This window comes from Paenibacillus sp. TSM33, assembly GCF_056099025.1.
In genome coordinates, this window is record NZ_JBLZXB010000010.1 from 1211103 (window position 1) to 1441788 (window position 230686).

A 230686-nucleotide genomic window follows, 5' to 3' on the forward strand; every position below is an offset into this window, starting at 1 on the left:
TGGGGGATGCTGCTTTATTGATTGACACATCGTTTCTGGAAGGGCAGAATCAGATTGAGGGTCAATTTTTCCTGATTCCTGATCCAGAATCGTTCGGGAAAATCTTTAGGTCGTTAGGAGTCCCGATGAACGATGATTGAGGATAAAAACATCATTAAAGTCGGCATGGCAGATTTAAATGTTACCAGCAACCCGAACTCGATTCGCACGACAGGACTTGGCTCCTGCGTCGGATTGACCCTATATGATCCTCATTTGAAACTGGCAGGCATGGCACATGTGATGTTACCGTCCTCGGATATTGCGCGTGAAGGGCAGTTGAATATTGCCAAATATGCGGATACAGCACTGCCAGAGTTATTTGAGCGAATGTTGAAACTGGGTGCTGAACGGCGCAGACTGATTGCCAAAATGGCAGGAGGAGCGCAGATGTTTGCCTTTGCGGGTAGTGGAGACACCATGCGGATTGGCCCGCGCAATGTAGAATCGTGCAAGGAAATGCTCGTAGATCTGGGCATTCCTTTAATTGCGGAAGATACGGGTGGCAATTATGGACGAACGATTGAGTTGGACTCTGAAACTGGCGTTTTGAATATTCGAAGCGTACAAAAAGGTGTAAAGGAATTATAAACATGTTATTTGGTAGCTTACGCATTAATCTTTGGTCTGGAGTAGTCGGATTTATTCTGACTTTTGTGTTGTCCGTTGGCAGCAATCTGCTGACCACGAGCTTAATTCGTGGCTTAATCGCCTTCGTTTTTTGGTTCCTACTTGCATTTGTGCTGCGCTGGACACTGGGTGTGGTAGCGCGGCCAGATCTGGGTAATGCCCAAGACCGGGCAAGCTCTCAGGTAGATGGCGTAGGGGGAAATCTGGATCTGACGACACCAGACGAAAATGAAAACCTGAATGAATTGCTGAAACCGAAGCCAGATCAGACGGACGAGGGGAATAATGGTTTCGCACCTTTAAACCCGCCCAAGCTGGTTTCCAACAAGGACCCTGAAGAATTGGCCAAGGCCGTTCGTCACCTGACAGACAAATAAGGAGGGTGAAGCCGATGAACGAGCGAAAAGCCGCTCATTTGAACCATTCCGAGCTGTGGGAACAATGGAAAGAACACGGTGACAAGGAAGCAAAGAAGCAGTTAATTGAAAAGTATCTCCATATTGTGGAGTATGTGTCGGGCCGTCTTGCAGTAGGCTTGCCTAAAAATGTATCCAAGGATGATCTGGCGAGCAACGGCGTTATGGGATTGATTGATGCTTTAGAGAAATTTGATTATGAGCGTGGTTTGCAGTTTGAGACTTATGCTTCTTGGCGTGTTCGCGGAGCAATTTTGGATGGTCTTCGTCAAGGAGATTGGGTTCCTCGTTCAGTTAGGGAAAAAGCGAAAAAAATCGAAGACGCCTACCAGCATTTAGAACAAAGATATTTACGCACAGTAAGCGACGAAGAGATGAGTCATTATTTGGACGTCTCCGAGAAAGAGTTTCAAAGTATGATCCAGGAGGTCGCCGTGATGTCGATTGTTTCACTGGAGGACCCAATCCGCGAAGAAGAGTCGGAAACACGGCTTTCCCTGTTGGTGGACGAAAAGGCGAAAAATCCGGATCATAAGGTCAATGAATTCACACTTCGTGATGCCTTGGCACAAGGCATTGATAAATTAACTGAAAAAGAGCGTATCGTTGTTTCTTTATTGTATTACGAGGATTTGTCACTCAGCGAAATTGCTGAGGTCATGTCACTTTCTCCTTCGCGAATTTCTCAGTTGCATTCCAAAGCAATATTACGTCTGAGAGCGACACTGGACAAACAACGGGATTTGCTAATGCGTAAAGATTAACGTACGGGAGGTTACAGTAACAGTTAGACGGAAGGAGCACCCATGTGGAGAAGCAGTATGCTTTGGATCAGTTTTTAAAAGTGGTTGTCTCACCTGACAAACAATCCGCCTACTTGGAGTTTGCCAAACGTGAAGAGGGCTTTGCCTGTTCTGTGGAAGAATTAGAACGTTTTCTAAGCAACCAAAAAATATCCTACGGTGTAATAACCGATGCAATTCGCACATTTGCGGCAAATCCGGAAGATCATTTCTTCGGGAAATTACTGATTGCTCAGGGAAAGCAGCCGATCCACGGTACAGACGGAAAAATAAATCTGGCCGATATTGTGACCGGTGAAGATGCACATAAGCCACTTGAAACAGTGGATGGACGGGTAGATTACAAAGAATTAACTCGTTTAAGAAATGTAAAACGTGGACAACTGATTGCCGAACGGGTGGATCCTCTGCCAGGTGTACCGGGGATTGCTGTAACCGGAGAGGAAATTCCTTTTCTTCCAGGTAAAGAGGCGCGTTTTAAAGTTGGAAAAAATGTAGTAATCCATCCGGAAGGCGTTGCGATGTATGCGGCTATTGATGGTTTAGTGACTACAACTGAAAAGGGCAAGCTTAATGTGTTCCCTGTGTATGAAGTGAACGGGGATGTCGATTATAGTGTCGGTAACATTGATTTTGTTGGAACCGTCGTCATTCGCGGGAATGTCTTGACAGGTTTTCGCGTTCGGGCAGCTGGCGACATTCGTGTCATTGGCGGTGTGGAAGGCGCTGAAATTGAGGCGGATGGTTCAGTGGAAATCAGCGGAGGTATTATCGGATACCATAAAGGATTCGTGAAAGCTGCACAAAATGTGAAATGCTCGTTTATACAAGATGGTAACGTGATCGCGGGAGCCGATGTACTTGTATCCCAGAGCATCATGCATTCCCAGATCAAAGCGAGCAATAATGTAATCTGCGAAGGCACAAAAGGGCTTATCGTAGGTGGCAGTGTACAAGCTGGTAAAAAGGTAGTGGCTCGTACTGTCGGTAATACGATGTCCACAGCTACCAATATTGAAGTGGGTGTACTTCCCGAACTGCGTGATGAACTGACGGAACTCCGCGCACGGTTGAAGCAACAGACAGACAGCCAGGATAAAACGAACAAGGCTCTCACAATATTGGATCAGCTAGCGGCAGCCGGACAGCTCGCACCTGACAGAATGGCTATGCGAATCAAGCTGACATCTACTAAAAAATCTAATGAACAGGAGCTTTTTGAAACCAAATCCAGAATGCTTGAAATAGAACGTACATTAGAAGATACGAGCCGCGCCCGGGTAGAAGTGAAAAATGTGATTTACGGTGGCTCTAAGATAGTTATCGGCAGATATACAAAATTTATTAAAGATTCTATGGAAAGAATGGCGTTTTATTATCATGAGGGAGATATCAGTATGTCCTCCTACATGTAATTCATTATCTTGATAATAATTCAATTTATTATATTTCTCGGTAGTCTGATACGGATGCCCAATCGGAAAGGGTGTGGTCCAATGAGCTTGAAGGCTGTTGAATTGCAAATTGCTGTACCTCGCACCAGTGAAGCAGGGAAATACCATAGTGAGTCCCAGCAGCGGCCAATGAATGACCAGGCATTACTTGGACAAAAGGCTGCGCTGGAGACGGAGAACATGCGTCAGCGAAGCAGTGCCATAGATCAGTCTGCGGAAACATTTGTCGGTGAGAGGCAAACAGGTGAGCAGAGCAGAGATTCTTCCCAGCAGAGCCGCTCCCGCTCAGAAGAAACTGAGCTGCCTAAGGAGCATCCGGCAGAGCATCCGTATAAGGGACATCATATTGATTTTTCGCTCTGATCCGATGGGTGGAGAAGCGTTATAAAAGGAGACGATGGGCAGTGGATCAACCATGGATTTATATTGTTCTGCTGGGAGCCGCAGCTGTTGTCTACGCCTGGCTTCTGCCAAAGCGCCAGCCAAGCCGGGGAACAGAAGAGGCCGTCGTTCAAAAGGTTGAGGCTACATTGGAGCAATATCTGGCCGATATTGAAAACGACAATGACGAGTTGATTGAACTCGTATCTGGTATGAAGCAGGAGCATGCGGTTAAGCAGGCAGCATTACAGGAACAAGTGGCTGAGCTTCGGAACCGTATAGTAGAGCTTGAGCGTCAGGCAATGCTTGCCACTGTCTCTATGCCAATCTCAGATTCAGAAGATTCTTTCGTAACTTTGGAGGAGCAGACGGCATTGGAAGAGCCTCAAACCGAGCAGGAACCAGAGTCCATCCGAGATCGTTATCAAGAGTTGTTCGCGATGCATGAGCAAGGCAAGTCGGTGGATTATATAGCCAAGCAGTCAGGCATCCAGCGGGGCGAAGTACAGCTCATATTACAACTCGCGGAACGGGAGGATGTGACGTGATCAAAAATCGCTCATTTATGCTAGGCGTGGGTACTGGTCTTATCATCGGGGCATTGCTGTTGCAACTGGCGATAATTGGTCAGGGGCAGTCGCAGCAATCTTCGGCAGACCCGAAAAACATGACACGAGAACAACTAGAAAAGGCAGCAGCCGAGTTAAATCTTCAGATCAGTGACAGTTCTGATCCGAAAATGACAGAAGAGGAATGGCGTAATAAGCTGATCAAGGAAGGCAACAAGACTCCCGTTGCACCTCAAAAGGCTAAAACGCCTTCAACACCAAAGGTACCTGCAAACAGCACATCCTCGGCTGCTTCCAAGCCTTCGACCAGCACGTCAGTACCACAAAATCCGAACAAGCCGGAAACTCAAAGAGCTGGCACTACAGTCTCTCCCAATATTCCCAAGCAGCCTGCCACTCCACAAGTGCAATATAGCATTGCAGCAGGGAGCAATTTAAGAAGTGTGGCATCTGGATTGGAACGGGCAGGAGTCGTAACGGATGCTAGTGCATTTGAGGCAGCAGCTAAGGCTCAAAAAATCAATACCAAAATTCGCACAGGCACCTATCAGTTTGCTAAAGGTGAGGATTTCAGTTCTATTATTACTAAAATAACGAAAAAGCCGTCCAACTGACCTAATCGGGAAGAGGACGGCTTTTTTATTTTTTCAGTGCGCATAAAGTATTTTGTCAGTGTTTAGTTCAGAAGAGGGTGTGAATCGCCCCCCATAGCTTATAGCATAGCCTATTGCAATTCAGAGCTAGTGGACATAAAAAAGACCCCTGAAGGATTCAAAGGTCATCTCCTGGCGGATTACACCACGGTGTATTGTTGAAACTATCTTCAATTTGGATCAATATTCAGATCTACCGGAGAGGGAAATAAAATAAATTGAACACAAATTAACGCTATGAAATAATCGATAGCGGCATTGATGAATAAAACAATTCTATTCCTAATTTTCTCTATTCATCTTGTCCCGTATATCGGTGGATTCTCCGCTCTGGGTTATTATCCTATGTATCTGCACCATAGGTCTCGGAATGGGCTTCTCCACGATGCCGCTCAACACGCATGTTCTGAACTCTGCGCCTCGCCACCTGGTGAGCCGAGTCACACCATTGACAACAGCAGCTCAGCAAGTCGTCCTCTCGTTCGCGGTCGCGGGCCTGACGGGTTATCTGACGTCGCAAATCACTTCCCACACCGCAAATGCGAGAGCGGAAGCGAATTCGTTGAATGCTGTCGTCGCGGGTTACGGTGATACGTTCTTCCTGTCCGCGTGCCTTATAATGGCAGGTGTAGCTCTGGCGCTCCTTCTGCGTAAACCGCAGCAGCAGGAAGAAGGTACCGCCGACGGGGACAACCGGGACCCGGCGATAATGGGTCACTAATCGGGAATTGGTGCCGATTTCGTTCGTGTGCAAAAAGCCCTGGCCGTTAGTCGGTCAAGGCTTTTTACTGTACGCCCAGTATGGTGCCATCTATATAAGAAAGACTTGAACAGATGCGGATAACAGGAACATATTGGAACTATCTGTCCGTTCAATGCAGTGCGAGAGTCTAATGCTTTATTGTCACAAACAATTTGCTAAGAAGCCAGGTAGATGGAATTGTACAGGCTGCTTTTTACACGGTTTCAATTATTGTCGAAAAGCTGGTTGCAACGCTGCAAGTGTTATGGTATATTAATTGACGGTGTTAAAAACGCACGTCGGTTAATTTTATAAAGGGTGCTTCCAATAGGAAGTCTTTATAAAAAATGATGTCGGCGGAGGACACACAAAAAACCAAACTTAGGAGGTGCGTGAAGATGGCAGTAATCTCCATGAAACAGCTTTTGGAAGCTGGGGTTCACTTTGGTCACCAAACACGTCGCTGGAACCCGAAAATGGATCGTTATATCTTCACTGAAAGAAACGGTATTTACATCATTGACTTGCAAAAGACAGTGAAAAAGGTTGAGGAAGCTTACAACTTCGTAAAAAGCATTGCAGCTGAGAATGGTACAATTCTGTTCGTAGGCACGAAGAAACAAGCGCAAGATTCTGTTAAAGAAGAAGCAGCACGCGCTGGTCAATTCTACATCAACCAACGTTGGTTGGGTGGTACACTGACTAACTTCCAAACCATTCAAAAACGTATTGATCGTTTGAAACAATTGGAAGCTTGGGAAGAAGATGGTACATTTGCTGTTCTTCCTAAAAAAGAAGTTATCATTCTTCGCAAAGAAAAAGATCGTCTTGAAAAATTCTTGGGCGGTATCAAGAACATGAAGGGCCTTCCAAGTGCTCTGTTCATCATTGATCCGCGCAAAGAACGTATCGCGGTTGCTGAAGCTCGCAAATTGGGTATCCCAATCGTGGGTATCGTTGATACAAACTGCGATCCAGACGAAATCGACTATGTTATCCCAGGTAATGACGACGCGATTCGCGCTGTTAAATTGCTGACAGGTAAAATGGCTGATGCAGTTATGGAAGCTAACCAAGGCGAAGAAACTACAGCATAATATTTCCGATTGGAAATACCTATACGAATTAAATGAAAAGGGTGGTTGGTAGGTGGAAAACCTCTCACTACCCTTTTTTTAAGGAATAAAGCTCGCATATACCACTGAAAATCAAATTTGGAGGGAAATAATATGGCAGTTAATGCTAGCGCAGTAAAAGAGCTTCGTGAAAAAACAGGCGCAGGAATGCTGGATTGTAAAAAAGCGCTTGAAGAAGCAAATGGTGATTTGACAAAAGCGGTTGAAGTTCTGCGTGAAAAAGGACTTGCAGCTGCAGCCAACAAAGCAGGCCGTATTGCTACTGAAGGCGTTGTTGAATCCTACATCCATGCTGGCGGCCGTATCGGCGTACTGGTAGAAGTAAACTGCGAAACAGACTTCGTGGCGAAAACTGACCAGTTCAAAGATTTTGTTCGTGACATTGCAATGCATATCGCTGCATCGAACCCTCGTTATGTTCGCCGCGAAGAAGTGCCACAGGAAGAGATTGAAAAAGAAAAAGAAATCCTGAAAGCACAAGCTTTGAACGAAGGAAAACCAGAAAAAATCGTTGAAAAAATGGTTGAAGGCCGCATCGGTAAATTCTACGAAGAATTCTGCTTGCTGGAGCAATCTTTCATTAAAGATCCAGACAAAACAATCTCCACACTGATCAACGAGAAAATCAGCACGATTGGTGAAAACATCTCCGTACGTCGCTTTGTTCGTTTCGAACTGGGTGAAGGTCTGGAGAAAAAAGAAGACAACTTCTACGAAGAAGTTATGTCTCAAGTGAAACAATAATTACCAACGATCGGTAATTGCATATGAATAAACAGAAATGGAACACATCAGTGTTCCTTTTCTTGCAACAGGACACCTATCCTGTTACATAAAGAATATATGAAATTGGAGGGTGATCATTTGGAAAAACCTGTGTTTAAACGTGTTGTTCTGAAAGTTAGTGGGGAGTCGCTGTCAGGTCCTAACGGTTACGGTATTGATGCGGATACTATTGCGTCGATTGCTGAACAAGTCAAGGACGTGGTGGAACTAGGAGTAGAAGTTGCTATTGTGTGCGGAGGCGGTAATATCTGGCGTGGTATTGCTGGAAGTGCCAATGGGATTGACCGGGCAACGGCAGATTACATGGGTATGCTCGCAACGGTGATGAACTCACTGGCTTTACAGGATGCTTTGGAACAAATTGAAGTGCCTACGCGTGTACAAACATCCATCGCGATGCAACAGATTGCAGAACCTTACATCCGCCGTAGAGCTATCCGTCATCTGGAAAAAGGTCGGGTCGTAATTTTTGCTGCAGGTACGGGTAATCCGTTCTTCTCGACTGATACTACAGCTGCTCTACGTGCCGCTGAGATCGAAGCAGAAGTGATTCTGATGGCTAAAAATAAAGTAGATGGTGTGTACTCCGCCGATCCGTTTAAAGATAGCACAGCTGAAAAATATGAGCAGCTTACGTATTTGGATGTGCTTAACAAAAATCTCGGTGTTATGGATTCTACAGCTTCCTCGCTGTGCATGGATAACAATATTCCGTTGATTGTCTTTGCTATTACAGAGCAAGGTAACATTAAACGTGTCGTACTGGGTGAAAAAATTGGTACGATCGTCAAAGGGAGTGTAAATTAATGCCACAATCTGTAAAAAAGAGCGCTGAAGAGCGCATGCAAAAAGCAATTCAGGCATTGCAACGTGATCTTGCATCTTTGCGTGCAGGACGGGCAACACCAGCATTGCTGGACCGTGTGCAGGTTGAATATTACGGCGCAATGACTCCAGTCAATCAGCTGGCGAATATCAATACACCTGACAGTCGGACCTTGATGATTCAGCCTTGGGACAAATCTTCTTTGGCTGATATCGAGCGTGCTATCCAAAAATCCGATTTAGGTTTGACGCCTTCGAATGATGGTAACACCATTCGTCTGAGTATTCCTGCTTTAACGGAGGAGCGCAGAACTGATTTGGTGAAGCTGACGAAAAAGAGTGGTGAAGAAGCAAAAATCGCTATTCGTAACATTCGTCGTGATGCAAATGATGATATCAAAAAAATGGAGAAAAGTGATATTTCCGAGGACGAATCTCGTAAGCATCAGGAAGATATCCAGAAGACGACTGACAAGTTTATCGCTGAAGTAGATAAAGTTTTAGCTGCAAAAGAAAAAGAAATTATGGAAGTTTAAAAAGATTGGCAGCCCCTCCCTTACGGTGGGGTTTGTCTCTTTTCAAGCCTGAGGCACATTTTCAGAGAATGCTGGAGGAACTGGAATGATCAAACGGGTTCGGTCTTGGTGGAACGGGGAACAAAAACAGCAAACACCGGCCATTTCAAAAGACAATATTCCGCAGCATGTTGCTGTCATCATGGATGGGAACGGCAGATGGGCCAAACGGATTGGAATGCCGCGGATTGTAGGGCATCAAAATGGAATGAAGGCAGTGAAACGCACAGCAATTGCAGCGGATGAACTGGGTATTAAGTATTTAACTTTATTTGCTTTTTCAACTGAGAATTGGACACGTCCAAAGGACGAAGTTGATTTTCTAATGAAACTGCCTCAAGAATTTTTGGCAATTGAGCTGGATGAGCTAGTTGAAAAAAATGTGCAAGTGCGTATGATGGGAAACAAGGAGCATTTACCTTCTCATACCGTTGAAGCGCTGACTGAAGCGACTCGACGTACCGAAAATAATACCGGACTTGTACTTAATTTTGCATTAAATTATGGCAGTCGGTTGGAGATCACAGAATGCATGCAAGCATTGGGCCGTCAAATTGAGGATGGAAAGCTGAAGCCGGAAGATATAACATCTGAGCTAATTGGCAACACGTTGCTTTCTACAGGTATGCCAGATCCTGATTTATTGATTCGAACAAGCGGGGAGCTTAGACTCAGTAATTTTATGCTTTGGCAGCTTGCTTATAGTGAACTGTGGTTTACTGATATTTATTGGCCCGAGTTTAAGAAAGAGCACTTATACGAAGCAGTGATCGAATATCAGAAAAGATCACGACGGTATGGCGGACTGAAGTAAATGGAGGATGAAAGCCGTTGAGACAGAGATTAATTACCGGTATTCTGGCAGGCATATTCTTTTTGGCAATGGTCCTGTGGGGCGGCTTGGCCTACCATTTGCTTATATTGGTGATGGCCCTAATCGGATTTTATGAGTTCGCTCGAATGACGCAGGTATCTCCTTTTGGAGGTACAGCAATAGTTGGCTACGTAAGCATATTAGCATTTGTATTCCCATATCAACCTTTGAGTTTGCATTCACCGCTACCCTTTGCCAGTTTGCTCTGGTTGGTAATGATAGTGTTTATGATGATCACGGTAGGAACGAAAAATAAAATCCCGATTCAAACGGTAGCTATACTATTTCTTGGTACTGTATATATAGGATTTGGATTTTCGTATATTGCGGAATCACGTCATATGGAACATGGACTGTTATGGACTTTTTTGTTGTTGTCTTGTATTTGGGCAAGTGATGCAGGAGCATATTTTGTAGGCAAAATGGCAGGGAAGACGAAGCTATGGCCTGCGATTAGTCCAAATAAAACGGTCGAAGGGTCCATTGGCGGAGTTGTTTTAGCGCTTGTTATAGCTCTGGTATTCGCTGGTTTGTCAGGTGGACTGTTACCCTGGGGTAAAGCCTTCGGCATCGGTTTGTCATGTGCTGTTGTGGGACAACTGGGCGATTTGGTACAATCTGCATACAAACGAGTGTACGGCATCAAAGATTCTGGTAATCTGCTACCAGGACACGGTGGTATACTAGACCGCTGCGACAGCTGGATTGTCGTTTTTCCATTTGTACATATGCTGATGCTGCTTCCATGAGCCTGGTGATTACAACTTATGCTGAGGATTAACCTTTATACTGGTAGCCTTGCGCTATTAGAAGGATGGAATCAGCTGCATAGTAGCCTGAATAACAAACAATGAGCTCCTGATAAAAGTGATTTTCAGGATAGGAAGGTGCATCATGAAAAGAATTACGGTACTTGGTTCAACCGGATCTATTGGAACTCAAACGCTGGATGTGGTGTCCATGCATCCAGATCAGTTCACTGTTGAGGCTTTAGCAGGCGGCTCCAATATAAAGTTGCTTGCTGAGCAAGCGCGTCTCTATCATCCCAAAAAAGTGTCTGTCGGTACTCAGCAGTTAGCGGATGAAATTCGTCCTTTACTGCCTTCTGGAATCGAACTACATTGGGGAAATGAAGGACTCGTTGAGCTGGCCGCAAACACAGAGGCGGATATGGTTGTGACGGCTGTAATGGGCAGTGTCGGATTGCACTCCACGCTGGCCGCGATTGAGGCTGGAAAACAGATCGGTTTAGCCAACAAGGAAACACTAGTTACGGCTGGTCATCTGGTCACAGCGCGGGCTCGGGCGAAAGGAGTGCCGTTGCTGCCGATTGACAGTGAGCATTCGGCTATTTTCCAATGCTTGAATGGTGAGCGTATGAAAGATGTGGCACATATTACCCTCACAGCATCAGGCGGTTCTTTTCGAGATTTGACAAGAGAACAGCTGCGTGAAGTTACCGTGGAAGATGCACTTAAGCATCCTAATTGGTCAATGGGGGCCAAAATTACAATTGATTCAGCAACGATGGTAAACAAAGGGCTGGAAGTCATTGAGGCACATTGGCTGTTCGGACTTAGCTATGAGCAGATCCATGTGCTGCTTCATCCAGAAAGTATTATTCACTCCTACATCGAGTTTCAGGATACAAGCATTGTTGCTCAACTTGGGAACCCGGACATGAGAGTCCCTATCCAATATGCATTGACTTATCCTGAGCGGATGAAGTCTCCGGCAAAGCCTCTGTCATTGGCTGAAGTGGGCAAACTCCACTTTAAGGAAATGGATTTTAATCGTTTTCCTTGTTTAAGGCTTGCCTTTGAATGTGGTAAAATGGGTGGTACAGCACCGACCGCTTTTAATGCTGCTAATGAGATTGCTGTTGCCCGTTTCTTGCGTGGAGAAATTTCTTTTCTGCATATTGAAGCTATTATTGAACAGGTGCTCGAACAGCATGTCAATATGGCTGATCCTGATTTGTCTGCGATTGAAACCTGTGACCGCGAGACTCGTAGTATAGCTGCGAAGTTGTAGGTCAATGTTGGGTCAAGAAACGAATTGTGATTCTCTTGTGCGGGTTCGGAGAATAATGATAATCTAGGAAGACAAACTCGATCTCATTGAAAGGGGAACGGAAACGATTGGAAACGATTCAAATAGTGTTGATGACGGTGCTCATGTTTTTCGTCATAGTGACGGTGCATGAATGGGGGCATTATTATTTTGCCAAACGCGCCGGGATTCTGGTACGGGAGTTTGCGATCGGTTTCGGTCCGAAACTGTTCTCTTATAAAAGAAACGAGACACGATTTACGCTACGGTTGCTACCGTTCGGTGGTTTCGCCCGTATGGCGGGAGAGGATCCGGAGGTCAATGAAATTGAAACCGGACAAACGATTGCTGTACGCGTAACAGATGGCGTCGTTAAGACCATCTATTTGGACCAACTGGATAACCGTAAGAATGTAGTGCGCGGTGAAGTGTTGGATATTGATCTGGAACAAGCGCTAACTGTAAAATTGGATGTGGATGGCGAAGATCAGCAATATACTGTGCATCCACAAGCGATGATGGTAACCAAAGGACAATCCATTCAAATTGCGCCAAAGGATCGACAGTATGGGAGTAAAACAGTAGGGCAGCGTGCGATGGCTATATTTGCTGGGCCACTGATGAATTTTATTCTTGCCTTTATTCTGTTTGGTCTGCACATCCAGATGGTCGGCATACAAGTGGACAACCCGACTTATGTCCAAATTAGTGAAATTACAGCAGGCATGCCTGCTGCTGAAGCTGATTTGCATAAGGGAGATATCATTGAATCGGTGAACGGAGTTGCAATTGGTGCGAATGTTGAAAACATGATCAAACTGATCGCGGATTCTCAAGACAAGCCGATGAAGTGGACAGTTCGCCGTGATAATAAAACCTTTGATCTTACGATTACACCTCGTGCAATGGAAGGACAAAAGGGTGGCAAGGTGGGCATTGTGCCCGAACTTCCAAAACGCCAAGCAGGTGTTGGGGAAACGTTCAAATTTGCCGGACAATCCATGGTCAGAACGACAGATATTATTTTTCAAGGATTTAGCCAGCTTATCCAACGTTTTTCTATCAATGACCTGGGAGGCCCCGTACGTACTTTTGAAGTGACGGGACAAATCGCTAAGCAAGGCATTGAGCAGTTAACATATTGGACTGCGATCATGAGTCTTTATCTGGGGATATTCAATTTATTGCCTATTCCGGCGTTGGATGGAAGTAGACTTGTTTTCCTTGGTGTTGAGGCGGTAAGAGGACGTCCTGTTGATCCGAGCAGAGAAGGAATGGTCCATTTCGTTGGTTTTGCTATGCTATTCCTACTTATGATTGCGGTCACGTATAACGATATTTTACGCTTAATTAATGGTTAATTAGAGACGGACATTATAAAAATGGTCTGTATGGGAGGACATGCATTTCTATGTCGAACGATAAACAGTTTGTCGAGGAAATCACGCCGCAGAGCGAAGATTTTTCCCGATGGTATATTGATGTTATTAAAAAAGCAGAACTGATGGATTACTCACCGGTTCGCGGGTGTATTGTATTCCGTCCCGATGGTTTTGAAATTTGGGAGCACATTAAGGAAGCGATGGATGTACGTTTCAGAGAAACGGGACATCGCAATGCTTATTTCCCAATGTTTATCCCAGAAAGCTTTTTCCAAAAAGAAAAAGAGCATGTGGAGGGATTTAATCCTGAACTGCCATGGGTGACTGAGGCTGGCGGGGAAAAGCTGGAAGAGCGTCTTGCAATCCGTCCAACTTCAGAAACCATGATCGGTCATATGTACTCGAAATGGATTCAATCCTATCGTGATCTGCCTGTGCTCATTAACCAATGGGCTAATGTGGTGCGTTGGGAAAAACGTACGTTGCCTTTCTTGCGCACAAGTGAATTTTTGTGGCAAGAAGGTCACACAGCTCATGAAACAGAAGAAGAAGCACGTGAAGAAACGATGAAAATGCTAGAAGTTTATCGTGAGGTCATCGAGGAAGTTCTAGCTATTCCGGTTATTACTGGACAGAAAACACCTTCTGAAAAGTTTGCAGGTGCGAAGGATACATTTTCACTGGAAGCGATGATGAAAGATGGACGAGCGGTACAAGCTGGAACATCCCACTATATGGGGACTAATTTTGCCGTTGCGTTTGACATCAAATATTTGAGCCGTGAAAACAACCTGGAATTCGCGCATACGACTTCATGGGGAACAAGTACACGTTTGATCGGTGCATTGATTATGGTCCATGGAGATGACCGTGGTCTTGCACTGCCTCCTAAGGTGGCACCTACGCAGGTTATTATGGTTCCTATTGGACCACCTAAGAAACGTGATGCAGTTATCGCTCGTGCAGATGAATTGTTTGCCGAGTTGAAACAAGCGGGTGTCCGTGTTAAAATGGACGACCGCAGCGATGTAAGTCCAGGCTGGAAGTTTAATGAATATGAAATGCGTGGTGTACCGGTTCGTCTGGAAATCGGCCCTCGTGATATGGAAAATGGTGTCTGTGTGCTCGTATCCCGTATCAGCGGCGAGAAAAAGATTGTCCAACAGGACAATCTGCTTGAAGAAGTACACGCGATGCTCGCACAGGTACAACAAGAGATGTTTGACCGTGCAAAGAACTTCATGGAAGAAAACTTCTATTCCGTCGATACATTGGATGAGATGAAGACTCTCATGGAAGAGAAACGTGGCTTTACTTTGGCTGGTTGGTGCGGATCTGAAGAATGTGAAGACAAAGTTAAAGAAGTGACAGGCGCTACAAGCCGTAACATACCGTTTAAAACAACCGAGCAAAAGACAACATGTTTGTGCTGTGGCAAACCAGCCAAGCATACAGTAGTGTTCGCACGGGCGTACTAATAAAGAAGAGCATTACCCTATACTACTTCATTCTCTTCGCCAACAGGAATAGCTGTTACGGATTAATATTCCGGACTATCTATATTATTGTGATGAGGGTTGAAGAAGGCTACGAAAAGCTTTTGCGGTCGGAGATGTTTTAGACGCAGAAGCTTTTCATGTTTTCAGAATGGTAGATTGGAAATCGGGGGGAGAGCCATGGGCGGAGCTGAAGAAAAGAGAAAGCGGCTGGAGCTGCTGATGAAGCAGGTTGTAATGCCGGCGGGAGTGGTTGATCCTTATTTTTTGGACGGTTGGATCGATCAGGTTGAGATTAGCCGTACCAATAAGGATTGGAATATCACTATTGCCAAGGAGACACTGGTCCCCGCTCAGGTGTATCGTACGTTCTGTATTCAAGTACAGGAAAAAATGAGTCATATCGCTAAAATCACATTCCGCTTTCAGTACAGTGAGCAGGTTCAACCTGGTGATATTATCGGTGAATACTGGAAGCTCTTTTTAGAGTGGGTGCACCGTGAAATTCCATCTGTTAACGGTTGGATGAACCGGGCTGTGTATGAGTGGGAAGACGGTCTACTATTACTAACAATGAGCGATAGTATGTCATTGGAACTAGCGCGTAAAAAGCAGATCGATCAAGCTATTATTAAATTTTACGATAAATATTTTGGGCTCTCTATGCGTATTAAAGTCCAGGTGGGTGAAAGTAACCAGGAGGCATTACAGGAATTCCAGGAAAAGAAAATGCAGGAAGAACGCGAAGTTATTCAGCAGATGATGGAAAGTATGGAAGCTGAAATACCACCTTTGGAAGAAGAAGAAGGGGACGTGCGGCTTCAATTTGGTTATGACATCAAAGAACCGGCTATTCCGATGCAAGAGATTCAGGACGAAGAGAAGAAAGTCACCCTACAAGGAACAATCTTCGGGTTGGACAGTAAAGAATTGCGCAATGGTAGTACGTTGTTTACGTATTATTTGACAGACTTTAGTGATTCCTTGCAAATGAAAATGTTTGCCAAAACTAAAGAAGATCTAAAAATTCTCAGTCTGTTGGCTAACGGTAAATGGGTCAAAGTGCGGGGGCGAGTTGAATATGACCGTTTTATGCAAATTCCTGAGCTGGTTATGATTCCTTCCGATCTAGTTGAAGTACAGGCTCCACCCGGACGTAAGGACAATGCAGCGGAAAAACGGGTTGAGTTTCATCTGCACACAAAGATGAGCACTATGGATGCTGTCGCCTCGATTGATCAATATGTCAAAACAGCAGCCAAATGGGGGCACAAAGCGATTGCGGTCACAGATCATGGCGGTGTGCAATGCTACCCTGATGCTGCTAAGGCTGCAAAGAAGAACGGCATTAAAATGATCTACGGCATTGAGGCCAATGTGGTTAATGATGCTGTTGAGGTTGTAATGCAGGCACAGCCTTTAAATTTGAAAACAGCGACTTATGTCGTTTTTGATATTGAAACCACCGGTTTGTCAGTTACACAAAATAAAATTATTGAGATTGCTGCTGTTAAAATGCATGAGGGCAAGGAAATTGATCGTTATGCAACCTTTGTCAATCCACATGAGCGTATACCCTACAACATTCAGCAACTGACCAACATTAACGATGAAATGGTCAAGGATGCGCCGGATGTCGAACCTGTTATGAAGGAGTTCGTAGCTTTTGCTGGTGATGCTGTATTGGTTGCCCATAATGCGCGGTTTGATGTCGGCTTTATCCAGGCCACTCTTCGAAAGATGGGTTTGCCTGAAATGACCAATCCGGTGCTGGATACGCTGGAACTGGCTCGTTTGCTGTTTCCTACGTTGAAGAATCACCGTCTGAACACACTGACTGCTAAATATAAAGTCGCGTTGGAAAGCCATCACCGTGCTATTGATGATACAGTTGCATTGGCAGAAGTGTTGAACGGACTACTAAACGATGCAGAGCAAATTAAGGGGTTTAAAATGCTCGACCGCTTGAATGATTATGTGGGAAAGGACCTATCGACTGTTCGACCTTTCCACTGCTGCATTTATGCTCTCAATCCAGTTGGTAAAAAAAATCTGTACAAGCTGGTTTCCATGTCTCATACCGAATATTTCAAGCGTGTGCCTTGTATTCCTAAATCGAAATTGTCTGAGATGAGAGACGGATTGCTTATTATTTCTGGCTGCGAAAAAGGAGAATTTTTCGAGGCTGTGTTGAACAAGTCCGAGGAAGAAGCCGAGGAAATTGCACAGTTTTATGATGTGTTGGAGATTCAACCTTTGACGATGTATATGCATCTGGTGGAAAAGCAACTGGTAAGCGGGCCTGATGCACTAAAAACGGCCATACGCAAAGTATGCGAAATAGGAAAACGTCTTGATAAACCTGTGATCGCTACAGGCAATGTCCACTATTTGGAAACTCGGGATAAGCTGTACCGTGATATTACCATTCATGGTATTACTGGATTTAGCCCGCTAAAAGATATCCGAAAGCCAGATGCTCATTTGCGGACAACGGATGAAATGCTGGCAGAGTTCGAGTTTTTGGGTGAGGAAAAAGCGTATGAAGTCGTTGTGACAAACACTAGCGAACTGGCGGACCGTTTTGAAGAACTGGAACTATTCCCTGACAAGCTTTTTACGCCATTGCTGGACGGAGCAGACGAGGAAATTCGTAATACATGCTATGAGACGGCTCAATCCATTTATGGTGAACCCTTACCTGAGGTTGTTGTAGCTCGCCTTGAAAAAGAGTTGGAACCTATTATTAAATATGGTTTCTCCGCTAACTATCTCATTTCTGAACGTTTGGTTAAAAAGTCTAACCAGGATGGATACTTGGTAGGTTCACGGGGTTCTGTTGGTTCTTCTGTAGTTGCTACTTTTCTCGGTATTTCCGAGGTAAATCCACTACCCGCCCATTATATTTGCGGTAATTCTGAATGTAGACACAGCGAATGGTTTTTGGATGGAAGTGTTCCGAGCGGTTTTGACTTGCCGGATAAAAACTGTCCGAATTGCGGTGGCAAGCTCAAGGGTGAGGGACAGGATATACCTTTTGAAACGTTCCTCGGTTTTAAAGGAGATAAAGTTCCCGATATTGACTTGAACTTCTCTGGTGAATATCAACCTATTGCCCATAACTATACGAAAGTATTGTTTGGTGAAAAAAGTGTTTTCCGTGCAGGAACTATTGGTACAGTAGCTGAGAAAACGGCTTTTGGATTTGCTAAAAAATATGAAGAGGCACATCATAAAAAATGGCGCGGAGCCGAGTTGAACAGGCTGGCTTCTGGTTGTACGGGTGTAAAACGTAGTACCGGGCAGCATCCTGGCGGGATCGTTGTTGTTCCTGATTATATTGAGGTCGAGGATATTACACCAGTGCAGTATCCTGCTGATGATACAAGCGCGGAATGGAAAACGACGCATTTTGATTATCACGCTTTTGATGCGAACTTACTCAAGCTCGATATTCTGGGCCATGATGATCCGACCATGATGAGAATGCTTCAGGATTTGACCGGGGTTGACCCTACGACCATTCCAATGAATGATCCCAAGGTGATGAGCATGTTCAACTCCACGGAGGCACTCGGTGTAACACCGCAGCAAATCCGCACGCCTGTTGCCACCTATGGTGTACCAGAGATGGGAACAAAATTTGTACGCCAGATGCTGGTAGAGTCGCAGCCGAGTTCTTTTGCCGATTTACTGCAAATATCCGGTTTGTCTCACGGTACGGGTGTATGGCTGGGGAACGCACAAGAGTTGATTAAAAATAATACATGCAACATCAAGACCGTAATTGGTTGTCGGGATGATATTATGTTGTTTTTGATTTACAAGGCGGGGATGGATGCAGGTCTGGCCTTTAAAATTACGGAGAGCGTACGTAAAGGTAAAGGGCTTAGTGCCGAATGGATTGAAGAAATGAAAAAATGCAAGGTGCCGCAGTGGTACATTGATTCCTGTCTAAAAATCCAGTACATGTTCCCGAAGGCGCATGCTGCAGCCTATGTTATTTCAGCGGTGCGCACAGCATATTTCAAGCTGTATTATCCGATCGAGTATTATGCAACTTATTTCTCAGTACGTGCAGCCGATTTTGATATTGACCTGTGCTGTCAGGGGTATGATGCGATCGCACGGAAGATTGTCGAAATTGAGCAGCTTGGTTTTCAGGCTCCACCTAAAGAAAAAGGGATGCTTCCAATCCTGGAGATGGCTTTGGAAATGACGGCTCGCGGGTTTAGTTTTAAATCCATTGATTTGTACCGTTCCGAAGCTACTCGATTCAAAGTGGACGGGGACTCGCTCATTCCTCCGTTTGGAGCTCTTCAGGGTATTGGAGATAATGCAGCACGTAACATCGCAGCAGCCCGTGAACAGGGTGAATTTTTGTCCGTTGAGGATTTTCAACAGAAATCGAAGGCTAGTAAAACCATTGTCGAAATGCTGTCCCAAATGGGTTGCTTTCGAGGTCTGCCAGAGAGTAATCAGCTATCACTGTTTTAATCTGAACCACAGTAGTCAAGCTCTGGCACTTGTCACATAACTACGGTTATGTTATAATTTTTTTGGTAATCATGGAGATAAAACCGTTGCTAAAAGAGTGGGGAAACCCACTCTTTACTGTTTGATATACAGGTACAACGTGAAAAAAGGTTATTTTTGGGCAGGCAACCGGTACGCCGGTTTATTTGCAGTGAGCCCAAAATGAACATTACATCAAATGAAAATGAAAATGCCGGTGATGGAGAAGCATTGCCCATGGCAAGAGGGTATCTCTTTTTCACCACAGGAAAGTTCACTTTTGGAGGTTATAATCTTTGAGCACACCAAAGATCAAATCAGTAGTAGAAGAAATGGCCCAACCCTACCTCGATGAGCATGGTTTTGAACTGGTCGATGTCGAGTATGTCAAAGAGGGTAGCAATTGGTTTCTTCGCGTTTTTGTAGATAAAGACGGAGGAATTGATCTGGACGATTGTAGTATGATCAGTGAATATTTGGGTCAAAAGCTGGATGAAAATGACCCTGTTTCTACAGCATATTTTCTGGAGGTGTCTTCACCAGGCGCCGAGAGACCGCTGAAAAAAGCGGAGGATGTCACTAAAGCGGTAGGCAAAAACGTATTCGTCACTACATACGAGCCGATTAACGGTCTGAAGGAATTCGAAGGCCGTTTGCTTTCTTTTGAAGATGGGGAACTTACCGTCCAAAGCGGACAAAAGAAGCATACCATACCTTATGACAAGGTAGCTGGTGCAAGGCTCGCGATCATATTTTAATTCAGATTTGATTGTTGCTGTTTGACATGTACTACATGTTTTTTGCCTCGTGTGCCGACCAGTACGCAGGTGCCATCATTTGAAAGGGGGAGCAGTAATCCATGAGTATGGATTTTATTGAAGCAATGAACGAGTTGGAAAGAGAAAAGGGGATCAGTAAGGACGTGCTGTTTGAGGCCATTGAAGCAGCCCTGATTTCCAGCTACAAACGGAATTTCAATACCGCACAAAACGTGCGTGTTGATATGAACCGCAACTCGGGAGTCATTAAGGTATATGCCCGTAAGCTGATTGTTGAGGAGGTATTGGACCCTCGCACCGAGATTTCGTTGCCAGCAGCCCGTGAGATCAACCCACATTTTCAGTTGGAGGATATCGCTGAAATTGAAGTCACACCACGTGACTTTGGACGGATTGCTGCACAAACAGCGAAGCAGGTCGTGACTCAGCGCATTCGCGAAGCGGAACGGGGACTGATCTACAACAAGTTTGTGGACAAGGAAGAGGATATTGTAACAGGAACTGTACAGCGCCAAGACCCACGTAATATTTATATTGATCTTGGCAAGGTGGAAGCAGTTCTTCCGTTGAGCGAGCTGATGCCTAATGAGAAATTTAACCATCTGGATCGGATTAAGGCTTATATTACCAAGGTAGAGAACACAACCAAAGGACCGCAAATTATGCTGTCCCGATCACATCCGGGTCTGCTTAAGCGTTTGTTCGAACTCGAAGTACCTGAAATTTTTGACGGTGTTGTAGAGATTCGTTCCGTAGCGCGTGAAGCAGGCTTCCGTTCTAAAATCGCGGTTCATTCTCGTAACGCCGAGGTTGATCCGGTAGGTTCTTGTGTAGGACCAAGAGGAACGCGGGTGCAGACCATTGTAAACGAGCTACGTGGCGAAAAAATCGACATTGTACGCTATTCTGATAATGTTGATGAATACGTGGCTAATGCTTTGAGTCCGTCCAAGGTGCTTGAAGTACAGGTATTTGAAGAAGAGAAAATGGCTCGCGTTATAGTACCTGATTATCAACTTTCTCTAGCTATTGGTATCAAAGGGCAAAATGCTCGCCTTGCTGCTAAGCTTACTGGCTGGAAAATTGATATTAAGAGTGAAACACAGGCGGAGGAAGAGCTCGGCAGACCGAGAACATCCACCGATGAAATGCATCAGGATTCCGTTTCTGTAGATTAAGCGGAGTGTAGGGGGGTTAATGCATGAAACAGAGAAAGATACCTTTGCGCAAATGTGTCGCCTGTCATGAAATGATGCCAAAGAAACAGTTAATCCGTGTCGTCAAAACCCCTGAAGACGAAGTGTTGATTGACTTGACTGGCAAAAAGTCGGGACGCGGCGCTTACTTGTGCGGCAAAGCCGCCTGCTTCAAGCTGGCTCAAAAGAGCAAGGCACTGGATCGAGCATTGAAGCACTCGGTTCATCCTGATATTTATGAGCAGCTAAGTCGTGATTTTGCTGCCGTCGAGGAAGAATTCCTGGCGGCACAAGGCAGCGTGCAGGATGAATAAGGCGCTGTCTGGATTGGGGCTTGCTATGAGAGCTGGCAAGCTGCTAACAGGTGATGAGATCGTTTATAAAGCGATCAGGTCTTCAGAAGCCAAGCTGGTCATTCTTGCGAAAGATGCTTCAATGAATACTCAAAAGAAATTCCGCGACAAATGCGGGACGTACAAAATCCCCTTATTGATAGGATTTGACCGGGAAAGCTTGGGAAGCAGCATCGGCAAACCTGAACGGGTCGTGCTGGCTGTGACGGATCAAGGATTCGCGAAATTGATCATGAAACATGCGGGGATAATGTCGGAGGTGGAGTATATTGAGTAAACAAGAAAGCAAAGACAAAGTGCGGGTATACGAATACGCCAAATCGTTGAACATGAGCAGCAAAGAAATTATCACCATTCTTAAACGGCTGGATATTCCCGTAAACAACCATATGAGCGTCATGGAACATGATGCCGTAGGTAAAGTGGAAAATTTTTTTAAGAATATTAAATCCAATGCTGCGGTCAAGCAAGGCGAAGCAGGCACGGCGCAAGTAAGCTCGAATCAGACCGGTTCAAGCCAGAATAGTAATCATTCAACGGAGCAAACCAAAAATCAACAGGAAAAGCAGGTAAGTATGAATAGGACAAACAACAACCAAAACAGTAACCGAAGTAGCGCTCCAAAAGCGCAAAGCAGTCAGCAGGGCGGTCAAAACCGCAGTCAACAAGGTTCTAGTAGACCAAGCGGCCAGCAAGGCACTCAGAACCGCAGTAATGGTCAACAGCAGGGAGGACAACAGCGTACCGGTAGCAATAACACAGGTTCGCGTCCTCAGGGAAGCAGCCAGGGTGGTGCGGCAGTAAAAACTTCTTCTTCCGCAGGAAGCAATAATTCCAACCGCAGTGGTGGCAACCGTACAGGTGGCAACTCCAACAATAACGGTAACCGTTTCGGTCAAGGACGTTTTGACGATAATCGTCAAGGCGGAGGACGCGGTGGTAACGGTGGTCGTGGAGGCAACAACCGCGGTGGCAACAATCGTGGTGGTAAATTTAACAACCGTGGTAAAGGTCAACAACAGGAGCGTCGCGAGAAAATCGACAACACGCCTAAGAAAATTATTGTGCGTGGTGAGATGACTGTAGGTGAAACAGCCAAGCTTCTTCATAAGGATGCGTCAGAAGTTATCAAGAAGCTGATTATGCTCGGAACAATGGCGACCATCAACCAAGAACTGGATATGGATACCATTCTCTTGCTTGCGGGTGACTTTGGCGTCGAGGTAGAAGTGAAAATCCCAGTGGAAGAAGATCGTTTTGAAACTGTGGAAGAAAATGATGATCCAGCGGATTTGAGAACACGTCCGCCGGTTGTAACCATTATGGGTCACGTCGATCATGGTAAAACAACTTTGCTGGATGCCATTCGCTCCACGAACGTAACAGGTGGCGAAGCTGGTGGTATTACACAGCACATTGGTGCATACCAAGTTGAAATTAACAGCAAAAAAATCACTTTCTTGGATACACCGGGTCACGAAGCCTTTACCGCTATGCGTGCACGTGGTGCTCAAGTAACAGATATGACGATTATTGTAGTTGCAGCTGATGACGGTGTAATGCCACAAACAGTTGAAGCGATTAGCCATGCAAAAGCAGCAGGTCTACCAATAATCGTAGCTGTAAACAAGATTGACAAACCGGATGCCAACCCGGACAAAGTAAAACAAGAACTCACAGAATATGAATTGGTACCCGAAGAGTGGGGCGGCGATACAATTTTCGTCAACGTTTCCGCTAAACAAAGAATGGGTCTGGAAGATTTGCTTGAGATGATTCTGCTCGTGGCTGAAGTGAATGAGTACAAAGCCAACCCAGATAAACGGGCACGTGGTACTATTATTGAGGCTGAGCTGGATAAAGGTCGCGGTTCTGTAGCCCGTATTCTCGTTCAAAATGGGACGCTTAAAGTCGGTGATGCATTCGTAGCAGGTAACTGCTTCGGACGTGTACGTGCCATGGTCAACGATAAAGGTCGTCGTCTTAAGGAAGCAGGTCCTTCCACTCCAGTTGAAATTACTGGTTTGACAGAAGTTCCACTTGCAGGCGATCCGTTCATGGTGTTCGAGGATGAGCGTAAAGCTCGTGCTATCGCTGACAAACGTGCGATTACGCAACGTCAGTCTGATCTGGGCAGTAATACCCGTGTAACGCTGGATGACCTGTTCCAACACATCAAGGATGGCGAAATGAAGGATCTGAACGTCATTATTAAAGGTGACGTACAAGGTTCTGTCGAAGCGCTGAAAGGCTCCTTGAACAAGATTGAAGTTGAAGGTGTACGCGTCAAAATTCTTCACAGTGGTGCAGGTGCAATCACCGAATCCGATATTATTTTGGCTGCGGCATCCAATGCCATTGTTATTGGCTTTAACGTTCGTCCTGATAACCAGGCGAAATCTACAGCGGAAGCTGAAAAAGTGGACATTCGTCTGCATCGCGTCATTTACAATGTCATTGAAGAAATCGAGCAGGCTATGAAAGGCATGCTGGACCCTGAATATAAAGAAAATGTGATCGGTCACGCTGAAGTTCGTAACGTGTTTAAAGTTACTAAAGTCGGTACGATTGCTGGTTGCATGGTAACGTCTGGTAAAATTACCCGTTCAGCAGAAGCACGTCTGATCCGTGACGGTATCGTTATTTTTGAAGGTAAAATCGACTCACTGAAACGCTTTAAGGACGATGCGAAAGAAGTTGCCCAAGGTTACGAATGTGGTATCACCCTTGATGGTTATAATGATGTTAAGGAATCCGACATTATTGAAGCGTTCGTCATGGAAACAGTGGAACGCTAACGGCAGAGAGGTGAGCACCCATGGCTAAAATACGTACAGGTCGAGTTGGCGAGCAGATTAAGAAGGAACTAAGCCTACTCATACAGACCGAATTAAAAGACCCACGCATCGGTTTTATTACGGTGACTGGAGTCGATGTCACAAACGATTTGTCTCAAGCGAAAGTATATTTGAGTGTACTTGGAGATGAAGAACAAAAAACTTCTTCTCTGAAGGCGCTGGACAAAGCGAACGGTTATCTTCGTTCTGAACTTGGCAAACGGATACGGCTTCGCCATATTCCTGAGCTGATTTTCAAAATTGACGAATCAATTGCTTATGGCAGCCGAATTGAAAAGCTGCTGAGTGATATCGACAAGGATGAGAAATAGGAATTTTTGTTAGTCTGAAGAACCATGAACTGAATGTAAAGGAGACGGCAATGCATACCTATGAACAGGCGCTTCAACAAGCGAAGGAATTTATTCTGGAGCATGATGATTACCTGATCGTATCGCATGTACAGCCGGACGGAGACGCAGTCAGCTCCACCGTAACGGTGGGCTGGCTTCTCTCATGTCTGGGGAAGAAATATACCATGCTGAATGAGGGACCTATTCCTAAACGTATGGATTTTTTATGGCATGCCGATGAGATTATGGATATGAGTCAACAACCGCCAGAACGGAAATACAACCGGATCATTTGTGTAGATTGTGCGGATTACCGTCGTGTTGGTTTGACAGAGCAGTTTTTTACGGAAGATGCCATTATTCTGAATATTGATCATCATCCAACGAACGATGCTTATGGTAAGGTTAATGTGATTAAGTCGGATGCTGCAGCAACAGCGGAAATTCTTTTTGATTTATTGGAAAAGTTCGCAGTAACCTGGGACGTCGAAGTAGCAACAGCTGTATATACAGGGTTGTTAACGGATACGGGAGGCTTCCGCTACTCCAACACTTCACCAAAAGTGATGTCTACGGTATCACAGCTACTTGCTCATGGTGTAGATGGCCCATTTTTATCCGAGAAATTGCTTGAGGAAATGACATTTCCCCAAATGAAAGTTCTGACCAAAGCATTGCAAACGCTCACGATGTCGGAGGATGGTAAAGTTGCTTGGGTCGTTGTCACACCTGACGATATGACGGAATGTGGTGCTGTAAATGAGGACTTAGAAGGCATCGTGAATTATCCAAGAAATATACGTGGGGTTGAAGTAGGCATTTTCTTTAAAGTTATTAATGATCAAGCGACCAAGGCAAGTTTGAGATCGGCAGGGAATGTTGATGTAGCCGCGCTGGCGCAATCATTTGGGGGCGGTGGTCATGTACGTGCGGCTGGCTGTCGGCTAGAGGGTAAGCTGGAAGATATCATTGAGACCGTTGTAGGGCGGGTGAAGTCTGAGCTATGAACCCAATAAAGAAGGGACAGGCAACTTGGGAAGGTGTTCTCCCTGTCTATAAACCTGCTGGATTTACCTCTCATGATGTGGTGGCCAAGGCTCGCCGTTTATTGGGGATGAAGCGAATCGGACACACTGGGACGCTAGATCCGCAGGTAACCGGTGTTCTGCCCTTGTGTCTGGGACGCGCCACCCGAGTGGTGGAATACATGCAAGAGCGGCCCAAGGAATACCAGGCTACATTGCGATTAGGCATTGCTACTGATACCGAAGACCTGACTGGGACAATTACAGAAGAGAGCGAGCGTCCGGTTGAGGTGACCGAAATGGAAGCCAAAGCGGTTCTGGAACGATTCGTTGGTATGATCTCACAAGTCCCACCCATGTACTCTGCCCTCAAAGTAGATGGAAAGCGTCTATACGAGCTGGCTCGAGAGGGTAAAACCGTGGAGCGTAAAAGTCGTGAAGTGAGCATTTACGAGCTGGAAATGACGGGATTTGCGAAGATGGGGCCGCATGTGGACATCTCTTTTCGTGCTTTGTGCTCCAAAGGTACTTATATTCGTACACTATGTGTTGATATTGGCCGTGAATTGGGATATCCTTCAACGATGGTTAAGCTGGAGCGAACGATGTCTGCGGGAATTTCTGCGGAACATTGTTTAACATTCGAAGAAATTGAACGCTATGTAGCTGATGGCAGCTTGAGTGAGCGGCTTATTGCTACTGATAAAGCAATTGACTATATGCCCGAGCATACAGTGGCTGAAGCCAAGGCAGCTGCGGCTCTGCAAGGTCAACGCTTGTCGCTGAGTATGATTTCACCACCAGTGACGGACAGTCAGCCTTTCCGGCTGTATAAAGAGGATAAAACATTTTTAGGCATATATGGACGAGATGAATCAGGCGCGATTGCCCCAATTAAGGTTTTTTTAAGCGTATAGAATTTATAAATTCTCAGCGGAGCTGAACCATTCTATAATCGCCAGAAATTTTCCCCTAGGCACGGCCTGGCTTCCGTGAAATTATGCTGATAGACGTTTTTCACCTTGAATTGTGCTATAATTTTTGACGAAGTTAGTCAAATGATGTGAAATGCAGGTGAGTGAATATGATTACCGTATCGTTATCTTATCCATTGAGTGATGAGCTATTGCAGCAATGGGGACGTCCACAAGTCACGGCGATCGGCCAGTTCGATGGCCTTCATTTGGGACATGCAAGCGTAATACGCAAAGCCATCACGCTCGCTCGTGAACAGAAAGTGCCAGTATCTGTCATGACATTTCACCCCCATCCGAAGGAAGTCATGAAAAAAGGCGATTATGAAGGTTATTTAACACCGCTTGCGGACAAACAGGCTATTTTAGCTGATATGGGTGTGGATGTACTTTATATTTTAAGTTTTAACGATGAATTTTCCAAAGTCAGCCCTGAGGATTTTATAACTGACGTGCTGCTTCCATTACAAATTCGAACGGCTGTAGTAGGTTTTGATTTTAGGTTTGGCCACCGGGGAGCCGGACACGAGGATACGCTTCGGAAACTGGGAGGAGGGCTGATGTCTGTCTACACTGTACCACCGTTCGAACTGGACGGGGATAAGGTAAGCAGCTCCGGCATTCGCCGTGCTTTACAGACGGGGGATTTAGCACACGCCTCGCGCTGGTTGGGACGCCCTTATCGTATCCAGGGTACTGTGATGGATGGAGAAAAGCGCGGACGTACGATCGGTTTTCCGACAGCTAATCTCAAGCTGGATGATTCTTATGTTATTCCGGTTAAGGGAGTATATGCTGTACGGGCGCTCGTAGGTGATCATTGGATAAATGGTGTGATGAATGTAGGGGTTAAGCCTACTTTTCATGAAGGTGTGCTGAATCCGTCGTTTGAGGTACATCTATTTGATTTTAATCAACAAATTTATGGGGAGCCCGTGCTTGTTGAGCTTCACCATTATATCCGCCCTGAACGCAAATTCTCTTCGGTGGATGAGTTGATTAGCCAAATTGGCAATGACGCACAAACGGCTAAAAAGCTGCTGGGCTAATTTATTTACATAAGACAGGCGCTGTGGTATACTGACTTATGTTGTGTAAACAACGATGAACCTTAGCTTGGTTGTCCGCTTTCACCGGCGGTTACGAGGCTAATGGCGATTATAATGAAGGAGGTGAACAGGATGGCATTGACTCAAGAGCGCAAACAGCAATTGATCGAGGAGTACAAAACTCATGAATCCGATACAGGATCACCTGAGGTACAAATCGCTATCCTTACTGAAAACATCGTCAACTTGCAAAGTCACTTTCGTTCGCACAAGAAAGACCATCACTCCCGCCGCGGGTTGTTGAAAATGGTCGGTCAGCGTCGTAAACTTTTGGCTTACCTGAAGAAGACTGATGTTAAACGTTACAGTGCGTTGATCGAGCGTCTCGGACTGCGTCGTTAATTTTCAGACATGTAATGAGAAAAGAAGCCTGGTTGTTCACCGCTTGTCCCTGCTAAGGCGACGGCGGACAGCAGCCGGGTTCTTTTTTGAAATGAGGAATCTTTTTTTGAATTACATATCCTATTTTGTCTGTGAGCTTCTTATGAATAAGACCTGCGCAGGAAATACTGGATGTGTATAGAACTTTTACATGAAATGAAATGGAGGGATACCATGGAGCAACGCGTAGAAATGCAACTCGGCGGAAGAAAGCTGGTGCTTGAAACAGGACGTCTTGCAAAACAAGCCAATGCGGCAGTTAAGGTGAGTTACGGAGAAACAGTTGTGCTGTGTACTGTGACCGCTTCCCGTGAACCGAAAGATTTGGACTTTTTTCCGCTGACCGTGAACTATGAGGAAAGATTGTATGCTGTGGGGAAAATTCCTGGCGGATTTATTAAGCGTGAAGGACGCCCGAGTCAAAAGGCGATTTTATCAAGTCGTTTGACAGACCGTCCAATTCGCCCATTGTTCCCTGAAGGTTTCCGTAATGATGTGCAGGTGTTAAACCTCGTCATGAGTGTTGATCAGGATTGCGAACCTGAAATTGCAGCCATGATTGGAACCTCGGCAGCACTCAGTATTTCGGATGTTCCTTTTAATGGGCCAATTGGCGGAGTTGCTGTAGGTCGTGTAAACGGACAATTTGTGATTAATCCAGACATTGCACAGCAGAACGCAAGCGATCTGTATCTCGTTGTAGCCGGAACAAAAGATGCCATTATGATGGTAGAAGCAGAAGGCGATGAGATTCCAGAGGAAGTTATGCTCGAAGCTATCATGTTCGGACATGATGAAATTAAGAACATTGTGGCAATTATTGAACAATTGGTGCAAGTAGCAGGTAAAGAGAAAATGCAGGTTAAGCTGCATGCTGTTGATGAAAAAGTGAACAGTGAAGTACGTGCTTATGCAGCTGATCGTTTAGTAGAAGCTGTTAAAATTGCCGAAAAACATGCTCGTCAAGAGGCGATTGATGCCGTAAATGAAGAGACCGTTGCCCATTTTGAAGCACAATACATAGAGACACCTGAGCTTTTGAGTGATGTGAGCGAAGTTCTCTATGATATCGTTAAGGAAGAAGTCCGTCGTCTAATTACGCATGATAAAGTGCGTCCTGATGGTCGTAAGCTTGACGAAATTCGTCCGATTGAAAGTGACACTAGCATTTTGCCGCGTACGCACGGTTCAGGCTTATTTACACGCGGGCAAACGCAGGCGCTTAGCGTTTGTACTCTTGGTGCGCTAGGGGATGTACAAATTCTGGACGGTATTGATCTGGAAGAAACCAAACGCTTCATGCATCATTACAATTTCCCTCCATTCAGCGTAGGTGAGGCTCGTCCTTTGCGCGCGCCGGGTCGTCGTGAAATCGGACATGGTGCTCTTGGTGAGCGTGCGCTTTCCAAAGTAATTCCTTCCGAAACTGAATTTCCGTACACGATCCGTCTGGTTTCTGAAGTGCTGGAATCGAATGGATCGACATCACAAGCTAGTATTTGTGCAAGCACACTGGCCATGATGGATGCAGGTGTACCGATTAAAGCTCCAGTTGCAGGCGTAGCTATGGGATTGATCAAGGATGGAGATCATGTTTCCGTACTGACGGATATCCAAGGTATGGAAGATCATCTGGGCGATATGGACTTTAAAGTTGCTGGTACAGCGGAAGGCGTAACTGCCATTCAAATGGATATTAAAATTGACGGTATTGACCGCAATATTTTACAGGATGCGCTCAAGCAAGCCAGAGAAGGACGTTTGTTCATTCTTAGCAAAATGATGGAAGCGATCCAGAAGCCACGTGAGCAGTTGTCTCCATATGCTCCGAAAATTATGACAATGCACATTAACCCGGACAAAATCCGTGATGTTATTGGAGCTGGTGGTAAAATCATCAACAAGATCATCGAGGAAACCGGCGTGAAAATCGATATTGAGCAAGATGGTCGTGTGTTCATCGCTTCTACAAATCAAGAGATGAATGAGAAGGCGCGTTCCATTATCGAAGGTATCGTAAAAGAAGTCGTGGTCGGCGAGATTTACATCGGTACAGTCAAACGAATTGAAAAATTCGGCGCATTTGTTGAAATTTTACCGGGTAAAGATGGTCTGGTTCATATTTCTCAACTGTCTACTGAGCGTGTAGCCAAAGTTGAAGATGTCATTGCTATTGGTGATACGATTACGGTAAAAGTAACTGAAATCGATCAGCAAGGTCGCGTCAATTTGTCCCGTAAGGCAGTACTGACGGCTGAAACTCCTGCTAAGTCCTAGGTTGTGAGACCACGAACCACAGTAACAGGGAGTCTTACGTTTGTACAAGAATATGGGATTTGAATAGCATTAATTAAGCTTTTGGAAAGAGGCAGAGCTACGTTTCTGGCTCTTTTTTCATACATATGCACAAGCTGTACTCAAGTGGGCTTCTATAGCTTACTACGTCATAGATCTTGTCCTCCCAGCATACAATGTGGACAAACGAGCGGGAGGATGAAGGAATGATGAGTAGGGTGAAACGAGCAGTGTGGGTGGTAGTCACTTTAGCCATCACACTGGTAATCGGGCAGTTTAGCGGGGTTCGTGACTACGCTAGTCAATTACGTAATGGAGACGCTACAGGAGCCGAAGAGCTTGAAGCTACACCCACGATGGCGGTAGCAGCTTTGCCTGATAATGCGCTTATGCAGCGACTAAGGGCAGAAGCGGCGCGTCAGCGGAGAGAACCGGTTGATGCCAAGATTGACAGGGTGTGGAAGGCTATTCCAGGTTATAACGGACTGGAGGTCGATCTGGATGCTACCTATCGCAAAGCCATTGCAGCTCCGGATCGGCCTATTCAATATGTATATCGCCAATTGGCACCCAAAATACATTTAAATCAATTGGGTAATGTTCCAATTTACAGGGGCAATCCTGAAAAGCCGATGGTATCCTTCATGATCAATGTAGCCTGGGGGAATGAGTTTATCGTGCCTATATTGAATACATTGGATCAGGAGAAGGTGAAGGCTACATTTTTTCTTGATGGAAGTTGGCTGAAGAAAAATCCTGAACTTGCCAAGGAAATTCAAAGAAGAGGGCATGAGCTTTCGAATCATGCCTATTCTCATCCGAATATGAGCCGTTTGAGTCGAGCCAGGGCTGTACAAGAAATCGAAAAGACGGAAGAGCTTCTTCAACAAACTCTAGATATCAAAAATAATTGGTTTGCCCCTCCGTCGGGTGATTTTAATCAACAAACGGTGGATATTGCGGCAGAGCAGGGGCTCAAAACAGTGTTGTGGACATTGGACACCGTAGATTGGAAACATCCGTCACCGGAATCGGTGGTTCATAAAATTAACAGCAAGGTTGAGTCCGGCTCCCTGATATTGATGCACCCAACAGATTCCTCTGCTGCTGCTCTCAAAGGCATGATTCACGCCATTCGTAGTAAAGGACTTGTGCTTGGAACTGTCAGTCAGACGCTTTCCCCTGATCGGCAGCTACCAGCTCCGGTTGAGTGAACGTCTTTTTTCTGTTAGGATTGAACATTATGGCTAAGTATGCAATTCAGTTTAGGAGGGCCAAGCGTGGAAAGAATTCAACTCAAAAACGGCCTAAGGGTGGTCATCGAAAAAATTCCAACCGTGCGTTCTGTTTCTTTCGGTATCTGGGTTAAAACCGGTTCCCGCAATGAAACACCGGACAATAGCGGTATTTCTCATTTTATTGAACACATGCTTTTCAAAGGAACAGAGCGTTTGAGTGCTAAGGAAATCGCTGAGCAATTCGATGCTATCGGAGGAAATGTTAATGCTTTCACTTCGAAGGAATATACGTGTTATTATGCGAAAGTGCTAGATGAGCATCTACCGATCGCAGTCGATGTACTGTCTGATATGTTCTTTAATTCCAAATTGGATCAGGAAGAGCTGGCTAGAGAGAAAAATGTGATTTTGGAGGAAATCTCCATGTACGAGGACACACCGGATGATATGGTGCATGATCTTGTATCTCAGGCGGCCTATGGTGAACACCCACTGGCTTATCCGATTCTGGGAACCGAAGATCACCTGCTAGCAATGGATAGTTCACATCTCAGCCATTATATGAAGGAGCACTATACAATCGACAATACAGTTATCAGTGTGGCTGGTAATGTTGACGATCGTCTTGTAGAATTGCTGGAGCAACATTTTGGGCATTTCGATAATCACGGAACCGTTTCGCCACTGACAGTGCCTGTGTTTAACGGTCAGCTATTGTACCATGAGAAAGCAACGGAGCAGAATCATATTTGTCTATCTCTGCCTGGATTTGCAATGGGCGACGATCTCCAGTATGCTATGGTTTTGCTGAATAACGCGATCGGCGGGGGCATGAGCTCACGTTTATTTCAGGAAATTCGTGAAAAACGCGGACTGGCTTATTCCGTCTATTCTTATCATAGCTCCCATGCAGATAGTGGAATGTTCACGATCTATGCAGGTACCGCTCCTAAGCAAACAAAGGACGTGCTCGATTTGACGCTGGAGCTGTTACGTGATGTGGCTGTCAACGGTTTGGACGCTACTGAGCTTCGTAAAGGCAAGGAGCAGCTAAAGGGAAGTCTGATCTTAAGCCTTGAGAGTACAGGAAGTCGAATGAACCGGCTTGGAAAAAATGAGTTAATGTTGGGTCAGCATTATACTCTGGATCAAATGATCGAACACATCGAGCAAGTGACGACTGATGATGTGAACAAAGTGCTGGATCGGATGTTTTCGGAGCCGTTTGCTCTGTCAATGGTCGGAGCGAGTGATTCAGCGGTTAAGGATATGAGGAGGGACTATTTTGTTAACTTACGTTGAAATTAACAGACTCGGGGGCAATGAAGATATTGAGCTACCTCGCAAAATGTCAGAGCTTGCATCCGGATTTGACTTGTATGCAGCAGTACAGGAGGATTTGGTTCTGGAACCTGGCAAACGTTGTCTCGTTCCAACCGGATTTGCAATAGCTATGCCAGCAGGATTAGAGGCACAAATCCGTCCGCGTAGTGGATTGGCTCTCAAGCATGGTATTACTTGTCTTAACACACCTGGTACGATTGACGCAGATTATCGTGGAGAGATTAAGGTGCTTCTTATCAATTTAGGCGAGGAACCGTTCACCATTATGCGCAATGAGCGAATTGCACAAATGGTATTTCAGATTGTGCCTGAGGTTAAGTTGAAACAAGTAGATCATTTGTCTGAAACAGTGCGTGGTGCTGGAGGCTTTGGTCATACAGGACGCTGAGTCTACGGTTCACTTGCATACATTGGAATATAATTGTCCATTTTGTAGAAGCTTCAATATTACTCGCTTAAGAGTAAGCATACACATAAAAGTCGTTCCTAGGGGGGCGGCTTTTTTTGTGTTTTTTCACCCCTTCCCGGGCATCTGCATAGACTAAAAGCATATCGTGTCTCGGAAAGGAGTGATCCGGATGCTAACAGGAATGCGCATCGTTGTTTTGGGTGGTGATGCGAGGCAGCTTGAGGTAATCCGCAAATGTGTGGACATGGATGCTACTGTCACTGTGGTGGGCTTTGACAAGCTCGAAGTACCACTCAAAGGAGTCACACTAGAGCCAATGTCTGTCAAGCTGCTAGAATCGTCAGACGCACTGATTTTGCCAGTGGTGGGATGCGATGAGGAAGGCAACGTGAATGCACTTTTCGGAGCACAAAAGCTCCAGTTTCTGAATGAGCATGCTGCTGCTCTTCCACCGCATTGCGTTGTATATACAGGGATGGCGCGAGCGTACTTAAAAGAAATTTGTACCAGGCATGAATTAAAGCTGGTTGAGCTGCTGGAGAGAGATGATGTGGCCATATACAATTCTATACCTACGGCTGAAGGCGCACTGATGATGGCAATTCAGCATACTGATTTTACGATTCATGGTGCAGATTGTATGGTTCTAGGCATGGGACGGACTGGATTTACCATGGCAAGGGCACTACAGGGGTTGGGAGCCAAAGTGAAAGTTGGAGTACGGCGGGCAGAGGATGCAGCGAGAGCCGTGGAGATGGGTTGGAAGCCTTTTATGACAAGGGAATTAGCGAATGAGACAAAGGGGGTTGACTTGATTTTTAATACGATACCCTCTATGATTATCACAGCGCAAATCCTGTCTAAATTGCCACTGAGCACCGTGATTATAGATCTTGCTTCCGCCCCAGGTGGTTGTGATTTCCGGTATGCGGAAAAGCGTGGAATTACGGCTATGCTTGCCCCTGGTCTTCCCGGTATTGTTGCTCCAAAAACTGCTGGTACCATTATAGCGAATACGCTGGTGCAGTTGTTAATGGAAGATAATCCTGAGCGGGGGGATGCACAATGAGTTGGCAAGGGAAAACGGTAGGTTATGCAATTACAGGCTCACATTGCACATTTGAAGAGGTAATGCCTGTTATTCAGCGCTTTGTTGATGAGGGTGCGAAGGTCGTTCCCATTATATCCAATACCGTACTAACAACGGATACTCGCTTTGGTACTTCGCAAAGTTGGCAAAAACAGTTGAAAGATATAACAGGGAATGATATCATTTCTACAATTGTGGAGGCTGAACCACTGGGGCCCTCCCAAATGCTCGATGTGCTGGTGATTGCACCTTTGACGGGGAATTCGATGAGTAAGTTAGCGAATGCAATGACAGACAGTCCGGTTTTGATGGCTGCGAAGGCGCAATTACGTAACGGTCGTCCACTTCTTTTAGCCATATCTACTAATGATGGACTTGGTCTAAATGCTGCCAATATCGCCAAGTTACTAGTAGCCAAGAACATCTTTTTTGTGCCGTTCGGACAGGATAATCCAGTTAAAAAGCCGAACTCGCTTGTAGCTAATATGGAGTTGATTCCAGAGGCTGCCTATGAAGCATTGCAGGGTAGACAGATTCAACCGATGATTGTGGAACGCAAGACCCCATGAAGTATTATAGTTAACTGCTGAGCATCCTTCGCCTAGAAGATGATTCGATAATCCATCGGATCTAATTTCTTGTTGGCGGTGGATGCTTTCAGAATAAAAAATGGTTTTTTAGTCGAGAAGGGGAGATACACCAGATGAGCAATAGAAAGTTTAATGTAGCTGTCGTTGGAGCGACAGGCGCTGTAGGGGAACAGATCGTAAATCTGCTGGAAAAACGAGATTTTCCTGTGGACAAAATCAAATTTCTTTCTTCGCCTCGTTCTGCGGGCACGTTAATTAGCTTTAAAGGTCAGCAGATTCCAGTAGAGATTGCTACCCCCGACAGCTTTGAAGGAATCGACATTGCTTTGTTTAGTGCAGGCGGAGACGTGAGTAAGGAACTGGCGCCGCATGCTGTTCGTCATGGGGCAGTTTGCATTGACAACACTAACGCATTCCGAATGGAACCGACGGCTCCTCTTGTAGTACCTGAGGTGAACAGCGACAAAATTGCCGAGCATCAAGGAATTATCGCGAACCCGAACTGCTCCACCATTCAGATGGTAGCTGCTTTGAAACCATTATATGATCAGTATGGCATTTCTCGTATCATAGTATCCACGTACCAGGCCGTTTCCGGTGCTGGAAGCCGTGCTATTGATGAATTGAATCGTCAAAGCACAGCTATTCTTAACGGTGATGAGGTTCAGCCAGATCTGCTGCCAGTAGGTTCGTTGCCAGTTAAGCATCAGATTGCTTTCAATGCTATTCCGCAAATCGATAAATTCCAGGATAATGGTTATACACTGGAAGAAATGAAAATGGTACGTGAAACGAAAAAAATACTAGGTGACGATTCTGTAAATGTAACAGCAACGTGTGTGCGTATTCCTGTTGTATACGGCCACTCGGAATCTGTCTATGTAGAGCTTAAAAAAGATTATGATCTAGAAGAAGTCCGTAATCTGCTGGCTTCCGCACCTGGAGTAACGCTAGTAGACGATCCTGCTGCCCAGCTTTATCCGTTGGCATCCGAAGCTGCAGGAAAACCTGACGTATTCGTAGGGCGTGTACGTCGTGATTTGGGCAATAGCCGTGGTTTGAATTTGTGGGTCGTATCCGACAATCTGCTCAAAGGAGCGGCATGGAACGCGGTGCAAATCGCGGAAATTATTGCTGCAAAGGCGGAGTAACGTTCCTAAAGCAGGGAGTAATATGGGGGAAAAATAATGGGTATTTTGGTGCAAAAATTTGGAGGAACCTCGCTTTCCACACCTGAAGCGCGTCAACTTGTGCTGGCACATGTGAAGCGGGAGCTGGAGCAAAATTTTCAATTGGTTGTTGTTGTGTCGGCCATGGGAAGAAAAGGGGAGCCTTATGCCACGGATACGCTGCTGGATTGGGCGGCGTCTAACGGTGACAGTCTTCCGAAGCGCGAACGGGATTTACTGCTGTGCTGTGGTGAAATCATTTCTGCCGCTACATTATGCAGTCTGATGGAGAAGGAAGGTATTCCTGCTACAGTGCTGACTGGAGCACAGGCAGGCTTTATTACGGATGATCAATATGGCAATGCTCGTATTTTGGATATCAAGCCAGACCGTATTGTGGAAGAGCTGAACCAAGGCAGAGTAGTCATTGTGACAGGTTTTCAGGGACAAACTACGGACGGTGATATGACTACCCTTGGTCGGGGAGGCAGCGATACATCAGCTACCGCTCTGGGTGCTGCCCTACATGCGGATATGGTAGATATTTATACGGATGTGAACGGTATATTAACTGCCGATCCGCGTATTGTGGAAAATGCGAAGCCGCTTGCACATGTTAGCTATACGGAAATTTGTAATATGGCTCATCAGGGAGCAAAGGTGATCCATCCTCGTGCTGTTGAAATAGCCATGCAGGCTAACATTCCGGTCCGGGTTCGCTCTACCTTCTCGGAAGGAGAGGGTACGTTGGTTACCCACCCGGAAGGCTTTAAAGACGTGCAGGCAGATATCGTAGACCGTTTCGTGACCGGTATTGCGTATGTCGGCAATGTTACTCAAATTACTGTTGAATTAAAGCAAGGTTTGGAGCACTTGCAATTACAAGTATTCAAATCTATGGCTGAACATGGAATCAGCGTTGATTTTATTAACGTAACTCCATCAGGGGCGGTTTATACCGTATTTGATAATGATGGAAGCAAAGCGGTTGAAGTACTTAACGGCTTGGGACTAGAGCCTAAGATACTGGCCGGATGTGCTAAAGTTTCGGTTATTGGTGGCGGTATCAACGGGGTACCTGGCATTATGGCGACAATTGTGGAGGCATTGACAGAATCAGACGTACAGATCCTTCAATCGGCAGATTCCAACACCACGATCTGGGTACTTGTTAAAAAGGAAGATATGGTGCAGGCTGTACGCGCATTGCATAATAAATTTGAACTCCATCAATAGGCGCATTGTCCGTGCTCGGACTTGCAAAAAAAGGAGGCAGCATGGTGAACTTCGGCAGATTGATTACCGCAATGGTGACACCTTTTGATCAGCAAGGAGAGATTAACTGGACTGCATTGTCCTCGTTGATTGATTACTTAATAGAAGAGCAGCATTCAGAGTCACTTGTTGTATCTGGAACAACAGGGGAGTCTCCTACCCTGAGCGATGATGAAAAAATTAAGTTGTTTGCATTTGTTGTAGAAAAAGCAGCTGGGCGATGTAAAATTATTGCCGGAACGGGAAGCAATAATACACGTCATTCCATCCATCTCACCCGTGCTGCGGAGCAGGCGGGAGCAGACGGTGTGCTGCTGGTAGTGCCATATTATAATAAACCGAATCAGGAAGGGATGTATCAGCATTTCAAAAGTATTGCAAACTCCACATCCCTTCCAGCTATACTGTATAATGTTCCAAGCCGTACCGGAGCGAGCCTAACAGCTGAAACGACGCTGCGACTTGCACAAATTCCGAACATTGTAGGAACCAAAGAATGTGCTTCACTAGCACAGGTCACACAGATTGCAGCGGCAGCACCAGAAGGTTTTCTGGTTTATTCCGGGGATGATGCATCTGGACTGCCTGCTATGGCTGTAGGTGCTTATGGCATTATCAGCGTAGCGAGTCACGTGGTAGGTGCAGAAATGAAGCGGATGATGGATTCATTTGTAGGGGGCCACGCACAGGAGGCAGCCAAACTGCATCAGCAGTTGTTCCCGATTTTTAAGGGCATGTTCGGCTGTCCTCATCCTCTACCTAATCCGGTGGCTGTAAAGTATGCATTAGAATTACGGGGGATTAAGGTAGGTTCAGTTCGGTTGCCGCTTATTCCTCCTACTGAGGATGAAGCGGAGTTTATTAAGAATTTATTTACTCGCTAAAAAGAAATAGTTGTAAGATGTTGATGAATATAAGGAGTACCCTTGTTAGGGGCAGTCGGTAGGTACAACACCGACTCGGTTATTGTCTAACAAGGTCCTCTGGCATGAAGGGCGTTCTTGTAGAGCGTCCTTTTTGCTATGCTGTTAACCAGGTAAGTAGATAAAATGACACATACTTATGGTTTGGGAAGGCAATGGGAAACCTAGCGTAACGAACAGGATGACTTGTTTTTTCGTATTTTAATCATGTATAATGGGGTCAAGTGACTGGGTGCGGTATTTTTTTGAAAATTAAATAACAAATCAAGGTACGACGTCCAACTACCATAGGAGGTTTAGATTCATTTGTCTAAAAAAACAAACAACGATAAATTGATGATTTTCGCTTTGGGCGGCGTCGGTGAAATCGGGAAAAATATGTATGTCGTTCAATACGGCAATGACATTGTCGTGGTGGATTCCGGTCTGAAATTTCCGGAAGAGGACATGCTTGGCATCGATATCGTTATTCCTGATATTTCCTACCTTACAGAGAACCGCGACAAAGTAAGAGGCATTGTGCTGACTCATGGTCACGAGGACCATATCGGCGGTTTGCCTTACGTGCTGAAACATTTGAATGTACCTGTATATGGTACCAAATTGACGCTGGGACTGGTGGAAAACAAGCTGAAGGAAGCGAATCTGCTTGGTGAAACCAAACGTATTTTGATCAATGCGGATTCCGAAATCAAGCTGGGCTCCACATTGAAAGTAACATTCTTCAAAACCAACCATAGTATTCCTGACTCTGTAGGTGTTTGCATTGATACTCCTGAAGGTGCTGTTGTTCATACAGGAGACTTCAAATTTGATCATACTCCGGTAAACGGACAATATGCAGATTTGCAGCGTATGGCTGAGATTGGCACACGTGGCGTACTGGCTCTATTGTCAGACAGTACCAATGCTGAAAAACCGGGCTTTACACCTTCGGAAAAGAGCGTTGGCATTGTGCTGGAAGATATTTTCCGCAAGTCGAGACAGCGTGTGGTCGTAGCCACTTTTGCTTCGAACGTACATCGCATTCAGCAGGTCATTAATGCTGCTGAGGCAACCGGACGTAAAGTAACGGTGATTGGTCGCAGCATGGTTAATGTTGTAGGTATTGCTTCTGATTTGGGCTACTTGGAAATTCCAGATGGAATGCTGATTGAGCCTGAAGAAGTTGGCAAAATGTCAGCGGATCGCGTAGTTATCCTCTGCACAGGTAGTCAGGGTGAACCGATGTCCGCTTTGACAAGAATGGCCCGTTCTACGCATCGTAAGGTAGATATCCTTCCAGGGGACTCAGTGATCATCGCAGCTACTCCGGTACCAGGTAATGAAAAATATGTTGGTCGCACTATTGATGAGCTGTTCCGTCTGGGTGCCAATGTATATTACAGCGCAGCTAATCCTGGTATCCACGTTTCTGGACACGGCAGCCAGGAAGAACTCAAGCTGATGCTGAATCTAATGAAGCCAAAATTCTTCTTGCCAATTCACGGTGAGTTCAGAATGCAGCGCCGTCACGCTCTTCTTGCCGAAGGAGTAGGTATCGAGCCTGAAAATATCTTTATTACGGATATCGGTGAAGTCATTGAAATTCAGAATGGCGGAGCACGTAGAGCTGGTAAAGTTACAGCGGGTAACGTACTGATCGATGGACTAGGCGTAGGAGATGTAGGAAATATCGTGTTGCGCGACCGCAAATTGTTGTCACAGGACGGTATTTTGGTAGTGGTTGTCACACTGAGCAAGCAAGATGGCACGATTAAGTCAGGCCCGGATATCATTTCCCGTGGTTTCGTGTATGTTCGTGAATCAGAAGGTTTGCTGGATGAAGCAAATCGTATTGTTTCAAGTACACTGCATAAGCTCATGAGTGAAAATGTAAATGAATGGGCTTCCCTCAAGACAAATGTCAAAGATGCACTGGGTCGCTTCTTGTATGAGCAAACTCGTCGCAGACCGATGATTCTGCCAATTATAATGGAAGTGTGATTCGATTGAAATATGTTCAAAAACTTGAATTAAAAACTTAAGTCACAGGCACACAGTCGCCTCTCTTCCCGCAGGAAATATTGGACGGTTTCCGCGAGAAGAGAGGCTTTTTTTGATTTCGAGGCTGAGGAAATTCATGGAGGTGGGTATAAAATATTCCATTTCTATCCCATACTATAGGGTGAATGCGGGGCACATAGATGCGTAAAGCGAAAGGAAGATCACCCAAATGGAACATTACAGCAATTTATCTTCTGGCAACGAGGAAACGGAAGCGCCAGAACAACCAGAAGTTGGACAAAGACCCGTTTTACCTGCTATGGAGGCTTTACAGCAGCTGGGTCAAACCTCCATGCCCGGAAGCGAGTCCAATATTTTTTGTATGACGATTATCGGTCAGATTGAAGGACACCTCATCTTACCGCCTCAAAACAAAACAACAAAATATGAGCACATTATTCCGCAGTTGGTAGCGGCAGAGCAAAACCCACGTATCGAAGGATTAATGATTTTGCTGAATACAGTTGGCGGTGATGTAGAGGCAGGACTGGCTATTGCTGAGATGATCGCATCCATGAGTAAACCAACAGTGACCATTGTCATAGGTGGAGGGCATAGTATCGGTGTGCCGATTGCCGTATCTTCTACTTATTCTTACATTGCCGAGAGTGCGACAATGACCATTCATCCTATTCGTATGAGCGGTCTGGTCATTGGAGTCCCACAGACTTTTGAATATATGGAAAAAATGCAGGAGCGTGTCGTCCGCTTCGTCGTTTCTCATTCCCGCATCACAGAAGAGCGGTTCAAGGAACTGATGTTCAAAACTGGAGAATTAAACCGTGACATTGGTACAGCGGTTGGAGGAATCGATGCAGTAAAATACGGTTTGATGGATGCGGTTGGTGGTATAGGAGAGGCGCTAAAACAGTTGAATACTATCATTGAGGCGCGCCGTCAGCAAAACGGGTTGACAGGGGCCCCACAGCAGACTCCATATGCCCCTTTTTCACCCAATGCTACAGGCACCCCTACAGGAGGAACCCTTTCAAGTGAGCACAGCAAGGAGCTGCCCCAATGACATTATATACTGTAATGCCAATGGAATTGGTGTGGGAGGGTATGTGGAAGGAGGCAGAGGAGCTTGTAGAGGTACGGGTAGACGGTCTGCTTATGCAAGTACAGCCGCTTGAAAGTCGTCGGGGGATCATAGTAAGGCTCTTGGACTGTCCATTGGAAGCCTACCTCAATCCTCGTTATGGACCAGGTCAGGTCATCGAGTGGTCATAGAAGCTGTCGAATAGTACAGAAATAGGTCATTTGCTGCTGAAAAAGAACATATGTGCGGATAGCGAGTGACGTGGTATAATATTCTTCTGGGGGGTGACCTTGTATGTCCAGAAGAAGAAAAAGAAAAAAGAAGGCCATTTTTGGCGGAGTTTTAAAATATGAAATTTACGGCATTGTGCTGATTACATTGGCGGTCATTGCGTTGTCGGGTGAAGCGGCAGTTGGTCGGTCGCTATCCAAGATGTTTGGGCTTGTACTGGGGAAATTCTATTTTGTAATCCCCCTGATTGGCATTTATTATGGTCTGATGGTGATGATTCACCGCAAGTGGCCGAACCAGTGGAACTCACGGAAGACGGGTTTGCTGTTATTGGTATTTGCCTTTACACTTATGAGTTCTATTTCATCCATGGAGCAGCGTTTGGGACCGATTAACGCGCTTCAGCCGGGCGGAGTGATGAGCCAGATACATATAGATATGCGTGAGCAGTTGCTGTCGCCTGATCAGCAAGGACATACCTCCATGCTGAACAAAGATATTAGCGGAGGCTACGTTGGCGCATTGCAGCTTACCGTTCTGTTATGGCTGTTTGGTCTGACAGGAGCTAAGCTGATCATGATTGTCATGTTCGTCATTTGTTTTATGCTGATGACTCAACTGTCTTATGTGGATTTAGTGCGGATTGTAAAGACCAAACTGCTGACAGCCGGGGGAAGCTTGCGGAAAAAATGGACTGGAAAAGCCACTCCGCTTTCTGCATCTAGCAAAGGCAGTGGAAATAGAAAACCCAAATCTGAGCCTATTCCGGCCTATGAAGAGGATATGGATGATGACTTTGATGAAATGCAGCCTCCAGCACGCAAGCAACCAATTTTCTTTCAGTTGTTTGGCCTTAAAAATACAGATAAGGCGGACAAGGAAGAACAACCTGTCCATGCGGATGAAGATGAACATGATCTTCTATATGAGGCTGGTGACGTGCAGCCTCAGTGGAGAAATGGCAATCAGAGAGAAGAGCTGTCTGACGTGATCGAACACGCTGAACAGGAAGCCTCAATTCCGGTAAAAAGATCGCCAATCATTAGGGACTTCTTCGAACAAGTGAAAAATGAGGAAAAAAGAACAGAGGCTGAACTTGAAGAGTCCCTGACAGGTGGAGCACAGAACGATTCCATTATTGATGAATCACTGGATAGTAATTTTATGGATGCCGATACGAATACGGATATAAATGATTCGGCAATGATCCATGGGACATCAGAAGAAGCTCAGGAACTGGCTGAGACAATTGCTAACAGGGTGACAGGCGATGAAGTTGAAGGGACCAATGTAGCTATTCCAGCTCCACCACCACCTAAGCCGTACAAGCTCCCATCGTTCCGTTTGCTTGCCAAACCGCAAAATTCAGGCAAAGGTATGGGGCAAAAGGATTACATGCAAACAGCACGCAAGCTGGAGGCCACGCTGGAAAGTTTCGGTGTTCGGGCGAAAGTGCTGGAAGTTGTCCGCGGTCCAGCCGTCACACGCTATGAAATCCAGCCAGACATTGGCGTAAAGGTTAGCCGGATTGTGAGTCTAACGGATGACATTGCACTTGCGCTTGCTGCAAAGGATATCCGTATGGAGGCACCTATTCCCGGCAAGTCCGCCATAGGGATAGAAGTTCCGAATAATGAAGTTTCTATCGTAACCATGCGTGAGGTAATGGAGACGACAGTTTTCCAGGAATCGGTTTCCAATTTGTCGATTGCATTCGGACGTGATATTGCGGGACAAACAATTGTCGGTAATTTAGCCAAGATGCCCCATCTGCTTGTAGCTGGAGCTACGGGTTCAGGTAAATCGGTATGTATCAATGGGATCATCACGAGTATTTTGTACAAAGCGAAGCCGGATGAGGTGAAATTTCTGATGGTCGATCCCAAGATGGTAGAGCTGAATGTGTACAACGGAATCCCTCATTTATTGGCTCCGGTCGTGACTGATCCCAAGCGTGCCTCACTGGCATTGAAAAAAATTGTAGTAGAAATGGAAAAAAGGTACGATTTGTTTTCCAAATCAGGCACCCGTAATATTGAGGGCTACAACAATTTGATGAAGGATAACCCGGATGCATTTCTGCCTTACATTGTCGTTATTGTGGACGAGCTGGCAGATTTGATGATGGTTGCTGCAGGAGATGTGGAGGATGCGATTGCGCGACTTGCCCAAATGGCGCGTGCAGCAGGCATCCATCTGATTATTGCAACACAAAGACCTTCGGTTGATGTAATTACAGGTGTCATTAAAGCTAATATTCCTTCACGTATTGCCTTCGGTGTTTCTTCGCAGGTGGATTCCCGTACCATACTGGATATGGGCGGAGCTGAGAAACTGCTAGGACGTGGTGACATGCTGTTCATGCCGATGGGTGCTTCCAAACCAGTTCGCGTTCAGGGAGCGTTTATGAGCGATCAGGAAGTGGAAAACATTGTTAACTATGTACGTGAACAGGGTGAAGCACAGTATGATGAAACGCTTGTGCCGGAGGTGGAAGAGGTATCCACTGATGCGGATGAAATGCTGGACGAGCTGTATGATCAGGCTGTCAACATCATTTTAGAGGCTAAACAAGCTTCCGTTTCGCTCCTTCAGCGCCGTATGCGGATCGGTTATACACGTGCTGCCCGGCTGATTGACTCCATGGAAGCGCGCGGAGTCATCGGTCCTTACGAGGGAAGTAAGCCGCGTGAGGTACTTATCTCAATGGAACAATATCAGCAGAATAAAGTTAGCTCCTAAGCATGATGGTTTATCAGCATTTCATTAAAACGCTGTTTATGCGCATGATGGGTTGTTAAATATGACAACTCCATGCACGCAAATAGCGTTTTTTTGTGATGTTTTTTTGAGGTGTGGAACTGCCTGCTCAAAGAAGATTAAAAGGGTGAATAGCTTCTAGCGGAGCTTGTCATAATAAACGTAGCCATCCTGTTAATCCCACAAAAGAAAGGTAGAGCGCAGCATATGAAAAAGACAATGGTCTGGATTTGCACGGGTATCCTCGCAGCCTCGGCTATTACGTACACAGGACTTTTTAAAACCGACTCTGCACAGCACCGAGCAGAGTCGCTGAGCACGCAGCAGAAAGTACAAGCAGCGCAGCCTGTTCAGCCGACATTCAGTTCAGAAGCGGTTGATTTTGGCTCTTATGGTCAGGATGTATATGAACTGCAATCACGATTGAAGTTGCTGGGTTTTTTTGGCGGGAAAGTGGACAGCCATTTTGGCAGCAGTACACTAAAGGCTGTCAAGGGTTTTCAAAAGGAATTTGGTATCAGACCCGATGGAGTGGTTGGTGCGAAAACCAAATTAAAGCTGGTGAATGCTACTCCACACTGGAAGCCAACAGAAACGCCTATGCATCGTAACCATCAAGGTTCTGATCAGGGACAGGCAGCGAACAATAACGATAAATCAGACCAAAATGAGGAAACGATGGGATCGGCCAACACCATGGGACTGTCTGAAAACGATCTAAAAATTATGGCCAATGCGGTCTACGGTGAATCCCGCGGTGAGCCGTTTGAAGGACAAGTCGCCGTGGCGGCTGTTATTTTGAACAGGGTCAAGTCGCCTAGTTTTCCAAACACACCGTCTGGGGTAATTTTCCAGCCTGGAGCTTTCACTGCTGTAGCAGATGGCCAAATTTGGCTCACGCCGAATGAGACTGCACAAAAGGCGGTACGTCAAGCCCTGAACGGCTGGGACCCAAGTGGAGGATGTCTATATTATTTTAACCCTAAAACAGCCACCTCTAAATGGATTTGGAGCCGTCCGCAGGTGAAAACCATCGGGGAACATATTTTCTGCATGTAAAACGCCGAAGCAGCCGGGAGCTTGTCTCCGGTTGCTTCTTGGCTTTTGCATGGTTAGAATAAAGATTGGTACACTTTACCTCTTTACAGGAGAAGATGTACAGTAGCTATTGCTTATCAAAGGCTAGACGCAAATTGACGTCACAAAGGAGTTTTGGACTTGAACAAAACAGGTTTCGAGCGTGGCACACGCAGACAACTAAGGATTCATGTACTGCCCACCAAGCGCTTTAAGACGTTCGCCATATCATTGTATGTAGGTACTCCGCTACGTGAGGAAACCGTAACTCGTGTGGGACTGGTACCTTTCGTTCTGCGACGAGGCACAGAGTCGTACCCGCAGACTACACAATTTAGAGAGCAGTTAGAGCAATTGTATGGTGCGGGTTTTGGATTTGATGTATACAAACGTGGAGATTATCAGATCGTGCAATTTCGCATGGATACGATTAATGACAGCTTTGTAAGCAGTCCAGATAGTTTGCTGGATCGTTCGTTTGCATTCCTCGGAGAGGTTCTGACGAAGCCTGCATTGGAAAATGGTGCGTTTCAAACGGGATATGTACAGCAAGAACGAGAAAATGTTCGTAAAAAGCTGGAATCTATAGTTAACGATAAAATACGTTATGCTGGGGAGCGCTGTATGGAGGAGATGTGCAAGGATGAGCCTTATCGTCTGCATCCTCTTGGTCAACGATCAGATCTGGACAGCATAAATGCACAAAATTTGTATGAGGCTTATGGAGACTGGCTGAATAATGCCAGCATGGATTTATACGTCGTGGGAGATACCACGCTGGAAGAAGTTGAAAAGTTTGTTGATCGCTATTTTCAATTAAATCGCTCGACGGAAACGGGATATGTACCTGAACAGCCCAAATCGGTAGAACGTGATGTTCAAACTATAGTAGAGCGTCTTGATGTGAATCAGGGCAAGCTCAACATGGGACTGCGCACCCCTATTACGTATGGCGATGAACGTTATGCTTCCGCTCTGATGTACAATGGCATTCTGGGCGGGTATCCGCATTCAAAGCTGTTTGTCAATGTGAGGGAGAAGGAGAGTTTGGCGTATTACGCTTCGTCGCGGTATGACGGGCATAAAGGCATTGGCACAATACAATCCGGTATCGAAATTCCTAATTATGAAAAAGCGGTTACTATTATCCGCAAGCAACTGGAAGATACGCAAAATGGAGCGATTACCGAACTGGAAATGACCCAGACACAGGCGATGATACGCAACTTGCTAAAAGAAATGCAGGACTCCGCTTTTGAAATGATTGCCTATGACTTTAACAGACAGCTTTCCGGTAAAGAGCGGACGGTAGATGAGCTGCTAAACCAGGTGGAGGCAGTCAAGGTGCAGGATGTTCAGGATGCCGCCCAGACGTTCCGACTGGACACTATTTATTTCTTGAGAGACCAGAAGGGGGAATAGCGTTGGAGCATATATCGTATGAGCACTTGCAGGAGACGCTGTACTATGAGGTAATGGATAATGGCTTGCACGTTTATGTGTTGCCCAAACCGGGCTTTCAGAAGACGTATGCCACATTTGCGACTAAATACGGCTCAGTTGATAATCATTTCCGGGTAGAAGGTCAAGAGCCCGTCAAGGTGCCAGATGGCATAGCCCATTTTTTGGAGCATAAAATGTTTGAAGAGCCCGAAGGCGATATTTTTGCTACCTTTTCCTCTAATGGAGCATCGGCGAACGCATTTACGAGCTTTGATCAGACCGTATATCTGTTTTCGGCAACAGAACGCATACAAGAAAATTTGACCACGCTAGTCAATTTTGTTCAGCATCCTTACTTTACAGATGAAAATGTGGAGAAGGAAAAAGGCATTATCGGTCAGGAAATCAATATGTATGAAGATAACCCCGACTGGCGGAGTTACTTTGGTCTGATTGAGGCATTGTACAAGGTCCATCCGGTGCATATTGATATAGCAGGTACTGTTCAATCCATCAGCACGATTACGAAGGAAACACTGTACAGTTGCTATGAAGCTTTTTACCATCCGAGTAATATGATTCTTTTTGTAGTGGGGGGTGTGGACCCAGCCGAAGTAATCGAATTGGTACGCAATAATCAGGCGAAAAAGGACTATAAGCCACAGGGGGAGATCGAACGCATTTTCGATGATGAACCCACGACAGTAGCTGAAACACGGCGTGAGGTAAAGCTGGCCGTTTCTTTGCCAAAGTTACTTTTTGGATTCAAGGAGACTGAAGTAGGTCTAACGGGGGAAGCATTGCTTCGTCATGATCTGGAAACCAAGCTGATGCTTGATCTCTTGTTTGGTTCCAGTACGCAGCTATATCAGAAGCTCTACGATGAGGATCTGATTTCTGACAGTTTTGGCCATGAGTACAACAGTACACAACAGTATGCATTTTCTGCGATCGGCGGAGATACCAAAGACCCTGATCGGCTGTTGGCTAGGATACGAGAAGAGGTAGAGTCTATTCAGAAGCAGGGTTTTACAGCAGAACATTTTGAACGAGCGCGCAAAAAGAAAATCGGCGGTTATCTACGCACACTCAATTCTCCCGAAAATATTGCGCATGAGTTTACAAGACATCGCTTCCGCGGCAGTGATTTTTTTCAACTGCTTCCGGTTTATGAAAGTATCACGCTTGAGGATGTAAATCGCCGTCTGAAAGATCATATACATTGGGATCAAATGGCAATATCGCTGGTGGTGAGTCCGTAATGTCTAGGGAGAGGGAACCGATGACCGCCGAGGGTGGAGAGTTAAAGGCTATTGGCGATACGACTGTGCTGATTACAGGAGCAAGTGGTGGAATTGGTGCGGCTATTGCCGAGCGTTTTGCAGCAGTAGGGATGAATGTGGTCATTCACTACATGAAGTCCCATGAAAAAGCAAATGAAGTTGCCCGTCGTTGCATGACTTATTCAGGCAAGGTGATGACTGTGTCTGCTGATCTGCGGAGTAAGGAGCAGATTGAACGCATGCGGGAAAAGCTGGATAACCATGGAATGAAGCCAGATATTCTAGTGAATAATGCTGGATTATCTCATTATGGGCTGCTTTCAGATGTTTCGGAAGAGGAATGGGACGAAGTGATGGCCGTGAATGTTAAGGGAACTTTTTTGTGTACGCAGGTTTTTATGCCGCATATGATTTCCCAACGCTATGGCCGTATTGTGAATGTTTCGTCTGTGTGGGGCATATGTGGAGCTTCATGCGAGGTATTGTACTCCACTACCAAGGGAGGCATTAACGCTTTCACTAAAGCGCTGGCTCAAGAGGTTGCGCCTTCAGGCGTAACAGTGAATGCTGTGGCTCCAGGGGCGGTAGACACGTCGATGTTGGATCATTTGGATGCAGGCGAAATTAACAGTTTGGAAGAAGAAATCCCTGCTGGACGATTGGCACGGCCTGATGAAATATCGTCGCTGGTTTATTTTCTTGCGCTTCCTGAGTCAGGGTATATTAATGGTCAGGTCATAAGTCCTAACGGAGGATGGGTGACTTAAGAAAACACCGCATGGAGGAATCCACCAGTATAGTAAGCGTCTGTGAAGAGCATATTACAACTGTTGATTTTAAATCTGAATCATCTAAGGAGGATTTAAGTATGTCAACAGTTGTTCAGAATTTTGATGTTTGGAAAAAGTTCCTTGGTCAGCGTGTAGAGCAAGCAGAGAAGCTGGGAATCAGTCAAGATACCATTGCGGAGCTTGCTTACGAGATCGGTGATTTTCTGGATGAGAAGGTCGATCCAGCTAACCACTCCAACCGCGCACTGAAAGAACTGTGGGGAGTTGCCGATGAGGACGAGCGTCACACCATCGCCCGGTTAATGGTTAAATTAGCCAAGAGCAACGCATAAGTAGGAACCAACATGAAAAGCTCCCTTTTTGGGGGGCTTTTCTGTAATGGTTACAGAGCTGTTCTTGTAATTCCATTGTAATTTATATATCATAAACGTGATTGAGGCTTACAACACAATGTAGCCTATCGAATTTCAATATTTGGTTTTGTCGAATGATGCTATCTTATGATACAATAAGGCTTTGATTTGGCATTGTTGACGGTTTGAATGTGAATGAGGTGCTAACGTGACGGAAGAGACGAAACAGTGGTACATGGAATACAAGATACATAAAAATCGACCCGGACTGCTGGGGGACATTGCTTCCATGCTTGGTATTCTGGGGGTTAATATACTGACGATTAACGGTGTTGAAGGCGAGAGACGGGGGATGCTTCTCGAAACAGACGATGACGAAAAAATACGCATTCTCGGAGATACGTTGAAAAAAGCCAGCAACATTACAGTCACGGCCTTACGTGCTCCGAGACTGGTCGATATATTGGCAGTAAGACACGGCCGTTACATCGATCGGGATTCGGATGATCGTAAAACTTTCCGCTTTACACGTGATGAGCTTGGGTTGCTGGTCGATTTTTTGGGTGAAGTATTAAAGAGGGACGGCAATCAGGTAATTGGTCTTCGCGGGATGCCGCGTGTTGGTAAAACGGAATCTATTATTGCCAGTAGCGTATGTGCAATGAAGCGTTGGACTTTTGTGTCGTCGACGTTATTACGACAAACGGTTCGCAGTCAGCTTTCTGAGGAAGAAATGAATCCCAACAATGTGTTTATTATTGACGGCATTGTGAGTACAATTCGGTCAAATGAAAGACATTATCACCTGCTTCAGGAAATTATGAGCATGCCAAGTACCAAAGTGATTGAGCATCCTGATGTATTTGTGCGTGAATCGGGATACAGCTTTGACGATTTCAATATCATTATTGAACTTCGCAATAATCCGGCTGAGGAAATTATTTATGATACCTTTACAGCCAGTTATACAGAAGATCTTTAAATAAGTGTAATTACACAAGGAGATGATGACATGTCAGAACTGGGTCAGCAATTAAAGGAGGCCCGGCTGCAAAAAGGATTGAGCCTTGACGATGTTCAGGAAATGACGAAGATACGCAAACGTTATCTGGAAGCCATTGAGACGGGCGATTACAAAGTGCTGCCGGGAAGCTTTTATGTCAGAGCTTTTATTAAAACATACGCCGAAACGGTCGGGTTGAATCCCGATGAGCTTCTGGAAGGGCATCAAAGCAATGTGCCTGAACCTGAACCGGAAGCAGTTATGGAGCCTGTTACACAAAAACGCTCCAGCCGTCCCGCGACGATTGGTAATCTTAAATGGTTGCCTACAGCGTTAATGTGGCTTTTTCTAGTTCTCATTGTTGGGGTTATTTATGCTTATTGGGTGAGCAACAACCATTCCACTCCAAAAACAGCAGAAAACACAACGCCGATTACAACACCAAGCACAACGCCAAGCACAACACCCAACACGTCTACTCCAAATACAGCTACGACACAGCCGGGTAATGGTCAAACGACGGCTCCGAATGGTGCTGGCGGGCAGACCCCTGATACGGGGCAAACCGGGGAAACTCAGCCAGGTGGTACGGGAACTACGGATGCCACTACTCCAAATCCTGGTCAGCAGCCGGATACGACTACGCCAGCGCAGGGAGTAACTGTGGCCCAGGATGGTAAGCAAGGCAAGACGACGATCTTCAAAGTCTCCAGTTCAACGGGGACCACGGTCAAGGTTGATATTAAAGCAACGGGCGAAAGCTGGCTTGAGGTGTACAAGGGACAAAATTCCCGTGGAGAAAAGCTGAGCTATGGTATGACTAAAAGTGGAGATGCCATGTCTTTCGATATCGGTCCGGAAGGCTTATATATCAAATCAGGACGGTCTTCTGCCACGGATATTTCTGTCGCCGGCCAACCGATAACCGATAATAAATCGACGACCCGAGTGTTGATACAGCAGGGGGAAGCTTCTTCGACTGGAGCGAGTGCTGGGGTGACGGGGTCAACGGATACGAAGTCAAATGGTAGTACGGATACTACACAAAGTGGGACAGATTCTAGTACAACTACTGATGGTGAATAAACGCCTTGTTGCGGGGAAATACTAATGACTGTAATTCTTGGAAAGTCAGTCATTTCATTTTCCGCAAAGTGAGGTGTATACGTTATGACCGTCAGCTGGATTGTGACTGGGCTCGGGATTATTGTCAGTTTACTGGGCTATTATTTAACACCGAATGCATGGGGCTATGGCATATTGGGCTTTGGTCTTGCTCACATTGTGCTTGGACTTTTGGATATGTTTAGAAATCCAACACGAAGTCACTATTAGAAATGTTAAACTGCAATTGTAATAAAGGCGTTTTTGTCGGGGAACTGGCAAGAACGCCTTTTTAGTGAACAGATTATTGGATTTTTGTAAATGACTAGCCTATAATTAGATATTGAACTTTGTTGTGGAAAGGAAAGTGAAACGATGGCTTCAGAAAATTCATTCGATATCGTCTCCAAAATGGATATGCAGGAGTTAACAAATGCGGTTCATCAGACGGAGCGTGAAATTGAAACGAGATTTGATTTTAAGGGGAGCAAAAGTAGCCTCAAGCTTGAGAAAGATGCCCTTACGATTGCATCGGAAGATGAATACAAGCTGAATGCGGTGATTGATATTTTGCAATCTAAAATGGTCAAACGAGGTCTATCCCTTAAAAATGTGGAATTTGGAAAATTGGAACCAGCTTCTTTAGGTACAGTGCGTCAGCGTCTTTCTCTTAAGCAGGGAATAGATCAGGATAACGCCAAAAAAATTAATATCCTTATTCGGGATTCCAAGCTAAAAGTGAAAAGTCAGATTCAAGGTGATCAAATTCGAGTAACTGGAAAAAATAGGGATGACCTACAAGCCATTATTCAATTGCTGCGGAAAGCCGATCTGCCGTTGGAGCTTCAATTTACAAACATGAAGTAAGCCGTTTCCTCTCATAGATTTTGTAGGACTAAACGTTGCTTGATGTGCAGCAGGTTATTTTGACATGCGTTTTGCGCCATATTATACTTGTAACGAAAATGCAGACATTGAGGTGTATAACGCTCGTCGAAAGCGATTTACATAGGATTGAATTCAATCCGAAAGCTGCCATTTGTAATCAAGTACGATAATCAGGGGAGAGTGTGTTGTGAATTTACCCAACAGAATTACAATAACGCGGATTTGCCTTATCCCGGTGATGATGCTGGCTTTGCTGGTGGATTTTGATTTTTATCCGCCACCGATTGAGATTGGTGCTTTCAAGCTGCCGTATAATCAGCTGATTGCGGCTATTATTTTCCTTGTAGCAGCCAGCACAGATGGCCTTGACGGATATTTGGCTCGTAAAAATAATATGGTCACCAATTTGGGCAAGCTGTTGGATCCCCTTGCTGATAAGCTGTTGGTGACTGCTATTTTGGTTTCTTTGTTAGAAATGGGAAAAATTGATTCGTGGGTTGTCGTTGTGATTGTCAGTCGTGAGTTTGCGGTTACGGGTCTAAGACAGATCGCCTTATTGGATGGCTCTGTGGTTGCTGCAAGCAATTGGGGGAAATTAAAGACGATCATCCAGATCGTTGCTATTGTAGCACTGCTCATAAATAATTTCCCGTTTGTTTTTCTGGGTATTCCGTTTGATTTAATAGCGATATGGGCAGCTGTGTTAATCACCATTTATTCGGGTATTGATTACTTTGTGAAGAATATTCATTTGCTGAGCTCCTCTAAAGTTTAACAGGATAAATCTTATGGAAACAGCAATAGGGACTTAACTTATTGCTGTTTCTTTACATAATTCCCACAATATACGCATCATAGGAGGACGAATTAATGAAGGCTGAAATCATTGCAGTAGGAACAGAGTTATTACTTGGACAAATAGTGAATACAAACGCCCAATATTTATCACAAGAGCTAGCTACAATCGGAATTGATGTATATTTTCAGACTGTAGTTGGCGATAACATGGATCGACTTCAGGAAGCGATACGACTTGCTCAGAAGCGTGCGGATATTATTTTGTTTTCTGGTGGGCTGGGACCAACTCAGGACGATTTAACAAAAGATGCGATAGCGGCTGTGTTAGGGCGGAAATTGCAGATAGATCGTCTCGCCATGGACAAGCTCGATCAGTTTTTCCGGAACCGCGGGGTAGAAATGACCGAGAATAACCGCCGACAGGCGCTTTCTATTGAAGGAGCCACTCCGCTTGAAAATGAGACAGGTTTAGCTATAGGGGATGCGATTGCACAGGACGGTAAATTTTATGTGGTTTTGCCTGGACCGCCTAAGGAACTTAAGCCTATGTTTGCAAATCATGCTAAGCCATGGTTGCTTCAGCAGGCATTGAGCGGTAAGGAGATGCCGATTTATTCGAAAATGCTAAAATTTGCAGGGATCGGTGAGTCAGCTCTTGAAACTCGCTTGTTAGATCTGATCCAATCCCAGACGGACCCCACGATTGCTCCTTATGCCAAGGAAGGGGAAGTCACGATCCGTATATCCACCAAGGCGGCCAGTGAGAGTGAAGCGTTAATTAAGCTGACAGCTACAGAAGTACAAATTCAGCAACGTCTTTCCGAATATATGTATGCAAGTGAGGATGTTACGCTGGAGAAGGTGATTGTAGATTTAATGGCCAAACGCGGACTCACTGTGAGTGCGGCGGAAAGTTGTACAGGCGGTATGCTAATGGAACACATCACTTCTATACCTGGCAGTGCTGTTATGTTTCAAGGTGGCATCGTATGTTATTCCAATGAAATGAAGATGAAATTGCTCAATGTGCCTTATGATTATTTGGAAGGGGATCATGCGCCAGGCGCAGTGAGTAAGGAAGTAGCCCTTGTGCTTGCAGAGCAGGCAAGAATGATTATGGACAGTGATTTCGGACTTTCCGTTACGGGTGTAGCTGGACCTGGATATTCCGAGCGGAAGCCAGTCGGTCTGGTGTATATTGGTATTGCTGAGCGCGACAAGGAAACGGAGGTATATGAGCTAAATTTAAGCGGTAACCGTGAGACCATCCGTTTGCGATCCGTCAAAGCTATCCTGTACAGATTGTGGCGTCGATTGGTAGAGAACGAGAAGCTCTCTTAATTATCGCTGAGTTGTTTTAGATAGATATTCATGATATAATCTTCTTATCGGAAGAACCGTTGCAAAGCTTTTTGCCAGCGGTTCTTTTTTCGTTTTAAGAGAAAGGTATAATTATAGAAGAGAGCCGCGGGAAATAAAAAAAACGAATGTATGTTCGAAAAAATGCTTGGCAAGCGTGTCAAAACAAGGTATTATTAAAGTACAAACAATGAAGGATGTGAGTTTATTGTCAGATCGTCGTGCTGCGCTGGATATGGCGCTCCGTCAAATAGAAAAGCAATTTGGTAAAGGTTCCATTATGAAGTTGGGTGAGTCTACCCACATGCAAGTGGAAACAATCCCCAGTGGTTCGATTGCTTTGGATATTGCGTTAGGAACGGGCGGCTTTCCAAGAGGCCGGATTATTGAAGTATATGGACCGGAATCATCCGGTAAAACGACAGTAGCTCTTCATGCTATCGCAGAGGTGCAAAAAACAGGCGGACAAGCCGCCTTTATCGATGCCGAGCATGCGCTTGATCCGTCGTATGCGAGCAAGCTGGGTGTCAATATTGATGAGTTGTTACTATCGCAACCAGATACAGGTGAGCAGGCATTGGAGATTGCCGAAGCTCTTGTACGTAGTGGGGCAGTGGACATTATCGTCATTGACTCTGTAGCGGCACTTGTACCGAAGGCAGAGATTGAAGGCGAAATGGGAGATTCCCATGTCGGTCTTCAAGCGCGCTTGATGTCACAGGCATTGCGTAAGCTGTCTGGAGCGATTAATAAATCGAAAACCATTGCTATCTTTATCAACCAGCTCCGTGAAAAAGTAGGTGTTATGTTCGGTAACCCTGAAACCACACCAGGTGGTCGTGCCTTGAAGTTTTACTCCACGGTACGTTTGGATGTTCGTCGTATCGAAAGCTTGAAAATGGGTAACGACATTGTAGGTAACCGTACACGTATTAAAGTCGTGAAGAACAAAGTTGCACCTCCTTTCCGTCAGGCCGAAGTGGATATTATGTACGGTGAGGGCATTTCCAAAGAAGGAAGCTTGATTGATATCGGTACGGAGCATGACATTGTTGACAAGAGTGGAGCTTGGTATTCCTACGAAGGCGAGCGCCTTGGTCAGGGACGTGAGAATGCAAAGCAATTTTTGAAGGAAAATCCGAACATTGCTAGTACGATCGAGCAAAAAATCCGGGTGGCCAGTAATTTAATTACAACAATTGCTCCACCGACAGAAGAAGAGTTGGCGCAGGAGGCCAAGGAAGAACAGGAACTGCTGGAGCTTGAATAAGCTTGCCTGAGACTTCGCTTCTGATCTGTCATGTGAACTGTAGCCTAGGGATTATGGTACAGTTCGCTTGAATAGCATGATTCTGATGCCCTGCACAGTTGTGCAGGGCATTTTTGTATCAAATAAAGTCTGTTTTGTCAGCAGAATCTAACTTTTGCGTAGCAGGTGATCGTAGGCTGCTTTCGTGAATTTCAAAGTGAGGGAAACATATTGCAGTTGGACGATAAAGATGAATACACTTCGGAAGAAAATAAACAGCAAGGGATTTCTCTTTTTCCAGATCATGAGGAATTGATGATTACTAGAGTAGAGCAGGGACAGAGACGCAACCGTGGAAGATACATCATTCATTTTGGTCCATATTCACTGTCTGTATTGGAAGATGTAATGATCAAGTACAACATGTTCAAAGGAACGTCATTCGTCAAAAAAGAACTAGAAGATATCGTTCTGGCAGATGAAAAACAACAGGCTTATGTACATGCGCTGCGCTATTTGGGGCAAAAGCCTCGTACACGTCAGGAAATTGCCCAGCGTTTAGCGCAAAAGGAAGTGGATCAGACTGTTATTGATGAGTTATTGGTGCGATTGCAACGGGAGAAGCTAGTAGATGATGATTTATACGCCCGTCAGTGGGCAAGACAGCGTATAACAAGCCAACGCAAGGGTAAGATGTGGATCAGACAAGAACTTCGTCAGAAGGGCATCTCTAAAGCCTCTATCGGGGAAGCGTTAGGTGAGATCACCGACAATGAGGAGTGGGAGAGTGCATTGTCGATTGGACGTAAAAAATGGAATCAGGTACGTGGTGATATAATGGATAAAAAGAGGAAAACATTCCCGTTTCTTATGAGACGCGGATATTCGGGGGATATGACACGTCGCGTGGTCAATCATCTCAGCGCGGCTGAGCAAGACGGAGCTTGCGATGACGAGGAATTACTGCATTGGGAGGAATAAGTTGCAAAACGGTAGCTGAACCTCTGGCTAGATGAGATGATTATGATATGGACAGTTGCACGGTAGTCTACTAATGTTTGCATTCCCTTGACAATGCCATTTGTCAAATAATAAAATATATATGAAACGATATTTGTGGAGTGCCCTTTTTCCTTCCAAAAAAGCGGAACCCACGATAAAGTTCTCATCGCCAAATAACAAGTGATGCCGCTATGCCAGGCGGAATTGTACGTGTGAAAGCATGTGCATATGAAATGAAGCGACCTTGAGTCGTTATCTTAGTTTGACGATCAAAGTAAATGTGACAATTTCAAAAAGTCCCAAGGAATGCCTTGGAGGAACCAACGGGGAGGTGAACAGTATGATGACTGCGATCTGGTTCGTTCTCGTTGCTGTAGCCGCGTTATTCTTTGGGTTCGGGATTGGTTATTTTATTCGCAAATCTATTGCAGAAGCTAAGATCTCCAGTGCGGAAGAAGCTGCCGCGCAAATCGTGGAGAACGCGAAAAAAGAGGCAGAAGCGCTGAAGAAGGAAACGGTATTGGAAGCAAAAGATGAAATTCATCGCATCCGTGCCGAAGCTGAAAAAGAAACTCGTGAACGTCGCAATGAAATTCAACGACAGGAACGAAGATTGCTGCAAAAAGAAGAATCGCTGGATAAAAAATTGGAATCGCTGGAACGCAAAGAAGAACAAGTGGCCAACAAAGAGAAACGAATCGATGAAACCCAGCAGCAAATTGATTTGATTTACAAGAGCCAGGTAACTGAGTTGGAGCGTATTTCTAATCTTACGATGGAGGATGCAAGAAGTATTATTCTGACCAACGTAGAGCAGGAAGTTCGTCATGAAACAGCTCAGATGATTAAGGAAATTGAACAGCAGGCCAAAGAAGAAGCGGACAAAAAGTCCCGTGAAATCATCACACTGGCCATCCAACGCTGTGCGGCAGATCATGTAGCAGAAACGACGGTTTCTGTTGTGACATTGCCGAACGAAGAAATGAAGGGCCGGATTATCGGACGCGAAGGCCGTAACATCCGTGCACTTGAAACCCTTACAGGAATCGACCTCATTATTGATGATACGCCGGAAGCTGTTATATTGTCCGGATTTGATCCGATTCGTAGAGAGATTGCGCGTACTGCTCTTGAGAAGCTCGTAGCGGACGGACGGATACATCCGGCTCGTATTGAAGAGATGGTGGAAAAATCCCGTAAAGAGGTGGACGAACGAATCCGAGAGTATGGTGAACAGGCCACCTTTGAAGTGGGTGTGCATAGCTTGCATCCGGATTTGATCAAGATCTTGGGACGTCTCAAGTTCCGTACGAGTTACGGACAGAACGTATTGAAGCACTCGATGGAAGTTGCATACTTGACAGGTCTGATGGCCGGGGAGCTGGGCGAGGACGTTGTACTGGCAAGACGGGCAGGCTTGCTGCATGACATCGGGAAGGCGCTGGATCACGAAGTGGAAGGATCACACGTTGAAATTGGCGTGGAACTGGCGAAGAAGTACAAGGAACACCCGGTCGTTATCAACAGCATTGCTTCACATCACGGCGACTGCGAAGCGACTTCAGTGATCGCCATGCTAGTTGGGGCGGCAGATGCTCTGTCAGCAGCAAGACCGGGAGCGCGGCGTGAAACGCTTGAGACGTATATCCGTCGTCTTGAGAAGCTGGAACGCATCTCCGAGTCTTTTGAAGGCGTTGAAAAATCATACGCAATTCAAGCCGGACGCGAAGTTCGCGTTATGGTACAGCCAGAGAAAATTGATGATGCGGAAGCATTCCGACTGGCCCGCGATATTACGAAAACGATTGAGAATGAACTGGATTACCCAGGGCATATTAAGGTTACCGTTATTCGCGAGACCCGTGCGGTAGAATACGCAAAATAAAAGCATTTCAATGAAAAGTGGCCGCTGCTTGTAGGGCCACTTTTCATTATGTAAGGCAGATTAGGGAGGGTTTTCTATCAACGTATTATTTATTGGAGACATCGTCGGCAGTGTAGGCAGAAAGGCACTGAGGGAGAATCTCCCTTCGCTAAAATCCAAATATAACCCGCATGTTATTATCGTGAACGGAGAAAATGCAGCTTCGGGAAGAGGAATTACTCAAGCCATCGCCAGAGAGTTTTTTGATTGGGGCGTTCATGGGATTACGATGGGGAATCATACATGGGACAATAAGGAAATATTTGATTTTATAGATGATGAGCCGCGGATCATCCGTCCGGCTAACTTTCCACCAGGGACACCAGGTCGGGGTTATACTGTTGTAAAAGGTGGGGGTAAGGAACTGGCCATCGTTAATCTGCAAGGTAGAACCTTTTTGCCAGCTATTGACTGTCCATTTCGGGCTGCGGATGAAATTGTAGACGAGCTGCGCAAAAAACATAAACATATTCTAGTAGATTTTCACGCTGAAGCCACCTCTGAAAAAATTGCTATGGGCTGGCATCTGGATGGACGTGCATCCATCGTGGTAGGGACACATACACACGTACAAAGTAATGACGATACGATTTTACCGCAAGGAACTGCGTATCAGACAGATGCCGGCATGGTAGGTCCTTATGAGGGCGTGCTTGGTATGCAGAAAGAGGCTGTATTACAGAAATTTCAGACCCAGCTTCCGGTACGCTTTCAAGTGGACATGGGCAAATGGCACTTTCATGCCATCAGCGTAGAACTCAATGATGACGATGGAAAAGCCCGCAAAATTGAGAAAATCAGGCTTAAAGAAGACGAATGGCGGATGGATTAAGTCTTTTGTGAGCTACTTAAGGAAAGAATAAGGAAAACTGTCACCAAAAAGCAGGAATTTTTTGCTGACCCTCGAATAACATCTAATAGTGGAATCAAACCATCATCATTCCCAGGGGAGGTACTTACTATGGATGTATTAAAAGTATCAGCAAAATCCAATCCCAATTCAGTTGCAGGCGCACTCGCAGGAGTACTGCGTGAACGCGGAAATGCAGAATTACAGGCGATTGGAGCGGGTGCACTAAACCAAGCCATTAAAGCGGTAGCCATTGCCCGGGGATTTGTCGCACCAAGCGGAGTGGATTTGATTTGTATTCCTGCTTTTACAGACATTGTTATTGATGGAGAAGATCGGACTGCGATCAAATTGATTGTAGAGCCAAGATAATAAATGGAAGTTGCCTGAGCCTGTTTACGTTTGTAAACGGGCTTTTTTGCTTTGTGGTTTAGTTGCTTTTTTCAAAATAAATAAGTGGGCTTTAATCCAATGGAGGTATGGTGCATGAATGATAAGGTTGAAGCGAATTGGCCAGTTGTTGACTTTCACTGTGACGTGTTATGTAAAATGCAGCTCAATTCGCAGGTAGATTTCAGTCATTCATCGCTTGATGTCACAAAAAAGCGTTTGCTAGAAGGCAACGTAAGATTGCAAACGTTCGCTATTTATATATCACAGGTATTGGGCACGCCAAAATTTGAGCATGTGGTTCGTCAAATTGAACTGTTCAGGCAGCATGTTACTTCTATCTCAGGTGGGTTAAAACCTTTGCTATGGAGAGAAGACTTGACAGCACTTAAAAATACGCCCGCTGTACGTCAAGTGGAGCAAGTACAACAGACAGGAGTAGAGAAGCAAGCAGGAAAGATGACGAATGGGTATGGGAGTGGGACGAATCATACAGAGTCACCTTGGGCGTTGCTTTCACTCGAAGGGGTAGATGCGCTGGAAGGAAATCCGTTTTATGCAGATGTGTGCTATGCCATGGGAATACGGTTAATCGGGCTGACGTGGAATTATGCAAATTGGGCAGCTGATGGCATTATGGAGCTTAGAGGTGGTGGTCTAACCCGCAAGGGACGTGATTTGGTCAATCGCTGTAATAGTCTGGGACTACTGCTGGATGTATCGCATTTGTCCGTACAAGGCTTTTGGGAAGTGATGGAGGAGGCGGCCTTACCGCCCATCGCCTCGCATTCGAACGCATTTGCGAGATGTACTCATCCCCGTAACTTGCGAGATGAACAGATTCGGGCACTGATTGCCCGTAACGGACGAATTGGGTTGACCTTTGTCACGATGTTTCTGAAAGAGCATGGTACAGTACACGCTGAGGATCTGTTACCGCACATTGAGCACATATGTTCATTGGGTGGCGAAAGACATTTGATGTTTGGCTCTGATTTTGACGGTATCGAGGACCATGTGCGAGGACTGGAGCACTCGGGGAAATATCCGGTTTTTGCAGAACTACTGTTGAAGCATTATCCTGAGGAGCTGGTCAAGGGATGGCTGGGAGAACATGCACTGGACTATTTAAGAACAAATCTGCCATCTAAAATGTCTTCTTAAAATAGCTTAATATAGCAGTTGTTTTCGGCTGAGCATTTTCTTGACAAAGCGAGAATGATTACGAAATAATTGGAGCATCCGAGGATTGCATGGTGCTAAAATAACGCTTTCCGAAATTGGACATACGCAGGAGCGAGCCTGACAGCACCATGCTATACCGCCATACTAGAGGGGAGCTCCGTTACATCATGTTGATAAAAAAGGTTACCTGGCTTGAACTCTTTTATGATTTATTATTTGTAGCAGCTGTCTCCAAGGCGACTCATGTTTTACTACATGTTGAGCATGGCAGTGTTGGTTGGCATAATTTGGAAAAGTTTATTTTAATTTTTATTCCGATCTGGTGGGCATGGGTGGGGCAAACTGTATATAACAATCGTTTTGGTCAAGACAGTATAACGCATCGAATCTTTATGATCCTGCAATTATTTTTTGTGTTAATCATGACTGCCAGCCTGAATGTAGATTTTGATGCGTATTATGTATCTTTTTTTGTTGGCTATATTGGCTTAAGAGGTTTGACTGTCATTCAATATTTACTTTCGGCCCCCAAGGAAATAGCTCATAAACGGGAAACAGCTCGGTTTTTTGGAACCTATCTTTGGGTTGGGATAGTCATCTCTAGCTTCTCCCTTTTCTTCGACTCGTGGGTACGATATTTGATTTTATATACTGGTATTGCTGTTGATATCCTGGTTCCTTTGATCGGTCGTAAAAAGTTGGTGATCACACCTATCCATACAGAGCATCTGTTGGAGCGGTTTGCGCAGTTTACTTTAATCCTGCTTGGAGAATCAGTGATAAGTATACTGTCTGTTCTACAAACCGATCATTTCACGGTCTCTTCCATTGGTTTTGCTGCTTTGACATTTGTATTGGTCATCGCAATCTGGTGGCAATATTTTGAAAATATAGAGAAGCGCGTAGACAAATCAAAACAAACAGCAGGACAGACAATTATCTATGGTCATTTGTTTATTTATCTTTCTCTTAGCATGCTTGCGGCTTCCATACAGCTCTTGTTTTTAGGACAAGTAGCCTATACTTTTGTGCTTTGCTTTACTTTTGCTTCTGTTTTTATTTACTTTTTGTCAGTTTTGCTGGTTTTCCATCAGTACAGATTGAGTCATCTTAAACCTCGTCTCAGAGTCATTCTTTACTTAACTGGAATACTCTGTGCCATGTTTATTCTGAATATATTTATTGTAGCTCCTCATCTCATCGTAGCTGAGATTATGCTTTTCTTTCTTCTGTTTGCAAAAATGACGGTTTGATCCAAGTTTTATATGGACGATATGTATGGCTGGTTAGGGCGAAAAAGGGAACTTTATGCGCTATCCTTTTCTTTCTTGTCGAAATAGGAGTATAATAGCATAGATGTGTAAAGTATTGTATAGAGAAAAAGGAGTGACCACACGATGACTAAAATCGTACCTGTCGGCGTTTCCGCCCGTCATATTCACCTGACTCAAGAGCATATTGAAATCTTGTTCGGAGCAGGCTATCAATTGACTGAATTTAAACCTTTGTCCCAACCAGGACAATTTGCTGCAAATGAAACGGTAGCTGTAATTGGTCCTAAGGGTCAATTTGATAAGGTTCGCATTTTGGGACCTGCTCGTCCAGCTTCCCAACTGGAAATCTCTCGCACAGATTCCTTTGCTATCGGTGTGAAGGCACCTGTACGCGAATCCGGTAGCATTGAGGGTACACCAGGAATTACCGTAAAAGGACCAGCTGGAGAAGTGGAACTGCAAGAAGGCGTTATTGTAGCGGCTCGCCATATTCATTTTCATACCTCTGATGCAGCTAAATGGAACATTAAAGACAAGCAGTTGCTGAAAGTACGTGTGGGCGGCGAACGTGGCCTTGTTTTTGAAAATGTTCTTGCACGTGTGTCCGATTCTTTTGCTCTGGATATGCATATTGACACGGATGAAGCGAACGGAGCCGGTGTGAAAAACGGTGACAACGCTGAAATCGTAGACTAATACACGTATTTGATACAGAGGTTGTAAAAGTCCGATTCTTGCAAAAGAGTCGGGCTTTTTTAATATGCTATAAATACACAAATGTTACCTATATACATAAAAAAATCAGCATCACATGTCATCCAACTCGTAACCGGGGATGATCTATGGCTATGACCTATAAATCATGCTATAATTTAGTGTAATGCCTTTTTCAAAGGTTTTTTGGAGCTTAAAATAAAATAACCCATGCCTAAAGATACAGTAAAATCACAAATTAGCTCGTGAAATAGATAGTGTAAGGAGTGACCAGGGAATGGCTAAGGAAACAAAAGATTACTCCAAGTATTTTGATTTCTCGGATGCGAAGATTATTTCTGAAGATGAGCATAGCAAAAAGATTCGTATTCGCGGACGTGAAATCAACATTATGGCGGAGCCGAACCATAGAAAAGAAAAGCAGCGTGGTAAAGAGGACGTACAGGTATTGTATGATAACGCAGTCCCGGATGAGCTAAAGCATATCGGTGAGGGCAAGCATTATATCGTATATACATTCGGTTGCCAGATGAATGAGCATGATTCTGAAACAATCAAAGGCTTACTGGAGCAAATGGGCTACCAGGCAACCGAAGATCGGAAGGAAGCAGACATCATTTTACTGAACACTTGCGCTATCCGTGAAAATGCGGAGGATAAAGTGTTCGGTGAGTTGGGTCACCTCAAGCATCTTAAAACAGAAAAGCCAGGACTGCTGCTCGGTGTGTGTGGCTGTATGTCGCAGGAAGAGAATGTCGTGAACCGGATTATGCAAAAACACGGTTTTGTCGATATGATCTTTGGTACCCATAATATTCACCGTTTGCCTCAGCTCGTCAAGGAAGCACTCTTCAGCAAAGAAATGGTGGTCGAAGTGTGGTCCAAAGAGGGCGACATTATCGAAAACCTGCCGAAGAAGCGGGAGGGTATGCGGGCTTGGGTAAACATCATGTATGGCTGTGATAAGTTTTGTACCTATTGCATCGTTCCGTTCACACGTGGTAAGGAAAGAAGTCGTCGGCCAGAGGATGTTATTGCTGAGGTACGGGATTTGGCCCGTCAAGGATTTAAAGAGATTACCCTGCTGGGTCAGAATGTCAATGCCTATGGCAAGGATTTGAAGGATATGAATTACAGATTCGGGGATCTAATGGATGATATGCGCAAAATCAATATTCCGCGTGTGCGTTTTACGACCTCACATCCGCGTGATTTTGACGACCATTTGGTTGAAGTGCTTGGTAAGGGTGGCAATCTAGTGGAGCATATTCATCTGCCTGTACAATCCGGTAATACGGATATATTGAAGAAAATGAACCGAAAATATACTCGTGAGCGTGTTCTGGAACTGGCCGCGAAGATAAAAGCAGCTGTTCCGCATGCTTCTCTGACAACAGATATTATCGTAGGTTTCCCGGGGGAGACAGACGAACAGTTTGAAGATACTCTATCTCTGGTGCGTGAAGTGGGCTATGACTTTGCCTATACATTTATTTATTCACCACGTGAAGGCACGCCAGCGGCTTCGATGGAAGATAATGTGCCTATGTCGGTTAAAAAAGAGCGTCTCCGGCGTCTGAACATTGCTGTGAATCAAAACAGCCTTCGCTTTAATAGTCGATTGCGTGGCGAAGTGGTGGAAGTGCTGGTAGAAGGCGAGAGCAAAAATGACAGCAAAGTGCTTGCTGGTCGGACTCGTTCTAATAAGCTAGTTCATTTTGAAGGTTCTAAGGACCTGATCGGTTCCTTTGTCCAAGTAAAAATTACAGAGCCTATGACCTTCTACATCAAAGGTGACTTGGTTCAAACGCCAGTAGCAGTTAACGGATAAAAAGGATAGTCTAACGGGCTGCATGCGGTTTGAGTAAAGGGCTGCGTGCAAGACCATCTAAGTGAGAAAAGGAGCGATGGACAATGACAGAGGAGCGGTTGCAACAAACAGAACTTCAATCGGCGGCGCGCCAACATGATCATTTGGTCAATCGCGATATGATATTGGCAAAGGCCAAAGAGTTGGCGGGTATTCTGGGCAGCAGTGAGGAAGTACAGGTGTTCCGGAAAGCAGAAGAAAAGATTCAAGATCATGAGCGCATCCAGCAACTGATTGCCACGATGAAGAAGAAACAAAAGGAAATTGTGGCTTTTGAATCTTTAAAAAATCAAAAAATGATTGCCAAAATAGAAGCTGAACTTCAGGAGCTACAGGAAGAGCTTGACGGTATTCCAATTGTAACGGAGTTTCAGCAGAGTCAGGTAGAAATTAATGAGCTGCTGCAAATGGTGATCACGGCGATCCGTGATACCGTTGCTGAAAAGGTGAACTTAGAAGAGGGGAAAACTACTTCCTCCTCTAATTGCAGTGACTAGAATAAGATTTATGGTGTGGAGGCTTAGCTTCCACGCCTTTTTTTCGAAAGAAATTAGTCAGTGCATAGGTTCAAGAGACATCACGAGAATTACGAATCATAAAAGGGATGGAAGCGAGGGAATGGATAAGTTGCGGAAGATGTTAGAGGGCGAACAAAATACCTTTTGGGAGTATTTAGGATGTGAACTGATTACCGCTGATGCTAACGAGGCACATATCGCTTTGGAGGCCAAACAACAGCATACTAATGTGATGGGGATTGTGCATGGGGGTGTGCTCACTTCATTGATGGATCAGGCGATGGGGATGGTCAGTATGGCTTCACGAAATATGGCTTCATGTGTAACAACGAATCTGAATGTTCATTTTTTGTCAGCCATGAGACAAGGACGACTGGACGTTAAGGCACGGATTCTTCATCAGGGAGGCCGCACCATAACCACTGAGGCGGAAGTAAGGGATAGTGAAGGTATACTCGGTTGTACAGCTACAGCGACCTTCAGAGTATTGCGTCAACAAGCAAGTGACTCAGGCAAGGCCTAACGCTTGACAAAAATTTTTATTATGTCATAATGAATTTATCAAAACGATATAATATGGTGATGCCAATGGATAGCAATCGTATAAACGAAGAGGCGCAAAAGGCGTCTTATAACATTAAGAAATATCGTACCCCGGACGGTGCTCCGGCGGATATCGTCATGTTTACTTTAACGAAGCGTGAGCGCAAGACGGTAACAAAGACACTGCCGATTCGCGAGCTGAAAGTAATGCTCATTAAGCGACGTAGTTGGCCGTTTGCGGGACGGTGGGCGTTGCCTGGAGGGTTTTGCCAAGAAGACGAATCCATATATGGAGCGGCCAAGCGGGAACTGTTAGAGGAAACCGGTGTAGACGGCGGACATCTGGAGTATTTGGGCGTGTATAGTGGACCAGGTCGTGATCCGCGCGGGTGGATCATATCACATGCGTTTTTTGCGCTGGTAGAGGAATGGATGCTGGAGCAGCGTCAGGCGGCGGATGATGCTTCTGAGGTCGGATTATTCACGATTAGAGAAGCGTTGGAGGAATTGGAGCTGGCGTTCGATCACCGGGATATCATAGTTGATGCTTATCGAAAGATTCAGTTGCAGATGCTTCAGACAACGATAGCCAAGCAGTTTTTACCGCCACATTTTACACTGGGTGAATTATATCAGGTGATTCAGAGCGTCGTACCGGATTTCGAAGAGCCGAATTTTATTCGCAAAATAACATCGACTCGCAGCAGACAGGGGATACTGGAAGAGGTGCGGGATGAGAACGGCAAACCGCTGAGTTCCAATCAGTATTCACAAAGACCGGCCCAGTTGTACCGCTTTAGTGATAGAGTACCGCGTTTATCTATCTACACGTAACTTCTTTTATTGGGATAGGTTACGCATAGAGCGTACAATCTCACTTTGATGATAAGGAGCTGACTGTACGATGAAGGCACTGATTGTTATTGATTACACAAAAGATTTTGTGGATGGTAGTCTGCCTGTGGGGCAACCTGCGATTGAGCTAGATGAACGGATCACAGCAATTGCGCAGGCCTACGTGGATCAAGGGAACTTTGTTGTCATGGCTGTCGATTTACATGAGGAGAATGACCCTTATCACCCGGAGAGTAAGCTGTTTCCTCCACATAATATACGTGGAACCGATGGACGACAATTGTATGGGAAGCTCCATAGCCTTTATCAGCAGCAACGTGATCGTATCTACTGGTTGGATAAAACACGGTACAGTGCTTTTGCTGGTACAGATCTGGAACTCAAGTTGCGTGAACGCGGGATTCTGGAAGTCCATCTGATTGGTGTGTGTACAGATATATGTGTGCTGCATACGGCTGTAGATGCCTATAACAAAGGCTTTGCTATTACCGTATACAAGGACGCTGTGGCGAGCTTTAATCAGGCGGGACATGATTGGGCTTTGGGCCATTTTGAGGGAAGTCTTGGGGCCACTGTGCAGTCGGCTGAAGAGACATTTTTGCGCCAGAAGAAGTAAAATAACTGAACGATTGTGCACCAATATCCAATAACAAAATGGAGTCGGATATTGCTGAATCTGGGCAGATGAGACGGTACGCCGCCACCAAGCCAGGGACAGTCAGAGAGGATGATACGATGAAGTCAACTAGCCTCGCATTACATACAGATAAATATCAGATTAATATGATGTACGCCCATTGGGTGAACGGAAGTCACCAACGTAAAGCTGTGTTCGAGGCGTATTTTCGTAAGCTCCCTTTCGGTAATGGATATGCCGTGTTTGCTGGTCTGGAACGCATTGTGAATTACATCTCAAATTTGCGATTTACAGAAGAGGACATTCGCTATCTGTCAGAGCAGGAGGAGAAGTACGATCCCATGTTCATGGAGGCATTGCGCCAGTTTAAGTTTGGCGGAACGGTGCATTCGATGAAAGAAGGGGCGCTTGTTTTTCCGAATGAGCCTCTGGTACGTGTTGAAGGAACCATTATGGAAACGCAGCTGGTCGAGACGGCGTTGTTGAATTTTATGAATTACCAGACACTCATTGCAACAAAAGCATCTCGTATCAAGCAGGTGGCCAGTGACGATACACTGCTCGAATTTGGCACACGGCGTGCGCAGGAGGCAGATGCAGCGATTTGGGGAGCGCGTGCAGCTTATGTTGCAGGTTTCGATGCGACTTCTAATATGCTGGCAGGCGAACACTTTGGGATTCCGACAAAAGGGACACATGCCCATTCATGGGTGCAAACTTTTATGACGGAACAAGAGGCGTTTGACGTGTATGCGAAGGTTTTGCCAGATCAGGTTACGCTACTAGTAGATACCTTTGACACGTTGGAAAGCGGTGTTCCCCATGCGATTCGGACAGCAAAGATGCTGGAGAGTCAAGGCAAACGTATGAATGCGATCCGTTTGGATAGCGGTGATTTGGCTTATCTATCTATTCAGGCACGGGAAATGCTGGATGCTGAAGGCTTGGATTACGTACAAATTGTAGCTTCCAACGATTTGGATGAAAATACAATTTTCAATCTAAAAGCCCAAGGTGCACGTATTGATGTATGGGGTGTAGGGACACAGCTGATTACGGCTTCAGATCAACCTTCACTAGGCGGAGTGTACAAGCTGGTTGAGCGGGAAGTAGACGGTGAGATGTTGCCGACGATTAAGATTTCGGGTAACCCGGAAAAAGTATCTACACCAGGTAAAAAGGATGTATACCGCATTGTCGATAAGAAAAAAGGGAGAGCTGTAGCTGATTACATTTCTTTCCCGGATGAAGAGCGTCCGCGCAATGGTAAGCGCCTAAAGCTATTTAACCCTCTGCATCCGTATATGAAGAAGTATGTAGAAAATTACGAAGCTGTACCGATGCTTGAACCTATTTTTATAAATGGACAGAAGGTATATGAGCTTCCTGAACTGGATGAAATTCGTGCCTATCATGCTTCACAGTTGAAACTGTTTTGGCCAGAATATTTGCGGAAGCTAAACCCTGAAATTTATCGTGTAAATCTTAGCGAGAAGGTATGGGAGCTGAAGCAAAAGCTGATTGACAGCTACATGCAGCCTGAAGTTGAAGAAAAGGAATAATGTGAAAAGGCACCTCATCTATGCATGGGGTGCCTTTTTGTGTCAGCGCATGTGTGAAATAGGAGCTTATTTATAAATTTCTCTCATCACATGTCGTAGCTCAGGGACAATAATACGTTCCATTGCCAAACGAACGGCCCCCCGAGAGCCAGGCATAGAAAACACAGCTGTCTGGCCCACAGTACCAGCTACAGCCCGGCTTAATATAGCTGCTGAACCAATGTCCTCAGCAAAGCTTAAATAACGAAAGATTTCTCCAAACCCAGGTAGTTCCTTATCCAGTAGAGAGGAGACGGCTTCATATGTAGTATCACGCGGAGAAATGCCGGTACCACCTGTTAAAAGTACAGCCTCGATGTCCTCATGTGCTGCAGCTTCGGTTACCAACTGACGGATACCTTCATAGTCGTCCTTGACGATGACATATCGAACAACCTTATACCCATTCGTTTCTAGTAGTTCCTTGAGCAGTCGTCCCCCAGTATCGGTTTCCATGGTTCGTGTATCAGAGACGGTCACGACCATGCAGTTAACCTGCTGCGGAGACTCCTGTCGGTGCTCCTCTACAGATGTTATGTTCATTACAATGTTCACCCCTTGATTCATGGTTAAGCATATTCTTTTTTTACAATAGAGGAATGACCGACTGGATGCAAGTCAGAAACGAGGGAAAAAGTTATGTGATTAATATCCTTGCGCTTGCACCTTGGAATATAGTACACTTCCTTACATAAGTCGGGATTTTCTGGGTTTATTTTGTTGTAAGCGTGAACATCAAATGATTTAATTTAAGGTTCAGCGGGTAATAGTCAGCAGGATCAACAACTGGGAGGTAATGTATTATGAATCATTCGTACCAAAAATGCCTGGATGCTTGCTTGGAATGTATGAACACTTGCAATGTATGCTATGTAGCAAGTTTGAAGGAATATGATTTAGCTATGTTGCGTGAATGTATTCGAGTGAGCAGGGAATGTGCAGAGATATGTGGGTTTGCTGCTCAAATGTTGCAACGCGGAACGGATTTTGCCGAGGAAATCTGTGAGCTATGCGCTAAAGCCTGTGAGGTATGTGCTGCTGAATGCAGCAAGCATTCCCATAATCATTGCAAACATTGTGCAGAGGCCTGCAGTCATTGTGTTGAGGCCTGTCGCCAATTAGTGGCAGTGTAATTACATATACAGAACTAGTCCCTGAAGAGGGAATAAAAGGTTGCTTTCTACTAAATAGGTTTGTATAATGGTGGGAATTAACGTCAAGGAACGGGAGAGTAGCAACGGAACCGTATCATTACAGCGAGCCGGAAGAGGTGGAAGCCGGTATGAAATCCGATGTGAAACGCACCCGGGAGACGGTTGATCCAACGATAAGAACTTCTAGTAGATCAGCCCGGCCAGACACCGTTATTTGTCAATGGAGTGAAATCGTGATGTGTGTAAGCTAACTTTATCTACACAACCGATTTACGAAGAGTGGTACCGCGGGGATATCGAAGTTCTCGTCTCTTGATTATATCAAGAGGCGAGGGCTTTTTTTGTTAGATCCTATAAAAAGAAGGAGAGAGGAACATGTTGTTGATGATTGCTACCAAGCTGTTTTAGCTCATACGGGCTTGGAAGAGAAAGAAGTTTTATCTTTATTCGAGGTGCCTCCGCAGCCTGAATGGGGAGATGTGGCGTTTCCCTGTTTTGTGCTGGCTAAGAAATTTCGAAAGTCTCCACAGCATATTGCAATGGAATTGGCAGAGCTAGTAAGCCATGAAGCCGGTCTAACCGCTACAGCATCGGGTGCCTATGTAAATATTACATTGGATCGATCTGTTTATATTCCACCGATGCTTGCTGAATTGAGCAAGGCTGAGTTTCTCAAGCCCAATATCGGATATGGACAGCGAGTAGTGATTGATATGTCCTCGCCCAATATTGCCAAACCATTTGGTATCGGTCATCTTCGCTCTACTGTTATCGGTGCCGCCTTGTATCGCATTCTTGGTGAAACCGGATATGTGCCGATAAGTGTGAATCATCTAGGGGATTGGGGGACACAATTTGGCAAGCAAATTGCGGCCTATAAAAGATGGGGCAATGAGGAGCAGCTACAACAGGATCCGATCGGGGAATCGTTGAAGCTATATGTGCGTTTTCATCAGGAGGCCGAGCATGATCCGTCTTTGGAGGATGAAGGCCGCGAGTGGTTCCGACGTTTGGAGCATGGGGATGCTGAGGCTCAACAACTATGGGAGTTTTTTGTTGAAGTCAGTCTGGGTGAATTTGACCGTATGTACCAACGTCTTAACATTTCGTTTGACCATGTGTTGGGGGAAAGTTTTTACAATGATAAGATGCAGGCAGTTGTTGCCCAATTAAGAGCAAAAGGATTGCTGGAAGAAAGTGATGGAGCACTTGTGGTTCGTCTGGAAGAAGAGCAGCTGCCGCCGTGTCTTATTTTGAAAAAGGATGGGACCACCATTTATCCCACCCGTGATCTGGCAACAGCGATTTATCGTCATGAGGTGATGAAGGCTGATCGGTTACTGTATGTCGTTGGCGGGGAACAGAAGTTACATTTTCAACAGGTATTTGCGGTTCTGAAGCATGCAGGGGAAACATGGGCAGAGCAATGTGAGCATGTACCGTTTGGTTTAATGCGGTTTGCAGGCAAAAAAATGTCCACAAGGCGCGGTAAGGTTTTGAAACTGGAGGAAGTGCTGGATGAAGCTGTAGCGCGTGCTCAAGCCATCATTGCGGAAAAGAATCCCAATTTGCTGGAACAACAGGCAATAGCCGAAGACGTTGGTATCGGAGCGATTATTTTTGGCGATTTAAAAAATAACCGTCTGAATGAAGTGGATTTTTCTTTGGAGGAGGCACTGACCTTTGAAGGTGAGACAGGTCCTTATGTGCAGTATACCCATGCGCGCATACGCAGTCTTCTGGAGAAAGCTCGCGCACGCGCTGAGGTTGATTCTAATTCTAGTAACAACACCCTTGGTCAAGAAGGGCATTCTCCTGATTTGAATATCGTTTCGGATGAAATGCTGGGTGACGCAGGCTGGGCCTTGCTTAAGCAGTTGGATCGCTATCACGGGCAGCTGATACGTGCTGCTCAGCAACTGGAACCTTCGGTTATTGCTAGATTTGCATTAGATACAGCACAGGCATTCAACCGTTTTTACGCTAAGGAAAGGATTGTCGATGGTGGACAGTGGCGCATTCAATTGGCGGAACAGACTGCGGATATGCTGGCAAGTACACTGCGACTTCTTGGACTGAAAGCCCCTAACCGGATGTAAGCTACCACAAGTGGGTATTTTTGTTAGGTACACTACTGCTTTTGCTAGCTAAATTACTGCGAGTCAGCTCTTTTTCTCTAAAAGGCGTTGCAAAAGGAAAACAGTCAGACACTTTTTGGTTTGTGTGGAGATGGTGAGCAGAAAAGAGCAAGATGGGTTACACTATTCGCAGGGTATTCCATTGTTTTGCAACCAATTTGTGCATATTTGAAACATTTGATGGTTTTATTGCGTCCGTAAGTATAGAAGCAAAGTAAACATGGAGGTGTATCTCGTGATCAAAAATAAAAGCGTGGCAGCTGCGCTGCTTGTCGTCTGTTCATTGGCTGTGGCTACGTCGGCTTCTGCTTTTCGTGATATAAAGGGAGCTGAGCAGGAGAAGATCGTAAGTTCACTTCAGAACAAAGGAATTATACAAGGGATAACCAAGGATAAGTTTGCACCGGATCAAACACTCACGTATGCACAAGGAGTACACTTGGTTGTTCGGGCGATGGATCTTCAGGTTATGCCTGATTTTACAACGGGCTCCTTTGCAAACATTCCGGCTTCCGCATGGTATGCCGATTCCTATCGGATTGCAGTCCAGCACCAAATCCCTCTATCACCGGATATTGATCCAAGCACCCGTATGACAAGAGAACAATTCGCAAATATTCTGTACAAAGCAGTGAGTGCAACGGGTGAATATCCAACGGTCCGTATGTTCATTAATGTAGCGGATGGCAAAAAATTAAACCAAGAATCGAACGAAGCAGTGCAATTTCTCCTGTTGACCAAAATTGCAAAATTGGACAAAGAGAACAACTTTAATCCGGATCGTAACATAACGCGGATGGAGGCAGCAGAAATGGTCTATCAGGCATCCGAATTTGTACAAAGTCATAAACCGGTGCAAGCCACTCCTGAAAATCCAGCTGAGCCTGTAGATCCGGTTCAACAAACCAATATTAGCATGAGCATAGAGAAGGCGAATGACCAGCAGAACAAAGTAACAATCACCCGTCTTCAGGCACCTAATCCAGGTTACGGTATTGAAGTGGATCACATCGACTACGTAGATGATACGAATGCGGTCATTTACTACAAGCTGACGAGTCCAAAACCAGGGGAAATGAACATTCAAGTCATTACAGATACCCACACTAGTACATTGATAGATAGTAAGTATAAGGTTACGCTCCAAGCAGTCGATGGAACAGTGCTTTCTCCCACAGGTACAGGCACGTCTGTAGCTAAATAAAACGACAAGATATGTCATAATAAAATAAAGCCAGCGAGTCCCCAATATGAATGGAGACCGCTGGCTTTTTCATGCTAAATATTAATTGTTAGCCCCAGGCTCTAGTACTATTTAAGCTTTAAATGCGACTTTACCTGTAAGCAAGTCATTTTGTGCAGAAGGTGTAGCTGAGGAAGACGCAGATTCTGCTGCAACCGTTCCTGACTGAAGCTGATACATTTGGAAGTAACGTCCACCCTGGGCCATAAGCTCGTCATGGCTACCCCGTTCAACAATTTCACCCCGATGCAGCACCAAAATTTGGTCTGCACTACGAATGGTGGACAAACGGTGGGCAATGATAAAGGTCGTACGTCCCTTTTTGAGCACTTCAAGAGCAGATTGGATGAGCGCTTCCGTTTCGGTATCAATATTGGCGGTAGCTTCATCCAGAATTAAAATGGCGGGATCAAAGGCTAGCGCACGAGCGAATGAAATAAGCTGACGTTGCCCAGCGGATAAGGTGCTGCCTTTTTCAATAACAGGCTCGTCAAATCCTTGGGGCAAATGGGCTAACAGTTTGTCGGCTCCAACGTCATGCAGCGCTTTATTTACCTGCTCTCTCGTGATTCTACTATCTCCGAGACTGACATTAGAGGCTACCGTACCTGTGAACAAATATGGATCTTGAAGAACAATACCCATATGATGGCGAAGCCATTGCTTAGGAATATTTTTGACAGGCGTTCCGTCAATGGTGATCGTCCCTTTTTGCGGATCATAGAACCGGAAGAGCAGGTTGATAATCGAACTCTTACCTGATCCAGTATGACCGACAAGGGCAACCGTTTGGCCGGGCTGTGCTGCAAAGGAAATATGTTTAAGCACATCATCCTTTTTGTAGGCAAAGGAAACGTCGTTAAATTCTACCTGACCTTTGTAACGTGGCATCGTACCGTCTGTCACCGGTTCTCCAGTTTCGTCCATCAATTCAAACACGCGTCCTGAGGATACGATGGAAGTATCCAGTACGGCGAGTTGGTTGACCATACCCGTTATAGGTTGGAACAATCGACCCAGCACATCGACGAAGGCATACAATACCCCTAGTGATATTGCACTACCTGAAGTGCCAAGGGCAGCAGATCCAAAATACCACAACACGACAGCGAAGGCGAGGTTTCTCAACACGTTGACCAAATTGTGCGAAGTAAAAGCGTTCAAATTCAGCATTTTATTCTGATGCTTCATATAGTCATCATTCAGTTCTTCAAACTCTTGCTGTGTTTGTTTCTGGTGCCGGAATACGCGAATAATGGACATCCCCTGAATGGATTCATTAATAATCGCATTAATCTCACTGAGTCTGGACCGAATGATCGTGTTATAGCGGGTGGCAACCTTGCGGTACAATACAATCCATAGGATCAATAATGGTACAATAAATAGAGAGATAAGACCCAGTCTAAAGTCCAGTAAAAAGAGTGCAACATATACCCCTGTCATCGTTACAATCCCTGAAGTGAAGTTGGAGAGTACAGCCACAAACAAATCTTTGACTGCCTCCGTGTCATTCGTAACACGGGATACGACCTTGCCTGCGGGTAAGTTATCAAAAAAGTAAACTGGCAAGCGCTGAATGTGTGCGTAGAGATCAAGCCGAAGCTTCTGAATGACCTTGTTCGCCGAGGATTGCAGCCAGTATGTTTTGCCGAACTCGGCAAAAATCGAAACGACTAAAAAGAAGCAATACCACCCAATTAGCTGAAAGATGCCGGGCATTTCCGGTTTATAAAAGCTATACAGCTCATCAGCAGTCAGAGCCTTGGCTTTATAATGAAAGGTGTCGGAGCCGCGTGTCACCGTCAGTGTATCGTTCGTAAAGGAGCGGTTACCATCCGCTACTTGGACGGAACCATCGACAAATACAAAAGATTTGTCAACTTGTAAAATCCTCGCTTCGCGTCCTTTGGTCTCCCCGGCCTCAAAGCGATCTTCACGTTTAAAATGGGTTCCAGCATAACTTACAGTTCCTTCCACACTAGTCGTCTCATAAAATGGTTTTTCAATAGCGAGCATATGGTCGTCAATCATCGTTTTGGCGATGAAGGGACCAGCCAGCTCAGCGGCTACTCCAATAGCCAAGGCGATGAGAGCGGCAATAAAACCTGCTTTGCTCGTCAGTGCATACTGGAACAGCCTTTTGCCTATATTGGATTTCATTAGGATACCTCCCCTGAGGTCAGATCAGATTCCACTTGTTGCCGTTCATATTGTTGTCGGTACCATCCGTCAGCCTGAAGTAGCTCATCGTGGGTTCCTTCCTCAATAATGCGTCCTTGCTCCAGCACGACGATCCGGTCTGCATGCTCTACAGCCGATAGACGGTGGGTGGAGATCAAGGTCGTTTTACCCGAGCGCTGACGCCGGATATTATCAATAATACGTGCTTCCGTGCGGGCATCTACTGCTGACAGTGCATCGTCGAGCACTAGAATATCCGGATCGGCGATAAAGGCTCGCGCAAGCGAAACGCGCTGCTTCTGACCGCCGGACAGGGCGATACCTTTTTCTCCGACCAGTGTATCCAGTCCATCGGACAGAGTTCCCAAATCCTGATCAAAGGCAGCCGTACGGATCGCTTCCATGATGTCATCATCATCTGCTCCAGGCTTCCCGAACTGAATGTTCTCGCGCACCGATTTGGAGAACAAAATTTGCTCTTGCGGCACGTAGCCAATCCAGCTGTGTAATTGTTCCACTGCAATGTCCTCCAGCCGGGTGCCGGAGATTAAAATATCACCACTGCCAGTCGGATATTCATGCAATAGCTGTTTGAGCAAAGTGGATTTCCCACTGCCTGTTCGACCGACGACACCTAGTGTTTCTCCACGTTTGAGCTCCAGATTTACATGTGACAGATTGTCAACAGTGGAGGTAGGATAGCGGAAAGTTACGTCTTTCATGGTGATGGATTCTGGACGATCCACTGGAACAGGTTGAGCCACATTTTGAACGTCAGGCTGGACATCAAGAGTTTCATTGACCCGATCTAGGGAAGCGCTACCGCGCTGCATAATATTAATCAGCTCGCCGATGGCAAACATCGGCCAAATCATCATTCCTAGATACATGTTAAAGGATACCAGTTCGCCTAGCGTGATATCGTTATGAAATACCAAATAAATACCATACCCGAGTCCGATAACGTAACTGAGTCCTACACATAAACGGATCGTTGGTTCAAAGAGAGCATCCATCCGGGCCACTGCCAAGTTTTTACGAAATACATCGTCGGTAATATCAGCAAAACGTTTTTCGTCCATTCGTTCTTGCACATAAGCCCGAATGACACGGATACCAGCCACCGACTCCAGCACTTGGTCGTTCATATCGCCAAATGCATCTTGTGCCAGTGTGTAACGTTCATGTACGGCTTTACCATAAATACTCATGGCCAGTGCAATAAAAGGAAGGGGCAGAATGGCTGCCAGTGTCAGCTTCCAGCTAATCAGCGCGCCCATGGCAACCAACACAACGGTAAGATAGACAGTGGAGTCCGTTAATGTCAACATACCGAAACCTGCTGTACTTGCGACAGAGCGAAGATCATTTGTGGCACGAGCCATCAGATCGCCTGTACGATTGCGTTCAAAAAATGGAGGGGTCATCCGCAGCAGATGATTCATAAAACGTGTGCGCAATAGGCGCTCCACCAGATTAGCACCACCAAACAGCTTGTGCATCCATATGTACGTAATGTAGTAGATGACGGCAAGAATGCCTATGATGTACAAAATATAACGCCAAAGCGAGGACCAGGAAATCGAACCACGTACAATCTCATCAATGGCGCTGCCTAGCAGCCGAGGTGGAGCAAGCTCCAAAACGCCAACCGCAATCAGCAAAAATAGTCCAATGGAGTATCGGCTTCGTTCTCTTTTAAAAAACCAGCCTAAATTTTTGAGTACTGAAAACAAGAGGAATCCCATCCTTTCATGTAAGTTCATTCGAGAGTTGTGTACCATTTTGAAGAAACAACAGCGGCTTGCTGCCACAAAGTACAATTCGGCAACAGGCGCAAAAAAGGCATACCGTCCGCAGACGATATGCCTTAAATCTCAATATCATATGGCGCGCAGGTATTCTCAGCACACTCACCACTGAAAAACTGCTTAAACGCAGGCAGCCACTCGTATTAAACCATACAACAGGAATGGCCCAATTCTAAAGGATGCGACAGGGGAGATGCTCCGGTATGAAGTTGTTGTATTTGTAGATGTGGGTGAAATACAATCATAAATTTTAGCACCGGGAACACTCCTTTCTTCCTCAAAATGGGTTCATTCTTACATGAGTTATCGTTCAAATTGGTAATAAATTTCAAAATGGATCTCGTATGGTTGAATCTTAACACCCTTTTTTGCGAATTGTCAAACCTTTTTCAAAAAAATGTATATGACTTGTCCAAGAAGCCGTGTGGGGAGAGACGGTTGGTGGCTATTCCAAAAGATGCTATGATATAGTTGGCAGGACGTCATTGTACAAGGAGATGAGCATAACGCATGAGCATACAGGTAACTGAACCTGCGGCACAGTGGTACATTAAGGAGCTTGGTTTGAAACGTGGGGATTCCATCCGTTTTTTTGTTCGCTATAGTTCCGGCGGTGGGTTGCATCCAGGCTTTTCTCTGGGAATTGCCGTAGAGCCTCCGCAGCACCCTGCTTTACAGCATGAAGCGGCTGGCATTACGTTTTATATGGAGGACCAGGATTACTGGTATCTAAAAGGCCATCATCTGGAAGTGAAGTATTTGGAGGAACATGACGACATTATTTACACCTACGAAAAGGATGAACAAGCATAATGCCTTCACGTTAAAAATAACGTGCCAGTAATGGTTTATGGACATGAAAAGCGGCGGAGTATGTGTGGCAGGAGATGAACCTGCACATGATACTCCGCCGCTTTATTATGGTTAGGGCAGGATGTCGTATGTTAAGGGTTGTTAAACATCGGACCATCGACTGCAAAATCAAAATCATCAATATCATACACATGTACAGGTACAGAAGCTTCGATAATGCGGTGGATCCAATCGAGTTGATCAGTCAGGATGGGTAATGCTTCACGCTGAGCTGTCAACACGAGTTCGGTTTCAATCGGATCAAAATATTCTCCGTAATGCGCCGTGTCAACAGCATTAATGACAATGAGTGATGTATTGGCGTCGAATAATATAGGCAAGCTTTTCGCCCAAGGCATCTGAAGGGCACGTCGAATTTTTTTCTGATTCAACGGTTCTTCGAAATAACTGATCAGCTCACTTACCTTTCGCTTCACATGTTGATCATCCATCGGGTTATCCATGAGAGGCTCTGTACTGTCCTGGAATTCGTACAGCTCTAGCAGTGATGTGTAAGGCACTATATATTCCACAGGGGCGGGAGATGTAAGCAGCTGGCCGTATATAGCCACCATTACAGCTTCCGTTACAAATTGTCGAGACATCGGTCAAGCCTCCTGCATTTACCAAATTATGCGATTTGAGTATAACACAAAGCGGGACTGAATTCAGCCAGATATGCAGATTGCTATCATTCATTTGTATATTTATTGAACGGCTCTTTTCAATCCTGTGTCTAGGAATTTAGGAGCGACCGATTAATAAGGAGAGCAGCCCGGCAGCAATCAGAGGTCCAACGGGAACCCCTTTAAAGAAGGCAACGCCAATGACGGTCCCGATTAGTAGACCTGTTACAATAATAGGCTGTCCGGACATCAGAGTTACTCCACGGCCACCGAGGTAGGCTACCAGAATTCCGATACCAATCGCGAGTAAGGACTTCCAATGTAGGAAGGACTCTGTCACCTGATTGATGCTAATTTTACCGCTGGCTAGCGGGGTCATGACCCCAATCGTCAAAATAATAATTCCGATCGTCAGGCCATATTTTTCGAGCCAGGGAAAAGCAGTATGAAAGCTGGTTACCCGCAGCAGTAGTAGTACAACCATAGCAATCGTCACGGTTGAGTTGCCACTGATAATTCCAAGGCCAGCCAGTACCAGTAAGATAAGTGAGCTGTAATCCATTCAGTTGTTCTCCTTCGATCGTTTAACTTTGGATATGTTCGGCGATTTGACGTCCGTGCCAGCGACCGGTTTCAATAAACACTTCATTGGCATTGCTACCTGAAGCGATAACCCCGGCGACATATATACCTGGGATGTTAGTTTCCATCGTGGCAGGATTAAATTCAGGTTTGTCCAGATCCTCAGCCATGTGGACACCGACAGACTCCAGTAGTTTTCGTTCTGGATGAAATCCTGTTAGTGCCAGTACAAAATCGTTTTCGAGCTGGAACGCTTCTCTGTTCATTGGTGTAACGATCACATGGTCTGGCTGAATTTCGGTAATGCGTGCGCCTAAGTGCAGCGTGATCTTCCCTTTTTGTACCATACTGTCGAACAATGGGCGAACCCACGGTTTGATATATGGGGACAACTCGTTACGACGATAAACCATATCAATCGTAGCCCCGACCCGCACCAATTCCATTGCAGCATCTACTGCAGAGTTACTGCCGCCGATGACTGCGACCCGGGTTCCTGTATAGGGATGGGCTTCGCTGAAATAGTGAGTGACTTTATCCAATTGTTCCCCAGGAATGCCCAAATAGTTCGGATGATCAAAATATCCCGTAGCCACTACGACATACCGTGACGAATAGCTCTTGGTTATTTCCCGTTTGCTTAAGGTATGTACGGTAAATGTACCGTCTTCCTGCCGCTGAATGGATTGAGCCTCTTCATAATGCTGAATGTCCAGGTTATAATGTGAGGCTACTTTGCGATAGTACGCAAGTGCTTCATGACGAAAAGGCTTGTCATTCGGAGTGCTGAACGGAACATCACCGATCTCCAATAGTTCGGCGGTGCTAAAAAACTGCATATTTGTTGGGTACAGAAAAATAGAGTGAACGATGTTGCTTTTTTCAATAATGATCGTTCGCAAACCTCTGCGGCTGCATTCGATTGCAGCAGATAGTCCGCAAGGTCCGCCACCGATAATGATTACGTCGTGCATTTCGATGAACCTCCAGTTGTATTGGTTTATTTCGTCAAACGGATCTCAGAATTGATGCAAATAGCTCAGTGTGTGAGAAGTTTTCAAATAATAATCCTACCGTAATGTGTGCACAATATCCAGCCGTTTTCAGAAAGAGATGATGGAAGGGGAGAATTGACAAACGTATTTGACGAACATATAATTAGATAAGTATCTATTTGGATTAAGTGAATTTGCTTGCATAGCAAATCTTTAGTAGTGAAAAGAGGTGCAGTCACGATGCAACTAGATAAAATGGTCAATTATCATAAAGCACTTGCGGACCCGACGCGTATGCGAATATTACTCCTTTTATCCGCTGGAGAGATGCATGGCCAAGCTTTAGCGAAAAAGCTGAATCTGTCACAGCCTACGGTTACGCATCATGCCGCCAAACTCCGTGAGGCTGGGTTGATTAAGGAACGACGTGATAAAAACACGGTTTATTTTACACTGAACCCAGAGCTGATTCGGCATCATGCCGAGGCGACAGTGCGTTTTATTTTTGAAAAAGGAGAGGAAGAGGAAGATATGTCCGAACTGAATGAAACGCTGGAAGCAACGGTTTTACGCAATTTTTTTGCTAAGGACGGCAAGTTGCGTCAAATTCCTGCCCAGTATAAGAAAAAATTGATCGTACTTCAGATGCTCGCCGAAAAACTGGAGCCAGGCCGCATCTATCCTGAACGTGAACTAAACGAGTGGATCAAGCAATACCATGAGGATTTTGCGATGATTCGGCGTGAGCTGATCATGCATCAGTTTATGTACAGGGAGCGGGAAATGTACGAATTGAACCCGCGTGAAATGTGGACACGGTGGGATCAGGTGCGTTAAACGAAACTTGAAATGGTTAAAAATGTTTGGAAACAGCCTTGACAGACCATTGATGGACTTGTATGATAAAGGAAATTTTAGGAGGAGGCGATGTTATATGCGTACGAACATGAGTGAATGGGTTCAGCAGCAGAATGACTTGTCTCCCGCACGGACGATGCACGGCTAAAGACTGTATAGATCTATAGTCTTAGCTCAGCAGTTGGTTGGACAGTAGAACCAACGAAATCCGCAGGGAGTGATTCCCTGCGGATTTTTTATGGTCAAGTGTTTTGTTATCCGGTTGTTGATTTTGGAAGTAGTCTGTGTAAGACTGCTTGCATAAGTGAACGAACGGATCACATCGCCTGAGTTGTATACCCTCCGCAGGGGTTTCCCTGCGGATTTTTTGCGTTGTTTGCTTGCGGAGAGAAAAATGTACAACTATCAATTAACGCTACATCCAAAAAAATTTAACATGATTTCAGGAGGAAAAAATGAGTATACATGAATATGGTTGGTCTGATTACTGGAACGGTATGTGGGACCAATGGAAGCAAAGCTATGAGGAACGAGCAGGGAACACGCAGGTATGTCCTGCCCGCTTGATTGCCGATTATGGACAAAAGGTGAAGCTTATTACGATGAATGGGGAACGCTGGGGAGCCGCTTCAGGTAAGCTAAAACATGCTATTGTTGACCCTGCGGAAATGCCGGCTGTAGGGGATTGGGTAGCCATCACCACGTCGGACGAAGTATCGGATGCAGTGATTCATGCTGTCTTGCCACGCAAAAGCCAAATATCTAGACAGGCCGCAGGCTTTGAGACGAAGGAGCAACTGATCGCGACCAATGTAGATACGCTTTTCCTTGTTAATGCGCTGAATCATGATTTTAATATGCGCAGATTAGAACGGTACTTAATCATGGCCTGGAATAGCGGAGTAAACCCGGTTGTCGTGTTGAGTAAGAGTGACCTTTGTGAAGATGTCGAACAGCGGGTTGCAGAAGTGGAAGGAGTTGCTCCTGGAGTACCCGTTATCGTAATTTCTGCTTTGCAGAACGAAGGCAGAGAGCAGCTGGAGGCGTTCCTTGAGCCTGGGTGTACGGTTGCTTTAACTGGTTCTTCCGGTAGTGGCAAATCCACAATAGTGAACTGGCTATCCGGGGCTGAAGTTCAACTGACACAGGATGTGAGGGAGGAAGACAGCCGAGGCAGACATACAACCACACACCGACAGCTTTTTCCCATTGCAAAGCAAGCCGTTCTGCTCGATACACCCGGTATGCGCGAGCTTAATCTATGGGATGATTCCACGGGTGTAGCTCATACCTTTGCTGATATTATGGAAACAGCACAGCAATGCCGTTTCGCCGATTGCAAGCATAAGGGAGAAGCTGGATGTGCGGTGGAGGAAGCTATCCAAAAAGGGGAATTATCGGAATCCAGAGTGAACAATTATCGCAAGATGCAGCGGGAACTGGAATATCAGGCACGCAAGGAAGCAGACCGACGTAGAAAAGATAGCCGTTCAAGTACAACTCCGGGCCGTAGGGATCAGCGAGGTGGTTGGCGACGTGATGTGGAGTGGTAAGGCGAACTGTCATGAAACATCATTTGTAGAAATTTAAGAAATTCTATGTGGTAGTCGGCATATGGTGTAGAGGGGTGAACATATGCCGAACTACAGTATTGTGGTGGATTTATCGGATCGTCGTCTATATTTAAAAGACGGAAGTCAGATCGTTCTTAGTTATCCAGTCGGTATTGGGAAGGTGGCTACACAAACACCGCATGGGCAATTTACGATTATTAACAAACAGCCCAATCCGGGCGGTCCTTTCGGAGCGTTCTGGATGGGGCTGTCCAAGCCGCATTATGGTATTCACGGTACCAATGAGCCATGGTCCATTGGCCAGATGGTGTCACATGGCTGTATTCGAATGCATAATAAGGATGTGCTGGAGCTTCAGGAGAAGGTAAGTATAGGTACGCCGGTCACGATACAGCCATAACGTCTAGACGATATAGGATTCCTTTATCTATATCTCATGGTAACGATCGTAACTTTAAGTTCAGATTTGTCTAGTTACGATTTGGGTTGAATTTGGACACGGGCTTCAATCCGTTTGGAGCCCTCTTTGTCGTCTGCGGATTTAACTAATGATCCCGCAAGACGTTCTCCTTGTGTACCGTAAGCCTGCTTGGCGTTGATCCACATATCTTCGTTTGGTTCAAAACTTATGACCAGGGTGTAGTGGTTGGCAAGGCTCGGCTTTTTGACCCTCATGCTGAAGGAACCATCAGGCATGACCTTGGTTTGATCATCATAGCCAAACTGCCATCGTCCCGGAAAATCAATTGTGAGTTTGACGTCTGACCCTTCCAGCAAGTTGCTGCGCGCATATACATGATAATAATTTCCTTTCTGCTTCACATCAGGCTTAATCCACACTTGAGGGTTACCGTAGTCCTTTGGTTTGTTCCAGACAGGCTTAATTAGAGGGACATGGCGGTCTTGTTCAGGATCAAACTCAGCACCTATCCGAATTTCTTGCAAAAGTTGTTCGTTTTCTTCGTATTGATATACATAAGGGCCTTCTAGTTTGTTGCCAACGCTACCATACAGATTTCGTATTTCTTTGTCTTGGTCATCTGGACGGAACAGAACAGTCAGATCCATACTCCCCTGTATACCAGGTCGGTGTACTTGAAGTACAAAACTTCCGTCCTTTTGAATAGTTGTCTCGTCCGTGTATCCGGTTAACAGAGAGTTTTTGACCGCAAGATTCCCCTTGATCCGTGCTCCAGCTGGCAGATTGGAATGTCCTGTAACCTTCACTGTATTTCTATCAATACTTACGTCACCTGATATCTCGACATAGCTGCTGCCTTGCTTATGGACAGGTGCATCGTTGGCGGCTCGTTCATCAAGGGATGATGCAGCTTGGTTCGGATTACCTGTCACGGTATATGCACGTGCTTCAGCTTCGTGTTGGGCCATACTTCGAGTTGAGGCTTTCTCCCTGCTGCATGCAGCCAGCATAGTTAGGATGAAGAACATACATAAAAGGTTCCAGCTTATTTTGGTCATCATGTGCTTACTCATGGTTTTTGCTCGCTCCTTATCCGTAGCTTCCAGGCTAAACTGATAAAACTTTCGAAACTTTATGTATTTACCCTATTTAAAGGGTATGTAATCCCGCCTGCTTTATCCTAGTCAAAGCGTACGTGTTTAAATAACAGGTGGAATGGTTAAAAATGGATAGCCGGATCATCCCCTTGAAAAGCAGGGGCAGCTTGCTGTAAAGGAGCCTGAGTCATATGTCCATTGACCGTTTTATCTTAAAAAAGCTGGACAACTGCCGGGAAGAGCATACACGCGCTAATTTACTGGAACTGTTTAGAATACGAATTGAGAAGGCGCAGAATAAGGAACGAGGCGGTAAAAAAGGTTATCGCAGAATACTATAAGTAGAGTCTGATCAAGTGCATAGGCTGCGGTAAGTCACATGTAGCATGTTTCAAAACCGCTGATATGGAGAGGGTGCTGAAATGCCCCTCTCTTTTTTGTGTCTAATGCAAACAAAAAAAGGTCCCTCTTAATAGAGGGACAATGCCAATGAATCATTTTCACTAACGCTATGCAGGATGGCTTCACAACCGACAATCTCTATACTGATCAAAGAGTTAAGACATTTTTGAAGGGCACGCTTGCCGCTGGAGATTTTGTTCTCCAAAGTATTACTTAGAAGTTTTAAGGTTTTTTGTACCGGTTGCTTATTTTCTTGATTGAAGTATACGGGAATACGTTTGTTTTGAAATGTAATTAATGTTCTCACAAAAATCACCTCACCTGAGTTATTTCATGGCTTTATTGTAGTTCCCGTTTCTTAAAATTACCTTAAAAACACCTTATAAAAACATAAAGGTCTGAAAAATTTACAAAGTGTTCACAACAATTTGGGTAACAATCGAATTTAGTTCTAACTAATCGACAAAATGACGTAAGCACGTAAATTAAATTTTGTGAATACCTATTTTGGTTCATATGACTCTACTATTAATTTTAATCATGTCTAAAGTCACGATTTTATTTTGAGTGTGGGTATTTTGTAACAAATTGACAGTCTAATAGGCGGATGCTACAGTTACGATAGCCATATTTCCGTAGAAATAGGCTTTTTGCGTGAGTATTGCTGTATAAATTTTAGGATCGGGAGGGATGACAGATGATCCTGACCGTGCTTTCAGGACGACAGGAAACAGAGTGGTTTGATATTGAGGTGGCTGATGAATACTCAGTGGAACATTTGAAATTGATGCTGGGTGTACGTATTTTTGGTGAGCCTCCGGCTGAAGGCGTGCAATATATTATGGAAGCAAAGTTCCCAGAAGGGCTTTGGTTCAGAGTGGAGGATAACCAGCTTCTCACAGGAGCAGGCTTACGGGAAGGCTGCACCGTGCGCATTCAGCGAGCTTTTTCGACAACTCAGGACGAGGCGCCTGTATATGGAAGACGGTCTTTGTTTCAAACAGAAAAAAATGGGTAAATACACACATGAAATAATATGAAACCTTGGTAAAATGAAATAGTAAGCGAAAAGGGGGACTTTTGTCTTGAATGTATTATACCAGCGATCCCCGAGATTAAGACCGGCCCTCCGAGAGGAGAAGCTGGAGATTTTACGGCCTCCGGCTGAGCCGAGCAAGCCGTCTTTTTCTATTATATCTATACTTATTCCGTTAATGATGACGTTGGTGACTATAGGCTTTTACGTATATATGAGCAGAACAGGCAAGATGGGCAACAGTAACTATTTGATGTTTCAGATGGTCACTGTGGTCATGATGCTTACATCTTATACGATTCCTTTTTTCGTCTATCTAAATAATAAGAAGGAATATAAACGCAAGTTGGAGGAACGGGACCGCATGTATCGGGAACAGCTCCAAAAGCATCGTGAAGAACTCGAAATGAAACGCGAAGAGCAAATTCGTACACTATATGAAATTCACGGTGATCCGCAATTATGCACTCAAATCGTAAAAAACCGCAACAGTTCTCTTTGGGAACGATCACCGGAGGATGAAGATTTTTTGCAGGTACGTATCGGGACTGGACAAGTTCCCTTTCATATTAAACTGCAAATCCCACGACCTGACGGTTATGACCGTGATCCCTTGTTGGGGGCTGCAGATGAACTGGAGGAAGAATTTCGTTTGGTGGACGCTGCTTCCATTACATTACCGCTGTTTCAATCCAAAGTGGTTGGATTGGTCGGCGAGCGGGAGCATACCCTAGCTGCGTTGAGAGTTATCTTGGCACAAGTGACGGTTCGTCATTCGCCAGATGAAGTGAAAATCGCTTCCTTCTATGATGAGCGAGAGGAAAGTGAATGGACTTGGATGCGCTGGCTGCCGCATGTGTGGGATGATGATCGTATCCAGAGAATGATGTCAGACCGCAGTAGTAGCGCCCATCAATTAGCTGACTTTCTATTTGCCAGATTGAACCGTCGAAAAAATAATCGCAATGAACGTCAGGGCAAAGGAATGGAAGCCCCGTGTTATGTAATTGTTTTATCTGACACCCAACTGATTGAGGAAGAACCTTTGCTGCCGTTGTTGCTGGAGGATGGCCGGGCCATAGATGCGTGTACGATTGTGCTGGCTTCTCGTAAAGAAGCTTTGCCAATGCAGTGTCAGCTGATCGTGGAGGCTTCCAAGGAACAGGGTGTATATGCCCTTAAATCAGAATCGGCGGAGGTTGAACAGCAAAGTTTTAAACCGGATCGTTTGTCCAAAGAGGAAGCCGATGCACTGGCGCGGTACATGGCGCCTATTCGCTTGAAGCGTTCTTCGGCTTCTGATATTCCCGCTGTTCTGCCTCTTTTTGATATGATGAGTGTAGCAAGTGTGGAAGAACTGGATGTGGCAGACCGGTGGCGACGTAACCGCCATCCTGATACATTACCTGTGCCAATGGGTGTGCGGGCAGGCGGCAAAAAGATTATGATTAACCTGCATGATAAAATAGAGCGTCAAGGGCATGGTCCCCATGGCTTAATCGCCGGTACGACAGGTTCAGGGAAGAGTGAGGTTATTCAGTCCATCGTAGCCTCGCTCGCTGCTGAGTTTCACCCGCATGATCTTGCTTTCATGCTGATCGATTACAAGGGTGGAGGCATGTCCAACACGTTCGTTAATTTGCCGCATGTTGTGGGCACAATCACGAACCTGGACAATAATTTGATTGAACGTGCTAAAATATCTCTTAAAGCAGAACTGGTTCGTCGACAAAAGATATTGAACGATGCAGGCAATTTACAGCATATTGATGAATATTACAGACTACTCCGGCAGCGGCAGGAACAACCGCTGCCTCATCTGGTTATTATTATTGATGAATTTGCACAATTAAAGCGGGATCAGCCAGAGTTTATGGACGAGCTAATCAGCATTGCCGCGATTGGGCGGACATTAGGAGTCCATCTGATTTTGGCGACTCAAAAACCCGCAGGTGTTGTAGATGATAAGATTTGGAGTAACTCCAGGTTCCGCATCTGCTTGCGGGTGCAAAGCGAAGGCGATAGCCGTGATATGCTGAAAATACCGAATGCTGCGTGGATAACGAAGCCGGGACGAGGATATTTTCAAGTGGGCAGCGACGAAGTGTTTGAAGAAATGCAATTTGCTTGGAGCGGTGCGCCGTATATAGGCAACAGAGATATTTCTTCTGCCTTACCTGTTCATGAAGTGAGACTGAATGGGAAACGTGAAGCGTTATTGACAGGCGGAGAGCGGGCAAGCTCAGGCCTAAAAGGAGAAGAGGCTCCTAAACAGCTTCAAGTATTTATTGATTATATTGCAAAAGAAGCAGCTAAGGCAGGCATCGAACGTCTTCAGGGACCGTGGCTTCCGCCGCTGCCAGAAATGCTGGATTTAACTAATCTGCCGCAATGTACCGAAGTAGATAGTACATCATCATCCTTGGAGCTGAAGGCTCTTATTGGGCTGGTCGATGATTTACCGAATCAACGGCAGGAGCCGATGTATGCGTCGCTGGATCATGGTCATTGGGCTGTGTATGGTATGCCTGGCATGGGAAAAACGACCTTTTTGCATACGTTGCTGATGTCCACGGCACAGCGTTTTGCTGCCAATCATTGGAACGGTTATATCATTGACATGGGTCGAACCATGCGTGACTTTGGAGAGCTTCCACAAATTGGTGCTGTTATGATGGCCGAGGAGGATGACCGAATTAAGCGGTTGTTCCGCTATTTGTTCAAAATGGTGGCTGTACGCAAGGAAATGCTTTCTGAGGCTGGCGTCAAAACAATAAGTTCTTTTCGACGTTCTGCTGTCGAGGATGTTCCGCAAATTGTCGTAGTTATTGATGGATATCTTAATTTTCGTAATGCGTATCCGGATGAAAATGAACTGCTGGAGTCACTTTTGCGTGAAGGAGGCAGTCTAGGTATCACCTTCATCATTACTGCGAACCGGATTACCGATGTGTTTGAGAAGTTCCGTAGTAACATACCTAATGCCGTTTCTTTCGAATTGGCTGATCCTAGTGACTACTATTATGCGGTAGGAAGACCGGCCAAAACACCAGGACCGTTAATACCGGGCCGGGCCCTGGTTAAGGGGCATGTTCCTCCGCTGGAGTTCCAGACGGCACTGCCTTCACCAGGAGAAGATGAGGCGGAACGATCAGCACAACTACGTCGCAATATCGCTGGCATTGTGCAAGGATGGAAGGGCAAGCACGCACCCGCCATTCTCCCATTGCCTGAGCGGATTCCATTGCATGAACTGCTTCAGCAGTGGGATCGGACGAGCGGACCGTCAGGTGCGCTTCCTTACGAAGTACCTGTAGGTCTACAGAGTGACGATCTTGAGCCTTTTCTCCTGAATTTGAAAGAAGGACCTAATTTTATCGTAGGTAGTCCAATGGAGGGGGGGAAAACCTCCTTTCTAATGAGTTGGATTATATCGCTCGCTTATTACACGTCACCGGATCAAATGCAAGTTTATACGATCGATACACGCTATGGAGGCGGGGGACTATCCCGATTACGGCATCTCCCTCATGTCAAGGCTGCTGCCGAAAGTGAGGAAGAAATGGGACCTCTGGTACAACAGGTGCATGATATCGTTCAACAACGGAGCAAGGATGGGAATGATCCAGAACTGCTCCTGGTTATTGATGATGCGGATATGTTAAGCAAGCAACTGAACGATTTTATGATAAAGGATCAGCTTTCCGCTATTGTACGGTTGGGACGTGATCGTAATGTGCATGTCGTGCTATCGGGTGTGCCATCTGATTTCCCTACCTTTGGTGTGGACTGGTTTAATGATGTCAAGGCAAGCCAAAGCGGTATGCTTTTTGGAACACTGGATTCGAATGATTTATCGTTCTTTCGTATCCCTTATTCAGAAGCGAATGCTGCTGCTGGTGGCCTAAAAGTCCTGCCTCCTGGGCAGGGATACTACGTACGACGCAAATTTACCAGGATAAAAGCGGCGATTCCCTTCTCAGAGCAAATGAGTTGTGAGGATTGGATAACGAAAATTCGTGACCGATGGCATGTTGTAGTTTGAAGGGAGGTGGCTCATAATGTTAACGTTTCAAGCTTCCAAGCAGAAGTTAATAACCCTCAAGGCAAAGGAATTGTTTTTTCTGGCAGGCGTGTTGGGTTCTGACAGACTGCTTGGGGTGGAAGATCCGTTTAAGGGCTATCTAGCAGAGGAGTTGGCGGAAGAGTGGGAGCAGGTCAAAGCTGCTCTTCTGGAAAAGGGTTATCTGAAGCAGTCCGATAAGGGTAAAGAGCTGGCTATGCCTCCTACCGTTTTTTCAAGAGTTGCTATCGCGGGATTATCCAACAGGGCTTGCCGTATACGCTATGTAAGGGGAGGTAAGCAGTTTGAAGGCTATCTTCATTGTACGAATGAGCGTGTGGTGGAGCTTGTGAAATCTGCTGATGAACCCGATGAATATCGTCTGTACGATCTGGGTAATGTGGAAAAGGCTTGCGAAACATTGATTGATAAAATGGGCTGGGTTGATCGGCTTCTACCTGAATCTCCCGCGCTTATGTTTTCCAAGCAGGCTTTTAATAAAATTTACGAGCAATCTGCTGGAGAAAGTTTGTCTCAAATCAGCAGTAAGCTAACCGAGGCTAGCGGAGATGAAGAGGGAGCGATGAGACTGGCTCAGTCTTTGAGTTCCCGTGTAGCCGAGGGAGAATTGCAATTGCTGGTCTGGAACGGCAGAGAGTGGGAGTCACAACGGGCGGCTTTTGTCCTGTGTCCTGCAATGAACTGGATATTTCGGATGAGCTCTGCTGGTAATGGAGACTGGTTGATTGCAGCTATGGCTTCAAGAGATCAGTTTGTGGACTTATTATTGAATTGGTTGAAACAGTCGGCAGTGACTGAAGAAGTGACAGAAGAAGGGTGATGGATATGCGCATTCGAGTTGAACCGGATGTGCTTCGGGGGCTTAGCGGGCAGCTACAGCATGCGGCGGAGCAAATTCAACAGTTAACAGCAGGTTTGGAGCAGGCGTTACAATCGCTGGATTGGGATGTATCTGCACGTGAGGCGATCTTGAATCAGTGGATGCAAGCCAAACGAATGTCAGAACAGATTCATGCTTATCTCCATACATCAGGTACACAACTGAACCGAAAGGCAGAGCAGTTTCAGTCTGTTGACCACAACTACCAAACGATTCTGCCATTTGCCAGCCAACCATTGGGACGACCCGTCACGATGCTCGATTGGTCGAATCAACAATCACCGTCTATTCTGCCTGGGCAAGCTTCGGAAGGAAGCAGTCTAATTTCAAACCCGCAGTCTGTCGTACATGCTATTGCAGGTGTACAGCCTTCGGATGTGGGCACCTTGCATCAGGATATTCTGAAGCAGGCGTCTTCTAGCAGTCCGCAGGATTGGTATTTTACTGATCCGTCTATAGCAAGAGATCAGCCTGTCGCTTAGTTCGGATCGTTCCGGGATATCTGGTTCGGCTTGTAAATCCATATGAATTTGTTATACCATTCCCGGTTTTATAGGACTAATATGGGACTTATTAGGTGGTTGCTTTATTAAGATTGTACTGTTATATGCTGTTTTATAGTTAAAAAGTGGGATTGTTGCAATTAGGTCCTTTGCCTTTTGTAGGGAATTAAATAGCCATAGTACAATTTGAACCAGCTAAACAAAAACATTTTTATCATCAAGGAGGACGCAAAAAATGGCAGGACGCATTTTAATTACCCCAGAACAGGTTGATCAGGTAGCTAACCAATTTAAACAAAGTGGTGAGCAAAGCCAGCAGATCGTTTCCAGCTTGACTCAGTCCATCTCCGGTATGGAAGGTCAATGGGAAGGTATGACTAAGCAACGCTTTTTCCAAGAGTTTCAAGAAGCAAGCAAACAAATGCAAGCTTTCGTAACGACTTTGAATAGCATTAGCCAAGAATTGACAGCTATCGCTAACAAATTCCGTACGGTTGACCAAGCGAAATAAGTTGTCGTACCTGATCGACATTAACTTATCATATATCACTCTATAAAGAAGCAATATGTGAACCCATTCCTCACGGTTTGGCACAGATTGTACAGGAAAAACCGGGCGATCTTCGGATACCCGGTTTTCTTGCCATCCATAGACGTATATAATAAGGTGAGGAAAACTAGCATACTGAACGATATAAGGAGAGGGATGTTTCATGTCTTTTCAACCGAATCCGGGAGACGAATTGATCATAAACGGCACAGCTTATGTGGTTGGACGACATCCCGCTGCACCCGGTTTAGCCTATGCACAAGCAGGGAGGCAGGGAATTGTATACCAGCTGATTGCCAAAAACGGAGCACCGCATGAGGCGAAAGCCCTTAAAGTGTTTTTTCCGAAGTTCCGCATCCCGGCTATGGTTTATCAATCTGAGCATATGGAAACATACGGGGATATTCCCGGTTTGCAGGTATGCAAGCGTGATGTGCTCACTCCAGAAAGAAACGGAAGTCTGATCGCTGAGCAGCCTGATTTGCTGTATGCGGTGCTGATGCCATGGGTTCATGGTATGACATGGTTCGATTGTCTCACAGATCAGCGTCAGCTTGAGGCTTCCGATAGCCTGGCTTTAGCCAGAGCACTGGCAGGGATCGGTTCAGCGATGGAGCAAAAAGGATTGGCGCATTGTGATTTATCAGCGCCCAATGTTATGCTTCCGTTTTTTTCTGAAGTGGAACTGCCTGAAGGCACGTCAGCTGTGGAATTGGTAGACGTGGAGCAAATGTATAGCACCAAAATGGATCGTCCAGATGCACTATTGGCAGGATCGCCAGGGTATGCTGCACATCGTACCGTTCACAGCGGATTATGGAGCGCGTATGCCGACCGTTTTGCAGGGGCTATCATTATTGGAGAAATGTTAGGCTGGTCTGACCGTGTGGTGGTCGATAAAGCGTGGGGCGAAAGTTATTTTGATCAACATGAAATGCAGACGCCTTGCGAACGTTATTTTATTTTGCGGAAATCGCTTGAAGCCCGCTGGGGCAGCAAGGTGGTAGAACTATTTAGCCGTGCTTGGGATAGTCAGGATCTAAGCAGTTGTCCTACCTTTGGCGAATGGCTGGTTGTACTTAATGCCGTTACTGAGCAGGAAATTCTGGTGGAGGATACAGAAACGGAGCCAGCTGGGACAGATACAGGAGATCTGGCTGCTATGAGCGGCACTTCCAGTGAAGCGGTATCCTCGTTGGCAACACCTGCCCCGCTCAAGGCTGAACAGGCTGAAATGTTAAATCAGGCTGCCCTAGAGCAGGGAGAGCGTGGAGTAACGGATAAGCTGTTTCGACAGGCGCGTGAACTAGAGCAGCAGAACAAACCTGCTGCAGCGCTGGAAGTATATCGTTCGTTGTATCACTTTGTAGAAGACGGCAGTCCTCTGCATGTGGAGGTGTCGGCGGCGATCACAGGACTGGAGGAGCAGCTAAACCCCAAGATGCCAGAGCAACCTGAAAAATCGAAAGCCTGGTATCGCTCCAAAATGTTTATCGTGACAGCATCGGCCGCAGTCGTTCTTTTGGCAGCTGGAATCCCAACTGTGAGTATTCTTGCGGATCAGTCTAATCAGCGACAAATCGAGGCTGCAAAGCAAGAAGAGGCATTGAAGGCTGCAAAAGCAGCCGAGGAAAAGTTGGCTGCTGAGCAGGAGGCCACTCAAAAATCGCTAACGGAGAAACAACGGCAGGAAGCTGAACAGCAGGCCAAACAACAGGCTCTTGCTGCTCAAAAGCAACAGGAAGAGCAGAAGAAACAGCAAGCCCTAATCGCTCAACAGGTTAAATATGAAGCTTATCTCGCCCAAAAGGAACAAAACAAGCAGGCTGCTGCCAAGTTGGCGAAGCAAAAAGCATATGATCAACAGGCAAAGTATGAAAAATACCTGGCCTTGAAAAAGGAGCAGGAAGCTCGTGCCGCCAAGGAAGAAGCAGCTCGTAAAGCAGCAGCTGAGGCGGAACAAAAGCGAAAAGAAGCTATACAGGCACGTAACAAGGAGAATGTTCTCCAGCTTATTTCCTTGTATAACAAGGCGTATGCTTCTCAGGAAGGTGGAAGCACGGCGAAGGCAAAGAGCTTTGCCAAACGTTTTAGAGCATTATATGATAGCAATCCTTCTTATTATCGTTCAGTAGGTGAAGTGGGCTATCGGGCTTCCTCTATTTATAACTTTTTAGGAGATACGAATTTTAGACTGCCTAAAATTTGATGTTTCATATGTTTATATAATGGCGGAATGATAGATTAGGAAACAGATACAGATCGAAGGTAACTGAGGGGAGCATGTACAAACCATGAATTATACAATACAGGCTTCACAACGTACTCCCGCCCTGATCATTTACCTGATTGACATCAGCGCGTCGATGAACATGCTGATGGAAGGGCGGCGGCGTATTGACGTTGTATACGAAGCTATATCACTGGCGATCCGACAGATGGTTTTCCGATCGACCAAGGGAAATCGGTTGACTGCGCGCTATCGGATTGCAATTTTAGCTTATAGTGACGACGTATATGACCTGCTGAATGGTGTCAAGGGAATTGATGAAATCGCGGCTATTGGTTCGTTGCCTGATTTGACACCCAAACGATTCTCAGATTCAGCAAAGGCATTCTTGCAAGCTGAACGTATTTTGCAGGCGGAATTACCAGGGATGCAGGATTGTCCTGCACCTTTGGTCTGCCATATGACAGATGGTGTCTCCACAGGCGATGATCCGGAACCGATTGCGAAGCGCATTATGAACATGAGTGTACCAGATGGCAATGTACTGGTGGAAAATATATTTTTATCCGACAGGTTGCTGGAAACGCCTATTCAGGACCCCCGTCGCTGGAAAGGTCTGACGCATAATACGCCTTTGCAGGATGAACATGCTGTGAAACTGCGTAATATGTCTTCTGTGCTTCCTGAAAGCTATCGGGAAATGCTGTTTGAGGCAGATTATCAGTTAGGTGAAGGAGCCATAATGATGCTTCCTGGAACCTGTGCGGAACTGGTGTCCATTGGTTTTCAAATGTCAGCTGCAACGCCTGTACGGTAAGGAGGTAAAAGCATGAATCCACTGCTGTCCCTGCTCCCCACGAGCAAAAAAAAGGGATTGAATGCAAGGCTGACTCAGCAATTTGCTTACATAAGCTCTCAGACAGGCGATCAGCCTTTATCATCTCATCACAGTCGTTTTATGTGTCGTTATGGCTATGGAAGGTCTGCTGAATCTGCCAGTATGGGAGAAAGCGGACAGGATTTTGCCGCAGTACGTATTCATAAATCTGTCTGTTGTTTTGTCTTGTGTGATGGTGTCGGGCTCAGTTACCGAGGAGATTTTGCAGCTCGCTATCTGGGTTCTTCTTTACTGGATTGGATGGAACAGAGACAGGATCTGTCTGCTAATCAATTGAGGGAGTATCTTGAGCGTCTGGCAGGTGCAGCTACTGAGGAACTGGATCGGCAGCCTCTGGATCACGAATCAGGCTTAATGCGTTCAGTATTGGAAGATAAACGTCGACAGGGAAGCCAGTCCATGTATATTTGCGGTAAAATCGAACTGCCGAAACGAGGTACCCGTGGTCGTCTCCGACTTGCCTGGCAAGGGGATTCACGTTTGCGATTGTGGAACGGTACGGAAGAAATCAGCGAACTATTTGATCATACCTTCTCTACTGCGGAACGCTGGTCTACAAGCCGTGGACCAATTGGAGGGAAGCCGCATTGGTACGAAAGAAGCATACCCGCAGATATGCCAATGAGATTACAGGTATACACGGACGGTTTGTCCGATTTAGATCCTATTCGCGAGCCTGTCCCTGATGAGCAGATACAGGTATTACTTGATGCGTCTCATACCGGGGGACTTGATGATGATGCGGCATTTATTGAGCTGCAGTGGTAAATGAATAAGCCAAAGGACGTATGCATCCATATCGATGGTTGTAGAACGTCCTTTTTTGATGAATACATAGAAAAATGCGAATAGGCAAGATATTACGGAATGTAACGAGAGAGAAGAAGAAAAGATGCGCTAATGCACGAAATATTCGATCTTTTCCTGAATATCGCAGAGGAACAGCAAAAAATGCGCAAAAATGGTGATTATAAAGTATACCCTTTTGGGTAATCTTGTGATTATACAGATTATTGAAAGGGAGCGATACGTATGAGCTATACATATGCAGGAGGCGCGCGCTTTGAAGGCAAAACTGCTCTAATTACGGGGGCTGGTTCTGGCATTGGCAAGGCAACGGCTATTCAAATGGCTAGAGAAGGAGCAAATGTCGCTCTTTTTGACGTAAGTAATGATCGCATTTTGGAGACGGAAAGAGAAATTAATGCCATACGTGAAGGGTCAGCCCGGGCTTTTGACGTGGACATTGCCGATCCGGTGCGTGTTGAAAAAGCAGTGCTGGAAGCGGTTGAATTGTTTGGCGGGCTGCATATCATTTTTGCCAATGCGGGGATTAACGGGGTCGTCGGACCAATCGAGGAGCTGAGTATTGAGGATTGGCGGCAAACCTTGTCAACGAATCTGGATGGCACCTTCCTGACGGTGAAGTATACAATACCACATTTGAAAAAGAACGGTGGCGGCAGCATTATCATTACCAGCTCGATTAATGGAAATCAGCGTTTTACCAGCTTTGGGATGTCAGCCTATAGCACATCAAAGGCAGGTCAAACTGGTTTTGCTAAAATGGCGGCCCTAGAGCTGGCCAAGTTCCGTATTCGTGTCAATGTCATTTATCCAGGGGCCATTTCGACGAATATTGATGAAACCACGGAGAAATCGGAAGGGTTGAAGCAGATTACCATCCCTGTGCAATTTCCCGAGGGAGATCAGCCGTTAGCAGATGGACCGGGACAACCCGAACAGGTTGCTGATTTGGTGACATTTTTGGCGTCTGACCATTCGCGTCATATCACTGGCGCACAAATTGTGATTGACGGGGCAGAGTCGTTATTGTTTTAAAAAACAGAGCATTGTCTGGGATCGAGAGAGGTTTTGTGGTATCTTAAGTGTATTCTTACTGGTGATGCGAATGTAAAGCGCACATAAAAACCCCAGATCCTTCGCACCTAGAAATTTGTCGAAATAAATTTATATTCACCTTTAACGTTAGAAGTCAATAGTTGATTCAAGCTTTTTAAGCATCGTGTTTTCGAAAATGCAGGAATTGATACCATTAGGGTATTAATTCCTGCATTTTTGTTGTCGCATTCTATACGCGTGGGATTGGAGTCATCATATCGCCACCATTCGCGGTCGGTAGGATGCTTTGCCACATAGTGGCAATGGAGTATATTGACAAGGCGTAACGTACTGTGGCGAGATAAATTGAGATATAACATCTCTCTCAAACTGCCTAATACCTGCAAAAATAGTAAGCATCAGCTTTCCTTGAGCTATTGTAGTATCAACTCAAGATTCCTTTTTTTAGGTGAATTAATGGAAGAACCGCAAAGTGGTTATAGTTTACGTAATGCATTGCAAGCTACTTTAGGACGTCATAGAAAAATTAGCTATGGCGTGATTTATCCCCTACTTGAAAAATTAGAGAACAAAGGTTTTGTAGAAATAACTAATGTAGGATCAGACGGAAAAAATAAAAAAAATGCTACTATTACAGATAAAGGAAAGGAACGTTTTTTTGAACTAATGAAAATGCCTGTTCCAAGTGGGGCTCATAATGCTGATATCTATTTAATAAAGCTTGATGTGATGCAGCATCTTGCTTTAGATGAACAAATACAACTATTAGATCAGTTCTATCAGGAACAAAAAGATATCGTAGAAGATACGCAAGACGCGCTGCAAGAATTAGCTGAAGAAGATTCAAAAGATCACTGGTATGCAAGTAAGAGGTTTGAGTTACGACTACAGCAAGCAAATGTGGCAATTGAATGGATTGAAAAATTTAAACACGAATTAAAGAAAGGAGGGTGGTAAACAGAATGACCAAAGAAATAAAAATAGCCTTGTTAATGGCTGCGAGTCTCTTTATGGAGATTTTAGATGGAACAATTGTAACTACCGCACTACCTAAAATGGCTCAATATTTTCATACAGGTTCGGCAACAATTGCTTTACTCATCAGTGTGTATTTGATTACAGTTGCCGTTATCCCTTTGAGTGGATGGATGGCTATCGATTCGGGAAAAAGAAGATTTGGATTATTACTATTATTATTTTTACCCTTAGCTCATTAGGTAGTGCAGTAGCATCAAGCTTCACTTTCCTTTTAATAATGAGAATTATACAAGGAATTTCTGGTGCTTTATTGACACCTACAGCAAGACTGATTGTATTAGAAAAGACACCGCCCTCACAGCTATTGAAAATGTTTAGTTATCTCATTTGGCCTGCTCTTGTAGCACCCGCAATAGCACCATTGATTGGCGGATTTATTGTTACTTACTGGAGCTGGCAGTGGATTTTCCTGATCAATGTGCCAATAGGTTTAATTATCGTAATAATCGGTATGAAATTAATCGATACTGATAAGATAAATAAAACAACAACTTTTGATCTTTTGGGATTTTTAGAAATTACCTTTTCATCAAGTATAATTCTAGTTGGAGCAGAGCTAGCCACTCACGGAAAAAATTATTGGCTTAGTGCAATAGGGTTAATTGTCTTAGGAGTGATACTAGGATTTATAGTATTCAAGCACTTGGAAAAAGTAGACAATCCATTTTTTTCACTTGATGCATTAAAAATAACTTCTTTTAGAATCTGCCAGACAAGTGGTTCTGTTTTGTGGCTATGTGTTGGGGCATTGCCATACATCCTAACAATTTTTTTACAAACGGTCTTTCATTGGTCAGCAGTAAAAGCAGGTAGTTATGTATTATTTATTTTTATTGGAAATATTGGAATCAAACCTTTTACCAATGTAATTATTCGCAAACTAGGCTATCGTGGAGCGCTATTGTCATCATTTGTGATGATATTTATTACATCAATTGCTTTAGCTTTCATTCAAATGAATACTTTTCCCATTGTGATCATGTTTCTTGCATTAGTCTCAGGTGTAGGACGATCACTAGCCTTAACTGCTTACAGTGGACTGAGTTTTTCTGAAGTAGACACTAAAGATCGAAATAGTGCCAACACTTTGAATGCTGTCGTTTCAACATTAGCTCAAGGGATGGGAATATCACTTATGACAGTTGTTGTGGGTTTATTACAAATCTTCTTCCCAATTACTATCGCATATGGACTAGGTTTTGTCTTTCTTGGTCTATTGATGATATTCCCAGCAATTGAAGTACTGTTTCTACCTAAAAATATTGGTCATGCAACAATCGGCATTGCATATGTAAAACACTGAGTATGTTCTTGTACGGTTCTAATCTTCATCTCTTATCGTCTTAGAGTGGGTTTTGTCGGGAATTTTAGTGATACCCCCTCACTTCATGTACGTGCATGGATGACATGAAAAAAGAAGTCTCGCATTGTGACCCGCCCAGCAGTAAATAGTACAAATTCCCCCTTACTTTTGTGCAATAATTAACTAACATTGCTATGGTTGAAGTATAACTTAAGATAGGAGTTGCTTATGAGAAGTTTCATGAGTAAGTTTCTAAAGCGTTATGCATCGATTTTGCTGAGCTACGCAATAGTTATAGGATTATTTTACGCTTTGGGATATAAGATGAGCGTTATGGGCTTCTATGCAATTTTTATAGGAATTGTGATTGGATTAATAATCAACTTTGTATTATCAAGCTAGAGAAATAAACCTATGTATTCCTTGATTGCATCCACATCAGGGGATTTTTTATGTTATTAAAAGTTTACTTGGATCAATCCAATCATTTCAGGATGTCGCTCGTCCAACATGTCTCAATATGTGTAATCACACTCCTGCTAGCCGCTTATCCAATCTCATTCATGGAACACGCAAGGCCAAAAAATATAGAGAACAAGTATGTCAGTTTGCTTGGGATCGAAGAATAATCAGCTTTCTCCTACAGGAATACAGGACAACCTCATAATAATGTAAGCTATAGTGGCAAAGGACTCCAAGTTTATTTAATATAGATTGTACATAGGATGCTTAATACAAGGAGTAGATGAGAATGTTCTCTAGAATGGCAGAGCAGAAAATTGCCGAGGCGATGGCCAAAGGGGAGTTTGATCATTTGCCGGGAGCGGGCAAGCCACTGGTGATTGAGGATTTGTCACATGTTCCAGAAGAGCTACGGATGTCGTACAAGCTGTTGAAAAATGCAGGTATTTTACCGGAAGAGCTACAGCTGCAAAAGGAATGTGTCCAGCTACGTGATTTGCTTCACGCTTGTCATGAGGCAGGAGAGCAACAGCGAATCAGTCGCAGGCTGACTGAAAAATCACTTCGTCTTCGTATGCTGCTGGAGGAAAGAGGGCTAAATATGTCGTCTGTATTTTATGAATATGAGTCTGCTGTGCGTCAGCGACTGGAGGAATAACAGCGAAAGGAGCAAAGGGCAAAATGCCCTTGTCCACACACTTTGCTTTCCGTGTTTAATCTCATTACTGTTGCAGTGCAGATAACTTCGTGAGGCATTGCTTGGTCAGGAGGACTGGCCCCCGAGGCAGCTTGTCCAAATGAAAGCCATCGATTAAATCCACAGCCTTCACAGGTTCGGGTGAATCCAACAGCCCGGAAAAATAGGCGAGCCAGCCAATGACGGCTTCCGGTGTAATTCCTTGCCGGCGCATGGCTCGGAGCGCTACGCCACCATGTCGTTTGGCCAGTCTACGTCCATCAGGGCCCAGGACAAGGGGAACGTGTGCGAAACGTGGCGGCACTAAGCCCAGTGCTTGGTATAACAATAGCTGACGGGGAGTCGAATCGAGAAGATCATATCCGCGCAGCACATCGGTCATATGCATATCCGCATCATCGATGACGACGGCAAGCTGATAGGAAAACATGCCATCTGCCCGTTTGATGATAAAATCGCCCCCATCCGACGCACGGAAGGATACATGACCAGCTACCTGATCATGAAAAGAAATAATATCATCTGAATGCTGCGGTACTTTAAAACGAAGTGAAGGGAGTTTATGCTGTGCTTTAGCTAGAGCTTCTGAAGAGCTAAGGTTACGACATGTCCCTGAATATGCAGGTCCTTCACCCGACAGTCCGTGCGGAGCATGGGCGGTAGCCATAATGTCTGCCCGACTGCAAAAACAAGGATACAGTAAATCTTGCCCCTGGAGTTTCTCCAATGCAGATTGGAAGCGTTCCAGTCGCTGGCTCTGACTGTAAGGACCATAGGGACCGCCAATGTCGGGTCCTTCGTCCCAATCCAGCCCGATCCAGCGCAAATCCTCCATAATTCCTTGCGCCAATGCGCTGCGAGCTCGTGTCATATCAATATCTTCCATGCGCAAAATATAGGTTCCGCCTAGGGAACGAACATGCAGCCAGGATAATAAGGCGGTGCGAGCGTTTCCTAAGTGTATCCATCCCGATGGTGTTGGGGCGAATCGTCCTCTAATGGGTTGGGTTTGTAATTCCATACGAAGTTACCTCGATTCTGTATTCCGTGTTTCTACAATCCGTCCTTTAGCAATCCATATCAACCATATTATAAAACGATCTTGCCGCGAGTGCATCCCGACAAGTATGGGAGCTGGCACGGGAAAGTGTGCATACCTGCGAGGACCAGACGGCAAATTTAAATATCTGTATAATAGATTTAGAAGAATCAGGCAAGACAGGTGAGACGAAATCCTTGTGCTGTGGACCAGCTTAACATTTTTTATTCGCTTTTCAATAATTACAGATAGTGAAAAATTCACAATAGAAAAGAATTCAAACTTAGATTCTACGCCTCAAGCGTATCATTGGAGAGATTTCATTGACAGATAAACAATTGCCTATTACGCAAGTCATCCCCGAGCTTAAGCATGCCTTGCTATCCCATTCAGCGGCGGTCCTGATTGCACAGCCGGGAGCGGGGAAAACAACAGTAACACCATTAGAACTGCTGCATGAGCCGTGGCTGGCGGAGCAGAAGATAATTATGCTGGAGCCGCGACGTTTGGCAGCACGTGCGGCAGCAGCGAAAATGGCAAGGGCGCTAGGCGAGTCAACTGGGAAGACCGTGGGTTACCGCGTTCGTATGGATACAAAGGTAGGACCAAGCACGCGGATTGAAGTGGTTACGGAGGGCGTACTGACCCGGATGTTGCAACATGATCAGGCTTTGGAGGGAGTCGGTCTGATTATTTTTGATGAGTTTCACGAACGCAGCCTGCATGCAGATTTGGGATTAGCACTTACCCTGCAAAGTCAGGCGCTATTGCGACCGGATTTGAAGATATTGATCATGTCTGCCACCCTGGAGGCAGAGCCTGTATGCAGACTTTTAGGGGATGCACCATTACTGGAATGTCTAGGCACCGTATTTCCAGTAGAAACCTTTCATATGTCCAAGCCTTCGTCAACCTCATTAGAGTCTTTTACGGCTGAGATGGTAGAAAAGGCGCTTTATGCTCATGAAGGCGATTTACTGGTGTTTTTACCAGGGGCTAGAGAAATTCATAGAACAGAACGAGAACTGATGTCCAGAAATTTATCGGCCTCCGTCAAAATCATTCCGCTGTACGGCAGCATGAAGCTGGAGCAGCAGGATGAGGCAATACTTCCGTCGGCTCCGGGCAGCCGAAAGGTGGTACTGGCCACCTCGATTGCTGAGTCCAGCTTGACCATCGCCGGGATTACGGTGGTAATCGATAGCGGACTGTCACGGGAATCGGTGTTTTCTGCGCGAACCGGCATGAGCCGTTTGACCACCGTTAAGGTGTCCAAGGCCTCTGCCGACCAGCGGCGCGGGCGGGCGGGCCGTCTCCAGCCGGGCGTGTGCTACCGGCTGTGGAGTGCGCAGGAGCATGCCGCGCTCCCGGATGCCAGCCGCCCGGAAATCGCGGCGGCGGATCTGGCCCCGCTCGCGCTGGAGCTGGCGGCCTGGGGCGTGCGCGAGCCCGCCGAGCTGGGCTGGCTGGATGCCCCACCTGAGGCGGCGTACCGCCAGGCCACAGGTCTACTGCGCCAGCTTGGCTGCCTGGATGCCGCAGCCGACGGTACAGCACGCGGCATCACCGCTCATGGGCGCGAGGTATCCGCCTTGGGCACGCACCCGCGCTTAGGGCACATGCTGCTGCGCGCAGTAGCCCTTGGCTTGGCTCCGACTGCCAGCCGTCTGGCGGCGCTGCTGCAAGAGCGGGACCCGTTCCGTGCTCATGGCGGAACGGATTTGCGCCCGCGGCTCGATGCCCTGCGCGAGGCGGCTCACGCCCGTAGTACGCACAGCATGCTGGGAGCGGCAGACGATACGGTGATTCGTCGTATCGTGCAGGAGAGTCGGCAGCTGCTAGCCACGCTGCCGACCACAGCCGCAGTGCAGGACGAGCCTGACGGCTCCGCGGCCTGCGGGGTGCTGCTGGCCTTCGCATATCCGGATCGGATCGCGCAGGGCCGAGGGGATGGCCGCTTTTTGCTTAGCGGCGGTCGGGGAGCACGACTCCGACAAGTGGAGTGGATGTCGCGTTCGCCCTATCTCGTCGCCGCCGAAGTAGACGACGAGGGAGCAGATGGCGCCATTCAGTTGGCGGCACCGATTGAATTGCAAGAACTGATCCAGCATTGCAGTGATTTGCTGCTGGAACAAGCCAACGTATACTGGGATAGCTCCGCTTCAGCCGTGAGAGCCCGTAAGGTACTGCGGCTGGGCTCGCTTATCCTAAAGGAAGCGTCCTATGAGCGACCTCCGGCAGAGGAAATCTCTGCTGCCTTAATGCAGGGTGTCCGGGAACGTGGTCTCAAACTGCTGTCCTGGAATCGGCAAACCCTGCAGTTGCAGGCGCGTTTGATTTTTATGCACTTCTCTGCGCCCGAGGATTGGCCTGACAGCTCGGAATCCGCGCTGCTGGATTCACTGGAATCGTGGCTGCTGCCATTTGCAGTTGGTGCCAAAAATTTAGCTGATCTGCAAAGACTGGACGGTAGTGAATTGCTGCTTGGCAGATTGAATTGGGAACAGCGACAGCAGCTCGAACAGGAAGCACCGACGCATATACGCGTACCCAGTGGTTCTCGTATTCCTGTCGATTATTCTCAACCTGAGGCACCTTCGCTGGCCGTGAGACTACAAGAACTGTTCGGCATGAAGGATACGCCCCGTATTGGACGCGGACGAGTTCCGATTGTGTTGCACCTCCTGTCACCAGCCCAGCGACCTGTGCAAGTGACATCCGACCTGTCCAGCTTCTGGAGCGAGGCATATTTTGAAGTCAAAAAGGACCTAAAAGGAAGATACCCCAAGCATTATTGGCCAGATGATCCACTAGAAGCTGTGGCGACTAACAGAGCAAAGCCCAAGCGATAATCGGCAACCGAATCTGGAATAGACATCATCGCGAATTTTGTAAAATCGTTTAAACGTCAGGATAGTGGGGTAATAAAAAAACGAACCACTCAACAACAACATATTGGGAGGTAACTATCATGGCTAATAACTTAAACGATTATAATGAAAAGAAAATTGTTGGTGTTTTTGATACCGAGCAGGAAGCATCTCGTGCAATTGGACAATTGCAGAGCAAAGGCATCCCAAGCAGTGAAATTTCTGTGATCACACGTGACCGTGACGACTTAAGGACGATTAGTGAAGAGACAGGCACCAAAGCACCGGAGGGTGTGGCTACAGGAGCGGCTACTGGTGGTGTTGTAGGCGGTGTCGCTGGCTTGCTGGCAGGCATTGGTGCCTTGGCGATCCCAGGTATCGGACCTATTCTTGCTGCTGGACCTATCGCGGCTACCCTTACTGGAGCAGCTGTCGGAGCGGGAGCAGGTGGCTTGGTCGGTGGACTGGTCGGACTAGGCATTCCAGAAGATGATGCCCGTCAATACGAGACATACGTCGATCAGGGCAAGATTTTAGTGCTGGTGGATTCCGCTGATCATCACAGAGATGTTTATGATATTTTCCGCACCAATCGTTCTCTGAATGCGGATCGTTACAGAACATATGATGATACGGTGGCGGATACGCGGACAGATGCGTACACAGATACTAGAAGGAACCTGTAAACACCTCACGGCTAGTTGAAGACGTGTTTTAACAGGCTTTTCTATCTCCTTTGTATACAGGTTATTTCTACAGCAGCAGTCTCCCCGAGAGGGAAGACTGCTGCTTTTATGTGTTACCTACTTATTGAAACCACCTAAGTCAGATGAATGCTTTGGCTTGCATTGGCACGTTTATCCTCCTATATATTTTTATAGAATTGTCGTTATAATAGATTTGGGGATTTTACAAAAATCCTGGATTTATAAATTGCTAGATGCAACAGGAGAGTGACATGAGTCAAAAAGAGAGAATTTCCGAAGTTGCTTTGCTGAGAGGACTGGCTTTTGCAGCCGTTGTTCTTCAGCATTCCGTCGCACACTATGCGGTTGCGCAGGGGGCGCGCATCCAGGACGGAGTTGTGATGACACTATTACTGCTGTGTTCCAAATTTGCAGTGCCTGTGTTTGTGTTTATTACTGGAATGGTGTTATTTTACAATTATGATGGAGCCTTAAAATATGGAACGTTTTTACGTAAACGATTTATGGACATCATCGTTCCTTATATTATATGGTCTCTTTTATACGAGTTGGGGAATCAGCTTGCGCAAGGTGGAGGATTTATTCACCCGTTAGATTTTGTCCAGAAGCTGCTGAACGGGAAAAGCAGCTATCATCTATGGTATATCGTTATGATTATCCAATGTTATGTGTTATTTCCCGTGTTTCGTTATGCTGTACGTCGTTTGTCTGCGCTACTGCCTTCAACATGGCGACCCACCGCATTGGCTGGATTGGGCGTACTCTATATTTTGCTTATGTTCGCGGTTGGACCCGTATATCAAGTGATGGATCAGCTCCAGCTTCCCGTCATTTCTTCTTGGTTTACCATATATGCTGACCGGAATGTGATCTATTTTTTCTTTTATTTTATATTAGGAGCGGCAGCCGGGATGAACATCAAGCGTTGGAATGCTTGGGTCATCAAAGCACAGTTGGTATACTGGCCGTTGTTTATCGTGATAACAGGATATTTGCTATATGAGATGATTGGTCAGTTCCAGACGCCGCAAGGTACGGTTCTTTCCTTTAATTACTTGTCTCTGCTACGTCCGGTCATGGCTGTATATTGCATCACGTCTATTTTTGTAGCTTATCGGATAGCAACGTGGATTGCTCACAAGGGAGGGCGTGCGGCGAGGGTGCTAACGGCCATCGGAACATTGTCCTATGGAGCATATCTGATGCATGCCTTTATGTTGCGTGCAACCTACTATTTTGATAGTGAGTTGTTGGCTGATTGGAGCCACGTTCTTCGTACACTGGCTTCATTCGTTCTTTGTATGATCTTTTCCATTGCTGGAACATGGGTGCTGGCACATTTGCCTTTGGGTAAATGGATTGTGGGGCTTCGGATTCGTCCTCGTCCGGCAGGAAGTCCGCCAGCCATACAAAAGCAAGCTTGATTCAGCGATCAAGTTACATTATTTCACAAAAAGTATCCCGAAGCCCTCAGAAGAAGGCCGAGGGATACTTTTTTAAGTAATATTATGTTATTTCAACATATGAAAAATTCACAATAAAAAATCATAAAATCTCCTCAGCGCTATGCACACTACCCTAAAATGCTTCATTCCATAGCTCTCGTCATCTTAACACCGGTCACAAGGGAGGGAGAATTCTCGTAAGCTCTCATATTTATGAAAGGAAATAGTCTATGGACGCAGAGTGGTTTATAATGGAAGATAAGAGACTTGAATAAGGTGTAGAGGAGGTTGTGAAATGGCGTTTATGATATCCCAGCGGGCTTTTATCAAAATTTATCTGATCACTATGGTAGAGAGGCATCGCGGATATGGATATCAGATGCTCGAATCGATGAAAGATGAGTTTAGTGGTTTCGGATATGTTCCGCCTCAAAGCGAGGTCTACCGGGCACTGCATGAACTGGTTCAGGAAGGCGTTTTTTACCGTACCAAACGATTAAAAGGAACAGACCCGCGTGTAGATTTCCAGGAGATTGTGCTCTATCATTTCACAGACGATGGAGAGGAGAAAGCTCGGCTGTACAAAAAGCAGGTCAAAGCCGACCTGGACCGTTGCTTAGGTATGCTGCATAAAGCGGAACAAGACAACTATTCCTGACGACGAAAGGATGAGAATGATGGGTAGAAAGCTGAAATGGGGCATTTTAGGCACGGCGGAGATCGCCAAAATCGCTGTAATTCCGGCGATTCAGCAATCCGAACGCGGAGAAGTACTTGGAATTGCTAGTCGTAATGCGGATAAAGCCGCTGAGGCCGCCCGAGAGTTCGATATTCCGAGAAGTTATGGAAGCTATGACGAGCTGTTGGCCGATCCCGAAATCGGAGCAGTGTATATACCGTTGCCGAACCATCTGCATGAAGAGTGGACCATAAAAGCAGCGGAGGCCGGCAAGCATGTTTTGTGTGAAAAACCCTCTTCTCTTAGCTCGGCCGGGACAAGCCGCATGATTGAAGCATGTCGCCGTGCAGGAGTGACTTTTGCAGAAGCTTTTATGTATCGCTATCATCCCAAACATCGAAGAATTAAGGAAATCATCAATAGTGGGGAAATTGGTGACATTCGCGGCATACATTGCACGTTTACATTTAACAATACCGATCAGGCAGATAATGTGCGATTTAATAAAAGCATGGGGGGTGGCTCGTTGTATGATGTGGGCGTGTATCCGATATCAGCGGCTCGTATGTATTTGGATCGGGAGCCGGAGGCAGTGACGGTACATGCTTTATTTTCCCCGGAGCATGACAACGTTGATATGATGGCCTCCGGTCTGCTGGAATTTCCGGGTGGAGTAAACCTTACTTTCGATTGTGGCATGTGGGCAGCCAACCGTTCCAATATGGAAATTCTCGGCAGCAAGGGGACGATTGCGATGCCCAAAATGTTCGGTTGGGAAAGAACGTCTGTCGTACCGCAAATTTTCGTTCACGTTGGTTCGGTTACGCGTGAGGAACGTCTAAAGGGTTTTAATTCTTTTGAACTGCAAGCTGATGCTTTTGCCAAAGCCGTGCTTGACGGTATTCCTTTGCCATATGAGCCAGAAGATGCGGTTAGTAATATGAAAGTGATCGACGCCTGTATTGAATCGGCTCGCAGTCGTAAACGGATAGAGATTGGATAAGCAGGACTACCGTATTCCCAGAAGACATAAAAAGGCAGCCTGTCCCAAGGACAAGCTGCTTTTTTAGATGAACTAATACATAGATATTTTTAATGAGTCTTTACACATTCGAGTATTACATATTTTCATCATAATCTGTGACATCACGCTTGGCGGCTGTCTCAGGCGAGTTCGATGTGCCGTATTTTTCTACTGCGTCCCATGCGCCCGCATCGTCAAATCGTCCTGCATTCCGTTGGCGAACCTCACCTGCACCTTTGGGCGGCGGAGTCATGACCTGTTCCTCGATTGGACGGTCATTCGATAATTCCCGTGTTGGCGTGTGCTCGACGGTATAGGCTGTATATGGAATGGCTTGTAACCGTTCAAAAGGAATTTTTTCGCCGCTCTCCACACATATTCCATACGTCCCATCTTCCATCCGTTGCAGGGCTGCATTGACCTGCTCCAGCTCGTTTTCCAGCGACTCGTTTATCGCCAAATCACGGGATCGTTCAAAGGTTTCCGTCCCTATATCAGCAGGGTGGTTATCATAGGATGAGAGCTCCCCTGTGGAATCTGTCAGTGTTTCTCCCAATTTCGTATTTTCCTGACCGTTTTGTTTAAAATGTTTTTCTAAATCCTTTTTCTGCTCCAATAACATATGTTTCAGCTCTGCAAGCTGCGAATCGTTCAAATGGTTCATGATCATCTCTCCCCTTCATGGTCTGTATGAGTGGCGTGTATGCTCTCTTATACCCGTTCATAGAGCCTAGCAATCACAGAGACTTTTATTCCCAGCCTAGAATGTGATATAAAAAGAATAGTGTGTTAAGGAGGGAAAACCGATGGATGAACATATGAAGCGTCGTCTGGATAAGCAAAAGCAGTTGTTTAAACAACTGGGCATTCAGCTGGACGCGCTCTCCATTCATGAGAAACAGTTTAAAAATAAAATGCGCGGCTATGATCCGGATGAGGTGGATGCTTTTCTGGATGAAGTAATCAAGGATTATGAACGCTTTTATGCGAATATAGCCGACCTGATGGACAAGTGGCAGGAGCAGCAGGCAACCATACGTGATTTGAAAAGTGCACCCAAGCCTGCCACCGACTTTAATGCACTTGACCGTCGTCAACTGGAGGATATCATTAAGCAGTTGGAATATAGTGTGCGCCAATTAAAAGTGCGAGTACGCCCTGAAAATGACTATTTTCCGGAGTAAGGAATAGTTAGCACTGTGTCGTTGCCTCTATTGTGGTATGATGGAAACATGCATTTTATCAAACATTTAATGAGGCACACATATAAAGGTGGTTAACATGAGTACCCATTTTTCCGTTAGTATCCATTGTCTGCTTCTTCTGGCTGAAGGGGCACCCGAGCGAATGACTTCGTCACTTATTGCTTCCAGTATCAATACTAACCCGGTAGTTGTAAGAAGAATTATGAGCCGACTCAAGCAAGCGGGTCTGGTGGATTCGTCACCGGGAGCGCGCGGCTTTCGTCTAAGCATGTCGAGTTCAAACATCAATCTGAAAATGATCTATGAAGCGACCAAGGATGAAGGCCCGCTGTTTGCCATCCATACCGACAGCAATCATAATTGCGAGGTTGGCAGGAACATAGACGCTTTGTTGGATGGTTTATACACCGTGGCAGAGCAGAAAATCCAGGCGTTTTTCGAGACCGTTACGTTGCGAGATCTGGAGCAGGCGCTCCAGCAGCGGGTTGGGCAACAAAGTTCATCCGTGTGAAGACGCTGGTAAGGAGAAATTGATATGAAAATCATCGTACTTTCAGACACTCATATGCCACACAGAAGCAAAACGCTGCCTAGTCGGCTTGTGCAGGAGCTAAAAGGCAGTGACCTCATTCTCCATGCCGGAGACTGGACGGATTGGTTCGTATATGAACGTCTAGCTGAATTTGCGCCTGTGCAAGGCATTGCCGGAAACAATGATGGAACCGACATCGTGGAGCGTCTAGGCTATCAACGAATCGTTGAAGCCCAAGGCAAGCGGATCGGCATGGTTCATGGTCACGGCTGGCGCGGCTCGACAGAGAATATCGCACTGAATACATTTAAGGGAGAAACATTGGATTGCCTGATTTATGGACATTCGCATATTCCTGTGGTCAAAAAGATAGATGATCTGCTTGTCCTTAATCCGGGGTCTCCGACGGACAAGCGCGGTGAAGACGAATACTCATTTATCGTGCTGACGATTGAAGACGGGCAGATGGAAGCACGGCTTGTTCTTTATCCAGATAAACATTGATATAAAACCAACAACTGTTGATTAAAGGGGAAGCTATGGCTATTTTTGATTTAGAACCGATGAAGCATCATGTGTTGATCTGCAATGGAGGCACATGTATGCGACATGAAGGCGAAGAAGTTACACAAGCAATTCGGGATGAAATTCGTAAACAGCATGCAGAAGCCTATATTCACACGACCAGAACTCGTTGTAATGGGCGCTGTCATGATGCTGCGGTTGTGATCGTATATCCGCAAGGGGACTGGTATGGTCAAATGACCCCCGCCTCAGGTACAGAGCTGGTGCAGAAGCTCGTAGCGGGAGAGAAGCTGGAACCTCATCTTTTTCATGAGTGTACACGTAAATCCAATTCGGAATAATCCAGTCATCCATCTATAAGAGCATGAGTAGAGAAAATCTTTCGGAGATTTTCTCTTTTTTGCGTTTAATCCCCAACCTGAAAGGTAAAAGTATACTGTGGACACCAATCCGATAGGGAGGGAAGAAAGATGAACCCATTTGAAGATAAGCTACACGGTGAGAATGAGCAAAAAAGCCAGACGGGGAAAGGGACAACGGAGTCTAAACATCAGGAACAGCCGATTAATCGTGATCATGCAGAGCAGTATCCGACAGATCAGAAAAGCTTGTTCGATCGTTTTGAAATTGAGCAGACGGTAGACGCCATTCCCGTAGAGGATTTAAAGATGGAAAGACAAGAGGAGAGAGATAAGGATGCAACCAAGCACACCTCTTCCAGTGAGAAAAAATATAAGGGCGGCGTATAATTTTCAACGAAATGGTAATATTCAAAAAGAAATCTCTTGACTTTAAGATATATACGATGTATATTAAGTTACGAAAAGTAATTAATTTTTCTCAGGAGGTAACAAAATGACTAAATACTTCTTCACAGCTCTGAAAGACAGACGCTCCTATTATGGCATTAGTAAAGAACAAGTAATTTCCGACCAACGAATTCAAGAGATCGTAGAGGAAGCTGTGAAGTACACACCTACCTCTTTCAACTCCCAAACTTCACGCGCTGTAGTGTTGCTCGGAGAGCATCATGACAAACTGTGGAATATTACAGAAGATATCTTGCGGGAAGTGGTAGGCAATGAAGAACAATTCAAAACTACTGCTGAGAAAATGAACGGTTTCCGCAGCGGTTACGGAACGGTCTTGTTCTTTGAGGACAACAATGTGGTAGCTGGTCTGCAACAACAATTTGAAGCGTATGCGGACAATTTCCCAATCTGGGCCAATCAATCTAACGGCATGCTGCAGTTGGTAGTATGGACGGCTCTGGAGCAAGAAGGACTGGGAGCATCCCTTCAGCACTATAATCCTTTGATCGACGAAAAAGTGAAAAACGAATGGAACATTCCTGAGCATTGGAAACTGATTGCTGAAATGCCATTTGGTAAACCGACTTTCCAACCAGGTGACAAAGAATTCCAGCCGATTGAGGAACGCGTAAAAACATTTAAATAATGATCATAATAGTATGATGATTCAGGTTTGACATGAAAACCTGAAAACAGCACTGCGGATTATCCGCAGTGCTGTTTGTCATTTCAATTTTTTTAGATATGTAACCTTTTGGATACATGGGAACGAGGTTAATTCATCCGTAAGTGGGTGATATTATGTTTGAAATTGGATAAGAAGTTTACATAAGTGTGATTGCTTTTTTTGCAGATGTTTAGCATTTGCGCGTATTTGAAGGAGGAATTAGGACATGAACTACGATTGCATTATTGTCGGTGGGGGAATTGCCGGATTGCAAGCAGCTATTCAATTGGGTAGATACAGCAGTCATCGGGTGCTGGTGATCGATTCGGGCTATGGTCGATCTACGCTGTGCCATCAGTATCATAATATTTTGGGCTTTCCTGACGGGATTTCTGGTGAAGAGCTACGACGGCTTGGACGTAGTGAAGCCACGAAGTTAGGCACTGAATTTGTTGACGATAAGGCGATAAAAGCGACCAAGAGAGATGAGCTTTTTGACATTGAAGTGGAGGCAGGGTCAGTATATACGTCAAAAACGCTGTTATTGGCCACAGGGCTGACGGACCGTTTTCCAAAGCTGGAAGGGCTACAAGCCTGCTTGGGCAACAGTGTATATGTGTGCCCGGACTGTGACGGGTATGAGGTCCAGGATCGCAGTACAGTCGTCATGGGGGCGGGCAAAGCGGGAGCTTCCATGGCATTGATTTTGTCAGCACGTACCGATCACCTTGTCTATGTCAATCATGAGCGTTCAGAAGTACCGGACGAGCTGATTGTGAAGCTGCGGGCTAAAGGGATTGAATATAAGGAGTCAGCCATTACTGAGATAATCACGGGGCAACCGGGCTGTTTTGAGGGAGTGCGGTTGGCTGATGGACAAGTCGTTCGAGCAGAGCGGGGCTTCTTAGCTTTTGGAAGCAACCATGTTCATTCAGAGCTGGCGGAGCAACTGGGTGTGCATCTGCTGCATAACAAGCATATTAAGACGCATCCCCGCAGCAAAATGACAAACGTGGAAAATGTATGGGTGGCCGGAGACTTAGGGGCTCATGCCGAGCAAGCGACGGTTGCAATGGGAGAAGGAGCTATGTCAGCGATCTGGATACACAAGGTATTATCTGGTATGAAAACAAAAGTACCGCAACTCTGAGAGCTGCGGTTTAGAACGATGGGCATGTGCTTGGTTGAAGATGAGACTCGAAACGTTTTAATTGATCGCTCATGCCATACTTGCGTAAAATTTCCGTCTGTTTGTTACCGATGAGATCAAAATGAGGATAGGGCTGACGCTGATGTATATACTGGGGGTCCAATCCGTTGAGCTTGCACCATGAGCGTAGCTTATTCAAATCAGAACAGCCCACCTTGGTGACAGTTGTAATGCCTGGAAAGCGGTCATCCAGCCAGTAATGTGTCAGAAAAGCAATTTCGTCACGGCTGACCTCTCTTTTCCAGCTCATCAGTTCCTGCCGGGTAATGCCAAATGCCATCGGTCTCATCCTTTCCTGGCTCATGCCTGAAATCATAGGCTATTGTTGCGGTTGTCCATTATTTACGTTCTATTGCTTGTATTATGATCCACATGCAGTAACACAATAACAGGAGAGCGTGTTTGGCGATCTCCTGCTAGCGGTTTAGAGCCATCTTTCGGCCCAGCTCTCCACACCATTCAATGCATCACCTAGCTCTTTACCCTTACGTGTCAGCGAATATTCGGTACGCACTGGCCGCTCTGTGATGACATTGCGAAGGATTAGGCCGGAAAGCTCAAGTTCCTTGATGCGCTCGTTGAGCATGCGTTTGCTAAGATCAGGTATGGAGACTTGAATTTCACTAAATCGTTTGGGATGTTCCATCAAAGTATGAATGATGAGAGCGGTCCATTTTTTGCTGATGATCTGAAAGGACTGTTCCACCTTACCGCACAAAAGCTTAGGCTGCCTGTCGTCGCTCATCTGAATCCCCTCAATTTCATTGTTGTTTTAAACAGTATACTAAAAGTAACTCTGTATACCAATAGTAACTATAATGCATTGTATCAACTGTGACAATTTTAACAGTTTTTTCTCTTTCCTATCGTCAATCATACCACAGAAAACGTTATCATTACAGGATATATCGAATGTTCACGATTTCGCTAAAATTTGATTGACTTGCCCCTTATTTTGGGTGTATTATGGGTTACGTTAATTCCTCAGGTAACTTTTAATAACCTCATCTTTTATAATGGGAAGAAGGAATATTTCATGGATTCAATGACATTTGTCTTATTTGGAGCGACAGGGGATTTGGCCAAACGCAAAATTTACCCTGCCTTGTATAATTTGTTTGTAGAAGGTAAAATTCCGGCTTCCTTTTCTGTAATTGGGATGGGGCGTCGTGAAGTGGCGGACGAACAATTTCAAAGTAATGTAGAGCAATCTATTAAGGATTTTTCCAGACATGTGAATGATGACCGTGGACAGATGGATCAGTTCTTAAGTGCTTTCCGTTACAGCGCATTGAACGTTAACCACCCGGAAGACTATAAAAAGCTGCTACAGCTTGCTGAGCAACGTGAAAATGACTTAGGAATTCCGGGGAACCGCATGTTTTACTTATCGGTGGCACCGGAATTTTTTGATGTAATTGCCCACAATATTCGGGAAAGTGGTTTAGCTGAAACAAAGGGTTGGAAACGACTCATTATTGAAAAACCATTTGGGCATGATTTGGAATCGGCACGTGAGCTGAATGATCGCCTGAGCAGAACCTTTGCTGAGGATGAGATTTATCGTATTGACCATTACTTAGGCAAGCCCATGGTTCAAAACCTTGAAGCCTTAAAATTTGCTAATCCATTGCTTCAAGGGGTTTGGAACAATCAGTACATTTCCAATGTGCAAATTACCGCTTCTGAGACTGTAGGCGTAGAGGAGCGAGCAGGATACTACGATCACTCCGGTGCTATTCGTGATATGGTACAAAATCACATGCTGCAGGTGCTGATGATGACGGCTATGAACAAGCCGGGACATATTACGGCAGATCAGGTGCGAGACGAAAAAAGTAAGGTGATGGATGCGCTTCGTGCCCTCGATCCTTCCGATATTGCTTCCAACGTAGTTAGAGGACAGTATACCGAAGGTGAGATCAACGGAAAAGCAGTTCCTTCCTATAAAGAAGAGCCGGACATCGGACCTGATTCGCAAAATGATACGTTCATTTCAGCTCGCCTATGGATTGACAATGAACAATGGTCAGGTGTGCCGTTCTATATTCGTACTGGTAAACGCATGAAAGAAAAATCCACTCGTATCGTTGTGGAATTCAAAAAGGACAATACTGATCCTTATGCTGCTCAAGGTCAGCCAACCGACCCGAACTTGCTGATCATCCATGTTAATCCGGATGAAAAAGTAACACTTCGTCTGAACAGTAGAGATCCGCTGAACAATGGCCAGTTGGAGACCGTTCTGATGAATTATCATTCCGAGGCCAAGGATGTGCCAGAAGCCTATGAACGCCTTATCTTTGATGCGCTGCGCGGTGATTCCACCTTTTTTGCTCATTGGAACGAAGTGGAGCTTTCATGGGTGTGGGTTCAACCAGTACTGGAAGCTTTTGCCCGTGGTGAAGTTCCGCTTCATACGTATGCGGCAGGCTCTTACGGTCCAGAAGCTTCAGATCAATTGTTGGAAGAGCAAGGCTTTACATGGTGGCTGGACGAAAAGTCCGAAAGCTCTGAAAAAGCAGTCGTTAGTGCTTAACCCAACAGAAAAGTGTTTTATAAAAAATATTTTTGCTACGGCAGGAGGCCTTTATAATGCAAGTAGGATTAATTGGTTTGGGAAAAATGGGCTTGAATCTTGGAAAAAATCTGATCGATCATAAGCATGAAGTTGTGGCTTACGACGTCAATGTAGCCGCAATCCAAGAAATGAAGGAATATGGAGCTAAAGGTGCTTCTACTTTGGAAGAGCTTGTGCAAGCAACTCAATCCCCTAGAGTGCTGTGGATTATGGTTCCTCACCAAATTGTTGATTCTGTATTGGATCAGCTTCAACCGATGTTGTCCAAAGGAGATATCATTATCGAAGGCGGAAACTCTCATTACAAAGAGTCCATTGCTCGCCATGCCCGTCTAAAAGAATATGGTATTAGCTTCATGGATGCAGGAACTTCTGGCGGTATGGAAGGCGCGCGCAACGGTGCTTGCTACATGATCGGTGGCGATCCAGAAGCTTGGGCAGTTGTTGAGCCTATTTTCCGTGATACAGCGGTGGAAAATGGATATCTGTATGCAGGTAAATCCGGTAGCGGACATTTTCTGAAAATGGTTCACAATGGTGTGGAATACGGCATGATGGCATCCATCGGTGAAGGCTTTGAAGTGCTGGAGAAAAGTAACTTTGACTTTGATTACGAACAAGTAGCGCGTGTGTGGAACAACGGTTCCGTTATTCGCTCTTGGCTGATGGGCTTGACTGAACGCGCATTTTCCAAAGATGCGAACCTGGATGAAATCCGTGGGGTTATGCACTCTTCCGGTGAAGGTAAATGGACTGTTGAGGAAGCGCTGGACCTTCAGGCGGCAACTCCGGTCATTGCCTTGTCCTTGCTGATGCGTTACCGCTCGCTGGATGCCGATACATTCAACGGGAAAGTAGTTGCTGCGCTGCGTAATGAATTTGGCGGCCATGCCGTAGAAAAGAAGTAATAATGATATAAGTGAGTATCTATCCCCGTAGCTTTACGACTGCGGGGATATTGCTATATGTTTTTTGATGATCTGGTTTTTGTAATATCCTCGCTTATGCATATTTTTCCTTGTATATCCGCACAATAGGTAAAAAAGGCGGAAGGATGAATTGCATATGTGCAAAAGATTTTCGTTATCGGCAGATTTAGATGAGGTAAGGGATCATTTTGGTATACAACGTGTGATGTATTATTATAAAACACGTTATAACATGAGTCCTACCCAGCATGTTCCCATTGTTCTGCATCAGGATGGAGAACGGGTGCTTGATGAATTTCGCTGGGGATTTATTCCTTATTGGGGCAAGGATTGTGTCAATGCAGACCTGAATACCGTTCGGATAAATCCCAGTTATCGCAAGATGGCGGAAACTCGGCGCTGTATTATTCCGTGCAATGGATTTTATTATTGGCGAAAATTGGGCAAACGGATGTGTGCCGTCCGAGTGGTACTGCCGGAACAGAAAATGTTTGCGGTCGCGGGGCTATATGAAATATGGCAGGATAGTCGAAAGGAGCCGTTACGCACCTGTACGATGATGACGGTTCACGCCAATACGGATATACGTGAATTTGACAGCCGTATGCCCGCTATTTTGGAAGCAGATCAAATAGATTCATGGCTAGATCCGTCGATCCAAAATATTGATGAGCTGCTGCCCTTATTGCGCACGTATGAGCAAGGTGATATGAGCATCTATCCAGTCACCCCGCTGGTGGCCAATGATGAACATGATAGTCGTGAATGCATTCAGGAAATGGATTTGCAGTGGTCCTGGATTAAACCTTAAATGTGAAGATTTGTATCCATTATTAATCATAAGCTTCCCGCCACCTGCATAGGTATGTAGTGGGGAACAAGCGTCATAATCCGGGGAGAGGGGAAACGGCCGAAGGAGTATCTCATATGGGATGGAGGCGATTGGAATGAGTAACGATACACTCATCCAGCTGCTGGTGCTCATGGTGACGATCATCGGTCTGGTCCAAAACCGGTAAGTGGCAGGTTCCAGAAGGCGGGAGAATTGCCGTAGGCAATCTTCCGTTTTTTTCTGCGTTAAAATGCTCGCAGATTGAGGAAGCTTGCGTTACAATAGAGGCTGGACTACAGGTGACAAGACACCTGAATATACGTCTACATACGATGCATTTTTAAGGGAGAGCGAATCATGAGTGAATTAACTTCATTACCACCAGCTAAAAAAAGGAAATTGCTTTTTAGCGCAGGTTTAAGCTGGCTGTTTGATGCGATGGATGTGGGGCTGCTTTCATTTATAGTCGCAGCGTTGGCTAAGGAGTGGCATCTCGGATCAGAGCAGATTGGTCTGCTGACTGCGATGAATTCGATAGGAATGGTATTTGGGGCTGCTTTGGCGGGGATTTTGGCAGATCGTTACGGTAGACGCGCTATATTAGTGTGGACCCTGTTGATCTTTTCCATTGCCAGTGGCTTGTCTGCTTTGGCTACAGGTCTCGGTATGCTGCTGGTGCTGCGTTTTATTGCTGGCGCAGGCTTAGGTGGAGAATTACCTGTTGCTTCGACACTGGTGTCAGAATCAGTGCCTGTGAAAGAACGAGGGAGAGCGGTTGTGCTGCTGGAAAGCTTCTGGGCGGCAGGTTGGATTCTTTCGGCCCTTATTGCCTATTTTGTTATTCCGAAATATGGTTGGCAGCTTGCCTTTATTCTCGGCGCAGTACCTGCCCTGTACGCTCTTTATTTGCGCAAAGCTATTGAGGATTCACCGCGATACAAGCAGCAAAGCGCCAAACTTCTCCCGTTACGTGCACGCTTGGCTACGATTTGGTCGGAACCCCATCGCAAGTCTACGCTAATGCTGTGGATTTTATGGTTCACAGTTGTATTTTCATATTATGGCATGTTCCTGTGGTTGCCGAGCATGATGTTTATGAAGGGGTTTGAGCTGGTTAAAAGCTTTGAGTATGTCCTAATCATGACACTTGCACAATTACCAGGTTATTTTACCGCCGCCTATCTGATTGAAAAGCTGGGTCGCAAATTTGTACTGATCATTTACTTGTTGCTCACAGCAGTGTCCGCTATTTGGTTTGGAACTTCAGAAACGGCAGGGATGTTGTTGGCAGCTGGCATTTGCTTGTCCTTCTTTAATCTCGGTGCATGGGGAGCCATGTATGCTTATACCCCTGAATTGTATCCAACGTCTGCTCGTTCTACCGGTGTGGGTATGGCAGCTGCATTTGGTCGTATTGGCGGCGTGATCGGGCCTTTCGCGGTCGGTATACTTGTGGGACAAGGCATAGCGTTACCATCTATCTTTGCGATTTTCTTCGTAGCGATCCTGATCGGAGCAGTTGCTGTATGGTTGCTGGGTACCGAAACGAAAAATCAGGAGATTGACTAACCTTTACATTCACCTGTGTAAAGATTCATAATACAAGAGAGAGGAGTGACCTGAAATGGAGCATACCTTTCTGCTCAAGGCAGACTGGAACGGGGGGCGCAATAGCGACGGGCGTATTGAGGCCGGACAGTTGCGAACAGCGATTTCGATTCCGGCTGAGATGGGAGGCCCTGGTGTAGGCACCAATCCAGATGAAATGATGCTCGGTGCAGCTGCTACCTGCTATCTGATTACTTTGGCGGCAATGATGGAACGTGCCAGCCTCCCGGTGGTATCACTGGCACTGGAATCCGAAGGAATTGTCGATGTAACGAACAACATTTTTACATATCGTCGAATCGTGCATCGTCCGTGCGTTCTATTGTCCGTCGATGCAACAGAATCTCAAATCGAACAAGCATTGCGCCTTGCAGAGCAGGCTGAAACCTCATGCATGATCTCACGTGCCGTAGCAGGAAATGTAGCATTGTCTACAGAACCTGTAGTGGAGCGCGCCTCTTAAAGCAATAACTGTAACAGGAGCAATCATTCCAATTGCCCATCATTTTTTTAATCCAAGGAGGACACAACCATGACAGCACAACAAAAATTGCTCGTATTCGCAGGCTCTTACGCCGAATTGGAAGGTAACGGAGTTTATTCGTACACTTTTAATGAAGAGACAGGAGCCCTGACTTTACAGGATGAGTTCTCCGGCTTGAAAAATCCTACATTCCTAAACGTGGACGTTAAAAATCGGAAGCTGTATTCCATTGGAGAGACGACTACCGCTGCAGGAGCGAAGGTAGGCGAAGCTTCTGCTTTTGAAATCGACCCAGTTAAAGGCACATTTACATTGCTGAATCGTGCGGAAAACGTAGGCTCCACAACTTGTCACATTCAGCGTGATCCATCCGATCGTTACCTGATTGTGGTCAGCTACCACGGAGGTATGGTAGGGCTGGTGTCTCTGACTGAGGACGGACGTATCGGTGAGTTGCTGGATGTTAAACAGCACGAGGGCAAAGGAGCGCATCCTGAGCGTCAGGATCGTCCACATCCACATTCCTGCTTCTTTAGCCCGGACGGCCGCTTCCTGTTCGTACAAGATCTTGGACTGGATCTGATCCGTATTTATACCATTGATGACAGCAAAGGGCAACTGGTGCTGCACGGTGAAACAAAAACCCATGCAGGTGCAGGTCCACGTCACTTGACATTCCACCCGAACAGTAAATTTGCTTTTGTTATTAACGAAGTGGATTCTTCCATTACTTCTTTCGCCTATGATGCAGAAGCTGGCAAGCTCACTGAGCTGGAGAGTGTACCGACATTGCCGTCTGACTTTACTGGCGAAAACACAACTGCAGAAATTGCGATCTCACAGGATGGAGCTTATCTGTACGGTTCCAACCGTGGACATGATAGCATCGTAGTGTACGCTGTAGACGCTGCAACAGGCAAGCTGAGTCTAGTGGAGCATGTATCTGCTGAAGGCGAGCATCCGCGTCATTTTGCTTTGACACCTAATGGTGATTATATGCTCGTGGCTAACCGCGATACTAACAATATTGTTACCTTCAAAGTGGACAAGGCAAGCGGTCGCTTGACTTACACAGGACAACAAGTAACTGTGTCCAAGCCTGTATGCGTACAGCCTTTTTACTTTTCTGTGTAAAAAATAGGGCCTCATTAGAATTAATGAAGTAACGGTATGGGCTTGTGGCCGCTACGAGAACGGATTATTCTTCCGATCGCTCCGCTGCTTTATTTCTTTTGGCAACCATTTGTTCATACAGAAAAAATAGAATACGCATATGTTGATAGTTTCGATGGATTAACCAGACATAAAAATTTATTAGTAGAAACGGCTCGTAGGATAACCTGCAGCCGTTTTTATTTTAGCGCTTAGTCACTTCTAAGAAAGGTCATAGCCTACAAAATTATTCTGAAGTTTTAAGATCACAAATAAGATACGAATAATCTCAGTAAGAAAAGGGTACATATGTTATAAGCAGAACGGTTGTCCGTTATGCAATTAGAGGACAAGCACTGTGACACCTTTGAGACAAACTTATGAAAAATGAGAATGACAAGCTGAGTAACGAAGCGGGCAGATGGATTTCGGAGAAGCAACAGCGATTGGAGCAACCATTTGTTTGCGTAGTGGGCTACACATTGCATGCATTCTAGAGGAAGGTGGGATTCATATGAAAATAATCATTACACAAAAGGAAGCCGCCGACAAAGGAATCTGGACAGAGATTATGGGGATGTTTGCTGTAACCAAAGAGGACGAGGTATGGCAAAATGAAGAGTTTATTCTCACCGAGGAACAGGCACGTCAGGTGGGATTACTAAAATAACAAAGGAGTACATTAGGACATGTCATCAAGTTTTAAGACCAAGTCTTAAAAAATCGTAACTTATTTTTTATGTATCTGATACACTTTTTAACCGTTCAAAGTTTATGATAGGTACACAAGGGTAATGAAGCTTACAGACACCGTGTACATACCCAAACGGCAAGGAGAGATCAGACATGATGAAATTAGCTTCGAAATGGACCGTATTGACTTTGATGATGATGCTGATTACGACGGCAGGGGCAACAGCGCAAGGTTACACACCTGTAGCAGCTGCTGAAAATCAGGAGACCGTATATATAAACCAAATGGACATTCGCGACGGACAAATCTATTTGTCAACAGATCCGATTGAATGGTTTGAAGGCAAGGCAGCAGACAAAGCATTTTTGGAACATGAAGGTAATACAGGATTGGATGGAGCGCCGGATGGCTACTACATCGTAAACAATACCGTGCAAAATGACGTGTATCAGGTTGCACCAGATGCTTCGGTAGAGGTGCAGATTTATGATCACACGGGGAATATAGAAGACACAGACGTACAATGGAACGAATCCATTCCGTTGGCACAGTTTGAGAAGGATTTTGCGAAAAAGGATGTTCTGGACCTCAGCCAATTTCCATACCATGTTACGTTTCGTGACGGTAAGGTTGTAAAAATCGTGCAGCAGTTCATTCCTTAAACAGAAGTAAGCTCATACAGACACGTGCTTCTTACTTGATCTTAGATCAGGGGAGCACGTGTTTTTATATTTTGCAGCAAAAAAAGAGGATATCCATCCCATAAAGGGTGCGGACATCCTCTTGTCTTCATATATATAATTAGAACGATTTTGCTGCGTCTACTGCACGTTGTACGGCAGAAGCAACGATCTCTTGTGCTTGGTCAGGAGCTTGGTTATGTCCTTCCAGTACCACCTTAACGATGTCTTTAACACCGAAGAAGGTTAAGATGTTGCTCATGAAGTTCAAAGACATTTCAGCAGCAGCAGCCGGCCCTTCGGAATAAACGCCGCCTCTTGCATTCAACAGGGCTACTTTAGTGTCAGTTACAAGGCCTACAGGACCTTCAGCAGTGTATTTGAATGTTTTACCAGCTTGGTTCAAGTAGTCAATGTATGTGTGCAGTACAGCTGGAATGGTCATGTTCCAGAGCGGGAATGCAAACACGACTTTGTCTGCTGCCAAGAATTGATCCAGGTAGCCATTGGCGATGTTTGCCAGGCGGGCTTCTTCTGCGTTCAATTCCATACCTCTAGCAGATTTGAACGTGCCGTTGATCATGTTAGCGTTCAGATAAGGAAGCTCAACGGAGAACAGGTCCAGCTCAGTGATTTCATCAGATGGGTGAGAAGCCTTGTAGCTTTCCACGAATGCGTTATACAATTTAACTGTTGCAGATTCTTCAGCTGTACGATCATTAGCTTTGACAAATAATACTTTAGACATGATTTATTTCCCCCTAAGTAAGTTGAATAAGTAAGTTTAGTTAGTAAGTTACCACGTAATATTACAATATAAAGATAATATCTGTCAACACTTCTATATTAAATTTACTTTGAAAAGCTACTTTATTTTTTACACTGTAAAATTTACGTGTTTCTTTTGCAAAATATCAGTTTTGCGGTAAAATTTAAATGTAAAGTCTATTGAAGAGAATGGTTTGAATAGGTGAAGAAGGAAATGAACATGGTGCCAGGAAGATTTGACACCATAGTTGAACGAAAAAAGGTGAGTAGCTTGAAGATAGGTTTTTTTGATTCGGGTTTGGGTGGAATTACAGTATTGTCTGAGGCGCTAAGACGTTTGCCAAACGAAAATTTTGTTTACATGGCGGATACGCTTCATGTTCCTTACGGAACGAAAACACCCCAAGAGGTGCTTGGTTATGTCAAGGCTTCGGTACAAACGATCCTACAAGAGGATATTAAGGCATTGGTGATTGCATGCAATACGGCTACAAGTATCGCGGTGGCGGAGCTAAGGAAGGAATATAAATTTCCGATTATCGGAATGGAACCAGCCGTGAAGCCAGCGGTCGAGATGAACCGAGCCAATGGTAAAAGAGTGCTGGTGCTGGCGACACCATTGACATTAAAACAATCCGGTTATGCAGCACTGGTATCCAGAGTTGACGATCACGGGAGTGTAGACTCACTGCCTTTGCCGGAGCTCGTACGATATTGCGAACAGTTGAATTTTGACCGTACAGAATTGTTCAATTATTTTAACCATAAGCTGTCTTCGTTTAACCTGGACGTCTATGGTACGGTCGTGTTGGGATGTACACATTATCCATTTTATAAGGAAATTTTGAGAGAACTGCTGCCTTCTCATATTCAGCTCATTGATGGGAGCCACGGAACGGTCAAACGCTTGAAACAGGTGCTGTCCGACCGTAATTTACTGGCAACTCCGGTAAAAACGGGCCAATTGCAGGAGGGACATGTCACTTTTCTATGTACCAGTCAGGATAAGGCCTATGTCCATAAGATGGAACGGGCGCTTGAAATCTATGCGGAGCATGAAAAAATATATTTTTAAGAAAAGAATGGCTGGCGAACAGGTGGGCTAGATCAACAATCTGAAGCGCCAGCCGCATTATTTATGGATCAGATGCATAGGGAGGTTTTACATGTTACATGGACATTCAATTTATCCTGAATGAGCTGTATGAAGCAGGCGTGCTTGAAAGCCATATGCAAAATCTCAAACCGCTGACTGGCGGTACTTCGAGTGAAGTGTTTGTTGTTATGGACGGTACCGGACCACGATATGTGATTAAGCAAAATGATCCCGCGATTGTAAAAGCCGAGGCAGAATTTTTACTTACCTATGCACAAATTGAGAAGCTATCTCAAGTGATTTATGTAGATTCCCTGCATCGTTATTTGGTATATGCGTTCAAGCCAGGGTTCACTAGGCAATATAGTGAAAGAAATAAGGGTGATTTGCTACTCAGTCTGACGACAGAGGTCATTGCACACTATAAATCTCTTGGCGAGGAACGCGAGTATGGTTATTCGGATCATCCGTTTGTAGAATGGAGAGATTTTTTGCTCCACAGAACGAAAGAATCCGAAAAGATTATACAAGATGTTTTACCTCCAGAGAATCATCGGTTCGTCCATACTCTTGTGGCCGGATCGCCGCAACGGAATATTAAATATTTACTTCATGGCGATTTCGGAGTACATAATTTTGTGTTTGCCGATAATGGTACATTGACAGGTATTATTGACCCTGATCCAGTGGTGGGAGAGCCTCTGTATGATTTGATATACGCTTTTTGTTCTTCACCGGATAGGCTGGACGTCGATACCATTTTGCCGGCGGTAGAGAAGCTTAGTCCAGAGATGACAGGGGAATATGAGCTGAACAGGGAAGTGCTACAGGGATTATACTTTCGTATAGCTACCTGTATTCGCCATCATCCGGAAGATCTAGACCCATATACAGAAGCATGGAACTACTGGCTGAACAGGGTTCGCTGAAAGGAATAGGAAGCATGAGCATACAAGGATGGAATCACATTTGCTTTTCGGTGTCTAATTTGGAGAAGTCTATACAATTCTATCAGAATGTACTAGACGGAAAACTGCTCGTTAAAGGACGTAAGCTGGCTTATCTGGATTGCCTGGGAATGTGGTTGGCTCTCAATGTGGAAGAGGATATTCCGAGAAATGAAATTCATCATTCCTACACGCATATTGCATTTTCGGTAGCGGAAGCGGATTTCGAAAATATGCTTAACAAGCTGAGAAATCTTAATGTTACTATTTTGCCTGGACGAGAACGGAACGTACAGGATAAAAGGTCGGTCTATTTTACAGACCCAGACGGACACAAGTTCGAATTCCACACAGGACAATTGCAGGACCGCTTGAAATATTATAAAAATGATAAGAAGCATATGACTTTTTACGAATAAGTAAGCGTTATCAAATAAATGAACAAACTTTTGAATTTACATACAGGAGCGGGAGGAATACATAAGTATGTCATTGTCGCAGGAAAGTGGTTCCAAGCAAGCGCAGGCCGTTAAAACGATGACGGTTTTCGCGATTACTTGGCCGATCTTCATAGAAATGCTATTTCATATTTTAATGGGTAGCGTGGATACGTTCATGCTTAGCCATGTTTCAGATGAGGTTGTATCGGCTGTCGGTGTATCCAGACAGTTAATCGAATTTACAATTATACTTTTCAATCTGCTTGGTCTTGGAGTAGGTGTGATCATTGCTCAGTTATTGGGTGCGCAAAAGCATGTGGACGCAAGCCGTGTTACCGCATCGGCACTAACCTTTAATCTGGTATTTGGCCTAGCGCTGAGTTTGATGTTTATTGTGAGCCGGGATTTTTTACTATCCTTCTACCATATAACTCCGACCATCAAGGAAAATGCAGAAATCTATATGATGCTGGCAGGGGGTTCGCTGTTTCTGGAGGCTCTTATGCTAACCGCAGGACCGGTCATTCGCTCGCATGGTTTTACCAAAGATACGATGATCGTAGGCATCGGCATGAATATACTGCATGTTGTGGGGAATGCATTACTCATATACGGCTGGTTTGGTCTGCCGCAAATGGGAGTGGCGGGAGCAGCGATTTCAACGGTTATTAGCCGCGTCGTCGCATGTGTGTGGATTTCTATCCTGCTGTACAAACGTGTAAGTGCGCCGATTCGTATCCGATATTATGTACAGCTTCAATGGAGCAAGCTGGTGGCGATCCTGAAAATTGGGATTCCTGCCGGGTTGGAATGGCTTTCTTATCAGCTTAGTCAAATGATGGTGACCCGATTTGTCAGCTTTATGGGTACAACAGCGATTGCAACTCATTTCTATACGAATACGATTGTGTATTTTTTTATGGTATTTGGAATGGCCGTCGGCGAGGGAACCGAAATTATTGTGGCTCGCCTGATTGGAGCTGGAGACAAGGAAAAAGCATATCATCAACTTTTGCGAAGCCTGAAATGGTCACTAGTCATTACGATTGCTGTGATCGTGGCTGTATCCTTTTTCCGTTATGAAGTGATGGCGATCTTTACGGACGAGCCAGCGATCATTCAATTAGGGGCAGCGATTTTGTTGTTCTGTATATTGCTGGAGCCGGGCCGTGTGTTCAATCACGTGGTCATTAACTCCCTGCGAGCAGCAGGAGATGTTCAGTTCCCCTTAATGATGGCCATTATTTCAATGTGGGGGATCAAAATCCCGTTAGCATATGTGCTAGGCATCCATATGGGATATGGTGTGCTGGGTGTGTGGATTGCACATGCATGCGATGAATGGGTACGAGGTATTTTTCACTATTTACGCTGGAAAGGCCGGAAATGGCAGCACAAATCGCTGCTATCTAAGGCTGAGCTACAAGCGGAGTCAGTCTAAGGCTCATAGACGTACTAGAGCAGACATTTTCCAATTGAATTGGTTGATTTCTGTTTTTTTGCAAAAATAAGCAAATTGGGATGTTCAAACTTTTCAAAAATTGCTAGAATATAGTAACCTCGAATGCATTAGAGGTTTTCAAAGTTTCAAAGACGGATGGTTTCCGATTGAATCCATGAAGGAGGGAATAAGATGGAACGTAAAGTGCATATCATTCCTTACCAAGTGATCAAGCAGGAGCAACAAGTGAATGAAATACCGCGAGGGGTGGAGCTGATCCAGGCTCCTGCGGTATGGAGCCAGACTCGAGGCCGAGGAGTAAAGGTGGCGGTGCTGGACACGGGCTGTGATTCGGACCATCCAGATCTGAAGGCACGCATTATTGGTGGCCGCAATTTCACGGATGATGATGAAGGTGATCCGGAAATTTTCAAGGATTACAACGGTCATGGTACACATGTGGCAGGAACCATTGCGGCAGCTGAAAATGAGGCTGGTGTCGTAGGTGTCGCCCCAGAGGCGGATCTGCTCATCATCAAAGTACTAAACAAGCAGGGCTCCGGTCAATATGACTGGATTATCCAAGGTATCTATTATGCGATAGAGCAAAAGGCAGACATCATTTCGATGTCTCTTGGCGGCCCTGAGGATGTACCTGAGCTTCATGAAGCAGTAAAAAAGGCTGTAGCCAGCCAAATTCTGGTCATCTGTGCAGCTGGAAATGAGGGAGACGGTGACGACCGAACGGACGAGCTCGGCTACCCTGGTTGCTATAATGAAGTGATTAGCGTAGGTGCTATCAACTTTGACAGACACGCCTCAGAGTTCAGCAATTCTAATAATGAGGTGGATTTGGTTGCACCAGGAGAAGATATTTTGTCCACAGTTCCGGGCGGGAAATATGCGACCTTTAGCGGAACATCGATGGCTACTCCGCACGTAGCAGGTGCATTGGCGTTGATTAAGCAGCTGGCGAATGAGAGCTTTGAGCGTAAGCTCACCGAACCGGAGTTATACGCCCAACTCATCAAACGTACGATTCCACTCGGTAATTCCCCTAAGCTGGAGGGCAACGGTCTGCTGTACTTGACGGCAGTGGAGGAGCTTTCGCGTATTTTCGACACGCAACGTGTAGCGGGAATATTGAATACAGCATCGTTGAAGGTTAAATAAGTCGTAACAACGGACTATAACGACTCTCCTAAGCGGAGAGTTTTTTTGTGCGCTTCATTTATTTGAGAATCTCCTTTTACATCGCATTCAAATGTCGGGTAACCCGGAGTGAGAGCATAAGCGGCATTGTGTATATACGTTTCCTACATAAAAAGATCACAGTCAGAGAGCAGTACCTCATTTTCTGACTGTGATCTTTTGCTTTTTTATTGTCTAGCTAAGGGACCGTACCTTGATGAGCTATATGCGTAATTATTGGGCACCTTCAGTAACAGCGATTTCTTTCTCCAGATTTTCTCTGGACAAGTTGGCGGTCAAGTAATCTGGTGTTTCGGGCAGCACAAGGTGCAGATTGGATTTTTGACAAATGCGGATTGTGCACTTGTCGACAACAAAATCAAAAACATGCCCGCCTCCAGTGCGTTCATCATTGATAAAATGGAGATGAAATCCGGCTACTCCAATCCCTTGGGCATAAGCAGGTGTCCAAAAGCCTGTGATTACGCCGGAAGCGTCATTAAAAGTAAAAGTAGGCTGTGACTTGGTTGCTTCGATAAAAGGTTTGTAAGGCTTCACTTGATGAGGCACGGTACGTGTCTTTACTTCACGAAAAGTGCCATCCATACGGAAAGCATAGAACAGATTACGGCTTGGAAACAGCTTTAGCAGTAAAGCTTCCAGCTCTTCACGATGCATGGGACGGTCAATAGTATATGTGAAATCTTCACGGAAAAAGGTGACGGTGGAAAAAGGGGTGGTTTCTTCCGGTTTAACACGATGGGCCGTACCGTCTGGAAGCAAGTGATAAAATTCACCATCGAACGCGATCATCTCGCCATTCAGTTGATCAAAGGTACCAATTCCGAAATCCCCGTGTTTTTGCAGCTCCTCAAAGGCAACAACTCCATCATAAAGACCATCTAATAGAGCAAGCATAGTGGACGTTTGGTAAATATCATGATCAGTTTCTTGCTTGGTTTCCAGTCCTGCAACGGTCATGGTAATACACTTCCTTTTGTAATTGTATGCATTCATTTTCTTTCTTTTTCAATAATAAACGTAATGTTTCAGTAAATAACACAAATAGCTCAAAAAAATTATAAAAAATAACGTGTTGCTCCCTAATTGTCACGAAACCGTCACGAGAGAGTCTCGGTAAAAGTTAGTTTAATTGATTTGGTAGCAGTTTGCGTCCCAACTGGATATTATCTTGATAATCAATCGGAATATCAACGACCACAGGACCATCCGTATGAAGTGCCTGCTGCAATACGCTTTCCAATTCTTCAGGAGAGTGCACGCGTAATCCGGTGGCGCCAAAACTTTCCGCATATTTTACAACATCGACATCTCCAAATTTTATACCAGACGTTCTGCCGTATTTAATCTGTTGTTGAAAGGCGACCATGTCATAGGTACCATCTCTCCATACAATATGCACTAGCGGTGAGTTAAGACGTACAGCGGTTTCGAGCTCCATGGATGAAAACAGAAATCCTCCGTCTCCAGAAATAGACACGACTTTTTGACCGGGGTTGACGAGTGTAGCGGCAATCCCCCAAGGCAGTGCTACGCCCAACGTCTGCATTCCGTTGCTGAATAGAAGGCGTCGCGGTTCATACGAACGGAAATATCGTGCCATCCAAATGTAGTGTGAACCGACATCACAGGTGACAGTGACATTATCGTCGATCAGGCTACGCAATGTACGAATAAATTGTAATGGGTGAATCAGAAAATCATGCTTGTGGGCTGGAACAGCTGCTTGCTCGTTCAGATCATGGCGTAGACGATTCAATTGGTCGCAGGAGGATTTAGGTAGCTTTAAGGTAGGTAACTCTTCTGCGAGGCCACTCACAATCAGGCCTATGTTTCCGATTAACTCGTAGTCCGGTTGATAATCATGATCAATATCGGCTTGATGGTCATCCAGATGAATGAGTGTTCGGTTTGCCGGGATGTTCCAGTTTTTTGGGTCGTATTCGATAGGATCATAGCCAATCGTCAGTACCAAGTCTGCGGCTCCAAGAAGCATATCACCCGGTTGATTTTGGAACAGCCCAATTCTTCCAAAATAGTGGTCTTCCAGTTCACGGGAGATGGCTCCAGCGGCCTGGAAGGTTTCGACAACAGGCAGATCTGTATCTCGAATAAGAGCACGGATAGCTGCGGTGGCTTCAGGCGTGCTGGCTTTCATACCGAGAAGAAGTACGGGCAGTTTGGCTTTTCTGATTTGGTCTGCGACTTGTTTGATGAGCTCGGCGGGTGCGGTTCCAAGTTGGGGAAGGGAAACCTTCTCAATGACTGTTACTTCGGATGACGAAGTCAACACGTCCTGCGGCAGGCTGACGAATGTGGCTCCAGGCTGGGCTGAGGTCGCAATCCGAAATGCATTAGCAATTGCTTCCGGTACATTATCAGGATGTTCTACTTCTACACTGTATTTGGTGATGGGTTCGAATAATCCGGCATTATCCATAGATTGATGAGTGCGTTTCAGGCGTTCGGATCTTGGGACTGCACCTGCAATGGCGACGACAGGATCACTTTCTGCATTCGCGGTGACAAGTCCTGTCGCCAAGTTAGACGCGCCCGGGCCTGAGGTAACAATGCATACCCCCGGTTTACCGGTTAAGCGACCGACCGCCGCTGCCATAAAGGCGGCATTTTGTTCATGACGGCATACGATTAATTCCGGCCCCCGATCTTGAAGAACATCAAAAACAGAATCGATCTTGGCACCTGGAATGCCAAAAATATGGGTAACCCCTTGCTTGATCAAACAATCGACAACAAGGTCGGCTCCTTTTGTATCGGCTTTGGTTTTAGTTTGAACAGCTTGCACTTTTGTACTCAATGCTACCACCTCTTCTTCTTCGTCTGTGAAATAAACTAATGAAATACTTTCAATGTAAATCAATGGATGTATATTGCAATTATAATACAATAACTGGTATTTTCAAGAAAGAAATTTTCAGAAAAAAAGAGAAAATTGTATAAAACGTTTTCAAAGTTTGATTTATCGCGGAAATTAAAATTTGTGGAATTTTCTTGTGGTGTCGGTCATTGAGAAGGTTTAAGAACAGATCTCCCCAAAGGGGGGGATCATTTTTATCCGCTCACATGATAAAAATCACTTTCCTCTACAAAGGATAGCGGTTACAATGTAATTGTTGTTAACGTAAACATTAAATTTAAGGTGAAGTAATCCAGCGTGATATGATGTACAGGTATCATATTATAGCTTTGTTATCCTGTATTAACATGTGGATTTCTATGTTATGGAGATTGTAATTGTTGAAAGGTAAGTAGCGCTCGACTTATTTTGTTAACGTTAACAATTAATTTAGAAACACGATTATAGAAGGGATGAGAAAGTAATGACCAAAACGTTTTTAGACGAAAACTTTTTGTTGAGCAATCCAACGGCTGAAACCTTATATCATCAGTATGCCAAGGATATGCCGATTATTGACTATCATTGTCATTTAAGTCCACAAGAAATTTATGAAAATAAAAAATTCAAGAATATTACGGAAGCTTGGTTGTACGGTGATCATTACAAGTGGAGACTTATGCGGGCCAATGGGGTTGAGGAGCGATTGATCACGGGTGATGGTGAAGATTATGACAAGTTTCTGGCCTGGGCCAAAATTGTACCTACATTGATCGGCAACCCGCTGTACCATTGGACGCATTTGGAGCTTCAACGCTTTTTTGGTGTCTACGAGTTGCTGAATGAACAGAACGCACCTGTGATTTGGGAAAAGGTAAACCAAAAGCTGCAGGGACCGGGCTATGGGGCACGTGATCTGATTGTGAACTCAAAGGTAACTGTCGTCTGTACCACGGATGATCCGACCGACCATCTCGAATACCACAAACAAATTAGCAAGCTGACCGATTTCCCAGCAGCTGTGTTGCCAAGCTTCCGCCCCGACAAAGCTTTGGAAATTAATCGTGAAACCTTCCAGCCATGGGTGGCTCGATTGGGTGAAGTCAGCGGATTGGACGTTTCCGGATTTGAAGGATTTTTGAATGCGCTGGCAAGCCGGGTGCGCCATTTTCATGCTGCCGGAGGCCGGGTATCTGATCATGCGCTGGATACTGTAGTTTTTGAAGAAACAACATCGGAGGAAGCGGCTGCCATATTCAGCAAGGCGCTGGAGGAAGGCCATGTGACTCCTTTGGAGGAGGCGAAATATAAGTCGTACGTTCTGGTCTTTCTTGGCAAACAGTATGCAGAACACGGCTGGGCGATGCAGTACCATATTCACGCGCTGCGTAACAACAATACTGCGATGTTCCGTCGTTTGGGACCGGATACAGGCTACGATGCTGTAAATGATGGTTCCCTCGCTCGTCCACTGGCAGCATTGCTGGACGCACAGGAACTGGCAGGAGGCTTGCCAAGAACCATTTTGTATTCGCTTAATTCGGTTGACTATCCAGTATTGGCAAGTCTCGCAGGCAGCTTCCAATCCGGCGGTACAGTAGGGAAAATCCAGTTTGGTACTGCATGGTGGTTTAATGACCATATTGAAGGCATGCAGGAGCAGATGAAGCTGCTGGCTAATTACGGAGTGCTGTCCCGCTTTATTGGCATGCTGACGGATTCGCGCAGTTTTCTATCCTACACACGTCATGAATATTTCCGCCGAATCCTCTGCGATTTAATCGGAACGTGGGTTCAGGAAGGCAAGGCCCCTGAGGATCTTGAACTGCTCGGAGCTATGGTACAAAATATTTGTTACAATAACGCCGAGCAATATTTTAACTTCCCAACGGTTGTTCATAGTAAGTGACGCTATTCTAAAAAGTGAGAACTCACTAACTTTAGAGAATAGGAGCTCTTGCCAGGAGCTTGTAACAAACTCCCGGCAAGAGCAATTGAAAACATAATAGATCTCAATAAGTATGTGAAAATAATTACAAGTATAGAGGAGTGTGTAGGTATGGGAGTGCCTATCGTGCAGGAGAGCGTCCAAACTGACAACAAGACAGGTGAGCATATTAGCCTGAAAGAAAAGATTTCGTATGGTATGGGTGACTTTGGAAACGGATTCATGTTTGATTTGGGGCAGTTGTATTTGCTGAAATTTTTTACGGATGTAGCAGGGGTTTCTGCAGGAGCCGCCGCAGGCATTTTCTTGGTCAGCAAGCTGTTTGCCGCCGTCTGTGATCCCATTGTCGGGTCCTTTGTTGATTATCGCAAACATATCAGTACACGCGGAAAATTTAGACCTTTTCTTATCGTTGGAAGCGTTATCCTAGCAATTCTTACGATTCTTACCTTTATTTCACCGAATATTTCCCCCACAGGCAAACTCATTTACGCCTATGCGTCCTATATGATCTGGGGGATTGGCTACTCTATTGTAAACATTCCATACGGCTCGCTGGGTGCTGCCATTACGCAGGATACTCAGCAACGTGCTTCGTTGTCATCTTTCCGTCAGGCGGGATCACTGGGCGCTTTATTCGTAACCAGTGTCGTGGTCATGCCGCTTATTTTACTGTTTCCTAACCATCATGTTGGCTATCCGGTGGTCATGGGGATTATGTCATTCATTGGTGTGATCGCTTTCATCATATGTTACCGAGGAACGAAAGAACGTATTATTAGCCAGTCCGGGCCAAAAGAGAAGCTGTCTTTAGGCGTGATTGTGCATACCTTTACGAATAACAAACCCTTGCTAGTACTCGTTTTAATGACGATTTTCACCATTTCCGCCTACAATATCAAGTCCGCTCTGTTGATCTATTTTGCCGAATATAATTTGGGACATGTAGAATTAATGGCGTATATGAATTTTATTATTATCGGTTCGTCGCTGCTGGGTGTATTGTTCCTGCCCAAACTGGTACGACGCTTTGGTAAACGAAAAACAGCCATCTTGGGGATGCTAGTTAGCGTCATTGCCGATTCCATTAACTTTTTGATGCCTTCCAACGTATATATTTTCACAATTCTGGCGAGTATTTCGTTCATTGGTATTAGTATTCCCAACGGGGTTACCTGGGCATTTGTGTCAGATATCATTGATTACGGCGAATGGTCATCCGGGGAGCGCAAGGAAGGAATTACCTACTCTCTATTTAACTTTTCACGTAAATTGGCTCAATCCTTGTCTGGCTTTCTATCGGGTATTGGATTGGCGCTTGTCGGGTATGTACCGAATGTAGTTCAATCCTCTGGAACGCTGCTTGGAATCAAAGCCTTGCTTTGTCTGTATCCGGCTGTTGCCTTGGCTTTGGCCATGCTGGTAATCGGTAAAATGTATAAACTGACGGACAGCAGACATGCAGAAATGGTTCAAGAATTACAGCGTCGACATGCGGACAACCGCGTATAATTTGTGAAAGTCTTCTTTTCCGGGCGGCTCCTGTGGTATGGTGAGTATATAATTTTTTAGAGCCTCACTAAGGAAAGGATACGTATATGGCAGCTACTATTAAAGACATTGCCAAACTGGCTAATGTTTCCCATACAACCGTCTCCCGGGCGCTCAATAACAGCCCGCTGATTAAAGAAGATACGAAACGTAAAATTATGGAGTTGGCAGAGCAACTCAATTACATTCCAAATTACAATGCTAAAAGCCTGGTTCTCCAGCGATCGCATACGATTGGCCTGTTTTTCACCAGTATTTCAGAAGGCACCAGCTCCAGTTTTTTTGCGGATACCATTCGTGGAGTTAACAACGTCATCGGGGTGGAATACAATCTGTTTGTGCGAGGAATTGACGATTATGCAGATTTTTCTGCTATTCATCGCAAGCGTTTTGATGGCATCATTCTGATGAGCCAAAGCGAAGCGGACAACCCTTTTATTTATCATGTGCTCGGGCAAGGCATTCCGCTAGTTGTACTGAACCGGCAGGTGTCTGGGGCAGGGATTGTAAATGTGATTTCTAATGATAAGGAAGGCTCCTATGAAGCCGTCTCCTTTCTCATTGAAAGCGGGCATGAACGCATTGCGATCATCGAGGGGGTAGAAGGCTTCAAGTCGACCCAGCAACGCCGCGAGGGTTTCATGAATGCATTAATTGATCGTGGTAAGCCGATCCGACACGAATATATTGTGCAGGGTCACTATGATACTGAAAGCGGGAGTCTGGCAATGAAGCAGTTGCTTGCCTTGGAGGAACCACCGACAGCGGTGTTTTGCTCTAACGATGATATGGCTATTGGTGCGATGAATGCGGTATTTGAAAACGGCTTGAAAGTACCAGAGGATATCTCTGTTATTGGTTTTGACGATATCGGTTTCTCGATGTATACGACTCCACCGTTAACGACGGTTAAAAGACCAATTGAGCAGATTAGCGAGCGCGGAGCCGCTTGCATTCTGGAACGAATTCAATCACCGTCCAATGAGGGCGAGCTTATATTTATGGAAACCGCGCTCATGAAGCGGAAATCGACGGCAGATAGACCACGCTGAGTTTAGTTATGTAAAAGAGGCAGGCCCCAAAGGGGCAGGAACAATGATCAAGCCCTGTTCCTGCCCCTTTTTTGTTGAAATGAGCACTGCTTTGTCATGTTTTTAACGAAGGAGATTGGTTTTAGCCAGTTCAACAATCTCGTCTCCGCGTCCGTTCAGCACGGCTTTCATCATCCACAGTGTAAAGCCTTCTGCTTGCTTAAGATTAATTTTAGGTGGCATGGATAGTTCCTGACGGTTCACCACCACATCTACCACAACAGGGCCATCATGAGCCAATGCTTGCTGAATGGCATCCTCCAGCATGGTCGGATCTTCAACCCGAATGCCCTTAAGTCCCATGGCTTGCGCTACAGCACCAAAATCAGGGTTAACCAGTTCAGTTCCATTTTCCAGAAAACCGGCTGCTTTCATTTCCAACTCGACAAAGCCAAGAGCGCCATTGTTGAAAACAATAACTTTTACAGGCAGTTGATGCTGTTTTAGGGTGAGCAGGTCGCCCATCAGCATCGTGAGTCCGCCATCACCTGAGAGGGCAATCACCTGTCGGTCAGGCTCAGTGGCCTGCGCACCGATCGCCTGCGGGAGTGCATTTGCCATCGTACCATGATTGAAGGAACCGAGAAGTCGGCGCTGACCGTTCATTTGCAAATAACGCGCTGCCCATACTGTGGGAGTACCGACATCACAAGTGAAAATAGCATTTTCCTGGGCGGTATCACTGATAACCTTGGCAAGATATTGCGGATGAATGGGCATATGACCTGGTTTACCAACCGCCAGATCGTCCAGCTCCTGGCGTACCTTGGCATAATGGGGGACGGTTTTTTCTAGATGCTTCGAATCATGCTCTGATGTTAAATGAGGAAGCAGCATTTCCAACGTTGCCTTTACATCCCCGCATAAACCATACGTCAACGGAGTACGTCTGCCGAGATGGGACGGCTCTATATCTACCTGTAGAACAATCGCATCTTCAGGATAAAATTGTCGATAAGGAAAGTCTGTTCCAAGCATGAGCAGGACATCACAATCCATCAAGGCATGGTATCCGGAAGAATACCCGATCAGCCCCGTCAATCCAGCATAATAAGGATTGTCATATTCCAGATATTCCTTGCCTCGCAGAGCGGATACCATGGGAGACTTTAGCTTGTCGCACAGCTGCATAAGCAAGTCGTGAGATTGAGCACAGCCAGCGCCACATAGCAACGTAATTCGTTTACCGTTATTTAAATATTCGGCCAGCCGGGAAATTTCAGAAGCGGATGGATGGACGACAGGTGCTGTGGGATGATAGACATGTTGAGGGGTGGGCACCTTTTCCGCCTCCAAAGCTGCTACGTCACCGGGAAGAACAATGACGGAAACACCTGAACGTGAAACTGCCTCCTGAATAGCCATAGTCACTGTTCTTGGGATTTGACGCGGTGTCGTGATTACCTCACAAAAGTGACTGCATTCTCCAAACAGATGCTCGGGGTGCGTAGCCTGAAAATATTCACTTCCGATTTCATCACTCGGAATATGAGCCGCAATAGCCAATACAGGCACCCGATTGCGGTGACAATCATATAAACCGTTAATCAAATGCAGATTTCCGGGACCACTACTACCGGCACATACGGCAATGCTGCCACTAAGGGTTGCATCTGCTCCAGCTGCAAAGGCAGCCACTTCTTCGTGCCTTACATGAATCCATTCAATTTGACCATTACTACGAATGGAATCAACCATATTATTCAATGAATCTCCAACGATGCCATAGATCCGCTTGACCCCTGCATTGACCAAAACTTGTACAATAGTATCTGCGATTGTCTTCATAGATGCTCCTCCTGCCTAGTAAGTAGTGTTATCCTGCCCGTGCTTTCTTACGTCTATTCTACTGAATGTATATATGAACAAGGTTCTCGGGATAGGGTAATAGTTAGCCTTAACCGTCTTGGAACAGGTACGAAACAACACAAGAAGGAAGATATACTTGCAAAGTTTTATATAAACATACATGTTAACGTGTTCATATTATTGTCATTATTATTTTTTTAAACTAAAAATATTGATAAAACTATTTTGTTAACGTGTGCATTGTGATAAAATAACGGTGAAATCATTATGGTACTAGTGGGAGGCTACTCCGAATGAAACAAGTAGATGAATTAGACCAATTAAACAGAAAAAGTTTTATTGTTACAGAACCGTTTCCCGAAAGGGTGCTGCAATTCGGGGAAGGAAACTTCCTACGTGCTTTTGTAGACTGGCAATTTGACAAAATGAATAAGCTGGCAGAATGGAATACAGGAGTTGTGATTGTACAACCGCAGCCAGGAGGCCTTGTGGAGAAGCTTAACGTGCAGGATGGTCTCTATACGGTTATCCTTGAAGGAATTAAAGATGGGCAGGCCATGAAGGAGCATACCGTTGTGGAGTGCGTCACTCGTGGAATTAATCCTTACGGCCCGGAATTTTTGGAGTATGAAGCATTATCCCAAAAGCCGGAGCTGCGCTTTATTGTTTCGAACACGACGGAGGCAGGAATCGCTTATGAACCTGAGGATCAATTGGAAGATCGCCCGCAAAAAAGCTTTCCAGGCAAACTGACCGCCTTTCTGTACAAGCGCTTTCAATTTTTCGGGGCCGATCAAAGCAAGGGACTGGTCATTATTCCGTGCGAACTCATCGACCGTAATGGAGACGCTCTCAAGGAAATCGTGCTGAAATATGCGAACCAATGGAACCTTGGGGCTGAGTTTATTGCATGGTTAGAGAAAGCAAATACGTTCTGCAACAGTTTGGTGGATCGGATTGTACCTGGTTATCCCAAAGACCGGATTCATGAAATCCAAGCGGAATTGGGTTACAAGGACGATTTGGTTGTTGTGGGCGAACAGTATCATTTATGGGTTATTGAAGGGCCACAGTGGCTTAAAGAAGAATTACCTGCTCATTTGGCCGGATTGAATGTACTGATCGTTGACGATATGGCGCCATATCGTACACGGAAGGTGCGTATTTTGAATGGGGCACATACGGCGCTTACACCTGTAGCCTATTTATATGGCCTGGATACGGTGGGGCAAGCGGTCGAGCATAATGTTATCGGCGAATATATCCAGTCGTTGATTCGAGAAGAAATTATTCCGACACTGGATTCGCCAGAAGCGGAATTGAATGTATATGCCGACGATGTGATTGAACGGTTCCGTAATCCCTATGTAAGTCATTATGTTATGAGCATCTCATTGAATTCGGTGTCCAAGTTCAAGACACGGAACTTGCCATCCTTGCTACAGTATGTGGCACAACGTAAAGCGTTGCCTGCCAAAATCGTATTTTCGCTGGCGTCCTTACTTGTATTTTATCGGGGAGACAGAAATGGCGAGTCGATTGCATTGGCAGACGAAGCGGAAGTATTGAGCACGTTTGGCGAACTGTGGAGTACGTATGACGGAACTCTTGCCGGAGCGAAGCAATTGACCGAGCAGGTACTTCGCAAACAAACATGGTGGGGTCAAGATCTGAATCAGATTGAAGGGCTGGCTGACCAAACGGCGCAGCACGTGTATGAAATTACAAGCAGAGGAATGAAGGAGACGCTCGATTCTCTAACCGGGAACAGCGTACCCGGAGCATAAGCAAGGAGGAGACCGGAATGCTGGAATTCATTCAAATTCATGATCAAGATAACGTGGCTGTCGCTTTGCGTGATTATAAGCAGGGAGAGACGCTGGCATGGGGAGCACAAAAAGAACAATGCGTGGAGCTGGCCGAGGATGTAGCGCGTGGGCACAAAATTGCGTTGCAGGACATCCCTGAAGGTGGGCATGTCCTGAAATACGGATATCCCATCGGTCATGCCATTCAGCCCATTCAGGCAGGTCAACATGTGCATACGCATAATACGAAAACGAATCTGACCGGTGTGGAGGAGTATACTTACAAGCCTAAGCCAGCTCCTCATATATATGAACAGGAGAGTCGGACGTTTCAAGGATTTCGGCGCAAGGATGGTCGTGTAGGGATTCGCAATGAGTTGTGGATTGTGCCGACAGTCGGCTGTGTGAACGGAATTGCCGAACTCATTTTAAATCGTTTTAAGCAGGAAGTGGGAGATATCTCACCTTTTGAAAACGCGCTTGTGCTCAAGCATAACTACGGTTGTTCTCAGTTGGGCGACGACCATGCACATACACGCACGATTTTGATTGATGCTGTGAAACACGCGAATGCGGGTGGTGTACTAGTACTTGGTTTGGGTTGTGAGAACAATGAGATGAAGGAATTCAAAGAAGCCATCGGTGAATATGACGCGGAGCGGGTGAAGTTTTTGCTTTCCCAGGAAGTGTCGGATGAAGTGGAGGAAGGGGTAAGGCTGCTTCATGAAATTTTTGCAGCTGTGCAAGAAGATCGACGGGAGCCTGTACCTTTGTCTGAGCTGAATATCGGCTTGAAATGCGGTGGATCTGACGGCCTGTCGGGTATTACTGCCAATCCACTGCTTGGACGACTGTCGGATTATATGGCAGCACAGGGTGGAACGACCGTACTGACGGAGGTGCCCGAAATGTTCGGCGCGGAGACGATTTTAATGGAACGCGCTGCCGATGAGCAAGTATTCGATAAGATCGTACATTTGATTAACGATTTTAAACAATATTTTCTGGATTATAAGCAGCCAGTATACGAAAATCCGTCACCAGGCAATAAAGCAGGCGGCATCACGACACTGGAGGATAAATCACTAGGCTGTACGCAAAAATCCGGGTCCTCCACGGTCACCGACGTCATTCAGTACGGAGAGCGTCTCAAGACCAAGGGACTTAATCTGCTCAGCGCACCGGGGAACGATCTGGTTGCTTCTTCGGCGCTTGCTGCAGCTGGCTGTCAGCTCGTCATATTCACAACCGGGCGCGGCACGCCTTTTGGCTCCTTCGTTCCGACGATGAAGGTGTCGACCAACTCTTCGCTATATAAGGCTAAACCTCACTGGATCGACTATAACGCTGGTTCACTGGTGGAGGATGTCAGTATGGAAGATGCGCTACGCAACTTTGTCGATTACATTATTGATGTAGCCAGTGGAACTTGGGTGAATAATGAGAAAAACAATTTCAGGGAGCTTGCTATCTTCAAAAATGGTGTTACATTGTAAAGGGTTGTAACAAAAAGGAGGCGGAAGAATCCGCCTCCTTTTTGTGTTTGAATGCTTCTAAATACACATGTTAAACTTACTGCAAAACATGCTATATGGATATTTGCATAAGGGGGAAATACAAGTGCCACATGAAATTATTGCTTATCGGGAAGAAAATCATGATCAACTCGTAGATATTTGGCATCGGGCAGTACGCCAAACGCACACATTTTTGTCTGAAGAGGATATTCAATTTTACCATCACATCGTAAGTAACGGCGCTTTAAGAGAACTTGAAGTTTGGATGGAATGGACTGAACACCAGGAGCCGACGGGCTTTATCGGGCTGGACGGACTGAAAATAGAGATGCTGTTTGTCGACCCGGAACGGCATGGACAGCACATAGGCAGCCGACTCATTCAGCATGCTGAAAAAATAAAAGGGACGCACCTCAAAGTAGATGTGAATGAGCAAAACGAGAAGGCGCATGCTTTCTACAGACATTATGGCTTTGTACAAACAGGGCGATCTGCGCTGGATGGATCAGGCCGGGCATTTCAGTTGCTTCACATGGAACTGAACAAATGAATGCTCTATAGGCATCTACATTTTGAAAATTGGAATATATTATAATTTCCTTGCCACATGTCTGATTTTATGATATAACTTAATTGCGTAATAAAAACGTAATTAAGTTATTTTTGGTTGGGATATAGATCATGGTTTGTTTGATGAGTATAAAAGTCGGACAAGGAGGTGGGGAGGGTGGATGATCTTGTTCACTCCGACATCACAGATCTAGACACACTTGTTAACATGATTAAGCTGTCCTTTTCGTTTATGGATGGTACCCATATGATCGCTTTATGCGACCAGTTATATTACCATGTCAACCAGCAGTATCAGGAATTGCAGCTCTACAAAGCGCGCAAGAAACCAATACAACCTATACATACCAAACGGCCGTTAGTCTATTACTACGGCTACAGTCATCTTATGAAAGGCATGGCCTTCCAAAAACAAGGTAAGTATGAGGCCGCCCGAGATTGTATCGAAAAATATGCAGAGTTGGGCTGGTTTAATGGTCTCGATCCATATGGAGAAGCAGAAGTGGAATATTATCGCCATGCTGCGAGAGCCAATTTATATGCTCTTGATATTTTGTCAGGTCGTTCCGAAGTGTTGCAGGAATACGTTCAATTTCTTCGTGACAATCCGGAAGAGCTGTTACCAGGACTTCTTTCCATTGTTGAGGGAGCGACCAGACACGACTATCCTTTGGAGCGTGTGCTTGAATCATTTGCCGAACAAATTGAGGATTTTAAATATTTTGAAGAGCCTGTGAATGTTTCATATTATTTTCGCTTCTGCTATCAGCTGGCTCTTTATTATATAAAACTGCGGCAGTTTAGGGTTGCGTTGGGCTATATCCTGCAATCTCTCAAGCTGTCCGATACTCTGGGTATGGAACATGAGCATGAGTTTAGGAAATGTACTGCTATATTTGAGATTTTCAGATCCCAAGCTACGGCAACACAGCAAGACCAATATATAACTATTCTAAAAGGAGTGTTAAAGGATGAAAAAATTGATTTCACGCCCGTTGTCGCTCAGTCTGTTTAGTTTGTTGGTGTTTGTTACTAGTCATGATCTCATCACTGTGTTTTATCATGGAGCTAATCATTAATAAGTTAGAATGGTAAAAAGTAGGATGTTTTGATTAACCAAATAGCAAGTAAGCTTATTAAGACAGGGCTTGCTTGCTATTTAGCGTTTTTTATGAGGAATATTTAAGCGGTTGTAGGCTTGTGCAACAAACCTTGTTCTAATGGATGCAATGAAATCCTTGTCTGTTGGTAAGCGGGGAATGTTTCTTCTGTACTGTATGATCCAATTTTTAATGCTGCGTCCAGTGCTCGTAGCAAGCAGCCCACGAATTGCTCTGGAGAAAAGTAAATGCTTTTCCCGACCATATGAATGTGAAGCTCGTTATGGTCACGGTTGCTTACAGACAGCAGTAAACCTTGACCCTGAAACCCCGTACCCATGGCGCGTATTTTGTTTATACCCGAAAGCAGCATCTCCGTTTTCACCGCACGACCCTGTTCCTCTACAAACACAGATATCAGCCGTTTGTCCGTAACGATAACAATTTGGTTACCCTGAAACGTATGGCTAAGGTGTAGGAAATCTTTATACACTCCAATGGTTTGCTCATGCGGAGAGACAATCCCCATCCGTACAAACTCATCCAACTCTGTGACGTCAGGCTCCTGATGATTTTTAATTCGTTTTTTGATACTGAACTGAATGGTCAAGATCCCCAAGATAGCTATAAGAAAAGCACTAAGGCGAACGTGATATATAAAGAACATCAAGACGATAAAGCCGCCGAGTAACCATTGTCCCCAAGTCAAATAACGCAACTTTTGTTGTGCCGTACGGCGATAATAACCGTAGCCCTTTCCTGGCTGATACTCTTTACTTAACTTTGTCATACCACGCAGCATGGTTAAACCATAAATCGATAGGACTGTCATCCCGAGCCCCAGGAGGGTCATAAACCATTCCTGAGCTGCCACGCCGACTAAAGTACACAGGCCAAACATGAAGAACCCTGCCCAGCAGGCAAACCTTTTAATCCGAACCTGTTTCTGAATCGAACGAACTAATTCTTCCATTCTTAATCCTCCTGATCTAGGTACATAGGTAATGATTGGAATTTCGTATAGTCTTATCGTACCATCTGATAGTCTTATTCGTAAATTAATAGAAATAGAAAATCCAAGGTCTGGAATAATTTTTTTGCGTATTGTCCTATCTTCACCTGAACTTTAGACACCAAAATCAAAAAATCCAGTACTACTCATTAGAAGCAGAAGCCTCTAAAATAATAAATGTAAGTGCTTACAACAAAAAGAAGGGAGGTCTTCTGCATGAGTACAGGATGGAAAAATCCACAGCCACAGCCGTCGGTTCGATCGAGGAAGGGGACATCACTAGCGCGCAGATGGGCTCAACAAAGACATTTGCAAATCATGGCGCTGCTTGGTGTGGTATGGATGATTATTTTCCATTACATCCCGATGTACGGCATTTTGATTGCTTTTAAACATTTTGACATTATTGGTACTATATCAAGCGCACCTTGGGCAGGATTAGAACATTTTCGTGCCTTCTTGGAGGATGATAACTTCTGGTACATTGTCAAAAATACACTGGGCATTAGTCTGCTCAAGCTGGCGATCGGGTTCCCGTTACCTATTGTATTTGCGCTGTTTCTGAATGAGATCCGGTCTACGCGGTTCAAAAAATCCATTCAGACCATTTCGTACCTTCCTCACTTTCTATCATGGGTCATTCTTGGCGGGATTTTAACCACATGGCTGGCAGATACCGGGCTAATCAATCAACTGTTGCTGGCTTGGGGCTGGATCGACCAACCGATTAGTTATCTAGCGGAGCCGAGCTATTTTTGGGCTATCGTCGTCAGCTCGGATATCTGGAAGGAGCTTGGATGGTCAGCCATTATCTATTTGGCAGCCATGGCGGGCGTATCTACGGACATGTACGAAGCAGCCACCATTGATGGAGCAGGACGGTTTCAGAAAATGTGGTACGTCACACTTCCCGCCATCAAGGGCACAATATCCATTTTGTTTATTTTAGCGGTCAGCGGCATATTGAACTCCAACTTTGATCAAATTCTTGTCCTGCGTAACTCGTTAAATGAAAGTGCAAGTAATGTAGTTGATATTTATGTATATCAGGTGGGCATTCAGCAGGGACGCTTCTCGTATTCTACTGCGGTAGGATTGCTGAAATCGGTTCTTGCTCTCATTTTGCTGCTGATAGCCAATTCTGTAACCAAACGGATGAATAATACCTCTCTATTTTGAAGGAGGACGGATGTATGCAGCTATTGCGACGCAGAACAGCAGGCGAAGCGATATTCGATTTATTTAACAACGTTTTTATGCTGGTCATTTGTTTTGTAACGTTATATCCCGTGTGGTATGTGCTGGTGAACTCCTTTAACGAAGGGGCAGACGCAATGCGAGGCGGTATTTACTGGTGGCCGAGACTCTTTAGTCTCAGCAGCTTTCAGGCTGTATTTGCCAACAGCGGCATTATGACTGCGATGGGAGTAACGGTCGCCAAGACGCTAATCGGCACGATTGTACATGTGTTTTTTACCGCCATGATTGCATATGCATATTCCCGTAGAGAGCTGATCGGGCGTAAGCTGTATATGCTGATCGGCACCATTACCCTGTTTTTTGGTGGGGGTTTGATTCCAACGTATTTGCTGATTCGTGATCTCGGGCTACTGGACAGCTTTTGGGTGTACATTATTCCTGCGATGTTCAGCTTTTTCGACCTTATTATTTTTATGGCTTTTTTTCGGGAACTGCCGGATGCACTGGAGGAAGCGGCGAAAATAGACGGAGCCAACGATTTCGGCATCTTTTGCCGGATTGTGCTTCCTGTATCCATGCCAGTAGTAGCGACAATTGCCTTGTTTCATGGGGTGTACCAGTGGAACGATTATTTTACAGGAATGATCTATATCAATAATACGGATCTTCAGCCGATTCAGACCTATTTGTACCGGGTTGTTGCCCAATCCAGCTCAAATCAAATGATGTCTGCCGCACCCGGGATTGTCGCCCAGTCCGTTACTTCACAATCGATCAAGCTGGCGACGATGGTCATAACGACACTGCCGATTGTGCTGGTATACCCATTCCTGCAAAAATATTTTGTCAAAGGGCTAATGATCGGCTCGGTTAAGGGCTAGCACATCATCTAAGGGGGAGATTTATGATGAACATTCGTAAATGGCAAAAGGGGCTGTTGGCTGTTGTTCTGCTGGTAGGACCGCTCGTGGGATGTACGTCCGGTGGCAATGGCGCTGCCACGGAATTGAAAGATGAGAAGACAAAGGCTACGGCAGATGCGCCGGGCTGGAAGGCGGATACAGAGCCGATTACGTTTGACTGGTATTTGAATTTTTCCTGGTTTCCAAACAAGTGGGGGACGGATATGACTTCGAAGTATGTGACACAAAAGACCGGGGTCAGTGTTAATTTTATCGTACCCGCAGGAAATGAAAATGAAAAGCTGAATACCATGCTCGCCTCCGGCAAGCTGCCTGATTTTGTCACGCTCAGTTGGGGAGAAGATGCGGTCAAGAAAATGATTGAGGGCAAGATGGTCCTTCCACTTAATAAGCTGGCTGAGAAATACGATCCGTATTTGCTTAAAGTGGCTGATCCTGCGAAAATGTCCTGGTATCGTCAAACAGACGGAAATGTATATGGGTATCCTAACGCGTCCTCTTCACCGCAGGATTACCAAAAATACGGCCAAAATTTTGTCTCCAATCAAACGTTTATGGTTCGTAAGGATATGTACGAGGCGATTGGCAAGCCGGATATGAGAACACCGGAAGGATTTTTGAAAGCGCTTCAAAAGGCGAAAGAGAAATTTCCGGAGGTGAACGGTCAGCCGCTGATTCCGATAGGGTTTCACGAATTTACGGATAACGGAAATTATTCTTTTGAAGACTATTTACTTAACTTTCTTGCCATTCCTCACGAGAGGGACGGAAAACTATATGACCGTCGTTCGGACAAAGAGTACATTCGCTGGCTCAAAACATTCCGCCAAGCCAATGAGCAGGGCCTGATCGCCAAGGACGTATTTATCGACAAACGTCCGCAAATGGAAGAAAAGGTGGCACAGGGACGGTTTTTTGCCATGCTATATCAGCGGTCTGATTTTGCTACACAACAGGTGACATTGCATGCGAAAGATCCCAACTCCGTCTACATTGCAGTGGATGGACCTTCCAACAGTAAGCTGGAGCCGCCAACGCTGGCTGGGCCAGGCATTTCCGGATGGACAGTGACACTTATTTCGAAGGATGTGAAAGACAAGGAGCGGGCTATTGAGTTTCTGACTTATCTGATTAGTGAGGAAGGGAACCGTGATCTGTATCTGGGGGAGCAGGGAAAGCTGTGGGACATAGTTAACGGTAAGCCTGCTTTCAAGCCAGAGGTACTGGAGCTACTGAACAAGGATCGCTCTGCTTTTGACAAAAAGTATGGCGCCTCCTCCACCTTCTGGATGCTGATGGATACAAATATGAGTTTGCAGTGGGCGCCGCCCAGCGTCGAACCGTATAAGCAGCCGGAAGATTGGACGAAAGGCAAGACTCACAGCTTCTCCCAATATGAAAATATCAAACCGACCGGAACCTCGGCAGAAGGCATTGCGTCAGGCCAAATAGACAAAATTTGGGGTAAGGCATTACCGAAGCTGTTGCTGGCTTCTTCGGATGAGGAATTTGACCAGTTGTTTGCCCGTTTTTTGGAAGACCGTAGAAAAGCAGGCTATGACAAGGTATTGGCTTATCAGCAAAAAGCCTATGAGGAAAACCTTAAGAAAATAGAACAGTTCACGAAATGATTTCGTTCAATACTTTATCTATTGATTGCTGAGGATGTGATTTCATGTCAGGCCGTGTACGTTTTCAGATGAAGAGCCTGCTGCGCCGTCACATATGGCAGTGGCTGACGGATACGGCCGATCAGCTAGGCGGTTGCTCTCTTCAAGTCAAGCTCATTGTCGCTTATATCGGAGTCATTTTAATCCCGGTTGTAGTGTTTTCGCTTTATACCTTTCATCAATTGTACGAGAACACCATGCACGACATTACCGTACAAAATCAGTATGTACTCGATACAGAACTGGCCCAGATTCACAGTAATATGGAAATTATGGAGCGGACCGCACAGCTTGCGATTTCAGATCGCAACGTACTTCATTATCTAACCGAGGAACGTGAAATAAGCAGCGATGAGCTGGTTCAATTTAATTTAAATGTGTTTCCCAATTTACAGCACCTGCTCTACAGCAATCCCAACATTGAGAATATCCGGCTGTATACGAGTAATCCGCAAGCCCATGAAATATGGCCTATGATTTTCAATGAATCACGCCTGCCTAAGGCTTCCTGGCTGACAACGGCTCAACATCAGCAAGGAAGAATATGGTGGGATATATATAAGGGACCTAAGAGCTTATTGCAGGGGCAAGCAGGGCAGGAAAGTGAAGCGGTACGGTATATGGCATTGCTGCGTGAAATTCAGGCTAGTGGGGGAAAACACGCAGGCTTGGTAGAAACAAGCATGAGGCTGGAGCTCTTTTCACCTAAAGTATTCGGTACCCCGCAACGTGAATATGCATGGCAAATGTTCATTCTGAACGGCAAGAATTCCATCTCAAACGGTGGAGAATCAGTATCTTCTACGAACATTGCTGCGGATTCCTTTCAATCCGGCCCCATTCCAATCCCTCTGTCCGATGTGCACCATCTGTTACAGTCCCGAGTTCAGGGACAGGGTGGTGTTTTTGACTTTACCTATGGGAATAAGCCTTATCTTGGTTTGTACCGTTATATAGAAGGGTTAGATGCCTATCTGCTAAATGTAGTGGCGCTGGACGGTCCGCTGAGTGACCTTCGTCAAAAACGCAATGCCATGCTGCTCATTATTTGTATATTGATATTGCTAATGTCCGTCATTTCTTATACCTTGCACGCCCTTATTCTCAAGCAGCTGCATACACTGCGTGAATCTATGAAAAAAGTACAGCAGGAGGGCGACTTTCAGCTTTCAATCCCGGTATATGGGCGGGGAGAAGTCGCGGAGCTGGCTCTATATTTTCGCAGTTTGCTAAGTCGGATTAACGTGCTCATTGCTGAGGCTGTACAGAAGCAGGCCGCTGCTCAAGAGGCTGAGCTACAAGGACTCAAGCATCAGATTGATTCCCATTTTCTCTATAATACATTGGAAAATCTCAAAATGATGGCGGAAATGGAGCGGCAGTATCCGCTGTCGGATGCGCTCACCTCCCTTGGTTCGATGATGCGTTATAATCTCCAATGGTCTGGACCGTGTGTTGCATTACGGGATGAAATCCGTCATATTCAGCATTATGTTGCCATTATGAACATTCGGCATGATAACCAAATTGAGCTGGACATTCGCCTGTCGTCAACGTTCATGGAACTGGAGATGCTGAAAATGTCGCTGCAACCTGTAGTCGAAAATGCAATAAAGCACGGTTGGAGTGAATTACAAAGCCCACTGCGCATCACCATTGAAGCCTTCTTCAAGCAGGATATCGTTGAACTGCGTATACAGGATAACGGTGTGGGGATATCTGAAAAAGGAAAAAACGCCATCATGGCTGGTCTGGTACAGACGGATATGGATTCCCGTAAGCCCGGGATGAATGGGGGGATCGGTTTGTATAATGTGCATCGCCGTTTGAGCATGCAGTATGGCACGGGATATGGCATAAAACTGGACAGCATTCCTGGACAATCGACGACAGTAACCCTTATTTTGCCTAGACGTCACATCACGAGGGGGGCAGACCATGACAACCAAGCTGTTGATTGCGGATGACGAAAAGAACATTCGTATGGGACTTCAAGCTATGATCGAACGGGAGTATTCCGGTTTCTATGAATGCGTACTGGTCAAGGACGGAGGAGAAGCCTGGCAGCATGTAAAGGAGTTTTCACCCGAGTTGGTGATAACGGATATCCGTATGCCGGTGATGGATGGAATTATGCTGATGCAGCATATTTGCAAGCTGGAGCCAAGAGATAGACCTTTGGTGATCATTCTCAGTGGATATGACGAATTCCAGTATGCGCGCGAAGCGATTCGTTGCGGAGCGCGGGAGTATTTGCTGAAACCGATCGTGAGAGAGGAACTGTTCGGTGCGCTAGCAGTTTTGAACGAAGAATTGCAGCAAAGGAATTCTCTATTAAACGATCGTGTTGATAGCGGGGAGCTAGATAGATTGACTGGGAGAACGGAGTTTGCTGGTGCGATTGCTGATAGAAGCGGCAGCATGCCCCGTGCTATCCAGTATATCCATGCTCATTTCAGCGAGGATTTGAACATGGCGGTAGTATCTAATGCCGTATCCTTGAATTATACGTATTTCAGTCAGGCGTTCAAGGCCTATACAGGTCGTAGTTTTGTTCAATATTTAAAGAGGCTGCGCATTGCAGAAGCCAAAAAACTGCTGGTGTGTCAAGAGGGCAAGATTTATGAAATTGCGGCTACTGTGGGCTTTGACAATGCCAAGCATTTTAACAAGGTGTTCCGTGATCTGGAAGGAATGAGTCCGCAGCAGTTTCGATTGAAGAATCTGCGGGGTAATTGAAAGTAGGCTGGAGAAAACTTCACTGCCTTTTTACCCTTATCCTGATATAATGAATGGAGGTAAACATAACCATGGCCTTCGATCAGAAAGTTTGTACACATATCAGATAGGCGCCTAATGGAAGGGGATAGCATATGGTTATTTATGAAACGGACCAAGCTTATATCATGACGACGCAGCATGACCATGCCCGTATTTCAGGTGAGTTGGCTTCACAGTGGGAAGACAGTGCCTTCAAAAATAGACGTCATAAACAGGATTTTATATATGCAGCGAGGGAGCATGACCGGGGGTGGATTAAGCTGGACGCTGCTCCTTTCTGGAATGATTATGTGTCAGCACCTTATACGTTTATCGACTTTCCGCTTAGTCCACGTTTTGTTTTTTACCGTCTCGGGATTGACGAAGTCGAACAAGAGAATGTGTATGCGGCGTTGCTGTGCAGCTTGATGTACAAGGAGCTCGTCGGACGGACCGAGCACGAAAAAGCTCAGGACAAGCAGATTGCGCATGCTTATCAAGAGGCAGAGGAACAGCGTCGCCAGAGGCTCAAACAGGAGCTGACATGCAGTGTAACCTTCGAACATCAAGTGCGGACAGATGTACGGAGAATGTTGTTTTGCGACGAATTGAGTCTGTTTTTGTGCAGCCGAGAGCCGGGTACCCCTACAGCAGATTATGAATGGTTTGCTGAAGGTTTGAGCTTCCCGGCTGTTCGTCATGAAAGCGGACGGGTTCGGGCTGAGTGGTTATCGGATCAGACGGTAGGCTTGTCTTTTTTTCCTTTCAAGGGCAAAGTAGAGATTACTCATACCTTCAAGAAGGTGAATAAAGAAAACATTCGCACCACGGGTCTTCTAGAAGCGTACCGTTCCTCCGAATGCACGCATCGAACCTTTACCATTGAACATATCATGGAAGTAGAAGAACAGAAGGAGAATGCCTGATCGTCTAATGATACTGCCTCGAACCGATATGTTGTGCGTTGTTCGTGGTTGCAGAGTAGCGTCAGAGTAGAGCCTCCCTGAACAATTTTTCAGAGAGGCTCATATAGTTCTTGCTTTAAATTTTACAATTATGATTTTGCAGATGTTTTTGCACGGTTGACCACCGTCTGAACCTTATTCAACAGCTTATCACGTGCTCCTTTATTTTTCATCAGATACGTAACACCCATTCCCAATGCTGCTACTACCCATTTTTTATTCTTCATCAATAACGCCTCCTTATGATCATGTTGTCATACACTAATGCCTAAAAAGCATCCAAAATGTGAAATGATGAACGGGATTTTACGATTTAGTGATTCCTTGCACTCGTTCTGCATAACTATGATTTACCCTTTCCATCACATCTTACCCGTTCCCTCGGTAATGAAACGATTACGACTGTCTTTTCACGTTTAATGGATATTATCAAATATCCTGCCACAATTGCTTCAGACGCACATGACAGGGAGGTCTTTGTTATGAGAAAGAAGGAAGTGGTTGCCATGCTGCTCGCCGGCGGACAAGGCAAAAGACTCAAAGGACTGACCCGCACACTGGCCAAACCGGCAGTATTTTTTGGAGGAACTTATCGCATTATTGATTTCCCTCTCAGCAACTGCTCTCATTCGGGGATAGACACCGTGGGCGTATTGACCCAATATGAGCCATTGGTGCTTCATTCCTATATCGGCGTAGGCAGCGACTGGGATTTGGATCGCCTGGATGGAGGAGTTTTCGTCTTACCACCGCACGAGAAAGAGAATGGAAACAACTGGTACCGGGGTACAGCGGATGCGATTTACCGGAACCTGCATTTCCTGGATCAGTATGACCCCGAACATGTACTCATCCTGTCAGGGGATCACATTTATAAAATGGATTACAGTCGAATGCTCCACTATCACAAGGAAAAGGGAGCCGATTGCACCATTTCTGTCATCAATGTAACCATTCAGGAGGCCCAACGATTCGGGATACTGAACGCCGACGAGGACCTGAGGATTTACGACTTTGAGGAGAAACCTGAACAGCCGAAAAGCACATTGGCCTCTATGGGTATTTATTTATTCAAATGGGATGTGTTGCGTCACTATTTACTGGAAAGCGCAAGTGATTCTGAATCTTCACACGATTTTGGCAAAGACATTATTCCGCTATTGCTTCAGCATGGTCGGTCGCTGTATGCGTACCCGTTTGCTGGATACTGGAAGGATGTAGGCACAATTCAGAGCTTATGGGAGTCTAATATGGATCTTCTGGTTCAGGACCCACCGCTAGATCTGAATGACCCTTTCTGGCGCATTTATACCCGGAGTCCCAATCAACCCGCCCAGTATATCACCCAACGGGCGATTCTGAAAAACAGCATCGTAAATGAAGGTTGCATGGTGGATGGAGAAGTACGGCACTCCGTACTGTTTTATGGGGTTGAAATCGGTGAAGGGAGCGTTATAACCGATTCTGTCATCATGCCGAATGTAAAAATCGGACGCAATGTACGTATTCACCGGGTGATCGTGAATGAGAACATGGTTATTGAAGACAACGCAGTCATCGGACCTGAAGATAGCTTGGATGAGATTGTTTTGTTCGATCAGGAAAGCCAGCTTCATGCACGAATATAACCCGGATAAGGAAGGTGTCCGCTATGAGCCGACTCATTGGAGTGATCAACCTGGATCACGAATTGGATCAATTGAAGGAGTTGACTTATTTCCGGTGTGGGGCCGCAGTACCCTTTGCTAGTCGATATCGGCTCATTGATTTCACCTTATCCAATATGATGCATGCAGGGATGCAGGATATTGCACTGTTTATCCGCCGGAAATACCGTTCGCTGCTGGATCATTTGGGTGAAGGTCGGCCATGGGATTTAGACCGCAGAAGGGGTGGGTTGTTTATTTTGCCACCGGATTGGAACGATCCCACGGACACATCACGTGGGGACTTGCAGCATGTGCACAATAATCTGGATTTTTTCCATCGCTCATCGGGGCAAACCATTGTTCATGCAGGAACACAGCATATCAACAAGGTTGATTTAGAGGATGTATACCGATATCATCTGGAAAAGAATGCGGATGTCACCCTCGTATATAAACCCATTCACCAGCTCGAAACTGAGCATGCACCGTGTGTACGGCTGGAGATTGACGACAGCGGACGAGTGACCGGTATTCATCAGGAGCAGGATCATCATAATATTTATCTAGAAATGTTTGTGATGGACAAAAGCTTGTATCTGGATCAGGTAAAGCATTGCATTGCTCATCAGGATAATCATTTCTTTCGCGATGCGATTCAGAAAAATCCAAGTGGCCTGCGCATCTATGCGTATCGCTATGATGGTTATCATGCAGTTATTAATTCTATCGAGAGCTACTATAAAAATAGCATGAAACTGCTGGATCAGGAGCAGTATCAAGCCCTGTTCCAGAATCAGCCGGTGCATACCAAAATCAAGTATGAAGCGCCGACTCGTTATACGTACAGCGCCGAGGTGGATCACTCCCTTGTTGCCAATGGCTGCACCATTGGGGGAAAGGTCGAGAACAGCATTCTTTTTCGTGGCGTGCAAGTAGAGGAAGGTGCGCGGGTAAGTAACTCGATTATTATGCAAAAATGCATCATCCGTAAAGGCGCAGTTGTGCAGAATGTGGTTTTAGATAAGGATGTGCAGCTTTCACCAGATCGAACTCTGATTGGAGACATTAGAGTTCCCTATGTGATTGCCAAGAATAGCGTGATTTAAAAGATCATACTTAGCCATTAAAACGGAATTAACAGGAGGTACCACTTTGTTCAGCAATAAAGAAGCATTTAAGCAGGCCTTTCGAGAGCAACTAGTCGGAAGACTGGGTAAACCGATGCAGGAGGCTCAGTCGGAAGACGTATATAAGGTTTTGGGCGGCATGATTCGTGAACAAGTCGGCAAGAATTGGGCAGAAACGAACCAAGCCTACAAAGAAGGACAAGAGAAGCAGATTTATTATTTTTCATTGGAATTTTTAATAGGTCGTCTATTGGGTAGTAATCTGCTGAATTTGGGTGTATTGGATATGGTTCGGCAGGCATTAGGGGAATTGGGCTGGGATCTGGAGGAAATCGAGGAACAGGAAGCGGACGCAGGGCTAGGCAATGGCGGTCTTGGTCGTCTGGCAGCTTGCTTCATGGACTCATTAGCATCCCTTGGTTATGCAGGGCATGGCTGTGGGATTCGATATAAATATGGTCTGTTTGAGCAGCGTATTGTAGACGGAAACCAGGTCGAGCTGCCAGACTATTGGCTACAGAAAGGGAATGTATGGGAGGAACGTCGTCCTGACAAAAAGGTCGAGGTTCATTTTTGGGGACGTGTGGAAACTCGTGAACAGGAGGGGCGTCTTGTGTTCGAGACACAGGATGCCGAGACGGTCTGGGCTGTCCCTTACGATATTCCGCTGGTCGGCTATGGTCATGCGCAGGTGAATACGCTACGAATTTGGAGTGCGGAATCCGCGCTTGATCCCGTTCGAGGACCGATTCGAGGCGAGGGCGGTTATTACCGCTTTCTCGATTACAATCGATCGGTAGAATCCATCTCGGCATTTCTCTATCCGGATGATTCTAATTATGAGGGCAAGCTGCTTCGCTTGAAGCAGCAGTATTTCCTGTGCTCGGCCGGATTACAAAGTATTTTGCGTACGTTCGAGAAGCTTCGTTTACCTTACAGCCAATTGCCCGAAAAAATAGCACTGCACATTAACGATACCCATCCGACGCTGGTTATACCGGAACTGATGCGTATTTTGATGGACGTGAAAGGGTTAGGGTGGGACGAAGCATGGGATATTACGACACGGACCGTTTCATATACGAATCATACGATATTAAGTGAGGCGCTGGAACAATGGCCCGTCAACATGGTGAGAGAACTGCTTCCTCGGATTTACTTGATCATTGAAGAAATGAACAAACGTTATTGCGCTATGCTATTAGAGCGTTATCCGGGTCAGGATACCAAGATTGGTGAAATGGCGATTATTCACGGTGAACAAATACGCATGGCTCATATGGCCATCGTTGGCAGCTACAGTGTGAATGGGGTGGCTGCATTGCATACGCAAATCTTGAAGGAACGAGAGATGAAGTCCTTTCATGAATTGTATCCTGACCGGTTTAATAATAAAACAAACGGGATTGCCCATAGACGCTGGCTGATGCACGCCAACCCGGAGCTGGCAAGCTTGTATGATGAGACTATCGGTACACGCTGGAGAACCCGTCCACGCGAGCTCATTGACCTGCTACGTTACAGCGGGGACGAATCGTTCCAAGAACGGATTCAGGCGATTAAGCGAAATAATAAAGTCAGGCTTGCTGAGCATGTGTTTGCAAAACAGGGCGTACGGATGGATACATCCTCCATTTTTGATGTGCAGGTCAAACGGTTGCACGGATATAAGCGACAGCTGCTCAATATTTTGCATGTGATGCATCTATATAACCAGCTCAAAAGTAATCCTGCGCTGGATGTTACGCCACGCACATTTATTTTTGGCGCGAAAGCAGCCCCCGGTTATTTTCTCGCCAAACAGACGATTAAGCTCATAAATAATGTGGCGGACACGATCAATCGGGATGTAGATGTTAAGGACAAGCTGAAAGTCGTTTTTCTTGAAAATTATTCGGTCTCGCTGGCAGAGCTGATTATTCCTGCGGCGGATGTCAGTGAACAGATTTCTACGGCAGGCAAGGAAGCATCAGGTACAGGGAACATGAAATTTATGATGAACGGCGCGCTCACACTGGGTACATTGGACGGAGCTAATGTTGAAATGCATGAAATGGTAGGCGATGCCAACATGTTCATTTTTGGATTGAAGGTAGATCAGATTGAAGACTATTATCGGAATGGACAGTATTCGGCACGCAAAACAGCCAACAGTGATGAAAGATTGCGTGAAGTGCTGGATCAACTGGTGAACGACGCTCCTTTTACACGGCATGAACGGGAATTTGAGGCCATCTATCAATCTCTGATTGATCATAATGATGAATACTTTGTGCTCAAGGATTTTGCAGCTTATGTAGATACACAGGTTCATATTGAACAGGTGTATCGCAATCCTTCGGAGTGGACACGACGTGCTATTGTAAATATGGCCCATTCCGGGAAATTCTCCAGTGATTGTACAATCCAGCAATACGCGGCTGAGATTTGGGACCTTGTACCTCTATCCAGCGATGTCAATAAGCGAATTATGTTCTAAAATAGCGAAACAGGCGGAATAGCATTGCTTTTCGAACGCTGAGGGTTATAATGACAGTATAGACTAAGTAAGGATGGGGAGTTATTTGAACTCATTCCTAAACTTGAATTTGTACTGTTGAAGGAGTCCTCCTATTGATAAAGTTCAATCCGAAAAGGCTCAAACCTCATAAATCAAAGAAGAAATACAATGTGTTTCAAAATATATGGCGGGCGATTCGTCTGAATTTTATTAAGCTGTTGCGCGCCCCTGGTGGAGTTAAAAAAATCTCTTTGGGCTTCGCCATTGGCTTTGGCCTGGAGATGATCGTAATTTCCACGGCCTCTCTGGTGTACCTCGTGTTTTATCCGATTGTTCGGCTGTCTGGTGGTTCGTTGCCTGCGGCCATTGTGGGTAATGTTGTAGGCAAGCTGACCTTTTTGCCGATTGTACTGATGCCATTCGCCAAGCAACTGGGAGCTTGGATTTATCCATCACATTATCCGGTACATGTCAGGGGCGGTCGACTTCACGAGCATTCTTTTATGGAGCTTTTTCACGGCAACTGGTCTGTATTCAGAGACTTACTGCACGGAGGCCTCCATATCCTGATCGGCATGTCCATTTTTGGTATCGTGCTGGGCATAATTTCGTATTTTGTCATCCAGGTTCTGTATAACCGTTCGTTGCACAAACGGCTGGAAAAGCGGAAGCTACGTCATGGCGCAGGATTTTCGCCGGCCAGATTGCTGAAGAATGGATAATGTTGTGCATCAGAAGCTCCTTGAGCCTATCATCTAGGCCTGAGGGGCTTCTTTTGGATTCAGCAACTTTTTACTTTTGTGTCACGTCTAAGGAATATGTGTACTTGTATCCTATGAGTATTTATAGACACAGGAGGAATCGACGAAATGAACAAATGGAATTCTATCACAGCTACAGTCGCAGCACTCTCAATCCTGTTGGGAACGGCTCCAGTTACAATGGCACAGCAACCCGCTGCTGCCACAACCACAGCTTCAAATGCACAAACTTCTGTTAACCTGGACCCAACCGCCACTAAGCGTCTAACGGATGTCCTAAACACATTAGCAGGGAAACAAACGATAGAGTTTACAAGTGCGGGCACTACTTCTGACGCATGGACGGTTTACGGTACCTTGAAAGGGACAGCAAATGCAGATTTTAGCCAAGAGTATGATTCCAAGAAAGGAATCGTGCAGTCCACCAGTATCATTTATAAGGCCGCTGATATGGATAAGGTGATGGCCCCTAATTTGCGCACTAAAGTTGCGTCATTTCTGAAAACATTCGATACCGATAAAGTTTTCAAAATAGAGGCCATCTGGCGTGTATATTCCCCGATTGACGAAGGAGGATTCAAAAATTACTGGGTGCTATGGGGGAAAAGCCAAAGCCTTTATATCCACCTTGATCAAGGAAATAAAATAACGGCCAGTTTTTTGTATTCACTCAAAGACGTTAAAGCTGCCCTGATCAACAAAGCGAACCGTTCGCTAAAAACACTGGGTATTCCTACAATCAAACCGTTTGAATATACGCTTCGTCAGCGGGATGACAACGATACCATCTGGCAATTCAGGGATGAGAGCGACACAAACAGCGTACAGATCGGCGTGAAAACCGGTAAAGTATGGGCTGTAAAAAATGAGCATGGCATGGACTGGGATGGAGATAGGGATTTTGCCAAAGCATTTGCTAAGCCCAAGCTCAGCAAAAATCAGGCGCTTTCAGCCGCCAAGTCGAAAGTGCAATCCCTTTTTGGAGTTAATCTGAAGGGATATACCGTGCAAATAAAGAAAAACGAATATACATTCTTGAAAAAAGGTGCAGCTACCGTTGTGGGAAAAATCAATAAAAAGGGTGTATTCTACTCACTGGAAGCTATACCTGCAAATGGAATTCGGAATTAAGTAAAAGGGATTTCATAAAAAGCGTATGATCTGTAAAAGAGCCGTACGCTTTTTAACAATCATTTTATAATATTCGCTTCTGCCGCTCAAATCGTTTACAATACGTGTGCATACAACACTGGACGAAAGGTTAATGTACATATGAGGAGTGGTGAAGTTGCGGAAGATATGGCAAATCTACTTAACAGACTGGAGAAATGTATTCAAAGTATCGACCGGGACTTTATTAGTCATTGGCATCATTCTTTTACCTTCCGTCTATGCATGGGTGAATTTGAAAGCAATGTGGGACCCATATGCGAATACATCTGGAATTAAAATTGCAGTAACCAGCCAAGATCAGGGGGCTGAGGTGAATGGTAAAAAGATTAATATCGGTGACGAGGTTATACATAGCCTTCAAAATAACAAGAAGCTGGGTTGGACTTTTGTCAATGAAGCAGAAGCACGAAAAGGGGTGCTGAACGGTGATTATTATGCCAGTCTGCTAATTCCAAAGGATTTTTCAGAGAAAATTACGAGTGTGTTGACGGAAAATCCGCAAAAGCCGGAGATTGATTATGCGGTGAATGAAAAAATCAATGCAGTAGCTCCGAAAATTACATCTTCAGGTGCAACCTCTCTGACAAACCAAATTAGCCAAAACTTTATTGAAACGGCCAGTCAGGCGGTTTTGACGAAATTGAAGGAAGCCGGAGTAAAGCTGGAAGAGGAGCTGCCGACGATTCGGAACATTGAAAATCGGGTGCTAGAGCTGAATAATCGATTGCCTGATATCGATCGGTTGGGTAAGCAGGCATTGGAGCTGGAGAAGAATTTACCAAAAATTAAGGCTCAGGGTCAAAAGATCATTGAATTGAAGGAAAAAATTCCTGAAATCAACCGTGCTGGCGACCTGGTGCTTAAAATTGACAAAAACCTGCCTGAGCTGGACAAGGTGGCCGCAGTTATTTTGGATATACAAAAAAAACTGCCCGATATTCAAAAAGCCGGTGATCGAATTGTTGAGCTGGATCAGAATTTCAGTAAGGTAGAAAGTGCACTCGCTACCGCCTTGGAGGACACGCAAACGGCTCTTAAAGTCATTAATGCTGCCCGGACAGCACTGCCGGAAGTACAGAAAATAGCCGATACAGGCAAGAATTTTACAACTGGTATACTTGACTTTCTGGATAAAAACGAAGGTGCACTTGATTCGATCGGAACCATAGTTAAAGAAGATTTACAGCTGGTGCAACAAATTGCGAATGAAGTTTCACAGATTACAGGCATCATTCGTGGTGTGGATTTTGATCCTAAAGCAGCACAAGCTGCGGCGAATCGGATTAGCGGCAGGCTCACGACTGCCGTAGGTGTGCTGGATCATATTTCTCAATTGCTGAACCGTGTGAATGGGTATTTGCCTAGTCAGCCACTGAATTCACTTATTTCCCGGGTAAACGGGGTAGAGGATCGCTTTCGCCGATTGAATAGCACGGTTACAAGCATCGGGGATGCTATTCAGCGTGGTGAGAAGCCTGCCCAAAATCTGCTGGATGACGCTGATCGCCTTGCAGGAGAAATCAGTAGCGGAATCGACAGCATTTTGGACAATTATGATACGGAATATGCACCTGCTATTCAAAAGGCGCTGGATCAAATCAAATCTGTTGCCCGCAATTCTGCCAATGTGTTGACCACAGCTCAAGAGCAGCTCCCGAATATTGAAAAGCTATTAAATGATGCACAGGCCGCAGCTGAATTCGGGCAGCAAGAACTAACACGTCTTCAACAGGACTTGCCACAATATCGTCAAAAGCTGCATGAAGCCGCTACGACGATTCAGGGACGTATGGGCGAGTTTACGAATGCTGTGAATAAAGCGGCAGACTTCGTGAAGCACGATTTGCCAACAGTAAAAAGTAAAATTCATCAGGCGGCAGACTTTGTACGTAATGATTTGCCGAAAGCGGAACAACAGTTTGTTAGCATGGCGGATTTGATTGAAAACAAATTTCCTGAGGCTGAAAAAGCGGTACACCAGGTTGCCAATTTTGTGAGAACCGATCTTCCTGCTGCGGAGGATTCCATACGTCAGGCCGCAGACACAATCCGCAAGCTTAAGGGCGAAAATGCACTTGGCAGAGCGATTGCATTGCTTAAAGGGGACGTAAAAAAAGAAAGTGATTTTCTTGGCAGTCCAGTATCGCTGAAGCAGGAGCGGATATACCCGATTCCTAACTATGGCTCTGCGATGTCGCCTTTTTATACTACCTTATCGATTTGGGTAGGTGCGATGCTACTGGTCTCCATGTTCAGGGTAGATGTGGATGACCCAGAAGGTCAATATAAAAGCTACCAGGTGTATTTCGGACGACTTATGACGTTTTCCACAATTGGTATTTTTCAGGCGCTTAGCGTATCTCTCGGTGATTTGTTCCTGCTGGGAACATATGTGGATGCCAAAGTAGCATTTGTACTCTCCTCTATGCTGATCAGTCTAGTGTTTACGGCCATGACCTATACTTTGGTTTCGGTGTTCGGCAATATCGGGAAGGGTCTGGCAGTCATCCTGCTGGTGCTCCAATTCTCCAGTTCAGGGGGCACATTTCCTATAGCGACGAGTACAGCTTTCTTTCAGACCCTAAATCCGTTCGTACCATTCACCTATGCGGTTAGTCTGCTGCGGGAAACGGTAGGAGGGATGTTGCCTTCAACGGTAACACGAGATGTAGCGATGCTGTTTGTGTTTATCGGAATTTGCTTCTTGTTTGGATTAGTACTTAAGAAGCCGCTCAGCAAACATACGAAGAAAATGGCAGAGCGAGCGAAAGAAACGAAATTAATTCCTTGATTGTTAAAAAGAGAGTGAGTTACGGTGGCTGAGGTGAGCGGCTCCGCGAAAGATTTGATCTTACGATCGCTGTTGCCACGGGATTCTTTGGAGTGGTTAGGAAAAGGTTAGAATCCCGTGGCAAAGGCGAACGCTCCGCTTCTCCAGATTCAAATTTTTCTCTCCGCTGACATCCGCCGTAAAGTCACTTCTTTTAACATTCGGCGTGTAGTATGTAGGGACGGGTCTCCGCATGTAATGCTTCGGCATGGTGCGGAGGCTTTTTGTATGCGCTATCGACCTTTTAAAATGCATTTTGGGTTGTTTCAAAGGGGCTTATTCTGGTGAATGAAGTGGGTCTGGTCTTTTTTTAGGCAATTTTTCGGAATTTTCAAAAATCCTTAAGCGAAGGCGGGAGATAGTATGGAGTATTCATACTTAGGAAAGTCAGGCTTGAAGGTTAGTCGGTTATGTCTGGGTACAATGAATTTCGGACCGGAAACTGAAGAAAAGGATGCTTTTAAAATTATGGATGCCGCGCTGGATGCGGGCATTAATTTCTTTGATACGGCTAATGTATATGGCCATGACCGTAAAGGCTGGACAGAAGAAATTATCGGACGATGGTTCCAACAGGGTAGTGGAAGACGCGAGAAGGTCGTATTGGCAACCAAGGTATACGGGGACATGAAAAATGAAAATGACGGACCTAATGCAGGATCAGGCTTGTCTGGCTACAAAATTCGCCGTCATTTGGATGCGTCGCTGAAACGTCTGCAAACGGACCATGTAGAGCTATATCAAATGCATCACATAGACCGCAACGTGTCATGGGATGAATTGTGGGGCGTATTCGAGTCTGTGGTGGATCGGGGACAAGTTGATTATATCGGTTCCAGTAATTTTGCAGGTTGGCATATTGCGGTGGCTCAGGCCGAAGCGAAGGCACGGCGTTTTCTGGGACTGGTATCTGAACAGCATTTGTACAACCTGAACGAACGTTCGGCTGAGCTTGAAGTATTACCGGCAGCTCAAGAGCTGGGTCTGGGTGTAATTCCATGGAGCCCGTTGGCGGGCGGATTACTAGGACGTAATGCGTTAGCAGGTACAGGTTCCCGCAGTGCACGTGCCAAGGAAAAGGTAGAGCAGAATCGTGCCAAGCTGGAGCAATTTGCAGCGTTGTCCCGCGAGCTGGGCGAAAAAGAAGACGTGATTGCCCTGGCTTGGGTGCTATCTCATCCGGCCGTGACGGCTCCAATTATCGGACCACGTACATTAGAACAATTAGAAGATGCGCTACGGGTACCTGAGGTTAAATTAAGCGAAGATGTGCTTGCCAAGCTGGATGAGATTTTCCCGGGTCCGGGAAAACCTGCACCAGAAGCCTATGCTTGGTAATATAGATTGGTAATAAATCGGCAAAAAGCAGCAGATCAGAAACCTTTTCTATGATCTGCTGCTTTTTTGATGTCTTTTTCTAAGCTCAAATGACCAGGGCAAGAACATATATGCGCATTTCATTTACCTAATTCTTTAAGTATCGTTATTTCTCATATTAATTACTTCAGATCATTCATTTCAACAGATTCTTTACAGTTGACAAAGCAAAAGGAATACTGTATATTTCTGAATGCTGATTTAATAGTAATAATTACGATTAAATATATCAACAAACCAATATTAAAGGGAGTGCACCAGCAATGAATAAGAAACCAATCCCGGTAACCGTGTTGAGCGGGTATTTGGGTGCAGGAAAAACGACGATATTGAATCATGTATTAAACAATCGAGACGGAATGAAAGTAGCAGTCATTGTCAATGACATGAGTGAAGTGAATATAGATGCCGAGCTGGTTAAAAAAGAGGGCGGATTGTCCAGAACAGAAGAAAAACTGGTCGAGCTGTCTAATGGTTGTATTTGCTGCACATTGCGTGAAGATCTATTGCTTGAGGTCAAGAAGCTAGCAGAACAAGGTGAGTTTGATTATATATTAATCGAATCTACAGGCATCAGTGAACCCGTACCCATCGCTCAAACCTTTACATACGCCGATGAAGAAACGGGCATTGATTTAGCTTCGCTGGCAAAACTCGATTGTATGGTGACAGTAGTCGATGCGAACCGTTTCTGGCATGACTTTGAATCAGGAGAAACGCTGCTGGATCGCAAGCAGGCTACTGGAGAAGATGACACACGTGATATCTCGGACTTGCTGATTGACCAGATTGAAACTTGTGATGTGTTGATTTTGAATAAGTGCGATCTGGTTCAGACCGCAGAGCTGGACAAGCTGGAGGGTGTGCTGCGGAGATTACAGCCTGAAGCCCAAATCATTCGCACCTCCAAGGGAAAGGTTACGCCTTCGGACATTTTAAATACGGGGCTGTTCAACTTTGACAAAGCTAGTCAATCCGCTGGATGGATTCGCGAACTGGAGCTGGAAAGCCACACACCGGAGACGGACGAGTATGGAATTAACTCCTTTGTTTATCGCCGTAGAAGACCGTTTCATCCTGGAAGATTGGCAGAATTTATGAGCTACTGGCCGGAGGAAATCGTTCGCGCCAAGGGTTTGGCCTGGATTGCAGCCCCCCAGGATTGGGCAGCGAGTATCAGCCAGGCAGGGCCATCTATTCAATTTGGTCCAGCGGGAAGCTGGCTTGCGGCGTTGCCAGAAGAAGAACAGCAGGAAATCGTCGCGGCTAACCCTGAGGTTCTGGACCATTGGGATGAGCAATGGGGCGACCGCCTGAACGAAATCGTTATGATCGGTATCGGAATGAATCGGCTGAACTTGGAAGAAGAGCTAGATGAATGTCTACTGAACGATAGCGAAATGAAAATGGACTGGTCCAGCTTTGAGAATCCGTTGCCTTGGCCAACAGGAAGAAGCTAGTTGATCCATTCAGTAATAAAGTCCATACACTTTTTGGCGGCTGGGGTCATGTTCTTTAAGGAGGCAGTAGCGATACCAACGGAGCGGAAATATGGTCCATCCAAGGGCCGAATACAAATTTCATAAGAGTTTTGAACTAAAATCATTTCGGGAAGGATACTTACACCCAGGCCATTTTGCACCATAGCCATAATGGCATGATCATCTTCTAATTCATATTTGATTTTCGGAACAAGCTTGTGCTGGGAAAAAATTCTCTGTACATCTGTATCACAGCCTGAAGCTGGCATAATGAAGGGTTCATGGAGAAGCTGATCCACACGTATGCTTGTTTGCTCCCGAAGCACATGATTAGATGGAAGTATGCATAGCATTTTTTCTTTTTTTAACGGTAATACTTCCAGTCCATCAAGAGTAGGCAGATTAACGAAGCCAAAATCGGCTTCTCCGCTGGCTATCCAATGCTCAATGTCATGGTAGTTCCCGTCGAGCAATTTTAGTTCAATAAGTGGGAACTGCTCGTTAAACTTTTGGATGATCCCAGGTAACCAATGGATGGATACACTTGAGAATGTACCTATCTTTACAGTTCCGGTTTCCAGTCCCTTGATGAGGGCGACCTCTTGATACAGCTTTTCATTCATTTGTATGATTTCTCTGAAATGCTTCATCAGACGTTCACCGTTGCTGGTCAATTGGATGCCTGAACGTCCTCTAATTAAAAGAGTCAGGCCCAATTCATGCTCCAAAGCGGAAACGGCATGGCTAATAGCGGATTGTGTAAGATTGAGAAGTTCTTCTGCTTTGGTAAAGCTTCCTGCTTCTATTACGCTAAGAAAAACCTTATATTTAAACAAATTCATGTATCCTCCAACATAGAATGAAATATATTCATACATAGTATCATATATATTCATTTTTTTTATCTCAGCTTTATGGTTATAATCGAACTTGAGAAAAATGCTGATTAACCATTCATTTCTGGGAGGTACCTATGAGTTCAATTGCAAAAACACCACAGCCCCCTTATTATGCAGCTATTTTCACTTCTGAACGTACGGAAGGGGATGGCGGATACGGAGAGATGGGGGATAAAATGGTGGAACTGGCTGCCAAGCAGCCTGGCTTTTTAGGTGTGGAAAGTGTTCGTGACCAAAATGGAGTAGGCATCACCGTGTCTTATTGGGAGTCCTTGGACGCTATAAAACATTGGAAGCATAACGAGCTGCACAAGGTAGCACAGGAGAAAGGGAAATCCGAGTGGTATAAAACATTCGGTTTAAGAGTGAGCAAGGTAGAACGAGATTATTTTTTTACAGTGTAAATAATTAAGTAAATGGTTCTGTTCATTTTCAGTTCATAAAAGTGGATTATTCTCTCTATAGAAATCGTTGTAGGGAGGAAATAAAAGTGGATTATACAGACAAAAAAGAAACCCTGGCCATTGAAGCAAGGGGACTCGTTAAAATTTTTGGTGATAAGTATGCGGTAAGTGGTGTCGATCTGAATGTGCGTGCCGGCACGATCTACGGAGTGCTTGGTCCCAATGGGGCAGGTAAGACGACGACCATCCGAATGTTGTCAACGTTATTGCGGCCTGATGGGGGATCGGCGCACATTTTTGGACACGATGCAGTAAAGGAACCGCAGGTTGTTCGTCAATTAATTGGCGTAACAGGTCAGTACGCATCGGTCGATGAGTCGCTTAGTGCTACCGAGAATCTGATTATTTTCTCCAGGCTGCTCGGACTGGGACGTGCCGAGGCGCGTCACAAGGCAGCAGAGCTGCTAGAAGAATTTGGCTTGTCTGAAGCAGCCAAACGACCGTTAAAGCATTTCTCCGGAGGCATGCGCCGCCGACTGGATTTGGCCGCAAGTCTTATTGCCAAGCCGCCATTAATCTTTCTGGATGAGCCGACTACCGGGCTGGACCCGCGCACGCGTGTTCAGATGTGGGACACGATCCGGCGTCTGGTCAAGACGGGTTCCACCGTATTGCTCACGACCCAGTATCTTGATGAGGCGGATCAGCTTGCTGATCGAATCGCGGTGATCGACCATGGTCGGGTAGTCGCTGAGGGGACGGTGGACGAACTGAAATCGGCAGTGGGGGCGTCAACTCTGCAACTCAGCGTGCAAAATCAACAGGATATCGAGAGGGCTGCTCGAATCGTAGAGCAAGTGCTTTCAGTCAAGTCCAGCGTGTCGATGGAAGCTGGAAAAATTATTTCTCCGATGGCTAATGCCGATCGGGTGACGGATCTGCTGATCGCTCTCCGTAGCGGAGAAATTCAGCTGGCAGAGATGAGTGTGCAAAAGCCAACGCTTGACGAGGTGTTTCTGTCTATCACTGGCCAAGGCGTACAAGTAAATGAGAAGCAGAGGGTTCAAGAAGTACCTGCTATAGAGGGGGTGAGAGCATGAAGAACGCTACTGCTATGACAGGTTCTGATCGCACCTTGAAAAAGTCTGTGAGTTTCAGACAGGCATTCGCCAACTCTATGACGATGGCTTACCGGGGCATTCTGAAGATCAGGCATACTCCTGAGCAGTTGTTTGATGTCACGCTCCAGCCGATTATTTTCACCCTTATGTTTACCTATATCTTTGGCGGTGCTATCTCAGGGGACGTGCAGCATTATCTACCGGTCATCATTCCAGGCATCCTCGTGCAAACTGTCATCTCGACCTCCGTCGTCACCGGTGTCCAACTGCGTGAGGATATGGACAAGGGAGTGTTCGACAGGTTCAAATCACTCCCGATCGCACGTATTGCTCCCTTGGCTGGGGCTCTGCTGGCCGACAGTCTTCGTTATACTATTGCGACTGTACTTACCTTTGCTATGGGGTATATTTTGGGATATCAACCAGGGGGAGGACTGTTGAGTGTTGCGACCGCCGCACTTCTGGTCATCGTGTGTTCCTGGGCAGTCAGCTGGATATTCGCCTTCTTTGGCGTGATTGCCCGCACGGCTTCAAGTGTACAGGGTATTTCCATGATTGTTCTGTTTCCGCTCACTTTTATTTCCAACGCATTTGTACCTGTGGACACCATGCCTGGCTGGTTGCAGTGGTTTGTGAATATCAACCCGATTACACATCTTGTGAACGCGGTTAGAGAGCTTGCGAATACGGGAATGATAGGCGTGGAACTGGCGATCTCCCTCCTTGGGGCTGCAGTTATTGTGGCGATCTTCGCACCGCTTACGGTGCGTGCTTACATGCGTAAAGCATAGGATGGCAACCTCTTGACGAGGATGAGAGATTTAAGGCAGAGTTAGCTCGTAGTTAGGAGGGGGAAAATGACACGTGTATTAGTCGTCGATGATGACCCGCATATTCGTGAACTGGTCAGACACTTTCTGAGACTGGAAGGTCTGGAGGTCGTAGAGGCGGTGGATGGCTTGGACGCGATGCGCTTGTTTGATAAAACTAAGGTCGATTTGCTTGTCCTCGATATCATGATGCCAGGGATGGATGGCTGGGAGTTATGCCGTAAGCTCCGCGAGCAGACTGACCTGCCGCTGCTTATGCTTACAGCCAAAGGCGAGACGTCACAGATTGTAAAAGGCTTCGCACTCGGAACGGATGACTATCTTGTTAAGCCCTTTGATCCTATGGTGCTTGTCGCGCGCGTCAAGGCTCTACTAAAACGCTATCGAATCATGACTTCAAAATCGGTGACTGTCGGAGATCTTGTCCTGCGTAGCGATACATTTGAGTGTCTGGCTGGAGAGCAGGAAATTACCCTGCCACGCAAGGAATTTGAGTTGCTCTTCAAGCTGGCCAGCTATCCTGGCAAAACCTTTACACGCGACCATTTGATCGAGCAGATTTGGGGTTATGATTATGAGGGAGACGAAAGAACGGTTGATGTGCATATCAAGCGCCTTCGGGAACGATTTCCGGAGGCAACCCATTCCTTTGCGATCCGTACGATCCGGGGATTGGGTTACCGGCTGGAGGTAAGGCAATGAAGCGGGAACCGGGGTTCCTCCGTATCCTTGCAAGACTCATGCTCGTGTTATTGGTGCTGTATCTTAGCTGGACTGCTGCGTATTTTATTACGGCGGCGATCTATTCACGCTTGTTATGGACTCCGCATGAATTGCTCGTATATCTTATTAATGCGACACTTGGCTTTTTCTTCTTCGGTATAATCAGCATGACTGTAAGACGCTTTATCCAGCCTAGGGAACAGCATTTTTTTACCGAAATGATCGATGCTTTAAAACGAATTTCAGAAGGGGATTTTCACATAAACCTGGGATGGAACTTTGGCACGAGAAACGGAAATCATGATAGGACACATCCTTATGTACAACTGGTGGACAGCATTAATGATATGGCGGCAAATCTGAAGGCTATGGAGGAACTGAGGGAGGCGTTTATTTCAAACGTATCTCATGAAATTGGCTCGCCCCTGACCTCGATCATTGGTTTTGCTAAGGCGCTCAAGGACGATAATCTGAATCGGGAGCAGCGGGACCGATATTTGACGATTATCGAGACGGAGTGTATTCGTCTGTCCAAGCTAAGTGATAATCTCATGAAGCTGGCGGTGCTGGATTCGGAGCGGCGTCCGTTTCATCCATCCTCTTATCGGCTGGACAAGCAACTGATATCGCTAATTCTCGCCTGCGAACCGCAATGGGAGGCTAAACAAATTGACATGATTGTGGACACCCATATCGTTGAGGTCAACGCGGACGAGGATCTAATGGGCCAAGTGTGGGTGAATCTCCTTCACAATGCTATTAAATTTACCCCACAGGGTGGAAGCATATCTGTTTCTCTTTCATCTCATGGTGATCAGGCAACTGTCTGCATTACTGATACGGGGCCGGGTATCGACGAACAGGATCAGCAGCGCATTTTCGAACGATTTTATAAAGCAGACAAGTCACGGACCCGAACTGCAGGAGGCAGCGGCTTGGGACTTTCCATCGCCCATAAAATAACGCAGATGCATAGCGGCTCTATTTCGGTGTCCAGCAAGGTGGGAGAAGGAACGACGTTTACAGTATTGCTGCCTCTGCAAGAGGAAACAGTAAAGGGGAACAGCAACCATGAAATGAGCGGAAATAGTGGTGATTAACCGGGCTATTGCTGACACTGGTTATGCAAGCGTTGATATAGGTTCGACACAGGCGAAAGAAGTTCATCATGATTTATACAATGGTGGGTTTAGACTACAAGCGCTCGGTATAATTACCTACAGCATGGCTGGTACTACTAAACAACAGCTTACGAGTTCATTTGGGAGAATGATTTAAGAAGAAATATGGGACTCCTTACCTTGTTGGGTCATATTAATCTGTAAAAAAATCAAGAAGACGTTTCTGGTACATCTGGAAACGTCTTCTTGATTTTTCATTTTCCAAATCCATTGGCTAAGTGTATGACGTTTAGGAAAGAGTCAGATGTTAGCGAATAATAATGTTTTAGACTAAACAATAAAGAACAAGACTGAGATCAATAAAGTTATAGACTGGCGCACTGGCGACGGCGGCCGGTGCAATTAGAAAATATAGTTTTAGACTGGAAAATAAAGTATAAAAGATATAAGCTACAAATATGCTTTATTCTTGAGCCCTCTCATATGATGAGAGTAATTCAGTATTCGAGGAGATGATCTTGATGAACAAGAACATAGGGGTTAAGGATATTTTGGTAAGGTTCGACGAGATTTCGAAGCATTATGTTCGGGAGCTGGACAAGTATAGTCTGGCGGAGCTGTGTCGCAAGCCAAGCGAGAACGAATGGTCGCTTGGGCAAATGTACCTGCATCTGCCCCATTCCACGCTGAACTTGCAGCTCCGTCTTGCGGAGCAGTGCATGGCGCTCGGTGGCGGCAGCGAGGAGGGCGGCGGGAAGACGGAGGCCGGTCATGCTGTGTTTGAGCAAGGGAGCTTCCCACCGGTTCGCATTCAGGTACCTGCCGACTTGCAACATACGCCTCCTCAGCCAGAGAGCAAGGAGCAGCTTGCCGCCAAGCTGGAGGAAGCAAGGCGCCGCATGCATGAGATTGGGGCGTCGCTACAGAACATAGACCCAGAGCGGCTGCAGCGAAAGGCGACTCATCCGGCCGTAGCCTTCGGCGCGTTAAACGCGGTCGAATGGTTCATGATGGTGGAGATGCATTACCGTCATCATCTTCTTCAAAAGGAGCGGCTGGACGCTTTCTTACAAACTGCAGAGTTATTAGACTAACGGGACACGAAAGTTGAATGTTGACCACAACAGCGGCCAGTCTAGGATTTTATTTTCGCGTCCTTATCTGCCGCTGTTGCATTTGTCGGTCAGTCTAAAACATATTTCTCAAAAGCTGACGACCTTTGAAGTGGACAATCGCGTAAAAATCAGCAACTCCAGTCTACAACTTTATTTTCTTCGAACATCAGAACCTTTGCGTCGCTATGTTTATTTCAGCAAATTTGATAGAAAGCAGGGGTGTTTCTGGAGTTTATTCTTACGAGCCATTCGTATGTGTCAGGAATTAGATGTATTTATCGGTTTCATCTCTTGAATAGCTTCTTTCAAACTTTGTGAGCATTGCTCGTATAGCTGTTTTCTTTGCTGCTCACTGGAACCAGATGCTAGCTTTTGCAGTTCTGTAGTGCATTGTTCCAAAAGAGTCAGTACAGCTTGATTAGAGTCTTGTACCTTGGACTGTTGTACATTATCACTATATTGGTCAATATATAGTTCTCCTTGCGTGTCCACCTGGGCAAAAAACACATCTTTGACCGTCAAACTCTTTTCCTTTAGCTTGGCATCCAGCCATTGCTGAGTAATCCCCATATATGCCATTTGTTGTTCCATGAGTTGTCCGTCCATAATGACAGCTGTGGGTTCCTTCTCCGGTAATTGCAGCATATTCAGATCCTTAAGCGTCACAGGCTGCTTGTCTTTGGTTAACAGCACATTGACTTCGCCACTAGTTTCCATAAGAGCAAATTCTACATCAGCTACTTTGAACACATTCTTACTTCGTAGCTGCTCCATCAATTCATCTAGGGTAAGTCGTTCCTTTCTCAGATTATCCTCTAAAATTTTGCCGTCTTTGATTAGAACTGTCGTCTTTCCATCTGATAAATCCCTGACTTTCTTGCTTTTAATTTGCAAAAATTCAATGCAAAGTGTTGTCAGTACCCATACGGCTAACGATACGGTACCCAAGTACCAGGAGGATTCGCGTTCCAAAGGTATAGAAGCAGCCAAGTTACCGATGGTGATTCCGGTTATATATTCGAACAAGGAAAGCTGTGATACCTGACGTTTTCCGAGAATCTTGGTAATCACAAAAAGAATAACGATGGCTAATAACGTACGTAAAGCTACAATGGTCCATTCCTGCATTTGTTCAACCTCATTTCATTTCGCCACAAGGGCGCTACTATTCCAAGGATGTCCGCGCCAAGTCCCATTTAAACTCCAATTTATCTAAATTTAAATATACAGGCTGTCACCAAACCGATTAAATACAATATAAAATTAAAATTTTCTATCGTTCAATTACCATTGTCTATTACACAAGCGATTGACGGAAAAGAGGGAGCAGGATACATTATAGATATAATTCATATTTAATTCATCGGGATTATAAGATTAAACTCACGGAGGTATGTATATGTCATCCAAACCTAAAGTTGTAGTGTGGAGCAAAACCGGCTGTCATTTTTGTGGAGAGATCAAATCGTACCTGGAATCCCAAAATCAGCCGTATGAAAATATCCAGGTGGACGGAAATGATGCACTGCGTGATGTGTTGGAGACCAAATATGGGATTCGTTATGTTCCTGTCGTAGAGATAGGTGGAGATACCAAATATGAAGCACTTCTTAACCCGGATCTGGAAGAGCTGGGTAAAGTGCTGGAAAGTTATAATCAAGCGGTATAACAATTATATTCAAGAGAGGTGGAAGAGTCATGGCTAAGAATAGACAGATTAAATTGGGTGCGATAATTCACGGTGTTGGGGGAAGCATGACGACCTGGCGCCACCCTGATGTACCTGCGGATGCAAGTGTTAATTTTGAATTTTATAAAACGCAGGCGCAAAAGGCAGAGGAAGGGAAGTTTGATCTCGTATTTATCGCAGACGGTTTGTTTATTAACGAAAAATCCATTCCTCACTTTCTGAACCGCTTTGAGCCAATTACAATTTTGTCAGCTTTGGCTGGGGTGACGAAGCATATTGGGCTGGTCGGCACATTGTCGACTTCCTATAGCGAACCGTTCACGGTAGCACGCCAGTTTTCTTCCATTGATCATATTAGCGGAGGTCGTGCAGGCTGGAATGTGGTGACTTCCCCGCTGGAAGGTTCTGCTCTTAACTTTAACAAAGGTGAGCATCCATCGCATCCACAGCGCTATAAAATTGCCGATGAATATTTGCAGGTGACCAAAGGACTGTGGGACTCGTGGGAAGAGGATGCGTTCGTTCGTGATAAGGAAGCCGGCGTATTCTTTGATCCCGACAAGCTGCATACACTGAACCACAAAGGTGAGTTTTTCTCTGTGCAGGGTCCGCTGAACATTGGACGATCCAAGCAGGGACAGCCGGTTATTTTCCAGGCGGGTTCCTCAGAAGATGGCAAAAACCTGGCTGCTAAGGAAGCGGATGCTGTATTTACAGGACATGAAACATTGGAGGAAGCACAGCAGTTTTACCGTGATGTGAAGGAACGTGCGGTGCGCTATGGCAGATCAGAAGAGGATATTGTCATTTTGCCAGGCATTTCGCCGATTATTGGCAGTACGCCAGAGGAAGCGGAACGCAAGTATGAGGAGATTACCAATCTAGTCACGATCGAGGCTGCGTTAAAATATTTGGGGCGTTTCTTCGATCATCATGATTTCTCACAATATCCGCTGGATGAGCCATTCCCTGAGCTTGAGGGTATTGGCAGTAATTCATTCCGCAGTGGTACAGATAAAATCAAACGAACAGCCAAAGAGCAGAATTTGACCCTGCGTGAGGTTGCATTGCGTTCAGCAACGCCGAGAACCTCTTTTATTGGAACTGCTGAGCAGGTGGCGGATCGAGTGCAAGAGTGGTTTGAAAGCAAAGGCGCAGACGGATTCATTATCGGTTCCGATGTGCCAACGGGCCTACATGATTTCGTAAATCTGGTTGTGCCTATTTTGCAGGAGCGTGGCATTTACCGTCAGGATTATGAATTTAGCACACTGCGTGAAAACCTGGGCGTGCCGATTCCTGAGAATCGTTATACAGCAGCCAGATCCAAAGTGAAAGTTGACGCATAACAGAAGGAGGGAATGAGATGTCCAAGGTTGTCGTCCTATCAGGCAGTCCATCTACACAATCCCGTTTGTACGGCTTGATTCACTATGCAACTGAGCAGTTGCGGGAGGCTGGAGCAGAGGTTACATTACTGAATGTGGTCGACCTGCCTGCTGAGGATTTGATCAAAGCCAACTTTAATAGTCCGGACGTCACAGCATCGCTTGCGTTGCTTGCAGACGCAGATACCGTCATTGTGGCTTCGCCAGTATATAAAGCCGCCTATTCAGGGCTATTGAAAATATTTCTGGATCTGGTTCCGCAGGAGGGTCTGAGAGGGAAACCTGTCTTGCCTTTATTTATCGGTGGTACACTGGCCCATCTGCTGGTTATTGACTATGCCTTGAAGCCGGTGCTCAATGCACTGGGGGGAAGACACATTCTTGGTGGAGTTTATGCGGTGGATCAGTGGGTCGAACGTCTGCCGGGTGGAGCATATGGATTGTCCGAAGAGTTGGTTGTACGATTGGAACGTTCTGTTAAAGAACTGAATGAGCTATTAAAGTTATAGATATTTTCAATATTTCCATTGACAGGTCGTTCAGTGAGTTTTATGATACAAAAAACCAAGTTAACTCATTGGATAAATGTATATAAAACTTACTGGGGGACTTGCGTATGAATATCGAGAATATGGAAGCCTTTGTATACGTGAATCATTATGGAAGTTTTAATAAGGCGGCAGAAGCGTTGTTCTTGTCACAGCCCTCTGTCACAGCCCGGATTCAGACGCTGGAACGCGAGCTTGAGTGTAAATTATTCGACCGCCGAAGCAAACAAACGATTCTGACGGAGGATGGACGAAAATTCCTTCCTTATGCGGAGCAGATGCTCCAAGTGCTGCAAAAAGGGAAGCAAAAGCTACAACAGCGCAAGAAAGCCCCTCAGCAAATTCGAATCGGCTGCACGATATCGGTGTCGAACTACATTATTCCTGAAATATTAAATAAGCTTCGTGCTCGGTATCCGGAAATCAACTACAAAATTGTGACGGCTACGACGGATCAACTGGTACATAAGCTGTTGAACCGTGAGGTAGACATTAGTTTTGTCCGTAAAGTGATGCATCCCGCTATTCGCACGCTTGCCTTTTATGAAGACCCGATTTCCCTGTATGTATATGAAGGCCACCCGTTTACGAAGACAGGTAAGGCTAGCATACAGGATATCCAACGTGAAACACTGGTGTTTTTTGAATGCGGATCATTAGATTGGATGAGGATTCATCGATCTTTTGAATCACTGGAGCAGCCAACGGAAATAGCTTTTCAGGTAGACAATGTGGTCACGGCCAAAAAGCTGGTATTGCAAGAGGCGGGCATTGCCTTTTTACCGGATGTCTGTGTGAACCGTGAAGTGAAGGATCAGAAGCTGTTCCGTATTCATGTTCCGGAGGTGGCTGGGATTTCTATGCAGATTAGCATAATTGCGACCAAAGAAGACTGCGCAGTGACCTCGGATTTTGCAGATGCACTGACAGAAGGCTTCCGGGAGGCTGTTTTGTTATAGAAAAGTTCTATAGGTTGTTGCATTGACGTATTGAATTCCAGGTGTTAAATTAATCACATCCTAAAACCAATTAAGTTTATAGGAATTGTAAAATATCAAATGTTATAGCTACCATGTATGTCGCAAACTGCTGATATGCAAAGAGATGAGGGGGATTCATATGAAAAAGTGGTTTGCAATATTGTCTGTTATGGCAATCATTCTGGTGTTGGCAGGCTGCGGTTCCTCAGATGACACGTCTAGTGCGTCAGGTTCAAGCGGAGACGTGAAGAAAATTATCGTAGGCACAGGTACTCAATTTAAAAATGTATGCTTTATTGACGAAAACGGAAATTTAACAGGCTTTGATGTGGAGCTGATTAAGGAGCTGGACAAGCGCCTGCCTCAATACGAGTTTGAATTCAAAACGATGGACTTTGGAAATTTGTTGCTCAGTCTCGATGCTGGCAAGATTGATCTGATATCGCATCAAATGGAAAAAAACCCGGAACGCGAAGCCAAGTATCTGTTCAACAAAAATCCGTATAGCATTTTTCTAAACAGAGTGGCTGTAGCGAAGGATAATAATAGCATTCATTCCATTGATGATTTGAAAGGGAAAAAGGTACTCACCAGTCCAACCAGTAATGCGGCGTATGTGCTGAAAGAGTATAACAAAACCCACGGGGATGCTCTGAATATCGTGTATACGAGTGGTGCAGCCAATGATACAGTGCAACAAATTACGAGCGGCCGTATAGATGCGACCATTACGACAGACTTTGCGAATCGTTTTAACACCGATGAAAAAGGAGAAGTAGCTCTGAAAACCGTCGGTGATCCTTTGACTCAATCGGATGTGCTGTATGTACTGAACAAAAATGAGCAAGGATTGGCGGATGACCTGGACAAAGCCATTCAGGAAGTGAAGGACGACGGTACGCTGTCGAAGCTGAGCATTAAATGGCTTGGAGAGGACTTTACGAAGTCCCTGGAGGATGTGAAAAAAGAAGGTTCCAGCAGTAAGAAGTAAGGACAGACTTGGACATTTCAGCGGTCAGGGTACTTTATGTATTCTGACCGCTGATGTATAGAAAGGAGGCAGGCATATGAGCAGAGAGTTTAATATTGATTATGTTTTTAGCTTTATCCCGAAAATGCTGTCCTATTTGCACATTACTTTGTTTATTGTAGCAAGCTCGCTTGTGTTGGGACTGATCATTGGTCTGTTGGTTGCGCTGCCTCGCATGTATAACATTCCATTTCTCAAACGTGTTTCTCAGGTGTATGTTTCCTTTTTCCGTGGAACCCCTATTCTAATTCAATTGTTTCTGGTGTATTACGGCCTGCCAGAGTTACTAAAGCTGGTGGATATCAATTCCTCCAGATGGGATGTGCTGTGGTTTGCTGTAGCGACCTATGCGCTCAACAGTGGAGCCTTTATTTCTGAAATTATCAGGTCTGGTGTAGGAGCTGTAGATCGGGGACAAATCGAGGCTGCACAGTCCGTCGGCATGTCAGGCTATCAGACTTTTACACGTATCATCTTGCCGCAAGCGCTGGCTGTGGTTGTTCCTGTATTTTCCAATCTGGTCATTGGCAATCTGAAGGATACTTCGCTGGCGTTTACCATCGGTGCGATGGAGATGACAGGGAAATCGCAAACATTAGGCTCGGCTACCCAGCATTTTGTGGAAACGTATATTGCGTTGTCCCTTATCTATCTGGTGATCAGTCTGATTGTACAAAAATTATTCAGGGTGCTGGAAAATACGCTTCTCCGGCATGAGCATAGAGATTCAGTACAGAAAGAGCCTGCAAAACGAAAAGGTTTTGTGGTGCGTCACCTGAGAAGCCCTCGTCTGAGTAAAGGAGGTAAAGGCATATGAGTCTGGACTTTGGATTTGTATACACCGCCTTTTTAGGATTGTTTTCTGCGCTGCCCAACACTTTAATCATTACAGTGGTTTCCGTACTGGCAGGGTTGATCATCGGGATTATAACGGCGTTGGCGCGAATTTATAACGTTCCTGTGCTGTCGCAAATCTCTCACAGTTACGTTACTTTTATCCGAGGTACACCGATGCTGATGCATCTGCTGCTTATTTATTTCAGTTTGCCCTTGTTGATTGACGCAGGAGCGAAGCATTTCGGATGGTCACTGCAATCCAAAGACGTACCTTATATGGTATTTGCACTCATTTCGTTTTCCATTACCAGTGGCGCTTATATGTCTGAGGTCGTCCGTTCCGGAATCCAGTCGGTCAACAAGGGGCAGATTGAGGCGGCTTATGCGGTCGGTATGACGACATGGCAAGTATTGAGACGCATCGTATTTCCGCAGGCGTTCGTGGTGAGTTTGCCGAACCTGACGAATTCTGTTATTGGGATGCTGCATGGCTCTACCTTGGCCTTCACGGTTTCGGTCACAGAAATCCAGGCACAGGCTGAAATTCTGGCATCTACCAACTGGAAATATTTAGAGGTGTATATTGCGGCAGCACTGCTATTTTGGGGCTTGACGGTATTGATTGAGCGAATATCCGGCTTGGTGGAGAAAAAAATCAATGTGTTTAATGGAGGTCGAGCATCATGATCCGTCTGCAAAATATTACAAAGTCGTTCGGCAAACATGAGGTGCTCAAAGGCATTGATTTGACCGTGAATAAAGGTGAGGTCGTCGTTATTTTAGGACCAAGCGGTTCAGGAAAAACGACCTTGCTACGCTGCATTAATTATCTGGAAAAGCCGAATGACGGAGAAGTCAGCATTGGCGATTTTACCGTGAACTGCAAGCGACCTGCGAAGAAGGATATTTTGGCCTTGCGTAAAAAGACGGCTATGGTCTTCCAGCAATATCATTTGTTCAAGCATAAAACCGTGCTCGAAAATGTTATGGAGGGACTTGTGGTTGTCCGCAAGGTTAAGCAGGAGGAAGCCAAAAAAATCAGTATTGAAGTGCTAGAAAAGGTGGGTCTCGGCGAAAAACTGAATCATTATCCGAGCCAGCTATCCGGTGGGCAGCAGCAGCGTGTCGGCATAGCGCGTGCTTTAGCGCTGAACCCGGAGGTGATTTTATTTGATGAGCCGACTTCGGCGCTGGACCCTGAACTGGTGGGTGAGGTGCTGTCGGTGATCCGTAAGATTGCGAAGGAAGGCATAACCATGATTGTCGTGACACATGAAATGGGCTTTGCGCGTGATGTTTCTAATCATGTGGTATTTATGGATGGCGGTCATATTATCGAGGAAGGCACACCGGACGCTATTTTTAATCATCCCAAAGAGGAGCGTACCCAGCAATTCCTAAAACGAATTACACCAGAATATAACTATTCCATTTAGACGGGAGAGGGAGACATGAGCATTAAAATCGGAGTATTGGATCAAAGCCCTATACACGAGGGTGAAACGGCGGCACAGGCCCTTCGTAACACGATTAAGCTGGCGCAGCGTGTAGAAGAATTGGGATTCACGCGCTTTTGGGTATCAGAGCATCATGATTCCGAGCAGGTTGCTGGCTCATCGCCAGAGGTACTCATTTCCCATTTGTTGGCACGCACCGAGCGTATTACAATCGGGTCTGGTGGGGTGATGCTTCAGCATTACAGCCCATATAAAGTGGCTGAAAACTTTAATGTGCTAGCTTCTCTTGCACCGGGGCGTGTAGATTTGGGCATCGGACGTGCGCCAGGCGGGTTGCAGAAATCTACACAGGCGTTACAACGCAACGTGCATGATGCGCCTTCTCTCGAAGAGAAAATTGATGAAGTAAGTCGCTATATTCATAATATCCCGCCTGAAGAAGGACCGCTAGCCGGATTACAGGCGAATCCGATTCCAGAAACCCCGGCAGAGATTTATGTTTTGGGTACAAGTACAGACAGTGCTGGAATTGCTGCGCGTTTGGGGTTGCCCTATGTTTTTTCGCAGTTTATTAATAGTAGTGAGCAGGTTGCACTGGATTCATTCCGTACGTATCGGGAGTCTTTCGATTACAGTTATGGGCGTGAGCCGAAGGCACTTTTTGCGCTATCGGTTATTGTGGCAGATACTTCCGAGGAAGCAGCGGAGTTGGCAGGTGAGCAGAAGCTGTACAAGATTCACCTGGCCAGTGGCAAAACGGCTACGGTGGGTGCGCTGGAAAGTGCAGAGGAATTCGGTAAGCAATCGGGTGAAGAATATACCATTGAAGTTACACAAGCACAAATTAACAAAGGAAATAAAGACGAAATCTATGTTGCGCTGACGGAAATACAAGCGAAGTATCAGGCGGATGAGCTGATCGTAACGACAGGAATACGGGATATCGGCAAGCGTGTGCGCTCATTTGAATTGTTGCATGAAGCTTTTGCCGGGTTGCCTGTGCAGTCCTAGATACTATTGATTTAAGGAAATTTCAACTAATATGGATTCAGGAAGGAGGAATAGGGATGAGTGGATCAACTGGGACGAAGGAGCCGATTTTGGAGCAGAAGTTGGTGGAGATTCGCCGGCATCTGCACCGTTATCCCGAGCTGTCTAACGAGGAGGTTGAAACTACCGCCTATATTCGCCGCCTGCTCGTAGAACAGAATATAACGATTCTGGATGTGCCGCTGCGTACCGGATTGGTAGCGGAAATCGGCGGACAGCAGGAAGGTCCAACGGTCGCGCTTCGTGCAGACATTGATGCACTGCCCATCCAGGAGGAGACGGGATTGCCTTATGCTTCGCTACATCCCGGAAAGATGCATGCCTGCGGGCATGACTTTCATACGGCATCCCTGTTAGGTGCAGCCGTATTGCTGAAGCAGCGGGAGCAGCAGCTGAAGGGAACGGTTCGACTGGTATTCCAACCAGCCGAGGAGAAAGCCAAAGGCGCTGTCCAAGTACTGGACAGCGGTGCGCTGACAGGGGTACAGGCCATTTTTGGCCTGCATAACAAGCCAGACCTGCCCGTAGGCACGGTCGGCATCAAAGAAGGTCCGTTAATGGCAGCGGCAGACGGATTTTACATTGAGGTGGAGGGCTTGAGCACACATGCGGCAGTTCCGCATGCAGGGATTGACCCCATTGTGGTATCGTCGCATATCATTACGGCACTGCAATCGATTGTGAGCAGGAGCGTTAACCCGCTCGATAGCGCGGTCATCAGTGTCACGAAGCTGCACAGTGGCAATGCTTGGAACATCATCCCAGACCGCGCTCATTTGGACGGAACCATCCGCACATTTGACGAAAATGTTCGAGCCCAGGTGGCTGAACGTTTCGAGCAGGTCGTCAAGTGCGTAGCCGATGCTTTTGGCACGAAAGCGACCATCCGCTGGATCGAGGGCCCGCCGCCTGTGCTGAACGACGGTGAGTTGGCTGTTATCGCGGAGCAGGCGGCCGAAGCGGTCGGTCTGGAGGTCGTTCGCCCCATACCTTCCTCGGCAAGCGAGGACTTTGGGTTTTATCAGAAAAGCATCCCTGGTGTGTTTGTCTTTGTTGGCACTGAGGGAAGCCGGGAATGGCATCATCCTGCCTTTGATCTGGACGAACGCGCGCTGCCGAGAACAGCGAAGCTGCTGGCTTCACTGGCTGAATCGGCATTAAAATCCATAGAGTAGGAACACGATCCTACTCTATGGATACTGATCCCCTCTTGGTAGAAAGGGGATCTTTTTGTTTGACGGTATATTGTCCCGATGAACTCGTTTACACGAATAAAATTACCGATGATTTAAGTAAAACAGACCCGAATATTCCAGCTAAACTTCCAGTTGCTCCTAATGCACTGTCGAGATTTGAACATTTTATGGATCCTAACTATACTTATCCGGGCGGACTGGACAAACGATTTGATATGTACTTATGGGAACGTCCAATTTTCAGGGTGGAGCCGGTGGTGACTTGGGACAACGTATGCCTGATGATTATATCCTGAACACCCTGAATTCGGATGAAGTTCAGATTACAGAGCATGAGATGGGGCATGGATTCGGCTTGCCTGATTTCTATGAAGAGCACGAGCGTCCACCTGGCGGGTTCCCTGTGCCTACGATTATGTGGGCCGGAAATTCTCCTAAGATAACAGAGTGGGATACCTGGATGTTGCGTTATACCTGGAGCCAGATCAAGAAGGACACCTCTCGTTTTCCTACCCGATAAAAGATACGTAGAATAGAAATGTAGGTATTCAAAGGTTGTCTCCTGCGATTCTTGGTGGGAGATAACCTTTTTTAGGATATTAGGCTTTTATGGTGGAGAAGGGCTTATAGCTGATCCTTCTCCAATTTCTCGATCAAGGTGGAAAAATCGATCCCCAGCAAGATTATTTCTTCTGGCTCACGAACAAATTCAACAGGTGGCATATTAAGCATCGGGAAGTTTTCCTCCCGTAGATCGTAGCTATCAAACCGCCTCTGGTACTTAGGCTTACGTTGCTTTTTAAGTCCCTCTGTAAAGAGTATCTTGGCACGTAGGGCTTCAAAAGAGTATCCCCTGCCTAAACGATTAATGACTCGAACAAGGCTGTTTAGAGATTCCGTATAAGCGTTTGTAATGCGATGGTCGAAGTAGGCGAATATTTCCTCTTCCCAGTTCTTCATAGCCTTTGTAAGTGGTTCAAAAGCGGATTGAAGTTCAGTTGGTATTTTAACTTTCCATTCGTTGTATTTAAGGAATGCCGTCTGTCTGCTATCACATTCCCAAATATCAAAATATGATTCCTTTAAGTCATAAGCAGTGCCGAGAAAAGATGATTTTTTGTCCAAAGGTCAAGCGTAATCTTATCCATCTCAGTAAGCTCTATACGGCGTTTTAGGAGGATAAAACGGTCGTGCATCAGCCCGCGGCGTTCTTTTGGCGATAATCCTTCTCGGAGCTGCTTACGAACGGTTTCTAACGCTTGGTTTGCCATACGGACAACGTGAAACTTATCAACGATGATAAGAGCTTTTGGCAATATAGCCCTCACGGCGTCCTTATATGGTTGCCACATATCCATTGTGACGTATCGTATTTGTCCTCGATTTGGAAGGCGTGAGAGGTAGCCTACAACGGTTTCCTTGTTACGATTGGGCAAAACGTCTAACAAAGTATGTTCCTCAATGTTGGTTAAAACGCATCTTGGCTTAATAATGTGTATTTCGTCAATCCCAAGCCAATTAGGAGTTTCAAATCGAAGCGTTTCTTTAAGACGATTGATGTAATCACGAAAGATATTACGTATCGTTTTTTCATGCAATCCAACATCCTCGGATATGCTGACAAACGTGCGTTTAAGGCTTTGCTTCTCTATATAAGACAATAATCGTTTGGTGCAGTTTCGCTTTACGTCTATGGTGTGGTCTAAGTGTTCCCAAAAGGTTCGATTGCAGTCTCTACAGCGATACCTCTGACGCTTTAAAAGAAGGCCTACACGCTTGCCGTGAATAGGCAAGTCCATACAGATCTGTTCCCTGCTATCGTGTTTGTAGAGGTTGGCTATGCATCCACAATGAGAGCAAGCCAAAGGTGGAGAGTCCGTCACTACTTGTATTAGAAAATCAAATTCATTCTCACTGATACTTAGGATGTTGAATTTTGAAAGATTTAGAATATCCATATGAATTTCTTCTATGCATTTATGATGCAAGTTCCTTTTTTGTTTTTGCGTGACTGGTCAAAATACCGCTGAATATAAAAGATAACAACGAACCGGCAAAGCATATAGCCGCAAACATGCCTACGGCGGAAAAACCGTTAAAAGTCGCGTAAATCAGGCCTGCGATCCAAGAACCGAGCGTTGTCGCAGCGTACATGATTGAATTGGCCAAGCTGGAGATCGTGCCGCGGATGGTCGGATTTAATGAATTCAGCATTCCCAATATTAGGGGGAAAGCGATCCCCATGTTAACGAATATGAAAAAGTAAACACTTTCGAAAGCCACAACCGACGGCAAGAGAGGCAAAACAATAAAACATATGATAGAGACAAGAAAGCCTACAACCAGCGTATTGAAACGGTTTAACGTTTTGATCACATAGGCACCGCCGAAGCTCCCGGCTATATTCCCAAGACCAAGAAAAAACATTACATATCCTGCTTGATCAATTGAAAGGTGAAAGCGATCCGTCACCCATTTTCCAATGAAAGAAAAGGCAGCAAAGAATCCACATTGAAATAAGAAATGAGCGAGAAAAGCCTTTCTCGCCATTCGGCTATTCAAGAGTGGGGTGTATCTACTGAAAATCGGAGTCTTGGTTTTTTGGCCTTGATTTGGTTTCATTTCGGGCAAAGCATAGAAGATGAATACCGCTACCAATAATGCACATGCACCGATTGTAAAAAAAGGATAATACCAATGGGTTGAGGCAAGCAGACTTCCAATAGGGATGCCGAACGCTTGGGAAGCAGCCAAGCCTGCCATGACGAATCCTGATACTTTGGCGATTTTTGGCGTTGGAAACAGAGCAGGGATCGAGGCCCAGACTTGAGGCGCCGTAAATGCTGCGCTGACCCCGGCTAAAAAACGGAATAAGAACATCGACCAAAAACCTGTGGCAAAGCCGCATAGCATGGTTGAAACCGAGAAGCAGACCATGCCGGTAAGCATTACTTTTTTGCGATCCCATCCATCGGAAAGTGGTCCAGCAATCAGTGCAAAAATGGCATAACCTAAAGCATAAGACCCCACCATCCAACCGGAATATTCAGTCGGGATATGAAACAAGCTCTGAAGAGTGGGGATGAGCGGAGAAATCAAAAACGTATCCGTACCGATAACAAACATGATGAGGAAAAATAAAGCAGTTAATTTGATCATTCTATTCACCCTTTTTAGTTAGTTCTATAGTTCAAAGATTATTGAACTAATAAATAAAAAAAGAATTTCTTTCTACAACGTATCCAGAAATCCAGGTAAGTAAGTTTGAAATGTCTCCAAATCGATGCTCATATACTTCGTTTGAGCTTCTTTTCGTACCTTGATCAATTTCGCCTCCTTTAAAGCACGCAAGTGATACGAAGTATTCGATTTCGTAGTATCGCGAATGTGTCCTACTTCTCCACAATTCATTTCGTTCTTGCTGGCGTATAGAGCTCGTATGATGTCCAATCTTGTTTCATCGGCTAACGCCTTAAATATTTTGACTCTGAGCTCGTCATTTATTATTTTTTGAGTAGTCATAAAACCATTGTACTAAGATATCGCTACAAATCAAGTCTTTAGAAAAATACCACCATATTCTCCGATTTTTAAGGCAAATGTTTTGATTTTGTCTCCACCATAAAATCCGAATACCCTTTTTTTGTTTTATGGATAAACAGTTTGACTTTAATGGATCTGGCTTTGGCTTTGCATCAGTATTGTGCCTTCATTTTCGCATGAATGAATCACTAAGAATGAACGGATGTACGATAGTATGTATAATGGACATCAGATATGAAAGAAAAGAGGACAGAAAGCGATGAGTCACGACGTGAATGCTCCTTATGATGTACATGTTGCATATGGACCGGTGTTTGAACTGCTCAGCAGCTTACACACTTTTATTTGCCGCAAGGCTTACAAAAAAACTGATTTATCAACCGGGTGGGCGGAACAAGTGCGTGAAACGCTGTCTCCAAGTTTGTCCGCTTTGCTGGAGTCCATGGAAATCAACGCAGACTGGAAAATTATTTATGGACTTGTCTGTATGCTTTCTGATCAGGGAGGCGTTGAAGAGGTCGTAGACCGCTTGGAAAGCCAGTCTTTACAGGAATTAAAACAACAGGCATCAGCCTATGGGATTCCGCTGTCTGACGACATGGAGAACCTCCGTAAACTTGCTTTGCAACTGCTATCCGGCTGGAACGAGGAGTATTTTCGTCACGTGGATACAAGGATCCTCAGCGGCTTGGAACTGGAAGCTGAATGCAGAGAACGGGAAAAGAACGTATATAGCTCTATGGAGCGGGTGGATCGTATAACTAATGGCTTCCTATTCGAGCCTTCCGCTGAACTGACGCAGGTGTTGCTGGTACCGCAATATCATTTTCAGCCGATGAATATGATTTATCAATTTGGGTCACTTCTGTTATGCCATTATTCTGCAGGAATTTATGTTCGGGAGGACGATTTTTTATCACCCCAGGAATATCGTATGATTCGAAGTTTGGGAGAGAAGAGCAGGCTCAAGATTTTAAAATATTTGTACCAAAGCCAGTCCCCGCGAACCTTCATTGAGATTGTCCGTCATCTCAAGCTATCTAAGGGAATCACGCATGATCATATATTTAAGCTCCGTGCTGCTGGCTTCATTCATGCACATTTTGACGGCGAAACATTGCTCGGCTACAGTGCACGGCTTGCGGCTGTGGATGAGATGCATGGGAGTATTCTTGGCTATATGGAGCGAAGGTAAGTCATAAGATTAAATCTTGACAAAATAATTTATTTGTGCTATAATTGAAATTTATACTAATTTTTATTATAATAAGATTCTCCTGGCCAGGGGAATCTTATTTTTGTTTTTATAGGAGGATAAATGTATGAAGCCAAATGAGTCCAGTTTAACTTCCTTAATATCAGCTTTTGGCCGAGCATATCATAGTCAACATGACACACCCAAAATTTTTGATGATTTTATGGCTAAAGATTTAATTTTCCAAAATGAGTTTTCAGATATCAGAGAGAATATGATTAAAGGAATAGCGTTTTTCAATAAAGATATTGCGCAAAGGTTCCAAGATGATCCGGATGAAATTTTAAAATGGATTACTCAAGTTCAACTTTCTCCAACGACCTTAGCACGTGCTGCATATTGTGAAAAAGTATTACTTAATGAAGTTAGGTTAGGATTACAGCAGTATGTCATACTTGGGGCCGGGTTAGATACGTTTTGTTTCCGACATCCAGAATTGAAAAATAGCTTAGAAATATTTGAAATGGATCATCCAGCAACACAGGAATCTAAAAAGAAAAGGTTAGCTCATGCAAATTTAAAAATACCGAGCAATCTTCATCTGGTTTCTATGGACTTTGCCCATCCATTTTCGTATTCCAATCTATTGGATGAAGGGTTTGCTAATAAAAAAACATTCTTTAGCCTTCTGGGTGTTTCTTATTATTTAACTAAGGAGGAAATTTCAAGATTAATAAATCATTTGTTTACCAAGGTCCCATCGGGAAGTTCGATCGTTTTTGATTATGCAGATGAAAACCTTTTTAAAGAAAAAGGCATGTCTAATAGAGTTGAAAATATGGTAAAAATGGCTTCAGTAAGTGGAGAACCCATGAAATCATGCTTTGCTTATGATGAAATCGAGGAAATGTTAGAGGCTTCAGATTTACTAATTTATGAACATCTATCCCCGGCTACAATAAATAGCCTTTTCTTTGATGAGAGGGCAGATTATTTGTCTGCGTTCGAAACGATTCATTATATCCATGCTGTAAAAAAGTAATATAGCAAATGAGTAAGAGACGGCCTCTCAATCTACTATTAGGGATTGAGAGGTTTTATTTAATTTGTAAAAGAATTTGGATAGATATTTATGAGCAGAGCTTTACATAAAAAAATGTAGTTCTCCCTTTACAGAACCCTAATAAATTCCTATAATGAGGTTTATCTTCTTAATCACAACTTGTTCTATCGGAATTTAATAATTTAACGCGGGGGGATTATGTTGAAAAAGGGTATTATTTTACTTAGCAGTCTACTTCTGGCGAGCTCTACCTTGCTGGCAGCTTGCTCTAACGGTGGATCGGAAAGCAACAACAATACTACTGCCCAAAATAATGGGGACACACAGACAACTTCTACAGCGCAACCATTAACAAGTCTGGTAAAGGCTTCTGATATGTCCAAATTGCCGGAAGTGTCCAAAAAAAGAAACGACACCATTATTGTAGGCCTGACTGACCCAGCCGGAGTATTCACGCCGTATTTTAACCAAAGCGGCTATGACGGCAACGTCATTTCGCAGTTATGGACTCCGCTGGTTACGGTAGATGAGAAGGGACTTCCGCAGCCCAATCTGGCGAAGAGCTGGGATATTTCCAAGGATAATTTAACATATACGTTTCATCTGGTTCCCGATACCCAATTCAGCGATGGCTCACCTTTGACAGCAGAGGATGTCGCTTTTACCTGGACGTTAATCTATGACAAAGCCTATCCGGGCGACAGCCAAATCCGAAAGCTGAACATTAAAGGCGGCAAAGCCTATACGGAAGGCAAGGCACAACAAATTGATGGAATTAAGGTAATGGATCCACAGACTATTTCTGTGACATTGGAAAAGCCAAACGCGCTGGCTCTGACTATTCTCGGTGAATATGTATTGTCCAAAGCTTACTACGGCAAGGATTATAAGTTCGGACAGCTGGATTATTTTAAAAATTTGCATGGTAGCCCATTGGGGAATGGGGCGTATAAGTTGGAAAAATTCATTCCAGGACAAGAAGTTCGTCTGGAGGCAAACGATCACTTTTTTAAAGGCAAGCCGAAAACGAAACACTTCATTTATAAGACAGCGGAAGGCGATGCTTGGCAGTTTATTGAAACAGGCGATACTGACTTTGCATCTTTCACCGCAACGCAGGAAAATATCGACAAGCTAAAAGGGCTGGGTTTTTTGAATATTTTGCCATACACCCCGAGCACCTACGGATATTTGCAAGTCAATTTGGAAAATGAAAAGCTGAAGGATAAAAAAGTTCGTCAAGCGTTGACCTATGGACTGGATCGTAAAAGTATTTATGTTGACGCAGCACAGGGAGCAGGGGCGGTCGCCAACATTCCAGCTTCTCCTATATTTTGGTCATACACGACCGATGGGATCAATCCATACAACTATGACCCGGAGCAAGCGAAAAAGCTGCTGGATGAAGCGGGCTGGGTAGAAGGCAGTGATGGCATCCGTGAGAAAGACGGCCAGAAGCTGACCATTCACTTGCTGACCTCCAAACGTCCAGAAACAGACACCTTTATCGCGCTTGCGGCTGAGAACTACAAAGCGATTGGCGTTGACCTACAACCGGAAATATTTGCAGACTTTAATGCAATGGTCGCCAAAGTGGAGGGTAAAGATTATGATCTCGCCGCCTTCTCGACAGCCATGCTGACAGACCCATCTGATGGAATCGAGCCATTCGTCAATGGTGAAATCAAGGGATATAACAATCCGAAGCTCAAAGAGCTCTATGAAAAAGGTTTGGCTACGACGAATATGGAAGAGCGTAAGAAAATATATAAGGAATTATATGTACTGCTAAATGATGAACTACCCGTTATTTTCACCAACTACAAGAAGACTGTATATGCTTACAATGGTCGAATGGAACATGTAAAGGTCAGTCCATTCATTGGCTTGTCTGGTAATCTGTTCGAGTGGTCCCTTAAATAAGCCACCTTTGCGGGCCCCTTGTGAAGAACATCAGGTTCGGATCAAGGGGTCTCCCAAATGGAGGACGCATAATGAACAGCCCGACCATGAATTGAAAGGAGCCTGTCATGAGCTCGTTTTTAACGAAAAGACTGACGTATATGATTATCATTTTGTTGGCCGCTTCGATGATGATTTTTTTTCTGTATGCCATGACACCGGGAGATTTCATTAGCGGTAATCTGAAGCTGTCGCCGGAGAGAAAAGCGGAGCTGAGGGAAATTTACGGGTTGAATAAGCCTATTCTTGAGCGTTACAGAAATTGGCTAGGCAATACGCTGCAAGGTAATTTCGGCTATTCGCTCGCTCAACAGAAACCGGTGCTAACCTTATTTAATGAATACATCTGGAATTCATTCTTGTTGGCCATTGTATCCACCTTCCTGACCTGGCTGATTGCAGTCATTATTGGTGTGGTTGCTGCTTACAAGCAGTATTCATGGTTCGATACGATGGTCATGGTGGTGATTTTTGCCGCGATGTCTGTACCATCTTTTTTTATCGGACTGTATCTAATCAAAATTGCTGCGGTCGATCTGAAATGGCTGCCACCGGGCGGCATGCTTAATACGGGCAGTAACGCTACAGGCATGGAGTATGTGAAGGAGGTTCTCCAGCATATGACCTTGCCGGTGATCGTGATGACACTGCTGGGCTTGGGTTCGCTGACCCGTTACTTCCGCAGCAATATGATCGACGTGATCCAGCAGGATTATATCCGCACAGCTCGTGCAAAGGGCTTAAAGGAAAGAAAGGTGCTTTTTACACACGCATTGAGAAATGCATTATTGCCTGCCATTACGCTCGTTGGCTTTGAATTGCCTGCTTTGTTTGGCGGATCTCTGATTATCGAAAAGATTTTTAACTGGCCCGGGATCGGTCAGTTGTACATGCAGTCTTTTTCGCTTCGGGATTATCCGCTGCTGATGGGCTTTACGATGCTGATTGCCATATTGAGCGTCATCGGGACGCTGTTATCCGATATTTTGTATCGCATTGCTGACCCGCGTGTGAAAGTGTAAGAAGGAGGCTATGGAATGTCATCCGTGAGCAGTAATTTGAGCAAGAGCAACGGCAGACTGCGAATAACTACCAAATCTTCAATGTGGCAGCAAGCGCTCCGGCAGCTGTTCAGAAACAAGCTTGCTATGACTGGACTGCTCGTTGTGGTATTTATGTTTTTGCTCTGTTTTATCGGTCCGTTATTTTCTCCTTATTCCGATAATAAAACGAACATATTATTAATGAACAAAGCGCCGAATATCCATCACTGGCTAGGAACAGACAAGCTGGGACGGGATGTGCTGACACGTGTGATGCAGGCTGGTCAAATATCTCTTACCGTGGGTTTGGCTTCTATGGTGTTGTCTGTCGTTTTGGGAGCGACACTGGGAGTTATATCCGCTTATTTTCGCGGAATTGTGGATCAAATCATTATGCGCATTGCCGATTTGCTGCTAACTATACCCAGTTTGCCATTGCTTTTTATTATGGGTGCGCTGTTATCTGACTGGAAGGTTCCGCCTGATCAACGGATGTATATCGTCATGTTGATGCTGAGTCTGGTCAACTGGCCGGGGATTGCACGGATGGTGAGAGGTCAGATGCTTAGTTTGCGAGAACGTGAATTTATGCAGGCAGCGACGGTACTAGGGCTATCGAATCGCCGAAAGCTTTTTAAGCATCTGCTGCCGAATATTTTGCCATTGCTGATCGTTATCGCTACATTGAACATTGGCGGAGCCATCCTGAGTGAATCTGTACTCAGCTTCTTTGGTCTTGGCGTGCTGCCCACGACACCGACTTGGGGAAATATGATTGATGCCGCCAACAATGTGCTGGATTTTCAGCAACGACCTTGGTTGTGGATACCACCAGGCCTGTCTATTTTTGCAACAGTCATCGCTATTAATATTTTGGGTGACGGGCTGCGGGATGTACTCGACCCGAAACATAAGAGGTAGGTGATCATGCACCATGGATAATTTACTTTCCATTGAACATTTAAGCACTCATTTTTATACAGAAGAAGGAACGGTCAAAGCGGTGGATGATATCAGCTTTCGCGTGAAGCCGGGGGAGACGGTATGCATTGTTGGTGAATCGGGCTGCGGCAAAAGTATTACCGCTATGTCGATCATGGGCCTAATTCAAAGGCCCGGTGGTAAAGTGGCAGGCGGAAGTATCCGTTTTGAGGAAACCGATCTGCTAGAGCTTAGTAGAAATGAGATGCGCACGATTCGCGGACATGAAATCTCCATGATTTTTCAGGAGCCGATGTCTTCATTAAATCCGGTTATGACCATTGGTGAACAATTGTCGGAGCCACTGATGGAGCACTTAAAGATGGGCCGAAAGCAAGCTCGCAAGCGGGCGCTAGAGCTGATTGAACAGGTCGGCATATCCCGACCGGAGCAGATTTTAAAAAGCTATCCCCATGAACTGAGCGGAGGGATGCTGCAGCGAATTATGATTGCCATTGCTGTTTCTTGCGGACCCAAGCTGCTTATTGCGGATGAGCCGACCACGGCACTGGATGTAACAATTCAGGCACAGATTCTCGACATGCTGCGTGAATTTAAAGCCCAATCCAATATGTCGCTCATGCTAATCACCCATGATCTGGGTGTTGTTGCAGAGATGGCAGATTATGTCATCGTGATGTATGCAGGCAAGATTGTCGAGGAAGGCGAAGTGGTGCAGCTATTCAATCACCCCAAGCATCCCTATACACAGGGTTTGCTCAAGTCCAAACCGGTGCTTAATCAGCGCCAAAAGGAGCTGTATTCCATCCCCGGACAGGTACCTAACCCACTGGAGCTGACGACTTCCTGTTATTTTCATGACCGCTGCGGGCATTGCATGGACATTTGTCGTGTAAAGGAGCCTACATTAAAAGAAGTTTCAATTCAGCAGAAAGCATCCTGCTGGTTATATGAGGAGGCGGTTGTTCATGGCTGAGCCGTTGTTGGAAATAGACCGTTTAAAAAAATACTTCCCGGTGAAGTCTGGGTTTATGAACCGTACCTCAGGATATGTGCGGGCAGTAGACGATATAAGCTTTACGATCCGTCAGGGTGAAACCTTCGGCCTGGTGGGGGAATCGGGGAGCGGTAAAAGCACGGTGGGCCGCACGATTGTTAGATTGACGGATAAAACAGATGGTACCGTAAAATACAAAGGGGTGGATCTCCACAGCTTATCAGTCAAAGGGATGCAGGAACTTCGCCCCAAAATTCAGCTGATCTTTCAAGACCCGTACAGCTCACTGAATCCGCGTGTACGGATCGGAGATGCCATTGGTGAGGCGCTGCTCGACCATGGTATAGCTACCAAAGAGGAGGTCCGGCAGATCGTGCTGGACATGCTCAAGCTGTGCGGATTGTCGGAATATCATATCGACCGTTTCCCGCATGAATTTTCGGGAGGTCAGCGTCAACGGATTGGCATTGCCCGCGCGCTGGCGCTTCAACCGGATCTGATCATCGCTGATGAGCCGGTGTCGGCGCTGGATGTGTCCATACAGGCGCAGATTATTAACCTTTTTGCCAAATTGCAAGCCGAGCGGAGTCTGACATATTTGTTCATCTCCCACGATTTGAGCGTAGTTGAACATTTATGTTCCCGTATTGGCGTGATGTACCTAGGCTCTATGGTCGAAACAGCTTCGCGTGACGAGCTATTCGGCAACCCGCTGCATCCGTATACGAAGGCGTTGCTGTCGGCTGTACCTATACCAGTGCCGAAGCTGAAAAGAGAACGTATTTTGCTCAAAGGGGATATTCCAAGTCCGGTGAATCCGCCTTCGGGCTGCAAGTTTCATACTCGCTGCCCTTTTGCAATCGACCGCTGCTCCCAAGAGATCCCACTCTATCGTGAAGCACGTCCAGATCACTGGGTGGCCTGCCATTTGGCTGAATGAACGAAGTTAAGTCAGCAAGTTTTGTGCCGTTGACACGGCAGACCGTTCACCGCAATGAAACGGTTCTGCTAGAGCAACGGCTTTTTGCTGTATAGTGTTTTGATCGTTTGGGTTGACAATTCACTTGAAGCAGAGGTATATTAAATATTAATCGTAATAATTACTATTAAAACGTATGAGCATGTCTATATTTGTGCCCTTCCGTCCCGTGATCGCGATGGGGAACCTTTATGATTGGCATATATAACAAGGAGGAAATGTACATGGCCAAGAAGTCGAAAGTCGTAAAAGAGAAGAAACGTCAGGAAATTGTAGCGAAATATGCGGATCTGAGACGTGAATTAAAAGCAAAAGGGGACTATGAAGCTTTGCAAAAGCTTCCTCGGGGCTCATCTCCAACCCGCTTGAAAAACCGTTGCGAGCTGACAGGTAGACCCAGAGGATACCTGCGCAAATTCAAGCTGTCCCGGATAGCGTTCCGTGAGCTGGCCCATAAAGGCCAAATTCCAGGCATTACGAAATCTAGCTGGTAATTTAGAAACCGATTAATTGTTTGTATAGCTTGTCTGATAGTAGGTTGTAACGAGAATGCTTCATGCCGTAGGTGGCATGGGGCATTCTTTTTTCGAAGGAATATATTATCATTTTTATTGATTCTCCTCAGTTGGTTAGGTAGAATATGGACGGGTTAAAAATAATACATAACAAACAATTACATAATGTGGATATGTCAGATTATGTATACCTCAGGAGGAGCTACAAGATGGAAGTGAAACAGAGAGAGGACTCCTTTTGGAGTATGGTCAAAAAAGGAAATAAATCTTCAGGCTCGGCGGCGTTGGGTAATACCGGCATTGCCCTGATTAAGGGGATTGCTTTTGCTTTGACAGGCAGCGGCTCTATGTTTGCTACAATGATGCATTCCATAGCGGATGCAGTGAACCAAATGTTTGTATTTGCGGGCAGTGTATTGGCAGAGAAAAAACCTACGAAACGGTTTCCTACTGGCTTCGGACGAGTAATTAATCTTTTTTGTATGGTTGCCGTTATTGTCGTAACGATTATGGCCTACGAAACTGTATTGGAAGGAATTCATTTGCTACAGCATCCGGCTGAATCTGCACATGGATTTTGGATTAATGTAGTGGTGCTGGTTTTGTCATTGGTGGTTGACGGATTTGTATGGAGCAAAGCGATGAAAGAAGTGCTGCATGAATCCAGAGTGGAAGCGAAGGGACTGAGTATTTTTACTTCTGCCTTTCGTCATGTGGGACGTGCTGCACCACCAACCCGTTTGGTGTTCTATGAGGATTTGGTTGCAACGACAGGTGGGGTACTCGCCCTGCTAGCTGTAGTGGTCACATCGCTGACAGATTTTAAGCTGCTGGATGGGATTTCGAGTATTCTCATCGGTTGTCTGATGGTTGGTGTAGCGTTCCGGGTCGGTTATGACAACATGGTGGGCTTGATTGGTGTATCTGCACCTCCTGATATCGAAGAACGTGTGGCTTCCATTATCTTGGCAGATACACATGTGACCGATATTTCTCAAATGCGTATTTTGCAGGAGGGGCGTTACTATCACGTCGAAGGGGTGATCGAGCTTACTTCGGGCATGACGCTAGCCGATGCTGATGATATTAAATTTAGAGTCGAGGATGCTCTGTTGCGTGATCCTAATATTTCAGATGCCGCATTGGGGATTCTAGAGGATGATGGGATTAGAAACTGGAAACAAGAGAAGCCTAAAGTTTAAAGAAATGGATTAAAGCGAACTTGGACGGAGCTTAAGAATGTAAATAAGAACCTTCATGACCATGACAACGTGGCGTGGAGGTTCTTTTATATTTTTCCAATTGTATTCCTACCCCTTTGAATTTAGGCTGATTGTTAGATACAATGAAAGCGTTAACAAAAAGAAGGTGAAACGAATGCTTCTCATGGGGAGGAAATGCAAATGAGTCTTCTGAAGGAGGCTTGGCCTGCTTCGCGGCTCGTCAACGCGCTGGCTGGCGGAGTGCAGGATTCAGCAAGACAACGGTTAAGGAGCAATTGGACCCAAAGGCTGCGGGCAACTGTACATGAACCGGCATACGCCGAGCTTTGGAAGGATATCGAACGCATCTGCAATGATGTTCGGGAAGCACCTTGGCCTGAACTACCATTGTCTCTGTTCCGGCAATTTGCTAATACAGGGGAGCGCAAGCCGTATGAGGATGTATACTTTGAACGGCGCGGACGACTAGTTGCTATCGTGCTGGCAGCTGTTGCCGATCCGGAGCCTCGGAAGATGAAAGAGGTGGAAAGCGGACTGCTGGACATATGCAGCGAGTACACTTGGGCGCTTCCTGCACATGTCAACGAAGAGGACACTGTAACACCGCCTTGGCAGCAGGTGGATTTATTCGCGTCCGAAACAGCGCAAATGCTGGTTGAAATTTTATTGCTGCTTGGAGAAAAGCTGGCTGATCACGTAGTCGTTCAGGTGCACAAAGAGGTTGAGCGCCGTGTACTGGAAGCTGTTTTTTGGCAGCCTCACCATTTTGATTGGGAAACGGTAGAGCATAACTGGTCGGCAGTATGCGCTTCCGGTTGCGGAATTGCGACATTGTTACTGGCAAAAGACGATTTTTCCAAAGCGGTAGCCATCGAGCGTATGCTGGGCGCACTGGATTGTTTTTTGGCAGGCTACAGAGAGGACGGGGGATGTCCTGAAGGCGTAGGTTACTGGGTATATGGCTTTGGATATTTTATATATTTTGCCGATATGCTGCGTGAGCTTACCGAGGGAGCTGTGGATATTTTGAACTCGGAAAAGGTAAGTCAAATCGCTGCCTTCGCAGAACGGGTCCATTTGTCGGACGGTATTTTCGCTAATTATTCAGACAGTAGTGAAACTGAACGGTTACCTTCCGGACTCATCTCTCATGTGAATTATTTGCAAGGACGCCCATCTACACTTTCTTTTCGCGTACCTGGTTTGTTGGAAGATCCGTGTCGCCGCTGGGCTCATGTATTGCGCAACCTAGTCTGGACGAATCCTTTGGTGTATGGATGCGGTGAAGCCGTAATCGATTATTTGCCGCAACTTGGCTGGTTGATGTGCCGTAGCCTCAGTTCCAGTCATCGTGAACCTGGGAAGCTGCAGGATAACTCAGATGTCGTACTTGCATTTTCAGCTAAGGCTGGGCATAACAATGAGCCGCACAATCATAATGATCTTGGACATTTCATCCTTCATGGTGGTGGCGAAAATTTACTCTGTGATCTGGGAGCAGGCTTGTACACGAAAGCCTATTTTTCATCGGGACGGGAGTCGATTATCAATATTTCCTCCAGCAGCCATTCCGTGCCTATTATCAATGGGACCGTGCAGCAATCCGGGGCAAAAGCAAGGGCGGTCGTGCTGGATGTTGCTATGGATGAGCAGGAGGGAGCACAGAAAGTTACAAGCTTTAAGCTCGATTTGACATCTGCATATGCTGTAGATGAATTGGCTGTTTTCACCCGTTCCTTTGCCTGGAGTGTACTGGAGGGAAACGAGGGAGCAAGGCTTACTGTTACAGATCATTTTGAGTTTGAAACGTCTGGTATGAACGTGAAGCCGTGGGATGTGGAGGAGCTTTTGATCAGCCGTATTCAGCCCATTACAGGAGTAGGCTTCGTGGAATGGAAGGGAACGAATGCAGTGGTTAGGCTAGATTATGATGCTGGCGTGCTGAGACAGAGGCTGGAGGCTGTGAAGCATATAGAGCATGACGGAGTGCCCTTTGTATTTTATAAGACATCGCTGCACCTGGACTCCAATCGCTGGAGCGGCTCAACAAGTATCGAATGCAATCTATTTTTTACCATACATCAATCTTCATGTTGAATGGGAGGCATACAGAATGAATAAGCTTCAAACAGGCAGCGTATACCCTTGGCAGACGGAACTGGAGAGATTTATACAACAGGTGGAAAGCGCACCAAACCGAGAAAATGATGGATGGACACACGAGCGTAAGCTGGCTGTGCTGGAAAAGCTGGTTCGTGCATATGCCTTGTATCAAGATGAAAACGGAGCTATCATTGACCCTCATTCTGAAAGTGAACGGTATTACTCCACTCCATCCTATGCGTTGGCTGCGGCTGTGCTGGTCAAAGAAGGCCGGCATGATTTACTCGAATCTGCTGCTGCGGCCTTGACTCATAGCATAGCCTGTGTAGTGGACGAAAAAGCGCCGGATCATCACCCGGACTTTTTTCCAATTATGATGATGGGGGCGTATCGTATCCTTAAAAATCTGCTGCCAGAGCAAGCCACGGCTTGGAAGCAGCAGTTGAGCAGGATTCAACCTGAGCAGACTTACATTTTTACGATGAGCAAAATGAAAAATCCAAACCGGATGATCAACTGGAACGCGATCATGATTTCCGGCGAGTTTTTGCGTGCCACTGAAGGGATTGCAGCCGATTTTGAGTGGATGGAGACGTATATCCGCAACTACCATTTACCTCGCTTTACCGGTTTGGGGCTGTACCAAGATGGTCCGCTGGATCGGCCCAATAGCCCATTCGCCTACGATATCGTGACACGGTTTCATCTGGGTGTGATGCTGGAGAGCGGATATAATGGCGGCTGTGCTCCCGAAGTGCGTGACTACCTTCGCAGGGGAGCACTTAGCTCATTGCTGACTTTATCCCCGCATGGGGAAATTCCTCCGCGTGGAAGAAGCGCGCAGCACCAATGGAACGAAGCTGCTGCGGCTTTTGTTTTTACAACACATGCACAGCAGGCGTATACAGCAGGCGAGCATGGGCTTGCAGGTGCATTTCGTCGGGCAGCAGATCTATGCTGGCAATCCATTAGCCGATGGCAGACCGATGATGGCAAGCTGCATATCGTCCGCAACCATTATTCGTCTGAGGCACGCCATGGCTTTGAGGTGTACTCGAATCATACCTGCTACAGCCTGTGGACGGCAGCGGTGCTGGCCCATACCGTCCTACATGGGAAGGAGATTGATCGTATTCCTCCGACCTCTATCCCAGCGGAGATCGGCAGCCGTGTGTTGGCAACGGATGGCTGGTTTCAGACAGTCATTGCAGCTGTAGACGGGCAGCAAATGCTTGTGCAGACCTCAATCAACGATCCGTACAATATTCCGGGCATCGTACGTATTCAACGTTCTGCGCTGCCGTCTCTGATCGGCCCATCCTCAGCAGGACACGCAGATCGCGGCTTTACGGGTTTCGCGGAGGGAGATATTTTTCCGCTGAGCTATACACCAGCCTGGCAAACCGAAGACGGAAAATGGCACAGCTTGTCAGAAGGAATCCCCGGTACATTGGAATTCGATCGTGATGGAGGGATTGATCCGCAGGATGGCGGAGGAAACGTACAGATGGAGCGCAGCTCAGCGTCTGATGGAGAGACAGATTTCACTCTGCTGTGGGAAGGTCCATTCCCGGGGGTGAGGGAAATCCGAACGCATTATCGTCAGGTGCTCGGCAAAATTGAAGTGTCGTATGAGCTTCAGGGCAATATTCAGAATGTGGGGGCACTTATTCCATTGATGGCGTATGACGGTCGGGAACGAAGTGTGATTCATCATGTGATGGCAGCCGGGGAAGAAACCGAAAGCATTCACGTAGAATACGCAGGCGCAAGTCTTGAAGTCATCCCCACGACGGAAGGAACAAACGTGGTATGGCCGGATGAATTGACTGCCGTAGCCTGCCGAAATGGTTTACTTAAGGGAGCACGTCTAGAGTGTGGCGGCAGTCGCATTTCCTTTATCATTCGGTTACCTGAATAGATGGTTCGGGAGCCATAGTTATCTTCAATCCTGTAGAAAGGGAGAGGGAAAAAGGAATGACAAAATCAGAAGCGTGGATGGAGCAATCGTGGGAGCTGGCATTGGATAAAACGCTTGCCTTGGCGGCAAGACTGGGGGACGCCTTTCCACATGTTGCAGAGGGTGGACGTTATGATAATCGTGAGGAAGCGTGGTGGACAGCAGGCTTTTATCCGGGACTGCTATGGCTGGCCCATCGGGCACGTCCTGATTGGGAGTCTGCCAAAATTGCACAACGGTGTGAGGCCCGGTTGGAAAAAATACTCTACAATAGCGAAGCTGTAGACCATGATCTCGGTTTTATTTGGCTGCTCAGCGGTGTGGCCGCCCATCGGTTGACTGGAGATTCAGAGTCAAGAAGACGGGGGTTATTGGCTGCTAAATTGCTGGCTGCCCGTTTTAACGTAAATGGCCGCTTTATTCGCGCGTGGAACTTCCACTCGAAGGATATGGATACACGGGGTGTTGCGATTATAGACAGTATGATGAATTTACCCTTGCTCTATTGGGCCTCGGAGGAAAGTGGAGATCCACGCTTTGCGGCTCTCGCTGTCCAGCATGCAGATACCGTGGCACGTGAGTTCGTTCGTTCGGACGGCTCCATTGCGCATGTGGTTGAGTTCGATCCGGAGATTGGAAAAAAGGTCGCTGAGCATGGCGGACAGGGATTTGCTCCCGGTTCCGCCTGGGCACGTGGCACGTCTTGGGCTTTGTACGGTTTTACGCTTTCGTATGGATACACACGCGATCCGCGTTATTTAAAGGTGGCCGAGAACACGGCTGACTTTTTCCTGTCCCAGTTGGGCGATGCTTGCCTGCCTGTATGGGACTTTAGAGCAGAAGAAGGACACCGCGAAGCATGGGATTCGTCAGCTGCGGCCATTGCAGCTAGCGGTTTGCTGGAACTAGCAAAATATTCGGCACGTGCAGAGCAATTTACAAAAGCTGCAGAATCCATCCTCCAAGGCTTGCATCACACATGTACGGCATGGGGCGAAGAACATGAGGGATTGCTGATGAACGGAACCGTACATTATCCTGAGCAAAGACACATCAATGTGCCCATTATCTACGGTGATTACTTCTTTGTCGAAGCATTGGCAAAGCTGCGTGGTGAGGAAGGTTTGTTTAGTGTAGAGGGCAAAAAATATAGTGAGTAAGATGGTCAGGAACAAGCTCATTCGAGCTGAGTTGTTGCTTGTCAAATCGATATAATAAATAGTGAGGCAGCGTATGTGTAAACCCATTTACACATACGCTGTTTTTTTATGCGTGAAAAGGCTGATTTTAATTCGATGCCAAAGTACTACATATAGGTAGATAAGAGCCATAGCGGCATTTTTTCGTGCCTAAACAGATGAAGATCATGGTATATAAGCTCTTAATTACAAATGAAAATTTTCATCTTGATGCATGAAAATAGGTCCTTTTACTTGTTTATGAGCGTTTCTTTGTAAATTGACAATTTAGGGAGTTGAGCCTATGATATCTTCTTGGATAAAGGAATAAAATGGATTTTAACGAATACAAAGGAGTTATGCATCATTATGACAGTAACAAGTGATAGGGTAAGAAAGATTTATGGAGGATTTTGGGTGAGAACGGTAGCGTTTGTGATTGATCTGGTCATTCTCTTTGCCATAGTCCTTTTAGTTGGGGGGACATTTTCCATAATTCCAGTTCTTCTGAATATAGAGAAGACGGGTTTCATACTAGAATTTTTTATTTGGATGCCGCTGATTCTTTGGCTGGTGCTACCATGGCTATATTGTGGTTTTTGGGAATCATCGAAAGTACAGGCTACACCGGGGAAGCTTGTGTTTTCTCTAGTTATAGTTAACAGCAAAGGAAACCGCCTAGGATTCTTACACGCGTCCGGACGGTACTGGATTAAAGTCATTTCTTTTATTCTTGTTCATATTATTTATATTGTGGTTGCTTTTACGGCAAAAAAACAAGGAGTGCACGATTTATGTGCCAGCACCTTGGTTGTAAATAAAAAAGAATTGCGACGATATGAGCATGACTCGCCCTTGCCACCAGTGGCTTCTAATATCACGAATTAAGGGAATTGTCGTTGCAGAAAAGGGAATATTTTGTAATATAAAGAGAATAATAAATAGAACGATTGCTGGAACAAATTCCAGATTTTATGCAGCAAAAGTGAAAAAGAAGCCAGCCAGTGCCTGAAAGCATTGGCTGGTTTCCTTGCTATTTCGTTATGTCATGAAAAAATTCCATTGTAACAAAATAAAAAATGTAAGTTGTTCTTACAGTTTACATGTTCTTTTTAGCTTATTTTGAGTTATAATGAAAGGATGCACATTATGAACGAATTGGAGGCACAGCCCGATTGACTACTTACCCTTTTGCCTTTGATCCGTCCAAGCCGTTTATTGAGCAGGCAAGTGACTGGATTGCAGATGTATTTTATGAAGTTTTGCCTGAAGTCGGCTTTGAGGTTCGGGATGAACAAATTTATATGGCATTCCAGTTGGAACGTGCCTATAAGGAAAAAAAGACCATTTTTGCAGAAGCAGGTGTAGGCACTGGCAAAACGCTGGTATACCTGCTGTACGCTATTGCATATGCCCGATACATGAGAAAACCGGCGATTATCGCCTGTGCGGATGAATCATTGATTGAACAACTGGTGAAGCCAGAAGGAGATATCGCCAAGCTGGCACGGCATTTAAGCTTGACGATTGATGCCCGATTGGGGAAGTCACCGGATCAATATATTTGCCTGAACAAGCTGGATGAGGGGCGAAGCGGACTGGATGAGGACGCGGATGTTTTCCGCGATATTTATCAGGGTCTGCCTGATTTTGTTCATTTTCCAGATACGTTACAGTCCTTCACTCCATACGGGAACCGGAAAGAGTATCCCGAGCTAACAGATGGACAGTGGAGCAGACTGGGATGGGATGTATTTCAAGACTGTCTCGTTTGTCATCAGCGCCATCGTTGCGGACAGACGTTGTCTCGTGATCATTACCGCAAAGCGGCAGATCTGGTCATCTGCTCTCACGACTTTTACATGGAGCATGTATGGACCTACGAAGCGAGAAAGCGCGAGGGTCAGCTGCCGTTGTTGCCAGAGCACAGCTCTGTTGTTTTTGATGAAGGGCATTTGCTGGAGACAGCGGCACAAAATGCGCTTACTTACAAGCTTAAGCACACTCAATTTGAGTCTATTATTACCCGACTGCTAGAGGGGGAAGTGCGGGAATCACTGGCCATGACGATCGAAGATGCAATCTCCCAAAGCGAGGCATTGTTCGCCGGGCTCAATAAGAACAGTCAGCCAGTACAGGGGTCTAATCGCAAGGAGTTTATCCTGAATGAATCGTTGATTCGGGAGGTGAACCGTTTTGGTGAACTGATCGGCACGATCGAGGAAGAGCTTGTGTTTGAAAGCGGGTTATTCTCTCTGGATGAGTATCAAGTCAAAATTGTAGAAGAACATTTGGAAATGATTCAAACTGCTTTGGCTTTGTTTAAGCGTCCTGAACTTCTCATCTCGTGGGTGACGGAGGACCAGGATGGATTAACGCTTGTGGTTATGCCGAAGATGGTAAAAGAGATTCTCAAAGAACGAGTATTTGCGCAGCATATTCCAATCGTATTCTCTTCGGCTACACTTTCCGTGGAGGGTTCATTTGACTATATGGCGCAGAGTCTGGGTATTGAAAACCCGTTAACGTTTTCCGTCGCTTCACCTTATGACTACAGTGATCAGATGCAAGCGGCATTGTACCCGCTGCAACCGGAACATAATCCAATCCAGAGAGCGCTGACGCTACTGAAGAAATCGCAGGGAAGAGCGCTTATCCTGTTTCCTTCTCAGGAGGAATTGACTGCCTTCCAAAGGGGGCTCGCTGCTTACCCAGAGGCATCTGCCTATCGTTTTCTGTATGAAGGTTCGGCTGAAATCAGCCATCTGATCTCCGCTTTTCAGAATGATGAGGAAAGTGTGCTGTGCGCTGTTACATTATGGGAAGGATTGGACATCCCTGGACCATCCCTGTCACATGTTATCATCTGGTCGCTGCCATTTCCTCCGAACGATCCGGTTTTTACGGCTTTGCGCAAGGATGCAGCAGATCCGTTCAATGAGATAGATATGCCTCACATGGCACTTAGGCTTAGACAGGGGATAGGGCGTTTAATTCGCTCGCGTAATGATCAGGGCTGGATCTCGATCATGGGTCAGGATTTGAATCGTCCAGAAGTACGCACACAAGTTGAACAACTACTGCCTGCGGGCGTAGAATGCACCGTAATTGAAGGAAATCCGGAGGGAATTAAAACATGTTGAATTTTACAGCATATACAGTAGATCAAATTAAAGATGCTTTTGGTATTTTGAGTGGACAGCGTTATGAATTTATCATTGAGATAGAGGTAGAGGAAGACGACGAGCTATACACTGAAAACGGAATATATATCCGTGCTCTTTATTTAGTAGACGAAGGAAAGACAAGACTGCTGAAGTATGAATTATTTGAAAAAGCAACGGATCGTTACATTGAGCTTGAACTTGAAGAGGATGAGCTGCAAGCAGTTGAAAACTTCTGTAAAGAACATGTACAGGATGGAGCAGTAAATTAACAGTAAGGGCACTTAGCTAGCACAGCTATATACTGCAACCTATAATGAGAATATTAAGGAGCCTTGGCAATGACCAGGCTTCTTTTTCTATGACCAGTGAAGAAACTTATGTGCTCTAACGAAGTCTGTCCCACACATTCACCATAAACAGCATAATACCCGCCGCGAATACCACCCATCCTATGACGACCCACCCTCCAGCCTCTGCAATCGCGTAATTTTTACCTATGATTGCCAATATCAACACTGGCAAACTAATATTATGTATCCAAAAATGGATACGTGCCAGGATCGTAACTGAAAGTGCAGGAAAGACCACATAGATTAGACCTATGATCCCAAGAGTCGTCCAACCCAGTAAATGGATATGAGACTGAATAGGGGACAGGCTATAATCGCCTGACACGCCAATGATTGCACTGAGCAGCGCACTGAGGGCAAAATATACGGCAGCTATCTTTAAGCATTGCTTACCCATAGATGGCATCCTCCTATGTTAGAAATGGGTATTTTGAGAGATTATTCTCCATCATATCGAGGCAGGATATCAAGGGTGTGGGTGTTGTGACTGGTCCATTTGACAAAAGCTTCAAATACACATAAAATCTTATTGCATCAATACTTACCGCATTACTATGTTTTTCGGAGAAGACAGCGAATTTCTCCGACAATGGGCGCTGATTTTTGACCGTTGGTTTATTTTGGATTCGCTATTAAAAGGAGCTTGAAATTATGAATGTATATCGCAATACCCTTGAACTCATTGGGCGCACGCCATTAGTGGAACTGAATAGCTATTCTCTACCTAGAGGAATTCGCCTGTTCGCCAAGTTGGAGTTTATGAACCCTGGCGGTAGTGTAAAGGACCGAGTGGGAAAGGCTCTAATTGAAAAAGCGTTAAAGACAGGCCAGTTGAAGCCGGGCGGGACTTTAATAGAAGCAACAGCAGGCAATGCAGGTATTGGTCTTGCGATGGCCGCGCTTCATTATAATATCTCGGTTATTTTTGCTGTGCCTGAGAAGTTCAGCCAGGAGAAGCAGGACTTGATGAAGGCATTGGGAGCACGTATCGTTCATACCCCGACAAGTGAGGGGATGAAGGGAGCCATTGAAAAAACAAAGCAATTGGCTGCAGAGATCAAAGATGCATACTTGCCACAGCAATTTAGCAATCCTGATAATCCAGAGGCTTATTATACGACAATGGGACCTGAAATTTGGAACGATCTGGATGGTAAAGTGGACGTATTTGTGGCTGGAGCAGGCTCAGGGGGCACATTTATGGGAACCTCGCGTTATCTTAAGGAGCAAAATGCAGCCATTAAAACCGTCATCGTAGAGCCTGAAGGGTCCATTCTGAATGGTGGCGAGTCAGGCCCTCATAAAACAGAAGGGATCGGCATGGAATTAATCCCTGAGTTTGTGGACAAAGGCTATTTTAATGCCATTCATACCATAAGCGATGTGGACGCATTCAACCGCGTCAAGGAACTGGCGGAACGTGAGGGTATTCTCGTGGGCAGTTCCTCCGGTTCAGCCCTGCACGCTGCTTTACTGGAAGCAGAGAGCGCACCGGATGGTGCACATATTGTCACCATTTTCCCAGATAGCAGTGAACGTTATCTGAGCAAAAAAATATATGAAGGCGGGATATAAAAATGAGACGCAAAACAAAACTGATTCACGGTGGACTCCCTACCGATCCTCATACTGGCGCGGTTAACGTTCCTATTTATCAGGTAAGTACTTATGAGCAAGAGGAAATCGGCGTTCATAAGGGATACGAATATTCACGTACAGGCAATCCGACCCGGTTTGCACTGGAAGAGCTGATCAAGGAACTGGAGGAAGGCAAACGTGGTTTTGCTTTCGGTTCCGGTATGGCAGCGATTCATGCGGTATTTTCCTTGTTTAAAGCAGGGGATCATATTTTGCTGACCGATGATGTATACGGGGGCACTTATCGTATTGTAAGCAAGGTGCTTAGTCGGATCGGGATTGAGTCCACATTTGTGGATACAACTGATCTGGAGGCTATTTCCCAAGCAATTCGTCCCAATACGAAGGCATTGTATGTCGAAACACCAACAAACCCGCTGTTGAAAGTTACTGATATTCGCGCAGTTTCAGAGCTGGTGAAGAAGCATGAGCTTTTGTTGATTGTGGACAATACATTTGCTACCCCTTACTGGCAGACGCCAATTACACTCGGGGCTGATATCGTCGTTCACTCGGCAACCAAATATTTGGGTGGACACAGCGATGTTGTAGCCGGTCTGGCTGTAGTCAACAGTGAAGAGCTGGGCGAGCAGCTTCATTTTCTGCAAAACGCCATTGGCGGCATTCTTGGCCCGCAGGATTCCTGGTTATTGATCCGCGGTATCAAAACCTTGGGTCTGCGTATGGAAGCAATCGAGAAAAATGCAAAGGAAATTGCAGCCTTTTTGGAAAAGCATCCGAAGGTTAGTAAGGTGTACTACCCTGGGTTGGAAAGCCATGCACAGCACGAGCTGTCCAAAACTCAAGCAGAAGGCTTTGGCGGCATCATTTCCTTTGATGTAGGTAGCGATGCCAACGCGGTTGCCCTCCTGAAAAAAGTGAAGTATTTTACACTGGCTGAGAGCCTAGGGGCGGTTGAAAGTCTGATTAGCGTTCCGGCACGTATGACGCACGCCTCCATTCCAGCAGAACGTCGTGCAGAGCTAGGTATTACAGAAGGCTTGGTACGGATTTCAGTTGGGATTGAAGATCTGGAGGATTTGATCGAGGACTTGCAGTCAGCATTGTAAGCAAATAAGCATAATGATCCAAAGAGGTGGCAGAAGCTGCCTCTTTTTTTGTTGTGAGAATTAGCTTCTTTTTTGGAAAACACAGAGGAGTACGCTGATGTGATAACGAATAGTTTTATATAGTTCAATTGAATGTTAAACGGAATATAACGCGGCTACGTCTCTGAGGAAACAAAAACCTGGAGGGGGAATGTTATGAGGTTCACACATCTGGAAAAAGCAACTACTGTGCTGTCGGATCATCCGGTACGTCTGGCGTCTGCTTATGCAGTCGGTCCAGTCGAGCTTCCGGAAAATTGCGGTGTGGGCAGGGATTGGTCGAGTCATTTTACGCATGAGGAATGGAATTTGGAAAAGGCTTGTGGTGAAGATGGAATCGAGCTTTCAGCAGGAGGAAGGGCAGCGTGTCGATTATTGACCGAGCTTGATCCTCGAACCTCTGAACTGAATCTAGGTGTTTTTCCGCCTTTGGCTGAACAAGAAAGACTTTTGCTAGTTTCAAATCTACGTTGCATGACAGCACAGGAAGTGATTTTCAGACCGTTTGAAGGAACCGGACAAATTTGGATAGACGGCACACTGGTATATGCAGAATCCGGTCCCTTTCGCTTATATCTGGAGGAAGGTGATCACACGGTCGTTATCATTGCTGCCTTTATTCCTGATGAGGCCCGCTCTATTCGTATCAGTGGAAGTCAGGTATGCGATGAACCAGATGTGATAGAACTGCATCGTGAATTCGTAGAGCGTAATATACGTAATCATATGGCTTGGCTAGAGGTTGAGCAAAGTGCTGGTAGGGAAGGAGAAAACAGCCCGATCTTATTTTATTTGCTGCGTAAGGATCGAATACTTCTTCCCTCAGATCAAACGTTGTCGGTCGAGGTAACGAATGATGAGGGCATGAAGCTGGATCGGTTTCCAGCCCATTGGGAGCAGGAGCAAAGCTATGCTTGGGATGAGGAGAAGGCTGGGAATACGGGAATGCTGCACTTCACCGTTACCTACCAGGATCATGAGGCTGTAGAGCATCATTTTGTGTATTCAGTACTTGTGCGGCCTTTGTCAGTCGTCGTGGAGGGCTTACAGGAAGAGTATGACCATTACATGCAAGCCTGTGCTAAAGATGAACTTCCTTCTGCGCAGAAAATACAAATAGAGGGCCTGCTTGAGGAATTAAAAAGATTAACGGATTTGCCGGAAGATCCTTTTGAAATCTGGGATTCCCGGGTTGTGCGTGAATATATCAAGCTATTAAAACAAATTTTTATATATGGATTTACCGAACAGTCACAGCACCCAACGTTACTTCAGAAAGAACATATTTTTTTGACGGCTGACGGCATTGGTGAAGGTTTTTTTGTCTCACGTTTGGACAATAGTTTGCAACGCTACACCATTCAGCTTCCCAGCAACTACACGGCTGGGCGACGGTATCCTCTGATCGTTCTAATGCCTGGCAAGCGATATGAGCTGGGGCTACCAGATTTTCAGAATAGAGGTTTTGGGCAGGGCTGGGAAGACGAAGCTATATTTGTTACTTTTTCGTGTCGTGGCGTTACGCTGGGCAGTTATATTGGAGAAGCAGCTTTTTTGGAGGGACTAGATGTCATACTGCAAGCGTACCGAGTGGACGAAGAACGTATCTATCTAACGGGGTATTCGAACGGCGCATATGCTGCCTGGGCGATGGCACAGGCTTATCCTTCTCGGTTTGCAGCTATTGCGGTAATCTCAGGGACGCCACACCCCAAGCATCTGAAAAATTTGATCAATATGCCAATATTGGATGTATGTGGTGACCAGGATTACTTGTTTGCCCAAGCCTACACAGCTCCTGTAACCGAGCTTTCATCGAACCATTTTAAAGGTGTGGTAGAGAGGCAGTCTAATCATTGGGATACGCATGAATTAAGACTTTTGGACGGCATACTGGGTTGGCTTATGCAATGGAAAAAAGATGTCGTACCTCAGCGTGTTGTCTACCGGACGGAACGAGGCAGACATAATCGGGCTTACTGGCTGGAATTGACGCGCATGGATGAAAACGAGGAATATGCGGAGCTGTATGGCGAAATGAGCTCCACTGGTGAATTGGATATTGAGGCTGTTCATGCCGAAGAATTTGTGATTCATCTCTCACAAGAGGACATGTCCCTGGAACTCGCTCAGGTTCGTATCGGAGCCCGCATTTTCATGCTGGATTTACGAGAATACAGCCGCTTTCGCTTTGTTAAAACACACTCACACAAACGCCCCTCACCCGAATACCGTTTGATTGCTGAACGGGAGGGAGAGAGCAGTGAAAACTCCACCAAAAATGCGGATGCAGCTAAGAGTATTGCGGGTTTGCAAAGCGTGGTAAGAAATGGTGTGAGTCATGGTATGGGTGTACTTGACGTTTATATGGATCGACTTCACATCGTTCTTCCATCCAGCTATGCTACACCAGAGGAAGAGCAGGCGGTGAAACGAACGGCGAACGCCTTGGCCAGCCCGCGGACAGCAACCTGGAATCCGTACATTGGTGTTCATTATCCCGTGGTCTCTTCTAAAGATATTTCAGAGAAAGAGCTGGCTGATAGCAACGTGATTTGTATCACTTCAGGCTTGTCCAGACATGAGCTGCTTCAGAAGTATCAAGCTCATCTTCAAATTGCATGTACCGAGGACGGCTATGCATGGAGTGACGATTTTACGGTAGGCGATTACTGTTTGTCATATATTCAGCCTAGTCCATGGTCTGCAACCCAGCAGATGCTTGTCGTAGCGACCAATTCACCCCGTCTGCTGGGTAAAAACCTTTTTATGCGCAGACTGATTATGCCCGGATATTTTAATGGTTTACACCCGTATTTGAATAAAGAGATTATTGTGTATGATAGCAAGGGAGTACGAGCATTTAACTTTACTTCCATGAGGCATGCACAGCATAAGCTACAAGGCCAATGAAAGATTCAACTGTGTAATCATAATCCATATTAAAAAACCGTCTTGAGGCACCTTGGGACTGACCCCTGTTTGTGAGACAGGGATCAAACCACCTTTCAAGTTTAGATAGCCAGTCGTCGGAAATCTACGGGCGACTGGTTATTTATTTTCGTTTCTTCATCCTCACACGGCACTGTAGGCCATCACGCTGCATCATCCGCTGAACCCGTTTGTGATCTTTATTTCTAAAGGGTAACGCACTCTCGTTGCCAACGTAAAAACACCTCCAAGATTATCTCTATATCTTACGACATGGCTTGATTCTCTTGAAGGTGTTTGTTGTGTCTCACGTTATGGGGTCAGTCCCGTGACTTCGATTGTGAGATACCAGTCTTCTTTCCTATAGAGGATGATTAATGGAACGAGATAAACGACGAAAGCAAGAGAAAGTACAACCCAAAGCGGCATAATGGTCAATGACGGATCGACAAAACCAGCGCTTGCGATCATGACTAGCCAAAGCGTTCGTATGGCCACAAGTATCCAATCATACCAGAACCTTTTTTTTCATTATCGAGAACACAAATTACGCACGCCTTCTTATATTTTTTTGCAAATCAATTTTCGAATGTTTCAGACTTATCACGCAATATAACTTTCCAATCCGTCAAGCGAAAGAGGGTGGGCTAACAGCAGTTAGAACGTAGCTTAGCAAGCACGTCATATAAGACAGTTGACAGTTTGTCATGCGGTATATGTGACAGGTCCAAGTACGATGTCATCAAAAGCTTGGCAGTTTTATCACTGTTCGATTTAACAATATTGGAGGTAAGGTGAGGGGGTAAAGCAGAACAACATTCTAAAATAATAGGGGCGATTGCGTTATGAAATCATTCACCATTCGAAAAGGAGTGGCACTTACTCTGGTAGCTATATTGGCGGGTACACTGGCTGATGGAACTGTCCACGCAGAGGGGCAGACGGCAACTTATCAAGCTATCGATAAAGCTGCCAACACCGACAATATTTTATCGTCGGAGTTCGCAAAAGAATCCAAAAAAGAACTCAACGAGAAAGAAAAGAAAAGAAAGCATCGGGAAGAAGTTAAACGCGTCATGGATCAAGTAGTTACCAACAAAAGAGTTCCAAGTGTCGTAGCAGGTGGGCTACAGGACGGGGAACGCTGGTCCTACGCTACGGGTACAGCCAGTTTCGAAGTACCACGCCCGGTGGAGCCGGATTTTTCATTCCGTATTGGAAGCATCACGAAGACATTCACTGCTACCGTTGTATTGCAGTTGGCTCAGGAGAAAAAATTGAACCTGGATGATTCGGTCGAAAAATGGCTGCCGGGGGTCATAAAGGGTAATGGGTATGACGGCAACAAAATTACGATTCGTCAGTTATTGAACCATACAAGCGGGCTCGCGAGCTATACTGATCTTGATTTTCGAGATATTACCTTGCCTCAAAATCCATTCCGTTACTATTCGTCCGACGAGCTTATCAGCATGGGACTAGCAAAGCCGCCTGTATATGCGCCAGGGAAGGGCTGGAACTATTCGAACATGAATACTATACTAGCCGGTCAAATTATTCAGAAGGTAACAGGAGATACGTATGCGGAGCAGATCAGGAAACGGTTGATCGAACCGCTCGGAATGACAGGGACATTTGTAATGGAAAATAGTCACAATATTCCAGGTAAGCATGCCACAGGATATAATATGGACAGATCGGGTCATTTGTATGATTTAACAGAAATGAGTCAATCATGGGCAAATGCAGCCGGAGATATAGTCTCAACAACCAAAGATTTGACCACCTTCTTTAGTTCGCTGTTGGGCGGAAAGCTTCTAAATCAAGAGATAATGGACCAGATGTTCACGAAAGTAGATTCACCTATAGGTAAAGTCGGACTAGGGATTTATGAAATAAAAACAGCTGACGGGCAATCATACTGGGGGCATGCCGGCGGTACTTTCGGATTTGAATCGAGAGCCTTCGGATCTTTAGGCGGGCAGCATATTTTGGTAACGTGCATCAACTCGGTAGGTCAGGAAGTGGAGCTGGCTCACAATAAAATAATCGATAAGGAGTTTGGCCGTTAAGTTTAAAGCCGACATCGCGCCCTTTATCTGAGGGCGGATGTCGGTTTCTGCTATAATTAACCGTCGTTTCATGCAATCGAGGCACATATGTCCGCATTCAGAATAAAACGACTTCAAAATAGATAAGATGCACGAGGGACATAACGACGGCGTATTTTATATTCGGCCGGTCGAGCTCTACTATCGACTTCTTTACCACTCCCGCCAAAAGATTGTTTACCGCCGAGTCTGAGAAGCCGAAGAGCAAGGGAATCAGGAAGCACAAGAAGCAAAAACTGAATGTGACCCCTATATCGTGAGTACCATCGGGAAATTTATCAGCTACACGATATTCTTCATTCGCGCCATTTCTATTGCTTCTTTGCGGTTGTTGACGCCGAGTTTCGAGTAGAGAATCGAGCAGTAATTGCGGATCGTTCCCTCCGATAAAAATATCTTGGCGGCGATCGATTTGTAGCGCAGTCCGCTCGACAGATGCTCCAGAATCTCCATCTCGCGTTTTGTAAGCCCGTACGGGTAGTTTCCCTGACTTGATCCGATGTTCTCCAACTGCTCACGTTGACGCTTCATCTCTTCGAAAACTCGCGTAGCGACTGATTGGTCGATCCAGGTTCCTCCATTATAAATAAGTTTCAAGGCTTCATTCATCTTCCGCGGATGAATCGACTTCAGATGTAGTCTTCTGCCCCGCGTTCCAATGCAGTTGCTGCCCGCCAGGAATCCTTAAATGTTGTCATGAACACAACCTCCATATTAGGCCATCGTTGTTTCATCTCAAGTAGAGCTTCAATCCCGTCCATTCCCTGCATACGAATATCCATTAGCACGATATCTGGTTGGGAGCGATCACAATATTCTAATGCTTCGCGCCCGTCCTCGGCTGTACCAAGGAAGTTAAAATCAGCAAGTTGATCCGAAATTTGACTCAATCTGTCGGTATAGATCAGCTAGCGATAAATTCATACGGGAGACGAGCAGCAATCCAACCGTTCAATACCGGGAATACGATTCCGCTAAGGATAGCTGTCCACACATAGGTTCTTCGACTGCTCGTCAAGCCGATAGTTATCACGAGTAAAACAAAAGACCAAAGCAATCTGGGGCTGCGTAGGCTAAATAAAGATAAAAAACCCATTACTGTGACTTCGATTGTGAGAATACCAGTCTTCTTTCCTATAGAGGATGATTAATGGAACGAGATAAACGACCAAAGCAAGAGAAAGTACAGCCCAAAGCGACACAACGGTCAATGACGGATCGACAAAACCAGCGCTCGCGATCATGACTAGCCAAAGCGTTCGTATGGCCACAAGTATCCGATCATACCAGAACCTTTTTTTTCATTATCGAGAACACAAATTACGCACGCCTTCTTATATTTTTTTGCAAATCAATTTTCGAATGTTTCAGACTTATCACGCAATATAACTTTCCAATCCGTCAAGCGAAAGAGGGTGGGCTAACAGCAGTTAGAACGTAGCTTAGCAAGCACGTCATATAAGACAGTTTACAGTTTGTCATGCGGTATATGTGACAGGTCCAAGTACGATGTCATCAAAAGCTTGGCGGTTTTATCACTGTTCGATTTAGCAATATCGGAGGTAAGGTGAAGGGGTAAAGCAGAACAACATTCTAAAATATTGGAGCGATTGCGTTATGAAATCATTCACCATTCGAAAAGGAGTGGTACTTACTTTGATAGCTATATTGGCGGGTACACTGGCTGATGGAACTGTCCACGCAGAGGGGCAGACGGCAACTTATCAAGCTATCGATAAAGCTGCCAATATCGACAAGATTCACATAGAAATATCATTTCAGTTTGACAATTTTAATAAAATTTGTCGATTAAAATAAGAATGAGGGATGGTTGGATCAATGTTGCTTCATTTACGCAAATCTTCAATGCAGGCGGCCTGGATGGTGTGGGAAAGAGGGTTCGAGTGGATTTCACGCTTTCGCGGCTCGCATACATCGCACTTTGGAATTTGCAAAGTCATGATTAAGAAACACCGAGGGGAGAGCATCGTCTGTGCGGACTCCACCATCATCGGTAAAGGCGATCTGGTCGGGGAACTCCATCTCAATAATGAAACGATTCTGACGCTGATCAAATCCGAAGACTCAGACCGCGCAGCGCTCGTGGCGGCCCGGCTTACACGGAAATCCATGCAGCAGATCAGCGAGGCATTCGCAAGTCAGCCGGAGTTCAGAGAGGTGAAGGCGTTAGTCGGCATTACGCTGCTTCATCGTGGTTTGATACATGGTCTTGGTTTCGAACAACAACCGATGAAGTCCGACCTGCTCCAACGCATTACAACGGCTTATCTACGATTATTGTTATCCGTCATGCACCCTGAAGGCAAGAAGCGGATTGGCCGCAAGACCGAAAAATTGATACCGATGATGCTGATTCACTCCCGCAGCTCGCTGAGGAACCGATTTATGACGGTGAAGAAACAGTCCGTTTCAAAGGAGTTATGTCTACCCAAATCAAGCTCCAATTAATTAAAACAAAAGAAACTAAGAGCGTGGTGAGTAAGTTCTTGGAGGGCGGTATGGAGTTGGAACACAGCGAGTGGAAACCCATATCGCCCGGAGGTAACCTATTTTTCATCATGCTCTGTAACAAAGGCGGGATAGGCATTCATGGATAAAATTATGGAATTTTTACAGAACTTCGGAGCGATGGGACTTTTCATTCACGCTATGCTCGATGCGATTATTTTCCCCATCCCGGCGTTCTTCCTGCAGCTTTCTTTAAGCGCGGTGCAACCGGAGTCGGCTTTATGGCTCGCTACGGTTGGCTTTGTAGGAAGTCTGCTTGGGACACCGATCGGTTATGGGATCGGCAAGGTGTCGGGAAAGCATGTTATGGGCGGTGTAATGAAGAAAAAATGGCTGGATTCGGCAAGCGACTTATTTGCCCGCCGCGGCGAGGCCGCAATCCTGATCGGATCGTTCACTCCGATCCCGTTTAAAATATTTACGATTTTATCTGGATGCATGAATTATCCGTTATGGAAGCTGCTTAGCTATGCGGCCATTGGCCGGGCGGTGAAGTTTTATGTAGTCGGTTTTCTCTTCTATATATATGGCCGCGCGGCAGAAAATATGGTGAGCAAAGTTCTCACGATTACGCTGGTGGGCGTTGGTGTAGCGATTGCGGCAATATGGTTCTTGATACGGAAGCTGTCTGAGTGGAGGAAGATAAGGAATGAGCATCAGCCAATCGAAAAAACAGGGAATGGAGGCGGAAAGCAGGATGCAGTGGATAAGGCGAATTGATCAAACGGTGTTCTTCTGGTGCAACCATCGGCTGAGCAGTCGGACCCTGGACCGATTGTTCGGATGGATTACCCATTTGGGCGGAGCTTTGTTTACCATCATTTGCGCAGTGTCCTTGGCATGGTTCGCCGAGGGGGAGTTCAGCAGAATTGGGCTGCAAAGCTTGATCGCACTGGCCGTTAGCCATATCGTTGCTGTCCTGATCAAGAGAAAGGTGCGCAGAGACCGGCCTTTCCGCAAGCTGGAGCAGGTGAAGGTAGGCAAATTCCCGTTGAAGGATTATTCCTTTCCATCCGGCCATACTACCGCTATTTTCGCCCTGGTTACACCTTTTATGTTGGCCTCATCGCCGGCAATTATGCTTGTCTTGATTGGTCTCGCTTTGTTGGTGGCCATATCCCGGGTTTATTGGGGCTATCACTATCCGATCGATTGTGTGGCTGGTGGGATGGTCGGATTCCTAACGGCGGTGCTGGTTGTTTTGTTCATGCATAGTTAAATTTCACGAGGGAGGCGTTTGTTGATGAATAGCATGAAACGGGAAAAGCTGCTGATTCTGTCCGGCACGCTCGGGGATGGACATATGCAGGCGGCCAAGGCGATTTTGGAGGCATCGGTGCTGTACAAACAGGGAGTAGAGGTGGTCGACTTCATGCAATGGATCCATCCCCGCATGCATGTGGTTGAACGGTATTGCTTCCTGCAATGGGTGAAGCTTTTTCCTTCCTCATACGGATATATGTATCAGAAGACCCGGACGGACAGTACACTTACTTTCTTCTTGAAGCATTTTCTCACGACCAGCCTGCAGCGGCTGCTCAAACTTCTGAATGAGGAACAGCCGACGTTGATTGTCAGCACGTTCCCGCTGGCATCAGCCGCCATTTCCTTGCTTAAGGAAAAAGGGATGACGGATCTGCCTGCGGCAACGGTCATTACCGACCATTCCGATCACAGCTATTGGATACATCCGTCTACGGATCTGTATCTGGTTGGTTCTGAAGGCGTGCGTGTAGCTCTGCAAAGAAAAGGCGTTGCTGACCACAAAATCGCTGTAACGGGCATCCCTGTTCGCCCATCCTACAGTCAGCATGACAATAAAGACCGGCTGCGCGAGAAGCTGGCCTTGGATCTTGACGCCTTTGTCGTGCTGGTGATGGGCGGCGGCTGCGGGATTATCGATAAATCCTTCATCGAGCAAATGCAATCTGACTCTTTTCCCCCTAACGTGCAATTTGTCATTGTATGCGGACGCAATGTGAAGCTGCTGTACCGCCTGCATGAAGCGTTGGGAGACAGGGATAACGTCATACTGACAGGCTTCCTGGAGGGAATCCATGAATGGATGGCGTCCGCAGACGTGTTGATTACCAAGCCGGGCGGACTGACGACCTCCGAAGCGCTGGCGCTTCAGCTTCCCATGCTGCTGCTAGAGCCACGGCTGGGGCAGGAAAAGGATAATGCCGATTATTTGATTCAAGCGGGAGTAGCTTATCTATGTCAGATTGACAATTTGCAGGATCAGCTTCAGCGGCTGGTTCAACAGCCTTCCCTATTGGAAGAAATGAGGGAGAAAGCAGGGCTGTGCAGACAGCAGGATTCCGCCAGACATGCGGTCATGCAAATTCTGAGCATGCAGAACGATACACAGGAAGAAAGATGGGTTTGCTCCTTGCAGCAGTATGCTTAAGCTTAATTTTCACTAAGGGGGATAAAGACGTTGCTTGTTAAATATTTGTTGATTGGGCTCATAGGCTTCATCAGTCTGTATATGTTAATTCCAAGTTTTCTGCCACGAATCATCAGATTTGGAGCCTTTCGTAAGGGAACCACCAAGAACCAGGTAGCGTTCACGTTCGACGACGGGCCGCATCCGAGGTATACACCGAAATTATTGGATTTATTGCAGGATTATCAAGTGAAGGCCACATTCTTCGTGCTTGGCTCGCAGGCGGAACTGCACCCAGATCTGATCAGAAGAATGGACCGTGAAGGTCATCAGATTGGAATCCACAATTACAATCACATCTCCAATTGGCTGATGCTTCCCTGGACGGTGCGGCGTGATCATATGAAACGAACCGCAGATATTATTGAATCCATAATTGGAAAAAGGCCGGATCACTATCGCCCGCCGTGGGGGCTCATGAACGCTTTCGATTTCTTTCATCCCAAATCGTACCGCATCGTACTCTGGTCCTTGAAGGCGGGGGACTGGCGCAGCAGAAGCTGCCGCAAAAAGCTGAAGGCAACGCTGCTGAACGGAATTACGGACGGATCTGTTATTTTGCTGCATGACAGCGGAGATTCGCCGGGAGCGGACCGTCACGCGCCATATTTTATGCTTCGGGCTCTGGAGGAAGTACTGCATCAATTACAGGGACGCAACTTGCAATTCGTTCGTCTGGATGAAATGGCTTGACAAGTGAAATGAGGTGACAATAGTGGGACAGGAACCGCAAATTTTAATTTTAACGGCCGATTACGGAGAAGGTCATCATCAGGTGTCCAAGGTGTTGCAGCAAAGCTTGATTCGCAATGGTTATAGCCAGGTGGCGGTTGTCGACTTGTTCCGGGAAGCTTATCCTGTACTGAACAAAATAATCCGCTATCTGTACCGGCAAAGCCTGTATGCAGCCAGCCTGGGCATTCCCTATTACGGATGGACCTACCATCTGACCAACCAGCTTCCCATGAAGGGAAAGATCGCAGCCTGGATGAACAGTCTTGGCGGCGACAGGCTCAAGAAAATCATCCTCCAGTACCAGCCGGAAGTCATCATTTATACATTCCCGTTCGGCAGCTTGCCAAGTTGCGAGGCATTATCTGCGATCCGTCCCCGGACTGCGGTTGTCATAACGGACTTTGACGTTCACCGAAGATGGCTGTTCGCCAAGCCGGATCATTATTTTGTCCCTACCAGTGACGTGAAAGAGGCTATGGTCAGGCAGAGCGTCCCCGAGAGTCGTATTACCGTGACCGGGATTCCGGTCAGGGAGTCATTTTATAATACGGCAATGATCGGTTCCGGCTTCGTTAAAGAAGCAGATGAGCATGTGATTCTACTTATGGCTAACGTCTGCGGCACATTGCATTCGCTATCGAAGCTCATCGGGAAGCTACTGCTCTTGTCAGGCGTCCGCATTCAAGTGATTTGCAGCCGGCAGGAAGGATGGAGACGGAGGCTTGCGGAGAGTTGGGCGGATGATGCAAGAGTGGATGTATTCGGCTTCACCGATCAATTGCATGTTCTGATGAGCAGCGCCTGCTGCGTCATCACGAAAGCGGGAGGCGTTACACTATCCGAGACGATTCAGATCGGGGTTCCGATTTTCATCCTAAATCCGTTTCTGGGGCAGGAGAAGGAAAATGCCCTGTACTTGCAGCGCAAAGGAGCAGCAGTCGTGGCCTTTACGATTCATGATCTGGTGTTGCAGATACAAGCGATGATCTCCTCTGAGCCGATCAAGCAGTCGATGATGAACGGGCTGCTCGCAGTAAGGCAGAAAACGTCTGCGGACCATATTGTCCGGCATTTGTTTCCTGAGGCAAGTCCCTTAAGAAGGGGTGGAATATGATGAGCGGGAGGAGTGCATTCAAGCTTTCTACTCTGACGCTGTTCACGGTGCTTTTTTGCACAGAGTTTGTCCGAAGCGCTTTCTTGTTCTCGTTTCTGCCGAACTTTGCCGTTAACGAGTCGGGGCAAACCGTTGCTTTGGTCGGTCTTGCCGTCTCGCTTCATTATACAGCCGATACGCTGATTAAATGTGTGGCTGGATATTTGCTGGACAGGTTTTCGCTGCGCTGGCTGCTGCCCACCACTTTCGTCCTGATGCTGTCCGGACTAGACGTCGTGTTCTTTAGTCCGTATGCCTGGGGGCTTGTTGCCGGTTCCGTGATGCTTGGGATGGGGGCGTCGCCTATATGGCTGATTTGTCTGGAGAAAATCCGGCTGACGGAGCGGGCGGCCCAGATTGGGGCGATATACACTGTGTGGCTGGCCTGCATCGGTCTGGGGCCGGTCACAATCAATCTCACCTTCAATTATGGCTTCGAACCTGCCTTCCGGCTGATGGTTGCGCTGCTCGCCGTCGGCTGCATCGCATCGTTCGGGATTAACAGAACAACCTCCTTGCGTCTCCAAAACGTCAGCTTTGCCGAACAAGCGGCAGGACTGCGAAGAAGACTCGTTCAGCTGAAATGGCTGCTGCCAGGCATGGTTCTGCAGATGACCGCCGCGGGACTGCTGCTGCCGATACTGCCCGGTTTTGCCGCTGACCATCTCGGTCTGAGCCAGCCGCAATATTCGCTAATGCTCATATTAGGCGGGGCCGGCGCGATGCTGTTTCTTGTCCCGATGGGGAAGCTGGCCGATCGATGGGGGCACAAGCAAATGCTGTTCGCCGGTTTCGTATCGCTTACGGTCGTATTGGCTCTGTTAATCGTATCCATGCCGCCGCCTGCATTAACGATGCTGTTTGCCTTTATGCTGGGATTGTCTTACTCAGCCGTGCTTCCGGCCTGGAATGCGGTGCTGTCATACCTTGTTCCGGAGGATCAGAAGGGGACCGGGTGGGGAGTACTCTCCGGGATTGAAGGGCTCGGTATTATGATTGGCCCGGTCATCGGGGGATGGATAGCCAGCCAGTATACGAATACTGCTGCCATTAGCCTCAGCGCTGCTTTACTGGCGGTTCTTGCACTTTTTTATTTGATTTTGCCGCAAAATAAGCTTGTCTCGGCTGGCGGGACTTTGCAGCACAAGAGGGAGAAGGCGCATGGACCTGATCGGGGTAGTTGAACAATTATTCACGAATATGGATACCTGGTCTTGCTCATCGGCTTGCCGCTGGACTTCATGGCGCTCTCTGTTCCGCCGGGCAACAGCACCTTGACCCATACCGATTTCTTAGCCTCTAAAGATGTACTTCATGGGCTGTCGGCTATTGCGATGGCCCTGACGGGATCGATTATAAGGTCACCATCACGTACGTGATTGGCTACAAGGCAGGTATGCATGTGATCAGAGCGTACGGGCGTTGGCTCTTCCTCAAGCAGGAGTTGGTCGAGAAGACGCACCGCTACTATGACAAATACGGGGGCCCATTTGCTGCTGGTCAGCTTCTTCATTCCTGGAGTCCGGCAGTTTATCGGCTATTTCTTCGGGGAGCAGTGGCCATATATGTTCAGCATCATTGAGCAATATTTGAAGTTCTTTTTTATCGGAGTGGCTTTTCTCGCGGGGGTGTGGTTGCTGGTTCAAGTTCGAAGCGCGAGGGAACGGATGCAAAGCTCACTGATTTTTTCCGGCACAGCTTCTGTGCGCTCTGTCTCCACGGCTGCTTTCCAGCGGTAGTAGGTCGCTCTTGCGATCCCGAGCCATGTACAAGCCTCAGACACCGTCACTTCGTCTCGAATGGACTCAATCCAAGCAACGGGAACTTCTGGTTCCGCCTCCTTTCCAGTTCCTTGTACTTTTTTACTAGGTCCATTTTGCTGCTCTAGACGATGCACTACGCCTGTTCGATACCACCTCATACATGTTTTTTCTGTGTCTTATTCCGTATTCCCAACTGCTCCATAACCTCTCTTACCGGAACTCCTGCTAATTCTCATTTCAATCGCTTTTATCTTTATTTCTAAGGGGTAACTCACTCTCGTTGCTAACGTAAAAACACCTCCAAGGTTATCTCCATATCTTACGACACATGGCTTGAGTCTCTTGAAGGTGTTTTGATTTGTCTCATGTTTGGGGGCAGTCCCGTTCCCCTTGGCGATCCTGACGTTTTTTTGCTGATTCATTGCAGTGATTCATTGATTGGGATACGTCATATATAAAAGGGCATTATGGCAGTCAGCTTTTATACTGCTCCATCAGGTACATGATCTTCACTTCATCGGCTAAATCTCCAAAGGGTTCTAACGGATTCTCCTGAATGATATGATATAAACGTTGGATTCGTTCCTTTGGAAGCTTCCGAACATATCTGGAGATGAAAGCGGCATGGGTGACTACGTAGCGTTTTTTACGGATTGCAGCGCTGGCTACGCGAACGAGAATATCTTCGCCCCCGGCCATTTCCAAAATACGACGCTCATAAAAAACCACATATCGGAATGTACGGTCCTTAATCAGCTCGCGATTCAGTCTAGCAACCTCTCCAATGTATCTGACCATAAGGGGTTCAAAGCTTTTGATCAGAAGAGGATCGAGCGTTAATTCCATATCTTTGCGGAGAACAAAAGATTGCAGCAGAGCGACCTGCTGGAGTCTTATCCGATCATTGTGAATGAGTATGGAAATCTCGCGTAGCATTTCATAACAGACTCGCTCACTGAGCTGCCGCAGGGCAACCGCATTTTTATGATTCACGTCCAATCCTTCCTGGATCTGTCCTATACGGCCTCTGAATAGGCGTATAAGCTGCCTACGCTGTTCATAAAGAACAATGCGGTGCTGTAGAAGGACCAAGGGCAGGAGGAGAAGCGCACCGACGATACCGCACAGTAGCATTTGCTGTGACGAGTGAGCGAAAAAGATAGAAGCAGCCAGCAACGCAATACCGACAGCAAGGTCTTTATGAAAATAGCGTTTGGCTCTGAGTTTAGCATATTGCTCTACAGGAACCAGCGTATCCCGACCACATGCTGTACATTTCTCTTCCCAAAGGGCGGTGAATTGTCCGCAACGCTTACAGACTCTCAGCTTTTGGAAGGCATGCTCTGTGCGGGTAAAGGGGCGAAATTGCACAGCCTGCTTGGAACTATTCATTGCGCTCACTTCTCCGGTTCAGCAGTGCGAGAAGCTCGGTGTCGATTTGTGTAATCGACGGGGCGCGTTTTTTATGTATATAGTAAATTAGTGATTTAATGGCGACAAAAAGAAACATAATCGCCAAACATCCGTATGAGATCATAGTGTACTTCCTCTTTCTGCTTAGATTTTTTATTTTACTGTTTTACATGAGTGGGTTTCGCTAGGGTTATTTTTGTCGTATAAAGGAGAAGGCTGGTGCCCGATTGCCCTTGTTGGGGTATAATTATATCATTACTGCAGGATATTGGTAAAACCTCGCGATATAATAGGCTTTTTGGTCGCATTCAGGCCGCTCGGGCAGAATTTTCAGCTAGCGCTCATGTAAAACTCATTATAATTTAATAGTAGTGGAGTACAACTGTAATTTAGAATGAGAATTAATCGGCAAAGGGGTACAAGCGATGTTTAGTAGAGACAGAAAATGGTTTTTGGTCATCGGAATCATATGTACAATGATCATGGCCTCAATTTCGGCCTGGCAGCCACAGACGGCGCATGCCGCTTCACCCTCAGCTTCTAAAGTGGATGCGGTGCTGGTAGTCGATGTAAGTAATTCGATGAACACCAGTGATCCTGGGAAAATTGGCAATGAAGCCATGAAAATGTTCATTGATATGTTGTCAACGCAAAATGACAAGGTTGGGATTGTAGCGTATACGGATGTCGTACAGCGCGAGAAAGCCTTGCTTAATATTTCATCCGAAGCGGATAAACAGGAACTGAAGACGTTTATTGACGGGTTGAACCGGGGAGCGTATACTGACACCTCCGTAGGTGTCAAGGAAGCGATCCGTATTTTGCAGGATGGCAAAACAGCCGGACATGCGCCTATGATCGTTATGTTAGCTGATGGTAACAACGATTTTAATAAGACGACAGGTCGAACTGAAAGCCAATCCGCTCAGGATATGGCGCAGGCTGTAGCCGAGGCTAAAAAAAGCGGTGTGCCGATCTATACCATCGGTTTGAATGCAAATGGAAAACTAAATAAGAATAAACTCGCCGACATCGCGCAGCAAACGGGCGGCAAGTCCTTTATTACAAGCTCGGCGGACGATCTGCCGAACATTTTGAGTGAAATTTTCGCCAGCAATTTGAAATTGAAAGTGGTGCCCTTGCAGTCTATTACGGCCAACGGCGACTATCAGGACGTTACAGTAACCGTACCAAACGATAGCGTGCTGGAAGCCAACATTTCAATTATGTCCTCGAAACCGGTGGACGCGAGATTAATAGACCCGTCAGGCAATACGAAGCCGATCCCTTCGAGCGATGTACTGCTGTCCAAGTCCAAAAGCTACTCGTTGATTAAATTGCTCAAGCCTGTGGCTGGCGACTGGAAGCTTCAAGTCAAGGGAGTGCAGCAGGATAAGATTGATATTAATCTGGTATTTAACTATGATTTGGAATTGAAGCTGGACGCACCGCCTGCGAAATCATACAAAAAAGGTGACACGGTACAGATTCGTTCCTATCTGACGAGCAATAACCAGCAGTATCAGGATCAGGAATTGTATGCGAATATGAATGCTGTCCTGAAGGTCAAAGACCTTGATACGGGTACAACGAATGAAGTGCCCCTAACTAACGCAGGGGATGCTTTTACCGGCTCTTATACGATTCCAGATGAGCATGACTATGAACTAACCGTCAGAGCAGAGGAGAAGAGCTTTTATCGTGAAACGCAGCCCGTAACCATCAGCGCCAAAGCTGGGGCGGCGAGTGGTACGAATACTGGCACAACCCAGCCTGCGACACCTGCTGAAAAGTCTAAGCTACTGCCATTCATTCTTTTAGGGGTGGGACTGCTCGTCCTGCTGGTAGCGGCATATTTCATCTGGAAGGCTGTTAAAAAAGCCAATCGTGGCTTTGTCGGCCAGATCGTACTGGAAATCCGGGACGAGAATACTGGCGAAAAGACATACCCGCAGTATAAGAAGCTGAATACCTTCCGGGGCAAATTTAATTTACACCAGTTGCTGCAACTGGCGCCGGAATTTGCCGGAACCGATAAGGTCGTGTTCACGCCAGCGAATCAGGATCGCATCGTGGTGCGTAGCACCCCAGAGATTACGATTGAAAAATCTGGGCGTGCTGTAGACACAGGCAATGGTCTTGAACTGAAAAACGGTGATCGTCTGACGATCCCGCTGGCTAGTGTGGACAAAACCATTTTACTGGAGTTTATTTCAGTAAACAGCTAAACGAACCCTTAGGAGGTCATATCTATGAAACCAGTAGTTAGAGAGCATATCCAACAATTAGACGTATCACTTGGCGGAGGGATCGTAAGTGATAAGATCAGAGTAGATACCATTGATAATCCTATTTTAATTATCGGACTTGGAGGAACGGGGATTGACGCCCTTCTCCGCTTGAAATATCAAATAAACCGCAGATTCAAGCTGCCTGCGGACCCGATTTCCAAGAAAAAGAGCGAGAAACCGGATAATGTGGAATTTCTCGCTTTTGAAACGAATGAACAAGACCGCAACAAAAAATACAAAGGGATTGGTTTGGACCCCATCAATGAGTTTGTACTACTGTCCAATGCGGAAATCGGAGGATTGCTGCAAAATCGCAGTATTTTGGAGCCGTACATCACTGACTGGTTGTCTCCCGAGCTGAGCATTACCGATGGTATGAATGGAGCGGCAGGGGTACGTCAGGCCGGACGATTGCTATTGTTCACCAAAATTAATCAGGTCGTACAAAGCATTGACAAAAAAATCAAAACCCTGTCTGAAGGTACTAACAAGAAGCTTATGGTGTTTTTGCTATCCGGATTGTCCGGCGGTACAGGAAGCGGTACTTTCCTCGATATCTCCTATATCGTCCGAGGCATTATTGAGCGCGACTACGGTTCTGCAGGTGTAGACCGTGTGAACACGCTGGGCTATCTGTTCACGCCGGATATTAATCTAGCGAATAAAAGCCTGAGCGAGCATACACGTGAATATATTAAAAAGAACGGTTATGCTGCACTGAAAGAGTTGGACTACTGGATGAATGTGGACAGTCGTGGCGAACGCTTTAAGCAGCAGTACGGTAACATTTTGACAGTAAACTCGCCGTTGCCGCCGTTTAATCTGTGTCACCTTATTTCGGCTACGAATACGGAAGGCAAGCTACTGGAAAATGCCTATGATTACTGCATGAATGTCACCGCCGAGAACATCACCAACTTTATGGCGAGTGAGGAAAAACAGTCGGGCGAAGAGTTCGCCATTCATGACTATATCAGCAACATTCGTACCAACATCGCACAAATGAATAAGGCGTATCCAGCAAACTATGATTACAATATTATCGGAGCTTCCTCGGCAGTGCTGCCCATGGAAGAAATGACGACATATCTGGCTTACCGGATGTTTGGTAAAATGTCTAAGATGTTTGAACAAGCGCCGAATCAGGAAGACGTAGAGAAGTTTGCCCGCAAGCTGGGTGTTGATCTGGATAGCATGATTAAAAACTTTGAATCTCGTGTGCCTGAGCCGCTTCCGGGTTTTGAAAACAGTGAACGGTTAAGTTATAACAATGTTGTTAAAATGCAAGTAGTCAATATGGACACTGAGCTGGAGCAAACGTTCCTTACGCGTGCCCGCGAAGAGTATATCAAAGCGAAGAAACAACTTCCCGGTGAAATTACAGGACAGTTTACGGACCAAATTCGCCGAATGTTCCTGCATCCCGAGCAAGGACCGTTTTATGTATCTCGCATGATTTATACTGAAAAAGGATTTAGCTTGCTGAAAATGCTGCTTTCCTATGTTGAAACGCTGCGTGAATCACTGCACCGTATTCCTACGGATATTGAATGGGCACGTGAGCAGGCGAATGAGAAGCTGGGTGATGCCAAGAGCGCATTTGTATCCAAGGATAAAAAGAAAAATGCATACATTGAAGCAAAAATTAATGAATATTGGCTGCGGGCTGATGTGGAACGTACAGAGCAGCTCATTGAATTCTATGAAGACCTGTATGACCTGCTAAATAAAGAAAATAACCGCATTTATAATGTATTTACTGAAATTTTGAACGCGCTGAGTGCCATTTTCGAGAAAAATGGTGATTTGCTGATCAACGGTGAGGAACAATCCGATCACAAAGGGAACAAGACGTATTATTGGAATCTGGTAAGTGTACCGGATATTTCGGAAGTTGTGACCAAGCTGCTGGATAACCGCAATGGTGACGATTTGATCCGTGATTTTGCCCAAGAATTGCTGGAAAATTCAGATCAATGGGTGAAAGATCAGGATATGGACATCATTAGCTCGATTTCCAATTTCTTGACTGACAAATTTGGTGATCTCATTACCCGTTCCATGGAAGATTTCCTGGTCATGAAGTACGGGCAGGATGAAGCAATTGAAAAATTTGTGGAGCGTTACATTGCAAGCAAGCTGGATGAGGAGGCTGTACCTGTCTTCCATTTGAGCAACAGTTCTGGCAATTTGTATTTCCCATCCTGGGGATTCGTTTCGGTACCTGTACAGTCGCCTAATATCCTGAAAGGCGTTCGCAATTATCAAAATAATGCAATTGGCAAATCGCACTTCACTATTAAAGAAAGTGAAGTCCGTAATCGGATTTTCTGGCTCAATACGCGTAATGGTGTTCCTCTGTTTGTATATACGCCGCTCAAAGTGTATGAAGAGAGCTATGAGAAAACCATTCTTGACCGTGAAGGTATTGGCCGACATCTAGTGCAGACAGGTCAGAACAACTGGACGAATCTGCCGTCGCCGATTCCTGAAAAATCATGGGGAGAAACTTACGTCAATTCGCGTGTGCAAGCTCACAATGCCCGCATTCGTAATGATTTCGACCGGGCTAAGGCACTCGGAGTGATTCGTGAGAAAGATGTCGATCAAAATACAAGCAGCCGTTTTACTGTAATTCGCTCACAAGCGCTAGATATGAATGCGCTACTGGCAGGCTACGATATGCGCTTACAGGAATCCAAGCCGAATTTGGGCGAGGTGAAAAGAGCATGGTCTGAGCTGAAGCGTCTACTGGCTGAAGGGCTGGAGCAGACCGGAAGCAAGGACATCTTTGGCAGCATCAATGAAGAGATGGCGAAGGAAAACCTGATCCGTTCACCGGAGTTAACGCAGGTGGTTCGTGATGAGCTGGCGAAATATATACAAATCGAAGCAAAAGCCGCCGAACTGGAAGCTTTGCTGGGCAAATATCAGGATGAAGAAAAATGGCTGGATCAGTTCATTCAGGCACTCTATACAGACACGATTACGAAAAAAGGCGCTTTGTACGTCTATGATCGTGATGAAGAGGAAGAAGCGTGGGAGCCGTTTGCCAACGTCATGAAGAGCCGTAATTATGTGGAGTTTGAAGTTTTCACAAACTTCCGTGGTTTGGAAGAGAAGAAATTTGCAGCTCTAATGCGCAAGGCGGATCGCCGTGATGCTGTATTGACTTCATCTGAGGATATTACACCACTGCTGGCGAAGTTGGATGAACTGGCTACAACTTATACAGAGGCCCGCAATCAATTGGAATATGAAAAGGTAGAGTTGGCTAATGGAGCGGAACTTTATGCATTTTATGCTCAAATGGCTGGAAAATTAAACGACATCCGCAGAAAGTTGAAGTAAGTATGAGAGAGCAGCTGTTACGTTATGCGGCTGACTATGCAGCCGCAGAGGACCAATTAATCGGAAGCGGGGATGGACGCAGCAGCATCCATTTCCCGTCCGTGTTTCTTTTTATCGGCGATCGCATGAGCCCGGTGATGAACACAATTGCAGATATCAACCGGACCAAGTGGGATAACAGCACAGGGGTAACCTATATTCAGATTCGCTCACAGGAAGAGCATGCGGCTGTAGACCGTTCGGTGGATGCCATCATTCATACGATAGCAGTTCCGGAAGAGAGTAATCACCAAACGCTACGTCGTGACTTGCACCAGGCTTTTTATACACATGAATCAAAGCTAATAGAACTTAACACCGCGTTGCGCCGGGCTAGTGGACATCTGGCTGATTACGGACGGTTGTATTCCTCGTTCGAGCGTGTACATTTGTCGATCTTGACGACAGCGGATGATCCCATGAACGTATTAATTCCTGAAATTACGCTGTTGGCAGAGTATATTTTTGCCCAATCTTTTAAATCAGTACAAATGGATTTGTATGTGTTGGTGAGCGAAAGCGATCAGGTTGCTCAATTCGGCTACCGGAGTGCAACGTCTGTGGCTTTTATGCGGGAGTTGGATTATATCCAGAGTCCAGCATATACGTTTACAGCACCGCTTCATATGACCGAGGACAAATTGACCATCCCGGTATCCCATGCTCCATCTCCGCTGTTCGATCTTGTCTATGTGCTGTCCGACAAGAATGAGCGAGGTATATCAGTGCCGAATAGTCTGCGAGAGAGCTGTGATATTATTTGTCACATTCAACTTCTTAAAAACCGTTATCAGGCAGGAGATTCCTATCGGTCACAGGATGGGGGCTACAATAATACATCGTTTAAGAACAACATCATGACGGAATCCGGGCGGCAGGGTTATGTGTCGGCCGGATTTTCCCGAGTTAACCGCCCTAATCAATCGATTGCGCTTACGGTGCTGTATCACTTTTATGTGAAGTTGTTAGAGCGTATGAGAACAGAGCAAGAGTGGGACATACGTGAAAAGCTGAATTATTTTGGTTTAGATGCTGCCGAGCGTGTCCGCACGCGAAATGATCTAGTTCCTGGCAATGAGGCGATCATGGACATGAGCGCACTAATGACCAGCGGAGCCAGCTACGGCTCGTTGAAACGAATGACATTACGTGAGGCAGAGGAAGCCTTGTTTGGTCAAGGCTGCGAAGCCTTTTTCCGCGACAACTGCGAACGGATCGTACATAAACGCTTGGGAGATTTTCAGGCGGATTTGCGTTTGCAGACGGCTGTGAACGCAGCTGCTAAGGAACATCCTCATATCGGCTTTTTCGAGCTGACAGATTGGACGGATGAAAATCAAACAGGAAATGTGCTTACGGCTGTTCGGGGACTGATTCGTGATATGTCCAATGATTTGCAGATTAGTGCAGCCGAACTGGATGCGCTGTATAGCGGACGAGTGGAGGATCAGCCCTTTCAACGACTGCCACTTATGGATAAACATAATGTGCGCAGCTTGATCCGTTATCTGACCGAGACAGTCTACGGACATAAATTGCACATGCTGCGGATTCAAGTGGATTTGGAGCTACTTCGCCGCTATGAACTGGCACTGGAAAAATGGCATGCACAGGCTAAGCATAATACAGTACAGCTTGCCAACCTGGAGCATGAATTGCATCAAGCGGCAACAGACAGTATTCGGCAGGCTGACAGTTACACAGGCCAAAACCTGTTCGAGTATTATGAGCGTGTGACGGAGGATGTCATGCGTGAGCTGGAAAGCAAGCGGGGAAAATCTATATTCTTTGACACCCGGCATATGGGACCTGTATCTGGGTTGCTGGATGGAGGTTTATCCGTGCTGGTGGATAGACTTACGCAGACCTGCCGTACTTTGATTCTCAGCTCACAGCCATTTAATCAGACATTCGAAGAAGAATTATTACGTCGTGCCAATGTAGCTGCTGCATATGAAAATCGACTGGTCGTTCCAAAGGATGAGCTGTTTAAAAAACTGTATCAAACATTAGAAGAGCATGGTGGAATTAATGTACGTTTGCTCGACTACACCCATGAGCACCGGTATGAAGAAAAGTACTTCTTTGGTGACTACGAAGGCGAATTTCTTCCTTATGCGATGGATGTGGACATTACTTCGCGAATTTACAAGCTGGGTTTTGTACATGAGCGTCGCAGCAGCGGGGTGGAAAAACTGCATTTGATGGGCGGCTTCCATCTAGAGGATCTGATGGTTTACCGCAACGGCAAAACGTATTATGAGACATATACTGCGAATGGTTTCGTGTTTCATGGAATCGACGTGGACCGGTTGCCGGAATTGCGGTAGCCATATATTATCCAACTTTAATGATGGAAGGAAGCAACGAATCTTATGAAGCAACGTAAATTTAACGTTCTCCTATTGGTGTTTGGCTTGCTGGGTGCTGTAGTAGGCTTCATCTTGGGAGAGCTTATTCTTCACAAATTAATAGGCCACTGGCCGCATATCATCGTGATCGGGCTATATTTTGGCATCATGGCGCTGTGCATTGGTCTAGGCTGCCTTATCGGCGAACTGATTTCGCCACAGTTAAATGGACATTCATGGCGACAACGATACTCTGGATTGTCATGGAAATTACTAGTACCTGCTACACTCGTTATGTTGTTCGTGGCAGGTCTGCTATTAGAACTGGGGTATCAGGTTAACCCTGAAGGGCGTAAGAGCGTACAGGACCTCGTGCTTGTGATTGATAATTCTGGGAGTATGCAGCAAACAGATCCCGATAATGAACGCCTAACAGCTGCCAAGAGTCTGATTGGACAAATGGATGGGGACAAGCGCGTAGCTATTGTTTCTTTTGAATCCACTGCGCAGTTGGTACAGCCGTTTACTCCTATTGGCACAGACGCAGAGAAGCAAGCGGTATATTCCAAAATCGATAGTATGCAGACTATAATGTCAGGCGGTACAGAGATCGGGCTTGCTTTGGACGAGACGATCAAGGAGATTGAAACCGAAGGCAATGCGGAAAAAGGTTCTCTCGTTATTATGCTCTCTGATGGCTTTAGCGAACTGGATACTCAGACCGCATTGGCACCTTACATTGCCCGTCAGATTCCGATTAATACGATTGGCCTGAAACTGGCAGAATCGGAAGGTATAGCTTTGTTGCAAAATATTGCCAGCCTAACGGGCGGAACTTATTCTAATGTAGCTAACGCCCAAGGACTTACTCAGGCGTTCGGTAAAATTTATAACAAAATTGGTGATCGCACGCTGGTAACGGAGCGGACAGGTGAGTATGCCGACAGTCTGTATTTTGCCATTTATCGCGTAACGGCTCTGGTTATCATTGGAGTTCTATTAGGGTTGGCTCTTGGATTAATGTTTGATAACCGTTTTCTTGCGCGGAATTTCGCGATTGGTGGAGTTCCAGCCGGCTTGCTCGCTGGCTTGATTTTGGAAAGAGGGTTATCGGGCTCGCCTATAGGTGACTTGATGATTCGTTTGCTGGCAGCGCTCGTACTCGCGGCCCTTATTGCTGTCTTTTCACTTGTTCTGCCGATTGCGGAAAATACTCGCCGATCTTCTGGTGGTGGGAGCCAGGGGGGACCGTCAGGTCACCGGAGAGGAACACCAGAAGGCCCTACGCGCAATCGACGCAACAGTGGGTTTTAGAACGGGAGGCTGGAACTTATGCAGTATAGGGATGCACAGCCCGATGATCCTGTGATTTCGGAGCTGAGCCACAAAATTGACGACAACCGGGTTGTGTTACGCTGGCAGTGGCCTGAAGGCGCAGCCGTGGTCTATATTGCCAAACAATCAGCTGATACAGTTGCGAATGGGCAGAATGAAGCACCGACTTCTGAACTGAAGCTTTTTACACGCGAGGAATATAAGGCCGCTGGCAGCTATCGTGACCGGATTGAAGGCATTGGACGTGTGCGGTATACCGTGTATCCGGCTGTTCGGGAGGATGGTGACACCTTTGTAATCCGCCAGCAAGACGGCGCCAACCAACTGGAGTTGAGCACGGGTAGGGCTAAAATCAAATATGCGGTTCACCATAAAAAAAGTTGGTTTCGCAGCCGCAAAACAGTCCAGATTCGGGTGACAGCCGAAGTTCCTGTTCCGCAGGAGGCGCTTTGCTACGTAAAGAAGCGCGGTGGCTATCCGGCAGACCGGGACGATGGCACCTTGTATCCGTTCACGGCGCCCTTTGCCGCAGGACGGAATGTTTTACCCGCTATTGAAGTGGGGGGAGATGAGTATGTGCGGCTGTTTTTTACGGACGGTCAGGAGTATGGCACGATATATGAATTAGTCCCTGAATGAAAGGAGGCCACAACCGATGAGTTTTCTTAGCAATTTATTCAGAAGA

At 45.7% G+C, this 230686-nt stretch carries 210 protein-coding genes, 5 pseudogenes and 1 other annotated feature (2 of these 216 only partly in view); of the genes and pseudogenes, 185 read left to right on the forward strand and 30 right to left on the reverse strand.

The window, feature by feature from the left end; all coding sequences use genetic code 11:
* From ACN6NF_RS09615 to ACN6NF_RS09650, 8 genes are all read left to right on the forward strand, one after another.
* On the forward strand, nucleotides 1-140 hold the end of the coding sequence (locus ACN6NF_RS09615) for a chemotaxis protein CheC (RefSeq protein WP_013309909.1). It extends 487 nt beyond the left edge of the window; 140 of the gene's 627 nt are visible here — the last part of the coding sequence; the start codon falls outside the window, past its left edge; it ends in the stop codon at nucleotides 138-140.
* On the forward strand, nucleotides 133-630 hold the full coding sequence (locus ACN6NF_RS09620) for a chemotaxis protein CheD (RefSeq protein WP_474317136.1): 498 nt from the start codon (nucleotides 133-135) through the stop codon (nucleotides 628-630). Before ACN6NF_RS09615 ends, ACN6NF_RS09620 begins: the two co-directional genes overlap by 8 nt.
* 2 nt (nucleotides 631-632) lie before the next feature.
* Nucleotides 633-1046 carry a hypothetical protein gene (locus ACN6NF_RS09625; RefSeq protein ID WP_474317139.1) on the forward strand — a complete coding sequence of 138 codons (414 nt, stop codon included), beginning with the start codon at nucleotides 633-635 and terminating at the stop codon, nucleotides 1044-1046.
* A gap of 14 nt (nucleotides 1047-1060) precedes the next feature.
* Entirely contained in the window at nucleotides 1061-1849 is a 789-nt protein-coding gene (locus ACN6NF_RS09630; protein ID WP_016820968.1) for a FliA/WhiG family RNA polymerase sigma factor, read from the forward strand.
* A gap of 44 nt (nucleotides 1850-1893) precedes the next feature.
* On the forward strand, nucleotides 1894-3303 hold the full coding sequence (locus ACN6NF_RS09635) for a DUF342 domain-containing protein (protein ID WP_474317142.1): 1410 nt from the start codon (nucleotides 1894-1896) through the stop codon (nucleotides 3301-3303).
* An 81-nt stretch (nucleotides 3304-3384) separates the two neighbouring features.
* Nucleotides 3385-3705: a hypothetical protein gene (locus ACN6NF_RS09640; protein ID WP_474317144.1), complete on the forward strand. Its 321-nt coding sequence runs from the start codon at nucleotides 3385-3387 to the stop codon at nucleotides 3703-3705.
* A gap of 41 nt (nucleotides 3706-3746) precedes the next feature.
* Nucleotides 3747-4271 (forward strand): DUF6115 domain-containing protein, encoded by a 525-nt coding sequence (locus ACN6NF_RS09645; RefSeq protein WP_474317146.1) that lies wholly within the window; start codon nucleotides 3747-3749, stop codon nucleotides 4269-4271.
* Nucleotides 4268-4906, forward strand: a complete 639-nt coding sequence (locus ACN6NF_RS09650; protein WP_474317148.1) for an endolytic transglycosylase MltG — start codon at nucleotides 4268-4270, stop codon at nucleotides 4904-4906. Before ACN6NF_RS09645 ends, ACN6NF_RS09650 begins: the two co-directional genes overlap by 4 nt.
* Nucleotides 4907-5288: 382 nt before the next feature.
* Here ACN6NF_RS09650 and ACN6NF_RS09655 read toward each other — a convergent pair whose 3' ends face one another.
* Nucleotides 5289-5465 (reverse strand): hypothetical protein, encoded by a 177-nt coding sequence (locus tag ACN6NF_RS09655; RefSeq protein WP_474317150.1) that lies wholly within the window; start codon nucleotides 5463-5465, stop codon nucleotides 5289-5291.
* 620 nt (nucleotides 5466-6085) lie between these two features.
* Between ACN6NF_RS09655 and rpsB the strand changes: the two genes are divergently transcribed.
* The 58 genes from rpsB (at nucleotide 6086) to ACN6NF_RS09945 (ending at nucleotide 69416) form a co-directional block, all read left to right on the forward strand.
* Nucleotides 6086-6784: a 30S ribosomal protein S2 gene (gene rpsB, locus ACN6NF_RS09660; RefSeq protein WP_013309916.1), complete on the forward strand. Its 699-nt coding sequence runs from the start codon at nucleotides 6086-6088 to the stop codon at nucleotides 6782-6784.
* 132 nt (nucleotides 6785-6916) lie between these two features.
* Nucleotides 6917-7567, forward strand: a complete 651-nt coding sequence (gene tsf, locus ACN6NF_RS09665) for a translation elongation factor Ts (RefSeq protein WP_013370709.1) — start codon at nucleotides 6917-6919, stop codon at nucleotides 7565-7567.
* Nucleotides 7568-7687: 120 nt separating this feature from the next.
* Nucleotides 7688-8416 (forward strand): UMP kinase, encoded by a 729-nt coding sequence (gene pyrH / locus ACN6NF_RS09670; RefSeq protein WP_013309918.1) that lies wholly within the window; start codon nucleotides 7688-7690, stop codon nucleotides 8414-8416.
* Complete coding sequence (gene frr / locus ACN6NF_RS09675) at nucleotides 8416-8970, forward strand: ribosome recycling factor (protein WP_014599669.1); 555 nt, start codon at nucleotides 8416-8418, stop codon at nucleotides 8968-8970. The genes pyrH and frr overlap by 1 nt, the downstream gene beginning before the upstream one ends.
* A gap of 85 nt (nucleotides 8971-9055) precedes the next feature.
* On the forward strand, nucleotides 9056-9823 hold the full coding sequence (locus tag ACN6NF_RS09680) for an isoprenyl transferase (protein ID WP_016820974.1): 768 nt from the start codon (nucleotides 9056-9058) through the stop codon (nucleotides 9821-9823).
* A gap of 17 nt (nucleotides 9824-9840) precedes the next feature.
* A complete protein-coding gene (locus ACN6NF_RS09685; RefSeq protein ID WP_474317156.1) occupies nucleotides 9841-10632 on the forward strand; it encodes a phosphatidate cytidylyltransferase in 792 nt (263 codons plus the stop codon).
* Between the two features lie 145 nt (nucleotides 10633-10777).
* Nucleotides 10778-11917 carry a 1-deoxy-D-xylulose-5-phosphate reductoisomerase gene (locus tag ACN6NF_RS09690; protein ID WP_474317159.1) on the forward strand — a complete coding sequence of 380 codons (1140 nt, stop codon included), beginning with the start codon at nucleotides 10778-10780 and terminating at the stop codon, nucleotides 11915-11917.
* Between the two features lie 107 nt (nucleotides 11918-12024).
* Nucleotides 12025-13296 (forward strand): RIP metalloprotease RseP, encoded by a 1272-nt coding sequence (gene rseP / locus ACN6NF_RS09695; protein WP_474317162.1) that lies wholly within the window; start codon nucleotides 12025-12027, stop codon nucleotides 13294-13296.
* Between the two features lie 50 nt (nucleotides 13297-13346).
* Entirely contained in the window at nucleotides 13347-14795 is a 1449-nt protein-coding gene (gene proS, locus ACN6NF_RS09700; RefSeq protein WP_016820978.1) for a proline--tRNA ligase, read from the forward strand.
* A 198-nt stretch (nucleotides 14796-14993) separates the two neighbouring features.
* Entirely contained in the window at nucleotides 14994-19310 is a 4317-nt protein-coding gene (locus tag ACN6NF_RS09705; protein WP_474317165.1) for a PolC-type DNA polymerase III, read from the forward strand.
* Nucleotides 19311-19624: 314 nt separating this feature from the next.
* The gene (gene rimP, locus ACN6NF_RS09710) at nucleotides 19625-20086 is read left to right on the forward strand and encodes a ribosome maturation factor RimP (RefSeq protein WP_013370719.1); all 462 of its coding nucleotides are present in this window, start codon (nucleotides 19625-19627) and stop codon (nucleotides 20084-20086) included.
* Nucleotides 20087-20187: 101 nt separating this feature from the next.
* Nucleotides 20188-21285, forward strand: coding sequence for a transcription termination factor NusA (gene nusA / locus ACN6NF_RS09715; RefSeq protein WP_016820980.1), 1098 nt, complete (start codon nucleotides 20188-20190; stop codon nucleotides 21283-21285).
* A 23-nt stretch (nucleotides 21286-21308) separates the two neighbouring features.
* Complete coding sequence (gene rnpM, locus ACN6NF_RS09720) at nucleotides 21309-21617, forward strand: RNase P modulator RnpM (protein WP_007430067.1); 309 nt, start codon at nucleotides 21309-21311, stop codon at nucleotides 21615-21617.
* On the forward strand, nucleotides 21610-21933 hold the full coding sequence (locus tag ACN6NF_RS09725) for a L7Ae/L30e/S12e/Gadd45 family ribosomal protein (protein WP_007430068.1): 324 nt from the start codon (nucleotides 21610-21612) through the stop codon (nucleotides 21931-21933). The genes rnpM and ACN6NF_RS09725 overlap by 8 nt, the downstream gene beginning before the upstream one ends.
* Nucleotides 21926-24454, forward strand: a complete 2529-nt coding sequence (infB, locus tag ACN6NF_RS09730; RefSeq protein ID WP_474317169.1) for a translation initiation factor IF-2 — start codon at nucleotides 21926-21928, stop codon at nucleotides 24452-24454. The genes ACN6NF_RS09725 and infB overlap by 8 nt, the downstream gene beginning before the upstream one ends.
* Nucleotides 24455-24474: 20 nt before the next feature.
* Nucleotides 24475-24825 (forward strand): 30S ribosome-binding factor RbfA, encoded by a 351-nt coding sequence (gene rbfA, locus ACN6NF_RS09735; protein ID WP_013370723.1) that lies wholly within the window; start codon nucleotides 24475-24477, stop codon nucleotides 24823-24825.
* A 50-nt stretch (nucleotides 24826-24875) separates the two neighbouring features.
* The gene (locus ACN6NF_RS09740) at nucleotides 24876-25853 is read left to right on the forward strand and encodes a DHH family phosphoesterase (RefSeq protein WP_474317172.1); all 978 of its coding nucleotides are present in this window, start codon (nucleotides 24876-24878) and stop codon (nucleotides 25851-25853) included.
* A complete protein-coding gene (truB, locus tag ACN6NF_RS09745; RefSeq protein ID WP_474317175.1) occupies nucleotides 25850-26788 on the forward strand; it encodes a tRNA pseudouridine(55) synthase TruB in 939 nt (312 codons plus the stop codon). Before ACN6NF_RS09740 ends, truB begins: the two co-directional genes overlap by 4 nt.
* Nucleotides 26789-26955: 167 nt before the next feature.
* Complete coding sequence (locus ACN6NF_RS09750; RefSeq protein WP_474317177.1) at nucleotides 26956-27894, forward strand: bifunctional riboflavin kinase/FAD synthetase; 939 nt, start codon at nucleotides 26956-26958, stop codon at nucleotides 27892-27894.
* A 132-nt stretch (nucleotides 27895-28026) separates the two neighbouring features.
* Nucleotides 28027-28296, forward strand: coding sequence for a 30S ribosomal protein S15 (gene rpsO, locus ACN6NF_RS09755; RefSeq protein WP_007430074.1), 270 nt, complete (start codon nucleotides 28027-28029; stop codon nucleotides 28294-28296).
* Nucleotides 28297-28509: 213 nt separating this feature from the next.
* On the forward strand, nucleotides 28510-30612 hold the full coding sequence (gene pnp, locus ACN6NF_RS09760) for a polyribonucleotide nucleotidyltransferase (protein ID WP_474317181.1): 2103 nt from the start codon (nucleotides 28510-28512) through the stop codon (nucleotides 30610-30612).
* Between the two features lie 224 nt (nucleotides 30613-30836).
* The gene (locus tag ACN6NF_RS09765; RefSeq protein ID WP_474317183.1) at nucleotides 30837-31844 is read left to right on the forward strand and encodes a polysaccharide deacetylase family protein; all 1008 of its coding nucleotides are present in this window, start codon (nucleotides 30837-30839) and stop codon (nucleotides 31842-31844) included.
* A 66-nt stretch (nucleotides 31845-31910) separates the two neighbouring features.
* The gene (locus ACN6NF_RS09770; RefSeq protein WP_474317186.1) at nucleotides 31911-33170 is read left to right on the forward strand and encodes a M16 family metallopeptidase; all 1260 of its coding nucleotides are present in this window, start codon (nucleotides 31911-31913) and stop codon (nucleotides 33168-33170) included.
* On the forward strand, nucleotides 33154-33600 hold the full coding sequence (gene dut, locus ACN6NF_RS09775) for a dUTP diphosphatase (RefSeq protein ID WP_474317189.1): 447 nt from the start codon (nucleotides 33154-33156) through the stop codon (nucleotides 33598-33600). The genes ACN6NF_RS09770 and dut overlap by 17 nt, the downstream gene beginning before the upstream one ends.
* A 190-nt stretch (nucleotides 33601-33790) precedes the next feature.
* Nucleotides 33791-34690 (forward strand): dipicolinate synthase subunit DpsA, encoded by a 900-nt coding sequence (gene dpsA, locus ACN6NF_RS09780; RefSeq protein ID WP_474317191.1) that lies wholly within the window; start codon nucleotides 33791-33793, stop codon nucleotides 34688-34690.
* Nucleotides 34687-35280, forward strand: coding sequence for a dipicolinate synthase subunit B (locus ACN6NF_RS09785; protein ID WP_016820990.1), 594 nt, complete (start codon nucleotides 34687-34689; stop codon nucleotides 35278-35280). Before dpsA ends, ACN6NF_RS09785 begins: the two co-directional genes overlap by 4 nt.
* Before the next feature lie 134 nt (nucleotides 35281-35414).
* Nucleotides 35415-36452 (forward strand): aspartate-semialdehyde dehydrogenase, encoded by a 1038-nt coding sequence (locus ACN6NF_RS09790; protein ID WP_474317193.1) that lies wholly within the window; start codon nucleotides 35415-35417, stop codon nucleotides 36450-36452.
* A 36-nt stretch (nucleotides 36453-36488) separates the two neighbouring features.
* A complete protein-coding gene (gene dapG / locus ACN6NF_RS09795; protein ID WP_474317195.1) occupies nucleotides 36489-37706 on the forward strand; it encodes an aspartate kinase in 1218 nt (405 codons plus the stop codon).
* 41 nt (nucleotides 37707-37747) lie between these two features.
* Nucleotides 37748-38629, forward strand: coding sequence for a 4-hydroxy-tetrahydrodipicolinate synthase (gene dapA / locus ACN6NF_RS09800; protein WP_474317198.1), 882 nt, complete (start codon nucleotides 37748-37750; stop codon nucleotides 38627-38629).
* 345 nt (nucleotides 38630-38974) lie between these two features.
* Nucleotides 38975-40654 (forward strand): ribonuclease J, encoded by a 1680-nt coding sequence (locus ACN6NF_RS09805; protein ID WP_013370737.1) that lies wholly within the window; start codon nucleotides 38975-38977, stop codon nucleotides 40652-40654.
* A 229-nt stretch (nucleotides 40655-40883) separates the two neighbouring features.
* The gene (locus ACN6NF_RS09810; protein ID WP_474317201.1) at nucleotides 40884-41735 is read left to right on the forward strand and encodes a ClpP family protease; all 852 of its coding nucleotides are present in this window, start codon (nucleotides 40884-40886) and stop codon (nucleotides 41733-41735) included.
* On the forward strand, nucleotides 41732-41944 hold the full coding sequence (locus tag ACN6NF_RS09815; RefSeq protein ID WP_474317204.1) for a YlzJ-like family protein: 213 nt from the start codon (nucleotides 41732-41734) through the stop codon (nucleotides 41942-41944). Before ACN6NF_RS09810 ends, ACN6NF_RS09815 begins: the two co-directional genes overlap by 4 nt.
* A 103-nt stretch (nucleotides 41945-42047) precedes the next feature.
* Nucleotides 42048-44726, forward strand: a complete 2679-nt coding sequence (locus tag ACN6NF_RS09820; RefSeq protein ID WP_474317206.1) for an FtsK/SpoIIIE family DNA translocase — start codon at nucleotides 42048-42050, stop codon at nucleotides 44724-44726.
* Between the two features lie 225 nt (nucleotides 44727-44951).
* The gene (gene sleB / locus ACN6NF_RS09825) at nucleotides 44952-45803 is read left to right on the forward strand and encodes a spore cortex-lytic enzyme (protein ID WP_474317209.1); all 852 of its coding nucleotides are present in this window, start codon (nucleotides 44952-44954) and stop codon (nucleotides 45801-45803) included.
* 159 nt (nucleotides 45804-45962) lie between these two features.
* Nucleotides 45963-47243, forward strand: coding sequence for an EF-P 5-aminopentanol modification-associated protein YfmF (gene yfmF / locus ACN6NF_RS09830; RefSeq protein ID WP_474317213.1), 1281 nt, complete (start codon nucleotides 45963-45965; stop codon nucleotides 47241-47243).
* A gap of 2 nt (nucleotides 47244-47245) precedes the next feature.
* Nucleotides 47246-48526, forward strand: coding sequence for an EF-P 5-aminopentanol modification-associated protein YfmH (gene yfmH / locus ACN6NF_RS09835; protein WP_474317214.1), 1281 nt, complete (start codon nucleotides 47246-47248; stop codon nucleotides 48524-48526).
* Nucleotides 48527-48546: 20 nt separating this feature from the next.
* Nucleotides 48547-49314, forward strand: a complete 768-nt coding sequence (ymfI, locus tag ACN6NF_RS09840; protein WP_474317563.1) for an elongation factor P 5-aminopentanone reductase — start codon at nucleotides 48547-48549, stop codon at nucleotides 49312-49314.
* Between the two features lie 101 nt (nucleotides 49315-49415).
* Complete coding sequence (locus ACN6NF_RS09845; protein ID WP_016821001.1) at nucleotides 49416-49670, forward strand: DUF3243 domain-containing protein; 255 nt, start codon at nucleotides 49416-49418, stop codon at nucleotides 49668-49670.
* Nucleotides 49671-49926: 256 nt separating this feature from the next.
* Nucleotides 49927-50673, forward strand: a complete 747-nt coding sequence (locus tag ACN6NF_RS09850) for a DUF3388 domain-containing protein (protein WP_034095171.1) — start codon at nucleotides 49927-49929, stop codon at nucleotides 50671-50673.
* A gap of 30 nt (nucleotides 50674-50703) precedes the next feature.
* The gene (locus tag ACN6NF_RS09855) at nucleotides 50704-51780 is read left to right on the forward strand and encodes a RodZ domain-containing protein (RefSeq protein ID WP_474317217.1); all 1077 of its coding nucleotides are present in this window, start codon (nucleotides 50704-50706) and stop codon (nucleotides 51778-51780) included.
* An 84-nt stretch (nucleotides 51781-51864) separates the two neighbouring features.
* Nucleotides 51865-52029: a hypothetical protein gene (locus tag ACN6NF_RS09860; RefSeq protein ID WP_474317219.1), complete on the forward strand. Its 165-nt coding sequence runs from the start codon at nucleotides 51865-51867 to the stop codon at nucleotides 52027-52029.
* Nucleotides 52030-52173: 144 nt separating this feature from the next.
* Nucleotides 52174-52665, forward strand: a complete 492-nt coding sequence (locus tag ACN6NF_RS09865; protein ID WP_474317221.1) for a YajQ family cyclic di-GMP-binding protein — start codon at nucleotides 52174-52176, stop codon at nucleotides 52663-52665.
* A 208-nt stretch (nucleotides 52666-52873) separates the two neighbouring features.
* A complete protein-coding gene (gene pgsA, locus ACN6NF_RS09870) occupies nucleotides 52874-53461 on the forward strand; it encodes a CDP-diacylglycerol--glycerol-3-phosphate 3-phosphatidyltransferase (protein ID WP_474317223.1) in 588 nt (195 codons plus the stop codon).
* A 95-nt stretch (nucleotides 53462-53556) separates the two neighbouring features.
* Entirely contained in the window at nucleotides 53557-54825 is a 1269-nt protein-coding gene (locus ACN6NF_RS09875) for a competence/damage-inducible protein A (protein WP_474317226.1), read from the forward strand.
* Nucleotides 54826-55051: 226 nt separating this feature from the next.
* The gene (recA, locus tag ACN6NF_RS09880; RefSeq protein WP_025364668.1) at nucleotides 55052-56113 is read left to right on the forward strand and encodes a recombinase RecA; all 1062 of its coding nucleotides are present in this window, start codon (nucleotides 55052-55054) and stop codon (nucleotides 56111-56113) included.
* Between the two features lie 210 nt (nucleotides 56114-56323).
* On the forward strand, nucleotides 56324-57073 hold the full coding sequence (locus ACN6NF_RS09885; protein WP_474317228.1) for a regulatory protein RecX: 750 nt from the start codon (nucleotides 56324-56326) through the stop codon (nucleotides 57071-57073).
* 361 nt (nucleotides 57074-57434) lie between these two features.
* Nucleotides 57435-58979, forward strand: coding sequence for a ribonuclease Y (gene rny, locus ACN6NF_RS09890; protein ID WP_013309958.1), 1545 nt, complete (start codon nucleotides 57435-57437; stop codon nucleotides 58977-58979).
* Between the two features lie 76 nt (nucleotides 58980-59055).
* Nucleotides 59056-59850 (forward strand): TIGR00282 family metallophosphoesterase, encoded by a 795-nt coding sequence (locus ACN6NF_RS09895; protein ID WP_474317566.1) that lies wholly within the window; start codon nucleotides 59056-59058, stop codon nucleotides 59848-59850.
* Nucleotides 59851-59979: 129 nt separating this feature from the next.
* Complete coding sequence (locus tag ACN6NF_RS09900; protein ID WP_007430104.1) at nucleotides 59980-60240, forward strand: stage V sporulation protein S; 261 nt, start codon at nucleotides 59980-59982, stop codon at nucleotides 60238-60240.
* A gap of 114 nt (nucleotides 60241-60354) precedes the next feature.
* The gene (locus ACN6NF_RS09905) at nucleotides 60355-61422 is read left to right on the forward strand and encodes a dipeptidase (protein WP_474317233.1); all 1068 of its coding nucleotides are present in this window, start codon (nucleotides 60355-60357) and stop codon (nucleotides 61420-61422) included.
* 188 nt (nucleotides 61423-61610) lie between these two features.
* Entirely contained in the window at nucleotides 61611-62696 is a 1086-nt protein-coding gene (locus ACN6NF_RS09910) for a low temperature requirement protein A (protein ID WP_474317235.1), read from the forward strand.
* 144 nt (nucleotides 62697-62840) lie between these two features.
* Nucleotides 62841-63413, forward strand: coding sequence for a phosphate propanoyltransferase (gene pduL / locus ACN6NF_RS09915; RefSeq protein ID WP_474317237.1), 573 nt, complete (start codon nucleotides 62841-62843; stop codon nucleotides 63411-63413).
* A 295-nt stretch (nucleotides 63414-63708) separates the two neighbouring features.
* Entirely contained in the window at nucleotides 63709-65262 is a 1554-nt protein-coding gene (gene miaB, locus ACN6NF_RS09920) for a tRNA (N6-isopentenyl adenosine(37)-C2)-methylthiotransferase MiaB (RefSeq protein ID WP_137078356.1), read from the forward strand.
* Between the two features lie 83 nt (nucleotides 65263-65345).
* Complete coding sequence (locus ACN6NF_RS09925) at nucleotides 65346-65798, forward strand: YlbF/YmcA family competence regulator (protein WP_474317239.1); 453 nt, start codon at nucleotides 65346-65348, stop codon at nucleotides 65796-65798.
* Nucleotides 65799-65919: 121 nt separating this feature from the next.
* Entirely contained in the window at nucleotides 65920-66342 is a 423-nt protein-coding gene (locus ACN6NF_RS09930) for a PaaI family thioesterase (protein ID WP_474317242.1), read from the forward strand.
* Nucleotides 66343-66407: 65 nt separating this feature from the next.
* Complete coding sequence (locus tag ACN6NF_RS09935; protein WP_013370763.1) at nucleotides 66408-67196, forward strand: NUDIX domain-containing protein; 789 nt, start codon at nucleotides 66408-66410, stop codon at nucleotides 67194-67196.
* 70 nt (nucleotides 67197-67266) lie between these two features.
* Entirely contained in the window at nucleotides 67267-67833 is a 567-nt protein-coding gene (locus tag ACN6NF_RS09940) for a cysteine hydrolase family protein (RefSeq protein ID WP_474317243.1), read from the forward strand.
* Nucleotides 67834-67952: 119 nt separating this feature from the next.
* Nucleotides 67953-69416: a nicotinate phosphoribosyltransferase gene (locus ACN6NF_RS09945; protein ID WP_019687018.1), complete on the forward strand. Its 1464-nt coding sequence runs from the start codon at nucleotides 67953-67955 to the stop codon at nucleotides 69414-69416.
* 66 nt (nucleotides 69417-69482) lie between these two features.
* Here ACN6NF_RS09945 and ACN6NF_RS09950 read toward each other — a convergent pair whose 3' ends face one another.
* A complete protein-coding gene (locus ACN6NF_RS09950; RefSeq protein WP_474317246.1) occupies nucleotides 69483-69998 on the reverse strand; it encodes a MogA/MoaB family molybdenum cofactor biosynthesis protein in 516 nt (171 codons plus the stop codon).
* A 260-nt stretch (nucleotides 69999-70258) separates the two neighbouring features.
* Here ACN6NF_RS09950 and ACN6NF_RS09955 point away from each other — a divergent pair, with 260 nt between their 5' ends.
* The 3 genes from ACN6NF_RS09955 (at nucleotide 70259) to ACN6NF_RS09965 (ending at nucleotide 73951) form a co-directional block, all read left to right on the forward strand.
* On the forward strand, nucleotides 70259-70588 hold the full coding sequence (locus ACN6NF_RS09955; protein WP_474317247.1) for a four-helix bundle copper-binding protein: 330 nt from the start codon (nucleotides 70259-70261) through the stop codon (nucleotides 70586-70588).
* A 77-nt stretch (nucleotides 70589-70665) separates the two neighbouring features.
* Nucleotides 70666-70925 (forward strand) — a binding site (T-box leader).
* Nucleotides 70926-71028: 103 nt separating this feature from the next.
* Nucleotides 71029-72708 carry an arginine--tRNA ligase gene (gene argS / locus ACN6NF_RS09960; RefSeq protein WP_474317249.1) on the forward strand — a complete coding sequence of 560 codons (1680 nt, stop codon included), beginning with the start codon at nucleotides 71029-71031 and terminating at the stop codon, nucleotides 72706-72708.
* Between the two features lie 274 nt (nucleotides 72709-72982).
* Entirely contained in the window at nucleotides 72983-73951 is a 969-nt protein-coding gene (locus ACN6NF_RS09965; RefSeq protein ID WP_474317252.1) for an S-layer homology domain-containing protein, read from the forward strand.
* A gap of 111 nt (nucleotides 73952-74062) precedes the next feature.
* Here ACN6NF_RS09965 and ACN6NF_RS09970 read toward each other — a convergent pair whose 3' ends face one another.
* Both ACN6NF_RS09970 and ACN6NF_RS09975 read right to left on the reverse strand, forming a co-directional pair.
* A complete protein-coding gene (locus ACN6NF_RS09970) occupies nucleotides 74063-76153 on the reverse strand; it encodes an ABC transporter ATP-binding protein (RefSeq protein WP_474317255.1) in 2091 nt (696 codons plus the stop codon).
* Nucleotides 76153-77910, reverse strand: a complete 1758-nt coding sequence (locus tag ACN6NF_RS09975; RefSeq protein ID WP_474317258.1) for an ABC transporter ATP-binding protein — start codon at nucleotides 77908-77910, stop codon at nucleotides 76153-76155. The genes ACN6NF_RS09970 and ACN6NF_RS09975 overlap by 1 nt, the downstream gene beginning before the upstream one ends.
* A 585-nt stretch (nucleotides 77911-78495) precedes the next feature.
* On the opposite strand from ACN6NF_RS09975, the gene ACN6NF_RS09980 reads away from it, so the two are divergent.
* Entirely contained in the window at nucleotides 78496-78798 is a 303-nt protein-coding gene (locus tag ACN6NF_RS09980; protein ID WP_474317262.1) for a HesB/YadR/YfhF family protein, read from the forward strand.
* Between the two features lie 131 nt (nucleotides 78799-78929).
* Here ACN6NF_RS09980 and ACN6NF_RS09985 read toward each other — a convergent pair whose 3' ends face one another.
* The 3 genes from ACN6NF_RS09985 to ACN6NF_RS09995 form a co-directional block, all read right to left on the reverse strand.
* A complete protein-coding gene (locus ACN6NF_RS09985) occupies nucleotides 78930-79442 on the reverse strand; it encodes a hypothetical protein (protein ID WP_013370774.1) in 513 nt (170 codons plus the stop codon).
* A gap of 139 nt (nucleotides 79443-79581) precedes the next feature.
* Entirely contained in the window at nucleotides 79582-80025 is a 444-nt protein-coding gene (locus tag ACN6NF_RS09990; protein WP_013370775.1) for a DUF441 domain-containing protein, read from the reverse strand.
* Nucleotides 80026-80047: 22 nt separating this feature from the next.
* Nucleotides 80048-81019, reverse strand: a complete 972-nt coding sequence (locus ACN6NF_RS09995; RefSeq protein WP_474317264.1) for a YpdA family putative bacillithiol disulfide reductase — start codon at nucleotides 81017-81019, stop codon at nucleotides 80048-80050.
* Between the two features lie 261 nt (nucleotides 81020-81280).
* Here ACN6NF_RS09995 and ACN6NF_RS10000 point away from each other — a divergent pair, with 261 nt between their 5' ends.
* From ACN6NF_RS10000 to ACN6NF_RS10010, 3 genes are all read left to right on the forward strand, one after another.
* Entirely contained in the window at nucleotides 81281-81877 is a 597-nt protein-coding gene (locus tag ACN6NF_RS10000; RefSeq protein WP_474317265.1) for a DUF2087 domain-containing protein, read from the forward strand.
* Between the two features lie 476 nt (nucleotides 81878-82353).
* Nucleotides 82354-83451 (forward strand): ribosome small subunit-dependent GTPase A, encoded by a 1098-nt coding sequence (gene rsgA / locus ACN6NF_RS10005; protein WP_474317268.1) that lies wholly within the window; start codon nucleotides 82354-82356, stop codon nucleotides 83449-83451.
* An 82-nt stretch (nucleotides 83452-83533) separates the two neighbouring features.
* The gene (locus ACN6NF_RS10010) at nucleotides 83534-83872 is read left to right on the forward strand and encodes a L,D-transpeptidase (protein ID WP_474317270.1); all 339 of its coding nucleotides are present in this window, start codon (nucleotides 83534-83536) and stop codon (nucleotides 83870-83872) included.
* Between the two features lie 74 nt (nucleotides 83873-83946).
* Here the strand turns inward: ACN6NF_RS10010 and ACN6NF_RS10015 are convergent, their stop codons facing one another.
* Nucleotides 83947-84861: a flagellar motor protein MotB gene (locus ACN6NF_RS10015; RefSeq protein WP_474317272.1), complete on the reverse strand. Its 915-nt coding sequence runs from the start codon at nucleotides 84859-84861 to the stop codon at nucleotides 83947-83949.
* A 320-nt stretch (nucleotides 84862-85181) separates the two neighbouring features.
* Between ACN6NF_RS10015 and ACN6NF_RS10020 the strand changes: the two genes are divergently transcribed.
* Nucleotides 85182-85331 carry a hypothetical protein gene (locus tag ACN6NF_RS10020; protein WP_023988262.1) on the forward strand — a complete coding sequence of 50 codons (150 nt, stop codon included), beginning with the start codon at nucleotides 85182-85184 and terminating at the stop codon, nucleotides 85329-85331.
* Between the two features lie 128 nt (nucleotides 85332-85459).
* On the opposite strand, the gene ACN6NF_RS10025 is transcribed toward ACN6NF_RS10020, so the two are convergent.
* On the reverse strand, nucleotides 85460-85699 hold the full coding sequence (locus ACN6NF_RS10025; protein WP_013370782.1) for a hypothetical protein: 240 nt from the start codon (nucleotides 85697-85699) through the stop codon (nucleotides 85460-85462).
* Between the two features lie 390 nt (nucleotides 85700-86089).
* Between ACN6NF_RS10025 and ACN6NF_RS10030 the strand changes: the two genes are divergently transcribed.
* The 14 genes and pseudogenes from ACN6NF_RS10030 (at nucleotide 86090) to ACN6NF_RS10095 (ending at nucleotide 100897) form a co-directional block, all read left to right on the forward strand.
* Complete coding sequence (locus tag ACN6NF_RS10030; RefSeq protein ID WP_063208781.1) at nucleotides 86090-86410, forward strand: hypothetical protein; 321 nt, start codon at nucleotides 86090-86092, stop codon at nucleotides 86408-86410.
* Nucleotides 86411-86477: 67 nt separating this feature from the next.
* A complete protein-coding gene (essC, locus tag ACN6NF_RS10035; protein WP_474317276.1) occupies nucleotides 86478-90473 on the forward strand; it encodes a type VII secretion protein EssC in 3996 nt (1331 codons plus the stop codon).
* Between the two features lie 16 nt (nucleotides 90474-90489).
* On the forward strand, nucleotides 90490-91332 hold the full coding sequence (locus ACN6NF_RS10040; protein ID WP_474317278.1) for a hypothetical protein: 843 nt from the start codon (nucleotides 90490-90492) through the stop codon (nucleotides 91330-91332).
* 5 nt (nucleotides 91333-91337) lie between these two features.
* A complete protein-coding gene (locus tag ACN6NF_RS10045) occupies nucleotides 91338-91874 on the forward strand; it encodes a WXG100 family type VII secretion target (RefSeq protein ID WP_013370786.1) in 537 nt (178 codons plus the stop codon).
* A gap of 256 nt (nucleotides 91875-92130) precedes the next feature.
* Entirely contained in the window at nucleotides 92131-92406 is a 276-nt protein-coding gene (locus ACN6NF_RS10050) for a WXG100 family type VII secretion target (protein ID WP_007430133.1), read from the forward strand.
* 202 nt (nucleotides 92407-92608) lie between these two features.
* Nucleotides 92609-94654 (forward strand): hypothetical protein, encoded by a 2046-nt coding sequence (locus ACN6NF_RS10055; RefSeq protein WP_474317282.1) that lies wholly within the window; start codon nucleotides 92609-92611, stop codon nucleotides 94652-94654.
* Nucleotides 94655-94739: 85 nt separating this feature from the next.
* A complete protein-coding gene (locus tag ACN6NF_RS10060; RefSeq protein WP_013370788.1) occupies nucleotides 94740-95492 on the forward strand; it encodes a vWA domain-containing protein in 753 nt (250 codons plus the stop codon).
* A gap of 12 nt (nucleotides 95493-95504) precedes the next feature.
* Nucleotides 95505-96341: a hypothetical protein gene (locus tag ACN6NF_RS10065; RefSeq protein ID WP_016821033.1), complete on the forward strand. Its 837-nt coding sequence runs from the start codon at nucleotides 95505-95507 to the stop codon at nucleotides 96339-96341.
* 264 nt (nucleotides 96342-96605) lie between these two features.
* A complete protein-coding gene (locus ACN6NF_RS10070; RefSeq protein ID WP_017427968.1) occupies nucleotides 96606-97415 on the forward strand; it encodes an SDR family oxidoreductase in 810 nt (269 codons plus the stop codon).
* Between the two features lie 477 nt (nucleotides 97416-97892).
* Nucleotides 97893-98393: a PadR family transcriptional regulator gene (locus ACN6NF_RS10075; RefSeq protein ID WP_474317286.1), complete on the forward strand. Its 501-nt coding sequence runs from the start codon at nucleotides 97893-97895 to the stop codon at nucleotides 98391-98393.
* A gap of 5 nt (nucleotides 98394-98398) precedes the next feature.
* Nucleotides 98399-98653 carry a hypothetical protein gene (locus tag ACN6NF_RS10080; RefSeq protein ID WP_474317287.1) on the forward strand — a complete coding sequence of 85 codons (255 nt, stop codon included), beginning with the start codon at nucleotides 98399-98401 and terminating at the stop codon, nucleotides 98651-98653.
* Nucleotides 98581-99777 (forward strand): MFS transporter, encoded by a 1197-nt coding sequence (locus ACN6NF_RS10085; protein ID WP_474317290.1) that lies wholly within the window; start codon nucleotides 98581-98583, stop codon nucleotides 99775-99777. Before ACN6NF_RS10080 ends, ACN6NF_RS10085 begins: the two co-directional genes overlap by 73 nt.
* A gap of 529 nt (nucleotides 99778-100306) precedes the next feature.
* Nucleotides 100307-100406, forward strand: a pseudogene (locus ACN6NF_RS10090) (XRE family transcriptional regulator); the annotation flags it as partial.
* Between the two features lie 116 nt (nucleotides 100407-100522).
* Complete coding sequence (locus ACN6NF_RS10095) at nucleotides 100523-100897, forward strand: DnaJ family domain-containing protein (protein ID WP_430191792.1); 375 nt, start codon at nucleotides 100523-100525, stop codon at nucleotides 100895-100897.
* Nucleotides 100898-100961: 64 nt separating this feature from the next.
* On the opposite strand, the gene gluQRS is transcribed toward ACN6NF_RS10095, so the two are convergent.
* The gene (gene gluQRS, locus ACN6NF_RS10100; RefSeq protein WP_474317292.1) at nucleotides 100962-101957 is read right to left on the reverse strand and encodes a tRNA glutamyl-Q(34) synthetase GluQRS; all 996 of its coding nucleotides are present in this window, start codon (nucleotides 101955-101957) and stop codon (nucleotides 100962-100964) included.
* 341 nt (nucleotides 101958-102298) lie between these two features.
* Here gluQRS and hrpB point away from each other — a divergent pair, with 341 nt between their 5' ends.
* The 5 genes from hrpB to ACN6NF_RS10125 all read left to right on the forward strand — a co-directional run bounded on the left by hrpB (nucleotide 102299) and on the right by ACN6NF_RS10125 (nucleotide 108679).
* Nucleotides 102299-104827 carry an ATP-dependent helicase HrpB gene (gene hrpB / locus ACN6NF_RS10105; protein ID WP_474317294.1) on the forward strand — a complete coding sequence of 843 codons (2529 nt, stop codon included), beginning with the start codon at nucleotides 102299-102301 and terminating at the stop codon, nucleotides 104825-104827.
* 119 nt (nucleotides 104828-104946) lie between these two features.
* Complete coding sequence (locus ACN6NF_RS10110; protein ID WP_013370825.1) at nucleotides 104947-105531, forward strand: general stress protein; 585 nt, start codon at nucleotides 104947-104949, stop codon at nucleotides 105529-105531.
* A gap of 272 nt (nucleotides 105532-105803) precedes the next feature.
* Nucleotides 105804-106976: an acyltransferase gene (locus ACN6NF_RS10115; protein WP_474317296.1), complete on the forward strand. Its 1173-nt coding sequence runs from the start codon at nucleotides 105804-105806 to the stop codon at nucleotides 106974-106976.
* 316 nt (nucleotides 106977-107292) lie between these two features.
* On the forward strand, nucleotides 107293-107655 hold the full coding sequence (locus ACN6NF_RS10120) for a replication termination protein (RefSeq protein WP_013310011.1): 363 nt from the start codon (nucleotides 107293-107295) through the stop codon (nucleotides 107653-107655).
* A 19-nt stretch (nucleotides 107656-107674) separates the two neighbouring features.
* Nucleotides 107675-108679: a Gfo/Idh/MocA family protein gene (locus ACN6NF_RS10125; RefSeq protein ID WP_474317299.1), complete on the forward strand. Its 1005-nt coding sequence runs from the start codon at nucleotides 107675-107677 to the stop codon at nucleotides 108677-108679.
* Nucleotides 108680-108794: 115 nt separating this feature from the next.
* Here the strand turns inward: ACN6NF_RS10125 and ACN6NF_RS10130 are convergent, their stop codons facing one another.
* Nucleotides 108795-109364: a TraR/DksA C4-type zinc finger protein gene (locus tag ACN6NF_RS10130; RefSeq protein WP_474317300.1), complete on the reverse strand. Its 570-nt coding sequence runs from the start codon at nucleotides 109362-109364 to the stop codon at nucleotides 108795-108797.
* Between the two features lie 142 nt (nucleotides 109365-109506).
* Between ACN6NF_RS10130 and ACN6NF_RS10135 the strand changes: the two genes are divergently transcribed.
* The 7 genes from ACN6NF_RS10135 (at nucleotide 109507) to ACN6NF_RS10165 (ending at nucleotide 113591) form a co-directional block, all read left to right on the forward strand.
* Nucleotides 109507-109884, forward strand: a complete 378-nt coding sequence (locus ACN6NF_RS10135) for a DivIVA domain-containing protein (RefSeq protein ID WP_016821045.1) — start codon at nucleotides 109507-109509, stop codon at nucleotides 109882-109884.
* 97 nt (nucleotides 109885-109981) lie between these two features.
* Entirely contained in the window at nucleotides 109982-110416 is a 435-nt protein-coding gene (locus ACN6NF_RS10140) for an Rrf2 family transcriptional regulator (RefSeq protein WP_013310015.1), read from the forward strand.
* 24 nt (nucleotides 110417-110440) lie between these two features.
* A complete protein-coding gene (locus ACN6NF_RS10145; protein ID WP_447250134.1) occupies nucleotides 110441-110941 on the forward strand; it encodes a metallophosphoesterase family protein in 501 nt (166 codons plus the stop codon).
* Between the two features lie 35 nt (nucleotides 110942-110976).
* On the forward strand, nucleotides 110977-111303 hold the full coding sequence (locus tag ACN6NF_RS10150) for a (2Fe-2S) ferredoxin domain-containing protein (RefSeq protein ID WP_474317303.1): 327 nt from the start codon (nucleotides 110977-110979) through the stop codon (nucleotides 111301-111303).
* A 129-nt stretch (nucleotides 111304-111432) separates the two neighbouring features.
* On the forward strand, nucleotides 111433-111711 hold the full coding sequence (locus tag ACN6NF_RS10155; RefSeq protein ID WP_474317305.1) for a hypothetical protein: 279 nt from the start codon (nucleotides 111433-111435) through the stop codon (nucleotides 111709-111711).
* A 106-nt stretch (nucleotides 111712-111817) separates the two neighbouring features.
* Entirely contained in the window at nucleotides 111818-112420 is a 603-nt protein-coding gene (locus tag ACN6NF_RS10160; protein WP_474317306.1) for a nitroreductase family protein, read from the forward strand.
* A 247-nt stretch (nucleotides 112421-112667) separates the two neighbouring features.
* Entirely contained in the window at nucleotides 112668-113591 is a 924-nt protein-coding gene (locus ACN6NF_RS10165; protein ID WP_474317308.1) for an NAD(P)/FAD-dependent oxidoreductase, read from the forward strand.
* 10 nt (nucleotides 113592-113601) lie between these two features.
* Here ACN6NF_RS10165 and ACN6NF_RS10170 read toward each other — a convergent pair whose 3' ends face one another.
* The gene (locus ACN6NF_RS10170) at nucleotides 113602-113931 is read right to left on the reverse strand and encodes a hypothetical protein (protein WP_474317310.1); all 330 of its coding nucleotides are present in this window, start codon (nucleotides 113929-113931) and stop codon (nucleotides 113602-113604) included.
* Nucleotides 113932-114075: 144 nt separating this feature from the next.
* Nucleotides 114076-114396: a winged helix-turn-helix transcriptional regulator gene (locus ACN6NF_RS10175; RefSeq protein ID WP_014599691.1), complete on the reverse strand. Its 321-nt coding sequence runs from the start codon at nucleotides 114394-114396 to the stop codon at nucleotides 114076-114078.
* 291 nt (nucleotides 114397-114687) lie between these two features.
* On the opposite strand from ACN6NF_RS10175, the gene zwf reads away from it, so the two are divergent.
* The 8 genes from zwf (at nucleotide 114688) to ACN6NF_RS10215 (ending at nucleotide 122593) form a co-directional block, all read left to right on the forward strand.
* Nucleotides 114688-116190: a glucose-6-phosphate dehydrogenase gene (zwf, locus tag ACN6NF_RS10180; protein WP_474317312.1), complete on the forward strand. Its 1503-nt coding sequence runs from the start codon at nucleotides 114688-114690 to the stop codon at nucleotides 116188-116190.
* 56 nt (nucleotides 116191-116246) lie between these two features.
* Nucleotides 116247-117140, forward strand: a complete 894-nt coding sequence (gene gnd / locus ACN6NF_RS10185; protein WP_474317315.1) for a phosphogluconate dehydrogenase (NAD(+)-dependent, decarboxylating) — start codon at nucleotides 116247-116249, stop codon at nucleotides 117138-117140.
* Between the two features lie 157 nt (nucleotides 117141-117297).
* Nucleotides 117298-117972 (forward strand): SOS response-associated peptidase, encoded by a 675-nt coding sequence (locus tag ACN6NF_RS10190; protein ID WP_474317318.1) that lies wholly within the window; start codon nucleotides 117298-117300, stop codon nucleotides 117970-117972.
* Nucleotides 117973-118350: 378 nt separating this feature from the next.
* A complete protein-coding gene (locus tag ACN6NF_RS10195) occupies nucleotides 118351-119562 on the forward strand; it encodes an MFS transporter (RefSeq protein WP_474317320.1) in 1212 nt (403 codons plus the stop codon).
* 55 nt (nucleotides 119563-119617) lie between these two features.
* Nucleotides 119618-120064, forward strand: a complete 447-nt coding sequence (locus ACN6NF_RS10200) for an OsmC family protein (protein WP_474317322.1) — start codon at nucleotides 119618-119620, stop codon at nucleotides 120062-120064.
* A 69-nt stretch (nucleotides 120065-120133) separates the two neighbouring features.
* The gene (locus tag ACN6NF_RS10205) at nucleotides 120134-121219 is read left to right on the forward strand and encodes a lactonase family protein (RefSeq protein WP_474317324.1); all 1086 of its coding nucleotides are present in this window, start codon (nucleotides 120134-120136) and stop codon (nucleotides 121217-121219) included.
* A gap of 532 nt (nucleotides 121220-121751) precedes the next feature.
* Nucleotides 121752-121907: a hypothetical protein gene (locus tag ACN6NF_RS10210; protein ID WP_013370850.1), complete on the forward strand. Its 156-nt coding sequence runs from the start codon at nucleotides 121752-121754 to the stop codon at nucleotides 121905-121907.
* Between the two features lie 176 nt (nucleotides 121908-122083).
* The gene (locus ACN6NF_RS10215) at nucleotides 122084-122593 is read left to right on the forward strand and encodes a hypothetical protein (protein WP_474317326.1); all 510 of its coding nucleotides are present in this window, start codon (nucleotides 122084-122086) and stop codon (nucleotides 122591-122593) included.
* A gap of 139 nt (nucleotides 122594-122732) precedes the next feature.
* Here ACN6NF_RS10215 and ACN6NF_RS10220 read toward each other — a convergent pair whose 3' ends face one another.
* Complete coding sequence (locus tag ACN6NF_RS10220) at nucleotides 122733-123359, reverse strand: FMN-dependent NADH-azoreductase (RefSeq protein ID WP_474317327.1); 627 nt, start codon at nucleotides 123357-123359, stop codon at nucleotides 122733-122735.
* Nucleotides 123360-123599: 240 nt separating this feature from the next.
* Here ACN6NF_RS10220 and murI point away from each other — a divergent pair, with 240 nt between their 5' ends.
* The 5 genes from murI to ACN6NF_RS10245 all read left to right on the forward strand — a co-directional run bounded on the left by murI (nucleotide 123600) and on the right by ACN6NF_RS10245 (nucleotide 128476).
* A complete protein-coding gene (gene murI / locus ACN6NF_RS10225; protein ID WP_474317569.1) occupies nucleotides 123600-124454 on the forward strand; it encodes a glutamate racemase in 855 nt (284 codons plus the stop codon).
* 98 nt (nucleotides 124455-124552) lie between these two features.
* A complete protein-coding gene (locus ACN6NF_RS10230) occupies nucleotides 124553-125404 on the forward strand; it encodes an aminoglycoside phosphotransferase family protein (RefSeq protein WP_474317330.1) in 852 nt (283 codons plus the stop codon).
* Between the two features lie 14 nt (nucleotides 125405-125418).
* The gene (gene fosB / locus ACN6NF_RS10235) at nucleotides 125419-125841 is read left to right on the forward strand and encodes a metallothiol transferase FosB (protein ID WP_474317331.1); all 423 of its coding nucleotides are present in this window, start codon (nucleotides 125419-125421) and stop codon (nucleotides 125839-125841) included.
* 67 nt (nucleotides 125842-125908) lie between these two features.
* The gene (locus ACN6NF_RS10240) at nucleotides 125909-127303 is read left to right on the forward strand and encodes an MATE family efflux transporter (protein ID WP_474317333.1); all 1395 of its coding nucleotides are present in this window, start codon (nucleotides 125909-125911) and stop codon (nucleotides 127301-127303) included.
* 192 nt (nucleotides 127304-127495) lie between these two features.
* The gene (locus ACN6NF_RS10245) at nucleotides 127496-128476 is read left to right on the forward strand and encodes a S8 family peptidase (RefSeq protein WP_474317336.1); all 981 of its coding nucleotides are present in this window, start codon (nucleotides 127496-127498) and stop codon (nucleotides 128474-128476) included.
* A 252-nt stretch (nucleotides 128477-128728) separates the two neighbouring features.
* Here ACN6NF_RS10245 and budA read toward each other — a convergent pair whose 3' ends face one another.
* Together budA and alsS are read right to left on the reverse strand one after the other, a co-directional pair.
* Nucleotides 128729-129475, reverse strand: coding sequence for an acetolactate decarboxylase (budA, locus tag ACN6NF_RS10250; protein WP_474317338.1), 747 nt, complete (start codon nucleotides 129473-129475; stop codon nucleotides 128729-128731).
* A 163-nt stretch (nucleotides 129476-129638) separates the two neighbouring features.
* Nucleotides 129639-131342, reverse strand: coding sequence for an acetolactate synthase AlsS (gene alsS, locus ACN6NF_RS10255; RefSeq protein WP_474317571.1), 1704 nt, complete (start codon nucleotides 131340-131342; stop codon nucleotides 129639-129641).
* Nucleotides 131343-131856: 514 nt separating this feature from the next.
* On the opposite strand from alsS, the gene uxaC reads away from it, so the two are divergent.
* The 3 genes from uxaC to ACN6NF_RS10270 all read left to right on the forward strand — a co-directional run bounded on the left by uxaC (nucleotide 131857) and on the right by ACN6NF_RS10270 (nucleotide 135923).
* On the forward strand, nucleotides 131857-133281 hold the full coding sequence (gene uxaC, locus ACN6NF_RS10260; RefSeq protein WP_474317339.1) for a glucuronate isomerase: 1425 nt from the start codon (nucleotides 131857-131859) through the stop codon (nucleotides 133279-133281).
* A 150-nt stretch (nucleotides 133282-133431) separates the two neighbouring features.
* Nucleotides 133432-134832 (forward strand): MFS transporter, encoded by a 1401-nt coding sequence (locus tag ACN6NF_RS10265; protein WP_474317342.1) that lies wholly within the window; start codon nucleotides 133432-133434, stop codon nucleotides 134830-134832.
* 86 nt (nucleotides 134833-134918) lie between these two features.
* Nucleotides 134919-135923, forward strand: coding sequence for a LacI family DNA-binding transcriptional regulator (locus tag ACN6NF_RS10270; protein WP_474317344.1), 1005 nt, complete (start codon nucleotides 134919-134921; stop codon nucleotides 135921-135923).
* Nucleotides 135924-136025: 102 nt separating this feature from the next.
* On the opposite strand, the gene poxB is transcribed toward ACN6NF_RS10270, so the two are convergent.
* Nucleotides 136026-137750, reverse strand: a complete 1725-nt coding sequence (poxB, locus tag ACN6NF_RS10275; protein WP_474317345.1) for a ubiquinone-dependent pyruvate dehydrogenase — start codon at nucleotides 137748-137750, stop codon at nucleotides 136026-136028.
* Nucleotides 137751-138064: 314 nt separating this feature from the next.
* Here poxB and ACN6NF_RS10280 point away from each other — a divergent pair, with 314 nt between their 5' ends.
* The 4 genes from ACN6NF_RS10280 to ACN6NF_RS10295 all read left to right on the forward strand — a co-directional run bounded on the left by ACN6NF_RS10280 (nucleotide 138065) and on the right by ACN6NF_RS10295 (nucleotide 142681).
* Nucleotides 138065-139558: a tagaturonate reductase gene (locus tag ACN6NF_RS10280; RefSeq protein WP_474317348.1), complete on the forward strand. Its 1494-nt coding sequence runs from the start codon at nucleotides 138065-138067 to the stop codon at nucleotides 139556-139558.
* 17 nt (nucleotides 139559-139575) lie between these two features.
* Nucleotides 139576-141075 (forward strand): UxaA family hydrolase, encoded by a 1500-nt coding sequence (locus ACN6NF_RS10285; protein WP_474317350.1) that lies wholly within the window; start codon nucleotides 139576-139578, stop codon nucleotides 141073-141075.
* A 124-nt stretch (nucleotides 141076-141199) separates the two neighbouring features.
* The gene (locus ACN6NF_RS10290; RefSeq protein ID WP_474317352.1) at nucleotides 141200-141646 is read left to right on the forward strand and encodes a GNAT family N-acetyltransferase; all 447 of its coding nucleotides are present in this window, start codon (nucleotides 141200-141202) and stop codon (nucleotides 141644-141646) included.
* Between the two features lie 177 nt (nucleotides 141647-141823).
* A complete protein-coding gene (locus ACN6NF_RS10295; RefSeq protein WP_474317353.1) occupies nucleotides 141824-142681 on the forward strand; it encodes a DNA-binding protein in 858 nt (285 codons plus the stop codon).
* Between the two features lie 167 nt (nucleotides 142682-142848).
* Here the strand turns inward: ACN6NF_RS10295 and ACN6NF_RS10300 are convergent, their stop codons facing one another.
* Complete coding sequence (locus ACN6NF_RS10300) at nucleotides 142849-143739, reverse strand: hypothetical protein (protein ID WP_474317356.1); 891 nt, start codon at nucleotides 143737-143739, stop codon at nucleotides 142849-142851.
* A gap of 255 nt (nucleotides 143740-143994) precedes the next feature.
* Between ACN6NF_RS10300 and ACN6NF_RS10305 the strand changes: the two genes are divergently transcribed.
* From ACN6NF_RS10305 to ACN6NF_RS10330, 6 genes are all read left to right on the forward strand, one after another.
* Nucleotides 143995-144957 (forward strand): ABC transporter permease, encoded by a 963-nt coding sequence (locus tag ACN6NF_RS10305; protein WP_474317357.1) that lies wholly within the window; start codon nucleotides 143995-143997, stop codon nucleotides 144955-144957.
* Between the two features lie 14 nt (nucleotides 144958-144971).
* The gene (locus ACN6NF_RS10310) at nucleotides 144972-145859 is read left to right on the forward strand and encodes a carbohydrate ABC transporter permease (protein WP_474317359.1); all 888 of its coding nucleotides are present in this window, start codon (nucleotides 144972-144974) and stop codon (nucleotides 145857-145859) included.
* 26 nt (nucleotides 145860-145885) lie between these two features.
* Nucleotides 145886-147532 (forward strand): type 2 periplasmic-binding domain-containing protein, encoded by a 1647-nt coding sequence (locus tag ACN6NF_RS10315; RefSeq protein WP_474317362.1) that lies wholly within the window; start codon nucleotides 145886-145888, stop codon nucleotides 147530-147532.
* Nucleotides 147533-147576: 44 nt separating this feature from the next.
* Nucleotides 147577-149538, forward strand: a complete 1962-nt coding sequence (locus ACN6NF_RS10320; RefSeq protein WP_474317364.1) for a sensor histidine kinase — start codon at nucleotides 147577-147579, stop codon at nucleotides 149536-149538.
* The gene (locus tag ACN6NF_RS10325; RefSeq protein ID WP_474317366.1) at nucleotides 149510-150310 is read left to right on the forward strand and encodes a response regulator transcription factor; all 801 of its coding nucleotides are present in this window, start codon (nucleotides 149510-149512) and stop codon (nucleotides 150308-150310) included. The genes ACN6NF_RS10320 and ACN6NF_RS10325 overlap by 29 nt, the downstream gene beginning before the upstream one ends.
* Nucleotides 150311-150444: 134 nt before the next feature.
* The gene (locus ACN6NF_RS10330) at nucleotides 150445-151257 is read left to right on the forward strand and encodes a DUF3891 family protein (protein ID WP_474317368.1); all 813 of its coding nucleotides are present in this window, start codon (nucleotides 150445-150447) and stop codon (nucleotides 151255-151257) included.
* A gap of 128 nt (nucleotides 151258-151385) precedes the next feature.
* On the opposite strand, the gene ACN6NF_RS10335 is transcribed toward ACN6NF_RS10330, so the two are convergent.
* Nucleotides 151386-151523 (reverse strand): hypothetical protein, encoded by a 138-nt coding sequence (locus ACN6NF_RS10335; RefSeq protein WP_474317371.1) that lies wholly within the window; start codon nucleotides 151521-151523, stop codon nucleotides 151386-151388.
* Nucleotides 151524-151778: 255 nt separating this feature from the next.
* Here ACN6NF_RS10335 and ACN6NF_RS10340 point away from each other — a divergent pair, with 255 nt between their 5' ends.
* From ACN6NF_RS10340 to ACN6NF_RS10375, 8 genes are all read left to right on the forward strand, one after another.
* A complete protein-coding gene (locus ACN6NF_RS10340; protein ID WP_474317372.1) occupies nucleotides 151779-152924 on the forward strand; it encodes a glucose-1-phosphate adenylyltransferase in 1146 nt (381 codons plus the stop codon).
* A 23-nt stretch (nucleotides 152925-152947) separates the two neighbouring features.
* On the forward strand, nucleotides 152948-154051 hold the full coding sequence (glgD, locus tag ACN6NF_RS10345) for a glucose-1-phosphate adenylyltransferase subunit GlgD (protein ID WP_474317374.1): 1104 nt from the start codon (nucleotides 152948-152950) through the stop codon (nucleotides 154049-154051).
* A gap of 46 nt (nucleotides 154052-154097) precedes the next feature.
* A complete protein-coding gene (locus ACN6NF_RS10350) occupies nucleotides 154098-156551 on the forward strand; it encodes a glycogen/starch/alpha-glucan phosphorylase (protein WP_474317376.1) in 2454 nt (817 codons plus the stop codon).
* 134 nt (nucleotides 156552-156685) lie between these two features.
* The gene (locus ACN6NF_RS10355; RefSeq protein WP_165079943.1) at nucleotides 156686-157294 is read left to right on the forward strand and encodes a DUF2062 domain-containing protein; all 609 of its coding nucleotides are present in this window, start codon (nucleotides 156686-156688) and stop codon (nucleotides 157292-157294) included.
* A 147-nt stretch (nucleotides 157295-157441) separates the two neighbouring features.
* Complete coding sequence (locus ACN6NF_RS10360) at nucleotides 157442-158464, forward strand: hypothetical protein (RefSeq protein ID WP_474317378.1); 1023 nt, start codon at nucleotides 157442-157444, stop codon at nucleotides 158462-158464.
* 157 nt (nucleotides 158465-158621) lie between these two features.
* On the forward strand, nucleotides 158622-161297 hold the full coding sequence (locus ACN6NF_RS10365; protein WP_474317381.1) for a YhgE/Pip domain-containing protein: 2676 nt from the start codon (nucleotides 158622-158624) through the stop codon (nucleotides 161295-161297).
* A gap of 402 nt (nucleotides 161298-161699) precedes the next feature.
* Nucleotides 161700-162674, forward strand: a complete 975-nt coding sequence (locus ACN6NF_RS10370) for an aldo/keto reductase (RefSeq protein ID WP_474317383.1) — start codon at nucleotides 161700-161702, stop codon at nucleotides 162672-162674.
* Nucleotides 162675-162976: 302 nt separating this feature from the next.
* Nucleotides 162977-164173 (forward strand): GTP-binding protein, encoded by a 1197-nt coding sequence (locus ACN6NF_RS10375; protein WP_474317385.1) that lies wholly within the window; start codon nucleotides 162977-162979, stop codon nucleotides 164171-164173.
* Here ACN6NF_RS10375 and ACN6NF_RS10380 read toward each other — a convergent pair.
* Nucleotides 164170-165036 (reverse strand): LysR family transcriptional regulator, encoded by an 867-nt coding sequence (locus ACN6NF_RS10380; protein WP_474317386.1) that lies wholly within the window; start codon nucleotides 165034-165036, stop codon nucleotides 164170-164172. The genes ACN6NF_RS10375 and ACN6NF_RS10380 overlap by 4 nt on opposite strands.
* 131 nt (nucleotides 165037-165167) lie before the next feature.
* Here ACN6NF_RS10380 and ACN6NF_RS10385 point away from each other — a divergent pair, with 131 nt between their 5' ends.
* From ACN6NF_RS10385 to ACN6NF_RS10410, 6 genes are all read left to right on the forward strand, one after another.
* Nucleotides 165168-165497, forward strand: coding sequence for an antibiotic biosynthesis monooxygenase family protein (locus tag ACN6NF_RS10385; RefSeq protein WP_474317388.1), 330 nt, complete (start codon nucleotides 165168-165170; stop codon nucleotides 165495-165497).
* An 80-nt stretch (nucleotides 165498-165577) separates the two neighbouring features.
* Nucleotides 165578-166597 (forward strand): ATP-binding cassette domain-containing protein, encoded by a 1020-nt coding sequence (locus tag ACN6NF_RS10390; RefSeq protein ID WP_474317574.1) that lies wholly within the window; start codon nucleotides 165578-165580, stop codon nucleotides 166595-166597.
* Nucleotides 166594-167409 (forward strand): ABC transporter permease, encoded by an 816-nt coding sequence (locus ACN6NF_RS10395; protein ID WP_031463385.1) that lies wholly within the window; start codon nucleotides 166594-166596, stop codon nucleotides 167407-167409. Before ACN6NF_RS10390 ends, ACN6NF_RS10395 begins: the two co-directional genes overlap by 4 nt.
* Before the next feature lie 66 nt (nucleotides 167410-167475).
* Nucleotides 167476-168150 carry a response regulator transcription factor gene (locus tag ACN6NF_RS10400; RefSeq protein ID WP_090887038.1) on the forward strand — a complete coding sequence of 225 codons (675 nt, stop codon included), beginning with the start codon at nucleotides 167476-167478 and terminating at the stop codon, nucleotides 168148-168150.
* Nucleotides 168147-169271 carry a sensor histidine kinase gene (locus ACN6NF_RS10405; RefSeq protein ID WP_474317391.1) on the forward strand — a complete coding sequence of 375 codons (1125 nt, stop codon included), beginning with the start codon at nucleotides 168147-168149 and terminating at the stop codon, nucleotides 169269-169271. The genes ACN6NF_RS10400 and ACN6NF_RS10405 overlap by 4 nt, the downstream gene beginning before the upstream one ends.
* 542 nt (nucleotides 169272-169813) lie before the next feature.
* A complete protein-coding gene (locus ACN6NF_RS10410; RefSeq protein ID WP_474317393.1) occupies nucleotides 169814-170386 on the forward strand; it encodes a DinB family protein in 573 nt (190 codons plus the stop codon).
* Between the two features lie 279 nt (nucleotides 170387-170665).
* Here the strand turns inward: ACN6NF_RS10410 and ACN6NF_RS10415 are convergent, their stop codons facing one another.
* A complete protein-coding gene (locus tag ACN6NF_RS10415) occupies nucleotides 170666-171535 on the reverse strand; it encodes a DUF421 domain-containing protein (RefSeq protein ID WP_025679071.1) in 870 nt (289 codons plus the stop codon).
* A gap of 271 nt (nucleotides 171536-171806) precedes the next feature.
* Here ACN6NF_RS10415 and ACN6NF_RS10420 point away from each other — a divergent pair, with 271 nt between their 5' ends.
* From ACN6NF_RS10420 to ACN6NF_RS10470, 11 genes and pseudogenes are all read left to right on the forward strand, one after another.
* A complete protein-coding gene (locus ACN6NF_RS10420; protein ID WP_090887028.1) occupies nucleotides 171807-172076 on the forward strand; it encodes a glutaredoxin family protein in 270 nt (89 codons plus the stop codon).
* Nucleotides 172077-172105: 29 nt separating this feature from the next.
* Nucleotides 172106-173446, forward strand: coding sequence for an LLM class flavin-dependent oxidoreductase (locus tag ACN6NF_RS10425; RefSeq protein ID WP_090887025.1), 1341 nt, complete (start codon nucleotides 172106-172108; stop codon nucleotides 173444-173446).
* Nucleotides 173447-173463: 17 nt separating this feature from the next.
* Nucleotides 173464-173994 carry an NADPH-dependent FMN reductase gene (ssuE, locus tag ACN6NF_RS10430; protein WP_474317396.1) on the forward strand — a complete coding sequence of 177 codons (531 nt, stop codon included), beginning with the start codon at nucleotides 173464-173466 and terminating at the stop codon, nucleotides 173992-173994.
* A gap of 107 nt (nucleotides 173995-174101) precedes the next feature.
* Nucleotides 174102-174992: a LysR family transcriptional regulator gene (locus ACN6NF_RS10435; RefSeq protein WP_474317397.1), complete on the forward strand. Its 891-nt coding sequence runs from the start codon at nucleotides 174102-174104 to the stop codon at nucleotides 174990-174992.
* Nucleotides 174993-175152: 160 nt separating this feature from the next.
* Nucleotides 175153-176004 (forward strand): transporter substrate-binding domain-containing protein, encoded by an 852-nt coding sequence (locus ACN6NF_RS10440; protein ID WP_474317398.1) that lies wholly within the window; start codon nucleotides 175153-175155, stop codon nucleotides 176002-176004.
* Between the two features lie 76 nt (nucleotides 176005-176080).
* Nucleotides 176081-176860: an amino acid ABC transporter permease gene (locus ACN6NF_RS10445; protein ID WP_474317399.1), complete on the forward strand. Its 780-nt coding sequence runs from the start codon at nucleotides 176081-176083 to the stop codon at nucleotides 176858-176860.
* On the forward strand, nucleotides 176857-177567 hold the full coding sequence (locus ACN6NF_RS10450) for an amino acid ABC transporter permease (protein ID WP_474317400.1): 711 nt from the start codon (nucleotides 176857-176859) through the stop codon (nucleotides 177565-177567). The genes ACN6NF_RS10445 and ACN6NF_RS10450 overlap by 4 nt, the downstream gene beginning before the upstream one ends.
* The gene (locus tag ACN6NF_RS10455) at nucleotides 177564-178316 is read left to right on the forward strand and encodes an amino acid ABC transporter ATP-binding protein (protein WP_474317402.1); all 753 of its coding nucleotides are present in this window, start codon (nucleotides 177564-177566) and stop codon (nucleotides 178314-178316) included. Before ACN6NF_RS10450 ends, ACN6NF_RS10455 begins: the two co-directional genes overlap by 4 nt.
* A 15-nt stretch (nucleotides 178317-178331) precedes the next feature.
* Nucleotides 178332-179348, forward strand: a complete 1017-nt coding sequence (locus ACN6NF_RS10460; protein ID WP_474317404.1) for an LLM class flavin-dependent oxidoreductase — start codon at nucleotides 178332-178334, stop codon at nucleotides 179346-179348.
* A 56-nt stretch (nucleotides 179349-179404) separates the two neighbouring features.
* Nucleotides 179405-180562 carry an amidohydrolase gene (locus ACN6NF_RS10465; RefSeq protein WP_474317407.1) on the forward strand — a complete coding sequence of 386 codons (1158 nt, stop codon included), beginning with the start codon at nucleotides 179405-179407 and terminating at the stop codon, nucleotides 180560-180562.
* A 77-nt stretch (nucleotides 180563-180639) separates the two neighbouring features.
* Nucleotides 180640-181103: pseudogene (locus ACN6NF_RS10470) on the forward strand (zinc metalloprotease); the annotation flags it as partial.
* A gap of 104 nt (nucleotides 181104-181207) precedes the next feature.
* Here ACN6NF_RS10470 and ACN6NF_RS10475 read toward each other — a convergent pair.
* From ACN6NF_RS10475 to ACN6NF_RS10485, 3 genes and pseudogenes are all read right to left on the reverse strand, one after another.
* A pseudogene (locus ACN6NF_RS10475) lies at nucleotides 181208-182541 on the reverse strand (ISL3 family transposase).
* Between the two features lie 19 nt (nucleotides 182542-182560).
* Complete coding sequence (locus ACN6NF_RS10480) at nucleotides 182561-183742, reverse strand: MFS transporter (protein ID WP_474317410.1); 1182 nt, start codon at nucleotides 183740-183742, stop codon at nucleotides 182561-182563.
* 72 nt (nucleotides 183743-183814) lie between these two features.
* Nucleotides 183815-184105, reverse strand: a complete 291-nt coding sequence (locus tag ACN6NF_RS10485; RefSeq protein ID WP_474317413.1) for an ArsR/SmtB family transcription factor — start codon at nucleotides 184103-184105, stop codon at nucleotides 183815-183817.
* A 280-nt stretch (nucleotides 184106-184385) separates the two neighbouring features.
* Between ACN6NF_RS10485 and ACN6NF_RS10490 the strand changes: the two genes are divergently transcribed.
* The 15 genes from ACN6NF_RS10490 to ACN6NF_RS10560 all read left to right on the forward strand — a co-directional run bounded on the left by ACN6NF_RS10490 (nucleotide 184386) and on the right by ACN6NF_RS10560 (nucleotide 202722).
* Complete coding sequence (locus ACN6NF_RS10490; protein ID WP_474317415.1) at nucleotides 184386-185321, forward strand: ArsR family transcriptional regulator; 936 nt, start codon at nucleotides 184386-184388, stop codon at nucleotides 185319-185321.
* Between the two features lie 127 nt (nucleotides 185322-185448).
* Nucleotides 185449-186363 carry a class I SAM-dependent methyltransferase gene (locus tag ACN6NF_RS10495; protein WP_474317418.1) on the forward strand — a complete coding sequence of 305 codons (915 nt, stop codon included), beginning with the start codon at nucleotides 185449-185451 and terminating at the stop codon, nucleotides 186361-186363.
* Between the two features lie 219 nt (nucleotides 186364-186582).
* A complete protein-coding gene (locus ACN6NF_RS10500; protein ID WP_474317421.1) occupies nucleotides 186583-188307 on the forward strand; it encodes an ABC transporter substrate-binding protein in 1725 nt (574 codons plus the stop codon).
* A 107-nt stretch (nucleotides 188308-188414) separates the two neighbouring features.
* Entirely contained in the window at nucleotides 188415-189368 is a 954-nt protein-coding gene (locus tag ACN6NF_RS10505; RefSeq protein WP_474317423.1) for an ABC transporter permease, read from the forward strand.
* Nucleotides 189369-189383: 15 nt separating this feature from the next.
* Nucleotides 189384-190310, forward strand: coding sequence for an oligopeptide ABC transporter permease (gene opp4C / locus ACN6NF_RS10510; RefSeq protein ID WP_474317425.1), 927 nt, complete (start codon nucleotides 189384-189386; stop codon nucleotides 190308-190310).
* Between the two features lie 13 nt (nucleotides 190311-190323).
* Nucleotides 190324-191307: an ABC transporter ATP-binding protein gene (locus tag ACN6NF_RS10515; RefSeq protein ID WP_474317428.1), complete on the forward strand. Its 984-nt coding sequence runs from the start codon at nucleotides 190324-190326 to the stop codon at nucleotides 191305-191307.
* Entirely contained in the window at nucleotides 191300-192268 is a 969-nt protein-coding gene (locus ACN6NF_RS10520) for an ABC transporter ATP-binding protein (protein ID WP_474317430.1), read from the forward strand. The genes ACN6NF_RS10515 and ACN6NF_RS10520 overlap by 8 nt, the downstream gene beginning before the upstream one ends.
* Nucleotides 192269-192531: 263 nt before the next feature.
* A complete protein-coding gene (gene rpsN, locus ACN6NF_RS10525; RefSeq protein ID WP_474317431.1) occupies nucleotides 192532-192801 on the forward strand; it encodes a 30S ribosomal protein S14 in 270 nt (89 codons plus the stop codon).
* Between the two features lie 230 nt (nucleotides 192802-193031).
* Nucleotides 193032-194024 carry a cation diffusion facilitator family transporter gene (locus ACN6NF_RS10530; RefSeq protein WP_474317433.1) on the forward strand — a complete coding sequence of 331 codons (993 nt, stop codon included), beginning with the start codon at nucleotides 193032-193034 and terminating at the stop codon, nucleotides 194022-194024.
* A gap of 201 nt (nucleotides 194025-194225) precedes the next feature.
* Nucleotides 194226-196142, forward strand: a complete 1917-nt coding sequence (locus tag ACN6NF_RS10535; protein ID WP_474317435.1) for a heparinase II/III domain-containing protein — start codon at nucleotides 194226-194228, stop codon at nucleotides 196140-196142.
* Between the two features lie 16 nt (nucleotides 196143-196158).
* Nucleotides 196159-198069: a glycosyl hydrolase gene (locus ACN6NF_RS10540; RefSeq protein ID WP_474317436.1), complete on the forward strand. Its 1911-nt coding sequence runs from the start codon at nucleotides 196159-196161 to the stop codon at nucleotides 198067-198069.
* 56 nt (nucleotides 198070-198125) lie between these two features.
* Entirely contained in the window at nucleotides 198126-199268 is a 1143-nt protein-coding gene (locus ACN6NF_RS10545; protein WP_474317437.1) for a glycoside hydrolase family 88 protein, read from the forward strand.
* 387 nt (nucleotides 199269-199655) lie between these two features.
* The gene (locus ACN6NF_RS10550; RefSeq protein ID WP_474317439.1) at nucleotides 199656-200174 is read left to right on the forward strand and encodes an RDD family protein; all 519 of its coding nucleotides are present in this window, start codon (nucleotides 199656-199658) and stop codon (nucleotides 200172-200174) included.
* Nucleotides 200175-200461: 287 nt separating this feature from the next.
* The gene (locus tag ACN6NF_RS10555) at nucleotides 200462-202429 is read left to right on the forward strand and encodes an ATP-dependent DNA helicase (RefSeq protein WP_474317440.1); all 1968 of its coding nucleotides are present in this window, start codon (nucleotides 200462-200464) and stop codon (nucleotides 202427-202429) included.
* Nucleotides 202423-202722 carry a DUF6509 family protein gene (locus tag ACN6NF_RS10560; RefSeq protein WP_474317441.1) on the forward strand — a complete coding sequence of 100 codons (300 nt, stop codon included), beginning with the start codon at nucleotides 202423-202425 and terminating at the stop codon, nucleotides 202720-202722. Before ACN6NF_RS10555 ends, ACN6NF_RS10560 begins: the two co-directional genes overlap by 7 nt.
* A gap of 115 nt (nucleotides 202723-202837) precedes the next feature.
* Here ACN6NF_RS10560 and ACN6NF_RS10565 read toward each other — a convergent pair whose 3' ends face one another.
* Complete coding sequence (locus tag ACN6NF_RS10565; RefSeq protein ID WP_474317443.1) at nucleotides 202838-203200, reverse strand: hypothetical protein; 363 nt, start codon at nucleotides 203198-203200, stop codon at nucleotides 202838-202840.
* 254 nt (nucleotides 203201-203454) lie between these two features.
* On the opposite strand from ACN6NF_RS10565, the gene ACN6NF_RS10570 reads away from it, so the two are divergent.
* From ACN6NF_RS10570 to ACN6NF_RS10585, 4 genes and pseudogenes are all read left to right on the forward strand, one after another.
* Nucleotides 203455-204378: a PLP-dependent cysteine synthase family protein gene (locus ACN6NF_RS10570; RefSeq protein ID WP_063212712.1), complete on the forward strand. Its 924-nt coding sequence runs from the start codon at nucleotides 203455-203457 to the stop codon at nucleotides 204376-204378.
* Nucleotides 204379-204380: 2 nt separating this feature from the next.
* Entirely contained in the window at nucleotides 204381-205511 is a 1131-nt protein-coding gene (locus ACN6NF_RS10575) for a bifunctional cystathionine gamma-lyase/homocysteine desulfhydrase (protein WP_474317446.1), read from the forward strand.
* A gap of 195 nt (nucleotides 205512-205706) precedes the next feature.
* A complete protein-coding gene (locus ACN6NF_RS10580; RefSeq protein WP_474317449.1) occupies nucleotides 205707-208463 on the forward strand; it encodes a PHB depolymerase family esterase in 2757 nt (918 codons plus the stop codon).
* 998 nt (nucleotides 208464-209461) lie between these two features.
* Nucleotides 209462-210553: pseudogene (locus tag ACN6NF_RS10585) on the forward strand (serine hydrolase domain-containing protein); the annotation flags it as partial.
* Nucleotides 210554-210874: 321 nt separating this feature from the next.
* On the opposite strand, the pseudogene ACN6NF_RS10590 reads toward ACN6NF_RS10585, so the two are convergent.
* A pseudogene (locus tag ACN6NF_RS10590) lies at nucleotides 210875-211440 on the reverse strand (response regulator); the annotation flags it as partial.
* 56 nt (nucleotides 211441-211496) lie between these two features.
* Nucleotides 211497-211688: a hypothetical protein gene (locus ACN6NF_RS10595; RefSeq protein WP_474317452.1), complete on the reverse strand. Its 192-nt coding sequence runs from the start codon at nucleotides 211686-211688 to the stop codon at nucleotides 211497-211499.
* A gap of 521 nt (nucleotides 211689-212209) precedes the next feature.
* Between ACN6NF_RS10595 and ACN6NF_RS10600 the strand changes: the two genes are divergently transcribed.
* The 9 genes from ACN6NF_RS10600 (at nucleotide 212210) to ACN6NF_RS10640 (ending at nucleotide 219040) form a co-directional block, all read left to right on the forward strand.
* Nucleotides 212210-212410 carry a hypothetical protein gene (locus ACN6NF_RS10600; protein ID WP_474317453.1) on the forward strand — a complete coding sequence of 67 codons (201 nt, stop codon included), beginning with the start codon at nucleotides 212210-212212 and terminating at the stop codon, nucleotides 212408-212410.
* Between the two features lie 21 nt (nucleotides 212411-212431).
* Nucleotides 212432-213061: a YkoP family protein gene (locus tag ACN6NF_RS10605; protein ID WP_474317454.1), complete on the forward strand. Its 630-nt coding sequence runs from the start codon at nucleotides 212432-212434 to the stop codon at nucleotides 213059-213061.
* A gap of 141 nt (nucleotides 213062-213202) precedes the next feature.
* Nucleotides 213203-213841: a YqaA family protein gene (locus ACN6NF_RS10610; protein ID WP_474317455.1), complete on the forward strand. Its 639-nt coding sequence runs from the start codon at nucleotides 213203-213205 to the stop codon at nucleotides 213839-213841.
* Complete coding sequence (locus tag ACN6NF_RS10615; protein WP_474317457.1) at nucleotides 213819-214340, forward strand: phosphatase PAP2 family protein; 522 nt, start codon at nucleotides 213819-213821, stop codon at nucleotides 214338-214340. Before ACN6NF_RS10610 ends, ACN6NF_RS10615 begins: the two co-directional genes overlap by 23 nt.
* Nucleotides 214341-214364: 24 nt before the next feature.
* Nucleotides 214365-215531, forward strand: a complete 1167-nt coding sequence (locus ACN6NF_RS10620; RefSeq protein ID WP_474317460.1) for an MGDG synthase family glycosyltransferase — start codon at nucleotides 214365-214367, stop codon at nucleotides 215529-215531.
* A 30-nt stretch (nucleotides 215532-215561) separates the two neighbouring features.
* Nucleotides 215562-216263, forward strand: a complete 702-nt coding sequence (locus ACN6NF_RS10625; protein WP_474317461.1) for a polysaccharide deacetylase family protein — start codon at nucleotides 215562-215564, stop codon at nucleotides 216261-216263.
* 22 nt (nucleotides 216264-216285) lie between these two features.
* Nucleotides 216286-217419: an MGDG synthase family glycosyltransferase gene (locus tag ACN6NF_RS10630; protein WP_474317464.1), complete on the forward strand. Its 1134-nt coding sequence runs from the start codon at nucleotides 216286-216288 to the stop codon at nucleotides 217417-217419.
* A complete protein-coding gene (locus tag ACN6NF_RS10635; protein WP_474317467.1) occupies nucleotides 217419-218642 on the forward strand; it encodes an MFS transporter in 1224 nt (407 codons plus the stop codon). Before ACN6NF_RS10630 ends, ACN6NF_RS10635 begins: the two co-directional genes overlap by 1 nt.
* Before the next feature lie 218 nt (nucleotides 218643-218860).
* The gene (locus tag ACN6NF_RS10640; RefSeq protein WP_474317470.1) at nucleotides 218861-219040 is read left to right on the forward strand and encodes a hypothetical protein; all 180 of its coding nucleotides are present in this window, start codon (nucleotides 218861-218863) and stop codon (nucleotides 219038-219040) included.
* A 60-nt stretch (nucleotides 219041-219100) separates the two neighbouring features.
* Here the strand turns inward: ACN6NF_RS10640 and ACN6NF_RS10645 are convergent, their stop codons facing one another.
* The 3 genes from ACN6NF_RS10645 to ACN6NF_RS10655 all read right to left on the reverse strand — a co-directional run bounded on the left by ACN6NF_RS10645 (nucleotide 219101) and on the right by ACN6NF_RS10655 (nucleotide 220758).
* Nucleotides 219101-219379, reverse strand: coding sequence for a transposase (locus ACN6NF_RS10645; RefSeq protein ID WP_474317473.1), 279 nt, complete (start codon nucleotides 219377-219379; stop codon nucleotides 219101-219103).
* A gap of 316 nt (nucleotides 219380-219695) precedes the next feature.
* Nucleotides 219696-220613 (reverse strand): hypothetical protein, encoded by a 918-nt coding sequence (locus tag ACN6NF_RS10650; RefSeq protein WP_474317474.1) that lies wholly within the window; start codon nucleotides 220611-220613, stop codon nucleotides 219696-219698.
* Nucleotides 220606-220758 (reverse strand): hypothetical protein, encoded by a 153-nt coding sequence (locus ACN6NF_RS10655; RefSeq protein ID WP_023988385.1) that lies wholly within the window; start codon nucleotides 220756-220758, stop codon nucleotides 220606-220608. The genes ACN6NF_RS10650 and ACN6NF_RS10655 overlap by 8 nt, the downstream gene beginning before the upstream one ends.
* A 301-nt stretch (nucleotides 220759-221059) precedes the next feature.
* Here ACN6NF_RS10655 and ACN6NF_RS10660 point away from each other — a divergent pair, with 301 nt between their 5' ends.
* The 6 genes in view from ACN6NF_RS10660 to ACN6NF_RS10685 are tightly spaced (at most 45 nt apart) and all read left to right on the forward strand, a layout consistent with a single transcriptional unit that may run on beyond the window.
* Entirely contained in the window at nucleotides 221060-222862 is a 1803-nt protein-coding gene (locus tag ACN6NF_RS10660; protein ID WP_474317477.1) for a vWA domain-containing protein, read from the forward strand.
* 24 nt (nucleotides 222863-222886) lie between these two features.
* Nucleotides 222887-226276 carry a tubulin-like doman-containing protein gene (locus tag ACN6NF_RS10665; protein WP_474317479.1) on the forward strand — a complete coding sequence of 1130 codons (3390 nt, stop codon included), beginning with the start codon at nucleotides 222887-222889 and terminating at the stop codon, nucleotides 226274-226276.
* A gap of 2 nt (nucleotides 226277-226278) precedes the next feature.
* Nucleotides 226279-228645, forward strand: coding sequence for a transcription initiation factor TFIID (locus tag ACN6NF_RS10670; RefSeq protein ID WP_474317481.1), 2367 nt, complete (start codon nucleotides 226279-226281; stop codon nucleotides 228643-228645).
* Between the two features lie 45 nt (nucleotides 228646-228690).
* The gene (locus ACN6NF_RS10675; protein WP_474317483.1) at nucleotides 228691-229980 is read left to right on the forward strand and encodes a vWA domain-containing protein; all 1290 of its coding nucleotides are present in this window, start codon (nucleotides 228691-228693) and stop codon (nucleotides 229978-229980) included.
* Between the two features lie 18 nt (nucleotides 229981-229998).
* Entirely contained in the window at nucleotides 229999-230640 is a 642-nt protein-coding gene (locus tag ACN6NF_RS10680) for a beta-mannanase (protein ID WP_474317484.1), read from the forward strand.
* Between the two features lie 16 nt (nucleotides 230641-230656).
* A protein-coding gene (locus ACN6NF_RS10685; protein WP_019687103.1) for a TRAFAC clade GTPase domain-containing protein crosses the window boundary here: on the forward strand, nucleotides 230657-230686 show its 5' portion. 1236 nt of this gene lie beyond the right edge of the window; the window shows 30 of its 1266 coding nt (coding positions 1-30); its start codon is at nucleotides 230657-230659; its stop codon lies off the right edge, out of view.

Excerpts from the sequence above, each read along its gene's own strand:
- ACN6NF_RS09620 (WP_474317136.1), top strand. The coding sequence starts at position 133 with ATGATTGAGGATAAAAACATCATTAAAGTCGGCATGGCAGATTTAAAT.
- ACN6NF_RS09625 (WP_474317139.1), top strand. The coding sequence starts at position 633 with ATGTTATTTGGTAGCTTACGCATTAATCTTTGGTCTGGAGTAGTCGGA.
- ACN6NF_RS09630 (WP_016820968.1), top strand. The coding sequence starts at position 1,061 with ATGAACGAGCGAAAAGCCGCTCATTTGAACCATTCCGAGCTGTGGGAA.
- ACN6NF_RS09640 (WP_474317144.1), top strand. The coding sequence starts at position 3,385 with ATGAGCTTGAAGGCTGTTGAATTGCAAATTGCTGTACCTCGCACCAGT.
- rpsB (WP_013309916.1), top strand. The coding sequence starts at position 6,086 with ATGGCAGTAATCTCCATGAAACAGCTTTTGGAAGCTGGGGTTCACTTT.
- tsf (WP_013370709.1), top strand. The coding sequence starts at position 6,917 with ATGGCAGTTAATGCTAGCGCAGTAAAAGAGCTTCGTGAAAAAACAGGC.
- frr (WP_014599669.1), top strand. The coding sequence starts at position 8,416 with ATGCCACAATCTGTAAAAAAGAGCGCTGAAGAGCGCATGCAAAAAGCA.
- ACN6NF_RS09680 (WP_016820974.1), top strand. The coding sequence starts at position 9,056 with ATGATCAAACGGGTTCGGTCTTGGTGGAACGGGGAACAAAAACAGCAA.
- ACN6NF_RS09690 (WP_474317159.1), top strand. The coding sequence starts at position 10,778 with ATGAAAAGAATTACGGTACTTGGTTCAACCGGATCTATTGGAACTCAA.
- proS (WP_016820978.1), top strand. The coding sequence starts at position 13,347 with ATGTCGAACGATAAACAGTTTGTCGAGGAAATCACGCCGCAGAGCGAA.
- ACN6NF_RS09705 (WP_474317165.1), top strand. The coding sequence starts at position 14,994 with ATGGGCGGAGCTGAAGAAAAGAGAAAGCGGCTGGAGCTGCTGATGAAG.
- nusA (WP_016820980.1), top strand. The coding sequence starts at position 20,188 with ATGAGTATGGATTTTATTGAAGCAATGAACGAGTTGGAAAGAGAAAAG.
- rnpM (WP_007430067.1), top strand. The coding sequence starts at position 21,309 with ATGAAACAGAGAAAGATACCTTTGCGCAAATGTGTCGCCTGTCATGAA.
- ACN6NF_RS09725 (WP_007430068.1), top strand. The coding sequence starts at position 21,610 with ATGAATAAGGCGCTGTCTGGATTGGGGCTTGCTATGAGAGCTGGCAAG.
- rbfA (WP_013370723.1), top strand. The coding sequence starts at position 24,475 with ATGGCTAAAATACGTACAGGTCGAGTTGGCGAGCAGATTAAGAAGGAA.
- ACN6NF_RS09740 (WP_474317172.1), top strand. The coding sequence starts at position 24,876 with ATGCATACCTATGAACAGGCGCTTCAACAAGCGAAGGAATTTATTCTG.
- truB (WP_474317175.1), top strand. The coding sequence starts at position 25,850 with ATGAACCCAATAAAGAAGGGACAGGCAACTTGGGAAGGTGTTCTCCCT.
- ACN6NF_RS09750 (WP_474317177.1), top strand. The coding sequence starts at position 26,956 with ATGATTACCGTATCGTTATCTTATCCATTGAGTGATGAGCTATTGCAG.
- rpsO (WP_007430074.1), top strand. The coding sequence starts at position 28,027 with ATGGCATTGACTCAAGAGCGCAAACAGCAATTGATCGAGGAGTACAAA.
- pnp (WP_474317181.1), top strand. The coding sequence starts at position 28,510 with ATGGAGCAACGCGTAGAAATGCAACTCGGCGGAAGAAAGCTGGTGCTT.
- ACN6NF_RS09765 (WP_474317183.1), top strand. The coding sequence starts at position 30,837 with ATGATGAGTAGGGTGAAACGAGCAGTGTGGGTGGTAGTCACTTTAGCC.
- dpsA (WP_474317191.1), top strand. The coding sequence starts at position 33,791 with ATGCTAACAGGAATGCGCATCGTTGTTTTGGGTGGTGATGCGAGGCAG.
- ACN6NF_RS09785 (WP_016820990.1), top strand. The coding sequence starts at position 34,687 with ATGAGTTGGCAAGGGAAAACGGTAGGTTATGCAATTACAGGCTCACAT.
- ACN6NF_RS09790 (WP_474317193.1), top strand. The coding sequence starts at position 35,415 with ATGAGCAATAGAAAGTTTAATGTAGCTGTCGTTGGAGCGACAGGCGCT.
- dapG (WP_474317195.1), top strand. The coding sequence starts at position 36,489 with ATGGGTATTTTGGTGCAAAAATTTGGAGGAACCTCGCTTTCCACACCT.
- dapA (WP_474317198.1), top strand. The coding sequence starts at position 37,748 with ATGGTGAACTTCGGCAGATTGATTACCGCAATGGTGACACCTTTTGAT.
- ACN6NF_RS09810 (WP_474317201.1), top strand. The coding sequence starts at position 40,884 with ATGGAACATTACAGCAATTTATCTTCTGGCAACGAGGAAACGGAAGCG.
- ACN6NF_RS09815 (WP_474317204.1), top strand. The coding sequence starts at position 41,732 with ATGACATTATATACTGTAATGCCAATGGAATTGGTGTGGGAGGGTATG.
- ACN6NF_RS09820 (WP_474317206.1), top strand. The coding sequence starts at position 42,048 with ATGTCCAGAAGAAGAAAAAGAAAAAAGAAGGCCATTTTTGGCGGAGTT.
- sleB (WP_474317209.1), top strand. The coding sequence starts at position 44,952 with ATGAAAAAGACAATGGTCTGGATTTGCACGGGTATCCTCGCAGCCTCG.
- ymfI (WP_474317563.1), top strand. The coding sequence starts at position 48,547 with ATGACCGCCGAGGGTGGAGAGTTAAAGGCTATTGGCGATACGACTGTG.
- ACN6NF_RS09845 (WP_016821001.1), top strand. The coding sequence starts at position 49,416 with ATGTCAACAGTTGTTCAGAATTTTGATGTTTGGAAAAAGTTCCTTGGT.
- ACN6NF_RS09850 (WP_034095171.1), top strand. The coding sequence starts at position 49,927 with ATGGAATACAAGATACATAAAAATCGACCCGGACTGCTGGGGGACATT.
- ACN6NF_RS09855 (WP_474317217.1), top strand. The coding sequence starts at position 50,704 with ATGTCAGAACTGGGTCAGCAATTAAAGGAGGCCCGGCTGCAAAAAGGA.
- ACN6NF_RS09860 (WP_474317219.1), top strand. The coding sequence starts at position 51,865 with ATGACCGTCAGCTGGATTGTGACTGGGCTCGGGATTATTGTCAGTTTA.
- ACN6NF_RS09865 (WP_474317221.1), top strand. The coding sequence starts at position 52,174 with ATGGCTTCAGAAAATTCATTCGATATCGTCTCCAAAATGGATATGCAG.
- ACN6NF_RS09875 (WP_474317226.1), top strand. The coding sequence starts at position 53,557 with ATGAAGGCTGAAATCATTGCAGTAGGAACAGAGTTATTACTTGGACAA.
- rny (WP_013309958.1), top strand. The coding sequence starts at position 57,435 with ATGATGACTGCGATCTGGTTCGTTCTCGTTGCTGTAGCCGCGTTATTC.
- ACN6NF_RS09900 (WP_007430104.1), top strand. The coding sequence starts at position 59,980 with ATGGATGTATTAAAAGTATCAGCAAAATCCAATCCCAATTCAGTTGCA.
- ACN6NF_RS09905 (WP_474317233.1), top strand. The coding sequence starts at position 60,355 with ATGAATGATAAGGTTGAAGCGAATTGGCCAGTTGTTGACTTTCACTGT.
- ACN6NF_RS09910 (WP_474317235.1), top strand. The coding sequence starts at position 61,611 with ATGTTGATAAAAAAGGTTACCTGGCTTGAACTCTTTTATGATTTATTA.
- pduL (WP_474317237.1), top strand. The coding sequence starts at position 62,841 with ATGACTAAAATCGTACCTGTCGGCGTTTCCGCCCGTCATATTCACCTG.
- miaB (WP_137078356.1), top strand. The coding sequence starts at position 63,709 with ATGGCTAAGGAAACAAAAGATTACTCCAAGTATTTTGATTTCTCGGAT.
- ACN6NF_RS09925 (WP_474317239.1), top strand. The coding sequence starts at position 65,346 with ATGACAGAGGAGCGGTTGCAACAAACAGAACTTCAATCGGCGGCGCGC.
- ACN6NF_RS09930 (WP_474317242.1), top strand. The coding sequence starts at position 65,920 with ATGGATAAGTTGCGGAAGATGTTAGAGGGCGAACAAAATACCTTTTGG.
- ACN6NF_RS09935 (WP_013370763.1), top strand. The coding sequence starts at position 66,408 with ATGGATAGCAATCGTATAAACGAAGAGGCGCAAAAGGCGTCTTATAAC.
- ACN6NF_RS09940 (WP_474317243.1), top strand. The coding sequence starts at position 67,267 with ATGAAGGCACTGATTGTTATTGATTACACAAAAGATTTTGTGGATGGT.
- ACN6NF_RS09945 (WP_019687018.1), top strand. The coding sequence starts at position 67,953 with ATGAAGTCAACTAGCCTCGCATTACATACAGATAAATATCAGATTAAT.
- ACN6NF_RS09950 (WP_474317246.1), bottom strand. The coding sequence starts at position 69,998 with ATGAACATAACATCTGTAGAGGAGCACCGACAGGAGTCTCCGCAGCAG.
- ACN6NF_RS09955 (WP_474317247.1), top strand. The coding sequence starts at position 70,259 with ATGAATCATTCGTACCAAAAATGCCTGGATGCTTGCTTGGAATGTATG.
- ACN6NF_RS09970 (WP_474317255.1), bottom strand. The coding sequence starts at position 76,153 with ATGAAATCCAATATAGGCAAAAGGCTGTTCCAGTATGCACTGACGAGC.
- ACN6NF_RS09980 (WP_474317262.1), top strand. The coding sequence starts at position 78,496 with ATGAGCATACAGGTAACTGAACCTGCGGCACAGTGGTACATTAAGGAG.
- ACN6NF_RS09985 (WP_013370774.1), bottom strand. The coding sequence starts at position 79,442 with ATGTCTCGACAATTTGTAACGGAAGCTGTAATGGTGGCTATATACGGC.
- ACN6NF_RS09990 (WP_013370775.1), bottom strand. The coding sequence starts at position 80,025 with ATGGATTACAGCTCACTTATCTTACTGGTACTGGCTGGCCTTGGAATT.
- ACN6NF_RS09995 (WP_474317264.1), bottom strand. The coding sequence starts at position 81,019 with ATGCACGACGTAATCATTATCGGTGGCGGACCTTGCGGACTATCTGCT.
- ACN6NF_RS10000 (WP_474317265.1), top strand. The coding sequence starts at position 81,281 with ATGCAACTAGATAAAATGGTCAATTATCATAAAGCACTTGCGGACCCG.
- rsgA (WP_474317268.1), top strand. The coding sequence starts at position 82,354 with ATGAGTATACATGAATATGGTTGGTCTGATTACTGGAACGGTATGTGG.
- ACN6NF_RS10010 (WP_474317270.1), top strand. The coding sequence starts at position 83,534 with ATGCCGAACTACAGTATTGTGGTGGATTTATCGGATCGTCGTCTATAT.
- ACN6NF_RS10015 (WP_474317272.1), bottom strand. The coding sequence starts at position 84,861 with ATGGCCCAACACGAAGCTGAAGCACGTGCATATACCGTGACAGGTAAT.
- ACN6NF_RS10020 (WP_023988262.1), top strand. The coding sequence starts at position 85,182 with ATGTCCATTGACCGTTTTATCTTAAAAAAGCTGGACAACTGCCGGGAA.
- ACN6NF_RS10030 (WP_063208781.1), top strand. The coding sequence starts at position 86,090 with ATGATCCTGACCGTGCTTTCAGGACGACAGGAAACAGAGTGGTTTGAT.
- ACN6NF_RS10040 (WP_474317278.1), top strand. The coding sequence starts at position 90,490 with ATGTTAACGTTTCAAGCTTCCAAGCAGAAGTTAATAACCCTCAAGGCA.
- ACN6NF_RS10045 (WP_013370786.1), top strand. The coding sequence starts at position 91,338 with ATGCGCATTCGAGTTGAACCGGATGTGCTTCGGGGGCTTAGCGGGCAG.
- ACN6NF_RS10050 (WP_007430133.1), top strand. The coding sequence starts at position 92,131 with ATGGCAGGACGCATTTTAATTACCCCAGAACAGGTTGATCAGGTAGCT.
- ACN6NF_RS10055 (WP_474317282.1), top strand. The coding sequence starts at position 92,609 with ATGTCTTTTCAACCGAATCCGGGAGACGAATTGATCATAAACGGCACA.
- ACN6NF_RS10060 (WP_013370788.1), top strand. The coding sequence starts at position 94,740 with ATGAATTATACAATACAGGCTTCACAACGTACTCCCGCCCTGATCATT.
- ACN6NF_RS10065 (WP_016821033.1), top strand. The coding sequence starts at position 95,505 with ATGAATCCACTGCTGTCCCTGCTCCCCACGAGCAAAAAAAAGGGATTG.
- ACN6NF_RS10070 (WP_017427968.1), top strand. The coding sequence starts at position 96,606 with ATGAGCTATACATATGCAGGAGGCGCGCGCTTTGAAGGCAAAACTGCT.
- ACN6NF_RS10075 (WP_474317286.1), top strand. The coding sequence starts at position 97,893 with ATGGAAGAACCGCAAAGTGGTTATAGTTTACGTAATGCATTGCAAGCT.
- ACN6NF_RS10080 (WP_474317287.1), top strand. The coding sequence starts at position 98,399 with ATGACCAAAGAAATAAAAATAGCCTTGTTAATGGCTGCGAGTCTCTTT.
- ACN6NF_RS10085 (WP_474317290.1), top strand. The coding sequence starts at position 98,581 with ATGGATGGCTATCGATTCGGGAAAAAGAAGATTTGGATTATTACTATT.
- ACN6NF_RS10095 (WP_430191792.1), top strand. The coding sequence starts at position 100,523 with ATGAGAATGTTCTCTAGAATGGCAGAGCAGAAAATTGCCGAGGCGATG.
- gluQRS (WP_474317292.1), bottom strand. The coding sequence starts at position 101,957 with ATGGAATTACAAACCCAACCCATTAGAGGACGATTCGCCCCAACACCA.
- ACN6NF_RS10110 (WP_013370825.1), top strand. The coding sequence starts at position 104,947 with ATGGCTAATAACTTAAACGATTATAATGAAAAGAAAATTGTTGGTGTT.
- ACN6NF_RS10115 (WP_474317296.1), top strand. The coding sequence starts at position 105,804 with ATGAGTCAAAAAGAGAGAATTTCCGAAGTTGCTTTGCTGAGAGGACTG.
- ACN6NF_RS10120 (WP_013310011.1), top strand. The coding sequence starts at position 107,293 with ATGGCGTTTATGATATCCCAGCGGGCTTTTATCAAAATTTATCTGATC.
- ACN6NF_RS10125 (WP_474317299.1), top strand. The coding sequence starts at position 107,675 with ATGGGTAGAAAGCTGAAATGGGGCATTTTAGGCACGGCGGAGATCGCC.
- ACN6NF_RS10130 (WP_474317300.1), bottom strand. The coding sequence starts at position 109,364 with ATGAACCATTTGAACGATTCGCAGCTTGCAGAGCTGAAACATATGTTA.
- ACN6NF_RS10135 (WP_016821045.1), top strand. The coding sequence starts at position 109,507 with ATGGATGAACATATGAAGCGTCGTCTGGATAAGCAAAAGCAGTTGTTT.
- ACN6NF_RS10140 (WP_013310015.1), top strand. The coding sequence starts at position 109,982 with ATGAGTACCCATTTTTCCGTTAGTATCCATTGTCTGCTTCTTCTGGCT.
- ACN6NF_RS10145 (WP_447250134.1), top strand. The coding sequence starts at position 110,441 with ATGAAAATCATCGTACTTTCAGACACTCATATGCCACACAGAAGCAAA.
- ACN6NF_RS10150 (WP_474317303.1), top strand. The coding sequence starts at position 110,977 with ATGGCTATTTTTGATTTAGAACCGATGAAGCATCATGTGTTGATCTGC.
- ACN6NF_RS10155 (WP_474317305.1), top strand. The coding sequence starts at position 111,433 with ATGAACCCATTTGAAGATAAGCTACACGGTGAGAATGAGCAAAAAAGC.
- ACN6NF_RS10160 (WP_474317306.1), top strand. The coding sequence starts at position 111,818 with ATGACTAAATACTTCTTCACAGCTCTGAAAGACAGACGCTCCTATTAT.
- ACN6NF_RS10165 (WP_474317308.1), top strand. The coding sequence starts at position 112,668 with ATGAACTACGATTGCATTATTGTCGGTGGGGGAATTGCCGGATTGCAA.
- ACN6NF_RS10170 (WP_474317310.1), bottom strand. The coding sequence starts at position 113,931 with ATGGCATTTGGCATTACCCGGCAGGAACTGATGAGCTGGAAAAGAGAG.
- ACN6NF_RS10175 (WP_014599691.1), bottom strand. The coding sequence starts at position 114,396 with ATGAGCGACGACAGGCAGCCTAAGCTTTTGTGCGGTAAGGTGGAACAG.
- zwf (WP_474317312.1), top strand. The coding sequence starts at position 114,688 with ATGGATTCAATGACATTTGTCTTATTTGGAGCGACAGGGGATTTGGCC.
- gnd (WP_474317315.1), top strand. The coding sequence starts at position 116,247 with ATGCAAGTAGGATTAATTGGTTTGGGAAAAATGGGCTTGAATCTTGGA.
- ACN6NF_RS10190 (WP_474317318.1), top strand. The coding sequence starts at position 117,298 with ATGTGCAAAAGATTTTCGTTATCGGCAGATTTAGATGAGGTAAGGGAT.
- ACN6NF_RS10195 (WP_474317320.1), top strand. The coding sequence starts at position 118,351 with ATGAGTGAATTAACTTCATTACCACCAGCTAAAAAAAGGAAATTGCTT.
- ACN6NF_RS10200 (WP_474317322.1), top strand. The coding sequence starts at position 119,618 with ATGGAGCATACCTTTCTGCTCAAGGCAGACTGGAACGGGGGGCGCAAT.
- ACN6NF_RS10205 (WP_474317324.1), top strand. The coding sequence starts at position 120,134 with ATGACAGCACAACAAAAATTGCTCGTATTCGCAGGCTCTTACGCCGAA.
- ACN6NF_RS10210 (WP_013370850.1), top strand. The coding sequence starts at position 121,752 with ATGAAAATAATCATTACACAAAAGGAAGCCGCCGACAAAGGAATCTGG.
- ACN6NF_RS10215 (WP_474317326.1), top strand. The coding sequence starts at position 122,084 with ATGATGAAATTAGCTTCGAAATGGACCGTATTGACTTTGATGATGATG.
- ACN6NF_RS10220 (WP_474317327.1), bottom strand. The coding sequence starts at position 123,359 with ATGTCTAAAGTATTATTTGTCAAAGCTAATGATCGTACAGCTGAAGAA.
- murI (WP_474317569.1), top strand. The coding sequence starts at position 123,600 with ATGGTGCCAGGAAGATTTGACACCATAGTTGAACGAAAAAAGGTGAGT.
- ACN6NF_RS10230 (WP_474317330.1), top strand. The coding sequence starts at position 124,553 with ATGGACATTCAATTTATCCTGAATGAGCTGTATGAAGCAGGCGTGCTT.
- fosB (WP_474317331.1), top strand. The coding sequence starts at position 125,419 with ATGAGCATACAAGGATGGAATCACATTTGCTTTTCGGTGTCTAATTTG.
- ACN6NF_RS10240 (WP_474317333.1), top strand. The coding sequence starts at position 125,909 with ATGTCATTGTCGCAGGAAAGTGGTTCCAAGCAAGCGCAGGCCGTTAAA.
- ACN6NF_RS10245 (WP_474317336.1), top strand. The coding sequence starts at position 127,496 with ATGGAACGTAAAGTGCATATCATTCCTTACCAAGTGATCAAGCAGGAG.
- budA (WP_474317338.1), bottom strand. The coding sequence starts at position 129,475 with ATGACCGTTGCAGGACTGGAAACCAAGCAAGAAACTGATCATGATATT.
- uxaC (WP_474317339.1), top strand. The coding sequence starts at position 131,857 with ATGACCAAAACGTTTTTAGACGAAAACTTTTTGTTGAGCAATCCAACG.
- ACN6NF_RS10265 (WP_474317342.1), top strand. The coding sequence starts at position 133,432 with ATGGGAGTGCCTATCGTGCAGGAGAGCGTCCAAACTGACAACAAGACA.
- ACN6NF_RS10270 (WP_474317344.1), top strand. The coding sequence starts at position 134,919 with ATGGCAGCTACTATTAAAGACATTGCCAAACTGGCTAATGTTTCCCAT.
- poxB (WP_474317345.1), bottom strand. The coding sequence starts at position 137,750 with ATGAAGACAATCGCAGATACTATTGTACAAGTTTTGGTCAATGCAGGG.
- ACN6NF_RS10280 (WP_474317348.1), top strand. The coding sequence starts at position 138,065 with ATGAAACAAGTAGATGAATTAGACCAATTAAACAGAAAAAGTTTTATT.
- ACN6NF_RS10285 (WP_474317350.1), top strand. The coding sequence starts at position 139,576 with ATGCTGGAATTCATTCAAATTCATGATCAAGATAACGTGGCTGTCGCT.
- ACN6NF_RS10300 (WP_474317356.1), bottom strand. The coding sequence starts at position 143,739 with ATGGAAGAATTAGTTCGTTCGATTCAGAAACAGGTTCGGATTAAAAGG.
- ACN6NF_RS10305 (WP_474317357.1), top strand. The coding sequence starts at position 143,995 with ATGAGTACAGGATGGAAAAATCCACAGCCACAGCCGTCGGTTCGATCG.
- ACN6NF_RS10310 (WP_474317359.1), top strand. The coding sequence starts at position 144,972 with ATGCAGCTATTGCGACGCAGAACAGCAGGCGAAGCGATATTCGATTTA.
- ACN6NF_RS10315 (WP_474317362.1), top strand. The coding sequence starts at position 145,886 with ATGAACATTCGTAAATGGCAAAAGGGGCTGTTGGCTGTTGTTCTGCTG.
- ACN6NF_RS10320 (WP_474317364.1), top strand. The coding sequence starts at position 147,577 with ATGTCAGGCCGTGTACGTTTTCAGATGAAGAGCCTGCTGCGCCGTCAC.
- ACN6NF_RS10325 (WP_474317366.1), top strand. The coding sequence starts at position 149,510 with ATGACAACCAAGCTGTTGATTGCGGATGACGAAAAGAACATTCGTATG.
- ACN6NF_RS10330 (WP_474317368.1), top strand. The coding sequence starts at position 150,445 with ATGGTTATTTATGAAACGGACCAAGCTTATATCATGACGACGCAGCAT.
- ACN6NF_RS10335 (WP_474317371.1), bottom strand. The coding sequence starts at position 151,523 with ATGAAGAATAAAAAATGGGTAGTAGCAGCATTGGGAATGGGTGTTACG.
- ACN6NF_RS10340 (WP_474317372.1), top strand. The coding sequence starts at position 151,779 with ATGAGAAAGAAGGAAGTGGTTGCCATGCTGCTCGCCGGCGGACAAGGC.
- glgD (WP_474317374.1), top strand. The coding sequence starts at position 152,948 with ATGAGCCGACTCATTGGAGTGATCAACCTGGATCACGAATTGGATCAA.
- ACN6NF_RS10360 (WP_474317378.1), top strand. The coding sequence starts at position 157,442 with ATGAACAAATGGAATTCTATCACAGCTACAGTCGCAGCACTCTCAATC.
- ACN6NF_RS10370 (WP_474317383.1), top strand. The coding sequence starts at position 161,700 with ATGGAGTATTCATACTTAGGAAAGTCAGGCTTGAAGGTTAGTCGGTTA.
- ACN6NF_RS10375 (WP_474317385.1), top strand. The coding sequence starts at position 162,977 with ATGAATAAGAAACCAATCCCGGTAACCGTGTTGAGCGGGTATTTGGGT.
- ACN6NF_RS10380 (WP_474317386.1), bottom strand. The coding sequence starts at position 165,036 with ATGAATTTGTTTAAATATAAGGTTTTTCTTAGCGTAATAGAAGCAGGA.
- ACN6NF_RS10385 (WP_474317388.1), top strand. The coding sequence starts at position 165,168 with ATGAGTTCAATTGCAAAAACACCACAGCCCCCTTATTATGCAGCTATT.
- ACN6NF_RS10395 (WP_031463385.1), top strand. The coding sequence starts at position 166,594 with ATGAAGAACGCTACTGCTATGACAGGTTCTGATCGCACCTTGAAAAAG.
- ACN6NF_RS10400 (WP_090887038.1), top strand. The coding sequence starts at position 167,476 with ATGACACGTGTATTAGTCGTCGATGATGACCCGCATATTCGTGAACTG.
- ACN6NF_RS10405 (WP_474317391.1), top strand. The coding sequence starts at position 168,147 with ATGAAGCGGGAACCGGGGTTCCTCCGTATCCTTGCAAGACTCATGCTC.
- ACN6NF_RS10410 (WP_474317393.1), top strand. The coding sequence starts at position 169,814 with ATGAACAAGAACATAGGGGTTAAGGATATTTTGGTAAGGTTCGACGAG.
- ACN6NF_RS10415 (WP_025679071.1), bottom strand. The coding sequence starts at position 171,535 with ATGCAGGAATGGACCATTGTAGCTTTACGTACGTTATTAGCCATCGTT.
- ACN6NF_RS10420 (WP_090887028.1), top strand. The coding sequence starts at position 171,807 with ATGTCATCCAAACCTAAAGTTGTAGTGTGGAGCAAAACCGGCTGTCAT.
- ACN6NF_RS10425 (WP_090887025.1), top strand. The coding sequence starts at position 172,106 with ATGGCTAAGAATAGACAGATTAAATTGGGTGCGATAATTCACGGTGTT.
- ssuE (WP_474317396.1), top strand. The coding sequence starts at position 173,464 with ATGTCCAAGGTTGTCGTCCTATCAGGCAGTCCATCTACACAATCCCGT.
- ACN6NF_RS10435 (WP_474317397.1), top strand. The coding sequence starts at position 174,102 with ATGAATATCGAGAATATGGAAGCCTTTGTATACGTGAATCATTATGGA.
- ACN6NF_RS10440 (WP_474317398.1), top strand. The coding sequence starts at position 175,153 with ATGAAAAAGTGGTTTGCAATATTGTCTGTTATGGCAATCATTCTGGTG.
- ACN6NF_RS10445 (WP_474317399.1), top strand. The coding sequence starts at position 176,081 with ATGAGCAGAGAGTTTAATATTGATTATGTTTTTAGCTTTATCCCGAAA.
- ACN6NF_RS10450 (WP_474317400.1), top strand. The coding sequence starts at position 176,857 with ATGAGTCTGGACTTTGGATTTGTATACACCGCCTTTTTAGGATTGTTT.
- ACN6NF_RS10455 (WP_474317402.1), top strand. The coding sequence starts at position 177,564 with ATGATCCGTCTGCAAAATATTACAAAGTCGTTCGGCAAACATGAGGTG.
- ACN6NF_RS10460 (WP_474317404.1), top strand. The coding sequence starts at position 178,332 with ATGAGCATTAAAATCGGAGTATTGGATCAAAGCCCTATACACGAGGGT.
- ACN6NF_RS10465 (WP_474317407.1), top strand. The coding sequence starts at position 179,405 with ATGAGTGGATCAACTGGGACGAAGGAGCCGATTTTGGAGCAGAAGTTG.
- ACN6NF_RS10480 (WP_474317410.1), bottom strand. The coding sequence starts at position 183,742 with ATGATCAAATTAACTGCTTTATTTTTCCTCATCATGTTTGTTATCGGT.
- ACN6NF_RS10485 (WP_474317413.1), bottom strand. The coding sequence starts at position 184,105 with ATGACTACTCAAAAAATAATAAATGACGAGCTCAGAGTCAAAATATTT.
- ACN6NF_RS10490 (WP_474317415.1), top strand. The coding sequence starts at position 184,386 with ATGAGTCACGACGTGAATGCTCCTTATGATGTACATGTTGCATATGGA.
- ACN6NF_RS10495 (WP_474317418.1), top strand. The coding sequence starts at position 185,449 with ATGAAGCCAAATGAGTCCAGTTTAACTTCCTTAATATCAGCTTTTGGC.
- ACN6NF_RS10500 (WP_474317421.1), top strand. The coding sequence starts at position 186,583 with ATGTTGAAAAAGGGTATTATTTTACTTAGCAGTCTACTTCTGGCGAGC.
- ACN6NF_RS10505 (WP_474317423.1), top strand. The coding sequence starts at position 188,415 with ATGAGCTCGTTTTTAACGAAAAGACTGACGTATATGATTATCATTTTG.
- opp4C (WP_474317425.1), top strand. The coding sequence starts at position 189,384 with ATGTCATCCGTGAGCAGTAATTTGAGCAAGAGCAACGGCAGACTGCGA.
- ACN6NF_RS10515 (WP_474317428.1), top strand. The coding sequence starts at position 190,324 with ATGGATAATTTACTTTCCATTGAACATTTAAGCACTCATTTTTATACA.
- ACN6NF_RS10520 (WP_474317430.1), top strand. The coding sequence starts at position 191,300 with ATGGCTGAGCCGTTGTTGGAAATAGACCGTTTAAAAAAATACTTCCCG.
- rpsN (WP_474317431.1), top strand. The coding sequence starts at position 192,532 with ATGGCCAAGAAGTCGAAAGTCGTAAAAGAGAAGAAACGTCAGGAAATT.
- ACN6NF_RS10530 (WP_474317433.1), top strand. The coding sequence starts at position 193,032 with ATGGAAGTGAAACAGAGAGAGGACTCCTTTTGGAGTATGGTCAAAAAA.
- ACN6NF_RS10535 (WP_474317435.1), top strand. The coding sequence starts at position 194,226 with ATGAGTCTTCTGAAGGAGGCTTGGCCTGCTTCGCGGCTCGTCAACGCG.
- ACN6NF_RS10540 (WP_474317436.1), top strand. The coding sequence starts at position 196,159 with ATGAATAAGCTTCAAACAGGCAGCGTATACCCTTGGCAGACGGAACTG.
- ACN6NF_RS10545 (WP_474317437.1), top strand. The coding sequence starts at position 198,126 with ATGACAAAATCAGAAGCGTGGATGGAGCAATCGTGGGAGCTGGCATTG.
- ACN6NF_RS10550 (WP_474317439.1), top strand. The coding sequence starts at position 199,656 with ATGACAGTAACAAGTGATAGGGTAAGAAAGATTTATGGAGGATTTTGG.
- ACN6NF_RS10560 (WP_474317441.1), top strand. The coding sequence starts at position 202,423 with ATGTTGAATTTTACAGCATATACAGTAGATCAAATTAAAGATGCTTTT.
- ACN6NF_RS10565 (WP_474317443.1), bottom strand. The coding sequence starts at position 203,200 with ATGGGTAAGCAATGCTTAAAGATAGCTGCCGTATATTTTGCCCTCAGT.
- ACN6NF_RS10570 (WP_063212712.1), top strand. The coding sequence starts at position 203,455 with ATGAATGTATATCGCAATACCCTTGAACTCATTGGGCGCACGCCATTA.
- ACN6NF_RS10575 (WP_474317446.1), top strand. The coding sequence starts at position 204,381 with ATGAGACGCAAAACAAAACTGATTCACGGTGGACTCCCTACCGATCCT.
- ACN6NF_RS10580 (WP_474317449.1), top strand. The coding sequence starts at position 205,707 with ATGAGGTTCACACATCTGGAAAAAGCAACTACTGTGCTGTCGGATCAT.
- ACN6NF_RS10595 (WP_474317452.1), bottom strand. The coding sequence starts at position 211,688 with ATGGGTTTTTTATCTTTATTTAGCCTACGCAGCCCCAGATTGCTTTGG.
- ACN6NF_RS10600 (WP_474317453.1), top strand. The coding sequence starts at position 212,210 with ATGAAATCATTCACCATTCGAAAAGGAGTGGTACTTACTTTGATAGCT.
- ACN6NF_RS10605 (WP_474317454.1), top strand. The coding sequence starts at position 212,432 with ATGTTGCTTCATTTACGCAAATCTTCAATGCAGGCGGCCTGGATGGTG.
- ACN6NF_RS10610 (WP_474317455.1), top strand. The coding sequence starts at position 213,203 with ATGGATAAAATTATGGAATTTTTACAGAACTTCGGAGCGATGGGACTT.
- ACN6NF_RS10615 (WP_474317457.1), top strand. The coding sequence starts at position 213,819 with ATGCAGTGGATAAGGCGAATTGATCAAACGGTGTTCTTCTGGTGCAAC.
- ACN6NF_RS10620 (WP_474317460.1), top strand. The coding sequence starts at position 214,365 with ATGAATAGCATGAAACGGGAAAAGCTGCTGATTCTGTCCGGCACGCTC.
- ACN6NF_RS10635 (WP_474317467.1), top strand. The coding sequence starts at position 217,419 with ATGAGCGGGAGGAGTGCATTCAAGCTTTCTACTCTGACGCTGTTCACG.
- ACN6NF_RS10645 (WP_474317473.1), bottom strand. The coding sequence starts at position 219,379 with ATGAGGTGGTATCGAACAGGCGTAGTGCATCGTCTAGAGCAGCAAAAT.
- ACN6NF_RS10650 (WP_474317474.1), bottom strand. The coding sequence starts at position 220,613 with ATGAATAGTTCCAAGCAGGCTGTGCAATTTCGCCCCTTTACCCGCACA.
- ACN6NF_RS10655 (WP_023988385.1), bottom strand. The coding sequence starts at position 220,758 with ATGATCTCATACGGATGTTTGGCGATTATGTTTCTTTTTGTCGCCATT.
- ACN6NF_RS10660 (WP_474317477.1), top strand. The coding sequence starts at position 221,060 with ATGTTTAGTAGAGACAGAAAATGGTTTTTGGTCATCGGAATCATATGT.
- ACN6NF_RS10665 (WP_474317479.1), top strand. The coding sequence starts at position 222,887 with ATGAAACCAGTAGTTAGAGAGCATATCCAACAATTAGACGTATCACTT.
- ACN6NF_RS10670 (WP_474317481.1), top strand. The coding sequence starts at position 226,279 with ATGAGAGAGCAGCTGTTACGTTATGCGGCTGACTATGCAGCCGCAGAG.
- ACN6NF_RS10675 (WP_474317483.1), top strand. The coding sequence starts at position 228,691 with ATGAAGCAACGTAAATTTAACGTTCTCCTATTGGTGTTTGGCTTGCTG.
- ACN6NF_RS10680 (WP_474317484.1), top strand. The coding sequence starts at position 229,999 with ATGCAGTATAGGGATGCACAGCCCGATGATCCTGTGATTTCGGAGCTG.